Source organism: Blastococcus sp. TF02A-30 (genome assembly GCF_003319185.1).
Taxonomy (GTDB): Bacteria; Actinomycetota; Actinomycetes; order Mycobacteriales; family Geodermatophilaceae; genus Blastococcus.
Genome location: NZ_QOHJ01000006.1, coordinates 1 through 227,875, shown reverse-complemented (window position 1 = coordinate 227,875; position 227,875 = coordinate 1). Strand labels below are relative to the sequence as shown.

Sequence of the window (227,875 nt, the reverse complement as noted above, 5' to 3'; positions counted from 1 at the left end):
ACCGAGATCCTCATCGGCGAACCCTTCCTGCTCCTCAGCTGAGCGTCTCTCCGGGTCCCTCCGACCAGGGCAGGACCGTGAGCTCGGGCCACTCCCCCAGCCACCGTTCCGCCTTGGCCTCGTAGACGTGCCGCGGCGCGAGTCGCGGGTTAGGTCGCACCACGAGCGCGAAGAGGTCGTCGTAGCCGAACGGTGCGTAGACCCGCGGCCGGCCGTCGCCGTCCACCGTCACCCCGTAGGCGCAGCAGACCGCGGCGAAGGAGTCGATGGCGTCGGCGCAGTCGCGGAACGGCGGGGCGGGCGTCCCGAAGCGCTCGGCGTACCAGAGGTGCACCCGGGCCTCGTTGCGGATCTCGACCGGGACCGGCAGATCGGCGAAGAGCTCGGCACCGGCACGGATGACGGCGTCCTCCGCCTCCCACGAGGTGTCCTCGTCGAAGTAGAAGAAGTCGGCGTCCCGGATGCCGGTCCCGGGCGGCCGCCCTGTGAGGTCGTTCCACACCGTCTGGAACAGCACCCCGGCCGTGAGCCACCAGTCCGCCAGGCCCAGGGCGGGGGCGCGGTGCAGGACTGCGCGCACCGTGGGGTCGGCCAGCACGATCCCGAGGAACCGCTCCTCGTCAGCCGCCCGGCTCACACCAGGTAGAGGATCCCCGCGACGGTGGCCAGCAGCGCCGCGATCAGGATGACGGCGGCCAGGGCGATCTGCGGCCCCGAGCGCGGCCGGCCCTCGTCCTGCCCCGACTGCCAGACGCTCCACGTTCCGCCCAGGAGGAAGCCGCCGAAGATCAGCAGCACCAGACCGAACGTCATGGGGCTACAGCGCGCCCTTGGTGGAGGGGACGTCGGTGACCCGCGGGTCGATCGCGACCGCGGTGCGCAGCGCCCGGGCCAGCGCCTTGAACTGCGCCTCCACGATGTGGTGCGCGTCGCGGCCGGCGTACAGCACCCGCACGTGCAGGCTGATCCGCGCGTTGAAGGCGAACGACTCGAGCACGTGCTTGGTGAGCGACGTCGGGTAGTCCGGCCCGATCATCGGCGTCATGTTCTCCGGCTCGGCGTGCACGAAGTACGGCCGCCCGGAGAGGTCGACCGCCGCCTGCGCGAGCACCTCGTCCATGGGGATGGTCGCGTCGCCGTAGCGCGTGATCCCGCGCTTGTCGCCCAGCGCCTCCGCGAACGCCTGCCCGAGCGCGATGGCGACGTCCTCGACGGTGTGGTGCGCGTCGATGTGCAGGTCGCCGTCGGCCCGGACGGTGAGGTCGATGCCGCTGTGCTTGGACAGCGCCGTCAGCATGTGGTCGTAGAACCCGACGCCCGTGCTGATCGCGCTGGTCCCGGTGCCGTCGAGGTCCAGCTCCACGACCAGCTTGGTCTCGCTGGTCTCGCGCTCGACTCGTGCAGTGCGGCTCATGGTGGTCAGTCTCCCTCACGAACGCGGAACGACGGTGCGACCTCACCCAGCGCGGTGAGGAACGCGTCGGTCTCCGCGGTGGTGCCGGCGGTCACCCGCAGCCAGCCGGGCAGCCCGACGTCGCGGACCAGCACCCCGCGGTCCAGCAGCGCCTGCCAGGCCGCCGGAGCGTCGGCGAACCGGCCGAACAGCACGAAGTTGGCGTCGCTGGGCACGCTGGTCAGCCCCATGGCGGGCAGCGCGGCGACGATCCGGTCGCGCTCGGCCTTGACCGCGTCGACCGTCGCCAGCAGCGCGTCGGTGTGCGCCAGCGCCGCCCGCGCCGCGGCCTGGGTCAGCGAGCTCAGGTGGTACGGCAGCCGGACCAGCTGCAGCGCGTCGACGACGGCAGGGTCCGCGGCCAGGTAGCCCAGCCGCAGCCCGGCCATGCCGAACGCCTTGCTCATCGTCCGGCTCACGATCAGCCGCGGCCGCCCCGGCAGCAGGGTGAGCGCCGACGGCGTCCCGGTGCGGGCGAACTCCGCGTACGCCTCGTCCACCACCAGCACGCCCGACGTCGCGTCGTACAGCTCGACGATGGTCTCCAGCGCGACGGCGGTCCCCGTGGGGTTGTTCGGGCTGGTCACGAAGACGACGTCGGGCGATACCTCGCGCACCTGCGCGGCCGCGGCGGCGGCGTCGATCGTGAAGTCGGCACGGCGGTGCCCGTCCACCCAGCCGGTGCCGGTGCCGGCCGCGATGATCGGGTGCATCGAGTACGACGGCGTGAACCCCAGCGCCGTGCGCCCCGCGCCGCCGAAGGCCTGCAGGATCTGCTGCAGCACCTCGTTGGACCCGTTCGCCGCCCACACCTGCTCCGGCGCCACGACCACGCCCGCCGTCCGGGACAGGTAGGCGGCGAGATCCGCTCGCAGCGCGCGGGCGTCCCGGTCGGGGTAGCGGTTGAGCTCCAGCGCCGCGTGGCCGAGCGCGGCTCCCAGGTCGGCGAGCAGCTCGTCGGGCAGCGGGTGCGGGTTCTCGTTGGTGTTCAGCCGGTGCGTCGCCGGCACCTGCGGGGCGCCGTAGGGCGTGCGGCCCCGCAGCTCCGGCCGCAGCGGGAGCTCGTCCAAGGAGCTCACGAGCGCTGCCGGATCCGCACCGCCGCCGCGTGCGCGGGGAGGTCCTCCGCGCCGGCGAGGGCGTCGATGTGCGCGGCCACGCCGGCCAGCGCCTGCTCGTCGTAGTCGACGACGTGGATGCCGCGCAGGAACGACTGCACCGACAGGCCGCTCTGGTGCCGCGCGCAGCCGCCGGTGGGCAGCACGTGGTTGGACCCGGCGCAGTAGTCGCCCAGCGACACCGGCGACCACGCCCCGACGAAGATCGCGCCGGCGTTGCGCACCCGCGCGGCGACCTCCCGCGCGTCCCGGGTCTGGATCTCCAGGTGCTCGGCGGCGTAGGCGTCCACCACCCGCAGGCCGGCGTCGAGGTCGTCGACCAGCACGACGCCCGACTGGCTGCCGTTCAGGGCCGTGGTGATCCGGTCGGAGTGCTTGGTGGCCGCCACCTGACCCGGCACCAGCGACAGGACGGCGTCGGCCAGCTCCTCGCTCGGGGTGACCAGCACCGCACCGGCCAGCGGGTCGTGCTCGGCCTGGCTGATCAGGTCGGCCGCCACGTGCGCGGGGTCGGCGGTGTCGTCGGCGAGGATCGCCACCTCGGTCGGGCCGGCCTCGGCGTCGACCCCGATCAGCCCGCGGAGCAGCCGCTTGGCCGCCGTCACGTAGACGTTGCCGGGGCCGGTCACCATGTCCACCGGCTCGCACGAGCCGGCGCCGTAGCCGAACATCGCGATGGCCTGCGCCCCGCCGACGGCGTAGACCTCGCGGATGCCCAGCAGCGCACACGCGGCGAGCACACCCGGGTCGGGCAGACCACCGTGGTCGCGCTGCGGCGGGGAGGCGACGGCGATCGACTCCACGCCGGCGATCTGCGCGGGGACGACGTTCATGACCACGCTGGACAGCAGCGGCGCCAGGCCGCCGGGCACGTACAGGCCCACCCGGCGCACCGGCACCCAGCGCTCGGTGACCGTGCCGCCGGGGACCACCTGGGTGGTGACGTCGGTGCGCCGCTGGTCGGCGTGCACGGTCCGCACCCGGGAGATCGCCTCCTCGAGCGCCGCCCGCAGCGCCGGCTCGCACTCGGCCAGCGCGCGGTCCAGCGCCTCGTGCGGCACCGCGAAGTCCTCGTTGTCCACACCGTCCAGCCGCGCGGTGATCTCCCGGACCGCCTGGGCGCCGCGGATGCGGACGTCCTCGCACAGCGGGCGGACCGTGGCCAGGACCGAGTCGATGTCGGTGGCGGCCCGCGGCAGGAGGCCGGCGAGGTCACGGCTCCCCGGCAGCGCGGATCCACGCAGGTCGATGCGGGCGAGCACGGGATGGCCTCCGGTGGGTGGGCGGGGGAAGACACGGTGGGTGGGCGGGGGAAGACACGGTGGGTGGGCGGGGGACGACACGGTGTGGGTGAGCGGAGGTTCCAGCGTAGCCAGCGCCCGGGCGGGACCGTCCGACGCCGTCGCGGGCGCGACCGTAGGCTGCCGGGATGGGCGAGCTCATCCCCCTCTTCCCGCTCGGGACCCCCCTGTTCCCCGGCGTGGTCCTGCCCCTCCACGTCTTCGAGCCCCGCTACCGCCGGCTGGTCGACGACCTGCAGGCCCTGCCCGAGGACAGCGAGCGGCGCTTCTTCGGGGTCGTCGCCATCCGGCAGGGCTGGGAGGTCGAGCGCGTCGCGCCGGCGGAGGCGCTGTACGACGTCGGCTGCACCGCCCGGCTGCAGATGGTCCGCCCGCAGGCCGACGGCGGGTTCCGGGTGGTGACCGTGGGCGGGGACCGGTTCCGGCTGCTGGACGTCGTGGTCGCCGACGACCCGCCGTACCTGCAGGGCGAGGTGGAGTGGCTGGCCGACGAGGAGGCCGCCGAGGAGGCCGCGGCCGACACCGAGGGCCTGGTGCTGCCGGGGGCAGGCATCGCCGCCCCCGGCGGGGTGCCGGCCTGCGACGACGAGCTGGACGAGGTCGTCTCGTCGGTGGCCCGCGACTCCCTGGCCGTCCTCGCGCAGGGGGTGCAGGACCTCTTCTCCGACTACGTCGGCGAGGTCGCCGAGCTCGGTGCCGGCAGCGGCGGAGAGGACGCCGAGCGGGCGGCGCTGCTCGCGGCGGTCGCCGACGACCCGGTGGCGTTGTCCTGGCTGGTCGCCTCGGCGGCGCTCCTGACGACGGAGGACCGCCAGGCGCTGCTGGCCGAGTCGACCACCCGGCGGCGCCTGGCCGCGGAGTCGCGGCTGCTCCGCCGGGAGCTCACGCTGCTGCAGACGATCGGCGCCGTCCCCGTGCCGCTGCAGCGGTTCGCGACGCCGATGACGGTGAACTGACGCAGGTCAGCCCAGGGCCGCCGGTTCCGGCTGCTGCTCGGGCTCGCCGGCACCGCGGGCTGCTCCCCCGCCGGGCCGGCCGAGGGAGTCGTCGGCGTTGACCAGCACGCCGAGGACGTAGACCAGCAGCGCGACGAACGGCGCGACCGCCAGCGCCGGCAGCGAGCCGAGCTCGATCCCGGTGCTCACCCGCGCACCCACCTCGGTGAGCTGCTCCCGGGAGGGCCCGGGGGCGAGCAGCTCGCCGACCTGCCAGGCGACCAGCCCGGTGGCCGCGGTCCCCAGTGCCAGGGCGAGCACCACCGCGACCCCGCGCCGGCGGCGCAGCAGCCAGGCGACCAGCCCGGCCAGCAGGCCGGCTGCGGAGAGCACCAGCACGAACACCCCGTCGACGGCGGCGAGCAGCTCGCTGGACGGCGTGCCGACGGGGACCGGCCCGGCCTCGGTGATCCGGAAGTCTGCCCGAGGGGCGAGCACCCGCCACAGCACGCCCGCCGGTATGCCGGCGAGGGCCAGGCCCAGCGCGAGCACGACGGCACTGCGCCGGTCGGCACGCAGCTCGCGGCGGCCACCCCAGCGGGCATCCGGCGAGGGCCCCGGGTGCCCCGCGGGGAACGGCGGGCCGGGCGGGAACGGCGGGGTGCTCACGGACCCAGTGAACAACGGTCCCGCCGGTCCGCGCTCGGCGCCCCGGCTCAGAGGATCGCGACGCTGGTCGGCCCGAGCAGCGCCTTGATGTCGCCCATGAGCGCGGTGCTGGGCCGCACGCGGAGACCCTGGTCGAGCCGGAGCACCGTCTCCCGCCCCCCGTTGATGAGCTTCAGCTGCACCTCGGTGGTGCCCGGGTGGCTGCCGAGCACCTCGCGCAACCGCTCCACCACCGGCGGGGTGCAGCGGGCGGCGGCCATCGACACCAGCACCGGGCCGCGCGGGCCGTCGGTGAGCTCGGGGATGGTCACCTCGGACCCGAACAGCGAGGGCTGGTCGTCGCGGCGGCTGATCCGCCCCTTGACCACGACGATCTGGTCCCGGACCACCTTCTCCGAGACCTCCGCCCAGGTCTTCGGGAAGAACAGCACCTCGATGCCGGACTCGAGGTCCTCCAGCGTCGCGATGGCCCACGGCGCGCCCTGCTTGTTCGTGCGCGGCGAGACGGCGGTCAGGATGCCGGCGATCGTGACGTTGGCACCGTCCTCCACGCCACCGGCGTTGATCTCCGCGATCGGGGTGTCGGCGTTGGCCGCGAGCACGTGCTCGACGCCGTGCAGCGGGTGGTCGGAGACGTAGAGGCCGAGCATGTCGCGCTCGAACATCAGCCGCTCGCTCTTGGACCAGTCCGCGGTGGGGATGGTGATGTCCAGCGCGCTGCCGAACGGGTCGTCCGCCGGGTCGCCGGCGCCGAAGCTGCCGAACAGGTCGAACTGGCCCTCGGCCTCCTTGCGCTTGAGCCCCATCGCGGAGTCCACGGCCTGGGCGTGGATGGCGACGATGCCCTGCCGGGAGTGCCCGAGCGAGTCGAAGGCGCCGGCCTTGGCGAGGGACTCGATGACCTTCTTGTTGCAGGCGACCGTGTCGATCTTGCGCATGAAGTCGGCCAAGTCCTTGTAGGCGCCCTTCTCCTCGCGCGCCTTGACGATCGACTCCACGACGTTGTGGCCCACGTTGCGCACCGAGGCCAGCCCGAAGCGGATGTCCTGGCCGACGGCGGTGAAGTCCCACGACGACTCGTTGACGTCCGGGGGCAGGACCTTGATGCCCATGCGGCGGCACTCGGCCAGGTACACCGGCCGGCGGTCCTTGTCGTCCTGCACGCTGGTGAGCAGGCCGGCCATGTACTCGGCCGGGTAGTTGGCCTTGAGGTAGGCCGTCCAGTACGAGATCAGCCCGTACGCGGCCGAGTGCGCCTTGTTGAACGCGTAGTCGGCGAACGGGACGAGGATGTCCCACAGCGTCTTGATCGCGGCGGCGGAGAAGCCGTTGGCCTTCATCCCGGCCTCGAAGCCGACGAACTCCGCGTCCAGGACGGACTTCTTCTTCTTGCCCATCGCGCGGCGCAGCAGATCGGCCTTGCCGAGCGAGTACCCGGCGACCTTCTGCGCGATCGCCATGACCTGCTCCTGGTACACGATCAGGCCGTAGGTGCCGCCCAGGATCTCCTCGAGCGGCTCGGCCAGCTCGGGGTGGATCGGCGTGATCTCCTGCTGGCCGTTCTTGCGCAGCGCGTAGTTGGTGTGCGAGTTCGCACCCATCGGACCCGGCCGGTAGAGCGCGCCGACGGCCGAGATGTCCTCGAAGTTGTCCGGCCGCATCAGCCGCAGCAGCGAGCGCATCGGCCCGCCGTCGAACTGGAAGACGCCGAGCGTGTCGCCGCGGGAGAGCAGCTCGTAGGTGGCCTTGTCGGTGAGGTCCTTGCTGATCTCGTCGAGGTCCACCGGCTCCTTGCCGTTGGCCACGATGTTGCGCAGCGCGTCGTCGATGACCGTGAGGTTGCGCAACCCCAGGAAGTCCATCTTGAGCAGGCCGAGCGTCTCGCAGGTCGGGTAGTCGAACTGCGTGATGACCGCGCCGTCGGCCTCGCGGCGCATGATCGGGATGCTGTCGATCAGCGGGTAGCGGCCGATGATGACGCCGGCGGCGTGCACGCCCCACTGCCGCTTCAGCCCCTCCAGCTTGCGGGCCTGGTCGACCACCTCGGCCGCACCGGGGTCGGACTCGTAGCGGGCGCGGAACTCCGCGGCCTCCTTGTAGCGCGGGTGCGACGGGTCGAACACACCCGTCAGCGGGATGCCCTTGCCCATCACGTCCGGCGGCATGAGCTTGGTCAGCTCGTCGCCCACCGAGTAGGGGCGGTCGAGCACCCGGGCGGCGTCCTTGATCGCGGCCTTCGCCTTGATGGTGCCGTACGTGACGATCTGGCTGACCCGCTCCTCGCCGTACTTCTCCGACACGTACCGGATGACCTCGCCCCGGCGGCGGTCGTCGAAGTCGATGTCGACGTCCGGCATGGAGACGCGCTCGGGGTTGAGGAACCGCTCGAAGATCAGCCCGTGCTGCAGCGGGTCGAGGTCGGTGATGCCCATCGCGTACGCGGCCAGCGAGCCGGCGGCCGAGCCACGGCCCGGGCCGACGCGGATGCCGTTGTCCTTGGCCCAGTTGATGAAGTCGGCGACCACGAGGAAGTACCCCGGGAAGCCCATCTGGGTGATGATCCCGACCTCGTAGTCGGCCTGCTTGCGCACGTGGTCGGGGATGCCGTTCGGGTAGCGCTTGTGCAGCCCCCGCTCGACCTCCTTGACGAACCACGAGGTCTCGTCCTCGCCCGGCGGCAGGGGGAAGCGCGGCATGAGGTCGGCGCCCTCGGTGAACTTCACCTCGCACTGCTCGGCCACCAGCAGCGTGTTGTCGCAGGCCGACTGCAGGTCACCGGGGAACAGCGCCCGCATCTCGGCGGCGCTCTTCAGGTAGTAGCCGTCGCCGTTGAACTTGAAGCGGTTGGGCTCGTTGAGCCGGGACCCGGTCTGGATGCACAGCAGGGCGTCGTGCGCCTCGGCGTCCTCCTTGTGCGTGTAGTGCAGGTCGTTGGTCGCCAGCAGCGGGATGCCGAGGTCCTTGGCGATCGCCAGCAGCGCCGGGCGGGTCTTCTTCTCGATCGAGAGCCCGTGGTCCATCAGCTCGGCGTAGAAGTTCTCCCGCCCGAAGATGTCCTGGAAGTCCGCCGCCGCCTGGCGCGCCTTGTCCTCCTTGCCGGCGCGCAGCCACATGTTGACCTCGCCCGACGGGCAGCCGGTGGTGGCGATGAGGCCCGTGCCGTACTTCTCCAGCAGGTCGCGGTCGAAGCGCGGCTTGCGGTACTGCCCCTCGAGGCTGGCCAGGGAGGAGATGCGGAAGAGGTTGTGCATCCCCTCGGTGGTGCGGGCCAGCAACGTCATGTGCGTGTACGCGGCCTTGCCGCGGTTGGACCCGCCGTCGCCCTCCTCGTCGATGAGGTTGTCGCCGAAGTCGAACGGCGCGCGGTCGAAGCGGGAACCGGGCGTGTAGTAGCCCTCCATGCCGATGATCGGCTTGACCCCGGCGGCGTTGGCCTGCTTGTAGAAGTCGTAGGCGCCGAACACGTTGCCGTGGTCGGTCATGGCCAGCGCCGGCATCCCCTGCTCCGCGGCCGCCTTGGTCACCTCGGGCAGCTTGGCGGCACCGTCGAGCATCGAGTACTCGGTGTGCACGTGCAGGTGCGCGAAGGACGAAGAACTGCTCACGGGCGGTCGTGCTCCTCAACTGGTCGTGCGTGCCGGCCGGCGAGGACCGCGGCCTGCGACCGGCGGGGAAGACCGGTGGGGCGTGGCATCGGGGCGGGTCCTGCGGGGGTGCTCCGATCCTCGCACTGGTTCGTGTCTACGCCGAGGGTCTGACAGGACGTGTCTGCTCACACCGGACCGATCGGTCACACCTGGCTCAGCAGAGCTCGCGGCGCATCGTGACGTGCACGATGCCGGCCTCCTCGTACTCCGCGCCGACGGCCGCGTAGCCGGCCCGCTCGTAGAACCGCCGGGCGCCGACCTGGGCGTGCAGCTCGACGGCAGCCGCGCCCCGGGCCCGCGCCTGCCGGTGCAGCTCCGCGAGCACCGCAGCGCCGAACCCGCGTCCCCGGGCACTCGCGTCGGCGGCCATCCGCCCGATCACCGCCGTCCCCGAGCCGTCGTCCGGCAGCAGCAGCCGGCCGGTGGCCACCACCCGCCCGTCGTCGTCCCGGACGAGCGCGTGCACCGCCGTGGCGTCGCGGTCGTCCTGCTCGATCTCCGGCGGCACGCCCTGCTCGACGACGAACACCCGCGTGCGCAGGTCGACGATCTCGGCCCAGTCGTCGGGGCCGGCGACGTGGGCGCTCACCACGCGGGCCGCCCGGCGGGCAGCACCCGTGAGGGCACCAGCAGGAACCGGAGGTCGATGAGCGCGTGCAGCAGCACCGGCAGCAGCAGCGACCCGGTGTCCAGGTACAGCGCGGCCATGACGCCGCCGAGCACGCCGGTGAGCACGATCCCCGACCGCCCCTGGTAGGCGTGCGCCAGCCCGAACGCGACCGCGGCGACGAGCACGAGCAACCAGGCCGGCAGCCCGCCGGCGACCGCGCTCACCACGGCGAGGAAGAAGCCGCGGTAGAGCCACTCCTCGCAGACGCCGGCGGTGATGCCGACGACGGTGAACAGCCGCCGCTCCCGCGTCGTGCGGGGCAGCAGCGCCAGCGTGGAGTGGCCGGAGGGCTCCGCGTGCCGCCCCTCCCCCGGGCGGCGCACCGCGGCGGCCTCGAGCAGCGCCCCACCGCGCAGCGCGCGGGTCGAGGCGACGACGAACAGCAGCACGAGCAGCACCACCACCCCGGTGAGCGGCCCCGGCCACGACCGCGGCCAGGTGAGGCCGACGGCGGCCGCGCCGACGTCGGTGGCCCCGAGGAAAACCGCGAACGCCACCAGCGCCAGGCCCCACTCGAGCACCAGCAGCCGGCCGTAGAACGACCGGCGGGCGCCGGGATCGGTGCGCAACCGGCCCTCGAACCGGCGGTGCAGCACGTGCCCGGCGACCGGCTCCCCGACCACCAGGTAGGCGGCGGCGACGACGGCCGCCAGGGCCGCCGGCCCGAAGTCGGCGAGCGAGGTCGGCAGCCCGGTCACGGCAGCGCGGTCAGGCCTCGGCGCGCAGGACGGCCAGCGCGCCGGCGAGGTCGGGCGGGTACTCGCTGGTGAACTCCACCCACCGGCCGTCGGCCGGGTGGGGGAAGCCGAGCCGGACGGCGTGCAGCCACTGCCGCGCGACCCCCAGCCGGGCGGCCAGCGTCGGGTCGGCGCCGTAGGTCATGTCCCCCACGCACGGGTGCCGCAGGGCGGAGAAGTGCACGCGGATCTGGTGCGTGCGCCCCGTCTCCAGCTTGATGTCGACCAGGCTCGCCGCGGGGAACGCCTCGATGACCTCGTAGTGGGTGATCGACGGCCGCCCGCCGGTCACGACGGCGAACTTCCAGTCGTGCCGGGGGTGCCGGTCGATCGGGGCGTCGATGGTGCCCCGGGACGGGTCGGGGTGGCCCTGGACCAGGGCGTGGTAGCCCTTCTCGACGGTGCGCTCCTTGAACGCCGCCTTCAGGGCGGTGTAGGCGCGCTCGCTCTTGGCCACCACCATGACGCCGGTGGTCGCGGCGTCGAGCCGGTGCACCACGCCCTGGCGCTCGGCGGCACCGGAGGTGGAGATCCGGTACCCGGCGGCGGCCAGGCCACCGATCACGGTGGGGCCGTCCCAGCCGGGGCTGGGGTGGGCGGCGACGCCGACCGGCTTGTCCACGACGACCAGGTCGTCGTCGTCGTGGAGGATCGTCATGCCCTCCACCGGCTGCGGCGCGGGGGGCTCCCCCGGGGGCGGGGGCAGCTCGACCTCCAGCCAGCTGCCGCCGGTGAGCCGGTCGCCCTTGCCGCGCACCCGCCCGTCGACGACGACGGAGCCGGCGTCGGCGAGGTCGGCGGCCGCGGTGCGGGTCAGGCCGAACAGCCGCGACAGCGCCTGGTCCACCCGCTGGCCCTCGAGCCCGTCGGGCACGGGCAGGGCGCGGTGGGTGCCGGGAGTGCTGGTCACGTCCCCATTCTGCAGAAGGACCCCGTCCTCCTCACCACTCGCCAGCTCGCGGCGAGCCTCGGGACGGGGCCGACCCTCAGGTTGCGTCGGCCCGCTGCTGGTCACCGGCCCGCGAGCCGTCGAAGTCGATGCCGCGCAGCGCCAGGAGGGCTCCGAGGATCCCGCCGCAGACGATCGCCGAGTCGGCCACGTTGAAGATCGGCCACACCTCGCCGTCCGGGCCGAAGACCGACAGGAAGTCGACCACGCCGCCGCGCAGGAAGCCCGGATCGCGGAACACGCGGTCGACCAGGTTGCCCACCGCCCCACCGAGGACGAGCCCGAGCGCCACCGCCCACGCCGAGGAGAACAGCGAGCGGGCGGTGCGCACGATCACGACCGCCACGGCGACGGCCACCAGGCTGAACACGACCGTCCAGCCCTCGGCGAAGGAGAACGCCGCACCGACGTTGCGGTACTGGGTCAGGTAGAGGGCGCCGCCGAGGAGGCGGACGTCCTCCCCCATGTCGATCGTCGCGACGACGACGAGCTTGGTGACCAGGTCGAGGGCGAGCACGCCGAGGGCGAGCAGGAGCAGCAGCCGCGTGCGGGGCCGGCCTGCCGGACGAGCGGGCACGTCGGCGGGCCGGTCGGTCGGCGTGGACTCGGGCAGGACGGGCTCCTCGGCAGGCGGGCGGCGATCGTCGGTCACGCCGTCCCCGACGACGATAGCCGCGTCCTCCCCCGGTTCAGCCCGGCGCGGCGACCCAGACGGCGGTGTCGGGTGGCAGCAGGTCGTCGCAGGGCGCGCTGGCCAGCAGCACCTCGCCCCAGCCGGCCAGCGGCCGGGAGGAGGCGGTGAGGTTCACCAGGCAGCGGAACGACCTCCCCCGCTGGAACGCGAGCACGCCGTCGCCGGCGTCCAGCCATTCCAGGTCGTTCCCGGCCGTGGCGGTCACCCGGCGGCGCAGCCGCAGCGCCGAGCGGTAGAGGTTCAGCGTCGAGCCGGGGTCCGCGCGCTGCGCGGCCACGGTGAGCGGCCCCCACCCGGCCGGCTGCGGCAGCCACGGGGCGACGCCCGGCGCGGTGAAACCGAACGGCGGCCGGTCGCCCTCCCACGGCAGGGGCACCCGGCAGCCGTCGCGCCCGCGCACGGTGTGCCCCGACCGCTCCCACGTCGGGTCCTGGAGCAGCTCCTCGGGCAGGTCCTCGACCTCCGGCAGGCCGAGCTCCTCCCCCTGGTAGACGTAGGCCGAGCCGGGCAGGGCCAGGGTCAGCAGCGCCGCCGCGCGTGCCCGGCGCAGACCCAGCGCCGGGTCCGCCGGACCGGGGTCCGCCGGCGCACCAGCGCCGGTCGTCGCGGAGGTGTCGGCCCGCCCGAAGCGGGTGGCGTGCCGAGTCTCGTCGTGGCTGGACAGCACCCAGGTGGCCGGTGCCCCGACGGGTGCCAGGGCGGCCAGGCTGGCGTCGATGACGCTCCTCAGCCGCGCCGCGTCCCACGGGCAGGTGAGGTAGTCGAAGTTGAAGCTCGTGTGCATCTCGTCCGGGCGCACGTAGCGGCTCAGCCGCTCGGGACCGTTGACGACGGCCTCGGTGACGAACACCCGGTCGCCGTCGTAGGAGTCCCCGATCCGCCGCCAGCGGCGCAGGATGTCGTGCACCTCCTCGACGTCCCAGTGCGGGTTGCCCACCCAGGTCCGCGACTCGAACGAGGCGCCCGGCCCGTGACCGGCGTCCGGCAGCCCGGGCACCTTGGCCATGGCCGGGGCGGCGTCCACGCGGATCCCGTCGATGCCCCGGTCGAGCCAGAACCGCAGGATCGCGTCGAAGTCGTCGCCCACCCCGGGATGGGTCCAGTCGAGGTCGGGCTGCTCGGGGGCGAACAGGTGCAGGTACCACTGGCCCGGCCGCCCGTCGGCTTCCCGGACACGGGTCCACGCCGGCCCGCCGAAGGCGCTCACCCAGTCGTTGGGCGGCTCCTCCCCGTCCGCCCGCCCGTCGCGGAAGAAGTACCTCTCCCGCTCCGGCGAGCCCGGGCCGGCGGCCAGCGCCGCCCGGAACCACGGGTGCTGCTCGGAGGTGTGGTTGGCCACCAGGTCGACGACCACCCGCAGGCCCAGCGCGTGGGCCTCGGCGAGCAGCGCGTCGGCGTCGGCGAGCGTGCCGAACCGCGGGTCGATCCCGCGGTAGTCCGCGACGTCGTAGCCGCCGTCGGCCATCGGGGACGGGTACCACGGCGTGAGCCAGACGGCGTCCACGCCCAGGTCGACGAGGTGGCCGAGCCGCCCGCGCAGCCCCCCGAGGTCACCGACCCCGTCGCCGTCGGAGTCGGCGAAGCTGCGCAGGTAGACCTCGTAGACGACGGCGGCGCGCCACCACTCCGCCCCGGGCGTCAGCCGGCGCCCACCGGGGTCGCGCCGCCGCGGGCCTCGTCGACCTGGTCGACGCGGTCCTGGGCCGCCATCCTGGTCAGCTCGGCCCCCGCCTCGGCGTCCCGGGTCAGGTTCTCGCCGGTCTGCGGGTCGAAGACGTGGATCTTGCGGGCGTCGAGCCAGAACTCGGCATCCCGCCCCTCCCGGATCCGGCTCGTGGCGTCGATCGAGACGATGGCCTGCGTCCGGAGCTCCTCCGAGTCCAGCTCCCGCGACAGCTCGCGCAACTGGTCGGTGACCGCCTGCGGGGCGTCGTACGGGATGTAGGCGTACTGGGAGTCGCCGAGCCACTCCGTGACGTCGACCCGCGCGGTGAACGTCGACCCGACGGGGCGCTTCGCCTCGTCGACCAGCGACGCGTCCTCGAAGTACTCGGGCCGGATGCCGACCAGCAGCAGGTCCCGCCCGCGCACCTTCTCCGCCCGCGCCTCGTCCAGCTCGATCGCGCCGAAGGGCGTCTGCAGCGCGGTGCCCTCCAAGGAGGCCGGCAGGAAGTTCATCGGCGGGGAGCCGATGAAGCCGGCGACGAACAGGTTGACCGGCTGCTCGTAGAGCTCCCGGGGTGAGGCGACCTGCTGGATCTTGCCCTTGCGCAGGACGCAGACCCGGTCCCCGAGCGTCATGGCCTCGGTCTGGTCGTGGGTGACGTAGACCGTGGTGATGCCCAGGCGCCGCTGGAGCCGCGAGATCTCGGTGCGCATCTGGCCGCGCAGCTTGGCGTCGAGGTTGGACAGCGGCTCGTCGAACAGGAACGCCTCGGCCTGGCGGACGATCGCCCGGCCCATGGCGACGCGCTGCCGCTGGCCACCGGAGAGGTTGGCCGGCTTGCGCTCGAGGTGCTCCTTGAGCTCGAGCACGTCGGCGGCGTCGTTGACCCGGCGGCGCACCTCGTCGTCGGGCGTCTTGGACAGCCGCAGCGGGAAGGCGATGTTCTCGAACACCGTCATGTGCGGGTAGAGCGCGTAGTTCTGGAAGACCATCGACAGGTTCCGGTCGCGCGGCGCGAGGTCGTTGACCCGCTTGCCGCCGATGACCATGTCGCCGCTGGTGATGTCCTCCAGGCCGACGATCATCCGCAGCAGGGTCGACTTCCCGCAGCCGGAGGGGCCGACGAGGATCATGAACTCGCCGTCGGCGATGTCGAGGCTGACGTCGTTCACCGCCGGGAACCCGTCGCCGTACTGCTTCACGATGTGCTGCATCTCGATGGAGGCCATCGGTCTGTCCCCTCGGAGGTTCGGGTGGGTGCGGGGTCTGGGAGAGCCGTCAGCCCTTGACGGCACCGTTGGTGAGGCCGGCGACGATCCGGCGCTGGAAGAGCAGCACGAGGACCACGACGGGGATGGTGACCAGGACGGCCGCCGCCGCGATGGCCCCGGTCGGGTCCTCGAACTGCGAGGCGCCGGAGAACAGGCCGAGGGCGGCGGGCACCGGCCGGGCGGCCTCCGTGGAGGTCAGGACGATGCCGTACACGAAGTCGTTCCACGCGATGAAGAAGGCGATGATCGCGGTGGTGAAGACCCCGGGCGCGGCCAGCGGGACGATGACCTTCCGGAACGCCTGCCAGGTGGTGGCGCCGTCGACCTGCGCCGCCTGCTCCATCTCCCACGGGATCTCGCGGAAGAAGGCCGACATGGTCCAGATCGAGATGGGCAGCGTCAGCGACAGGTACGGGAGGATGAGGCCCGGCCAGGTGTCGTAGAGCCCGATCTGGCGCCACACGTTGAACAGCGGCGTCACGATCGAGATCACCGGGAAGATGGCCACCGCCAGCGCGGTGGAGAGGATCAGCCGCTTGCCCGGGAAGTCCAGCCGGGCGATGGCGTAGGCGGCGAACATGGCCAGCAGGCAGGAGATGGCCGTGGCGATCAGGCAGATGCCGAACGAGTTGCGCAGCGCCGGGAGGAACAGGTCGCTCGCGCTGCCGGTGAGGATCGTCTCGTAGTTGTCCCACGAGACGTTCGTCGGCGTGAACTGCCCGTTGGCGATGTCCGAGGGCGCCTTGAGCGAGATCGAGATGATCCAGGCGATCGGGAACAGCGCGTAGACGACGATGATCGCGCCGCCGACCCACCACAGGACCTTCTTGCGTGTGGACACCGGTTACTCCCCCCGCGCCGAGGACAGGTCGACCTTGAAGCCCTTGATGAACGCCATCGCGATGAGCACCACGGTGATGAACAGCAGCACCGACACCGCCGAACCCAGCCCGATCTCCAGCCGGGCGATGGTCTGCCGGTAGGCGAGGAAGGACACCGACTCGGTGCCGTTGGCGCCGTTGGTCATGATGAAGATGCTGTCGAAGACGCGGAACGCGTCGAGCGTGCGGAACAGCAGGGCGACCATGATCGCCGCCTTCATGTTCGGGATGGTCACCCGCCACAGCCGCTGCCACCACGTCGCGCCGTCGACCTGGGCGGCCTCCTGGAGCACCTCCGGCACCTGCGCGAGCCCGGCCAGCAGGAGCAGCGAGATGAACGGGGTGGTCTTCCAGATCTCCGCGAGGCAGATCACCAGGATCGAGGTGCCCCAGTCGCCGAACCAGTCGGTGTCGGCCGAGACGCCCGGCAACCAGGTGAACCAGGAGTTGACGAACCCGGTGTTGATGTCGAAGGCGAACTGCCAGGCGAAGGCCGACACCACCGTGATGACGGCGTACGGGATGAGGATGGCCGCCCGGACGACCGGGCGGATCGACCGCAGCGCCTTGGCCATCACCATGGCCAGGCCGAACCCGAGGACCAGCTCCACCGTCACGGTGACGACGGTGATGAGCACGGTCACCCAGATCGACTGCCACCACAGGGAGTCGGTGAGGATCACCCAGTAGTTGTTCAGCCCGGTGAAGGCCCGGTTGTCCGGGTCGGTGAGCCGGTAGGAGAAGAGCGACTCGTAGACCGCCTGCAGGATCGGGTAGGCGGTCACCGCCAGCATGACGAAGAACGCGGGGCCGGCCAGCATCCAGCCGAGACGGCGCTCGCTGCGCGACCGGTCGCTGACGGTGCCCTTCGGCGCGGAGACCGGAGCGGTCTTCTTGGTCGGCGGCAGCGTGGTCTGGGTCATAGCAGTTGCTCCCCTGCGAGAACGGCCTGGATGAGCTGGCTGGCCTGCTCCCCCGTCCGGCCCGGGTCGATGGAGGTCGCCGGGTGGTACGCGCGCTGCAGGGCCCCGGAGACCTCGCTGTAGTAGACGGTCTGCGGCCGCGGGGCGGCCTGCTCCAGCGACTCCCGGATCACCGGGGCCTGCGGGAACTCCTCCAGCACGTCGGGGTCGTCGTAGACCGACGCCTTGGAGGCCGGGTTGCCGTTGGTCGTGAAGTAGTACGCCTGGTTCTCCTCGGAGACGATGCACTCGGTCGCCTGGTAGGCGGCGTCGACGTGGTCGCTGAAGGCGCCGACGACGAGGTTGATCCCGCCGTACGGGGGCCTGCTCGGCTCGTCCTCCCGCACCCGCGGGTAGAGCGTCCAGCCGTAGTCCTCCGGCACGGAGGCCTCGAGCGTGCCGTCCTCGACCGCCCCCAGGGCCCGCGGCCAGACGAACGGCCAGTTGACCATGAACGAGGCGTCGCCCTCCTCGAAGTCGGTGACGTTGGCGTCCTCGCCCGCGGTCGTGAAGGCGGCCCCGCCGACGGCGCTGACGCTGCGCATCACCTCGGCCGCCTCGGTGGCGGCGTCGCTCTCCAGCCCCAGCTGGATGTCCTCCGGGTCCGGTGCGTTCTCCTCGATGATGTGGCCCCCGGCGGACTCGACGAGGGCGTTGAGCCACACGGTGAGGGCCTCGGCGCGGATGCCCTGCGCGGCGATCGCGGTGTCCTGCTGCTCCGCCACCTCCACCAGCTGCTCCCAGGTCACCGGCTGCTCCATGTCCAGGCCGGCGGCCTCGGCGACGGACTTCTTGAACCACAGCAGCTGGGTGTTGGCCCAGAAGGGGATCGCGACCAGCTCGTCGTCCCAGGTCGAGCCGTCGATCGCGCTCTGCACGACGTCCTCGGTGACCCGCTCGGCGACGTCCTCGGGCACGGGGGCCAGGAAGCCCGCCTCGGCGAACTCGGGGATGTAGGGCGGGTCCAGGCTCACGATGTCGATGGAGCTGTCCTCGGCCGCCAGCCGGCGGATGAGCTGCTCGCGCTGCTGGGCCGACTCGCGCGGCAGCTGCGCGGTCTCGATCCGGTAGGCGCCGTCGGACTGCTCGCTGCAGCGGGAGGCGATCTCCGCCTGGCCACCGGAGTCCGGGTTGATGTACCAGGTCAGCGTCGCGGTGCCGCCGTCGCCGTCGGACCCGCACGCGGCGAGCGAGGAGGCCAGGACCACCGCTGCCGCCGCGCCGCCGAGGCGGCGCCTGCCCCGGCGTTCCTGCGGTGACGACGGGGATCGCGGCTTCCGCCGCGTTCGGCCGGGAGCGTTCGGCACAGTCATCGCCTCCGTTGGCGCGTCCGGAACCGCAGGTCACCGCGTCGCGTGCAGTTGATCAGCGCGGCTCCACGAGAGTGGCGCAGCTCACAGCGGCTCGCAAATCAGCCCGTTGCCGTCCCGTGACCCGGGCGGCGCCGGTTCTGTCGTGTCGTCGCTGTCAGTTGCGACCGAGGGTCGCCGAAGGAGTGGTGACCTCCTCGGGCGTGCGGGGCAGCACGGTGGCGAAGTACGAGCGCGCCGCGCGCTCGGTGCCGACGTCCCGGCCCGCCCGCTCGGACAGGAACCACCGGTGCTCGAGCACCTCGTGGAAGACCTCGGCGGGGGCCAGCCGCCCCGCCAGGTTCGGGGGGATCGAGTCCACGACCGGCTGGTAGACCTCGGACAGCCAGCGCTGCGCGGCCACCGCCTCCGGGACGGGGTTCGGCGAGCGGCGCTCCACCCAGGCGCGGTAGGCCCGGATGTCGTTGAGCAGCCGCTGCGCCTGCCGCTCCTGCACCTCCAGGCCGGTCAGCCGGAACAGCTCGCGGCGGTTGTGCCCGGGCTCCGACACCCGCGTCTCCACCCGCAGCCGGGCACCCTCGGGCGAGGTCACGATCTCCATCTCGCCGACGTCGAAGCCGAGGTCGTTGAGCCGCTGGAGCCGCTCGGTCATCCGGTACTGCTGCTCGTCCGGCGAGAAGGTCTCCTCGCGGGTCACCTCGTCCCACAGCGAGGCGTAGCGGCCGGGCAGGCTCTCGGCCACCTCGATCGGGTCGACGTCCTCGGGCAGCAGGCCGCCGTACTGCAGGTCGAGCAGCTCGGCCCCGACCCGCTCCCGGGCGAGGTCGACGTCGTAGGCGCGCTGCCCCGGCGAGAGCCGGGCGTGCCGCTCGACGGTCTCGGCGTCGACCAGGTAGGCGGTGAAGGCGCCCGCGTCGAGCCGGAACAGCGTGTTGGACAGCGAGCAGTCGCCCCAGAAGACGCCGGCCAGGTGCAGCCGCACGAGCAGCACCACCATCGTGTCGAGCAGCCGCTCGGCGGAGTGCTCACCCCGCGGCCGGGAGAACAGCCAGCGGTAGGACATCGAGTACTCGAGGTACCGGGTGACGAGGATGGCCTCCTGGTCGCCCGGGCGGTCGACGCAGATGCCGAGCACGGTGACCGCCGGTAGCCCCTCCTCCTCGAACTGGCCCAGCAGCGCGTACTCGTGCCGGGCCAGCCGCTCGGAGATCTCCTTGAGCGCGTAGACGTGGCCGCCGGAGGCGACGAAGCGGACGACGTGCCGGGAGATGCCGCGCTGCGGGACGTCGAGCAGCAGCGCGGGGTCCCACTCCTCGAGCGGCTGGTCCCACGGCAGGCTGAGCAGACCGGCGGCCTCGGTGGCCGGCGGGCGGAAGAGGTAGCGCATCAGGACTCCTCCGAGGGTTCGGCGGCGCCCTCGGTCGGATCCTACGGGTGCGCGCCGGTCAGTCCGCGCCGCTCGGCGCGCCGGTCTCCCCCCGCCAGCCGGCCAGCCGCCCCGCCCGGCTGACCGCGCGCAGCCGCCGCTCGGCCTCGGCGCGGCTGCGGCGCGCGGACACCAGCAGCGCCTGGTCCCCGCGCATCAGACGCGTGTTCTCGTCCGGGACGAAGGCCCGCCCCTCGCGGACCACGAGGACCACGGCGGCGTCCTCGGGCAACCGCAGCTCCGGCAGGTAGACGCCGTGCAGCCGCGAGCCCTGCGGCACCGTGAGCTGCATGAGCTCGGCGTCGAGCTCCTCCAGCGGCGCGGACTCGACCTCGATGTCGCGCGGGGTGACCGGAGCTGCGATCCGCAGCCGCCGCGCCACCCAGGGCAGCGATCCGCCCTGCACCACGGTGAAGACGACGACCAGCACGAACACCGTGTCGAAGATCCGGGTGGCGCCCGGCACGTCGGCGGTGAGCGGGAAGGTGGCCAGCACGATGGGCACCGCGCCGCGCAGGCCGGCCCACGAGACGAAGGCCTGCTGGTGCCACGGCCACCGGAACCAGACCAGCGACAGGACGACCGACAGCGGCCGGGCCACGAGCAGCAGCGCGCCCCCGACCACCAGCGCCGGCCCGAGGGCGTCCAGCAGCCGGCTCGGCGACGCGAGCAGGCCGAGGAGCACGAAGAGCCCGATCTGGGCGAGGGTGGCCGTGCCCTCCGCGAAGCCGATGCTGGCCGAACGGTGCGGCAGCGCGGCGTTGCCCAGGACGACGCCGGCGAGGTAGACGGCGACGATCCCCGACGTGTGCGCCAGCGTGGCCGCGGCGAAGGCGAGGACGCAGAGCGCGAGCATCGCCAGCGGGTAGAAGCCGGCCAGCGGCAGCGCGACCCGCCGCAGCAGCTCGGCGCCGAGGCGGGCGATCGCCACCCCGATCACCGCCCCGCCGACCAGCTCGAGGACCATCTCCGCCCCGAGCAGCCACCACGCCTCGGCGTGCGCGTCGGTCAGGTACGCGGCCAGGGTGGTGACGAGCAGGATCGCCGGGGCGTCGTTGAGCCCGCTCTCCGCCTCGATGGCGGCCGCGAGCCGCCGGGGCAGCGGCAGCCGGCGCAGCGCGGCGAACACCGCCGCGGCGTCGGTGGAGCCGATCACGGCCGCGAGCAGCAGCGCGAACCCCCACGAGGTGTCCAGCAGCAGCACGGTGACCGCGGCGGTGACGCCGACGCTCACCGCCACGCCGACCGTCGCCAGGGTGAGCCCCGGGCCGATCGCCCGGCGGACGTCGGACCACCGGGTGGTCAGCCCGCCCTCGGCCAGGATCACCACGAGCGCGGCGACGCCGAGGGTCTGGGTGAGCTCGGCGTCCTCGAACTCGATGCCCAGGCCGCCCTCCCCCAGGACGAGGCCGAGGGCCAGGTAGAGCAGCAGGCTGGGCAGGCCCAGCCGGTCGGCCAGCCGCAGCGCGACGGCGGCGACGAGGACCACGAGCGAGCCCACGGCCAGCGCGAGGGCGACCGTCGTGTTCACCGCCCGCCGTCCCCCACGGGGGCAGTCTCCCGCACCCGCGTGTCCGGCCGGTGTCGTGCTCGGCACGGGGGCTGCGACCGGGTTTGCCGGTTCGGGGAGAATGGCGGCGTGAGCGCCCCCGCACCGACCGGTCCCTTCGCCGCGCTGCCCCCTCAGGTCGACCTCCCGGCCATGGAGCAGGCGATCCTGCAGCGCTGGGAGAAGGACGAGGTCTTCGCCCGCTCGGTCGAGGCCTCCGCGGGCCGGCCGCAGTGGAACGTCTACGAGGGCCCGCCCACCGCGAACGGCCGGCCGGGCACCCACCACATCGAGGCGCGGGCGTTCAAGGACGTCTTCCCCCGCTTCAAGACGATGCAGGGCTGGCACGTGCCCCGGCGCGCCGGCTGGGACTGCCACGGCCTGCCGGTCGAGATCGCCGTCGAGCAGGAGCTGGGCTTCGCCGGCAAGCCCGACATCGAGCGCTACGGCATCGCCGAGTTCAACGCCCGCTGCCGCGAGTCGGTCGAGCGGCACGTCGACGCCTTCACCGAGCTCACCCAGCGCATGGGCTACTGGGTGGACATGTCCACCGCCTACTGGACGATGGACCCCGCCTACATCGAGAGCGTCTGGTGGTCGCTCAAGCAGGTCTTCGGCAAGGGCCTGCTGGTCGAGGACCACCGCGTCGCCCCCTACTGCCCGCGCTGCGGCACCGGGCTGTCCGACCACGAGGTGGCCCAGGGGTACGAGTCGATCACCGACCCGTCGGTGTACGTGCGGCTGCCGGTCACCAGCGGCGAGTGGGCCGGCAGGGCCGACCTGCTCATCTGGACGACGACGCCGTGGACGCTGCCGTCGAACACCGCGGTCGCCGTGCACCCCGACGTCACCTACGTCGTCGTCCGCACCGAGCACGCCGGTGCGGAGGCGACGGTCGTCGTCGCCGAGCCGCTCCTGGACGCCGTCCTCGACGCCGACGCGCCCCGCGAGGTGCTGGCCCGGACCACCGGCCGCGACTGGGAGCGGGTGCACTACCAGCGCCCCTTCGAGCTGGTCGACTTCCCGGAGGGCGAGGACGCGCACTACGTCGTCCTGGCCGACTACGTGACCACCGAGGACGGCACCGGCCTGGTCCACCAGTCCCCCGCGTTCGGCGCCGAGGACCTCGCGGTCTGCCGCGGCTACGGGCTGCCCGTCGTCGTCCCGATCGACGCCACCGGCCACTTCCTGCCCGAGGTGCCGCTGGTCGGCGGGCACTTCTTCAAGGCCGCCGACCCCGCCCTCGTCGAGGACCTGCAGGCCCGCGGCGTGCTGTGGCGCGAGCACCGGTTCGAGCACAGCTACCCGCACTGCTGGCGCTGCCACACGCCGCTCATGTACTACGCGCAGCCGTCCTGGTACATCCGCACCAGCCAGATCAAGGACCAGCTGCTCGCCGAGAACGAGAAGACGACCTGGCACCCGGAGAGCATCAAGACCGGGCGCTACGGGGACTGGCTGAACAACAACGTCGACTGGGCGCTGTCCCGCGACCGGTATTGGGGCACCCCCCTGCCGATCTGGCGCAACGACGCCGACCCGTCCCGGATGGTCGTGGTCGGCTCGCTGGCCGAGCTCTCGGAGCTGACCGGCCGCGACCTCTCCGACCTGGACCCGCACCGGCCGTTCATCGACGAGGTCACCTTCACGCTGCCCGGCGAGGAGGGCACCTTCCGGCGCGTGCCGCAGGTCATCGACGCCTGGTACGACTCCGGCTCCATGCCCTTCGCCCAGTGGGGCGCCCCGTACCGCAACCAGGAGCAGTTCCAGGCCGCCTACCCGGCGCAGTTCATCGCCGAGGCCATCGACCAGACCCGCGGCTGGTTCTACTCGCTGATGGCGGTCGGCACCCTGGTGTTCGAGCAGTCCTCCTACGAGAACGTGCTCTGCCTCGGGCACATCCTCGCCGAGGACGGCCGCAAGATGAGCAAGCACCTGGGCAACATCCTCGAGCCGATCCCGCTCATGGACCGGCACGGCGCCGACGCCGTCCGCTGGTTCATGCTGGCCGGCGGCTCGCCGTGGTCAGCCCGCCGGGTCGGGCACGAGACGCTGTCCGAGGTCGTCCGCAAGGTCCTGCTGACCTACTGGAACACCGCCAGCTTCTTCACCCTCTACGCGGAGGCCAACGGCTGGGACCCCCGCACCACGCCGGCCCCGGCCCGCGCCGAGCGGCCGCTGCTGGACCGCTGGGCGCTGGCCGAGCTGGCCGCCGTCACCCGCGACGTCACCGCCGCGCTGGAGGACTTCGACACCCAGGGCGCCGGCCGGCTGCTCGCGGGGTTCGTCGACGACCTGTCCAACTGGTACGTCCGCCGGTCCCGCCGCCGCTTCTGGGACGGCGACCCGTCGGCCCTGGGCACGCTGCACGAGGTGCTCGACGGGCTGACCCGGCTCATGGCGCCGTTCACCCCCTTCGTCACCGACGAGGTGTGGGCGCGCGCCGTCGTCCCGGGCCTGGACGGCGCCGTCGACTCGGTGCACCTGGCCTCCTGGCCGCAGGTGGACGCCGAGGCGCTGGACGACGAGCTGGTCGAGCGCATGGCGCTGGTGCGGCGGCTGGTCGAGCTCGGCCGCTCCGCCCGCACCGCCGCGAAGGTCCGCACCCGCCAGCCGCTGGCTCGGGCGCTCGTGGCCGCCCCCGGCTGGGCCTCGCTCCCCCGTGACCTGGTCGCCGAGGTGTCCGACGAGCTCAACGTGCAGGAGCTGGCCGAGCTGTCGGGCGCCGTCGGCGCCGACCTGGTCGACGTGAGCGTGAAGATCGACTTCCGCACCGTGGGCCGGCGGCTGGGCAAGCAGGTCCAGGCGGTGGCCACGGCCGTCGCCGCGGCGGACGCCCGCGAGCTGGTCGCCGCCTACCGCGCCGGGACCGCCGCGGTCGAGGTCGACGGCGCCACCGTGCCGCTCGAGGACGGCGACCTGGTCGTCACCGAGACCCCGCGCGAGGGCTGGACCGTGGCCAGCGGCGGCGGCCTGACCGTCGCCCTGGACCTGGCGCTCACGCCGGAGCTGGAGCGGCTGGGGCTGGTGCGCGAGGTCGTCCGCCTGGTCCAGGAGGCCCGCAAGAGCAGCGGTCTGGAGGTCACCGACCGCATCGCGCTGTCCTGGACCGCGGACGGCGCCGTGGCCGCCGCGCTCGAGGAGCACGCCGAGCAGGTGGCGGCCGAGGTGCTGGCCCAGCGGCTGCAGCCGGGGACCACCGGCAGCGGCGAGGGCGTCGAGGGGCCGGAGGGCTCGCGCTTCTGGATCGCCCGGGCGTGAGGTCCGCCGGCCTCAGTTGCCGGCGGACCTCCGGGACCGGGCCCGGTCGGCCAGGTGCCGGTCGGGGCGGCAGGTGCCGCACGGGGTGAAGCCGTCGGCCCGCGCCTCGTCCAGGGGCAGCGGGATCGGTGTGGCGCCGGCGAGGTGTGGGCAGCCCTCGAGGTGGTAGCGCGGGTGCTCGTCGATGACGAGCACCTCGTCGGTGAGGTCGACGACCAGGAGCAGGTCGGTGACCTCGACCTCCTCCAGCGGCGGTTCGCCGTCCGGCCCGACCGGGACGCCGGCCGCGGGAGCTGCCGCGTGAGCGGGCTCGACCGGGGCGCGCCCGTCCGGGGGAGCCGGCTCGGCCGGCGGCTGCGCCGCCGCGGCGCGCTCCTGGGCGGGTGCCTCGGGAGCTGCGTGCGGGGACGCGGCACCGCCGGCCGTCGCACCGCTCGCCGTCGCACCGCCGGCCGTCGCATCGCTCGCCGTCGCACCGACCGGCCGGCGGGCGTCGTCCCCGGTCCGCGACGGCGGCGCGTCGGCCAGCTTCCGCCGGGCGAGGAAGATGACCACCGCCGCCACGACGCAGGTGGCGACGCAGGCCCAGTAGAGAGCCGTCACCCCGGTGAGCACACCGGCCACGAACAGCCCGAGGCCGGCCAGGACCAGGAGGAACGCGACCAGGATCACGATCGCGACTCTAGGGCCCGGAGCGGGCCCCGCGCCGCACGAGCGGCGCGGGGCCGGTCAGGCTCCGGGCTGGGAGACGCGCAGGCCGGTCGCGGTCGAGAACACGTGCGCCTGCTCCGGGCGGATCGTCACGTGCAGCACCTCGCCCTTGGCCGGCGTGCGGCGCGCGTCGGTGCGCAGCGTGATGGTCTTGTCGACGACGGCGTCCCCGCTGCCCGTCTGGAGCTGCGCGTACGCGAAGGCGTCGGCGCCCAGCTCCTCGACGACCAGGACCTCCATCGGCACGCCCTCGCCGGCACCGGCGTAGTCCACGGACTCGGGGCGGAAGCCGAGCGTGGCCGTGCGGGCGCCCTCGGCCGCCAGGGCGGAGAGGGCCTCGCGCGGCAGCGGCACCGGCTGGCCGCCGAGGAGCGCGCCGCCCTCGGTGAGCTGCACCTCGACGAGGTTCATGGCGGGCGAGCCCATGAACCCGGCGACGAAGACGTTCGCGGGGCGGTCGTAGAGGTTGCGCGGGGTGTCGACCTGCTGGAGCAGGCCGTCCTTGAGCACCGCCACGCGGTCGCCCATGGTCATGGCCTCGACCTGGTCGTGGGTGACGTAGACGGTGGTGGTGCCCAGCCGGCGCTGCAGCGCGGCGATCTCGGTGCGGGTCTGCACGCGCAGCTTCGCGTCGAGGTTGGACAGCGGCTCGTCCATGAGGAAGGCCTGCGGCTGGCGCACGATCGCCCGGCCCATGGCCACCCGCTGGCGCTGGCCGCCGGACAGCGCCTTGGGCTTGCGGTCCAGGTACTCCTCGAGGTCGAGGATCTTGGCCGCCTCCCGCACCCGGGTCGCCCGCTCCTCCTTGGGCACGCCGGCGATCTTGAGCGCGAAGCCCATGTTGTCGGCGACGGTCATGTGCGGGTAGAGCGCGTAGTTCTGGAACACCATGGCGATGTCCCGCTCCTTCGGCGGGAGGCCCGTGACGTCCTTGTCCCCGATGAGGATGCGCCCCTCGGTGACCTCCTCGAGGCCGGCGAGCATCCGCAGCGACGTCGACTTGCCGCAGCCGGAGGGGCCGACCAGGACGAGGAACTCGCCGTCGGCGATCTGCAGGTCCAGCCCGTCCACCGAGGGACGGTCCGCCCCGGGGTAGACCAGCGTCGCCCGGTCGTAGGTGATGGCGGCCATGGGTTCCTTCCTGCACCGATGTGGTCCGGACACTGTGGCACGCTGCACGACCGCGGCACCACCGTCGGGGGCGCGGCGCACCGTCGTGTCACACCTTCGGAGGCGCCAGGGTGCGATCTCATAACGGTTGCGCCACTGTTACGCCTCGTTGCCCCGGAGATTAGTTAGGGTTCCCGTCGAATGTGACGGGTAGCACAGCTGGAAGGACATCCACATGACCATGCGCTCGAGGGGCCGCGGGACCGCGGCGGTGGCCGGAGGGCTCGGGCTCGCGCTCGTCCTCGCGGGCTGCGGTGGCGACGACGACAACGGCGGCGGCGGCGGCAGCACCGGCGGCGACACCGTCGACCCGGCCTCGCTGGAGATCGACTGCGCGCCCTACGAGGAGTTCGGCGACCTGGAGGGCGAGACGGTCAGCGTCTACAGCTCCATCGTCGACCCCGAGGACCAGCCGCACATCGACTCCTACGTGCCGTTCACGGAGTGCACCGGCGTCGAGGTGGAGTACGAGGGCTCGCGCGAGTTCGAGGCGCAGCTCATCGTGCGCACGGAGAGCGGCAACGCCCCCGACATCGCCTTCATCCCGCAGCCGGGCCTGCTGGCCAACCTGGTCCGCTCGGGCGACGTCGTCGCCCCGCCGGCCCAGGTCGAGGCCAACGTCGACGAGTTCTGGTCCGCGGACTGGAAGAACTACGGCACCGTCGACGGCACCTTCTACGCCGCTCCGCTGGGCGCCAACGCCAAGTCCTTCGTCTGGTACTCCCCGGCCGCCTTCGAGGACGCCGGCTACGAGATCCCGGAGACCTGGGAGGACATGGTCGCCCTGTCCCAGCAGATCGCGGACGACGGCGGCAAGCCGTGGTGCGCGGGCATCGGCTCCGGCGAGGCGACCGGCTGGCCGGCCACCGACTGGCTGGAGGACGTGCTGCTGCGCACCGCCGGCCCCGAGGTCTACGACCAGTGGGTCACCCACCAGATCCCCTTCAACGACCCGCAGGTCGTCGAGGCGCTCGACACCGTCGGCGAGATCCTGAAGAACGACGACTTCGTCAACGGCGGCCTGGGCGACTCGCGCTCCATCGCCTCGACGGAGTGGACCGACGCCGGCAACCCGATCCTCGAGGGCTCCTGCTTCATGCACCGGGCCGCGTCCTTCTACCAGGCCAACTGGCCCGAGGGCACCGAGGTCGGTGAGGACGGCGACGTCTTCGCCTTCCCGCTGCCGCCCATCACGGGCGACGCCGCCCCGGTCCTCGGTGGTGGCGAGTTCGTCGCGGCCTTCAACGACGACCCGGCCACGCAGGCGCTGCAGACCTACCTGTCGACCGACGACTGGGCCAACGTCAAGGCGCAGACCTCCGGCCCCGGCTGGGTGAGCGCCAACACCGGCCTGGACGCGGAGCTGCTGGCCTCCCCCATCGACCAGCTCTCCGCCGAGCTCTTCCAGGACCCGGGCACGACGTTCCGGTTCGACGGCTCGGACCTCATGCCCGGCGAGATCGGTGCCGGTCGTCTGTGGACGGAGCTGACCAACTGGTTCGCCGAGGACAAGCCGACCCAGCAGGTCCTCACCGACGTCGAGAACGCCTGGCCGGCGTCCTGACCCACCCGGTCCGGCGTCAGCCACGCTGACGCCGGACCACCCCAACCACCCGCGGAGGCCGGGGGGCCGCACACGCGGCCCCCCGGCGTCCGCCGTTAGAGAGGGCGCCAGCGGTGCAGTGGTTCACGGAGGCGACCTCCACGGGGCACAAGTTCGCCCTGATGGTCGTCGCCATCCTCCTGTTCGTGGCGGTGATGGGCGCGATCCTGTTCGCCGTCGACCGCCCCAAGCGGATCCCCAACTGGCTGGTCGCGGCGGGCTTCCTCGGCCCGACCGCCATCCTGCTGGGCGTGGGGCTGGTCTACCCGGCCCTGCGCACCATCTGGGGGTCGTTCTTCGACGGTGACGGCTCGGAGTTCGTCGGGTTCGACAACTACGCCACCGTGTTCACCGAGGACAGCTTCCAGACCGTCCTGCGCAACACCGTGCTCTGGGTGGTCCTCGTCCCGCTGCTCTCGGTGGGCCTGGGCCTGATCTACGCCTACCTCGTCGACCGCACGCGGTTCGAGGCGCTGGCCAAGGCGCTGATCTTTCTGCCGATGGCCATCTCGATGGTCGGCGCCGGCGTCATCTGGAAGTTCATGTACGAGTACCGGCCCGACCAGCCGGGCGTGAACCAGATCGGCGTGCTGAACAAGCTGCTGACGCTCGTGGGCGTGGACCCGCAGCAGTTCCTGCTCGACCAGCCGGTCAACAACCTCTACCTGATCATCGTCATGGTCTGGATCCAGACCGGCTTCGCGATGACGGTCCTGTCGGCGGCGATCAAGGCGATCCCCGACGACGTCATCGAGGCGGCCCGGCTGGACGGTGTGAGCGGCCTGCAGATGTTCCGCCACATCACCGTGCCGAGCATCCGGCCGGCCCTCGTCGTGGTGCTGACCACGGTGGCCATCGTCTCGCTCAAGGCCTTCGACGTCGTCCGGACGATGACCGGCGGGAACTTCGGCACGAGCATCGTGGCCAACGAGTTCTACACGCAGTCCTTCCGCTACTCGAACTTCGGCCTCGGTGCCGCGCTGGCGGTGCTGCTGTTCGTCCTGGTCGTGCCGATCATCGCCTACAACGTCCGCCAGCTGCGCCTGGCCGAGGAGATCCGATGACCACCACCACGCCGGTCATGTCCCCGGCGCCGCCGACCGAGCGCAAGCTCACCCGCGCCGAGCGGCGGGCGGCGGCGGCCAAGACGAAGCTCAGCTCCCCGGCCGCCTCGGCCATCGCGATCGTCATCGCCGTCCTCTGGACCGTGCCGACGCTCGGGCTGCTGATCACCTCGTTCCGGCCGGAGATCGACATCCGCCGCTCGGGCTGGTGGACGGCCTTCACCGATCCGCAGTTCACCTTCGACAACTACGACACGGTGCTCTACGGCGGCAGCACGAACTTCGCGAACCTGTTCGTGAACTCGATCGTGATCACGCTGCCCGCCGTGATCATCCCGATCAGCCTGGCGCTGCTCGCGGCCTACGCCTTCGCCTGGATCCCGTTCCGGGGGCGCAACGTCCTGTTCGTCGCGGTGTTCGCGCTGCAGGTCGTGCCGCTGCAGGTCACGCTGATCCCGCTGCTGCGGCTCTACGTGTCCACCGACCTCGCCGGGTCGTTCTGGACGGTGTGGATCTCGCACTCGATCTTCGCGCTGCCGCTGGCCATCTTCCTGCTGCACAACTTCATGAAGGAGATCCCGGCCTCGCTGGTCGAGGCCGCCCGGATGGACGGCGCCGGCCACGTGAAGATCTTCTTCCAGGTGCTGCTGCCCCTGCTCACGCCCGCGATCGCGGCGTTCGGCGTCTTCCAGTTCCTCTGGGTCTGGAACGACCTGCTGGTCGGTCTGACCTTCGCCGGGGGCAGCTCCGACGTCGCCCCGCTGACCGTGCGGCTGGCCGAGCTCGCCGGCTCGCGCGGCTCGGACTGGTTCCTGCTGGCCGCCGGCGCGTTCGTGGCGATCATCGTGCCGCTGATCGTGTTCCTCTCCCTGCAGCGCTACTTCGTCCGCGGCCTGCTGGCGGGCAGCGTCAAGGGCTGACGGGCCTCGCCCCCCGAGGGCCCCGGACCGGTACCGGTCCGGGGCCCTCGTCGTACGGCCCGCGCGCGGCGCAGGCCGGGGACGACGAAGGCCCCCGGACCGGGGTCCGGGGGCCTTCGTCGTGCGGGTGGGTCAGGCGCTGGCGTGCTGCCGGCCGGCCTGCGCCGGCTCGGCCGAGCCGCGGCTGTCCAGGTCGCGCAGGTGCGACTCGAGGTAGGACCGCAGGCGGGTGCGGTACTCGCGCTCGAAGGTGCGCAGCTCCTCGATCTTGCGCTCCAGGCTGCTGCGCTTCTCCTCGAGGCTGCCCATGGCCTCGACGTGGCGGCGCTCGGCGTCCTGGTCGAGGGCGGCGGCCTTGGCGCGCGCCTCGCGCTCCATGGTCTCGGCGCGGGTGCGGGCGTCGCCGATCATCGAGTCGGCCCGGTGCTTGGCCTCGGTGACCATCTGCTCGCTCTTGGTGCGAGCCTCGGTCATCATCCGCTCGCTGTTGGTCTTGGCGCTGCCGAGCATCTGCTCGGCCTGCGCCTTGGCCTCGTTGACGTAGCGGTCGGCCGTCTCGGTGGCCAGGGCCAGCATGCGGGAGGCGCGGGCGCTGTCGTCCTCGCGCGGCTGCTGCACGGGCGGGGCCTGGACCACAGCGGGCGCCGGGGCCGGGGGCTCGGGCCGCTCGTCGACGCGGGCGCCGCCACGGCTGCCGGCGCCGGAGCGCAGCTCGTTGTTCTCCTCGATCAGGCGGGCCAGCTCGGCCTCGACGACGTCGAGGAAGGCGTCCACCTCGTCCTCGTCGTAGCCCCGCTTGCCGATGGGCGGCTTCTTGAACACGACGTTGTGCACGTCGGCAGGAGTCAGTGGCATCGGGGTCACCTCGGGTCGGACGGCGGGAACAGGGGCGTTCTCGGACGAGCGGCGGTCGTGCGCGCCCGTCCTGCGGCTCTGATCCCGGGGGATTGAGCGGTCATGCGAGTGCGAGCGTGACGTTCCGGAGGACCACCACGGCGATCAGCAGCACCATAAACCCGAGGTCCAGTCGGATGGACCCCAGGTTCAGGGGCGGGATGACCCGGCGCACCGCCTTCAGCGGAGGGTCGGTCGTGCTGTAGACGACCTCGAGACCAGCGGCGACGAGGCCGGTGGGACGCCAGCTGCGCGCCAGCACCATCACCCAGTCGACCACGAACCGCGCGAACAGCAGGACGAGGAAGACGAGCAGGATCGACGAGACGATCGCCCAGAAGATTCCCACGGTCCTCGTTCGTCCAGGGCACCTGTCGTGCCGCCACCACCGGGGTGCGCGGGGCGGACCCCGCGCCGACCTCAGGACTGGTTGAAGAACCCGCCCTCGCGGATCCGCGCCTTGTCCTCGGCCGTCACGTCGACGTTCTGCGGACTGAGCAGGAACACCTTCGCCGTGACGCGCTCGATACTACCGCGCAGCCCGAAGGACAGTCCCGCAGCGAAGTCGACGAGCCGCTTGGCGTCGGCGTCGTCCATCTCGGTGAGGTTCATGATCACCGGCATGCCGTCGCGGAAGCGCTCGCCGATGGTGCGCGCCTCGTTGTACGTGCGCGGGTGCAGCGTGGTGATCCGGTAGGGCTGGGGGGCCGGCGCGGGCGCCGGCGCGGGCTCCGGGGCGACGGCGACGACCGGCTCGCGGACGGCGAGACCGGCCGCGCCCACCGGGCCGCTGCTCATCGCGCTGATCCGGGAGCCGGACGAGCCCGACGGACCGGACGAGGCCAGCCCGATCGGGCGGGCCGGCGTGACGCGGCGCACCGAGATGGGCTCGGGGTCGCGGACCGGCGCGGGGGCCGGCTCGGCGGCCTCGAGCTCCTCGTCGTCGTAGCCGGCGTACTCGCCGTCGGCGTAGTCGTCGTACCGGTCCTCGGCGTAGCGCCCGTACCGGCGGTCGTGCTCCAGGTCGGACTGGCGGGCGTCGTACCGGCCGTAGCCGCGGGCGTCGTCGTCCTCGACGAGACCCAGGTAGATGCCCATCCTCCGCATGGCTCCAGCCATCGGAACTCCCCCTCTGCTGGCAGTGCTCGGCGATCGCGTGCGTACGGCCGTCGGCCGGGTCACCCCGGGGCTCCGGTTGCCCGTGTTACTGGTGTGACTCGTGTGGCTGGTGATGACCGATCTCACCGGAGGGTAGGGGCCGGTCGCCGAAGAGCGCGGTTCCGACACGCACGATCGTCGCGCCGGCTGCGACGGCGTCCTCGAGGTCTCCGCTCATGCCCGCGGACAGCTCGACCGCCTCCGGGTGGTCGGCGCGCACGCGGGCGGCCAGGTCGGCGAGGCGGGCGAACGCCGGCGCGGGCGCCGCGCCGCGGGGGGCCACGGCCATGAGTCCGCGCAGCCGCACCCCCGGGAGCTCGGCGACGGCGTCGGCGAGCGCGGGCAGCCCGGCCGGGTAGGCGCCGCCCCGGGCCCCCAGTTCGCCCTCCGGCCCGCCGAGGTCGACCTGGAGCAGCACCTCCACCGGGGTGCCGCTCCCCTCCCCCGCGCGGCTCAGGGCCTGCGCCAGCGGCAGCCGGTCCACGGAGTGCACGACGGCGCCGACGCGGGCCACGGCGGCGGCCTTGTTGCGCTGCAGCTGGCCGATGAAGTGCCAGCGCAGCGGGACGTCGGCGAGCTCACCGGCCTTGCCGATCAGCTCCTGGGCGCGGTTCTCCCCGAAGTCGACCTGGCCCAGCGCAGCGAGGGCCCGGACGTCCTCGGCGGGCCAGGTCTTGCTCACCGCGAGCAGGCGCACCTCGTCGGGCTCCCGCCCCGCGGCGCGCGCGGCCGCGGCGATCCGCTCGCGCACGGCGGCGAGGTTCTGCTCGAGGCTGGCCATGACGGCATCCTCCCGCGGGCGCTCAGCCCAGCCACACCAGGCCCGCGTGCCGGCCCGTGACGCCGTCGCGGCGGTGCGAGAACAGCTGCGGGTCCTCGACGGTGCAGCGGGCGTCGGTGACCACCTCGGTCACCCCGGCCCGCTGGAGCGCCTCGGCGAGCCCGGCGCGCAGGTCCAGGCCCGGGGTGCCCCGGCGGGTCCGGACGGCGGCAGCGGGCGCCACGCGGGCGACGTCGGCCTGCATGGCCTCGGGCACCTCGTAGCAGGCTCCGCAGACCGCCGGCCCCAGCAGCGCGGTGACGTGCCGCGCGCGGGCGCCGAGGCTCGCCATGGCCGACAGCGCGCGCGGGAGCACGCCCTGGCGGACGCCCTCGCGTCCGGCGTGCACCGCCGCGACCACGCCCGCCACGGGGTCGGTGAGCAGCACGGGGACGCAGTCGGCGGCCAGCACCCCGAGCACCAGGCCGGGGGTGCGGGTGACCAGCGCGTCGGTGGCGGGGACCGGGCCGTCCTGCGGTCCGTCGACGACGGCCACGCCGGTGCCGTGCACCTGTTCCATCCAGACCAGCCGGTCCTCGCCCACCCCGAGCTCGCGGGCGACCCGCGAACGGTTCGCCGCCACGGCGGCCGGGTCGTCCCCGACGTGGTCGCCGAGGTTGAAGGTGTCGTACGGCGACGCGGAACGGCCGCCCCGCCGATCGGTCACGACCCTGCGGGGCCGGACGGACGACGGGGCGGCCGGTTCGTTGCTCATCAGGACGAGAGGTTACGTCGCTGGTGTGGATTGGAAGGCCCCCTCGCAGGGCCCCACGCCGAGCCTGCGAGGCGTGGGGGGCGAGGGGGTCCTCTTACTGCTTGAGGAACTCGGGGATGTCGAGCTCTTCCTCGAAGTCCTCGTTGGACAGCGGGCGGCGCCCGTTGACCGGGCCGGGGATCGGCGGCAGCGGCGGCACGGTGATGCCCCCGCCGGCCGGCGGCGCCGTCCGGCTGGAGGCCACCGGGGCCGGCGCGACCGGTGCCGGCTGGGCCGGCGCGGCCGGGGCCGGCTGGGCCGGCGCGGCCGGGGCCGGCCGCTCCGCCGACGGCGAGGACGCCGGAGCCGGGTTCATCGCCGGGCGGCGGTGCGGCGGGAGCCCGCTGGGCACCGATCCACCGGGCAGGCCGGTGGAGACCGCCGCCGGGGCGCCGTCCTTGCGCGTGTTCGGACGGCCGCCGTCGAACCCGGCGGCGATGACCGTGACCCGCACCTCGTCACCGAGGGCGTCGTCGATGACGGCGCCGAAGATGATGTTGGCGTCGGGGTGCGCGGCGTCCGACACCAGCGACGCGGCCTCGTTGATCTCGAACAGGCCCAGGTCGGAGCCACCGGAGATCGACAGCAGGACGCCGTGCGCGCCCTCCATGGAGGCCTCCAGCAGCGGGCTGGCGATCGCCTGCTCGGCGGCCAGCAGCGCCCGGTTGTCACCGCGCGCGCTGCCGATGCCCATGAGCGCCGAGCCCGCCCCGGACATGACCGACTTGACGTCGGCGAAGTCCAGGTTGATCAGGCCGGGCGTGGTGATCAGGTCGGTGATGCCCTGGACACCGGAGAGCAGCACCTGGTCGGCGGTGCGGAACGCGTCCATGACGCTCACGTTCCGGTCGCCCAGCTGGAGCAGCCGGTCGTTCGGGATGACGATGAGCGTGTCGCACTCGTTGCGCAGCTCCTCGATGCCCGATTCGGCCTGGACGGCCCGCCGCTTGCCCTCGAAGGCGAACGGACGGGTGACCACGCCGATGGTCAGCGCACCGAGCTTGCGCGCGATGGACGCCACGACGGGCGCGCCACCGGTGCCGGTGCCACCGCCCTCGCCGGCGGTCACGAAGACCATGTCGGCCCCCTTGAGGACCTCCTCGATCTCCTCGCGGTGGTCCTCGGCGGCCTGGCGGCCCACGTCGGGCTGCGCGCCGGCGCCGAGGCCGCGGGTGAGCTCGCGGCCGACGTCGAGCTTGACGTCGGCGTCGCTCATCAGCAGGGCCTGGGCGTCGGTGTTGATCGCGATGAACTCGACCCCCTTGAGGCCGACTTCGATCATGCGGTTGACCGCGTTCACCCCGCCGCCGCCGATGCCGACGACCTTGATGACCGCTAGATAGTTGTGCGGAGGTGTCATGCGGCGCTCCCCAACTGGACCCTCATCCTCAAGTTCAGCCTTACAGTTATGTCAACTCGGTCGACGCGGACGAAGTTAGGTGCGCCCGGACCGGCGCTACAAGCACCCGCTCCGGGTCGGCGTGTCGGTAGGGCGGAACGCCACCGTTCACCCACGACTCAGTGGTCACATCCGCACCACTGGGTGTGACGACCCGCCTGCCGAACGTCTCATGCAGGGGTGCAGGCTCCCAGCCGCACCGGGAATCACATGCGCGACATTTGTTTCTGTGGTCGGGCGTGTCGCGGCCCTCGGCGTGTCGCCGCCGCGCCGCCGGCGGAGCCCTCCGGAGGCGGCACCGCACGCAGGGCGAGGACCGGGGTCAGCGGAGGACGACGGCGCCCGGCGCGCTGACGTCGATCTCACCGGCCGGCTCGAGGTCGCCGCTCTCGATGCGGGCCACCAGCCCGGCCAGGGCCTGCGCCTTGCGGTCGGACTCGTCGGCGCTCCCCCACCGGACCACCGTGCCGTCGAGGAGCAGGAACGCGACGTCCTCCGGGCCCGTGGCGGTCGCCCCGGCCATCTGCTCGCGCAGGTCTCCCGGCAGCGCCGCGATGGCCGCCAGGGCGGCCTCGGTGGCCTCGTCGCCGGGCCCGGGCTCGGCCACCTCCAGCGGCACCACGCCGGCCGGCGGCTGCCCGGTGATGGTGTCGAACAGCACCCCGCTCCCGTCGACGAGCACCCGCCCGCCGTCCTGCTCGACGGCGGCCAGCGGCGTGCGCTCGACCAGGGTGATGACGACGCGGTCGGGCCAGCCGCGGGTGACCGTCACCGACCGCACCTGCGGCAGCTCGGCCAGCCGGGCGGTCGCGGCGTCGACGTCGACCCGGAGCAGCGGCGTCCCCTGGTCGATGCCGGAGGTCTCGCGGACCAGCTCGGCGGGGAGCAGCTCCGCCCCGTCGACCTGGATGGAGCGGACCGACAGCAGCGGCCCCGCGGCCAGGAACCACACGACGGCGATCAGGCCGACCACCGCGGCGGCCGCCTGGACCACCCGGCGCCGCCTCGGGTGCGCGGTCCGGCGGCGCCGGCGGTCGGGCAGCGGCGTGACCGAGCCGCTCCCCCGGCGGTCGGCGCCCCGCCGGGCGCCGCGGGTGCGGTCCCGGGTGGTCGCCCCGCCGCGGCTCACCGGTCCGGGCTCCCGGGGGGATCGGAGGCGTGATCCGCGGCGCCGTCCCTCCCGGCCGCCCGCGCACGCAGCGCCTCGAGCACCTCCGGGCCGACCATCGAGACGTCGCCCGCGCCCATCGTCATCACCAGGTCGCCGGGCCGCGCCCGTTCCGCCAGCGCGGGGGCCGCCGCCGACCAGGAGGGCTCGAACAGCACCCGCCCCGGGGGCAGCGGGACCGCGTCGGCCACCATCGCCCCGGTGACGCCGGGGACCGGGTCCTCGCGGGCGCCGTAGATCTCCATGACGACGACGTCGTCGGCCAGCCCGAGCGCCTCGCCGAACCCCTCGGCGAACTCCTGCGTGCGGCTGTACAGGTGCGGCTGGAAGGCCACGACCAGCCGGCCCGTGCCCGCCACCGCGCGGGCCGCGTGCAGCTGGGCGCGCACCTCGGTCGGGTGGTGGGCGTAGTCGTCGTAGACGCGGACGCCGTCGACGACGCCCTTGAGCTCGAACCGGCGGTGCACGCCACCGAAGCGGGCCAGCCCCTCGATCAGGCCGGCCGCGGGCAGCCCCAGCTCCAGCCCGGCCAGGAGGGCGGCGGCGCTGTTGAGCGCCATGTGCTCGCCCGGCAGCTGGATGCGCACCCGGCCGAGCTCCCGGCCGTCGACGACGGCCGTGTAGCTGGTCTCCTGCGGGCCCACCTCCAGGTCGGCGAGCCGCAGGTGGGCATCGGCCGATCGGCCGTAGGTCCGCACCCGGGCCGGACCGGGGACGCCGAGCAGCCGCGCCGCCCCGGGGTCGTCGGCGCACAGGACGACGAAGCCCTCCGGGTCGACGGTGGTGAGGAAGCGGTCGAAGGCCGCCTCGACCGCGGCCAGGTCGCCGTAGTTGTCCAGGTGGTCGGCCTCGACGTTGGTGACGATCGCCCCGAACGGGGCCAGCAGCAGGAAGGAGCGGTCGCTCTCGTCGGCCTCGGCGACGAACACGTCACCGGTCCCGGCGTGGGCGTTGCTGCCCGACTCGTTGAGGTTGCCCCCGATGGCGAACGAGGGGTCGACCCCGCAGGCCTGCACCGCGACGGTCAGCATCGACGTCGTCGACGTCTTGCCGTGCGTGCCGGCGACGGCGACGCTGCGCCGCCCGGCCATGACCGCGGCCAGCGCCACGGCGCGCGGCAGCACCCGCAGCCCGCGCTCGCGGGCAGCGGCCAGCTCCGGGTTGTCCGGCCGGATCGCCGTCGACACCACGACGGTGTCCGCGTCGCCCAGGTGCGCGGCGTCGTGCCCGAGCTGCACCCGGGCGCCCAGGGCGCGCAGCGCCAGCAGCGTGGGGGTGTCGCGGCGGTCGCTGCCGGAGACCGGCACGCCGCGGGCCAGCAGGATGCGCGCGATCCCGCTCATGCCGGCACCGCCGATCCCGACGAAGTGCACCGCGCCCAGCTCGGCCGGCTCCGGCACCGGACCGGTCCAGGCGGCGACGTCGGCGGCGCTCATCGCTGCGCCACCTCCAGCACGATGCCGGCCAGCCGCTCGTCGGCGTCCGGCGTCCCGGCGGCGCGCGCGTGCGCGGCGTACCGGGCCAGGCCACCGGGGTCGGTCAGCAGCGGCACCAGGTGCTCCTCGATCCACTCGGGGCTCAGGTCGGCGTCCTCCACCAGCAGCCCACCGCCGGCCTCGACCACCGGCAGCGCGTTGCGGCGCTGCTCGCCGTTGCCGATCGGCAGCGGCACGAAGGCGGCGGGCAGCCCGACGGCCGAGAGCTCGGCGACGGTGACCGCTCCCGACCGGCACAGGGCCAGGTCGGCGGCGGCGTAGGCCAGGTCCATGCGCTCCAGGTAGTCGACCACCACGTACGGCGCACTACCCGCGGAGCGCGGCGGGACGCTCACGTCGGTGTTCTTCGGGCCACGCGCGTGCAGCACCTGGACGCCGGCCGCCGTCAGCGCGTCCGCCGCCGCGACGGCGGCCCGGTTGAGCGACGCCGCGCCCTGCGAGCCGCCGAAGACCAGCAGCGTGGGGCGGTCGGGGTCCAGCCCGAACGCCGCGCGGCCCTCGGCCCGGCGCGCGTCGCGGTCGAGCGTGCTGATCGCCCGGCGCAGCGGCATGCCCACCTGCTCCGCGCCGCGCAGCGGGGTCCCCGGGAAGGTGACGGCCACCCGCGCCGCCCCGCGCGCGCCGATGCGGTTGGCCAGGCCCGGCAGCGCGTTCTGCTCGTGCACGACGACCGGCGTCCGGGTCCGGCGCGCCGCCAGGTAGGCGGGCAGCGCCACGTACCCGCCGAAGCCGACGACGACGTCGGCGTGCAGCTCGCGCAGCAGCGCGCGGGTCTCCCCCACGGCGCGGCGGACCCGGCCGGGCACGCGGAGCAGCTCCGGGGTCGGCTTGCGCGGCAGCGGCACCGGCGGGATCAGCCGCAGGTCGTAGCCGCGGGCCGGTACCAGACGGGTCTCCATGCCCCGGGCGGTGCCCAGGCAGGTGATCGTCAGCTCGGGCCCGCCGTCGGCCGACCGGCGGCGCAGCGCGTCGGCGAGGGCGAGCATCGGCTCGATGTGCCCGCCGGTGCCACCGCCCGCGAGGACGACCGACAGCGGGCGCGGGGTGCTCGCGCTCACCGGGCTCCCCCGGGCCGACGGGGCCCCCCGCCCGAGCCCGGCTGGCGGCGGCCGGGCCGGGGCTGGCCGGCCCGGGCGGGCCGTTCGGCCCGGGGCGGCTCCGCGGGGCGGGGCAGCTCGGGGGCGCGGGTGCGCTCGGCCGGCGCGGGTCGCACGGAGGGCAGCGGTTCCGCGGGGGCGCGGCGCAGCGCGCTGCCGGCGTGCACGACGGTCCGTCCGGTGCCCCGCACCGAGCGCGGCGGGCGGTCCTCCGGGCGGCGCCGCGGACGGACCGGGTCCACCGCGGAGCCCGGTGCCGGCAGGAGCCAGCGGCTCAGCCGGCCGCGGGTCCGGTGCTGCTGGGCCTCGACGGCCGCGGGCTCGGAGAGCGCGAAGCGGGCCAGGATGCCGACGATGAAGAGGGTGAGCACCAGCGACGTGCCGCCCGCGGAGATGAGCGGCAGCGTGACGCCGGTGACGGGGAGCAGGCCGACCACGTACCCCATGTTCATCGTGGCCTGGCCGACCAGCCACACGGTGATCGCGATGCTGGCCAGCTGGACGAACCGGTCGGCGGCGCGCCGGGCGATGCGGAACCCCGCGAAGGCCAGCACCCCGTAGAGCGTGACCACGACCAGGCAGCCGAGGAAACCCATCTCCTCGCCGATGATGGCGAAGATGTAGTCGGACTCCGCGTGCGGCAGCAGGTTCCACTTCATGGCGCTGTTGCCCAGCCCCACGCCCCAGAGGCCGCCCGTGGCGAGGGCGTACATGCCGCGGATGGCCTGGAAGCCGCCGTCGGTGGGGTCGGCGAACGGGTCGAGGAAGGCGGTGATGCGGGCCATCCGGTACGGCGCGGCCTGCACCAGCACCACGATGAGCACCACGGCGCCGGCGGCGAAGCCGCCGAACCACTTCAGCGGCATGCCGCCGGCCCACAGCAGCCCGACGAGCACCAGCCCGAGGGTGACGACCGCGCCGAAGTCGGGCTCGGCGATGAGCAGCAGCATCAGGACGCCGAAGACCGGGAGCACCGGGACCAGCAGCGACTTCGTGGTCAGGTAGCGCTCCCGGAGCGCCAGCACGTGCGCGCCCCAGAGCGCGAACACCAGCTTGGCCACCTCGGAGGGCTGCAGGTGGGCGAACCCGAGGTCGAACCACTGCCGTGCGCCGTTGAGCTTCACGCCGATACCCGGGACGAGCACCAGCAGGAGGAGGAAGGCGACGCCGACCAGCGCGATCGGGGACCACCGGCGGAGGAAGCCGACCGGCAGCCGCAGCGCCACCCCCATGGCGATCAGGCCGAGGAAGGCCCAGATCAGCTGCTGGACGCCGGGCGCCCACGCCGGCTCGTCGGCCAGGGCCGCCTCGATCGAGGAGGCGCTGAACACCATCACCAGGCCGATGACCAGCAGCAGCCCGGCGGCGCCCAGCACCAGGTGGCAGCTGGTCATGGGGCCGTCGAGCCAGGCCGGCCCGGTCCAGCGGGGGGCGCGGGGGGCGGGTCGCTGCGCGCGCGGGCGCCTGGGGGCGGCCGGGCGGACCTCCGTCGTCGTCACGGCCGGCCCGGCGCCAGCGCCCGCACGGCCGCGGCGAAGGCGTCCCCGCGGTGCGCGTAGTCGCGGAAGACGTCCATGGAGGCGGCCGCGGGCGCGAGCAGCACCGTGTCGCCGGGGCCGGCCAGCCGCGCGGCCGCGGCGACGACCTGCGCCATCGTCGCCTCTGCAGTCACACCCGTCCCGTCCACCCCGCCATCGTCGCCGCTGGGCACCTCGACGACCGGCACCGTCGGGGCGTGTCGCGCCAGCGAGGCGGCGATCTGCGCCCGGTCACGGCCCAGCAGCACCGCTCCGGTCAGCCGCGGGGCGACCGCGGCCACCAGCGGGTCGACGTCGGCCCCCTTGAGCAGGCCGCCCGCGATCCAGACGACCCGCGGGTAGGCCGACAGCGAGGCACCGGCCGCGTGCGGGTTGGTCGCCTTGCTGTCGTCGACCCAGTCGACCCCGCCCGTGGACGCCACCCGGACGTTGCGGTGGGCCCCGCCGCGGAATCCGGCCAGGCCACGGCCCACGGCCTCCGCGTCCACGCCCGCCGCGCGGGCCAGGGCGGCGGCCACCAGCGCGTTGACCACGTTGTGCGGGCCGGGCACCTGCAGCCGGTCCCGCTCGAGCAGCGCCTCCCCCGCGGGGTCGGCGGCGAAGGCGCGATCCACCAGCACCCCGCCCCGCACGCCCAGCTGCCCGGCTCCCGGCTCGCCGAGGGTGACCGTCACCGGGTGCGGGTGGGCGGCGACCAGCGACGACGCGACCGGGTCGCCGGCGTCGGCCACCGCGACCGGCGCGCGCTCGAGGATCCGTGCCTTGGCGTCGCGGTAGGCGGCGAAGGAGCCGTGCCAGTCGGTGTGGTCGTCGGCGACGTTGAGCACCGCCGCGGCGGCCGGCGCGAGGGAGGACGACCAGTGCAGCTGGAAGCTCGACAGCTCCACCGCGATCGCGTCGAACGACGGCCGGCCGTCGGGGTCGCGGGCGGTGACCACCTCGACCAGCGGGCGGCCCACGTTCCCGGCGGCCACCGCACGCAGCCCGGCCGCCTGCAGGACCGCCTCGAGCATCGTGACCGTCGTCGTCTTGCCGTTGGTACCGGTGACCGCCAGCCACGGGGCCGGGCGGCCGTCCGGGCCGGCGACGCGCAGCCGCCAGGCCAGCTCCGGCTCGCCGACGACCTCGATGCCCCGCCGGGCGGCGTCGACCAGCAGCGGGGAGTCGGGACGCCAGCCCGGCGAGGTGACCACCAGGTCGGTGTCCCCGGGGACGGCGTCGAGCCCGCCCAGCCAGGTGGCGCCGGCAGCGCTCAGCTCCGCGACCACGGGCCGCTCCGCGGCGTCGGTGAGCAGCACCCGGGCGCCGCGGTCGAGGAGCACCCGGGCGGCGGCGACGCCGGAGACGCCCAGCCCGGCGACGAGGACCGTGGCGCCGTCGAGGTCGGCCACCGTCACAGCCCCGCGAAGGAGAGCCAGTCGGCGTAGAAGAGCCCCAGGCCGAAGGCCACGGCCATCCCGGTCACCAGCCAGAACCGGACGATGACCGTGTTCTCGGTCCAGCCCGCCAGCTCGAAGTGGTGGTGCAGCGGGGCCATCCGGAAGACCCGCCGCCGGGTCGCGCGGAAGAAGGCGACCTGGATGACCACCGACAGCGTGACCGCCACGAACAGCCCGCCGAGGACGACGAGCAGCAGCTCGGTGCGGGTGACGATGGCCAGGCCGGAGATGACGCCGCCGAGGGCGAGGGAGCCGGTGTCGCCCATGAAGATCCGCGCGGGGCTGGTGTTCCACCACAGGAAGCCCAGGCAGGCGCCCATGCCGGCCGCGGCGATGAGCGTGACGTCGAGCGGGTCGCGGACCACGTAGCACCCGTCGATCGCCTCGCGGGCGCAGTCGTGGGTGAACTGCCAGAACGAGATGATCAGGTAGGAGGCGAAGACCATGGCCGAGGAGCCGGCGGCCAGCCCGTCCAGGCCGTCGGTGAGGTTCACCGCGTTGGAGAACCCGGCGATGAACAGGTACGCGAAGACCACGAACAGGATCGGCCCGATCGCCAGCGGCGCGATGTCGCGCACGTAGGAGATCGAGGTGGAGGCCGGCGTGATGCCGTCGTCGTTGCCGAAGTTGATCGCGAGGACGGCGAAGGTGACCCCCACGACCAGCTGCCCGACCAGCTTCGCCGTCTTGTTCAGCCCGAGGCTGCGGCGGTGCCGGATCTTGAGGTAGTCGTCGAGGAAGCCGACGGTGCCCATGCCGACCATGAGGAACAGCAGCAGGAGCCCGGAGGCGCTGAACCCCCAGCTGTCCTGCCCGGCGAAGGCCAGGTGGGCGGCGAGGTAACCGACGACCGTGGCGCCCACGATCACCGTGCCGCCCATCGTGGGCGTGCCCTTCTTCGACAGGTGGCTCTCGGGGCCGTCGTCCCGGATCTCCTGGCCCAGCCCCTGCCGCCGGAAGGCGCGGATGGCCAGCGGCGTGAGCAGGATGGACAGGATCAGGCCGAGCCCGGCCGCGATGAGGACGCTCCTCACGCGCCGGCCTCCCCGTCGAGGAGGTCGGCGGCGAGCAGTTCGAGGCCGTAGGAGCGGCTGGCCTTCACGAGCACGACGTCACCGGGGCGCAGCTCCTCGGCCAGCAACTGGTGGGCGGCGGCCCGGTCCGGCACGTGCATCGATCCCTCTCCTGCGCGGAGCCCGGCGGTGACCGCGGCCTCGGCTATCCCTACCGCATCCGGTCCGACGGCCACGACCACGTCGACCCCCGCGGCGACGGCGTCGACCCCGAGCCGCCGGTGCTCCGCGTCGGCGTCGGCGCCGAGCTCGGCCATGCCACCGAGCACGGCGACCCGCCGGGTGGCGGGCAGCCCGGCGAGCGCGGCCAGGGCGGCCCGCATCGACTCCGGGTTGGCGTTGTAGGCGTCGTTGACCACGGTGACGCCGTCGGCGCGGCGGGTGACCTCCATCCGCCAGCGGCTGCGCGGCCCGGCGGCGGAGAGCGCGGCGGCGACGGCGGCCGGCGCCATGCCGGCGGCGAGCGCGGCGCCGGCGGCCGACAGCGCGTTGGCGACCTGGTGCTCGCCCACGACCTGCAGCGCGACCGGGTGCTCCTCACCGGCGGCCACCAGGGTGAACCGGGCGCGGGCGGACCCGTCGAGGGTGACCTCCGCGGCCCGGACGTCGGCGTCCTGCCCGCGGCCGGTGCGCAGCACCCGTGCCCGGGTGCGCGGGGCCATGCCGATCACCCGCGGGTCGTCGGCGTTGAGCACGGCGGTGCCGTCGTCGGGCAGCGCCTCGACCAGCTCGCCCTTGGCCTGCGCGATCACCTCGGGGCTGCCGAACTCGCCCAGGTGCGCCGAGCCGACGTTGAGCACGACGCCGATCTGCGGGCGGGCGACCCGGCACAGGCGGGCGATGTGGCCCAATCCGCGGGCGCCCATCTCCAGCACCAGGAAGCGGGTGCCCTCGTCGGCGGAGAGCACGGTCAGCGGCAGCCCGATGTCGTTGTTGTACGAGCCGGGCGGGCTCACCGTGGGGCCGGCCGCGGCGAGCACCTGGCCGAGCAGGTCCTTGGTCGAGGTCTTGCCCGACGAGCCGGTGATCCCCAGGGTGACCAGGCCGCCGGCGGCGAGGCGGGTGTGCACCCCCGCGGCGAGCCGGCCGAGGGCGGCCACGACGTCGTCGACCACGACGCACGCCAGCGCCGGATCGGGGCGGGCGCACAGGGCACCGGCCGCTCCGGCGGCCGCGGCGGCCGGCAGGAAGTCGTGCCCGTCGACCCGCTCCCCCGCCACCGCGACGAACAGGTCGCCGGGGGCGAGGGACCGCGAGTCGAGCGTCACCGCGCCGGTCACCGGGGCGGTGGCACCGCTCAGGGTGCCGCCGGTCAGCTCCGCGACCTCGGCCAGCGTCAGGGCGATCACCGGGTCACCGCCCCGGCCAGGACCTCGCGGAGCACCTCTCGGTCGTCGAACGGGTGCACCGTGCCGGCCACCTCCTGGCCGGTCTCGTGGCCCTTGCCCGCGACCAGCACGGTGTCCCCGGGCGCGGCCAGCGCGACGGCGGCGGCGATGGCGGCGCGCCGGTCACCGACCTCGTGGACCTCGGCCCGCTGCTCCTCGGGCACCTCGGTGACGCCTGCCAGCACCGCGGCGCGGATGGCCGCCGGGTCCTCCGAGCGGGGGTTGTCGTCGGTGACCACGACGACGTCGCTGCCGACGGCCGCGGCGGCGCCCATCGCCGCGCGCTTGCCCGGGTCGCGGTCACCGCCGCACCCGAGCACGGTGATCAGCCGCCCCCCGGTGGCGGTGCGCAGCGCGGCGAGCGCCGTGGCGACGGCGTCGGGCGTGTGCGCGTAGTCGACGAGGGCCACGAACGGCTGGCCCGCGTCGACCGGCTCCATGCGCCCCGGCACCACGGTGGTGGCGATGCCCTGGAGCGCGGCGTCGACCGGCACGCCCACGGCGTCGAGGAGGGCGACCGCCAGCACGGCGTTGGCCACGTTGAACCGGCCGGGCAGCCGCACCCTGGCGGGGCGGCGGAGCCCACCGGGGCCGAGCAGCGTGAAGGCCGAACCGCCGTCGGGCGCGGGCTGCACGTCGACGGCCGACCAGTCGGCATCGGCCCCCGCGGTCGAGACGGTGACCGGTCGGGACCGGCCCGGGCGGTCGCGCAGCCGGCGACCCGAGGCGTCGTCGACGTCGACCACCTCGGCGGCCGCGCGCCCGTCGAACAGCAGCGCCTTCGCCTGGAAGTAGGCCTCGAGGTCGCCGTGGAAGTCGAGGTGGTCGCGGCCGAGGTTGGTGAAGCCGGCGGCGGCGAAGCGGACCCCGCCCACCCGGCCCTGCACCAGCGCGTGGCTGGACACCTCCATGACCACGGCGGACACGCCGGCGTCGGCCATCCCGGCCAGCAGCTCGTGCAGCGCCGGGGCCTCCGGGGTGGTGCGGACGCTCGGCAGGGCGGTGACCGTGCCGTCGGCGGCGCGGGTCTGGGTGCGCACGGTGCCGATGAGCCCGGTGGCCATCCCGGCCGCGGCCAGCCCGGCCTCGACCAGGTAGCTCGTCGTCGTCTTGCCGTTGGTGCCGGTGATGCCGATGACCCGCAGCCGGCGGCTCGGCTCCCCGTACACGCGGTCGGCCACGGCACCGAGGACGGCGCGCGGGTCGTCGACGACGCAGACCGGCAGGCCGGACGCCTCGGCCTCGGCGCGGCCGGTGGGATCGGTCAGGACGGCGACGGCCCCCCTCGCGACGGCGTCGGCGACGTAGCGGACCCCGTGCGTGCGGGCACCCGGGAGCGCGGCGTAGAGGTGGCCCGGCTGCACCTCACCGGAGGCCAGGGTGACGCCGGAGACCTGCACGCCGGCCGCCTCCGCGGGCACCGTGCCGACGAGGTCGGCGAGCGCGGCGAGATCGGTCGGGGTCACGGGGCTCCAATCTACCGGCGGGCTCGGCGGGATCCGCGCAGCTGCGCGTCCGGGCGCCGCGGCCCCGCTGCAGGGCCCGCCGCGAGCCTGCGAGCGGCGGGGGCAGCGGGGCCCTTCTCAGTCGTCGGCGGTGAGGCGGAAGTCGGGCCGCGGCGTCCCCGACGGGACGACGGCGTCCGCGGTCAGCGCGTAGCGCAGGATGTCGGCGAACACGGGGGCGGCGACCTGGCCGCCCTCGGCGGCGCTGGTCGGGCGCTCGAGGTCGACGGCGACCACGTACTGGGGGTCGTCGGCGGGCGCGAACCCGACGAACGTGGTGACGTACCCGCCGCCGGCGTAGCAGTTGCACTCCGGGTTGGGCCGCTGCGCCGTACCGGTCTTGCCGGCGACCCGGAAGCCCTCGATCTGCCCCAGGGGCGCGGTCCCGCCCGGGCCGACGACGGCCTCGAGCATGTAGGCCAGCGCGTCGGCGGTGGCCTCGCTGACCACCCGGGTGCCCTCGGGCTGCTCGGTGCGGGTGACCGTCCCGTCCGGCGACGTCACCGACCGCACGATGCGCGGCTCGATGCGGACGCCGTCGTTGGCGATCGCCTGGAACACCGACGCCATCTGCAGGGTGGTCACCGAGACGCCCTGGCCGATCGCCACGTTGGCCGCGCGGATGCCGCTCCAGTCCTCGGAGTCCTGCAGGATGCCGGCGCTCTCGCCGGGCAGCTCGATGCCGGTCGTGCTGCCGATGCCGAACGCCCGGAGGTACTCCTCCAGCTTCTCGTCGCCCACCTCGCGGGCCAGCATGATCGTGCCGACGTTGCTGGACTTGGCCAGGATCCCGGTGACCGTCCAGTCGATCGGCGCGTGGTCGTGGGCGTCGGTGACCACCCGGTCGCCGGCCTCGATGTGCCCGTTGACGGTGAGCACCTCGTCCGGCGTGGCCACGCCCTCCTCGACCGCGGCGGCCAGCGTCACGGCCTTCATGACGGAGCCGGGCTCGAAGACGTCCGACACGACGGGGTTGCCGAGCAGGTCGGGGTCGGTGGCCGAGTAGTTGCCGGGGTCGTACCCGGGGCACGACCCCATGGCGACCACCTGGCCGGTCTTCACGTCCTGGACGACGGCCGAGGCCCGCGTCGTGGAACCGTCGGTGCACGCCGCCTGCAGCCGCTCCTCCATCACGTACTGGAGGTCCTGGTCGAGGGTGAGGCTGATCGAGTCGCCGTCGGTCGCCGGCGTCGACTCCTCGATGCCCGACGGGATCGGGTTGCCGCCGCTGCCGACCTCGACCCGGCGCTCCCCCGGCGTCCCGGCGAGCTCCTCCTGGAAGGTCCGCTCGATGCCGGCCAGGCCCTCGCCCTCGCGCCCGACGAACCCGACGACCTGCCCACCGACCGAGCCGGCAGGGTAGAGGCGCTGCGGGTCCTGCTCGGCGACGATCACGCCGGGCAGCTCGAGGGCGTCGATCGCGTCGGTGGTCTGCGGCGGCACCTGCGAGGCCAGGACGACGTAGCGGCCGTCCCGGGACAGCTTCTCCGCCAGCTCGGCCGCCGGGACGCCGAGGAGCGGGCTCAGCGCCTCAGCCGTCTTCTCGGGGTCCTGGACGACGGTGGGGTCCGCGGTCACCTTGTAGGCGTCGACGGTGTAGGCGAAGGGCTGGCCGTCCCGGTCGAGGATCTCCCCCCGCAGGGCGGCGATCGGGTAGGTCCGCAGCCGGTCCTGCTGGGCGGCGTTGGCGTACTCCGCGCCGTCCACGCCCTGCAGGAAGCCGAGCCGGACGACCACGGCGACCAGCAGCAGCACCATGACCAGCAGTCCCCAGCGGTTGCGCAGCAGCCGCTGGTTCACCGACAGCCCCGCGCCCCCGCTGCGTCGGCTCCCGGGCGCGCGGCGCGAGGTGAACGGCCCGGGCGTGCCGCGCTGGCCGCCGCTGCGCGGTGGGCCGCCGGGGCCGCGGACGGATCCCGGCACGTCAGCCCCCGTCCGTCGCGCCGTCCGCGGTCGGCTCGGCCGGGGCCGGGGTGCCGCGCAGGACCGATCCGCCGTCGGGGTCCAGGACGAGGTAGGCCGCGCTGCCCGCGGGCACCAGCCCGGCCGCGACGGCGGCGCGCGCGATCTCGGCGGGGGTGTTGCCCTCCACGACGCTGCGCTCCAGGCGCTGCACCTCCTCGGCCCGCTGGGCGTTCTCCGCCCGCAGCTGGGTGGCCTTGAGCGAGTCGACGGCGATCGCGGTGTTGAGCACCAGCAGCCCCAGCGTGGTGCCGGCGAGCAGCGCGACGATCAGCAGCACGAACGGCGCCCGCCGGCCGGCGAGCGCGCGGGCGGGACGCCGCGTGCGGGCCGGCGCCGAGGGGACCACGCGCAGCTGCGGGCGCGGCGTGGTGCGCGCCCCGGCGCGGGGACCCGGCGTGCGGGTGGTGGTGCGGGGGGTCGCCTGGACCCGGGCCGTGGCTCGGCTGCTCATGCCGCCCTCCGGATGCGCTCGGCCGCGCGGACGCGGGCCGAGGCGGACCGCGGGTTGGCGGCCACCTCGGCGTCGGAGGCGGCTTCGCCGCCACGGGTCAGCAGCCGGAGGACGGGGCTGTGCTCCGGCAGGGGCACCGGCATCTCCGGCGGGGTGTGGTCGGTCGCGCCCTCGGCGAGGGTCTGCTTGACGATGCGGTCCTCGAGCGAGTGGAAGGTGATGACGGCGATCCGGCCGCCGACCGCCAGGGCCTCGATGGCCGCCGGCAGCGCGCGCTCCAGCACGCCCAGCTCGTCGTTGACCTCGATCCGCAGCGCCTGGAAGGTCCGCTTGGCGGGGTGGCCGCCGGTGCGCCGGGTGGCGGCGGGGATGGAGGCGCGCACCAGGTCGGCCAGGCGGGCCGTCGAGGTGAAGGGCTCCCGCGCGCGCTCGCGCTCGATGGCGGCGGCGATCCGGGAGGCGAACCGCTCCTCGCCGTAGACGCGCAGCACCCGGGCCAGCTCCTTGGCCGGGTAGGTGTTCACGACGTCGGCCGCGGTGCGCCCCGCCTCCGGGTTCATCCGCATGTCCAGCGGGGCGTCGGTGCTGTAGCTGAAGCCCCGGTCCGGGCGATCCAGCTGGAGCGAGGAGACGCCGAGGTCGAACAGCACCGCCTGCACCTCGTCGACGCCGAGGCGGTCGAGGACGTCGGGCAGCTCGTCGAAGACGGCGGGCACGAGGGTGACCCGGTCGGCGTGCCCGGCGGCCTCAAGGCGGCGGGCGGCCTCCGCGCGGGCGTCGGGGTCGCGGTCCAGGCCGATGAGCCGGAGGCCGGGGTGGGCGTCCAGCAGCGCGGTGGAGTGGCCGGCCAGGCCCAGGGTGGCGTCGACGAGGACGGCGCCCGGGGCGGCGCAGGCGGGGGCGAGCAGCTCGGTGACCCGCTCGAGGAGGACGGGCACGTGCACCGGCGGCTGCGGCGTGGCCGCGGGGCCGGGAGCGCTCATCGTCGACTGCCTCTCGGATCGGGTCCGTGGACTCCGGATGGTGCCGCGCCGCGGGTGGCGGCGGGGGGATGCGGAGCCCGCCGGCGGAACGGGATCGGCCGGTGGGACGGGTGGGGCCCCGTGGGGTGGGGCGTGGTGGGGAGAGTGGGACCTGGTGGGGCGGCGGGCGCTGCGGACGGGGTGGATCTCCTCCCGGTGGGGATCCGGCCCCCGCGGGGCGCCGCCTGGCGTCGGGGAAGAGCGTCAGGTGGTGCCCCGCGGGAGACGGGGAGGTCGCCTGCCCGCCGGGGCGGGGCGTCGGGGAGCGGGTGGACCCAGCAGCGGGGAAGGCGGCTGGGGCCGGTGCCGGTCGAGCCGCGGGGAAGGCGGCTCGTGCGGTGCTCCGCGAGCCCGCCGGGTGGCGGGTGGGGGCGGCCTGCGGGATCACGACAGCGTCGGCATCCCCTCGCTCTCCATGTCGGCGAAGGCGGCCTCCTGCTCGGCCACGTAGGCCTCCCAGGTGACGGCGTCCCAGATCTCGAAGCGGGTGTCCACGCCGACCACGACGACGTCGCGGTCGAGGTGGGCGTACTCGCGCAGGCCGGCCGGGATGGTGATGCGGCCGGTCTTGTCCGGCTCCAGCTCGACCATCGAGCCGAAGCTCATGCGGGCCCGCATGCGGGCGGCGGCGGTGTCGGAGGGGGCCATCGCGGCCATCGCGGCGCTCTGCTCGGCGACCCGGGCCATGGTGAGGCCGTAGATGCAGCGCTCCTGGCCCTTCTTGATCACCATGCCGTCGGCCACCTGGTCGCGGAACCGGACGGGGAGGGCGAGCCGGCCCTTCTCGTCCAGCCGCAGCTGGTAGCTGCCGACGAACACCGGATCACCCCCTGCATCGGTCCTCCCATGGCTCTGCAGGACCCCTGGACGGTCCCTGCCTCCCCACCGGGCGACACAGTAACCCACTAGCCCCCACTCGACACCACTCGACGCCGTGTCGTGACCTGTCCGCTCCACCCGGCCCTCCGGGGCCCGGGACCGCTGGTCGCGGGAGGGTTCGGCCCCCTCCGCACGGCGCCGCACGGGCGCCGGCAGCCGCGGTGGGGCGCGGTGGGGCTGGCGGTGGGGAGCGGTGGGGAGGACCGGCTGCGCGCACGCCCCCCGGTGGCCCGTCGGGCACGTACGGTGGAGAGGTGACGGAGGTGACACGGACCGCCGGGGAGCCGGTCGGCCCGCAGGTCGACGTCGCCGCCGACGGCGCGCGCATCGCGGCCAACGTGGCGCGGGTCGTGCAGGGCAAGGACGACGTCGTCCGCCTCTCCCTCGTGGTGCTGCTCGCCGAGGGCCACCTCCTCGTCGAGGACGTGCCCGGTGTCGGGAAGACGACGCTGGCCAAGGCGCTGGCCGCCTCGATCGACGCGAGCGTCCGCCGCATCCAGTTCACGCCGGACCTGCTGCCGAGCGACGTCACCGGCGTCGCGGTCTACGACCAGGAGACGCGGGCGTTCGAGTTCAAGCCCGGCGCGGTGTTCGCCAACATCGTCGTGGCCGACGAGATCAACCGGGCCTCGCCGAAGACGCAGTCCGCGCTGCTGGAGTGCATGGAGGAACGCCAGGTCACCATCGACGGCGTCAGCTACGAGCTGGCCCGGCCGTTCCTGGTCATGGCCACCCAGAACCCGCTGGAGATGGAGGGCACCTACCCCCTCCCGGAGGCGCAGCGCGACCGGTTCACCGCCCGGGTCTCGATGGGCTACCCGGGCCGCGACGCCGAGCTGGCGATGCTCGACGACCGCGCCACCACCGATCCGCTGGCCGGGCTCGCCCCGGTCGCGGACGCGGCCTCGGTCCGCGCGCTGGTCGCCGCCGTGGGCCGGCTGCACGTCTCCGAGGGCGTGCGCCGCTACGTCGTCGACCTGGTGGAGGCCACCCGCCGCTCCCCCCACCTGCGGCTGGGCGCCTCGCCGCGGGCCGGGCTCCAGCTGCTGCGCGCCGCCCGCGCCTCCGCCGCCCTCGCCGGCCGCGATCTGGTGCTGCCCGACGACGTCAAGGACCTCGCCGTCCCCGTGCTCGCGCACCGCCTGCTGCTGGGGGCCGACGCCGCAGTCGGCCGCCGCACCCCCGAGCAGGTGGTCGCCGAGCTGCTGGCGACCACACCGGTCCCCCGCGGGCGCTGAGCGTGCGCGGGGCGGGCCGACGGGCGCTGGGGTCGCTCACCCCCGCGGCCGCTGGCTGGTCGGCGGCGCGCTGGGCCTGCTGGCCGTGGGAGCGCTGCTGGGCGAGCGCGCCCTGGTGCAGCTGGCGGTCTTCCTGCTCGCCCTGCCGCTGCTCTCCGCCGGCGTGGTGGCCCGCGAGCGGTTCCGGCTGGCCGCCCGGCGCACGCCGGCGCCGGCGCGGATCCCCCGCGGCGATGCCGCCGAGGTGCTGCTGGAGGTGAGCAGCACGGGGCCGCGCACGGGCGGGCTGTGGCTGCTGCGCGAGTCGGTGCCCGCCGAGCTCGGCCCCTCCCCCCGGTTCACCGTCGACCGGCTCCCGCCGGGCAGCAGCGTGGCGCTGCGCTACGCGGTCTCCGGGAGCCGGCGCGGTCGGCACGAGCTCGGCCCGCTGCAGCTGCGCGTCGTCGACCCGTTCGGGCTCGTGGAGCGCAGCGCGACCGGCACCGGCACCGCGCCGGTCCTCGTCGTCCCCCGGGTGCACCCGCTCGGGCCGGTCGGGGCGGCGGCCGGGCACGGTGGCGGCGACGGCGTCCGACGGTCGATCGCCGTCCACGGCGAGGACGACGTGAGCATCCGCGGGTACCGGCACGGCGACGACCTGCGCAAGGTGCACTGGCGGGCGACCGCGCGCACCGGCGAGCTGATGGTGCGGCTCGAGGAGCGCCCGTGGCGGGCCGAGGCGACGCTGCTGCTGGACACCCGCGCCCGGGCGCACCTGCTCACCTCGGCGGGGAACCGGACACCGGGCGTCGCGCCGCCCGACAGCTTCGAGTGGGCCGTGGAGGCCGCGGCCAGCATCGGCACGGCGCTGGGCCGGCGGGGTGCCGCCGTCCGGGTGCTCACCGACGCCGGCGAGCTGGGCACCCCCGGCGGGGACCTGCTCGAGCGGCTAGCGCTGCTCGGCCCCTCCCGCTCCCCCGGGCTGTCGGCCGGCGTCGACCGGCTGGTCCGCGTCGCGGGCGACGGTCCGGTGGTCTGCGTCCTCGGCCTGGTCGGACCCGACGACGTCGCCGAGCTGGTGCGCACCCGCTCCGGTCCCACCGCCGACCGCGCGGTCCTGCTCGACGTGGCCAGCTGGGGCACCGCCGGCCGGGGACGCCGGCCCGCCGCGGCCGCCGCGGTGCTCGCCGAGCAGCGGGCCGAGGCCGCGCGGGTGCTGGGCGCGGCCGGCTGGCGGGTCGCCGTCGCCGGGGCGGGGAGCGACATCGCGGCCGTCTGGGCCGAGCTCGGCGGCAGTTCCGCCGGCCTGGCCGGGCCGCCCGTGGCGGGGGTGGCCGGGTGAGGCCGGACCTGCGGACGGCGCTCGGCGCGGCGGCGGCGACCGTCCTCGGCTCGCTGGCCCTGACCCCCGTCTTCTCCTCCGCCGCCTGGTTCCGGCCGGTGTTCCTGGCCGTGGTCGTCGTCGCCGGCACCGGGATCGCGCTGCGCGCGGCCGGTCGCGCCGGCTGGGCCCGGCTGGCCGCCGGGCGGCCGGTGCCGCGCCGGGTGGCGGCGCTCGGCGCCGTCGCCGTGCCCCTGGTCCAGGTGGGCGCCCTGGTTCTCCTGCTCACCTCGCGGTGGACACCGGAGCCGGCGCTGTGGGGCGTGCTGCCGACCTCGGCGAGCGTGCCGGACCTGCTCACCGTGCTCGGGGAGGGCGCCGCCGAGACCCGCGAGCAGGCCACGCCGGCCATCCCGCTGCCCGGCCTGGTCGCGCTGACCACCCTGTTCGTCGGCCTCGTCGCCGTCGTGGTCGACGTCGTGACCGTCCCGGGCCGCCGGGTGGCCCTCGCCGGGGCGGCGCTGCTCGGCCTCTTCGCCGTGCCCCTGGTGACCATCACCGGCGGGATCGGCGTGGTCGCGCTGGCCGGGCCGGCCGCGGGTCTGGCGGTGCTGCTCTGGACCGACCAGCGGCGCCGGCTCGACGACCAGCCGCGCGCGGGAGCGGCGCGGCTCACCTCGGGTGGGGGCCCGGCGTTCCGCATCGGCCTGGTCGCCCTGCTCACGGCGCTGGTGGCCGGCGCCTTCGTGCCCACCCTCGCGGAGGGCTCCCTGGCCACCGGGCTGGGCGGGGCCGGCGGCTCCTCGACCGGGACGTCGCTGGACCCGGTGGCGGCGATGGCCGGCGAGCTGACCCGGCCGGAGCCGATCGACCTGCTGCGGCTGCGGACCTCCGTCGCCGACCCCGGCTACCTGCGCTCGGTCACCATCGACAGCTACGACGTCGAGGAGGGGTGGTCGCTGAGCAACCTCGACGGCCAGGTCTCGGTGCTGGAGAGCCGGGCGCTGGCACCGCTCCCCCGGCAGCAGGCCGGGCGCGAGGTGACGGCGGTGGTGGAGGTGCTGGAGCACGACGACCGCTTCCTGCCGCTCCCGACGTCGCCGCTGTCGGTCGAGCTCGGCGGCGACGACGCGGACTGGCGGTTCGACCCCTCCACCGGCACGGTCTTCGGCCGCGGCGTCACCACGGCCGACCGCAGCTACCGGGTGACCGCGGCCGAACCCCGCCCCTCGGCGGACCTGCTCGCGTCGAGCCCGCCGGTCGGCGACGGCAGCCCCGTGCGGGAGCGGTACACCGCGCTCCCCGAGCTCGACCCCCGGGTGACCGCGCTGGTCGCCGAGCTGGTCGGCGCGGCGGAGGGCCCCTACGCGCGGGTCCGGTCGATCCTCGACTTCCTCACCGACCGCGACAACGGGTTCAGCTACTCCCTCGCCACCGATCCCGGAACCAGCGGCGACGACCTGGTCGACTTCCTCGACGAGCGCCGGGGCTACTGCGAGCAGTACGCCGGTGCCATGGCCGTGATGGTGCGGGCGGCCGGGGTGCCGGCCCGCGTCGCGCTGGGCTACACGGCCGGCACCGTGCAGGACGACGGCAGCCGCGTGATCACCACCGACGACGCGCACGCGTGGGTGGAGGTGTACTTCGCCGGCCTCGGCTGGGTGCCCTTCGACCCGACCCCCATCGACGTGGACCGGCGGGCGGCGCTGCCGTGGGCGCCGCGGGTGGAGGTCGAGGAGACGCCGGAGACCCCGCTCGACGTCCCCGAGCCGGTGGCGCCCGAGCCGGCGCCGACGGCCCCCCGGAACCTGGACGAGGACCCGCTGGCCACCGGCCCGCTCTCCGGAGGCGGGTCGTCCGGGGCGGGGCGCTGGCTGCCGTGGACGGGCGCCGTCCTGGGAGCCGCCGCGCTGCTCGGGCTCCCGGCGGCCGCCCGCGCCGGGCTGCGGCGCCGGCGGCTGGCCGACGGTTCCCCGGGTGCGCTGTGGGACGAGCTCGCGGCCACCGCCGCCGACCTCGGCCTGCCCCGGGACCCGGCCTGGACGCCGCGGGAGACCGCGGCAGCCCTCGCGACCGCCGCACCGGAGGGTCCGGCCCGCGCCGCCATCGGGCAGCTGGCCCGGGCCGAGGAGCGGGCCAGCTACGGCCCCGCGTCCGCGACCGACGGCGGGGCCGGGCTGGCGGAGGCGCTGCGCGCCGCCCGGCGCGGGCTGGCGCACCGGGCCGGCAGGCGGGCCCGGCTCCGGGCGCTGCTCTGGCCGGCGTCGCTGCCGGCGGCGGTCCGCGCCGGGGTGGTCACGTGGTGGCGCACCCGCCGCCCGGCGACCCGCCCGGCCTGAGACCCCCGCAACGACACGCAGCCGCCACCCCGGAGGGCGGCGGCTGCGTGCGGAACTGCGCGGAGGGCTACTGGTCGTAGCGGCGGCGGAAACGCTCCTCGAGGCGGTTCTTGAGCGGCTGCCGCCCGGCGCGGGCGGCACGTCCGCCGCGGCCGGTACCGGCGGGACCGCGACCGCCGGCCGGGGTCGGACCGGCCTCGACCGCGCCGGTGGCGGCCTTGTAGTTCAGGACGGCGAGGGCCGCGCCGCCGAAGGCGACGAGGAAGCCGATGACCCCGAGGATCACCGACTCGGCGACCGCGCCGCCGACCAGCGCGGCGAAGCCGACGACGACCAGCGCCGCGCCGATCTGCAGCCGGCGGCGGGCCTTCAGGCGCCGGTCGCCGGTGCGGACGGACGAGGCGAACTTGGGATCGTCATCGACGAGGGCGCGCTCGATCTGCTCCAGCAGACGCTGCTCGTGCTCGGAGAGCGGCACGTCGACCTCCAGGTGGGCGGAGCCAAAGCCGTCGGAGGCTCCCGCCGACGGTGACATCGAGGATACGAGCCCTTTGCAGGGCGCGAAAGGCGACCGTGCGGCGACCCGCCGGGAAGCTCGACCGATCACCCTTCGGAGTGGTCGACGACCGGGCGCGGCCGGGAGTTCCGGACGCCTCCCGTGGGGCTGCTCCCGCCGGGTCGCCCACCGCGGCGCAGCAGGGTCGCCGGGCGGACCGCTCCGGCGCCGAACCGGCGCGCGGCGCGGTCGGCGGCCAGCTCGGCGTCGCGCCGGCCGTGCTCCCGGGCACCGAGCTCGAGCTGGCGCGGCGCGGACCCGGCCTCGACCAGCCGCTCGGCCCGCACCCCCACCAGCCGGATGCGCGCCCGGTCCAGGCCGAGCGCGTCGTACAGCGCGCGGGCGGTGTCGTAGAGCTCCTGGCCGACGTCGGTGGGGACCTCGAGGGTGCGGCTGCGGGTGATCGTGGCGAAGTCGGCGAAGCGGACCTTGATCGTCACCGTGCGGGCCAGGTGCCCGGTGGAGCGCAACCGGCCCGCCGTCCGCTCCGACAGGTGCAGCAGCTCGCGGTGGATGACCGCGGGGTCGTCGACGTCGGTGCCGAAGGTCTCCTCCGCGCCGGTGGAGCGCTCCGGCTCGTCGGGCACCACCCGGCGCGGATCGCGGCCCCACGCCAGCTCGTGCAGGTGCGCGCCCTGCGCCGGGCCCAGCGCGCGCTGCAGCGTCTTCGCCGGCACGTGGGCGAGGTCGCCGACGGTGCGCATCCCCAGCCGCAGCAGCTGCTCCTCGGTCTTCGGCCCCACCCCCCACAGCGCGCCGACCGGCAGCGGGTGCAGGAAGTCCATGACCTCGGCCGGGCGGACCACCCGCATGCCGTCGGGCTTGGCCGCGGTGGAGGCGAGCTTGGCGACGAACTTGGTGGGCGCGACCCCCACCGAGCAGGTGATGCCCTGCTCGTCGAACACCCGGGCGCGGACGTACTCGCCGATCTCGGCGGCGTCACCCAGCCGGCGGCCGGCCCCGGAGACGTCGAGGAACGCCTCGTCCAGGCTCAGCGGCTCGACCAGCGGGGTGATCGACCGGAACAGCGCCATCACCGACCGGGAGACCTCGGTGTAGAGCGCCATGTCCCCCGGCAGCACCGTCGCGGTCGGGCACAGCCGCAGCGCCCGGCCGGTGGGCATGGCCGCGTGCACCCCGTAGCGGCGCGCCTCGTAGGTGGCCGAGGTGACCACGCCCCGGTTGCCTGCGCCACCGACGATCACCGGCGTGCCGGCCAGCTCCGGCCGGCGCCGCACCTCGACGCTGGCGAAGAACGCGTCCATGTCGACGTGCAGCACGGTGCACCCCTGCGCCCGCCCGGTCACGAACCCTCCCCACTCGTCGAACACCTGTTCGAAGCACTGCCCGGAGAGTAGCCCGCACGGCCGCGACCGGCGCACCGCGCCACCGCGCCGTGCCCCACTCGTGACCCGCGCCGGATCCCCGCTGGTGGGACGGCATGTGTCGGGCCAGGATGCGGGAGGTAAGCAGCGGCCGGGGAGCCGCCGACCGGCGGCCCGGATCCCGAGACGAGCGGAGGAGCCCATGGCTCTGGACGACGAGATGACCAGCGGCGACGGCGGGGCCGACGGCGGCGCGGACGGCGGGGCGCACGGCCCGGCCGACGGTGGCGCGGGCACCGCGGACCACGGCGCCTCCGGTACCCCCGGCGGCCACGACGGCGGTGCGGACGGCGGGGCCGATGGCGGCGCCGATGGCGGCGCGGACGGTGGCGCGGACGGTGGCGCGGACGGTGGCGCGGACGGCGGTGCCGACGGCGGCGCGGACGGCGGCGCCGACGGCGGCGCGGACGGTTCGGCCTGAGCGAGGACACCACCCCGGGGGGCCGGGTGGAGCAGCCGCTCCGCCCGGCCTTGCGGCGGTGCACGCACGTCGACCCCGCCGTCTTCGCGGAGGAGTACTGGGGCCGCCGCCCCCTGCTGACCCGCGCCGCCGACACCGGGAGCGACTTCACCGACCTGCTCGACCTCGCGGCGGTCGACGAGCTGCTGTCCCGTCGCGGGCTGCGCACCCCCTTCCTGCGCATCGCCAAGGACGGCCAGGTCGTCGACGCCACGCGGTTCACCGGCCCGGCTGGCGCCGGCGCGGAGATCGCCGACCAGGTGAGCACCGACTCGGTCCTGCGGCTGTTCGCCGACGGCAGCACCGTGGTCCTGCAGGGCCTGCACCGGCTGTGGCCGCCGCTGATCGAGTTCGCCGACCAGCTGGCCGCCGACCTCGGCCACCCCACCCAGGTCAACGCCTACGTCACCCCGCCGTCCTCGCGCGGGTTCGACCCGCACTACGACGTGCACGACGTCTTCGTCCTCCAGGTCGCCGGGCAGAAGCACTGGACCATCCACGAGCCGGTGCTGCGCGACCCGCTGCGCAGCCAGGTGTGGACCGACCGCCGTGCGGAGGTGGCCGAGGCGGCCACCCGCGAGCCGGTGGTCGACGCCGTCCTCGAGCCGGGCGACGTCCTCTACCTCCCCCGCGGCTTCCTGCACTCGGCGACGGCGCTGGGCGAGATCAGCGCGCACCTGACCATCGGCATCCACTCGGTGACCCGCTGGGGCGCGGCGGAGGCGGCGCTGGACCTGGTGCGCACCCTGGCCGCCGAGGACGGCGCGCTGCGCGGCTCGCTGCCGCTGGGCGTGGACCTGGCCGATCCCGGGAGCGTGCGCGACGACGTCGTCGCCGTGGTCGAGGGGCTGCGCGACTGGCTGGCCCGGGTCGACCCCGACGAGGTGGCCGAGCGGCTGCGCGCCCGCACCTGGTCGCAGGTGCGCCCCGAGCCGGTGGCGCCGCTGGCGCAGGCGACCGCCGCGGCGTCCCTCTCCCCCGACACCGTGCTGCGGCTGCGCCGCCGGCTCCGCTGCCGGCTGGGCGACGGCGACGAGGGTGAGGTCGTGCTGGTCGGCGGCCGCCGCACGCACACGTTCCCGGCGTCGGCGCGGCCGGCGCTGGCCGAGCTGCTGGCGGTCGGCGAGCTCAAGGTGGGCGATCTGCCCGGCCTCGACCCCGCCGAGGGGATCGCCCTGGCCCGCCGGCTGGTCACCGAGTCGATCGCGGTGGTCCCGGACGCGACCGCGGGACCGTGACCGCCGGCGCGCGACCCCCGGACGACTTCTGCCGCACCGACGTCCCGGCGCGGCCGGCGGGGCGGCTGGACGCGTCGCGGTGCTCGGTGCAGGCGATGGAGCGCGGCGACTCCTCGATCGCCACCGCCTCCCCCGTGCAGCGCTGGCTGCTGGTGGAGCAGCCCGGCCCCTGGGGTCGCGACGCCCTGACCCAGTCGCGGTTCGACGCGCACGTCGCGCCGCTGCTCGCCGAGCGGGCCCGGCAGGAGGGCGTGCGGGTGCTGCTCGTGCGCCGTCCCGGGGACCGGCTGGCCGACTCCGGTCGCCGCTGGGCGTACGCGGACAGCCGTCCCGGGCGGGAGGGCATGTGGTGGTCGGTGCGGGCGGAGGACGCGGACCTGCTGACCGCACCCTGGGACGGCTCGGTGGGCGAGCCGGCCGCCCGCCCGGCGTACCTGGTCTGCACGCACGGCGGGCACGATGCGTGCTGCGCGCTGCGCGGCCGGCCGCTGGCCCGCGCGCTGCCGGCGCCCGGGCCGGCCGACGTCTGGGAGTGCAGCCACCTGGGCGGCGACCGGTTCGCGGCCAACGTGCTGGTGCTGCCGCACGGCTTCTACTACGGGCAGGTGCCGGGCGACGGCGGGCTGCTGGTGGAGGCGCACGAGCGCGGCCGGGTGGCGCTGCCGTGGCTGCGCGGCCGGGCGGGGCTGCCCGCGCCGGTGCAGGCGGCGCAGCACGGTGCGCGGGAGGAGCTGGGGCTGCTCGGCGTGGACGACCTCGCGCCGCTGTCGGTGACGCGGCTCGACCCGCCGGAGCCCGAGGTGGAGCGGTGGGAGGTCGCGCTGGCCGGCCCGGACGGCCCGGTGGTGGTCGTCGTGGAGAGCCGCCCCTCGCCGGAGCTGGTGCACCTCACCTGCTCGGCGGCCCGGCCGGGCCGGGTCCGCACCTGGCACCGCCTGTCGGTCAGCTGAGGGCGCGGCCCCGGGCGAGCAGCAGCGGGATCGCCAGCTCTGTCGCGGTGAGCGAGCCGTGGTAGGCGGCGAGCCGGCTCGGCCCGGGCTCGCGGTCGGTGGCGGTCAGCGCCCAGGTGCCGCGGGCCAGGGCCACGACGTCGCCGATCCGCTCGACCACGGCGTCGTCCACCGGGCCGAAGATGCCGCTGGCCACCGCCTCGTCGCGGGCGACCACCCAGGCGCGCTCGGCCAGCACCTCCTGCCAGCGGGCCAGCACGTCGTCGGCCGCGCCGGGGAGCGCGTGCACGTAGCGGGCGCGCGGCTCGCCGGCCAGCACGCGCACCCCCTCCGCCAGGTCGGGGTGGGCGTCCAGGTCCAGCCTCGTGCCGGCGGGGACGTCGAGCATCCCGTGGTCCGCGGTGACCAGCAGCGCGGCGTCGTCCGGGAGCCCGTCGACGACCTGCGCGACCATCCGGTCGACCAGCTGCAGCTGGGCGCGCCAGCTGTCGGAGCCGACGCCGCGGACGTGGCCGGTGAGGTCGAGGTCGGCGAAGTAGCCGTAGACCAGCCCGCGGGGGGCGGCCCGCAGCGCCCGCAGCACCTGGGCGCTGAGGTCACCGGCGCCCACGGTGCCGGTGTACGTGGCGCCGCGGTAGGCCGAGACGCTGAGCCCGGACCCGGCGAACGACCACGGCGCGACGACGGTGACCGGGAGCCCCGCGGCGGCGGCCTGCTCGAAGACGGTCGGGCACTGCTGCCAGACGGCGGGGTCGGGGTCGTCCTGCCACTGCGTGTGGGTGAGGGTGCGGTCCTCGCCCGGGACGTCGGTGACGAAGCCGAGGATGCCGTGGCTGCCCGGCGGCAGGCCGGTGCCGAGCGTGGCCAGGCTGACCGGGGTGGTGCTGGGGCAGGGCGCGGCGAGGTCGCCGACGGGGGCGCTCAGCGCGGCGAGGGTGGGCGCCAGGTCGGCGTGCGCGCGGACCAGATCCGCCCCCAGGCCGTCGACGAGCAGCACCGCCACGCGCCGGGCGCCGGCGAGGGTCGCGGTGAGGCCGAGCGGGTCGGCGGGGAGGTCGCCCCGCGCGGGGGTCACGCCGAGCGCGGCCGCCACGCCGGGGAGGACGTCGGCGAGGGTCGCCGTCCCGTAGGCGGGGACGGCCAGGTCCGCCAGGAGCGTCACGGCCGGGTGGCGAGGACGTGCAGGCCGGTGGCGACGTCGCGGTAGGGCGAGACGCCGGCCAGCGCCAGCTCGAGCGCCCGGACGGCGTCGGGGTCGGCACCGGAGGCGGCGTCCAGCAGGTCGGCGACGACGCCGACGCCGCGCCAGGGGCCGGGGGTCAGGCCGGCGCCCTCGACGAGGGCGAGGAGGTCGTCCGGGGCGAACCGGCGGCGGGCGGTGTCGCGCCCCTCGAGGAGGGCGAGCGCCTCGACCGGGTGCCCGGCGGCGGCCCGGGCGAGGACGGCGCCGGCACGGTTGGCCGTGGCCACGCTGACCTGCCCGCCGGGGCGCACCGCCCGCGCGATCTCGCGGAGGGTCACCGCGGGGTCGTCGACCACCTCGAGCACCGAGTGGCACAGGGCGAGGTCGTAGCCGCCGTCGCCGGCCTCGCCGCCGAGCACCTCGTGCAGCAGGTCGCCGTCGCCCTGCACGCCGCGGACGGCCCCGCCGACGCCGGCGGTGGCCGCCCGGCGGGCGAGCGTGGCCAGGGCGTCGGCGCTCGGGTCGACGACGGTCACCTGGTGACCGGCGCGGGCCAGCGGGACGGCGAAGATGCCGCTGCCGCCGCCGACGTCGAGCACCCGCAGCGGGGCGCCGGCGGAGACCACCGGGTCGAGCGCCGCCCAGACGGCCGCCCCGCGCGGGGAGGTCTGCTCAGACGGCGAGGCGGGGGCTGTCGGCACGTCGCGAGCCTAGTGGCGGGCGGCGGCGCCCACCCATCCCCGCGGTGGGCGCCGCCGGGTTCCTACGCCTCGGCCGGGACGGCGTCGGCGGCCCGCCGGATCTCGGCGAGGTCGATGCGGCGCATCTGCAGCATCGCCTGGGTGGCCCGCTGCGCACGGCCCGGATCGGGGTCGTTGGTCAGGGCCAGCAGCTCCTCAGGGAAGACCTGCCAGGAGAAGCCGAACCGGTCCTTGAGCCAGCCGCACATGCTCTCCTCGCCGCCGCCCTCCATCAGGCCGTACCAGTAGTGGTCGACCTCCTCCTGGTCGGCGCAGACGACCTGGATCGAGACCGCCTCGCTGAACGGGAACTGCGGCCCCCCGTTGAGGGCGGTGTACGGCCGGCCGTCGAGGACAAAGTCCACCGTCAGGACGTCGCCCTCCCTCATCGGGGGCGGCATGTCGGGGCCGTAGCGGGTGATCCGGCCGATGCTGGAGTTCGGGAAGACCGAGGTGTAGAGCTGCGCGGCCTGCTCCGCCTGACCGTCGAACCACAGGCACGGGATCTGCTGGGGCATCGTCGTCGTCCTCTCGCCGTCGTGGTGCTGCCGGAGGTAGGACGGCCCGACGGTCCCCGACTCATCGGCGTGCCGGCCCGTGATCGTTTGCCGACCCGCGGTGGCCGGGCACTCCCTCCCGGAAACAGTTCCGTCGACGAGGAGCCGCCATGCCCAGGTCCACCCGTCCCCGCCCGCTGCGCGCCACGATGGCCGCGTTCGCGATCGCCGCCGCGTCGCTCACCACCGTCGCCTGCGGCTCGGACGTCGTCGACGACGACGTGGAGCAGAACATCGAGGAGGGCGTCGACGACGCCGAGCAGGAGGTCGAGGACGCCACCGACGGCGAGGACAGCAACGGCTGAGCTCGCCACCGGCCTTCAGTGCCCGGAGCTGCCCGGGCTGGAGTGCCAGAGCTTGCGCGGTGGGGCGGCCGCTGCCCGTCGGGCGGCGGTCGCCGCGTCGTCGCCGGCGGGCTTGATGTCGGCGTAGGGCGACATCCGGAAGCCCGTCGGGTGCACGAGCACCGGCTTGACCACCACCGGCCGGCTGCTCCGCGACGCGGCGGCCCCGGAGATGGCCTGCTCGGTGATCTCCCCCGGCGCGACCATCAGCTCGCGCACCGCGTCCAGCCCGCCGGTCTCCCACGCCTCGTGCAGCGCCGGCAGCTCCCACGCGCCGGTGGCCCGCAGCGACACCCCGCGCGGGCCGGTGCGGCGCAGCACCCCGCGGATGACCAGCAGCCACGAGTGGAAGACGGTCGCGGCGTAGGGCCCCTGGGCGTCCTCGAAGAAGGTGGAGTCGGTGCACCCGCTGCCGTCGTCCAGGGTCACGAAGACCACCCGGCGGCCCGAGCGGATCGGTGGTGTCTGGGTGGCCACCTTGACGCCGGCGACCAGCACCTCCGAGCCGCTGCGGCAGCCCAGCAGCTCCCCCGCCGGGACGGCGCCCAGCGCGGCCAGGAACGGCTTGTAGAAGTCGACGACGTGCCGGCTGGCGTCCAGGCCCAGCACCTCCAGCTCGGCGCGGACCAGCTCGGCGTCGGTGAACTCCGGCAGCCCGCTGCCCTCGGCCCATCCCAGCCCCGCCTCCTCGGCGCCGGCCTCCGGCCCGGCCCCCTCCATGCCCATGAGGTCGAGGCTGAGCTGGCCGGCCGACCCGGCCCTGGCCCCGCTGCGGCTCCACCGGTCCAGCTCGCCGATCTGCAGCAGCAGGTCGCGGCGGGTCACCTGGTGGCGGCGGTGCGCCGGGCGCCGGGACTCGCGGTCGCGGATGCCGAACCCGTAGAGGGAGTCGAAGCCGCCGGCGAGCACCAGCCGCTCGACCACCGGCCGGGACACCGACGCGCGGGCCCAGAAGTCGGCCAGCGAGCGGTAGGGCTGGCCCTCGACGATCCGGGCCACCTCGTCGTCGGAGATGCCCTTCACGTCGGCCAGCGCCAGCCGGATGCCGTAGCGGGAGGGATCGGGCATCGAGGCGGGCATCCAGTCCGGACGCCGCCAACCCTCACCCTCCAGCTCAGGGTCATGGTCCACCCGCTCGATGCGGTAGGTGGCCCCGGAGGCGTTGACGTCGAGGCCGAGCACCCGGACGCCGAAGTTGCGGGCGTCGTCGAGGATCAGCCGCTTCGGGTACATGCCGGGGTCGTGGGTGAGCACCCCGGCGAGGAACGCCGCCGGGTGGTGCGCCTTGAGCCAGGCCGACTGGTAGGTGGGCAGCGCGAACGCCGCCGCGTGCGCCTTGCAGAAGCCGAACGAGCCGAAGGCGACCAGCACCTCCCACACCTGCTCGGCCACCTCCACCGGGTAGCCGGCCTCCAGCGCGCGCGGCACGAACCAGGTGCGCACCTCCGGGTGGGCGTCCTTCTCCCCCAGCGCCCGCCGGACCTCGTCGGCCTCCGCCAGCGAGCAGCCGGTCATCCGGGACACCACCTGCAGCACCTGCTCGTGGAAGACCACGACGCCCGCGGTCTCGGCGAGCGCGAACTCCAGGTCGGGGTGCGGGTAGACGGTCTCCCGCCAGCCGTTCCGGGCCATGAGGAACGGGGTGACCATGTCGCTCTTCACCGGCCCGGGCCGGAACAGCGAGATGTCGACGATGATGTCCTCGAAGGTCTGCGGGCCGAACTTGCCGACCAGCTCGCGCTGCCCCGGCGACTCGATCTGGAACATGCCGAGCGTGCGGGTCGAGCGGATCAGCTCGAAGGTCGTCGGGTCGTCGCGCGGGACGGCGTCGATGTCGACGGTCTCGCCGTCGACCCGCGCGACCTCGTCGAGGGCGTGCGCGATCGCCGACTGCATCCGGATGCCCAGCAGGTCGAGCTTGAGCAGCCCGAGCTCCTCGACGTCGTCCTTGTCGAACTGGCTCATCGGGTAGCCGAGGTAGCTGCTCTCGACCGGGGTGCGGTCGAGCAGCGTGGCGTCGGAGAGCAGCACCCCGCACGGGTGCAGCGCGATGTGGCGGGGCAGCCCGTCGAGCCGGGAGGCCAGGTCGAAGAGCAGGTCGAGGTCACCGGTGCCGCCGGCCCGCTTCGAGCCGTACCGGCTGGCCCGCAGCTCCGGGAGGTCCTTGAGCGCGGCGTGCACCTGGTTGGCCCGGATGTGCGGGAAGGCCTTGGCGACGGCGTCGATCTCGGCCGGGGGCAGCCCCAGCGCGGCGCCGACGTCGCGGATGGCGTGCCGCACCCGGTAGGTGTCCATCATCGAGATGCAGCTGACCCGGTCGGCGCCGAACCGGTCGAGGACGGCGTCGTAGACCTCCATCCGGCGGGCGGACTCCACGTCGATGTCGATGTCGGGCAGCTGGTGGCGCAGCGGGGAGAGGAACCGCTCCATCAGCAGGCCGTAGCGGATCGGGTCGACGTCGGAGATGCCGAGCAGGTAGGTGACCAGGCTGCCGGCGCCCGACCCCCGCGCGGCGGCGCGGACCCTCAAGCTCTTGATGAGGTCGACCACGTCGGCGACGGTGAGGAAGTAGGAGGGGTAGCCGAGGGAGTCGATGACCTCCAGCTCCTCCTCCAGCCGGACCCGCACCCGCTCGGTCAGCGGCATGCCGCGCCGGCCGAGGCCGGCCTCGCAACGGGCGCGCAGCACCTGCGAGGGGCCCATCCCCCGCTCCGCGGGGGTGGTGACGACGTCGAGCTCGGGGTAGCGGACGCTGCCGATGCCGAGGTCCTCGCGGATGTCGACGGCGCACTGCTCGGCCAGCCGGGCGGTGCGCTCGAGCAGCCGGAGCGCGGCCTCGCGGTCGGGACCGGTGAGGTCCTCGGCCACCTCGGCCATCTCCTTGCCCGACTTCAGGTAGCCCTCGGCGGTGCGCCGGTCGACGTTCCGCTCCGCGAGCGGGACCAGCCGGCGCGCGGCGTCGAGGACGTCGGCGGTGGGGGCGTCGAGGGCGTCGGCGTACCGGACGGCGTTGCTGAGCACGACCGGCACACCTTGCTCGGTGGCGAACCGGAGCATCGCCTGCGCGCGCTGCCGGTCACCCCGGCCGCGGTGGTGCACCAGCTCCAGGACGACGTGCGGCCCGAAGGCGGCACGCCAGACGTCCAGCTGGGCCGCGGCGAGGTCGGCCCGCCCGGCGAGCAGCGCCCGGCCCACCGGCGAGTCGGGGCCGAGCAGCGCGACCAGTCCGGCGGCGTGCTCGGCGGCGGTGGCCAGCGAGCTCACCGGCTCCCCCCGCGTGCCGCGCAGGTGGGTGGCGCTGGTGAGCCGGCACAGCGACCGCCAGCCGGCGCCGTCGCGGGCGAGGAAGGTGACCCGGGGCAGCCGCGGGTCGACGCTGGCCCCGCCCCGCGCCGGCGAGCGGCGGCCGTGCGCGGGCGCCGGCGCGGTGCGCAGCCGCGACGGCCGCGCACCGGAGGACGCGCCCCCGAGGGCGTGCGCGAGCGCGGGCGGCACCGTGCCGTCCGCACCGGGGGCGACCGCGAGGTCGACGCCGAAGATCGGCCGCACCCCGGCCGACCGGCAGGCCAGCGCGAACTTCACCGCCCCGTACAGCCCGTCGCGGTCGGTGAGGGCCAACGCGCTCATGCCGTGCTCGGCGGCCCGGGCGACCAGGTCGGCGGGGTGGTTGGCCCCGTACCGCATGGAGTAGCCCGACGCGACGTGCAGGTGGACGAAGGGGTCGCTCACCGCCGGCGGGACGAGGATCGGGAATCGGACCGGGCGCCGGTCGCCGTGGTGCCGCCGACGAGCTGCGGCCGGGGGTAGGCCGGCTCGGCGAGCACGCTCAGGCAGCTCTCCACGACGGCGAGGAAGGCACCGACGTCGCGGACCAGGTCGTCGGCCTCCCGCTCGGTGACCGCGGAGGAGAGCCCCGCCTCGGCGGCCGCGCGCTTGGCCGCGCCGGCGGCGAAGAAGGTGGCCCACTCCCCCAGCTCGGGGGCGACCTGGCCGAGCAGGTCCCAGGCGCTGCGCGGCCGGCGCCGCCCGGACTCGGGACGGGTGCGGGCGGCCAGCACCGCGGCCGCGGCCCGCAGCGCACCCAGGTGCGCGGTGGCGTACCGCAGGCGGGGATCGGCGGTCGCCGTGGCCTCGGCCAGTCCGCGGTGGGCCTGGTCGAGCAGCGTGGCGGCCGCGGCGGGCAGCGCCGGGGGCAGGGGCAGCTGGCCGGCCGGGACGGCGCGTGCGGCGCCCATCAGTCGTGCACCCGCACGAGCCACCAGCGGTTGGCCGCCGCGTCCCAGGACAGGTCGAACACCCCGGCGAAGCTCATCCGCGACCGCCCGGCCCGGACCGCCTCCACCCGCCAGACCTCCCGGGGGGCGACCAGGTCGGCCGAGGCGCCACCGGACCCGCCGCCGCGCTGCCACCACGGCGCCGTCTCGCGCCACGAGTCGAGCAGCTCCCCCACCACGTAGCGGGACGGCCCGCGCCAGAACTGCGCCGGCCCCAGCGGACCGCGTTCGACCTGCACCTCCTCGCCGACCGCCTCGTCGACCCGGCCGACGACCTCACCCAGCACCCGGCTCATGGCCGACCTCCCCACGCCTCGTCCCCCGCCGCGCCCACCGGGCCACCGCCCCGGAGGGGAAGATCCGGGAACGGCGGCGGATCCGGTGGATCGCAGACCGTCGTTCGAACGCGTGTTCGAACGACGTCCAGTAGACCGGAGGCCGGTCGCGCCGTCAAGACGGCGCACGCACGACCGCGGACCGGCGGAGAACTGTCGGACCCCCTCCCTAGGTTCGGTGCATGGAGGACGGAGCGGTGCCGCCGGCACCGGAGCTCGGCGAGCCGATCCCCGTGCTGCCGGCCGAGGTCGCCTCCCCGCGGTCGGCCGAGTTCGAGCTGGTCTGCGACATCTGGTCGACCGACGCCCGCATGGCCCGCGAGCACGCCTGGCAAGCCGCGACGATCGCCGAGCTCGCGCGCCGGCGCTCGGTCGAGCGCGACGCCGCGTCCGGCGACCGGGGTGCCGCCGGACCTGACACGCGGGCGGCGCGACCGGCGGCGCTGGCCGACGTCGCCGACGACTTCGTCTCCGAGCTGGCCGTCATCCGCCGCTGCTCGGAGACCGAGGCGAGCCGGCTGGCCGCCGAGTCGATCCTGCTCACCACGAAGCTGGCACCGACCTGGTCGGAGCTCTACGCCGGACGGCTGACCGTGCGCAAGGCCCGGATCCTGCTCGACCTGCTCGGCGACGCCTCCGACGGCGTGGCCGCCGAGGTGCAGGCTCGGGTGCTCCCCCGCGCCGAGGACTGCCCGCCGTCGCGCCTGGCCGACCGGGCGCGCTACCACCTCTACCGGCTGGATGCCGCGGCCAAGGAGCGCCGCCGCCGCGAGGCGGAGCGGAAGGCCGACGTGCACGTCGAGCGCACGGCCGATGGCCTGGGCCGGTTGATCATCGAGGGCCCGGTACCGGCGGTGCACGCCGCGCGGGACGCCGCCGACCGGTACGCCCGGTGGATGCGAGCTGACGGCGACGACCGGCCGATCGGCGTGCTCCGCTCCACCGCGGCACTGGACCTGATCCTGCGGCCGTGGGACACCCGGCGCCCGCCCGTGACTGCGCACCTGGTCATCCACGCAGCACTGCCGGCGCTCCGGGGCGACGCGCCCGACGGGGCGCAGCCCGCCGAGCTGGACGGGCAGCTGGTCTCCGCCGCCCAGTGCCGGGCGCTGCTCGCCTCCCTCGGCATGCTCCGTCTCGGACCGCCCCCGCCCGGCGGATCGATCCGCATCGCCATCGACGACCCGGTCACCGGGGAGACGCTGGCCGTGGCCACCCGCGCCGAGCTGCGGCGCGGAGCGGGCACCGGCCGGCAGGTCCGCCGCCGGACCGGCCGCGCGGCAGCCACCGGTGACGGTCCTGGCCTCCACTCTCCACCGGCCAGGCCGGGTTACCGACCGTCCGCCGCGCAATGCCGGCTCACCACCACCCGCGACCGGCACTGCCGGATGCCGGGCTGCCGGCGGCGTGCCGGACGCTGCGACATCGACCACGTGCGCGCGCACGGCGCCGGCGGGCAGACCGCCTGCTGGAACCTCTGCTGCCTGTGCCGGCGGCACCACCGCATCAAGACCTTCGCGCCCGGCTGGTCGTTCACCCGGCTCACCGACGGCCGGCTGGTCGTCCGCACGCCATCGGGTGTCACCAGGTCCACCCGTCCGCCGGGCTGGTACCACGAGCCCGAGCCCGACCCGCCGTGGCTGGACGACGTCGCTCCACCCGATCCCCTCCGGGGCTGAGCGGGCAGGAGGCAGCGGTGGACGGCCCGGGGCGCAGAACGTGGGGCGGTGGCAGGATCGACGCATGACCCCGCCGCCCGTGCACCCCCGGGTGACCGAGGTCGCCCGGATCCTGCGCGAGGCCGGGTCCTCCGGGGAGGTCCGCGTGCTGCCGGCCGACGTGCGCACCGCCGCCGCGGCCGCCGCCGCGCTGGAGGTGCCGGTCGGCGCCATCGTCAACAGCCTGCTCTTCACCGCCGTGGGCCAGCCGGTGCTGGTCCTCACCAGCGGGGCACACCGGGTCGACGGCGGCAAGGTGGCCGCGCTGCTCGGCGTCCCGTCGCTGGAGAAGGCCGCGCCCGAGGTGGTCCGCGAGGTCACCGGCCAGCCGATCGGCGGCGTCGCCCCCGTCGGCCACCCCGAGCCCATCGGCACGCTGGTCGACGTCGAGCTCGCCCGCCACCCCCGGGTGTGGGCCGCCGCCGGCCACCCCGCCGCGGTCTTCCCCACCACCTACGAGGAGCTGCTCGCGCTCACGGCGGGCACCGCCGCCGAGGTCGGCGACGGCCCCTCGACCCCGGCCACCGGAACGGTGGACGGCTCCCCCACCCCGGACGTCGCGGAGGCGGTCGGCACGTGACAGGCACGACACCCGCCACCCGGATCGTGGAGCTGCCCACCCCGTGGTTCCGCGACCACATGCACGAGGCGCTGGCCATCTACGGCCTGGCCATGGGCTACGACCCGTCCGTCGTGGCCGGCCGCTACGGCTACGCCGTCCAGCACACCGAGCGCCCCGGCTTCCGGGCCGTCGGCGCGTTCGCCGCCACCCCGGACGGCGAGCAGCTCGTCGGCTTCGGCTACGGCTACGTCGTGGCCCCCGGCCAGTGGTGGCACGACCAGGTCCGGGCCGCGCTGGACCGGCGGACGGCGAAGAAGTGGCTGCCCGGCGCCTTCGAGGTCTGCGAGCTGCACGTCCACCCCGATCACCAGAGCCGCGGCCTGGGCCGGCAGCTCCTGCACGCGCTGGTCGAGGGCGTGCCCCACCCGGTGGCGCTGCTGTCCACCCCGGACGCCGACACGAAGGCCTTCCGGCTCTACCACGCCGACGGCTTCGTCGACCTGGCGCGCGGCTACCACTTCCCCGGCGACTCCCGGCCCTTCGCGATCCTCGGTGCCACCCTGCCGCTGCATCCACGGGACGGCGCCCGGGCGAACAACCCGGCGTGACCCCTCCCGCCGCCGAGTCCTCGGCCGACGTCGTCGTCATCGGCTCCGGCCACAACGGGCTGGTCGCGGCCTGCTACCTCGCCCGGGCCGGGCTGCGGGTCGAGGTGGTCGAGTCCGACACCGTCCTGGGCGGCGCCGTCTCCACCGTCGAGCGGTGGCCCGGGGTGCGGGTCGACCGGGGGTCCAGCGCGCACGTGATCATCCGGCACAGCGGGATCACCGAGGAGCTGGAGCTGGCCGCGCACGGCCTGCGCTACGTCGACTGCGACCCGTGGGGATTCGCCCCGGCGCCCGTCCCCGGCGACGACGGCCCGGACGGCCGGCCGCTGGTCTTCTCGGTCGACCTCGACGCCACCTGCGCCTCGATCGAGGCCGCCTGCGGTGCCGACGACGCAGCCGCCTACCGCCGCTTCGTCGAGGTGTGGGCACCGCGCAGCCGCGCCGTCGTCGACTCCTTCGGCCGCCGCCCGAGCGCCGGCGGGCTCGCCCGCGCCTTCTGGCCGCTGGGCGCCCCCCGCGACGGCCGGCCGCGCACGCCCGGCGGCGAGCTCGCCGTCGACTTCCTCGGCTCGGGCGACGCGCTGCTCGACCGCTGGTTCACCAGCGAGCGGCTGAAGGCGGCGCTGGCCTGGTTCGGCGCGCAGTCCGGTCCCCCCATGTCCGAGCCCGGCACCGCGGCGATGGTCGGCTGGGTGGCGCTGCTGCACGACGTCCCGCCCGGCCACCCGGTCGGCGGGTCCGGCGGCCTGACCCAGGCGCTGCGCCGGCGGCTCGAGGCCGACGGCGGCCGGGTCGTGCTCGGCGACGGCGCCGCGCGGCTGCTCGTGCACGGGGGCCGGGTGACCGGCGTGGAGACGACCTCCGGACGGCGGATCGCGGCCGGCACCGTCGTCGCCGCCTGCCACCTCGGGGTCACCCGGGCGCTCGCCGGTGACGCCGCGCCCCCCGCGCTCGCCGAGGCGGACCCGCCGATCGGCAACGGCTTCGGCCTGGTCGTGCGGGCGCTGACCGACGCGCCGCCGTCCTACCCGGGCGCCGGCCCGGAGTCGCTGCAGGGGCTGCAGCTGCTGTGCACCGACCGCGGGCAGCTCGCCGCGGCGCACGGCGACTGGGGCGCCGGCCGGGTCCCCCGCGAGCCGGTGCCGCTGGCGATGTCGTTCTCGGCGAGCGACGCGACGCTCGCGCCGGCCGGGCAGCACGTCGTCACGATCTGGGGGCAGTGGTACCCCTACGCGCTCGCCGACGGCGCGGACTGGACCGACCTGGCCGAGACCGAGGCACGCCGGCTGGTCGACGCCGTCGACCGGTACGCACCCGGGTTCGCCGCCTCCGTCCGCGAGACCTACGTGCAGACCCCGCTGCTCCTCGAGCAGGAGCTCGGCCTCCCCCGCGGCAACGTCATGCACGTCGAGATGGGCCTGGCCAGCATGTTCGGCTTCCGGCCCACACCGGCGCTGTCCGGTTACCGGGTACCGGGGCTGCCCGGGCTCTACCTCGCGGGCGCCTCCACCCACCCCGGTGGCGGGGTGTCGGGCAACTCGGGCCGGTCCGCGGCGCGGGTCGTGCTCGCCGACCGGCGGCCGGTCGCCCGGGCGCTGCGCCGGATCCGGAGCCGCGCGTGACGACGGCGGCGCCGCCGCGGGGCGGCGTGCGGCAGGCGGTCCCGTGGGCGCTGGCCGGCCTCCTGGTGCTGACCGCGATCGCCTACCCGCTCACCGACGGCGGGACCCGCGACGCGGTCAGCTGGACGATCGTGCTGCTCGGCGGCGCGCTCTCGGTGACCCACGCCGGGCTGAGCCGGGGCGCCCGCACCGGCGCCGGCGTGCTGCTGCTCGTCCTCGTCACCTCGATCGGGTTCGAGGCCCTCGGCCTGGCCACCGGCTTCCCGTACGGCAGCTGGACCTACAGCTCCGTGCTCGGCCCGACGCTGCTCGGCGTCCCGTTCCTGGTGCCGCTGGCCTGGCTGATGATGGCCTGGCCCAGCTGGCTGCTGGGTGCGCGCCTGGCGGCGCCGGTCCGCCCGGGTCGGCGGCGCGCGGCCCGCATCGCGTGGGCGGCCGGCGTCTTCGCCGCCTGGGACGTCGTCCTCGACCCGCAGATGGTCGACGCCGGCTACTGGACCTGGGAGCACCCCACCCCCGGGCTCCCGGGCATCGACACCGTCCCGCTGACCAACCTGGCCGGCTGGCTGCTCGCCGGCGCCGTCCTCATGACGCTGCTCGACCTCCTCGTGGAGCGCACGGCGACCGGTCCCGCGATCGGTGCCGGCGCCCCGTTTCTCGCGCTGGGCTGGATGACGCTCGGCGGCGCCCTCGCGCACGCCGGCTGGCTCGACCTGCCCGGCTCCGCGGCGTGGGGAGCGGTCCTGGCGGTGCCGGTGCTCGCCGTCCTGGCGCGGCAGGCGGCCCGGAGCCGCCGGTGAGCGGCCGGGTGCTGCGCGTCCTCGCCGGTCTGTCCGTCGCCGGGGCGGTGCACGCGGCGGTCAACGCCGCGCTGCTGCGCCGGCCGCCGTCCGCGCCGCCACCGGTGCGCCGACGCGTGGCCGTGGTGCTGCCGGTCCGCGACGAGGCCGCGCACGTGCTCGACTGCCTGGCCGCCGTCCTCGACCAGCGCGGCGTCCCGGACCTGTCCGTGGTCGTCGTCGACGACGGCTCGACCGACGGCACCGCGGAGCTGGTGTCCGGGCACCTCGACCCGCGGGTGCGGCTGGTCCGGGCGGTGCCGCCGGGTCCTGGCTGGCTCGGCAAGCCGAACGCCTGCGCGCAGGGGGCGGCCGCGGCCGGCGACGCCGACGTGCTGGTCTTCGTGGACGCCGACGTGCGGCTGATGCCCGATGCGCTCGCCGCCGCCGTCGCCGTCCTGGACGAGGCCGGTCTCGACCTCGTCTCCCCGTGGCCGTGCCAGCTGGCCGGGTCGGCGGCGGAACGGCTGGTCCAGCCGCTCCAGCAGTGGCTGTGGTCGACGCTGCTCCCCCTCCGGCTCGCCGAGCGCTCGCCCCGGCCGAGCCTCGCGGCGGCCAACGGGCAGTTCCTCGTCGTCCGGCGGTCGGCCTACGAGCGGGCCGGGGGGCACGGCGCCGTCGGGGGCGAGGTGGTCGAGGACGTCGCCCTGCTGCGGGCGGTCAAGGCGAGCGGCGGGCGGGGCGTCGTCGTCGACGGCTCCCGGCTGGCCGTCTGCCGCATGTACGACGGCTGGGCCGGGGTGCGCGACGGCTACGGCAAGTCGCTGTGGGCGGCGGTCGGGGGCTCCCCGGCGGCGGGGGTCGCGGCCGCCGCCGCGCTGACCGCCGTGCACGTGGTCCCGCCGCTCGCGGCGCTGCGCGGGTCGCGCGCCGGGCTGCTCGGCTACGCGGCGGGGGTCGCCGGGCGTGCGGTCAGCGCGGCGGCGACCGGCGGGCGGGCGTGGCCGGACGCGCTGGCCCACCCCGTCTCGGTGCTGCTGCTGGACGTGCTGCTGCTGCGCTCGGTCCGGGACCACCGGCGCGGCACGCTGACCTGGCGCGGGCGCGCCGTGGCCACCCCCGTCCCGCCCGCGGACGCGGCGACCGCGACGATGGACCGGTGACCTCCCCCGGCGCGCGCGAGCGCGTGCACTTCGACCCGGCCGCCATGCCCACCCGCGACTTCTACCGGGTGCTCAACTCCGTGGTGGTGCCCCGGCCCATCGCCTGGGTGTGCAGCCGCTCGGCTGCCGGCGTGCACAACCTGGCGCCGCACTCCTTCTACACCGTGGCCTGCGTCGACCCGCCGGTCGTGCAGTTCACCTCCGTGGGCCGCAAGGACTCGCTGCGCAACGTCGAGGCCACCGGCGAGTTCACGATCAGCCTCACGCCCGAGGCCCTGTTCGAGCAGATCAACGCCACCGGCACCGACTTCCCGCCCGACCACAGCGAGGCCGAGCACACCGGCGTCCGCCTGGAGCCGGCCGAGACGGTGGACGCGATGCGGGTGGCCGACTCCCCCGTGTCGGTCGAGTGCGAGCTGCACTCCACGGTGCGGCTGGGCGACAGCACGGTGGTCTTCGGGCGGGTGCGGCACATCAGCGCCTGGGCCGAGGTCGTGCAGGACGGCCGGCCGCGGATCGAGCACCTGCGCCCGCTGGCCCGCCTCGGCGGCAACGAGTGGGCCACCATCGGCGAGGTCCTGGAGATCGCCCGCATCCCGTTCACCACCTGGTCCGAGGACCCCTCGATCGGCGAGCGCCTCCGGGGCGGCTAGGCCGGCAGGTGCGCGGCCACCTCGTCGGCGGCGTCGGCACCGAAGGCCTCGGCGAACCGGCGCAGGAAGCTCTCGCGCGGCAGGTCGTACTCCTGCGTGCCGATGACCTCCACGGCGGCGGTCGCGACGGCGGAACCCAGCTGGGTGGCCCGCTCGAGGCCCAGGCCCCACATCCGCCCGGCGATGAACCCGGCCCGCAGCGCGTCGCCGCCACCGGTCGGCTCGACCGGCTTGGTCTCCGGCACCGCGATGACCTCGATCGGCTCCTCGCCCTCGCGGCGCACGACCACGCCGTCCTTGGCCCGCGTGGTCACCCAGGTGCCGACCCGCGCCAGCACCTCGTCGGCGTCCCAGCCGGTCTTCTGCTGGAGCAGGTGCGACTCGTACTCGTTGGTGAACAGCAGGTCGGCGCCATCGACCAGGTCGCGGATCATCTCGCCGTCGGCCCAGGCCAGCTGCTGGCTCGGGTCGGCGGCGAAGGCGAGCCCGCGGTCGCGGCACTCCTGGGTGTGCCGGACCATCGCCGTGGGGTCGTTCGGGCCCACGACCACCAGGTCGGGCTGCCCGACCCGGCGGGCGACCGGCGCCAGCTCGATCTGCGAGGCCTCCGACATGGCGCCCGAGTAGAACGACGCGATCTGGTTGTTCGCGGAGTCGGTCGTGCAGACGAAGCGGGCGGTGTGCTTCAGCTCCGACCAGTGCACGCTGCCGGTGTCCACGCCGTGCCGGTTGAGCCACGCCTCGTAGTCGGCGAAGTCGCTGCCCACGGCACCGACGAGGACCGGCTCCAGGCCGAGCAGGCCCAGGCCGTAGGCCATGTTGGCGCCCGCGCCGCCGCGGTGCTGGACCAGGTCGTCGACGAGGAACGACAGCGAGACGTTCTCCATCTGCCCCTCGACGAACTGCTCGACGAACTTCCCGGGGAAGGTCATGAGGTGGTCGGTGGCGATCGAGCCGGTGACGACGACGGGCACGGTGGAGCTCCCTGGCTGGACGGGACCCGACGGCGGTCGAGGCACCGCACACTGTAGGAGGCCCGCCGTTCACCCGCCGTTCAGAGGGGGCCCGGGCTCCCCGGGGCCGGAGAGCTCCCGCCGCAGCCACAGCCCGAGCTGGACGACGCCGACGACGCCCAGCAGCGCACCCGCCGCGGTCCCGGTGGTGACCACCTCCGCGTCGGCGTCGACGCCCGAGAGGACCCCGGCGCCGCCGAGGACGAAGCCGGTCATCGCCACGCGCATGGGGCGCTCCCAGACCGAGATCGGCCCGGTGCGGGTGAGCCCGGCCTGCCCGGCGCGCGCCCGCAGGTAGTCGGGCAGCCAGCACAGCGCGCCGAAGGCGACCGCCAGCCACCCGGGGGCGCCGGCGGCCCACAGCGCGACCGCGTAGGCGATCTCGGTCAGCCGGTCGACCGCCGAGTCGAGCACGAAACCCTTCCGCGAGGCCCGGCCGGTCCCGATGGCCAGCGCGCCGTCCAGGGAGTCGAGCAGCCCGGACAGCCCCGCGAGCAGCCCGGCCGCGACCAGCCAGGCACCACCGGCCGCGGCCGCCGGGACGACGGCGAGCGCGACCACCAGCCCGAGCGCGGTGACGAGCAGCGGCGGGAGGGCAGCCAGCGGCTGGGCCAGCGCCCAGGCCAGCGACAGCCAGCCCCGCACCAGCCCGCTGCTCGTGTCGGCCCCGCCGTGCCACCGCGACCACGCGGCGAGGTACTCCTCCCGGCTCAGCACCTGCGCCCCTCCCCCGTCACACCAGGGACAGTAGGGCCATGCTCCCCGCCGGTTCCCGGACGCGCCGCCTGCTCGCCCCGCTCCTGCTGGGCGCCCTGCTCGCCGGCTGCTCGGCAGCCGAGGAGGGGAGCGGCCCGGCCGCCGCGAGCTCCGCGGCGGCCCCCGAGCCGGCCGGTCCGGTGCTGCTGGTCCCGGGTTACGGCGGGAACACCGCCGGGCTCGAGCCCCTGGCCCAGCGGCTGCGCGAGGCCGGCCGCGACGCCACCGTGGTGCCGCTCCCGGGGAACGGCACCGGCGACCTGCGCGTCTCGGCCGCCGCTCTCGGCGAGGCGGCGGAGGCGGCGCTGGACCGCACCGGGGACGAGAGCGTCGACGTCGTCGGCTACTCCGCCGGTGGGCTGGTCGCCCGGCTGTGGGTGGCCGACGGCCACGCCGACGCGGTCCGGCGGGTGGTCACCCTCGGCTCGCCGCACCACGGCACCTCGCTCGCCGGGCTGGCCGGCAGCTTCTCCCCGCAGCAGTGCCCGGAGGCCTGCCGGCAGATGGTCCCGGGCAGCGAGCTGCTCGCCGGGCTCAACACCGACGAGAGCCCCGACGGCGTGGAGTGGATCTCGGTCTGGACGACGCAGGACAGCACGGTCACGCCCCCGGAGTCCGCCCGGCTGGACGGCGCGCTCAACCTCGTCCTCCAGTCCGTCTGCAGCGACGCGCAGGTCTCCCACGCCCAGCTGCCCACCGACCCGCTCACCCAGGGCGTCGTCGTCGAGCAGCTGTCCGCCGACGAGCCGGTCGAGCTGGGTCCGGAGGACTGCGCGCACCTGCGCGGGTGACGCCGGGCGTGAGCCCCCGCGCCCCGGGGCATGGAGCCCCCATGGCTGCCCCGATCAGCGACGCCGTCGTCGTCGACGTCCTGCGCCGGCTCGACCGGCTGCTCACCCCGCTCGTGAACCGCCTCGGCCGCCCACCGGCGCTCCCGCAGGAGGAGCGCGACGCGTGGTGGGCCGACCAGGTCTCCCGCGTGGCGGCCGGCGTCTCCGCCGCCCCGCGGTTCGCCGGCAAGCTGGCCGACCTGCTGCCGCTGCAGAACACGGTGGGCTCGGCGGTGCAGTCCGTCGTGGTGCTCGGCGTGGCAGGTGAGCACGGGGTGGACGACCCGGCCGAGCGGGTCGCCCTGCTGGCCCGCGTGCTGCTCGACCGCGACCTGCCCCCGGGCACGGTGCGGCCGCTGCTCTCGCACGCGAGGGGCACCTACCGGGAGGAGGCCTTCGGCGCCGCCGACCGGCGCCGGGGGGCCCTCGGTCCCGCCCGCACCATCTGGCGGGCCGCCCGCCTGCTCTCCCGCATCGACGAGTCGCTCGACGCCCGCCCGAAGGGCAAGCTGCGGCACCGCGCGCTGTCCAACCTGCCGGTCGTCGGCGTGGCCGGCGGCTACCTCTCCGAGCGGGAGGGGTTGCGCCGGGCCGCCTCGCGGGCGGCCCGGTTCCTCGGGGACGCCGGCGTCAGCGCGCGGGCGTGACCGGCACGACCTCGGGCACCGTCGCCGCCAGGTTGGCGTAGACCTCCCGGGTGGCCGTCGACCGGTTCATGGTGATGAAGTGGATGCCGGGCACGCCCTCGTCGAGCAGCGTGCGGCACAGCTCGGTGGCCACCTCGACGCCGTAGGCGCGCACGGCCGCCTTGTCCTCCGGCCGGTCGCCGTCGAGCTCGGCGAAGCGCTCGGCGAGCTCGGCCGGGAACGCCTGCCCCGACAGCTGCACGATGCGGGTGATCTGCCGCGCGTTGGTCACCGGCATGACCCCGGCGACGATCGGGACGTCGCAGCCGCGGGCGACCACGCGGTCGCGCATGCGCAGGTAGTCCTCGGCGCGGAAGAACATCTGGGTGATCGCGAAGTCGGCGCCGGCCCGGCACTTCGCCACGAACATCTCGACGTCGGTGTCGAAGTCCGGCGAGCGCGGGTGCCGCTCGGGGAAGGCCGCCACCCCGACCGAGAAGTCGCCCATCGACCGGATCAGCTCGACCAGCTCGGCGGCGTAGGACAGCCCCTCGGGATGGGCGACCCACTCCGCCTGCGGATCCGCGCCGGGCGGGTCGCCGCGCAGCGCCATGATGTTGCGGACCCCGGCGGCGGCCAGCCGGCTGACCACGTGCCGCAGCTCGGCGGTGCTGTGGTCGACGGCGGTCAGGTGCGCCATCGGCGTCATCGTCGTCTCGGTGGCGATCCGCTCGGTGACCGAGACGGTCCCCTCGCGGGTGGAGCCGCCGGCGCCGTAGGTCACCGACACGAACGAGGGCTGCAGCCGCTCGAGCTCGCGCAGCGCGGTCCACAGCTGGGGCTCGGCCTCCGGCGTCTTCGGCGGGAAGAACTCGAAGGACAACGTGGGCCGCTGCGAGGCGAGCAGCTCGCGCACCGTCTGGGTCACGGGCACCGAGGGTACGGGCACCCTTCCCGGACCCGGTGCATCCGGACGGGCCCCCGCGGCGGAAGGAGTCGCAGCGGACCACCCGACCAGCGGAGGAGCAGATGAACGGGAACGCCGGCACGACCTGGCCGTCGTCGCGCGCGATCGGATCGGGCGATACTGACCGGGTGACCACCGGGACGCAGCAGACCGAGTCCGCCGCACGCCCGGCGCCCTCGCTGGCCGCCGCCGAGCTGGACCGCCTGCGCGCCGCCGTCTCGGAGGCGCTCACCGAGTTCCTCGACCGCCAGCGCACCACGCTGGCCGGGATGGACGCCGGGCTGGTCCCGATCGTCGACGAGGTCGCCGCCCTGGCCTCCGGGGGCAAGCGGCTGCGGCCCTCCTTCGCCTACTGGGGCTGGCGCGGCGCCCGCGACCTCGGCCCCGGCGCCGCCGAGGACGACGCCGCGGTGCTGCGGGCGGTGGCCGCGCTGGAGTTCGTGCACGCCAGCGCGCTGGTGCACGACGACGTCATGGACGGCGCCGGCACCCGCCGCGGCCGGCCCTCCACGCACGTCGGCTTCGCCGCCCGGCACGCCGCCGACGCCCTCACCGGCGACGGAGAGCTGTTCGGCACCGGCGCGGCGATCCTCGTCGGCGACCTGGCCCTCGTGTGGTCCGACGAGCTGCTGCGCTGCTCCGGCATCTCGGAGAACGCGCTGAGCCGGGCCCGCGCCGTGTGGGACACCATGCGCACCGAGGTCACCGCCGGCCAGTACCTGGACCTGCTGCGCGCCGCCGGCGGGCTGCCCGGTCCCGACGGCGCGCTGCGGGTGGCCCGCTACAAGAGCGCCGGCTACACCGTGCAGCGGCCGCTCCAGCTCGGCGTCGCGCTGGCCGGCGCCGGCCCCCGGGTGGTCGAGGCCACGACGGCGATCGGTCTGCCGCTGGGCGAGGCGTTCCAGCTGCGCGACGACGTCCTGGGGGTGTTCGGCGACCCCGCCGTCACCGGCAAGTCCGCCGACGACGACCTGCGCGAGGGCAAGCAGACGCTGCTCATCGCCCTGGCCGAGGAGGCCGCGGACGACGCCGGCCGACGGCTGCTCGCCGGCGCGCTCGGCAACCCCGCCGCCGGTCCCGACGAGTTCGGGGCGCTGCGCGGGCTGATCGAGAGCACCGGGGCCCGGGCCCGCGTCGAGCAGCGGATCGCCGAGAGCACCGAGCGCGCGCGCACCGCGATCGCCGAGGCCCCCCTGGCCGAGGACGCCCGCGCCGCGCTCGACGCGCTGGCCGTCGCCGCGACCACCCGCACCGCCTGACGTGCGAACCGTCCCCGGGCGCACCGACCGCGTCGTCGTCGTCGGCGCGGGGCTGGCCGGGCTGGCCACCGCGCTGCGGCTGCGCGGCGCGGGCCGCGAGGTCACCGTGGTCGAGCGGGGCCCCGGTCCCGGCGGCCGCGCCGGCCGGATCGAGGAGCGCGGCTACGCGCTGGACACCGGGCCCTCGGTGTTCACCGCTCCCGAGGTCCTGGCCGACACCCTCGCCGCCGTCGGCGAGAAGCTCGACGACCGGCTGGAGCTGCTCCCGCTGGAGACCAGCTACCGGGCGCAGTACGCCGACGGCACGCACCTCGACGTGCACGCCGACCCCGAGGCCTTCGCCGCCGAGGTCGCGGCGCTCTGCGGCCCGGCCGAGGCCGACAGCCTGCGCCGCTACCTCGCCGACCTGGCCGAGCTGTACCGGCTGCAGCTGGCCACGTTCATCGACCGCAACCTCGACTCCCCGCTCGACCTGCTCGGACCCGAGCTGGTGCAGCTGGCCCGCCGCGGCGGGTTCGGCCGGCTCTCCTCGCACGTCGGCAGGTACTTCGCGGACGACCGGCTGCGCCGGCTGTTCAGCTTCCAGGCGCTCTACGCCGGCGTCTCGCCGTTCCGGGCGATCGCGGCCTACGCGGTCATCGCCCAGCTCGACATCGGCGCCGGCGTCTGGCACCCGGTGGGCGGCATCGGCGCCGTCCCCCGCGCGCTGGCCGCCGCGGCGTCCGACGCCGGCGTCGCCCTCCGGTACGGGACGGCGGTGCGCGAGCTGGAGACGGCCGGCGACCGGGTCACCGCCGTGCTGCTCGACGACGGCGAGCGGCTGCCGGCCGACGCCGTCGTCGTCACCGCGGACCAGCCGTGGCAGCTGGTGCCGGGGCTCCGCGGACCGCGCCGGCCGGTCTGGTCGCCGTCCTGCGTGGCGCTGCACGTCGGCGTGCGGGACGAGCTGCCCGGGCAGGCGCACCACACGATCAGCTTCGGGGAGTCGTGGCGGGGCGTGTTCGACGAGCTCACCCGCGAGGGCCGGCCGATGACCGACCCGAGCCTGCTGATCAGCATGCCGTCGCGGACCGACCGCTCCCTGGCCCCCGAGGGCGGCCAGGTGGTCAGCGTCGTGGCGCCGACGCCGAACCTCGACCGGCGCAGCGGCGGCAACCCCGATCTCGACTGGACGGCACTCGCCCCGCGCTACCGCGACGAGCTGCTGGCCACGCTCGAGCAGCGCGGCTGGACCGGGATCTCCGACGCCGTCGAGGTCGAGCACCTCGACACCCCGCTCACCTGGGCCCAGCAGGGCATGGCGGCCGGCACCCCGTTCGCGCTGGCGCACACCTTCGGCCAGACCGGGCCGTTCCGCCCCTCGACGCTGCCCCGCCGCGGGCCGGAGAACGTCGTGCTGGCCGGCTCGTCCGTGCAGCCGGGCGTCGGCGTGCCCATGGTGCTGATCAGCGGCCGGCTGGCCGCCGAGCGGATCACCGGGCCGGTGGGCCGGTGAGCCTCCTGCGGCCGCCCGGCACGCAGGCCGCGCGCCAGGAGCAGCTCACCGCGGCCTACCGGCACTGCGCCGCCATCGCCGCCGAGCACGGCAAGAGCTACCACCTCGCCACCCGGCTGCTCACACCCGACCGCCGGCCCGCGGTGCACGCGCTCTACGCCGCCGCCCGCGTCGCCGACGACTTCGTCGACCACCCCGGCGCGGACCCCGCCGGCGACCTCATGACCTGGTCGAAGGCGCTGCTCGAGGAGCTGGAGGCCGGCTGGTCGGACGACCCGGTCCGGCTGGCGCTGGTGCACACCTACCGGCGCTACGACATCCCGCTCGAGCACCTGGTCGACTTCCTCGCCGCCATGACCAGCGACCTCGAGGTCGACTCCTACCCCGACTTCGACGCGCTGGACCGGTACATGTGGGGCTCCGCCTCGGTCATCGGCCTGCAGGTGCTGCCGGTGCTCGGCACGGCGCCCGGCGTCACCCGGGAGGAGGCCGCGCCGCACGCGATCGCGCTCGGCGAGGCGTTCCAGCTCACCAACTTCCTCCGTGACGTCGGGGAGGACGTCGACCGCGGCCGGGTGTACCTGCCCGAGGACCTCATGGCCGCGCACGGGGTGACCCGCGGGCAGCTCGAGGCCAAGCGGTTCGACGCGAACTTCCGCGAGCTGATGCGGGAGATGGTGGCGGTCGTCCGCCGCCGGTACGACGACGCCGCGCCCGGCACCCCGATGCTGGCGCCGGAGTCCCGCGACTGCGTGCGGGCGGCCACCGACCTGTACGGCGGCATCCTGCGCGAGATCGAGCGCGCGGATTACCGGGTGCTCGACCGCCGGGTGTCGGTGTCCAAGCCGCGCCGCCTGGCCGTGTTCGCCCGCCGGTTGACCGCCGCCCAGCTGGCCAGGGTGAGCGTGACCATGGCGAAGCCGAAGAGCAGGTCCTCCACCGGCGCGTAGGCGATCCGCGGGCCCCAGATCGCCCGCTCGTCGTAGACGACGACGTCCAGGCCGGTCAGCACGCCGTTCATCAGCAGCTGGAAGCTCACGATGATCGCGTAGGCCACCCAGAACACCGGCCGGGTCACCATCCGGGTGCGGTACACCACCAGGTCGACCACGAGGACGGCGACGACGGCGGTCACGGCCAGGGCGGAGTAGCTCACGCGTCCGCCTCCTCGCGCGGGTAGCCGGCGTCCCAGCCGGTCACCTTCCGCACCGCCTCCAGCGCCAGCACCGAGCACAGCGGGACGACGAGGAAGAAGAGCACCTCCTCGACCGGGATGCCGCCGGGCAGCCGGACGTCGAGGGTCCGCACCGCCGAGTAGTCCCAGTGCCCCTGCGCGATCGCGTGGAGCACCCAGACGACGAAGACGGTGAACTCGGGCAGCACCGCCACGAGCAGCCGGCGCCAGCGGGCGTACACGCGCACCCGCAGGACCAGCTCCAGCGGCGCGGTCACCACGAGGCAGCCGACCAGCAGGCCGAGGTAGGTCAGCTGCTCCACGGCACGTCCTTCCCCCTGCGCGCCGGGGACGGATGCACCGGGGTCAGAACGCCGAGGCCTGGGCCCGGCGGGTCACCTCGGTGTGCCGGTCGTCGCGCAGCGCCTGCACCGGCGTCCCGGGCAGCGACTCGTCCTCGCGGAACAGCCAGTCGAAGGTCTCCTGCTCGGAGAACCCGCCGTCGCGCAGCACCGTCAGCAGGCCGGGCAGGTGCTTGAGCACCGCGCCCTCCTGGATGAAGTCGGCCGGGATCTTCGCGTTGCCGCTGCCGGGTACGGCCATCAGCTTGCCGTCGCGGATCAGCTGCCGGACCCGGTTCGGGGAGACCCCCAGGGCGTCGGCGACCTCCGCGGGCGTCAGCGTCTCCATAGGGTCGAGCCTATGGCGACCGCCGGACCGCTCTCCAGCCCGACCCCCGACGACCTGGGTCAGGAGCCGCCCCTCCTCGACCTCGACCGGCTCGAGGCCCGCGCCCGGGAGCGGTTGCCCGCCGACGTCTACGACTACTACGCCGGGGGCGCCGAGCTGGCGACGACGCTGCGCGAGGCGACCGGCGCCTGGCGCGGGTGGCGGCTGCGCCCCCGGGTGCTGCGCGGGGTGTCGACCGTCGAGCTCGGCACCAGCCTGCTGGGCAGCGAGGTGCGCACGCCGATCGGCGTCGCCCCCTGGGCCTACCAGGCGATGGCCACGCCGGAGGGCGAGCTGGCCACGGCCCGCGGCGCCGCCGCGGCCGGTGCGCTGATGACGGTGTCCACCAGCGCGACGCACGCGCTCGAGGAGGTCCGGGCGGCCACCGAGGGGCCGGCCTGGTTCCAGCTGTACCGGCTGCACTCGACCGCGCACACCGAGGACCTCGCCCGCCGGGCCGGCGACGCGGGCTACCGGGCGCTGGTCATGACCGTCGACCTGCCGCTGCTGGGCCGCCGCCTGCGCGACCTGCGGCACGACTTCGCGCTGCCCGCCGACCTCCGCATGGCCAACCACCCACCGGCCGACGACGGCGAGCGCCCCGGGCTGCGTTCCCTGGAGACGGCGACGTGGACCTTCGACGACGTCGCCCGGTTCGGCGAGATCTCCGGCCTGCCCGTCGTCGTCAAGGGCGTGCTGCGCGGCGACGACGCCGTCCGGTGCGTCCAGGCGGGCGCCGCGGCGGTCTGGGTGTCGACGCACGGCGGCCGGCAGGCCGATCCGGTGGTCCCCAGCGCCGCCGCCCTGCCGGAGGTGGTCGCCGCCGTCGGTGACGAGGTGGAGGTCTACGCCGACGGCGGGCTGCGCGCCGGGTCCGACGTCCTCACCGCGCTCGCCCTCGGCGCCCGGGCGGTGTTCCTCGGCCGGCCGGTCATCTGGGGGCTGGCCGCCGCGGGACAGGCCGGCGTCACCGCGGTGCTCGACGGGCTGACCGCGGAGCTGGCCCACACGATGGCGCTGTGCGGGCTGGCCTCGGTGCGCGAGGTGCCCCGCGACACGGTGGCCCCCGCCCGCGCCGGAGGCGGCGGCTAGCATCGAACCGGGCCGTGACTGGCGCGAAGAGGTGGGCACCCACCGGGGAGCGGCCCTGCACCGCTGCCGCGCGCCTGGGCGCCCACCGCTGTCGACGCCGGCCCCCGCAGGAGACCCTCATGACCGTTGCGCCCTCCACGTCCTTCGACGCCGCCACGGCCTCGACCGCCTACCGCAGCGCGCTGGAGGTCATCGGCGCCGTCGAGCCCCGGGTCGCCGCCGCGATCAGCCAGGAGCTGACCGACCAGCGCGAGTCGCTGAAGCTGATCGCCAGCGAGAACTACGCCAGCCCCGCGGTGCTGCTGACCATGGGCAACTGGTTCAGCGACAAGTACGCCGAGGGCACCGTCGGCCACCGCTTCTACGCCGGCTGCCAGAACGTGGACACCGTCGAGGCGCTGGCCGCCGAGCACGCCCGCGAGCTGTTCGGCGCCCCCTACGCCTACGTCCAGCCGCACTCGGGCATCGACGCCAACCTGGTCGCCTTCTGGGCCGTCCTCGCCCAGCGGGTGGAGGCGCCCGCGCTCGCCGCGGCCGGTGTGCGGCACGTCAACGACCTCACCGACGCCGACTGGGCCACCCTCCGCCGGGCTCTCGGCGACCAGCGGATGCTCGGCATGTCGCTGGACGCCGGCGGCCACCTGACCCACGGGTTCCGCCCCAACATCAGCGGCAAGATGTTCGAGCAGTCCTCCTACGGCACCGACCCGGCGACCGGCCTGCTCGACTACGACGCCGTCCGCGCCCGGGCGCGGGAGTTCAAGCCGCTGATCCTCATGGCCGGCTACTCCGCCTACCCGCGGCGGGTGAACTTCGCGACCATGCGCGAGATCGCCGACGAGGTGGGCGCCACGCTCGTCGTCGACATGGCGCACTTCGCCGGCCTGGTCGCGGGCAAGGTGCTCACCGGCGACTTCGACCCGGTGCCGCACGCGCACGTCGTCACCAGCACCAGCCACAAGTCGCTGCGCGGCCCGCGCGGCGGCTTCGTGCTGGCCCAGCCGGAGTTCGCCGACGCCGTCGACCGCGGCTGCCCGATGGTCCTGGGCGGCCCGCTCCCCCACGTCATGGCCGCCAAGGCCGTCGCCTTCGCCGAGGCCCGCCGCCCCGAGTTCGCCGGTTACGCCCAGCAGGTGGCCGACAACGCGCAGAGCCTCGCCGAGGGCCTGACCGGTCGCGGCGCCCGGCTGGTCACCGGCGGCACCGACAACCACCTGGTGCTGGTCGACGTCACCGGCTTCGGCCTCACCGGCCGGCAGGCGGAGTCGGCGCTGCTGGACGCCGGCATCGTCACCAACCGCAACGCCATCCCGGCCGACCCGAACGGCGCCTGGTACACCTCCGGCATCCGGCTGGGCACCCCGGCGCTGACCAGCCGCGGCTTCGGTGCCGCCGAGTTCGACCGGACGGCGGAGCTCATCGTCGACGTCCTGTCCGGCGCCACCCCCACCGCGACCCGCGACGGCGGCGTCTCGCAGGCGAAGTACGTGCTGGCCGACGGGCTGGCCGAGCGCACCCGCGCGGCGACCGCCGAGCTGCTCGCCGCCCACCCGCTGTACCCGGGGCTGGACCTGGCCTGAGGGCCCCCGGCGGCCGGGACTGAGGTGCTTTTCACCCGCACCACCGGTCCCGGCCGCCCCCTGGACCGCGTCGTTGGACCCGGGCGCCCGTCGGCGCTCCTACACTCGGCCAGGTGGACACCGCCGTGACCGACCCCGTGGTCGGCCTCGTTCTCGAGGGGCGCTACCGCCTCGAGGAGCGGGTGGCGCGCGGCGGCATGTCCACCGTCTACTCGGCCACCGACCTCCGGCTGCACCGGACGGTGGCGGTCAAGGTCATGGCCGAGCACCTGGCCCACGACCCCACGTTCGTCGACCGGTTCACCCGCGAGGCGCGGGCCGCGGCGATGCTCAGCCACCCGAACGTCGTCAACGTCAGCGACCAGGGCAGCGACCAGGGCCTGGTCTTCCTGGTGATGGAGCTGGTCCGCGGCCGGACGCTGCGCGACCTGCTGACCGCCCGCGGCCGGCTCACGGTCGCCGAGGCCTTCGCCGTGCTCGAGCCGGTGCTGGCCGGGCTCACCGCCGCGCACCGCGCCGGCATCGTGCACCGCGACATCAAGCCCGAGAACGTGCTCATCGGGGTCGACGGCGTGGTGAAGGTGGCCGACTTCGGCCTGGCCCGCGCCGTCGTCGGCAACGGCACCGCCCAGGCCAGCCAGACCGGCGGGGTGCTCATCGGCACCGTCGCCTACCTCTCCCCGGAGCAGCTCGAGCGCGGCAAGGCCGACGCGCGCAGCGACATCTACGCGGCCGGGATCGTGCTGTTCGAGATGCTCACCGGGCACCCGCCCTACGGCGGCGACACCCCTCTCGCGGTCGCCTACCAGCACGTGCACAACGACGTCCCGGCGCCGTCCGAGGAGGTCCCCGGGCTGCCGTGGCAGGTCGACGAGCTGGTCGCCCGCAGCACGCGGCGTGACCCCGGTGGCCGCCCGATCGACGCCGGGGCGTTCCTCGCCGAGCTCGCCGCGCTGCGCAAGGAGCTGGGCATCGAGCCGGTGCCCGTGCCCACCGGCCGCAGCACCGCCGGCCCGGGCACGCTGCGCCCGACCAACCGCCCCACCCGGCCGCGCCCGCACGACCGGCACCCCAGCGCGCCGGGCACGGCCGTCATGGGTGCCAGCAAGCGCACGAGCATGCTCCCCGCCCCGGGCGCCGGCCCGACGACCAACGTCGGCGGGCGCCGTCCCCCCGTGCGCCCCGGCGTGCCGCAGCACGTGCGCCGCCGTCGCGCGCGGCTGGCCGTCGCCGTCGTGCTGCTCATGGTGGTCACGGTGGGCGCCATCGGCTGGTGGTTCGGCAGCGGCCGGTGGACCGACGTCCCGGCGCTGGAGGGCAAGTCCCGCGAGGCCGCCGTCGACCTGCTGCAGGACGCCGGGCTGGACCCGAAGCCGGTCGAGGAGTGGAGCGAGACGGTGGCCGCCGGGGCCGTCATCTCCACCGACCCCGGGGCCGGTCGCGAGGCCATCCGCGGCACCGACGTGACCGTCGTCGTCTCCAAGGGCCCCGAGCGCTACGAGGTCTCCCCCGACCTCGTCGGCCGGCCGGTCGCCGAGGTCGAGGCGGAGCTCACCGACAGCCTGCCGGTGCAGATCCAGCTCGCCGAGGTCTACGACGACGAGATCGACGCCGGCCTGGTGGCCGGGTTCGACCCGCCCGCGGGCACCGAGCTCAAGCGCGACCAGGTGGTCACCGTCAACGTCAGCAAGGGCCACGCGCCGGTGGCGGTGCCCGACGTCCGCGGGCAGACCCCGGAGCAGGCCACGGCCAACCTGGAAGCCCTCGGCTTCACCGTCGAGCGGGCGGCGGACGGCCGCAGCGCCGACGTCGACAAGGGCGAGGTCATGGCCGTCGACCCGGCGCCCGGCGCGGCAGCTCCCTACCGGAGCACGGTGACGATCCAGGTCTCCGAGGGCGTGCCGATGGTGACCGTGCCCGACGTCGTCGGCATGAGCGAGGCCGAGGCCACCGCCGCGCTCCAGGCCGCCGGCCTGCAGGTCGAGGCGACGAAGTTCTTCGGCGACCGGGTCTTCCGGCAGAGCGTCAAGGCCGGCGAGTCGGTCGAGCAGGGCACCAAGGTCACCATCCTCCTCACCTTCGGATAGGCACTCCTCTCTCGTGAGCACACCCCGGCGTGTGCCGCCCATCGGCGCGCACATCCAGATCAAGGGCGGCCTGGCCAAGGGCGGCCTCCCCTACACCGACGCCGTCGGCGCCCTCGCGGTCCAGGTCTTCGTCGGCAACCCGCGCGGCTGGAAGCTCACCCCCGGCGACCCGAAGCAGGACGCCCTGTTCACCGCCGGGTGCACCGAGCGCGGCATCCCGTCGTTCATCCACACGCCGTTCCTGGTGAACGTCGGCTCGCCGACCGAGGCGACCGTCGAGCAGTCGATCGCCGCGATCGGGCACAACCTCGCGCGCGGCGCCCAGCTGGGCTGCGACGGCGTCGTCGTCCACGCGGGCTCCGCCGTCGGCGAGGACCGCTACGAGGCCGCGCTGCGCCAGCTGCACGAGCAGCTGCTGCCGGTGCTGGAGGCCGCCGACCCGGACGGGCCCCGGCTGCTGATCGAGCCGACCGCGGGCGGGGGCAAGGCGCTGGCCGCGACCGTCGAGGAGCTCGGCCCCTACTTCGCCGCGCTGGAGGACCACCCGCTGCTCGGCGTCTGCTTCGACACCTGCCACATCTGGGCCGCCGGGCACGACCTGGCGACGCCCGGCGGGATGACCGCCACGCTGGACCTGCTGGGGGCCACCGTGGGTCCTGGCCGGCTGGGGCTGGTGCACGCCAACGACTCGCTGGACGGCTGCGGCTCCAAGCGCGACCGGCACACGACCATCGGCGAGGGCTCGATCGGGGTCGCGCCGTTCGCCGAGCTGCTGGCCCACCCGTCGATGGACGGCATCGCCGTCGTCGTGGAGACCCCGAGCGAGAAGGACGGCGACCCGTGCGGCGGGCACGCCGCCGACATCAAGCTGCTCAACTCGCTGATCGGCGACTGACCGCCCGACCCGACGTCGAGTGCGACGAACTCGTGGCCATCAGCGGCTGATCGCCACGAGTTCGTCGCACTCGGCCGGCGTCAGCGGGCGAGGAGCTCCGTGAGGACGGCGGCGGCGCGCTCGATCCCCGCTCGGTCGACGTCCAGGTGCGTCACCAGGCGGATGCGGGTGGGGCTGACCTGCGACACGAGCACGCCCTGCGCCTTGGCGGCCTCCGCGAGCACGGGCGCGTTGACGCCGTCGAGGACGACCATGTTGGTCTCCACCGACGCAGGGTCCACCCCGAGCCGCTCGGCCAGCAGCCGGGCGTGCTCGTGGTCCTCCCCCAGCCGCGGCAGGTGGTGGTCCAGCGCGTACAGGCACGCGGCGGCCAGCACGCCGACCTGCCGCATCCCGCCGCCGAGCCGCTTGCGCCAGATCCGGGCGCGGGCGATCCGCTCGGCCGAGGCGACCAGCACCGACCCGACCGGCGTCCCGAGACCCTTGGAGAAGCAGACGGACGCGGTGTCGGCGAGGCGGCCGTAGGTGTCGAGCGGCACGCCCGACGCGGCGTGCGCGTTCCAGATGCGCGCGCCGTCGAGGTGGACGGCGACGCCGGCGCCGCGCGACCACTCCCACAGCCGCTCCAGCTCGGCCAGCGGCTGGACCCGGCCGAAGCCGCGGTTGTGCGTGTTCTCCACGGCCACCGCGGCGGTCGGCGTCAGGTACGGGTCGCCCTGCGGCCGCACCTGCGCGATCAGCGCGTCGGCGTCGAGCAGACCACGGTCGGAGACGACGGTGCGGGTGGACAGGCCGAAGATCGCCGCCGCGGCACCCATCTCGTAGGTGACCACGTGCGCGTCGGCGTCGCAGAGCACCTCCTGGCCGGGCTCGGCGACCAGCCGCATCCCGATCTGGTTGCCCATGGTCCCCGAGGGCACGAAGAGCGCCGCCTCGTGGCCGAAGAGCTCCGCCGTCCGCTCCTCGAGCGCGGTGACCGTGGGGTCCTCGGCGTACACGTCGTCGCCCACCTCGGCGTCGGCCATGACCTTGCGCATGCCGTCGGTGGGCCGGGTGACGGTGTCCGACCGCAGGTCGACGTGCTCAGCCACGGAGCATCTCCGCGACGAGGAACGCCAGCTCCAGCGACTGCCCGGTGTTCAGCCGCGGGTCGCAGGCCGTCTCGTAGCGGCTGTTGAGGTCCTCGTCGCTGATCTCCATGGCGCCGCCGAGGCACTCGGTGACGTCCTCGCCGGTGAGCTCGACGTGGATGCCACCGGGCCAGGTGCCCAGCGCCCGGTGCACGTCGAAGAAGCCGAGCACCTCGTCGACGACGCGGTCGAAGTGCCGAGTCTTGTAGCCGGTGGACGACTCGTGGGTGTTGCCGTGCATCGGGTCGCACTGCCACACGACCTGGTGCCCGCTGGCGGTCACCTTCTCCACGATCGCCGGGAGGACGTCGCGGATCTTGCCGTTGCCCATCCGGCTGATCAGGGTGAGCTTGCCGGGGATGCCGTCGGGGTCCAGCCGCTCGACCAGCTCGGTGGCCTGCTCCGGCGTCGTCGTCGGCCCGATCTTCACACCCACCGGGTTGGCCAGCTTCGAGGCGAACTCGATGTGCGCGCCGTCCATCTGCCGGGTCCGCTCCCCCACCCAGACGAAGTGCGCGCTCAGGGCGTACGGGCGGCCCTCGTGCACCCGCAGCAGGGCGCGCTCGTAGTCGAGGATCAGCGCCTCGTGCGAGTTGTACAGCTCGACGCCGCGCAGCGCGTCGGAGTCGATGCCGCAGGCCTTCATGAACGCCAGCGCGCGGTCGATCTCGCGGGCGATGACCTCGTAGCGCACGCCGGCCGGCGAGCTGGCCACGAAGTCCTGGTTCCAGTTGTGCACGGCGTGCAGGTCGGCGAGGCCGCCCCGGGCGTAGGCCCGGATCATGTTCATCGCCGCGGCGGAGTTGGCGTATGCGCGCACCAGCCGGTACGGGTCGGGGATCCGCTTCTCCAGCACCGGCTCGAGGTCGTTGACCATGTCGCCGCGGTAGGAGGGCAGACCGAGGGCGTCGGTGTCCGACGAGCGCGGCTTGGCGTACTGGCCGGCCACCCGGCCGACCTTCACGACCGGGACGCTGGCCCCGTAGGTGAGGACGACGGCCATCTGCAGCAGCGTCCGCGTGGTGGCCTGCAGGTGCGGCTCGGTGTTGAGGTCGAAGGTCTCCGCGCAGTCACCGCCCTGCAGCAGGAAGGCCTTCCCCTGCGCGACCTCGGCGAGCTGGGCGCGCAGCGTGTCGACCTCGGACGGCGCCACGATGGGCGGCACGGTCGACAGCGTCCCCAGGACGGCGTCGAGGGCGGCGCGGTCGGGCCACCGCGGCTGCTGGGCGGCGGGCAGCTCCCGCCACCGGTCCAGACCGGGCACCAGCGCAGCAGGATCGGGAAGGCTCACACGGTCCAGGGTACGGCGCGCCCTTTCCTAGCCCGCGGGACGCGTCTCATCCGAAGAACACCTCGGCCTCGGCGTAGCGCTCGACCGGCACCAGCTTGAGCTGCGCCGTCGCCTCGGCGAGCGGCACCCGCACGATGTCGGTGCCGCGCAGCGCGACCATGACGCCGGACTGCCCGTCGTGGACGGCGTCGACCGCGGCCAGCCCGAACCGCGTCGCCAGCACGCGGTCGAACTGGGACGGCGTGCCGCCACGCTGCAGGTGGCCGAGCACCACCGCGCGCGCCTCCCGGCCGGTCCGCTCCTCGATGAGAGCGGCCAGCGCGGCCCCGATCCCACCCAGCCGTACGTGCCCGAAGGCGTCGAGCTGGCCGGTGGAGGTCGTCAGCGCGCCCTGCTTGGGCGCGGCCCCCTCGGAGACCACCACGATCGGCGAGAAGCCCGACGCGAACCGGTGCCGGCAGTGCTCCACCACGGCGTCGACGTCGAACGGGTTCTCGGGGACGAGGATCACGGTGGCCCCACCGGCCATGCCGGCGTGCAGCGCTATCCAGCCGGCGTGCCGGCCCATGACCTCGACCACCAGGGTCCGGTGGTGGCTGTCGCCCGTGGTGTGCAGCCGGTCGACGGCCTCCATGGCCACGCCGACCGCGGTGTCGAAGCCGAACGTGTAGTCGGTGCCGTTGAGGTCGTTGTCGATCGTCTTGGGCACCCCGACCACGCGTACGCCGGCCTCCCCCAGCCGGGCGGCCACGCCGAGGGTGTCCTCGCCGCCGATCGGGACGAGCGCGTCGATGCGGTGCCGCTGCAGCGTCTCCAGCACCCGCTCCGGCCCGCCGTCCACGCCGTAGGGGTTGGTGCGCGAGGTGCCCAGCACGGTGCCGCCGCGCGGCAGGATCCCCCGGACCGAGGCGAGGTCCAGGGGCACCGCGTCGTCCTCCAGCAGCCCCCGCCAGCCGTCCCGGAAGCCGACGACCTCGTCGCCGTGCTCGCCGAGCCCCTTGCGCACCACGGCCCGGATCACCGCGTTGAGACCGGGGCAGTCGCCCCCTCCGGTCAGGATGCCGATGCGCATGGGTGCCTCCGGGAGGACGGTCCCGCGGACGGGTGGTCGCCGCCATGATGCCGCAGGTCAGACCCCCGTGGCGCCGTCGATCCGCTCGCGGATGAGATCGGCGTGCCCGTTGTGGCGGGCGTACTCCTGGATCACGTGGACGAGCACCCGGCGCAGCGAGTACTCCTCGCCGGAACGGCGGTCCACGCCGGTCACCTCCAGCGACGCCGCGGCCCGCTCGATGCGCCGCGCGTGCCCGATCTCGGCCTCCCACGCGGCGCGGGCCTCGGCCACCGAGGCCCCGGCCACGTCGAAGGCGGCCTGGAAGTCGCCGCCCGGCGACCAGACCAGCGGGACGTCCTGACCGTCCACGACCCGGCGGAACCAGGAGCGCTCCACCTCGGCCATGTGCCGCACCAGCCCGAGCAGGGACAGCGACGACGGCGGCGCGGCCGCCCGGCGGAGCTCCTCGTCACCGAGGCCGGCGCACTTCCCGGCCAGGGTCTCGCGGTGGAAGTCGAGGTAGGCGCGCAGCAGCTCCCGCTCACCGCCGGTGCGGGGGACGTCGGTCCGCGTCGTCGTCACGGTGCGGATCGTGCCGGATGACGATCCGGTCACGGAGGTCCTTTCCCGTTCCGGTTCCGCGCCGGGCTGCCGAGAACCCCGGGGACGACGGCGGTGGAACGGCCGCCGCACCGACCACCGGAGGACCCTCGTGCCGCTTCACCCCCCGACGCTGCCGACCTGGGCGGCCCCCTCGGGCTGGGGCATCAGGACCAAGGTCGTGGCCCTCGCGGTCGCCAGCGTCGCCGTCACCGGCGTCGCGATGGGCGGCGTGAGCGCCTGGCAGAGCGGCCGGTTCGCCGACGACGCCAAGGTCGACGTCGGCGCGCTGGTCGACGAGGACATCTCCCGCACCGCGGACGGCGTGCACGACGTCGTCGCCACCCAGGGCGCCTCCACGGCGGCGAAGGTGGACTCCGACCTGGCCACCGCCCAGTACGTGCTCGCCCAGGCCGGCGGCTTCTCCATCGCCGACCCGAAGGCCGGGCTGGTGCCCTGGGACGCCAAGAACCAGGTCTCGGGCGAGGTCACCCCGGTGCAGCTGCCCCGGGTGCTCGTCGGCGGCCAGTGGCTGGGGAAGAACGCCGACGTCGCCGTCCCGACGCCCGTGGTCGACACGATCAAGTCGATGACCGGCGCCACCGTGACCATCTTCCAGAAGACGGAGACGGGCGACTTCCTGCGCGTGGCCACCAACGTGGTCGCCGCCTCCGGCGCCCGCGCGATCGGCACCTACATCCCCTCGTCGAGCCCCGTGGTGCAGACGGTGATGAGCGGCCAGACCTACCGGGGCAACGCCTTCGTCGTCGACTCCTGGCTCGTCTCGGCCTACGCGCCGATCACCGGCCCGGCCGGCGACGTCGTCGGTGTGCTCTACGTCGGCGTCAAGCAGGAGGCCCTGCCCGCCCTGCGGGAGAGCCTCAACGGCACCACCGTGGGCGACAACGGCTACGTCGAGGTCTACGGCGGCACCGCCGACCGCGCCGGCACGGTGCTGATCAGCCCGGACGGCGTGCGCGACGGCGAGAACCTGGTCGAGGCCACCGACGCCGAGGGCACCCCGTACGTGCAGCGGATGGTGGAGACCGCCGTCGCGCTGGAGGACGGCGAGCAGGCCACCGTCCGCTACGTCGACCCCGACGCCGGGCCGACGACGGCGCGGCTGACCTACTACGCCCCGTGGGACTGGGTCATCGCCACGGTCGCCCGGGACGGCGACTTCTCGGGCCCCGTGGACAACCTCGGGGCCGGCCGCTCGTCGATGCTCATGGCGCTGCTCGTCGCGGGCGTGGCCATCGCGCTGGTCGGCGGCGCCGTCGCGCTGTGGATCGGCCGGCGGCTCACCGCCCCGCTGGAGCACCTGCGCGACCGCATGGCCGAGATCGCCGACGGCGAGGGCGACCTGACCCAGCGCATGGACGAGGACCGCTCCGACGAGGTCGGCCAGCTGTCCGCCGCCTTCAACCGGTTCGTCGACAAGGTGGCCGGCACCGTGCGCGACATCGGCCGCTGCGCGCAGCAGGTGGCCTCCTCCGCGGCCGGCGTCTCGACCGTCGCCGACGGGCTCGCCCAGCGGGCCACGCGCAGCCGCGACCAGGCGCAGGGCGCGCACCAGGTCGCCGCGGAGATCAGCAGCAGCGTGTCGGCGGCCGCCGCCGGCGCGTCGGAGATGGGCGCCTCCATCGGTGAGATCTCCCGCAGCGCGAGCGAGGCGGCCGAGGTCGGCCGGCAGGCCGCCGCCCTCGCCGAGCAGACCGAGCAGACCATCGCCGCCCTGGGGGCCAGCTCCGCCGAGATCGGCGACGTGGTCAAGGTGATCGCAGGGGTGGCCGAGCAGACCAACCTGCTGGCGCTCAACGCGACCATCGAGGCCGCCCGCGCCGGGGACGCGGGCAAGGGCTTCGCCGTCGTCGCCAACGAGGTCAAGGACCTCGCCCAGGAGACGGCCAAGGCCAGCGAGGAGATCGCCCAGCGGGTGCAGGGCATCCAGGCCGAGACGACCGAGGCGGTGCGCTCCATCTCCCGGATCGCCGACGTGGTCCGCTCGATCAACGACCACCAGACCACGATCGCCAGCGCCGTCGAGGAGCAGACCGCCACCACCGGCGAGCTCAGCCGCAGCGTCGCCGCCGCGGCCGACGGGGCCGGCACGGTGACGACGACGCTCACCACGGTCAGCCAGGACGCCGAGGGCAGCGCGAGCGACGTCGAGCGGGCCCGCGCCGCGGCTCAGGAGCTGGACGCGCTCTCCCGGGAGCTCAACCGGCTGCTGGGGGCGTTCACCGTCTGACCGGTGGCCATGCTCCACACGGTGGGGCCGCCGTCCGGCAGCACCCACTCGGAGCGCACCGCCAGGCCGTGCGCCTCGTAGAAGGGGACGTTGGCGGGGTTCATCGTGTCCAGGCAGGCGACCAGCCCGTCGGCGCTCGCCGCGGCGATCCCCTGGTCGAGCAGCCGGCCGCCCAGCCCCTGGCCCTGCGCGTCCGGGTGCACGCCGAGCAGGTGCAGGTAGGCGTGCGGGGCGTCCGGCCGCCGCTCACCGACGCCCCGCAGCGCACCGCCGACCCGGGCCGCGCGCTCGGGGCCCATCAGCGCGGTCATGAGCCCGCCGATCGACGGCAGCTCGTCGGCCCCGTCGTCGTCGTCCGCGGGCTCCGGCCACTGCCACATCGCCACCGCCAGCGGCCGCTCCCTGCGGACGACGTCGACCCGGCCGCCGGCCAGGTAGTGCTCGGCGAACAGGCCGAACAGCGCCGCGCAGCAGTGCGGGCGCGACTCCTCGTCCGGGAAGAACCAGACCATCAGCGGGTCGTCGGCGAAGGCCCGGGCCAGCAGGGTCCGCGCCTCGACGGCGGTCAGCTCGGTCACCCGGCCAGGCTGGCCCAGGGTGCGCGCGGCGCCAAGGGTCAGCCGCGCGCTGCCTCCATGACCTTCCAGCGCTCCAGGTTGTAGCGGGCGTCGACGAGTGCGTCGTGCGTGCCGGACGGCTTCGGCGGCAGCGGCGGCTGCCCGAGGTCGTCCCACCGCTGCCGCAGCTCGCGGGTGAACCGCGGGATGGGCCGCGGAAGCGCCGGCATCGCGCCCCACAGCTGGGCCAGCGCCACGTGGTCGTAGGCGGCGAACCAGGCCCAGAGCTCGATCTCCTCCCCCGGTCCGGTGAGGAAGGCCAGCAGGTCCTCGCGGATCCGCTCCCGGCTGCGCCACGCCCGGTCCGCCGGAGGCGGCAGCTGGTCGAGCACGTTGCGGCGCACCCACGGGATCGCCTTGCGCTCGTCGAACTCGGTGCTCACCGCGTAGAACTCGCGGCCCTGCTCGTCCACGACGCCGATGGAGACGAGGTCGATGGTCGTGCCGTCCTCGATGAACTCGGTGTCGTAGAAGAACCGGCGGGCGCTCACGCGGACACGGTAGAGCCGTCGTGCGGCGGGGCCGGCTCCTGCCAGCTGTCCCGCACGGCCACGGCCTCCACCTCGACCAGCTGGTCGGGGTGGCCGAGGACCGTGACCCCGACCAGGGTGCTCGGGGCGTCGTGGTCGCCGAAGGCCGCGCGGACGACGTCCCACGCCGCCACCAGGTCGGCGCGCTCGGTCGTCGCCACGTACACCGTGGTCTTGAGGACGTCGCCCAGCCCGGCCCCCGCGCCCTCCAGCGCGGTGGTCAGGTTGGCCATCACCTGGCGGGCCTGGCCGGCGACGTCGCCGACCGCCACGGTCCGCCCGTCGGCGTCCAGCGGGCAGGCGCCGGCGGTGAACACCATGCGCCCCGGATCGGTGACCGCCGCGTACGCGTACGGCGCGCTGCTCAGCGTCGGCGGGTGGACGAGCTCGATGCCTGTGGTCACGCGCCCGATGATGGGTCACGCCGGCGCGCGCCGCCCGCTAGGTTCGGGCCATGCCGGTGCTCGCGATCGATGCAGGGACGACCGGGGTGACCGCGCTGGTCGTCGGCGAGGACGGCGGCGTCCTCTCCCGCGGTTACCGCGAGTTCGCGCAGCTGTTCCCCCGCCCCGGCTGGGTGGAGCACGAGCCCGACGACATCTGGACGGCGACGGTGGCCGCCTGCCGCGAGGCGCTGGCCGGCACCGACGCGCAGCCGACCTGCGTCGGGATCACCGACCAGCGCGAGACCGCGGTCGTGTGGGACCGGCGCACGCTGCACGCCCCGCGGCCGGCGATCGTGTGGCAGGACCGGCGCACCACCGGGATCTGCGACCGGCTGCGCGCCGACGGCGTCGAGGACCGGGTGTCGCAGCTGACCGGCCTGCGGCTGGACCCGTACTTCACCGGGACCAAGTACGCCTGGCTGGCCGAGCACGAACCGCGCCTGTGGGCCGGCGTGCACGACGGCTCGCTGGCCCTGGGCACCGTCGACTCCTACGTCGTCACCCGGCTCACCGGCGGCGCCGCGCACGTCACCGACCCGAGCAACGCCAGCCGCACGCTGCTCTACGACCTCGAGAAGGGCGGCTGGAGCGACGAGCTCTGCGAGCTGTTCAACGTCCCCCGCTCGGCGCTGCCCGAGCTGGTCCCCAACTCCGGCGTCGTCGGCACCACCGACCCCGACTCCTTCCTCGGCCTGTCGCTGCCGGTCGCCGGGCTGGCCGGCGACCAGCAGGCCGCGCTGTTCGGGCAGGCCTGCTTCTCCCCCGGCATGTCCAAGTGCACCTACGGGACCGGCTCGTTCGTCCTCACCAACACCGGGCCCACGCCGGTGCGCTCCGACGCCGGGCTGCTCACCACGGTGGCCTGGGACCTGGGCGACGGGCTGGTCTACGCGCTCGAGGGCGCGATCTTCGTGACCGGCGCGGCGGTGCAGTGGCTGCGCGACGGGCTGGGGCTGATCGACTCGGCCGCCGAGATCGAGGGGCTGGCCCGCACGGTGCCCGATTCCGGCGACGTCGTCTTCGTCCCCGCGCTCACCGGCATGGGCGCACCGCACTGGGACCCGCACGCCCGCGGCGCCATCGTCGGCATCACCCGCGGCACGACCCGGGCGCACATCGCGCGGGCCACGCTCGAGGCGATCGCGTTCGAGGTGCGCGACGTCGTCGACATCATGGTCAGCGAGGCGGGGCTCTCCGTGCCGGAGCTCTCCGCGGACGGCGGCGCCAGCGCCAACGACCTGCTGCTCCAGCTGCAGGCCGACCAGCTCGGCGTGCCGGTGCGCCGGCCGGTGGTCACCGAGACCACGGCGCTGGGCGCGGCGTTCCTCGCCGGCCTGGGCACCGGCGTGTGGTCGTCCACCGACGAGCTGGCCGACACCTGGTCGCTGGACCGCCGGTTCGAGCCGGTCGCGGGCCGGCGGGACGACGGCCGGCACGACCGCTGGCAGGACGCCGTCGGCCGCGCCGGCCGCTGGACCCGCTGACCAGCTTTCGGTACCGAAAGCTGAGCGTGGGTTCCCGGCTTTCGGTACCGAAAGCTGGTCAGGCGGCGCCCTTGGCGCGGCCGCCGACGGAGTTGGGGCCGAACTCGCGGCCCTGCAGCGCGGCGATGTCGCGCTCCAGCTGCGGCACGCGCGCGGCCGAGACCCGCATCGCCACCTTCTCCGCGAGCACACCCGTGACCAGCTGGCGCAGCGCCGCCACGGTGCCCACCGAGCGGGGCATGAACACCCGGCGCCGGCGGGTCTCCAGGTTGTCCACCAGCGCCTCGGCGCACGCCTCGACCGAGGTGTAGGCGCCCAGCGGACCCGGCAGCTGGGCGCGGGTCTGCTTGAACGTCGGGAGCGCCGCCTCGGTGTCGCGCACCATGTCGGTGTCGATCCAGGTCGGGTGGGCGCTGGCGACGGTGACCCCGCGGTGGGCCACCTCGAGGCGCAGCGCGTCGCCGAAGCGCTCCACGCCCGCCTTCGACGCGCAGTAGGCGCTCATGCCGGGCAGCACCGTGAACGCCGCCGCCGAGCTGATCAGCAGCACGTGCCCGCGGCGCTCGGCGATGTGCGGCAGCGCCGCGTGGGCGGTGAGCATCGTCCCGATCAGGTTGACCTCGATGGTGCGGGCCAGCGCGTGCGCCGACGAGGTCATCACCGTGGTCAGCGGCGCGATGCCGGCGTTGGCGACGACGGCGTCCAGCCCGCCGAAGGTGTCGACCGTCCGCTGGACGGCGGCCTCCAGCGCCTCCGGGTCGGTGACGTCGGCCTCCACCCACAGGTGCTCGGGGCCCAGCTCGTCGGCGACCCGGGCCAGCTCCTCCGGCTCGAGGCCGACGAGGGCCACGCGCGCGCCGCGGGCGGCCACCTTGCGGGCCAGCGCGGCGCCGATGCCGCGGGCGGCGCCGGTGATGAGGACCGACTGCCCGGTCCGGGACGTGCGGGGACGACGGGCCATGGGGCGCTCCCTGGGATCGGGGTTCTCCGCGCTCGAATTGAGCACTGCTCAACAGCCGTTGTAGCTTGTTGAGCGTTGCTCAGCAAGCCGAGGAGCAATCCCGCGGACCGTCCGTCGACGAGGAGTTCGTCCAGGTGACCAGCACGCTCGAGACCCAGCTCGCGCCTCCCCCCGGCGCCGTGCGCGAGGTGAAGATCGCGATCATCGGCTCCGGGTTCGCCGGCATCGGCATGGCCGTGGCGCTCCGGGAGCGGGGCGAGCAGGACTTCGTGCTGCTCGAGCGCGCGGCCGACGTCGGCGGCACGTGGCGCGACAACACCTACCCGGGCGCGGCCTGCGACGTGCAGTCCAACCTCTACTCGTTCTCCTTCGCGCCCAACCCGGAGTGGCCGCGCTCCTACTCGGGGCAGCCCGAGATCCAGGCCTACCTGCGGGGTGTGGCCGACCGCTTCGACGTCCGGCGGCACTGCGTCTTCGGCGCCGACGTCCTCGACGCCCGGTGGGACGACGCCGCCCGCCGCTGGCAGGTGCGCACCACCGCCGGCACGTTCCGCGCCCAGGTGCTCGTCTCCGCCGCCGGCGCCCTGGCCGACCCGACCTACCCCGACATCCCCGGGCTGGACGGCTTCGAGGGCACGGTCATGCACTCGGCCCGCTGGGACCACGACCACGACCTCACCGGTGAGGCGGTCGCGGTGATCGGCACCGGCGCCTCGGCCATCCAGGTGGTGCCGGCGATCCAGCCCGTCGTCGGCAGCCTGGCCGTGTACCAGCGCACGCCGGCCTGGGTGGTGCCGCGCACCGACCGCCCGGTCCCCCGCTGGCGGCAGCGCCTCTACCGCGCCGTGCCGGGGCTGCAGAAGGCGATCCGCGGCCTGCTCTACCTCGTGCGCGAGTTCCTGGTGCTCGGGATGGCCAAGAACCGGCTCTTCCTCCGCCCGGTGGGCAAGCTGGCCCGGGCGCACCTGCACCGCCAGGTGCGCGATCCCAAGCTCCGCAAGGGGCTCACCCCGGACTACACGATCGGCTGCAAGCGCATCCTGATCAGCAACGACTACTTCCCCGCGGTCGCCGCACCCAACGCCGAGCTGGTGACGGCGGGCATCGCCGAGGTCCGGGCCCGCTCCATCGTCGACCGCGACGGCATCGAGCGGCCGACCGGCACCATCGTGCTGGCCACCGGCTTCCACGTGACCGACCTGCCGATCGCCGAGAAGATCTGCGGGCGGGACGGCCGGTCCCTGGCCCAGGTCTGGGACGACGGCATGGTGACCAACCGCGGCAGCACGGTCGCCGGCTTCCCGAACCTCTTCCTGCTGGTCGGGCCCAACGTCGGCGTCGGGCACACCTCGATGGTCTACATGATCGAGTCGCAGGTGGCCTACGTGGACAGCGCGCTGCAGGCGATGGCGGCCGAGGGCCTGGAGACCCTGGAGACGACGCCGGCGGCGCAGCAGGCCTACCGCGAGCTGATCGCCCGGAAGTCGAAGGGCACCGTGTGGCTGGCCGGCGGCTGCGCCAGCTGGTACCTGGACCGGCACGGGCACAACACCACGCTGTGGCCCGACTTCACCTTCCGGTTCCGCAGGCTCACCCGCACCCTGGACCGCGAGAACTACGTCGGCGCCCCGGCCCGCACCTCGGAGGTGGCGGCATGACCACGATCCGGAAGCACACCGCCGCGGTGCCCCTCCCCGACGGCGCGCAGCTGCACGCCACCGTCGAGGGGCACGACGACGCCCCGGTCACGCTGGCGCTCGCGCACGGCTGGACGCTGTCGCAGGCGGCGTGGGACGACGTCGCCCTGCTGCTGCGACCCCACGTCGCGGCCGGCGAGCTGCGGCTGGTCCGGTACGACCAGCGCGGGCACGGCCGGTCCACCTGGGGCCGCTACGCCGACGACGTCGCCGAGCTGTCCATCGACCAGCTGGGCGCCGACCTCGGCGAGCTGCTCGACCACGTCGCCCCCACCGGCCCGGTCGTCCTCGGCGGGCACTCGATGGGCGGCATGACCATCATGTGCCTGGCCGCGGCCCGGCCGGAGCTGTTCGGCGACCGCGTGCGCGGGACCGCGCTGGTCGCCACCTCCGCCGGCGACCTCGCCCCCCGCGGCGAGACCCTGCTCGAGCGGCTGCAGCTCAGGCTCGCCCCCGGCACGGTCACCGCCGCCATCGGCGCCGCCCGGGTGCTCGAGGGGATCCGCCAGGCCCTGCCGCCGTCGTCGCGGCGCCACCAGAAGATCGTCCGGGACCTGCTCTACGGCGCCGACGCGACCGACGAGATGGTGCTGACCGGGGCCGAGATCATGCACGCCACGACGGTGCGCGCCTTCGCCGCCTTCTACCCGGCGCTCGGCGAGCACGACAAGCGGGAGGAGCTGAGCGCGCTGCGCGAGGTGCCGGTGGAGATCCTCGTCGGCGACAGCGACAAGCTCACGCCCGAGCGGCACAGCCGGCAGCTGGCCGAGCAGCTGCCCGGCGCGCGCCTCGCCGTCGTCGAGCGGACCGGCCACATGCTGCCGCAGGAGCGGGCCGAGCTCGCCGTCGCCGCCCTGACCCGGCTGGTCGGGGAGGCCGCCGCCGACCGGGCCGCCGCGTGAGCCGATGACGGGGTCCCCCTCCCCACCGCACCCCCGGTTGCGCCGCACCGCCGGTGACCGGCGGGCCCAGCTGGTGCAGATCGGGCTCGAGCTCCTGCCCACCACGCCGGTGCAGGAGCTGACGATCGACGAGGTGGCGCGGCGGGCGGGGATCAGCCGCAGCCTGCTGTTCCACTACTTCGCGAACAAGCGCGAGTACTACACCGCCGTCACCCGGGCCGCCGCGGACCTCCTGTGGGAGCACCTCATGCCCGCCCCGGGCACCCCGCCGGAGGAGCAGGTGACCGGCATGCTCGACCGCTACGTCGGCTGGGTGGAGACCTTCCGGGAGAGCCACCTCGCCTTCGTGCGCGGCGCCGCCGGTGGCGACCCGTGGGTGTCGGAGGTCTACGAGGAGACCCGCGGCCGCCTGGTCGAGGTGGCGCTGGCGGCGCTCGGCCTGCCCGACGACGCCCGGCACCGCCAGCTGGTGCTGGCCTGGTTCGCGTTCACCGAGGACCTGGTCGGCTCCTGGGCGGACGAGCCGACGATGACCCGCCCCGAGCTGCTCGCCCTGCTCCGCGACGTCCTCGACCGGCTCGTCGCACGCTGATCCGGGGCGGGCCGGCCGTCAGCCGGCCAGGGACGTCGGGGCGCGGTCGCCGGCCTCCGCGGCCGGGGGCTGCAGGGTGGCGACGGCGTCGCTGCCCCCCGTGGCCTGCGCCTTCTTCACCGAGGCCCCGTAGACGTCGACGTACTCCTGGCCCGACAGCGTCATGATCTCGTACATGATCTCGTCGGTGACCGAGCGCTCGACGAAGCGGTCGCCGGCCAGCCCCTCGTAGCGGGTGAAGTCCAGCGGACGGCCGAAGACGACCTTGACCCGCATGAGCTTCTTGCCGAACGGCAGCTTCCGGGTGGAGTAGCACATGGCCACCGGGACCACCGGCACGCCGGTCTCCAGGGCCATCCGGGCCACGCCGATCTTGCCGCGGTAGAGCCGGCCGTCGGGCGAGCGGGTGCCCTCGGGGTAGATGCCGAGCAGGTTGCCCCCGCGCAGCACGCGCAGGCCGGTCTGGATGGCGTCCTCGGCCGCCGAGGCGCTGGTGCGGTCGATCGGCACCTGGCCGCTGCCGGCGAAGAAGACCCGCTGGCCCCAGCCCTTGATGCCGGTGCCGGTGAAGTACTCCTGCTTGGCGAGGAAGGTGACGCGGCGCTTGATCGACAGGGGCATGAAGACCCAGTCGGCGGCGGACAGGTGGTTGCTCGCCAGGATGGCCGCACCGGCCGCGGGGACGTTCTCGGTGCCCTCGGCGCGTGGGCGGAAGACCAGCTTCGCGACCGGCCCGACCGCGACGAACTTGAGGAACCAGTAGAACAACACGCCTCCCTCGTGAGCTGCCAGACTAGGGAGCCCTGCGCCTGGAGGACAATCGGCCGTCCCCGTGCGAGGGATCACTTTTCCACCCGTCGGCTCCCGCCGCCGGACGACCAGGAGGACGCCCGTGCCCGGTCCGACCCCCGCCGTGCTGGCCGGCGCCGAGCCGTTCGACTTCCCCGGGCGGGGCGCTGACGCGCGCACCGGCGTGCTGCTGGTGCACGGCTTCACCGGCAACCCGATGAGCATGCGGCCGTGGGGCGAGCACCTCGCGGCCGAGGGGTTCACCGTGCGCTGCCCGCTGCTGCCGGGCCACGGCACGACCTGGCAGGACTGCAACACCAGCACCCACGAGCAGTGGACGACGGCGGTCGAGCGGGCGTTCGACGAGCTGCGCGCGGGCTGCGACCGGGTGTTCGTGGCCGGGCTGTCCATGGGCGGCACGCTGGCCACCCGGCTGGCCGAGGTGCGCCCCGATGACGTCGCCGGCCTGCTGCTGGTCAACCCGGCGCTGCTCACCCAGCGGCTGGACGCCAAGCTGCTGCCGCTGCTGTCGAGGCTGACCCCCAGCTGGGCGCCGATCGCCAGCGACATCAAGAAGGCCGGCGTCGTCGAGCTCGCCTACCCGAAGCTGCCGACCCGGGCGATGATGCAGCTACGGGCGCTGTGGGCCCTCACCCGCACCGACCTGGGCCGGGTCACCGCGCCGGTGATCGTCTTCCACAGCGCCGAGGACCACGTCGTCGAGCCGGTCAACAGCGAGGTCCTGCTGGCCGGGGTCGGGAGCAGCGACACCACCGAGGTGCTGCTCGAGGACAGCTACCACGTCGCGACGCTGGACAACGACGCCCCACGGATCTTCCGCGGCTCGGTCGAGTGGATCAGGGCCCGCGTGCCGGCGACCGAGCCGGAGACGCCGTGACCGGACGACGCGGCCGCCGCGACAACGGCCTCGACGCCGTCCTCTGGAGCCCGCTGCGCGACGTCGACCCGCGGGTCGGCGAGCACCTGCTCGACGTGCTCCAGGCCGCGGGCATCCCGGCCTACCTCGAGCCGTCGGCCGACGTCGGGCCGTACACCCGCGAGGTCTCCCTGCCCAGCCCGCCCACCGACCGGCTCTTCGTCGACCGTGGCCGCCGGGAGGAGGCCGGCGTGCTGGTCGACCGGCACGCCGACGAGCACGCGCGGCAGCCCGTCGAGGCCGCCCCGGCGCGCGCGGACCTCGACGAGGACGCCGAGTGGAGCCGCATCGTGGCCGCGTTCGAGGCGGAGCACGGCCGTACCGCCGTCGACGAGGCGCCGTCGGACGCCCCTCCCCGGGCGCCGCACGAGCTGTCGGTGCTGGACCTCCCCGAGGAGCACTACGAGCCGCCGCCTCCCCCGCCGCTCCCCGCGCCCTCGCCGACGACGCTGTACGCGGTGCTGCTGGTCGTGGGCGGGCTGCTGCTCATCGGTGCTCCCGGCGTGCTGCGGCTGTCCGCGGACGTCGGCCTGCTGCTCGGCGTCGCGGCGATCGCCGGAGGGGTGGCCATGCTGGTCTCCCGCATGCGGGAGCGCTCCACCGGCGACGACGGGGACGACGGCGCGGTCGTCTGACCCCTACGGTGCGGGCATGGACGCCGCCACCGTCGCGCTCACCGGCCACCTGATGGACACCGGCATCCTGGCCCGGGTGCTCGACGACGTCCTGGAGTACGGCGGGGACTACCGGATCGCCGACCTCGACCTGGGCCGCCGGCACGAGGACGAGTCGCGGGCCGAGATCGAGGTCCGCGCGGCCGACGGCGAGCTGCTCGACCGCATCCTCATGCGGCTGCAGACCCACGGCGCCAACGCCGTCGACCCCGGCACCGCCACGACGCGGCCCGCCCCGGCCGACGGCGTCTTCCCCGACGACTTCTACTCCACCACCAACCTCGACACCTTCGTCCGGCTGGAGCGGGACTGGATCGCCGTCGACCGCGCCGAGATGGACTGCGGGCTGGTCGTCGACCCGGCCGGGGCCGGCGGGCGCCCCGTGGTGCGCACGGTCCCGGTCAGCGACGTGCGGGCCGGCGAGCAGGTGGTCTGCGGCGCCCACGGCGTCCGGGTGGAGATGCCCCCGGCGGTGGCCCGCGGCGAGGAGGAGAACTTCGGGTTCATGTCCTCGGCGGTCTCCAGCGAGAAGCCGCAGGCGCTGCTGGTGCGCCAGATCGCCGAGCGGATGCGCGAGGTGAAGGCCGCGGGCCGGCGGGTGCTGTGGGTCGGCGGCCCCGCGGTCGTGCACACCGGCGCCTCCCCCGCCATGGTCCGGCTGGTGCGCGCCGGCTACGTCGACGTGCTGTTCGCGGGCAACGCGCTGGCGACGCACGACATCGAGTCGGCGCTCTACGGGACCTCGCTGGGCGTCGACCTGGCCAAGGGGTCGGGCGTGCCGCACGGGCACGAGCACCACATCCGAGCGATCAACACCGTCCGCGCGGCCGGTTCCATCGCGGCCGCGGTCGACTCCGGCGTCCTCACCGGGGGCGTCATGCACGCGCTGGTGCAGGCCGGCAAGCCGTTCGTGCTGGTCGGGTCGGTCCGCGACGACGGCCCGCTGCCCGACGTCTTCACCGACGTCATCGAGGGCCAGCGGGCGATGCGCGCCGAGCTGCACGACGTCGGCTTCGCGATCATGGTCGCCACGATGCTGCACTCGATCGCCACCGGGAACCTGCTGCCGGCGTCGGTCCCGCTGGTCTGCGTCGACATCAACCCGGCGACGGTCACCAAGCTGGCCGACCGCGGCAGCGCGCAGGCCATGGGCATCGTCACCGACATCGGCCTGTTCCTGGAGCAGCTCGCCCGCGAGCTCTGCTGACCGCCGGCCTCAGGCGGTGCCCTCGGCGACGTCCCTCCGCACCAGGTCGGCCGCGCCGACGATGCCGGCCTGCGCCCCCAGCTCGGCCGCGACGATCCGCGGCCCGGGGCGGAACCCCCGGCCGGGCAGCGCCCGCTCGAGCCGGTCGCGCGCCGGGGCGAGCACCATCTCGCCGAGCACGCTCACCCCGCCGCCGATGACCACGACCTCCGGGTCGAGGACGGCGGAGAGGTCGGCGATGCCCTGCCCGAGCCACTCGCCGACGCCGGCCAGCAGCTCCAGGGCCAGCGGATCGCCGTCGTACGCGGCCCGGGCGACGTCCTCACCGGTGAGCCGCTGCGCCTCGCCGTCGACCCGCTCCAGCAGCATCGCCGCCGCGGCCGGGGACGTGCTGGCCACCTCGCGCGCGGTCTGGCCGAGCGCGGTACCGCTGGCGTACTGCTCCCAGCAGCCGCGGTTGCCGCAGGCGCACAGGCGGCCGTCGGGGACCACGCGCATGTGGCCCCACTCCCCCGCGACGCCGTGCGAGCCACGCTGCAGCCGCCCGTCCATGACGATCCCGCCGCCGATGCCGGTGCCGAGCGTGATCATCAGCGCGAGGTCCGCACCCCGGGCGGCGCCGTAGCGGTACTCCGCCCAGGCCGCGGCGTCGGCGTCGTTGCCCACCCACAGCGGCCGCTGGAGCCGCGACTCCAGGTCCTTGCGCAGCGACGCGTGCCGCCACGCCAGGTGCGGGCTGAACAGCACGGTGTCGCCGGTCCGGTCGAACCAGCCGGCCGCGCCGATGCCGACGCCGACGATCTCGCCGTCGTGGCCGGCCGCCAGCTCCTCGACGACGGCGGCGATGGCGTCCTCGGTGGCCGAGACGGACTTGCCCGGGGTCGCCCGGCGCGCGGTGGCCGTGATCGTGCCGTCCGGGGTGACCACGCCGCCGGCGACCTTCGTGCCGCCGATGTCGATGCCGAGGGCGGCCAGCGAGCCGGGGGCGGTCACGCGATCTCGATGCGCTGGACCGACGGCGGCTCGTCGCCCGGGTCCTCGTCGGTGGCAGCACCGGCCGACGGCGCGGGCGGCTCCCCGGCGAAGGTGCGCAGCGCGGCCGCGGTGGTGGTCAGGACGTCGGCGAGCGCCGCGGTCACCTCCGGTCGCTCGCCGCGGACGACCGCGGCGACCTGGCACACCGGGCACCAGCGGCAGTCGCCGCCGTGCTCGCCGTGGGCGGCCGGTCCGCCGGTGGTGGTGGCGTCGTCGGGGTCGGCCTCGGGGCGCAGGGCGTCGATCAGCCGCCGCGCGGAGTCCAGCCAGTCGGCTCCGGTGGTCATCGGTTCCTCCTCTCGGCGGCCAGGAGGTCGGCCGGCCAGAGCGTGGGGTCGGGTCGGAAGGCGACCTCGAGTCGGGCGTCCGCGGTGCCGGCGTCGACCAGCGAGCCGCCGGTCACCTCGCAGCGGCGCAGCAGGGAATCGAGCGGCAGGGAGCGCCGGGTGCCCGCGGCGTCGACGACCAGGTCGTCCTCCCAGCGGGTCAGCTGCACCGCGCCGCGCTCGGCGAACGGCAGCGGGACGCTCAGCCGCCAGCCGCCCCCGGCCCGCTCGGTGGCGGGCGCCGGCAGCGCGGTGGCGGCGGGCAGCTCGAAGCCGTCGAGCAGCGCGGCCAGCGCATCGGCGTCGCGCGGCACCTCGGCCCCCTCCTCGACGGCGTGCACCGGGGCCAGCACCGCCAGCTCGGCCAGCGCCGACTCCTGCTCGGCGGTGCGCCGGCGCCACCACTCCCCCGTGCCCTCCGCCGGGAGCACCCGTGCCAGGACGGCACCGGGCCGGACGCCGTGCAGCCCGAGAGCGGTCACCAGCGGCCGCAGCGCCGGAGCCGTACCGGCCCTCGGCACCGCGGTGAGGAGGACGGCGGTGCCCGTGGCCGGGCCCGGCGGGTCGGGGGCGAGGCGGTCGGAGGCCAGCAGCGACTCGATCCGGCGGACCAGCGCCAGCCCGGCGTCGGCCGGCCCCCGGCGGGCAGCGCCGGCGGCGACGGCGGCCGTGCGCACCGCGCCCAGCGCCCGGATCCCCGGGGGCAGGAGCCGGTCCAGCCACCAGCGCAGCGTCGACGGCAGCGCGACCAGCCCCACCAGGTCGGTCGTGGAGCCGGCGTCCACGACCACCAGGTCGGCCTCGACCCGGCCGAGCTCGGCCAGGAGCGCCAGCTCCGCGGCGCCGGGCAGCGGGACGACGGAGCTGGCCGGGGGCAGGGTCAGCGGCAGACCGGCCGCGGACGGGACGACGGTGCCGCCCCAGAACTCCTCGACCGACGCCCGCGGGTCGACGGTCCGGACCTGGAGCCCGGGCACGGCACCGAGGCCGGCGACGTCCGGCGCCCGGCGGGTGAGGAGCACGGTCGCGCGACCGTCGCGGGCAGCGCGGACCGCGGCCGCGGCGGCCGACGTCGAGGTGCCGGCCCCACCGGGGCCGGCCACGAGCAGCGTGCGCACGACGGGTCTCAGCCCTCGACGCGCTTCTTGAGCTCCTTGAGAGCCGTGTCCAGGATGACCTTCTCCGCCCGGCGCTTGATCATCCCCAGCATCGGGATGGAGAGGTCGATGGTGATCGAGTAGGTGACCTCGGTGCGGCCGTCGGACTCGGCGAGGGTGTAGGAGCCGTCGTTCCGCTTCTGCATCGAACCCTTGACCAGGCTCCACCGCACCTGCCGGTCGCCGTCCCAGGTGTACTCGAGGACGTAGTCGTCCTTCACCGCGCCGGCGTCGAGCACGAAGTGCACCCGGCGGGCCCGGCCGTCCGGCCCCTCCTCGAGCACCTCGACCTGCTTGGCGGCGGCGACCCACTGGGGGTAGGCGGGGAAGTCGGCGATGACCGCCATGACGTCGGACGCGGGTGCCTCGACGACGATGGACTGCGTGGACTGGTCGGCCATGCGGAGCAGGCTAACGCGCCCGCCCAGCTCAGGGAGCCGCCGCTGCCACTCTGCATTACTCCTCAGTAGGAGCAGCGGCTAGATTTGCCGGAAACGTCCCTGGACCGGGGCGAGGGCGACGGCGCCCTCACCGACGCCGGGGAGGAGAGGACCCGGCGTGCGCGAGTTCAGCGTTCCAGTGACCTACGAGGTGGCCCCCGGCAAGGCCCTGACCGACATGCTGACCACCAACGTCACCGAGCACGGCGACGAGGTGGGTCTGCGGCGGCAGGTGGGCGGCCGGTGGACCGACGTCACGTGGAAGCAGTTCGGCGAGGAGGTCCGCGGCGTCGCCAAGGGGCTGATCGCCTCCGGCGTGGCTGCCGGTGACCGCGTGGCACTGCAGGCCAAGACCCGTTACGAGTGGACCGTCTTCGACTACGCCATCTGGACCGCCGGCGCCGTCGTCGTCCCCATCTACGAGACCTCCAGCGCCGACCAGGTCGCCTGGATCCTGTCGGACTCCGGCGCGACCGCCGCCATCGTCGAGCGCGACGAGCACGCCGCCGCCGTGGAGTCCGTCCGCGACCAGGCCCCCGACCTCAAGGCCGTCCTCGTCATCGACGACGGCGCGGTCGACCAGCTGGTCGCCGCCGGCAAGGACGTCCCCGACAGCGAGCTGGACGCCCGCCGGGCGACCCTGAGCGCCGACAGCCTGGCCACGCTCATCTACACCAGTGGGACCACCGGCCGGCCCAAGGGCTGCGAGCTCACCCACGCGAACTTCCTGTTCGAGATCGGCAACGGCATCACGCTGCTCGACAAGTTCATGAACGTGCAGGGCTCGCTGCTGCTGTTCATCCCGCTGGCGCACGTGCTGGCCCGCGTCCTGCAGGTGGGCGCCATCAAGAACCGCACCGTCATCGGGCACACCCCGGACGTGAAGAACCTGGTCGAGGACCTCGGCGAGTTCAAGCCGACCTTCGTCCTGGCCGTCCCGCGCGTGTTCGAGAAGGTGTTCAACCAGGCCAAGGCGAAGGCCGAGGGCGACGGCAAGGGCAAGATCTTCGACCGCGCCGCCCAGGTGGCCATCGACTGGTCCCGCGCGCAGGACACCGGCGGCCCGGGCCTGGGCCTGCGGGTGCAGCACGCGCTGTTCGACAAGCTGGTCTACGGCAAGCTGCGGGCCGCGCTCGGCGGCCGCTGCCTCGGTGCCATCTCCGGCGGCGCGCCGCTCGGCGAGCGGCTGGGCCACTTCTTCCGCGGCATCGGCGTCACCGTCTTCGAGGGCTACGGCCTGACCGAGACCACCGCCGCCGCGGCGGTGAACTACGAGACCGCCATCAAGATCGGCACCGTGGGCCGTCCGCTGCCGGGCGTCTCCTTCGCGGTCGCCGAGGACGGCGAGCTGCTGATCAAGGGCGGCATCGTCATGCGCGGCTACTGGAAGAACGACGACGCCACCAAGGAGGCGATCGACGCCGAGGGCTGGTTCCACACCGGCGACCTCGGCGAGATCGACGACCAGGGCTTCGTCAGGATCACCGGCCGCAAGAAGGAGATCCTGGTGACCGCGGGCGGCAAGAACGTCGCCCCCGCGGTGCTCGAGGACCGGCTGCGCGCCCACCGCCTGGTCAGCCAGTGCATCGTCGTCGGCGACCAGCGCCCGTTCATCGCGGCGCTGATCACCCTCGACGAGGAGGCGCTGCCGCAGTGGCTGGAGTCCAAGGGCAAGGACTCCGCGCTCACCGTCGACCAGCTGCGCGAGGACCCCGAGGTGCTCGCCGAGCTCGAGGCTGCGGTCAAGGACGCGAACCGGGCCGTCTCGCAGGCCGAGGCGATCAAGAAGTGGCGCGTCCTGGGCACCGACTTCACCGAGGACAACGGGATGCTGACCCCGAGCCTGAAGCTCAAGCGCAACGTGGTGATGAAGGAGTTCGGCGACGAGGTGGAGAACCTCTACGCCCGCTGAGCTCCGCGCCGAGCCCCCGCCCCCGCCCGGGGACGGGGGCTCAGTGCTTCTCCAGGAGGTCGGCGAAGGTGCGCGCGATCGTCGTCCACGACCAGCGCTCCTCCACCCACCGCCGGCCGGCGGCGCCCATCGCCGCCGCGCGCTGCGGGTCGGCGAGCAGGTCGGCGATCGTCGTCGCCACCTCCGACGGCGACCGCGGGTCGACGACGTGCCCGGTGACGCCCTCCTGCACCGTCTCCGGGGCGCCGCCCGAGGTGCCGGCGACGACGGGCCGTGCGCACGCAGCCGCCTCGAGGAAGACCATGCCCAGGCCCTCGACGTCCAGCCCGAGACGCCGGGTGCGGCACGGCATGGCGAACACGTCGCCGGCCGCGTAGTGCGCGGGCAGCTCCGCGACCGGCACCGGACCGGTGAGGACGACGGAGTCCTGCAGCCCCCGGCGGGCGACCGCGCGCCGCAGGTCCGCCTCGTCCGGCCCGCCCCCGACCAGCAGGAGCCGGGCGCGCGGGTGCCGCGCCAGCACCTGGGGCCAGCCCGCCACGAGCACGTCCTGGCCCTTGCGGGCGACCAGCCGGGAGACGCAGACGACCACCGGGGCGTCGCCGAGGCCGTGCCGGCGGCGCACCAGCGCGCCGTCGGCGTCCGGGGTGAACCGGTCGACGTCCACCCCGGGTGAGAGCTGCGCGAGGCGGGTGCGGTCCCCCAGCGCGGGAGCCAGCCGGCTGCGGGTGTACTCGCTGATGTAGGTGAGCACGTCGACCTGCGCGGCGATGCGCTGCATCAGCTGGCGGCTCCCCGGGAGCGCCACCCACCCGGTCTCGTGCCCGTGGGTGATGCCGACCTGGTGGCGCACCCCGGCGCGGCGCAGCGCGGGGGCGAGCAGGCCGAGCGGCGCGGCCGCGCCGTAGAGGACCGTGTCGCAGCCGTGGCGCGCGACGAGCTCCGCGGCGGCGCGGGCGGTGGCGCGGGTGGGCAGCAGCATCCCGGTGGGCCGGCGCACCACCGGGTACGGCAGCCCGGCGTCGTGCTCGGCGGAGCCGGGGTGGTCCGAGGCCAGCACGACCAGCGAATCGGGCGGCCGGCGCTCCAGCAGGGCGGCGACGAAGGTCTGGATGCCGCCCTGCCGCGGCGGGAAGTCGTTGGTGACGACGAGGGTGCGGCTCACGGTCGCCACTCCTGGGCCAGCGCGACCCGCTGCGAGGTCGTCGGGTGGGAGCCGAAGAACCGGTGCCAGGCCGTCGGCGGGTCGGGGTCGGAGAGGTTCGTGGTGGCCAGGAGCCGCTGCATGTCGACGAAGGCCTCCGGATCGCCGGTCAGGTCCAGGGCGTGCGCGTCCGCCCGGGCCTCGATCTGCCGCGAGACGAGGTTCTGCACGGGCGTGGCGACCAGCGTCCCGACGGCGACCAGCAGCAGCAGGAGCGGGACGACGCGCGGATCGCCCGGCCCGTCGGCGCCGGACCGGCGCAGCAGCGCGGGTGAGGTGAGCAGCCAGCCCAGCAGCGCCACTCCCCCGGCCGCGCCCAGCGCACCGAGCAGGGTGCCGGTCAGGACGTCGTCCGCGGCCACGTGGCCGAGCTCGTGGGCGGCGATCGACTCGATCTCCTCGTCGGACAGCCGGTCGAGCACCGTGTCGTACACGACGATGCGGCGGGTGGAGCCGAAGCCGGAGACGTAGGCGTTGAGCGCGGTCGTGCGCCGGGAGGCGTCGGAGACGAGCACGTCCTGCACCGGGGTGCCGTTCTCCTCGGCCAGCGCCAGCAGGTCGGTGCGCAGCTCCCCGACCGGCAGCGGCTCGAAGCTGTTGAACGCGGGCTCGATGACCACCGGCCAGAGGAACGAGCCGACGACGACCAGCGCCGCGGCGCCCACCGCGGCGAACGCCCACCACGCCCGCGCGGCCCGCCGCGCCAGCCACACCAGGGCGACGACGGCCAGCGCGGTCAGGGCCGTGTCGATGAGGAGGTTGACGACGACGTCGCGGGCGAACAGGCCCCAGCTGCGGGTGGAGAGCCCGTAGCGGTGCCGCACGACCTCGCCGTAGACCGACAGCGGGAGGGTGGCCACCCGTCCGACGACGGCCAGGGCCAGGACGCCGAGCAGCACCTGCCAGAACCAGCCGCCGCCCAGCGGGGCCGCGACGGCGCGGACCAGCCGGGCACCGAGCCGGGTCAGCCCCAGGACCGCGGCGACGAGCAACCCCAGCAGCAGCGAGGCGAGCGACGCCGGGCGCAGTGCCGCGGCGAAGGCCTCGGCCCGTGAGACCTGCTCGGCCGGGAGGCCGGCCGAGGGATCGGCCACGCGCTCGGGCAGCACGTCCCAGGGCGTGGTGACGGCGACGACCACGGCGAACGCGGCGAGGAGCAGGACCGCGGCCACCAGCGCGGCGCGACGGGCACGCACCCGGCCGATCCTAGAAGGACCGCGTCCCCCTCCCCGCTCGCGCGCTCGCGGCGAGCCTCTGGACGGGGCCGGCAGAGCGGAGGCCGGTGACCCCCTCGTGGGGTCACCGGCCTCCGACCGTGGTGCCGTCGTTCTACCCGGCGATGCGGCGGGCGCTGTTGTAGCTGCCCATCGAGTCCAGGCTGGCGACCTTGACCGGCTGACCGGAGGTCGAGGCGTGCACCATCTGGCCGTTGCCGATGTACATGCCGACGTGGCTGACCGGGCTGTAGAAGAACACCAGGTCACCCGGCTGCAGCTCGCTGCGCGAGACGGCCATGCCCATCCGCGACTGGCTCGCGCTGGAGTGGGGCAGGCTCACCCCGGCCGCCGCGTAGGCGTAGGAGGTCAGGCCGGAGCAATCGAAGGCGTTCGGGCCGCCGGCACCCCAGACGTAGGGGTCGCCGACCTGGGCCAGCGCGGTGTCCACGGCCTTCTGGGCCGCGGCGCTGGGCGCGATGACACCGCTGGGCGCCGGCAGGGCCTCGCCGCCGCCGTGCGCCCGGGCGACCTCGGCCTGCTGCGGGGCGCTCAGGGCGTCGTACTGCCGCTGGTAGTCGGCGATCCGCGCCTCGAGGTCCTCCTGCTGCGCGGCGATGTCGTCGACCGCCTTCTGCGCCTCGTCCCGGGCCTTCTGCGCCTCGTCACGGGCGTCCTCGGCGCGGTCGGCCACCTGGCCGACCTCGGTGACCGCGGCGTTGGTGTGGCCGGCGATCGCGTCGAGGGTGCCGAGCTGCGAGACGAACTCGTCGGCCGAGCCGCTGGTGAGCAGCACGTCGAGCTGGGTCAGCCGGTTGCCGCCGCTGGTGTAGGCGGACCGGGCCAGCTGGCGGATCTGCTCGTCGAGGGCGTCCAGCTGCTCCTGGGCCTCGGCGGCGGCCTGCTCGGCCCCCTGGGCGGCGGCCTGCTGCTGCTCCAGGACGACCTTGGCCTCGTTGAGCTGCTCGGTGACGACCTCCAGCTGGTGGCTGGCCTCGGCCACCTGCTGCGCGGCCTCGGCGGCCGTGGCGGCCGGCTCAGCGGCAGCGGTCCCGGGGAGGAGCGTCAGGGTCAGCGCGCCGGCGCCGAGGAGGACGCCCGAGCGGAGGAAGCCGAGCCGTCGCGGACGAGCGCGACCGGGCAGTGCGGCGGGGGTGAGCTGTGCGGGGGCATGCGTCAGCGGTGCGTGAGGGGTCGCCACGAGCGGCGGCTCTCCGTTTCTTCCTCTGCAACCGCCTACCGAGTTAGCTGACGGGTTCGGGCTGGGAAGACTGGCCCTATCCCCTGCTCACCGGCGAGCCGGCCCTGCAGGGGAACTCACCCCAGGACTGCGGTGGGTCCCCGGTTCACCTCGGGCGTCACGCGGACGCCGTCGACGGTGATTCGGCGGTGCCCGGCCGAGGCCACCCTTCTGCGGGCGGCGACCACCCGGTCGGACGGCGACGACCCTACGACCGTGATGTTGCCGTGACAAACCGGGGCGCCTGCTATGCCTGTGACGAGAATCGCGTCCGCGCTCGCGCGCCTCACCGACATCAGCTCTCCGTAGGTGTATGCGCACGCTCCGCTCGTGGAGGGAGCTGCGATCAGCCGGTGCGACGACCTCCCGGCCCGGTGTCGCGCGCGGTCGAGCGGTGCCGCAACGGGGGCACGAGGCCACCCTCGGCGAGCGCGCGGACGGCCCGGCGCTCCACGTCGTCCAGCTCGACCACCACGCCGGGCGGGGGCACCACGACGTCCTCGGCGACCAGCTCGGCCGCCGTCGGCACCTCGGCGGGACCGGCAAGACGGGCGCGCCCGTCCATGGGGACGACGACGGGGTCCACCCCCTGCCAGCCGGGTGGGGCGCCCAGGAGCACGGTGACGACGCAGTCGGCGCAGCCGGTACCCCGGGCGGTGCAGGTGTCGCAGTCGATGAGCATGGCGTTTCTCCTCCGTGAGTCGTTGCGCACGGTAGGAACGGCCACCGACATTTCCGCCGGACCGCGGGTCAGGTGCCCGCGTACTCCCAGTGCCAGGGCTCCTCGCGGCCGTTCCCCGGATCGGCCCACGCGGGGTGCAGGAAGCCGAACCGGCCGGCGTTGGCGACCATCCAGGCGTACTGGGGCGTGCCGAAGCGCTCGACGCCCCCGCAGAGGTCGACCGCGAGCCCCCAGCCGTGGTTGCTCGTCCCCGGCACCGCGGCCAGCGCCGGCTTCTGCCCGTAGAGGGTCACCTGGCCGGCGTAGGTCCGGTAGGAGTCGGTGATGCAGAGCGGCCCTCCGAACGCGCCGGCGTAGGCGGCGGACAGCGCGCGGTAGGCCGCCGCGGCGTCGCACCGCAGCTGGTGGCCGCCCACCCCGAGCCCGCACATCGCGCTCGGCGGGATCAGGCCGTTGGGGTAGCCGCCCCACTGCCGGGCGCCGTCGTAGCTGGGCGGGTAGACGGTGTTCCCGCACTCCACCCGGAGCGCGCCACCGGCCGGACCGGGCGCGTCCACCGGCGCCCGCCGGGGCAGCGTCGGGCGGCCGATGCCGAGGACCTGGTCGGCCGGCAGGGTGCGGACGACGACCGCACCCGCCCGCGCGTCGGCGGCGAGCATGGTCCGCGGGTCCAGCGCGATGCCGACGTGGCCCAGCCCCGACTCCGCCGTCCCGAGGAAGACCAGGTCGCCGGGGAGCACGTCGGCCGGAGCCACCGGCGCCGTCACGGCGAAGAGGCCCGCCTGGTCGCCGGGCAGGGAGATGCCCGTGCGCCCGTAGACCGACTGCACCAGGGATCCGCAGGCCCAGGAGTCCGGACCGGCCGTGCCCGGCGCGTACGGCCGGCCGAGGGCCTCCATCGCCGCGGACACCGCACCCAGCGTCTCGGCCGGCAGGACCAGCAGCGACGACGGCTGCCCCGGCAGCTGGGCGGCTCCGCGCTGGGCGCCGCCCCCGGTGGCCGCGACCGGCACCAGGCGGTCGGGCAGCCCACCGGCCGGGTCCTGCAGCGCCGCGGCCGGCGGGGCGGTGATCCCGGCGGCGGTCAGCTGGTCGAGGTAGCCGCGCCAGTTGGCGGCGGTGCGCTCGTTGACCTCGACCTGCTCCCGCTGCAGCTGGGCCAGCTGCGCGTCGACCGCACCGAGGGCGTCGTCCAGCTCGTCGGTGACGGCGCCGGCCGCGGCCTCGAGCTCGGCGATCCGGGCGGCCACCTCGTCGGCGCGGGCCCGCGCCTCCTGGAGCGCGGCCTCCGCGGTGCGCCGGCGCGCCAGCGCCGCCTGCCGCTGCTCCTCGGCCGCGCCGATCAGCCGGGCTGCGTGCCGGTCGACGACGTCGAGGAAGCCCATCGCGGAGAGGACCTCGCCCGGGTCGCCGCTGCTGAGCAGCACGGTGAGCGGGGTGAGGGCACCGCCGTCGCGGTAGACGGCCGCGGCGTACCCGGCGACCTCGGCCTGGAAGCCGGCGAGCTCGCCGGCGGCGTCGGTGAGCACGGCCTCGGCCGCGGCGACCTCCCGCTCGGCCGCCGCCTGCGCCTCCTGCGCCGCGGCCACCTCCCGCTGCTGCTCGCGGAGGCCGTCCTGCACCTCCGTCGCCCGCTCCTGGAGCCGGTCGAGCGCCCGGCTGTCCAGGACGCCGGAGGTCCCACCCGGCTGGTCGCTCGGGGCGGCGAGCGCCGGCCCCGCCGTGCCGAGGACGACGGCGGCGGCAGCGGCGGCCAGCGCCGGTCGGACGGCGCCGCGCGGGCGCCGTCGCCCGGTCACCGGCCTCGGGGTGCGCCTGGGGCGCGGGAGCATCGGACCACCTCTGCGGATCGGGGCGCGGGGGCGCACCGCAGGAATGTTGTCCTGATCACCGCCGGACCGCCACGCGGACCTGGGCATTCCCCCCTCGCGGGCGACCCGCTCCCGGCGCGGCGGCGCCAGGACTGTCACCACCCCGACCTACCGTCCGCGCCGTGCCCGCCTCCTCCCCCCTCCCCCGGTACGAGCAGGGAACGATCGAGGACCTCGGCACCCCCCTGGCGGAGGTCACCTTCGTCGTCGTCGACCTCGAGACGACGGGCGGATCGCCGAAGGACAGCGCCATCACCGAGATCGGCGCCGTGAAGGTCCGGGGTGGCGCGGTGCTCGGCGAGTTCCAGACGCTGGTCGACCCGGGCCACGAGATCCCGCCCTACATCAGCGTGCTCACCGGGATCACCACGGCGATGGTGGCGGCCGCACCCCGCATCGGCACCGTGCTGCCGTCGTTCCTCGAGTTCGCCCGCGGCGCGGTCCTGGTCGCCCACAACGCCCCGTTCGACCTGGGCTTCCTCAAGGCGGCGTGCGCCGGGAGCGGGATGGCCTGGCCGACCACCGCCTCCGTGGACACCGCCGTGCTCGCCCGCCGGCTGCTCACCCGCGACGAGGTGCCCAACTGCAAGCTGGCCACCCTGGCGCCGTTCTTCTCCGCCACCACCTCGCCGACCCACCGGGCGCTGGACGACGCGCGGGCCACGGTCGACGTCCTGCACGGGCTCTTCGAGCGCCTGGGGCCCCTGGGCATCACCTCGCTCGAGGAGCTGACCGGCCTCACCCGCCAGGTCGACCCCGAGCGCCGCCGCAAGCGGCACCTCGCCGACGCCGTCCCGCACGGGCCGGGCGTCTACCTCTTCCGCGGCCCCCGGGACGAGCCGCTCTACGTCGGCACCTCCACCGACCTCCGCAGCCGGGTGCGCAGCTACTTCACCTCCGGCGAGCAGCGCAGCCGGATCACCGAGATGGTCGCCCTGGCGCAGCGGGTCGACGCCATCCCGTGCGCGCACGCGCTGGAGGCTGCGGTGCGCGAGCTGCGGCTGATCGCCGAGCACAAGCCCCGCTACAACCGGCGCTCCCGCTTCCCCGAGCGCGCGCTGTGGGTGCGGCTGACGGAGGAACCGTTCCCCCGGCTGTCGGTCGTGCGGCGCGTGCGACCGGGCGCCGGCGTGTTCCTGGGCCCGTTCCCCGACCGGCGGGCCGCCGACTCCGCCGTCGCCGCGGTCCACGAGGCGCTCCCGCTGCGGCAGTGCACCGCCCGGATCCCGGCCCGCCCCTCGTCGGGCTCGGCGTGCGCGCTGGCCGGGATGGGGCGCTGCGGCGCCCCGTGCACCGGTGCCCAGTCCGTCGACGAGTACGCGCCCGTCGCCGGGATCTTCTCCGCCGCCGTGGCCAGCGACCCGGGCGCGCTGGTCGCCCCGCTACTGGCGCGGGTGGAACGCCTGGCCGCGGAGGAGCGCTACGAGGACGCCGCGGTGCTGCGCGACCGCGTCGCCGTCCTGCTGCGGGCGGTGCGCCGACGCCAGCGGCTGGAGTCCCTCGCCGCCGTGCCGGAGCTGGTCCTCGCCCGCCCGGACGGCGACGGCGGGTGGGAGCTGTCGGTGGTCCGCCACGGCCGGCTGGTCGCCGCCGGGCTGGCGCCGCGCGGCACGTCGGTGCGGGGCACGCTCGCCGACCTCCTCAGCACCGCCGAGACGGTGACCGACGAGGCCGCGACGACGTCGGTGGACGAGACCGAGCTGGTGCTGCGGTGGATGGAGAAGCCCGGCACCCGGCTGGTCGAGGTCGACGGCACGCTCGCCTGCCCCGCGCCCGGCACGGGGGCCTTCAGCGGCTTCCTGGCGCTCGCCGACGCCGGGCGCAGCACCCGCGACCCCTTCGCCGACGGCCGGTCGCTCGGCACCCGGGCCCGACCGGACCGGGTGACCGCGGGTGCGGTCGCCGGACCCCGCGCACGGCTAGCATCGCCGGCGTGATCACCGCCATCGTCATGATCGACGCCGCGACGGACTCCATCCCCGAGGTGGCCTCCGCGATCGCCGACCTCGACGGCGTCAGCGAGGTCTACTCCACCGCGGGCGAGGTCGACCTCATCGCGCTGGTGCGCGTGCGGGAGTTCGACCAGGTGGCCGAGGTGATCGCGGGCCGGATCAACAAGGTCCCCGGCGTCCTGGAGACCGAGACGCACATCGCCTTCCGCGCCTACTCCAAGCACGACCTGGAGGCGGCGTTCGCGATCGGCTTCGAGGACGCCGACTAGCGCGACCGCACCCGCCGGCTGACCTCGACCCAGCGGTCCAGCTGGGCGGCAGCCCGGCCGTCGTCGATCGCGGCCGCGGCCCGCTCCATGCCGGCCGCGAGGGCGTCGTGCAGCCGGACGGCGCGCTCGTCGAACGCGGCCAGCGCGGCGGCGGCGTTGAGCAGGACCGCGTCGCGGACCGCACCCCGCTCGCCGTCCACGACCCGCCGGAACACGTCGGCGTTGAACGCCGGCGGCCCGCCGCGCAGCGCATCCGGCCCGGGCGCCCCGATGCCGAGGGCGCTCGGGTCGACGCGATCGGGCACCACCTCGCCGTCCCGGACCACCCAGACCGACGAGGTCGTGGCCGTGGTCAGCTCGTCGAGGCCGTCGTCCCCCCGGAAGACGAGCGCGCGGGTGCCGCGCGACGCGAGCACCCCGGCGAGGACCGGCGCCATGCGCAGGTCCGCGCAGCCGATGGCCGCCGCGACCGGCCGGGCCGGGTTGGTGAGCGGACCGAGGAAGTTGAAGACGGTGGCGATGCCCATCTCCCGCCGGGGGGCTCCCGCGTGCCGGTAGCCGGGGTGGAACACCGGGGCGAAGAAGAAGCCGATTCCGGCCTCCTGCACGCACCGCGCCACCGCGGGCGCGGGAAGGTCGATGACCACGCCCAGCGCCTCCAGGACGTCCGCGGCGCCCGACGACGACGACGCGGCACGGTTGCCGTGCTTGGCCACCGGCACCCCGGCGGACGCGGTCACGACCGCCGCCATCGTGGAGATGTTCACCGTGTGCGCGCCGTCGCCACCGGTGCCGACGATGTCCACGCAGTCCAGCGGGAGCTGCACCGGCGTGGCCAGCTCGAGCATCGTGCGCGACAGGCCGGCCACCTCGGTCGACGACTCGCCCTTGGCCCGCAGCGCCACGGCGAAGGCGGCCACCTGCGCCGGCGTCGCCTCACCCGTCATGACCTCGCGCATGGCCCATGCGGTGTCGTCGGCGGTCAGGTCCTGACCGGCCAGGAGCCGGTTGAGCAGGCCCGGCCAGGTCGGGCGGGCCCCCTGCGGGGCGGTCACCGGACGGCGGGCCGCCGCGCGTGCGTGCGCAGCAGGTCCGCCACGACGGCGGGCGCGGTGAGCGGGTCGACCGGCATCGGCAGGATGCCCTCGGCGCGCGACCAGTGCGCCAGCCAGCGGTCGGGCTGCCGGGCGATGAGGACGCACACGGCGGGCCGGCCGGGCACCTCCTGGTCCAGCTGCCGCGCCAGGGCGAGCCCACCGGCGGGCTGCGCCTCGCCGTCGAGGACGCAGAGGTCGATCCCGCCGCGGTCCACCGCGGCGACGACCTCGTCCGGCGTGGTGCACTCCAGCCAGGTGAGCGGCCCCACGTCGCGCGCCGGGCGGCGGCCGACGGCGGTCCGGACGGACTCCCGCACCTCGGCGCGGTGGCTGTAGACCAGCACGGTGGCCGGTGCGTCGGTGGTTCCGGCTGCGCTCACGCGGCCGAGCCTAGTGGCAGAACCGCTGGTTGCCGGGCAGGGCCGGGCGACGGTATCGGGATGATCACTTTTCTCCGCCACGCCAGGCCGACCCGCGGTCGTGACCGGGCGGTGCCGATGCCATGATGACCAGCGTGACAACGGCCCCCGTGGCGAGCAGCACCTTCGACACCTCGCGGGTGCACTCCCTGACCCGACCGAACATGGTCAGCGTCGGCACGATCATCTGGCTCTCGAGCGAGCTGATGTTCTTCGCCGGACTGTTCGCCATGTACTTCACCGCGCGAGCCCGGGCCACCGAGGGGTGGCCGCCGGAGCCGACCGAGCTGAACCTGCCCTACGCCACGGTCTTCACCGTGATCCTGGTTCTGTCCTCGGTGACCTGCCAGTTCGGGGTGTTCGCCGCCGAGCAGGGCAACGTCTACGGCCTCCGGCGCTGGTTCACGATCACCTTCGTGATGGGCCTGGTGTTCGTCGTCGCGCAGATGAACGAGTACCGGGTGCTGGTCACCGAGCACCACACGTCGATCTCGTCGTCGACGTACGGCTCGGTCTTCTACCTGACGACCGGCTTCCACGCGCTGCACGTGATCGGCGGCCTCGTGGCCTTCGTCTACCTGCTCATCCGGTCCACCATGGGCCGTTTCACGCCGGCACAGGCGACCTCGGCGATCGTGGTCTCCTACTACTGGCACTTCGTCGACGTCGTGTGGATCGGGCTCTTCGCCACGATCTACCTGATCCGCTAGGGAACCGGTGTCCACCACGAACCCGCAGTCAGACGCCCCGTCCGACGTCGACGGCGCCACCCCGGTGGCGCGCGCCCGCGCGCGGCGGCGCTCCAAGCAGCGTCGTCGCCTCGGCAACGTCGCCGCGCTCATGGCGGGGCTGATCCTCACCGGCGCGCTCTACTCGGTCTTCAGCCCCGCGCAGGCCGCCCCCGGCGACGAGCAGAGCGAGTCCGCCGCCGAGGCTGCCGGCCGCGAGCTCTACGAGCGCAGCTGCATCACCTGCCACGGCGAGAACCTCGAGGGCGTGCCCAACCGCGGTCCCTCGCTGATCGGCGTCGGCGAGGCAGCCGTCTACTTCCAGGTGCACACCGGCCGCATGCCGCTGGTGCGCCAGGAGGCCCAGGCGCCCGACAAGCCGGCCGTCTTCTCCGACGAGGAGATCGACCAGCTCATGGCCTACGTCCAGGCCAACGGCGGCGGCCCGACCCTGCCGTCCGGCGACCTGCGCGACGGCGACGTCGCCGAGGGTGGCGAGCTGTTCCGGCTCAACTGCTCCTCGTGCCACAACTTCGTCGGCGAGGGCGGCGCGCTCTCGGGCGGCAAGTACGCACCCAGCCTGCAGGACTCCACCGACCTCGAGATCTACACGGCGATGCTGACCGGCCCGGAGAACATGCCGGTGTTCGGTGACAACCAGCTGACGCCCGAGGAGAAGCGCTCGATCATCAGCTACGTGCAGACGATCAAGGAGCAGAGCGACCCGGGCGGCGCCGGGGTGGGCCGCATCGGCCCGGTCGGCGAGGGCCTGGTGATCTGGATCGTCGGCATCGGGATCCTGATGTTCGGGATCTTCTGGATGGGGAGCAAGGCGTGAGCACGCACGACACCCGCCCCGGCTCGGCCGGCGGCGCGGACATCGCCGGACCGCTGCACGGCGGCCCGGACGACGACTACACCCCCGAGCAGCTCGCGGCGATGTCGCGCGAGGAGCTCGACCTCCTCGGCGCGCGCTACGACGGCGTCGAGGTCCTGCACGTCGACCCGGGCCCGGAGCCGGGCTCCCGCCTGGAGAAGCGCGCCGTGCGCCAGGTCGGCTGGACCTGGGCGCTGGCCGGCCTGCTGGCCTTCGCGTTCCTCGTGGTCTACATCGGCTCCGACTGGTTCCTGCCCGACTGGCACTGGGCCGAGAACGACGGCGACACGTGGAGCACGCTGTTCACCCCCCTCCTGGGGCTGACGATGGGCCTGGCGCTCACGCTGGTCGGCGTGGGGCTGGTGCTCTACACCAAGAAGCTCCTGCCGCACGAGACCGCGGTGCAGGACAAGCACGACGGCTCCCACTTCGACCGGGTGACCACCGGCGCGACCCTGACCAGCGGCTACCACAACAGCGGCCTGGCCCGGCGGAAGCTCCTCACCCGCTCGCTGGGCTTCATGGGCGCCGGCGTCGGCGTCATGCTCATCGCCCCGCTCGGCGGTCTGATCAAGAACCCGAACAAGGGCAACCCGCTCGGCCAGACCTCGTGGTCCGAGGGCGTCCGCCTCGTCCGCGACGACGGCAGCCCGATCCGCCCCGGCGACCAGCAGCCCGGCTCGCTGGAGACGGTCTTCCCTGCCGTGCCCGGCGGCAACCGGCAGTCCGACGCCGCGACCATGCTGATCCGCCTCCGCCCCGAGCAGATCGCGCAGGACGCCCCCCGCGAGGGCCAGGAGGACTTCGGCTACGGCGACTACGTCGCATACTCGAAGATCTGCACGCACGCCGGGTGCCCGGTGTCGCTGTACGAGCAGGAGACCAGCCGGATCCTCTGCCCGTGCCACCAGTCGCAGTTCGACGTGACGCAGGGGGCCAAGCCGATCTTCGGCCCGGCCACCCGCTCGCTGCCGCAGCTGCCCATCACCGTGGACGACGAGGGCTTCTTCGTCGCCCGGAGTGACTACATCGAGGCCGTCGGGCCGACCTACTGGAACCGGGAGCGCATCTGATGGCTGCAACTGCCACGGCGCCGGGAACCCCCACCACCAAGATCGGCAAGGCCGCGCTGGAGGTCGACGACCGCCTCGTCGTCGCCGGCTGGACCCGCCGGACGCTGAACAAGGTCTTCCCCGACCACTGGTCGTTCCTGCTCGGGGAGATCGCCCTCTACTCGTTCATCGTCCTGCTGCTCTCGGGCACGTACCTGACGTTCTTCTTCGACGCCTCGATGCGCGAGGTCGTCTACAACGGCTCGTACGCCCCGCTGCGCGGCGTGGAGATGTCCGCGGCCTACGACTCGACGCTGGACCTCAGCTTCGACGTGCGCGGCGGTCTGTTCATGCGCCAGATGCACCACTGGGCGGCGCTGCTGTTCGTCGCCTCGATGGTGTGCCACCTGCTGCGCATCTTCTTCACCGGCGCCTTCCGCCGGCCGCGTGAGACCAACTGGTTCATCGGCGTCACGCTGCTGATCCTGTCGATCCTCGAGGGCTTCGCCGGCTACTCGATGCCCGACGACCTGCTCTCCGGCACCGGCCTGCGGATCATGTCGGCGATCATCCTGTCGATCCCCGTGGTCGGCACCTGGGTCCACTGGGCAGTGTTCGGCGGCGACTACGTGGGCGAGCTGATCGTCGGCCGGCTCTACATCGCCCACGTGCTGCTGATCCCCGCGATCCTGCTCGCGCTGATCGCGGTGCACCTGCTGATCCTGGTCAAGCAGAAGCACACCCAGTTCCCCGGCCCGGGCCGCACCGAGCACAACGTCGTCGGCAACCGCCTCTTCCCGACGTTCGCCGGCAAGGCGACCGGTCTGCTGTTCATCGTGTTCGGCGTCTGCGCCGCGCTCGGTGGTCTGGTGCAGATCAACCCGGTGTGGCTGTGGGGTCCGTACAACCCGGCGCAGGTCTCGTCCGCGTCGCAGCCCGACTGGTACGTCATGTTCCTCGACGGCTCGTCGCGACTGTTCCCCGCGTGGGACCTGAACCTCCCGGGTGACTACACGATCCCCGCGCTGTTCTGGCCGACCGTGCTCATCGCCGGCATCATCTTCACGCTGCTGCTGATGTACCCGGTCATCGAGCGCAAGCTGACCGGCGACACGGCGTCCCACCACCTGCTGCAGCGCCCGCGCGACGTCCCCGTCCGCACGTCGCTGGGCATGATGGCGCTGTCCTTCTACGTCATCCTGCTGATCTCCGGTGGCAACGACGTCGTCGCCGACAAGTTCAACATCAGCCTGAACGCGATGACCTGGATCGGCCGCATCGGCGTGATCGTCGTGCCGCCGCTGGTGTACGTGCTCACCTACCGGATCTGCCTGGGTCTCCAGATGCACGACCGCGAGGTGCTCGAGCACGGCATCGAGACCGGCGTCATCCGGCGCCTGCCGCACGGCGAGTTCATCGAGGTCCACCAGCCGCTCGGCCCGGTCGACGACCACGGCCACGGCCAGCTGGCCTACGGCGGCGCCCCGGTGCCGAAGAAGATGAACCAGATCGGTGCTGCTCGCCGGGCCGTCCGCGGCTTCTTCTCCCCCATCGAGGAGCCGTCGCAGGTGGAGCTCGAGCAGCGCGGCGAGGGCCGTGGTCTCGCGGCGGGAGAGGCCGGCCGCGAGCTGACCTCCTCCGGCCGCCCGGCCGACGGCGGTCGCCCGCAGGAGCCGCGCGACTGACCTCGCGCACAGCGCACGACCAGCAGGGCCCCGGTGGATCCGTCCACCGGGGCCCTGCTGCATGTCCAGGACGTGCCGGCGTCAGCTCCCTGGGCGTTCCTCGCGCTCCCGGGGCCCTGCAGCCCTGGCACCCAACCCACCCCGGGGAGCCTCACCCGGCGGCTCTCACCGTCGGATCAGCGACCTGCGCGCAGGCTCGCCGGCACGGTGGCCGCCGGTGTACGCCGTGGTTCTCGTGCAGGCGCCGGTCGCTGTCGCTGTCCCGCGCAAGCCGGCAGCAGCTCCTCGGCTGCCACGTGGGCCCCTCCCGGGCACCCGAGGCGCGGATGCCGGCGCGGGCAGGTGGTCGACGGTCAGGGGCAGGTGCTCGGCACCGAACCAGGGCCACCACGGCGGGTGGGGCAGCCGGATCCACCCGCCGACGGCCAGCTAGGTCGTGCGCTGGAAGGCCGGACCCCACGAGGCCCCGGTCCGGCCTCGGCCGGCAGCCGTCGCAGCTCCTCGACGGCGAGTGCCGCTGGGCGACCGGCGATCTGCCGGCTGCCGGACGTTCCTCGCGGTCGGCGGGGTAGCGCAGCACCCAGGGAGCGGGAGGAGCACACCCGGGGAGCGCCCCCGGGATGCACGAGGGCCCCTCCCGCAGCGGCGGGAGGGGCCCTCGTGACGTGGTGCCGGGCTCAGCTCTGCGTGGCGTTCTGCCCCACGTAGTACTCGAACAGCAGCCCGCCGATGGTGATCAGCAGCGCGGCGGCCGCGATCAGGATCAGCCAGTAGTAGAAGAACGCGAGCGCGAGGCCCATCAGGCCGGCGGAGAGCGCCAGCGCGAACGGCCAGTAGCTCGCCGGGCTGAAGAAGCCGAGCTCGCCGGCACCGTCGGCCATCTCGGCGTCCTTGCGGTCCTCCGGACGGGCGTCGATGCGCCGCGAGACGAACCAGAAGAACGCGCCGATCATGCCGGTGAGGCCGGCCGACAGCACCAGCGCCGTCGTGCCGATCGGCTCCTTCGCCCACACCCCGTACACGACGGCGGCCGCGACGCAGAACACCGCGATGATGTTGAAGATGATCGACTCGACCTTCACGGTCGCGCCTCCTCGTGCGTCGTGCCCATCGGGTGCCGGCCGACCGGGCGGTCAGCCATTGTTATCCGACTGCTGCTGGTTGACGTTCTTGTCCTGGAAGAGCTCCAGCGGGGTGGTCGTGCTCGAGGTACCGGGCTGGCCGATCTCCTCCAGCGCGTCGTAGGTGTCCAGACCGGACTCGCGGGCCTCGATGTAGGCGTCGTAGTCGTCGCCGGACACCGCGCGGACCTCGAAGTTCATGTACGCGTGGTAGGTCCCGCACAGCTCGGCGCACCGGCCGACGTAGGCACCCTCCTCGCGGACGGTCACCTCGAAGACGTTGTCGCGGCCGTTCTCGTTGCCCGGGATGACGTCGAGCTTGAACAGGAAGTCCGGCACCCAGAACGAGTGGATGACGTCGGCGGAGGCCACCTCGAAGCGGATCGAGCGGTCGACCGGCAGGACCAGGACCGGGATCTCGGTGCTGCTGCCGACCGTGTTCACCGGCTCGCCGTCGGGGCCCTCGGAGTCGGGGTAGACGAACTGCCAGTTCCACTTGAACGCGTTGACCGCGATGGTCTCGTCAGGGTTGTCGCTGCGGTCCAGCACCCGGTTCTGCGTCACCACGGTGAAGAAGAACAGGCCCGCGATGATGATGAACGGCGCGATCGTGTACGCGATCTCCAGCGGCAGGTTGTAGGCCGTCTGCCGCGGGAGCTCGTCCCCGCGCTTCCGGTGGGCGACCATCGAGTAGAAGATCAGGCCCCACACGAGGAAGCCGACGATCAGCGCGGCGATGACCGAACCGGTCCACAGCTCGCGCATGTCGGCGGCCTGGTCGGTCACGCCCTCGGGCCAGCCGAACCGCCAGAACTCGTTGTTGGGCATGTCGCACCCCGTGAGGGTCAACACCCCCAGGAGACCGAGCGCGGCCAGCCGCGCGAGCTTGCTGCCTCGAGCCACTGCTCGCTGCCTCCTCGTCCTCCGTCCGAGGTTCGGACGGTCCTTCCAGCGGGTCGTCCGCCGGGTTCCGGCGCACGGCGTTCCCGCCGATCACAGTGTGGGGCGAGACTATCGGACCGCGCTCGGTGGCCGACCACCGGAGACACCTCGTCGGCGGGTCGCCGCCCGGTGACCGGTGCCGCTCGCGGGGGAACGTGGTTCCCGGGTCCACGGCGGTTAGAGTCGGTGGCGTGTTCTACCGGCTGCTGACCCCGAAGTGGGTGCTCATGCACCTGCTGGTCGCCGCCCTGTTCGTGGCCACGCTGTTCCTCGGGTACTGGCAGCTCACCAAGGCCGAGGACGGCGGGGGCGCGGTCAACTGGAGCTACGCCCTCCAGTGGCCCCTCTACGGGTGCATGGGCCTGTGGTTCTACGTCCGCATGGTGCGCGACGAGCTCAACCGCGACCCCGACGAGGACGAGCCGGGTTCCTCGATCGTGCTGTACCAGCGGCCGCGCATCGACACGACCGGCGATCCCGAGCTCGCCGCCTACAACGCCTACCTGGCGGAGCTGAACGAGCGCGCCCTCGGACAACGGAGCAGCAATGGCCGCTGAGCAGACCGTCCAGGCCCCGGGCCGGGAGATCCCGCCGGCGCTGACCCGGTACCGGGTCATGGCCACGATCGTCGGCGTCCTCCTGGTGCTGCTGTTCTTCGTCGCCGTCCCCCTGCACTACCTCGCCGACATCGACGAGCCCTCGAGCGTCCTGGGCACCGCGCACGGCTGGCTCTACGGCCTGTTCTTCCTGGCGACGGTCGACCTGGCGCTGCGGGCCAAGTGGAGCCTCAAGGGCTTCGCGCTCACGGTGCTCGCCGGGACGGTGCCGGTGCTCTCCTTCTTCGCCGAGCGCCGCGCGACCGCGAAGACGCGCGCCGGCGTCCGCGTCTGACCACCTGACGTCCCACCCCGGGACGCCGACCCCCTGAGGACCTGCGCCTGATGTGTGGCCTGATCGCGTACTTCTCCACCGATGCCGACCGCGTCGACGACGGCACGGTCGCGGCGGTGCGGGCCGCGCAGCACTGCGTGCGCCACCGCGGGCCGGACGAGAACGAGTCGTGGGCCGACGAGCGCGCCGTCTTCGGCTTCAACCGGCTGTCGTTCATCGACATCGAGCACAGCCACCAGCCGATGCCCTACGCCGACGGCCGCTACCGGATCGTCTTCAACGGCGAGATCTACAACTACCTGGAGCTGCGCGAGGAGCTGAAGGCCGCCGGCGCCACCTTCGCCACCGAGGGCGACACCGAGGCGATCGTCGCCGGCTACCACCTGTGGGGCGCCGACGTCGTCCAGCGGCTGCGCGGCATGTTCGCCTTCCTCATCTGGGACACCGAGGAGAGGACCGTCTTCGGCGCCCGGGACCCGTTCGGGATCAAGCCGCTGTTCGTCACCCGGCTGGCCGACGGCGCCGTCGCCTTCAGCTCCGAGAAGAAGGCGCTGCTGGAGATGCTCGGCGGCAGCAAGGCCGCCGGCGGCGTCGACCCCGCGTCGCTCCAGCACTACCTGACGCTGCAGTACGTGCCGGAGCCGGCGACGCTGCACCGCGGCATCCGCCGCATCGAGAGCGGCACCAGCTTCACCGTGGCCGACGGCGAGCTGACCACGCAGCGCTACTTCCACCCCACCTTCCCGGTGCGCCCGGTGGCCGAGGACGAGCAGCAGGCGCTCTACGACCGGATCGCCGACGTCCTCGACGACTCCGTCCGCGTGCACATGCGCGCCGACGTCACGGTGGGGTCGTTCCTCTCCGGCGGCATCGACTCCACCGCCATCGCGGCGCTGGCCAAGCGCTACAACCCCGACCTGCTGACCTTCACCGTCGGCTTCGAGCGCGAGGGCTTCTCCGAGATCGACGTCGCCGCGGAGTCGGCGGCCGCGATCGGCGTCGAGCACATCACCAAGGTGGTGACGCCCGAGGAGTTCGCCGAGTCCATCCCGCTGGTGGTCTGGTACCTCGACGACCCGGTCGCCGACCCGGCGCTGGTGCCGCTCTACTTCGTGGCCCGCGAGGCCCGAAAGCACGTCAAGGTGGTGCTCTCCGGCGAGGGCGCCGACGAGCTGTTCGGCGGCTACAACATCTACCGCGAGCCGCTGTCCCTCGCGGCCTTCGAGAAGCTGCCGACGGGCGTCCGCCGGGCGCTGGGCGCCCTCTCGGCGAAGCTGCCCGACGGTATGCGCGGCAAGGACCTGCTGCGCCGCGGCTCCATCCCGCTCGAGCAGCGGTACTACGGCAACGCCCGGCTCTTCCGCGACGACGAGCTCGGCTTCCTGCGCAGCCGCGACCCCGACCTGTCGCACGTCACGGTCACCCGCGAGCTGTACGAGCGCACCCGCGCCGCCGGCTACGACGACGTCACCGCGATGCAGTACGTGGACCTGTTCACCTGGCTGCGCGGCGACATCCTCGTCAAGGCCGACAAGATGACGATGGCCAACTCGCTCGAGCTGCGGGTGCCCTTCCTGGACCCCGAGGTGTTCCGGGTGGCGGGCACGCTGCCGGTCGACCAGCGGGTGACCAAGGAGACGACGAAGTACGCGCTGCGCCGGGCCCTCGAGCAGATCGTGCCCGCGCACGTGCTGAACCGCCGCAAGCTCGGGTTCCCGGTCCCGACCCGGCACTGGCTGGCCGAGGACCTGCACGACTGGGCCCGTCAGATCATCGAGGACAGCGGCACCGAGGAGTGGCTGGACAAGCAGCAGGTGCTGGCGATGCTCGCCGCGCACCGGCAGAACCAGCGCAACGGCTCCCCGGTCGACTACTCCCGCAAGCTCTGGACGCTGCTGGTCTTCATGGTGTGGCACGGGATCTTCGTCGAGGAGCGGATCACCCCCGAGGTGCCGCAGACGGTCTACCCGGTCCGCCTCTGAGGAACGACGAAGGCCCGGTCCCCGCGGGGGACCGGGCCTTCGCTGCGTTCAGCGGCTGATCAGCTGAAGCTGTCGCCGCAGGCGCACGAACCCGTGGCGTTCGGGTTGTCGATCGTGAAGCCCTGCTTCTCGATGCTGTCGACGAAGTCGATGACCGCACCACCGAGGTAGGGACCGCTCATCCGGTCGACGATGACCTCGACGCCGCCGAACTCGTAGGTCTGGTCACCGTCGAGGAAGCGCTCGTCGAAGAAGAGCTGGTACCGCAGGCCCGAGCAGCCGCCGGGCTGGACGGCGATGCGGAGCCGCAGGTCGTCGCGCCCCTCCTGGTCCAGCAGCGCCTTCACCTTCGAGGCGGCCGGCTCGCTGAGCACGACGCCGGTGGCGCCGGGGGCGGTCGAGGTGTCCTGCACCGTCATGTTGAGAGTCCTCCTCCATCAGGGGTCCGCTGCGCACTCCTGCCGCGGACCAACACCGCCGTGGCGGAGCCTGTTCCACTGTACGGCGCCGATCCGAGCATCCGAAGGCTCCGCCGCGGTCCACGTAGACTCCGGAGCCGTGAAGCTCCGCCTGCCCGGCCGCCGCGACCGCGCCGAGACGACCGATGCGACGACCCCCGACACCGCCGGGGAGCTGTCGGCCGAGCTGGCGCGCACGTCGGGCAAGGGACGCCCCACCCCCAAGCGCAGCGAGGCGCAGGGCCGCCGCCCCGGTCCCCCTCCCCCGCCGCCCACCACGCGCAAGGAGGCCTACCGCCGGATGCGCGACCAGCAGGCCGCCCGGCGCAGCGAGGCCCGCCTGGGTGCCGCCCGCGGTGACGACTCCTACCTGCCGGCGCGCGACCGCGGCCCGGTGCGCAAGCTGGTCCGCGACGTCGTCGACTCGCGGCGCAACATCGGCAGCTGGTTCCTGGTCGTCGCGCTGGTGGCGCTGGTCGGCACCTTCGCCGGCGACCCGATGATCACCGCGTACGCCACCACGGTGCTCATGGGCTACCTGCTCCTGCTCGTCGTCGACTCGGTGGTGCTGAGCCGCAAGATCAAGAAGGCGCTCACCCGCTTCCCCGCGGGGACCGAGAAGACGCGCGGCGCGGTCTGGTACGGCATCAGCCGGTCCACGATGGTCCGCCGCTGGCGCTTCCCCAAGCCCGAGGTCGAGCTCGGCGCGCAGGTCTGACCGGGCTCGGTGGAGGTCACCCTCCTCGGTACCGGCGCGGCCGACGGCTGGCCGAATCCGTGGTGCACCTGCGCCTCGTGCGCTGACGCACGCCGCCGGGGCGATCAGCGCCGGCAGACCTCGGCGCTGGTCGACGGCGTCCTGCTGCTCGACCTGAGCCCCGCGCTGCCGCCGGTCGACGTCCCGCTCACCGACGTCGCCACCGTGCTGGTGACGCACGCCCACCCGGACCACTGCGCACCCTTCGCGCTGCTCTGGCGGCAGTGGGTGCGCCGCGGGCAGCCGCTCACCGTCGCCGGACCCGCCGGGGCGCTCGACGAGTGCCGTCCGTGGGTGGCGCCCGACGACCCCGTCGCCTTCGTGGAGCTCACCCCCGGCGACGAGCGGGTCCTCGGCGGCTACCGCGTGCGCGCGCTGGCCGCCGAGCACGAGGTGCCGACGCTGCTCTACGACGTCACCGGTCCGGACGGCGGCCGGCTCCTGCACGCCACCGACACCGGGCCGCTGCTCCCGGAGACCCTGGAGCGGGTCCGCGGCGCCGGGTTCGACGTCGTCCTGCTCGAGGAGACCTTCGGCGACCACCTCGCCCACGGCACCGCGCACCTGGACCTGGCCGGCTTCCCCGTCGAGCTGGACCGGCTGCGCGACGTGGGGGCGGTGACCGCGGCCACCGACGTCGTCGCGGTCCACCTGAGCCACCACAACCCGCCGCTGGCCGAGCTGGAGCTGCGGCTGGGCGCGCTGGGGGCACGTGTCGTCCCGGACGGGACGACGATCCCCGCGGGGGCCCGGCGCGCGGCGCTCCCCCGGGGCGCCTAACGTCGCCGAACGTGGAATTCCGACGCCTCGGCCGCTCCGGCCTGACCATCTCCGAGATCGCCTACGGCAACTGGCTGACCCACGGCAGCCAGGTCGAGGAGGACGCCGCCCACGCCTGCGTGCGCGCGGCCCTCGACGCCGGCATCACCACCTTCGACACCGCCGACGTCTACGCGGGGACCAAGGCCGAGTCGGTGCTCGGCCGGGCGCTGACCGGCCAGCGCCGTGAGGGCCTGGAGATCTTCACCAAGGTCTACTGGCCGACCGGCCCCGGCCGCAACGACCGCGGGCTGTCCCGCAAGCACATCATCGAGAGCTGCCACGCCTCGCTGAAGCGGCTGCAGACCGACTACGTCGACCTGTACCAGGCGCACCGCTACGACCCGACCGTGCCGCTCGAGGAGACGATGACCGCCTTCGCCGACCTGGTGCGGCAGGGCAAGGTCCTCTACATCGGCGTCTCGGAGTGGCGGGCCGACGAGATCGCCGCCGGCGCGGCGCTGGCCCGCGAGCTCGGCATCCAGCTGATCAGCAACCAGCCGCAGTACTCGATGCTGTGGCGGGTGATCGAGGACGAGGTCGTGCCCACCTCCGAGAAGGAGGGGCTCGGTCAGATCGTCTGGTCGCCGCTCGCGCAGGGCGTGCTCACCGGGAAGTACCTGCCCGGGCAGCAGCCGCCCGCCGACAGCCGCGGCGGGCACGCCGAGGTCGGCGGCTCGATGCGCGGGTTCCTCAAGGACGAGATCCTCACGCGGGTCCAGGACCTCGTGCCGATCGCCGGCGACCTGGGCCTGTCGATGGCGCAGCTGGCCGTGGCCTGGGTGCTGCAGAACCCGAACGTCGCCGCGGCCATCATCGGCGCGAGCCGGCCCGAGCAGGTCCACGACAACGTCAAGGCCGCCGGGGTGGAGCTCGACGCCGACGTCCTGCGGCGGATCGACGAGGTGCTCGGCGACGTCGTCGAGCGCGATCCCGCCAAGACCCAGCGCGGCTGACAGCGGACCCGGTGGGCCTGGCGGCCTAGGGCGCCGCCAGGCCCATCGGGCCGTAGACCTCGCGGTCGTCCTCGAAGAGGGTCACCGCGTGCACGCCGCGGTCGAGCAGGTCGCGCCAGTTCTCCCCGAGCCACGACTCGGCGTCGCCCTGGTTGTCGGCCGGGGGCACCTCCACCCCGAGGGACGACGGCTCGACGGCCGCTCCGGCCGGGTCCTCCAGGCGCCAGTGCCAGCTCATGGCGCGAGGCTAGCGCCCCGGTTCCCGCACTGTGATCATCCCGCCGGTTTCCGCTCCTCCCGCCCGGGCATGGAGGTTCCTCGACTGCGTCCGAGCGGAGGACCCATGACCGCAGCACCACCACCGCCCGCGACGGGCGGCGCCACCCGGGCGACCGCGCCCGCCGATCCGGGCAACGCCTCGACCGGTGAGCTGATCACCCGGCTGACCGAGCAGATCAGCACCCTCGTCCGCGACGAGGCGCGGCTGGCCCAGGCGGAGGTCACCCAGAAGGCCAAGCGCCTCGGCATCGGCGCCGGCCTGTTCGGCGGGGCCGGGCTGTTCGCCTTCCTCGGGCTGGCCACGCTGGTCGCCACCGCCGTCCTGGCCCTGGCCGAGGCGCTGCCCGCCTGGGCCGCGGCCCTCGTCGTGGCGGTCGTCCTCCTGGCGGTGGCCGGCGTCCTCGCCCTCGTCGGGAAGCAGGACGTGCAGAAGGCGACGCCGCCGGTGCCCACCGAGGCGATCGCCGGTGTGCAGGCCGACATCGCCACGGTCAAGCAGGGGCTGTCCCGGTGACGGCGTCCGGCTCCTCCGCGCAGAACGGCTCCCCCGCCCAGAACGGCTCCGGCGACGTCGACGCCCTCCGTGCCGAGATCGACGCCACCCGCGCCGAGCTCGGGCGCACCGTCGACGAGCTGAGCGCCCGGCTCGACGTCCCGGCGCGGGCCAGGGAGCGGGTGGCCCGGACCCGGGACACCGCCGTCGAGACCTACCGCGAGAGCCCACCCGTCGTGATCGGCGCCGGGGTCGCCCTGGTCGGGCTGGTCCTCGGGCTGATGATGTGGCGGCGGAAGCGGGCGGCGCGGGTCGCCCCGAGGAGGAGGAAGTCGTGAGCAAGGGAGCCAAGCTCGCCTACCGGCCGATCGGCCTGATCGCCGGTCTCGTGGCGGGGTCGCTGAGCGGCATCGTCTTCAAGCAGGTCTGGAAGGCCATCGCGGACGAGGACGACGCCCCCGGCGCGCTGCAGAGCGAGTACCGGATGCGCGAGGTCGTGCTGGCCGCGGCCATCCAGGGCGCGATCTTCGCCGCCACGAAGGCGGCCATCGACCGCGCCGGCGCCCGCGGCTTCACCAAGCTCACCGGGACCTGGCCGGGCGACTGAGCGAGGGCCCTCCTGCCCCCACCGCTCGCACGCCCGCGGCGGACCCGTGCAGGAGGGCCGACCGTCGTCACCTTCCATGGCAGAGGAGCTGCAGTGAGCGGCACACGGCAGCGCGAGAGCGCCGTCGACCGGATCCGCGAGCGGGTCGAGGAGAAGGCTGCCCGCCGGGCGGCAGCGGCGAAGGCAGCAGCCGAGGGGCGCACCGCTGGGGAGGCCGACCGCCTGCCGGCGGGTGCGCCCACGCCGGACCGGCTGCCCGGGATCGACGCCGCCTCGCCGCTGCAGATCCCGGCGCGGGGATGGAAGCAGGTGATCAAGCGCGCCTGGGCCGAGAACAACGCCGACAACATGCCGATCATCGCCGGCGGGGTGGCGTTCTTCGGGTTCCTGGCCGTCTTCCCGGCACTCATCGCGCTCATCTCCATCTACGGCCTCGTCTCCTCACCGGAGGACGCCGCGCGGCAGGTGGAGGAGGTCACCGCCGGGCTGCCCGAAGCCGCCCAGGACCTGATCGAGGAGCAGGTGACGGCGGTGACGGAGAACGCCGGCGGCGCCCTCACGCTGAGCCTGATCATCTCCATCGTCGCCGCCCTGTGGAGCGCCTCGGGAGGCGTGAACAACCTGGTGAAGGCGGTGAACATCGCCTACGACGAGGTGGAGACGCGCAACTTCCTCAAGCTCCGGGCGCTGTCCCTGGCGCTCACCCTCGGCGCGATCGTGTTCGTCGTCCTCACGATCGGCCTGGTCGCCGTCCTCCCGGTCGTGCTCGACGCGCTGCCGCTGGGCGGCTTCGGCACCGTGCTGGCCGAGATCGCCCGCTGGGCGGCGCTGCTCGCGGTCGTGGCCGGTTCCCTCGCCGTCCTCTACCGCGTGGCACCCGACCGGGACGCGCCGCGCCTCCGCTGGGTGAGCCTCGGGTCGGTCGTCGTCACCGTCGTCTGGGCGCTGGTCAGCCTGGGGTTCACGATCTACGTGAACAACTTCGGCTCCTACGACAAGACCTACGGGGCCATCGCCGGTGTCATCGTCCTGATGCTGTGGCTGTACCTGACCTGCTACCTGGTGCTGCTCGGCGCGGAGATCAACTCCGAGGCCGAGCACCAGACGGGCGAGGACACCACCGACGGACCGCCGATGCCGATGGGCGAGCGGGATGCCGTGAAGGCCGACACGTTGCCGGCCAAGCCGGAGCCGGAGAAGGGCGACAGCGACCCCACGCGCAAGAACGCGCCCTGACCGGTCGCCGTCCTCATCGCACGTGCGAGGGCACGAACGGCGGCTTCACCACCTGCACGGCCTGCGGGCGGCCCCGGACGTCGACGACGAGCTCGGCGCCCTCCTCGACCCCGGCCGCGCTGTCGAGCAGGGCCAGTGCGATGCCGGTCTTCAGCGTGGGCGAGAACGTGCCGCTGGTGGTCTCGCCCACCCGCTCGCCGGCGCCGTCCAGGACCGCCATCCCGGGCCGCGGGATCCCCCGGCCGGTGGCCCGCAGCCCCCACAGCAGCCGGGCGGGGCCGGCCTCCCGCTCGGCGAGCAGCGCCTCGCGGCCCCAGAACGCCGGCTTCTTCCACCCGACCGCCCAGCCGGCCCGCGCCTGCACCGGCGAGATGTCGGGTGAGAGCTCGTGCCCGTGCAGCGGGTAGCCCATCTCGGTCCGCAGCGTGTCCCGCGCCCCCAGACCGCACGGCCGGATGCCGAGGTCCTGGCCCGCCTCGAGCAGCGCGTCCCACAGCTCGGCCGCGTGCTCCGCGGCGATGAGCACCTCGTACCCGTGCTCGCCGGTGTAGCCGGTGCGGCAGACCGTGACCTCCGTGCCACCGGCGCCCGTCCCGGTCACGAAGGACATGTAGGACAACTCCCCCGGCAGCCCGAGCAGCTCCAGCACCTGCAGCGAGCGCGGGCCCTGCACCGCCAGGACGGCGACCTGCTCGTGCCGGTTCTCGACGACGACCCCGGCCGGGGCCTGCGCCTCGAGCCGGCCGAGCACCTCGGCGGCGTTGGCCGCGTTGGGGACGAGGAGCACGTCGTCGGGGCCGTGCAGGTAGACGATCAGGTCGTCGACCACCCCGCCGGCACGCGGCTCGCCGTCTGGCAGGCAGCACAGCGTGTACTGCGCCTGGCCGGGTCCGATCCGGCCCAGGTCGTTGGTCAGGCAGGCGTTGACGAACTCCGCCGCGCCGGGGCCGCGCACCGTGCCGGTCCCCAGGTGGGAGACGTCGAACAGGCCGACACCCTCGCGGACGGCGGTGTGCTCGGCGAGCACCCCGCCCCCGGCGTACTCGATCGGCATCGACCAGCCGCTGAAGTCGGCGAGCTTGGCACCGGCGGCGACGTGCCGGTCGTGCAACGGGGAGGTCAGCGGGCTCACCCGGTGCACGGTAGTGCGTCGGTACGGGATGGAACGGCCATGTCGCAGGGACCCGGCGCGAGCGGAGCGAGTGCTGGGGGGCGACGGGGTCCTTCTAGGATCGGGCGGTGCCGCCGACGATCTCCGCCACCGACCAGCCCCTCGAGAAGCTCTCCGCCGACGCCGTCGTGGTCGCCGTCGGGAAGGGCCCCGACGGTCCCCTCCCGACGCCCGGAGCCGAGGCCGTCGACCGGCTGCTCGGTGGCCGGCTCCTCCCCGCGCTGGCCGACCTCGGCGCCCGCGGTGGCGAGGACGAGATCACCCGCCTGCCCTCCTTCGGGCAGGGCCCGTTCCCCGTCGTCGCCGTCGCCGGCCTCGGTGCGCCCGACGCGACCGGTGGGTACGCCCCCGAGGCCGTCCGCCGCGCCGCCGGTGCGGCCAGCCGGGCGCTGCGTGGCCGGCGCTCGGTCGTGACCCTGCTGGCCGCGGTGGGGGGCACGCCCGACGCCGAGCGGCTGCACGCCGTGGGCGAGGGCTCGCTGCTCGGCGCCTACGAGTTCACCGCCTACAAGTCCGACCTCCCGGCCGACCGGCCGGCCCCGCCGCAGGAGTTCACCGTCGTCGCCCCCGACGCCGGGCAGGCCGAGACCGCGCTGCGCCGGGTGCGCGCCGTCGCCGACGCCGTCGCCCTGGTGCGCGACCTGGTGAACACCCCGCCGAACGACCTCTTCCCGGCCGAGCTGGCCGCCCGCGGCGCGGCCGCCGGCGAGAAGCTGGGCCTGGCCGCCGAGATCCTCGACGAGGACGCGCTGGCCGCCGGCGGCTACGGCGGCATCCTGGCCGTCGGCTCGGGCTCCACCCGCAAGCCGCGGCTGCTGCGCCTGACCTACAGCGGCGCCGGGGCGACGAAGAAGATCGCGCTGGTCGGCAAGGGCATCACCTTCGACAGCGGCGGCATCTCGATCAAGCCCGCCGCGAAGATGGAGGACATGAAGAGCGACATGGCCGGTGCCGCGGCCGTGATCGCCACCGTGTGCCTCGTCGCGCAGCTGGGTCTGCCGGTGGAGGTCACCGCCACCGTCCCCATGGCCGAGAACCTGCCCAGCGGCAGCGCCTACCGCCCGGCCGACGTGGTCACCTTCCGCAACGGCAAGAAGGCCGAGATCACCAACACCGACGCCGAGGGCCGCGTGGTGCTGGCCGACGCGATCGCCCGTGCCGCGGAGGACAAGCCGGACGCGCTGCTGGAGACCTCCACGCTCACCGGCGCGCAGATGGTGGCGCTCGGTTCACGCACCGCCGGCGTCATGGGCTCCGACGACCTGCGCGACGCCGTCATCGCGGCCAGCAAGCGCAGCGGCGAGTCCATGTGGCCGATGCCGCTGCCGCCGGAGCTGCGCAAGGGCCTGGACTCGACGGTGGCCGACTTCGTCAACGCCAACACCGACCGGATGGGCGGCATGCTCGTGGGCGGCCACTTCCTGGCGGAGTTCGTGCCGTCGGGCCTGCCGTGGGCGCACATCGACATCGCCGGCCCGAGCTACAACACCGGCGCGCCGTTCGGCTACACCGTCAAGGGCGGCACCGGCGTGCCCGTGCGCACCCTGCTCGCCACGATCGAGGCCCTCATCGCCGGCTGACCCGGCCGGAGGCCGACGTGACGGGATGGAACGGCCACCGGCAGGGGCCCGCGGCGAGCTAGCGAGTCGTGGGGGGCCGGTGGTCCTTCGACCAGTCGCGCATGCGCTGGGGGTAGCCGGTCACCTGGGCGTCGTAGACCGGGATGCCGAGGTCGCGCTGCAGCCGACGGGCGACGTCGGGCCCGTCGATGCGCCGGCGGGTCCACTCGCCGTCGGCCGCGACGAGCACGATCGTGGTCTCCGTGACCGCCGTCCGCGGCTCGACGTAGCCCTCGACACCCCGGCGGCTGGCGGCGAACTGCTCGAGGTGGCGGAGGTCGCCGCGTGCGAGCCGCGGTCGAGGGTTCCCCGGCGCGCCGGGGCGCCGCGGCCCCGCAACCGGTCGAACAGCCCCATCTGCCTGCTCCCGTCTCCGCCGTCGCCCGGGGTGTGATCACCGCGACGCTCGGGAAGGCCAACGGGGCTCCCGGCCGCACCGTTCCCGGAGTGGCAGGATGAGCAGCGACGCCCGTTCCCAGCGGGAGAGCACAGAGCATCGAGGAGCACCCGTGAGCGCACCCCAGTCCCCCGCCGACCTGGTCATCCTCGGTGGTGGCTCGGGTGGCTACGCCGCTGCCTTCCGCGCGTCGGAGCTCGGCCTGAACGTCGTCCTCATCGAGAAGGACAAGGTCGGCGGCACCTGCCTGCACCGCGGCTGCATCCCGACCAAGGCGCTGCTGCACGCCGGCGAGGTGGCCGACCTGGCCCGCGAGGGCGAGCAGTTCGGCGTCAAGACGTCGCTGGCCGGCATCGACATGGACGGCGTCAACAGCTACAAGGACGGCGTCATCTCCAAGCTCTACAAGGGCCTGCAGGGCCTGGTGAAGGCTCGCAAGATCACCTACGTCGAGGGCGAGGGGCGGCTCACCTCGCCGACCACCGTCGAGGTGAACGGGCAGACCTACGAGGGCAAGCACGTCCTGCTGGCCACCGGTTCCTACGCCCGCAGCCTGCCGGGCCTGGAGATCGACGGCACCCGGGTCATCACCAGCGACCACGCGCTCAACCTCGACCGCGTCCCGAGCTCGGCGATCATCCTCGGCGGCGGCGTCATCGGCTGCGAGTTCGCCAGCGCCTGGAAGTCCTTCGGCGTCGACGTCACCATCATCGAGGCCCTCCCCCACCTCGTCCCGCTCGAGGACGAGTCCTCCTCCAAGCTGCTGGAGCGCGCGTTCCGCCGCCGCAAGATCGGCTTCGAGCTGGGCAGCCGTTTCTCCGGCGTCCAGGGCACCGAGAACGGCGTCAAGGTCTCGCTCGAGAACGGCAAGGAGTTCGAGGCCGAGCTGCTGCTCGTCGCCGTCGGCCGCGGCCCGGTCAGCTCGGGCCTGGGCTACGAGGAGGCCGGGGTGCAGATGGACCGCGGCTACGTCCTCGTCGACGAGTACTGCCGGACCAGCGTCCCCACCATCTCCGCCGTCGGCGACCTCATCCCGACGCTGCAGCTGGCCCACGTGGGCTTCGCCGAGGGCATCCTCGTCGCCGAGCGGGTGGCCGGCCTGGAGCCGGCGCCGATCGACTACGCCGGCGTCCCGCGGATCACCTACTCCGACCCGGAGGTCGCCTCGGTCGGTCTCACCGAGCCGCAGGCCAAGGAGCGGTTCGGTGACGTGACCACGCTGACCTACGACCTCGCCGGCAACGGCCGCAGCCAGATCCTCAAGACCACCGGCGCGGTGAAGCTGATCAAGTCCCCCGAGGGGCCGGTCGTCGGCATCCACATGGTCGGCAGCCGGGTCGGCGAGCTCATCGCCGAGGCCCAGCTCATCTACAACTGGGAGGCCGAGGCCGACGACGTCGCCAGCCTCATCCACCCGCACCCGACGCAGAGCGAGGCGCTCGGCGAGGCGCACCTGGCGCTGGCCGGCAAGCCGCTCCACGTGCACGGCTGATCCGCACACCGATCCTCTCCCCCACCCACAGCGCCAGAAGGAGCACCGCCCCGATGCCGACCTCCGTCACCATGCCCGCCCTGGGCGAGAGCGTCACCGAGGGCACGGTCACCCGATGGCTCAAGCAGGAGGGTGAGCAGGTCGAGGCCGACGAGCCCCTCCTCGAGGTCTCGACCGACAAGGTCGACACCGAGATCCCCTCGCCGGCGTCGGGCGTGCTGACCAAGATCCTGGTCGCCGAGGACGAGACCGTCGACGTCGGCGCGGAGCTCGCCGTCATCGGTGGGGACGGCGACGGCGGCGCGCCGGCGCAGGACAGCCCGCCGGCCTCCGCCGAGGACGCCGACACCACGCCGCAGACCCCTGACCAGCAGGTCGAGGACGCCGCCCCCGAACCGCAGCAGGAGGAGCAGCCCGCCCCGGCACCCTCCTCCGGCGGCGCAGCCGGCTCCGGCGGTGGCGAGGGCACCCCGGTGACCATGCCGGCGCTCGGCGAGAGCGTCACCGAGGGCACCGTCACCCGCTGGCTCAAGGCCGTCGGTGACGAGGTCAGCGCGGACGAGCCCCTCCTCGAGGTCTCGACCGACAAGGTCGACACCGAGATCCCGTCGCCGGTCAGCGGCACGCTGCTCGAGATCACGGTCAACGAGGACGAGACCGTCGACGTCGGGGCGCAGCTCGCGCTCATCGGCACCGGCGCGGCCGGCGGCGGCTCCCCGGCCCCGGCGCCCGCGCCGCAGCAGGAGGCACCGCAGCAGGAGGCCCCGAAGGAGGCCCCGAAGGAGGAGCCGCAGGCCGCGCCCGAGGCGAAGCCGGCCGCGCCCGCGAGCTCCACGGCGCAGCCCGGTGGCGACTACGGCGCCAGCGGCGCGCAGCCCAGCCAGTCCCCCACCGACGCCCCGCCGCCGCAGGTGGCACCGCAGGCACCGGCTGCCCAGGCGCCGGCCGGTGACGGCGGCGGCCAGTACGTCACCCCGCTGGTGCGCCGCCTGGCCGCCGAGCGCGGTGTCGACCTCGGCTCCGTGACCGGCACCGGTGTCGGCGGCCGGATCCGCAAGCAGGACGTCCTCGCCGCGGCCGAGAAGCCCGCCCCGGCCCCGGCCCCGGCGGCGTCGGCCCGCTCCTCGCGGACGCCGTCCCCGGCGGCCACGCCCGACACCTCGGTGCGCGGGCGCACGGAGAAGCTGACCCGGCTGCGGGCCACCATCGCCCGCCGGATGGTGGAGTCGCTGCAGATCAGCGCGCAGCTGACCACCGTCGTCGAAGCCGACATCACCCGCATCGCGAACCTGCGGCAGCGGGCGAAGGGCGACTTCGAGGCGCGCGAGGGGGTCAAGCTCTCCTTCCTGCCCTTCTTCGCGAAGGCGGCGGTCGAGGCCCTGAAGCAGCACCCGTCGGTGAACTCCTCCATCGACCAGGAGGCCGGCACGGTCACCTACCACGACGCCGAGAACCTGGGCATCGCGGTGGACACGGAGCGCGGGCTGCTGGTGCCGGTCATCCACGAGGCCGGTGACCTGAGCCTCGGCGGGATCGCCCGCAAGATCGCCGACCTGGCCGAGCGCACCCGGACGAACAAGATCACCCCGGACGAGCTCGGTGGCGGCACCTTCACGCTGACCAACACCGGCAGCCGCGGTGCGCTGTTCGACACCCCGATCATCAACCAGCCGCAGGTGGCGATCCTGGGCACCGGTTCGGTGGTCAAGCGCCCGGTCGTCGTCAACGACCCGGAGCTCGGCGAGGTCATCGCCGTCCGGTCGATGGTCTACCTGGCCCTCACCTACGACCACCGCATCGTCGACGGCGCGGACGCCGCCCGCTTCCTCACCACGGTGAAGGAGCGGCTGGAAGCCGGCCAGTTCGAGGGCGAGCTCGGACTCGCCTAGCAGTTCCTCGATCGGGGCCCCGGCATCGCGCCGGGGCCCCGGTCCGTTCCGGGGGGATCGAGGAGGAAGCGTGAAGATCGCCGTGTCCGGTGCCTCCGGGCTCATCGGCCAGGCACTGCTCGAGGCCCTGCGCGCCGACGGGCACGAGGTGCTCCAGCTCGTGCGCCGCACCCCGCGCACCGCCGAGGAGCACCGGTGGGACCCGCAGCACCGGCGCATCGACCCGGCGCTGCTGGCCGACGTCGACGCGGCGGTCAACCTGGCCGGAGCACCGATCCGCCCCCGCCCCTTCACCCGGCGCTACCGGCAGCAGCTGGTCACCAGCCGGCTGGACACCACGACGACGATCAGCGAGGGCCTGGCCGCCGCGCAGACCGCCGACCCGTCGCGCCGGCGTGTGCTCGTGAACGCGTCCGGCATCGGTTACTACGGCGACACCGGGAACGCGCTGATCCGCGAGGACGCTCCTCCGGGCGATGACTTCCTGGCCCGGCTCTGCGTCCGCTGGGAGGAGGCGACCGCTCCTGCCGAGCAGGCCGGGGTGCGCGTGGTCCGGCTGCGGACGGGTCTGGTCCTGGGCCCGGACGCGATGCTGGTCAAGGTGCTCGGCCTGGTGTTCCGGCTGGGTCTCGGGGGCCGGCTGGGCAGCGGCGACCAGTACTGGCCGTGGATCAGCCTCCGGGACGAGGTCGGCGCCATCCGCCATCTCCTCACCTCCGACGTCTCGGGTCCGGTGAACCTCACCGCACCCGAGCCGGTCACGAACGCCGAGTTCACCCGGCAGCTGGGCCGGGTGCTGCACCGGCCCACCCCGCTGCCCGTCCCCGGGTTCGCCGTCTCGGCCGGCCTGGGCGAGTTCGGGCGGGCCAGCGTGATCGGTGGCCAGCGGGCGGTCCCCGCGGCGCTGCTCGACTCGGGCTACCGGTTCGAGGTGACCCGGCTCGAGGACGCCCTGCGCGAGGCGCTGCGGAAGGACTGAGCCGCTCAGCCCGTCCGGGTCACCGACTCGATCCGCCACCCCTGCGGCGTGCGGACCACGACCGCGGCGACGTCGGCGTCCGGCCGCCCGGCCCCGGCGCGCACCACGGCGCCGTCGGCCGCCACCACCTCGTACGCCGGCCACCCGTCCCGGAAGCGGAGCTCGGCCCGCTGCGGGTCGAGGGAGGCGACCGCGACGGCGCCGACCCGAGGGCGGAAACCGTCCAGCACCTGCCCGGCGCCGGCGAGCGCGGCGACCAGCTGCTCGTCCTCGGTGCGCTGCGGCGCGCCCGGTGCCCAGACCAGGTCCAGCGGCTCGGCGGTCGCGGTCGAGAAGGCCTCGACGCGGCGCGCGTACAGCTCCGTCAGCAGCGCGGTCCAGTCCGCCGCGGTGACCGGCTCGGCGGGCGCCCCGGGGCTCTCGGCCGCATCGGCCGGGGCCGGTGACGTGGCCGCCGCGACGCTGGCCGCCGCGGGTCCGGGCGGCCGCTGACCGCCGTCGGCCCACCGCAGCCCGAGCCAGCCCGTGGCGACCAGCACCGCGAGGACCGCCACGGCGGTCGCTGCGCGCCGCGGGACGCGGGAGCGCAGGTCGCCCAGCGCGTCCCACCAGCGACCGGCCGGGCTCCGCCGCTCCACCACGACCGGCGCCGGGCGGGGACGACGGCCGGGCACGACGTGGGTCAGCTCCGTGCGCGGATCGGGCCTCCCCCCGGACCGGCCGGTGGCCGACAGCTCCACGGGTTCGGGCCGGCAGGCGTGCCGGAGGTCCAGCGCGAACGCGGCGGCCGAGCCCCGGGTGTGCGGATCTGCCGACAGCCCGCGCTCGACCACCCGCAGCAGCTCCGGTGGCGCCTCGGGCGCCAGCTCGGCGAGGTCGGGCAGCCACCCGTGCGCCGCCACGGCGAGGATGTCGGCCGGGGTGGCCGCGTTCCAGGGCGCGATGCCGGTGAGCGCGTGGAAGGCCGCGGCGGCGACGCCGAAGACGTCGGACGCCGGACCGGGCGCCCCGCCCCGCGCCACGGTCGGGTCGACGTACGCCGGGGTGACGGCGGCGGCGGCCGTCTCGCCGATCACGCGGGCGACGCCGAGGTCGGTGAGCACCGGCCGCCCCTCGCCGGTGAACACGACATTCCCGGGCGACAGGTCCCCGTGGACGACGCCGTGGGCGTGCGTGTGCGCCAGCGCGGCGGCGACCGGCGCGAACGCCGTGACCACCTCACCCGGCCGCAGCCGCCCGCGGCGGGCCAGCAGGTCGGCCAGGCTGCCGCCCTCGAGCAGCTCCAGCACCAGCGCCACGCGGGCCGCTCCCCCGCGCCGCGGCTGGTGGACCACCTCGAGCAACCGCACCAGGTGCGGGTGGTCGAGCTCGCCGAGCAGCGCCGCCTCGCGGGCCTGCCCCTGCGGGTCGCCCTCGACGAGCACCTTGACCGCCACCGGCGGGCCCCCGCGCCGGGGCGCCGCGCGCCACACCTCGCCGGAGCCGCCGCGACCCAGCCGCTCCTCCAGCACGTAGCCGGGGACGGCGGGCGGCGCGGGGACCTGCTCGGCAGCGGGCATGGGGGCACGCTAGGCGGGATCGCCCACCGCCCGTCGCGGTTGTCCACAGGTGGCCGGCGCCCCCGCTGGCTAGGTTGGAGCCGTGACGATGCCGGCCCGTGCGGAGGTCGTGGTGGTCGGCGCCGGCCTGGCCGGGCTCTCGGCCGCCACCCGGCTGGCCGACGCCGGGTGCGACGTCCACGTCGTGGAGGCCGCCGGGCACGCCGGTGGCCGGTTGACCACCGACCGGGTCGACGGGTTCGTCGTCGACCGCGGCTTCCAGGTGCTCAACACCGGCTACCCGCGGGCCGCGGACCTCGACCTGGCCGCCCTCGACCTCGGCTGGTTCCTGACCGGGGCCCGCGTGTGGTCCGGGAACTGCGCGCACCGGGTCGTCGACCCGCGCAGCCGTCCCTGGTCCCTGCCCGCCACCGCGGCCGCGCCGATCGGCGGCCTCCGCGAGAAGGCGGCCCTGGCCGCGTTCTCGCTGCGCGCCGGCTACCTGCCCGTCGACCGGCTGCTGGCCGCTCCGGAGCGCACCGCCGAGCAGGCGCTGCGGCGGGCCGGCGCCACGGGCGCGTCGCTCGAGCGCTTCCTCCGCCCGTTCCTCTCCGGCGTGCTCCTGGAGGACCGGCTGGAGACGTCCAGCCGCTACCTCGATCTCCTGTGGCGCAGCTTCGTCCGGGGCCGGATCGGGCTGCCGGCCCACGGCATGCAGGCCGTCGGCGAGCAGCTCGCCGACCGGCTGCCCGCCGGCGCCCTGCACCTGGACTGCCGGGTCACCGACGTCGTCGCCGGCAGGGTCCGGACCGACGCCGGGACGATCGCCGCGGACGCGGTCGTCGTGGCCACGGACCCGGCGACGGCGGCCCGGCTGCTGCCGTCCGTGGACGCCTCCGCGCCGCGCCAGGTCACCACCCACCTGCACGTGCTGCCCGGCTCGCCCTGGGACGAGCCGCTGCTGGTGCTCGGCCGGCCGGGCGGCAGCGTGGTGAACAGCGCCGTCCTCACCGACGCGCAACCCCGGTACGGCCCCGACGGCCGGGCGCTCGTCGCCAGCTCGACGCTGGCGCCGACCCGCGAGGCCGACGTCCGGGAGGAGGTGGCCCGGGCGCACGGCGTCGCCACCACCGACCTGGAGCACCTGACCAGCGTGACGGTGACCGGCGCCCAGCCGGCCGCCGTGCCGCCGCTGCGGCTGCGCCGGCCCGTCGACCTGGGTGAGGGCGTGTTCGTCTGCGGCGACCACCGCGACACCCCCTCCATCCAGGGCGCCATGGCCAGCGGCGCGCGCGCCGCCCGGGCCGTGCTGGCGCGGTTGCGGCCCGACGCGACCGCCCCACGGGCATAGGCTGGGCGGCGTGACGCTCGAGGTGCTGCGGCTGGGCCTGGTCGACTACGAGGAGGCGTGGGCGCGCCAGCGCGAGCTGCACGCCCGGGTCGTGGACGGCAGCGCCCCCGACACGCTGCTCCTGCTGGAGCACCCGCCGGTCTACACCGCGGGCAAGCGCACCGAGCCGCACGAGCGCCCCTTCGACGGCACGCCGGTGGTCGACGTCGACCGCGGCGGCAAGATCACCTGGCACGGCCCGGGGCAGCTGGTCGGCTACCCGATCGTCCGGCTGCCCGACCCGGTCGACGTGGTCGCGCACGTCCGCCGGCTGGAGAGCGCGCTGATCGACGTGTGCGCCGGCGTGGGCCTGGCCACCGAGCGGGTCGAGGGCCGCAGCGGCGTCTGGGTGCGCGCCGACCGGCGCGGCCCCGACCGCAAGGTCGCGGCGATCGGCGTCCGGGTCGCGCGCGGGGTGACCATGCACGGCTTCGCGCTGAACTGCGACCCCGACATGGCCGCCTTCGCGAACATGATCCCGTGCGGCATCGTCGACGCCGGTGCCACCTCGCTGACCACCGAGCTGGGGCGCGACGTCCCGGTGGCCGAGGTGGTCGATGCGGTCGAGGCCGGCATGCGTGCCGTGCTGACCGGCACCCCTGTCAGCTGAGCCGGCGGGACCACACCGACATCTGCCCGGCCGGCTCGAAGCCGAGGGCCTGGTTCACCGCCACCATCGGGGTGTTGCTCTCCGCGTTGTAGGTGGTGATCCGCCGCACCTGCGGCAGCTGGGCGGCCAGCTCCCGCAGCACCGCGGCCTTGACCCGCGCGCCGAGCCGGTGCCCCCGGTGCTCGCGGAGCACCAGCGTGGCGCCCTGCTGGGCCCGCTCGGGGCGGTCGAGCGGCACGTGCAGGTCGGTGAAGGCGACCAGCCGGCCGTCGCGGACCGCCCCGGCGGAGAGGACGGTGCGTCCCCGCGCCAGGACCGCCGCCTCGTGCTCCCGGACGCGGTCGGCGTCCCACCGCTCCTCCCCCACCGGCAGGTCGCCGTGCGGTGCGTCGGTGCTCATCCGCTGCTCCAGCAGCGCCCGGTCCGCCAGCAGGGCGTCGGGGGTGCGGTCCCGCCAGGACACGACCTCGTAGCCGTGGCCCGCCGCCCGGGCCTCCGCCTCGAGCGCGGCCAGCCGCCCCTCGTCGACCGGGAGCACCAGGTCGCGGCGGGTCTCCAGCAGGTCGCAGGACCAGCCGTGGTGCTCGGCGAACGCGCGGCCCGCCGTGCCCGGCCCCGGCTCGTCGAGCTCGGCGATCAGCTCGTCGCGGCCGTGCGCCGCCGCGATCCGCCCCGCCTCGGCGAGCAGCGCGCTGCCCACCCCCCGCCTCCGGTGGGCCGGCTGCACCGCCACGTCGACGAACGCGACGGTCGGGTTGTCGAGCAGCGGGAGGAGCAGCCGCAGCGCGCCGACGACATCCGCCCCGGCCAGCGCCGCCCGGTGCGTGCCGCCCCGCGACCCACCCGGTTCGACCAGCTGCCGGGCGAGGGCGACGTGGTCGGCCGCCGGGCGGGGCGCCTCATCGGGCCGGTCGGCCACCTGGGCGGCCGACCACACCGCGCACCAGCCGGCGAACAGGTCGTCGTCCGGGCCGACCTCGACCAGGCGGACGGGAGAGCAGGTCACCCCCCCGTCCTACCGGCCGCGGCAACCGCTTTTCCGCGCCGGGCCCGTCCAGAGGCCCGGCCCGAGCCTGCGAGGCGTGAGGGGGACGGGGTCCTTCCTCAGCCGAGGACGAAGTTGACCAGCCGGCCCGGGACGGCGACGACGCGGCGCACGGTGGCGCCCGCCAGGTAGCCGGCGATCTTCTCGTCGGCGCGGGCCGCCGCCTCCAGGGCCGCGGCGTCGGCGTCGGCCGGCACGGACACCTGCGACCGCACCTTGCCGTTGACCTGGACGGCGACCTGCACCGTGTCCTCCACCAGCCAGCGCTGCTCCGCCTCCGGGAACGGCGCCCACGCCACGGAGCCGTCGTGGCCCAGCCGCGACCACAGCTCCTCGGCCAGGTGCGGCGCCAGCGGGGCGACCATCAGCACCAGCGGCTCGGCGACCGACCGCGGCACCGGCTGCTCGGCGCCGTAGGCCTGGGTCAGGTGGTTGGTCAGCTCGGTGATGCGGGCGATCGCGATGTTGAACCGCAGCGTCGCGTAGCCGTCGCGGACGCCGTCGATCGCCTTGTGCAGCGCGCGCAGCGTCTCCTCGGCCGGCTCGACGTCGTCCGCGGCCCGGACGGCGCCGGAGACCTCCTCGACGACGACCCGCCAGATCCGCTGGAGCAGCCGCTGCGAGCCGACGACGGCCTTGGTCTCCCACGGCCGCGACTGCTCCAGCGGGCCGGTCGACATCTCGTACACGCGGAAGGTGTCGGCGCCGTACGCACCGATCATCTCGTCCGGCGTGACCATGTTCTTCAGGCTCTTGCCGATCTTCCCGTACTCGCGGTTGACCGGCTGGCCCTCGTGGAAGAACCGCCCGTCCTTCTCCACGACGTCGGCCGCCGGCACGTAGAAGCCGCGCGCGTCGGTGTAGGCGTAGGCGGAGATGTAGCCCTGGTTGACCAGCCGCCGGAACGGTTCCTCGCTGGACACGTAGCCCAGGTCGAAGAGCACCTTGTGCCAGAACCGCGCGTACAGCAGGTGCAGCACCGCGTGCTCGACGCCACCGACGTACAGGTCGACGCCGCCGGTGTCCCCGGGCTCGCGCGGGCCCATCCAGTAGCGCTCCAGCTCGGGGGCGACCATCCGCTCGTCGTCGCCCGGGTCCAGGTAGCGCAGGTAGTACCAGCAGGAGCCGGCCCAGTTGGGCATCGTGTTCGTCTCGCGGCGGTACTTCTTCGGCCCGTCGCCCAGGTCCAGCTCGACCGTCGTCCAGTCGGTGGCGCGCGACAGCGGCGGCTCCGGGGAGGAGTCGGCGTCGTCGTCGGCGAAGGTCTTCGGCGAGTAGTCGTCGACCTCGGGCAGCAGCACCGGCAGCGCGGACTCCGGGACGGCGACCGGGCGGTCGTCCTCGTCGTAGACGATCGGGAACGGCTCGCCCCAGTAGCGCTGCCGGCTGAACAGCCAGTCGCGCAGCTTGTAGGTGGTGGTCGCCTCGCCGGCGCCCTTGCCGACCAGCCACTCGGTGACCTTCGCGATCGCCGTCGCCTTGTCCAGGCCGTCCAGCGAGATCTCGTCGTTGGCCGAGTTGATCATCCGGCCGGGGCCGGTCCAGGCGCCGCTGTCCTCGTCGAAACCCTCGGGCCGCTCGACCGTGGGCACGATGTCCAGGCCGAACTCCTTCGCGAACTCCCAGTCGCGCTGGTCCTCACCGGGCACCGCCATGATCGCGCCGGTGCCGTAGCCGGTCAGCACGTAGTCGGCGATGAACACCGGCAGCTCCCGGCCGTTGACCGGGTTGACGGCGGTGACGCCCAGCCACACGCCGGTCTTCTCGCGGCCGGTGTCCTGGCGGTCCAGCTCCGAGCGGCGGGAGGCCTGCCGCTGGTACTCGCGCACCGCCTCGGCCGGCGTCGCCGCGCCGCCGGTCCAGCGGGGGTCGGTGCCGGACGGCCAGGCGGCCGCGGTCAGGCTCTCGACCAGCGGGTGCTCCGGCGCCAGCACCACGTAGGTGGCGCCGAACAGGGTGTCGGGGCGGGTGGTGAACACCTCGACGGTCTCACCGGCGCAGGCGAACCTGATCTTGGCGCCGGTCGAGCGGCCGATCCAGTTGCGCTGCATCAGCTTCAGCGAGTCCGACCAGTCCAGCCGGTCCAGGTCGGCCAGCAGCCGGTCGGCGTAGGCGGTGATCCGCATCATCCACTGCTTCAGGGGACGCCGGAACACGGGGAAGTTGCCGCGCTCCGACCGGCCGTCGGGCGTGACCTCCTCGTTGGACAGCACGGTGCCCAGGCCCGGGCACCAGTTCACCGGCGCCTCGTGCAGGTAGGCCAGCCGGTGGGCGTCGACGACCCGGCCCTTCTCGGCCTCGTCCAGCTCCGCCCAGGGGCGGCCGGTCGGGTTCGTGCCGGGAGCGGGCTCGCGGGTGCCGGCGTCCAGCTCGGCGACCAGCTCGTCGATCCGGCGCGCCCTGCCCTGCGCCTCGTCGAACCAGGAGCCGAAGATCTGCAGGAAGATCCACTGGGTCCACTTGTAGTAGCCCGGGTCGATCGTGGCGAAGGTCCGGCGCTGGTCGTGGTCCACGCCCAGCCGGCGCAGCTGCGCCTTGATCGCGGCGATGTTCGCCTCGGTGGTGATCCGCGGGTGCTGCCCGGTCTGCACGGCGTACTGCTCGGCGGGCAGGCCGAAGGCGTCGTAGCCCATCGGGTGCAGCACGTTGTCGCCGTCCATGCGGCGGAACCGGCTGGTGACGTCGGTGCCCAGGTAGCCCAGCGGGTGGCCGACGTGCAGCCCCGCACCCGAGGGGTACGGGAACATGTCCATCGCGAAGAACTTCGGGCGGTCGGCGACCTTCTCGAAGCCCTCGCTCAGCCGGCCGGTCGGGTTGGGCGTGTGGAACGTGCCCTCGGCCTCCCACCGGTCCTGCCAGGCGAGCTCGATCTGCTGGGCCAGGGCGGGCGTGTAGCGGTGAGGGGGGACGTCCCCCGTCGGCTGCTCGACGCTGGGCTGGTCGGCCGTCTGGCTCATCGTTCGTGCTCCCGGGGACTGGTACCGGCGGCGGACATCAAAAAACCCCTCACGCAGGAGGGGTCGCCGTGCTGACAGGTGGTCTGGGGGTCAGCACGGCCTGGCAAGCAGGAGCCGCCTGGTCACGCCGGTGATCCTACTCCGACGGGCCCGCCGCCGGTCGCCGGGCGCAGCGGCCGCCCAGCGGCGCCGTCACCCGTCGGAGCGTGATCCGGGCCACGCCGCCCTCCGGTCGCGGGCCGGACCCGCCGATGACCTCCGTGTGAGGACCGACCGGCCGACGGCAGCGCGCGCGGGCACCGCCCCGTCGTCGCGCGCCCTGCTGGTCCTCACGATCCTGTCCGTCGGGCTGTTCGCCACCGGCGTCGGCCCGAGGCCGGCCGGCCTCGGCTGGGACCGGCTCTACGACGCCGGCCTCTACAACCTCGCCTACCTGCCGGCCGCGGCGCTGTGCTGGTGCGCCGCCCGTCGCGTGCCCCGCGAGCGGCTCGCCTGGCGCGCGCTGGCCGTGTCGCTGCTGCTCAGCGCCTCGGCGAACGCGCTCCGCACGCTGTCCACGGGGGTCGACGGCGGCGGCACCTCGCCGTGGTTCGTGGTCGACGTCCTCTCGCTGATCGCCTACCTGACCCTGTACGTGACCATGGTCGGGCTGATCCGGGCCCGGGTGGCGCGGTTCCACCCGAGCATGTGGCTCGACGGCGTGATCGGCGCCCTCGGCGCGACCGCCGTCGGGGTCGCCTTCCTCGTCGGGCCCTACCTGCACCCCGCCGACGGCCGCGACGCCGTGCCGCTGGTCCAGATGGCCCTGCCGGTCACCGACGTCCTCCTGCTCGGCCTGCTCGTGGCCGTGGGGTCGATCCTCGGTGTGCGCCTGGACCGCACGCTGCTGCTGGTCACCGCCGCCATGGGCGCCGTCATGGTCGGCGACGTCGTGCTGTTCGCCCGCACCGCCGCCGGCACGTACGTGGACGGCGGCCCGCTGGAGCTCTTCTGGCTCATCGGCATCTGCCTGGTCGGCCTGGGCGCCCACCTGGCCCGGCCGCGCCCGCGGCCGGCCGAGCAGGACGGCCGGACCCGGCTGGGCTGGCGGCTGCTGGCCCTGCCGCTGACCTGCAACGTCGCCAGCCTGCTGGTGCTCGCGCTGGGCTGGGGCGACCGGCTGCCCGTGGCCGCGGCCTGGCTGGCCATCGGCTGCGTGCTCGCCGCGATCGCCCGCACGGCCGTGACCTTCGGCGAGGTCCGCGCCTTCAACGAGGTCCGGCAGCAGGCGCGCACCGACGAGCTCACCGGCCTGGCCAACCGCCGCGCGCTGCTGGACCGCGCCGAGCGGGTGCTCGCCGTCGCCGACGCACGCCGTCCGGCGGCGCTGCTGCTGCTGGACCTGGACGGGTTCAAGGAGGTCAACGACAGCCTGGGGCACACCGCGGGTGACCAGCTCCTGGCCCAGATCGGGCCGCGGCTGGAGCCGGCGCTGCGACCGGGCGAGCTCCTGGCCCGGCTCGGAGGCGACGAGTTCGCCGTCCTGCTGCCCGAGGCGTCGCTCGCCGACGCGCAGGACCGGGCGGAACGGTTGCGCAAGCTGCTGCTCCAGCCGTTCGCCGTGGAGGGCATCCGGCTGCACGTCGGGGTCAGCATCGGCGTGGCGACCGCGCCCGTGCCGGCCGCCACGGTGCAGGAGATGCTGCGCTGCGCCGACGTCGCGATGTACGCGGCCAAGGCCGCCCGGGAGGGCGTCCACGTCTACGTCCCCGATCCGCACGGCGGTACCGGCGACCGGCTGCGGACCATGGAGGAGCTCCGGACGGCGCTGGCGAGCGAGGACCAGCTGCTGGTCCACCTGCAGCCGCAGGTCGCCCTGGCCGACGGCGCCGTCGTCGGCGTCGAGGCCCTCGTCCGGTGGCAGCACCCGGTGCGCGGCCTCCTGTCCCCCGCCGACCTCCTGCCCGCGGCCGAGCAGGCCGGACTGCTCCGCGCGCTGACCGACACGGTGCTGGAGCTGGCGCTCACGGCGGCCGAGAGCTGGTGGGCCGACCGGCGGGTGCCGGTCTCGGTCAACCTCGCGGCCGCGAACGTCAACGACCTGGACCTGCCGGGCAAGGTGGCCGCGGCGCTGCAGCGGCACGGCCTGCCCGCGGCCGCGCTCACCCTGGAGCTGGTCGAGGACACCCTCATGGCCGATCCGGAGCGCGGCCGCCAGGTGCTGGCCGAGCTGCGCCGGCTGGGCGTGCGCACCTCGATCGACGACTACGGCACCGGCTACAGCTCGCTGGCCTACCTCCGGCACCTGCCCGCCGACGAGCTGAAGCTCGACCGCAGCCTGTCGGTCGACGTCCACCGCGACCCCCGCGCTGCGGCGATCGTGCGGCACACCGCCGCGCTCGCCCGCGACCTGGGGCTGAGCCTGGTGGTCGAGGGCGTCGAGGACGCCGCGACCGCCGCGGCGCTGGCCCGTCTCGGCTGCGACGCCGTCCAGGGTTACGGGATCGCGCGGCCCATGCCGGTGGCCGACTTCCTCACCTGGCTGTCCACCCCCCGCCCGTCGCTGCTCCAGGACGCGCGGGGCTGATCCTCACACCGGCAGCGCGGCCCGCCGGTCGGGACGCGGGGTGCCCGCCAGAGCGGAGAGCTTCAGCCACCGGGGCAGCGCCCGCCGGGCCTGCGGCTCGCCGTGCAGGACCAGGTCACCGGAGCGCAGGGCGCCGGCCCAGTCGACGTCGCCGCGCCACAGCCGGGTCAGCGTCCGCAGGCCCGCCTCGACCGTGACCCGCGGCGGGTCCCCGGGGTCGGCGTCGCACACGTCCACGCCGTCCCCGGTGACGACGATCCACCAGCACCGGGCCGGTCCCGCGACGTCGGGGAAGACGAAGGCGATCACCGTCCGCCCGTCGGGGACGGCCTCGGTGTCGACGTTCCGGTGGATGTCCCACAGCAGCAGGTGCGGGTCCAGGTCCGCGTCGCCGAGCTCCGGGATCCAGCGGATCCCCCACCGGCCGACCGCCTCCACGATCGGCTCCAGCTCGCGGCCGGACTCGGTCAGCCGGTAGCTCACCCGGTTGCCGTCGACCCAGCGCTCGACCACGCCGGCCCGCACCAGCGTGTGCAGCCGCTTGGACAGCAGCGCCGGGGACATGCGCGGCACGCCCCGGCGCAGGGCGTTGAAGTGCCGGCTGCCGAGCATCAGCTCGCGGACGACGAGCAGGGTCCACCGCTCGTCGAGCAGCTCCATCGCCTTGGCCACGGGGCAGAACTGGCCGTACTGCGAGGGCATGCCGCACCTCCCCTCGGCCGGATGGCTCGACCGTAGGACCGGGCTCGCCCCGCGGGAAGGCCCGTCGGCCCGCGGTGCGGCCGGAGCGGTACAGATCGAGAACTGGGAGCGGGCGCACGGGAGCGGGACCGTCGTCGCATCCCGTTCCCCTCCCCTCCGGAGGTCCCGATGACCACGACCACCTCCACCCCCGGCATCCCCGCGCAGGCGGGTGCGCCCGCCCCGCCGTCGCTGGCCGACACGGCGCCGAAGCTGCTCTCCCTGATAGCCGGCTACGTCGGGCACCGCACCGTCGCGATGGGCCTGCGCGCCGGCCTCCTGCGGCAGCTGGCCGACCGGCCGGGCGGCTCTCCCGACGACCTGGCCGACGCGCTCGGCCTGGACCCCGTCTACGTCGCCGTGTGGTGCCGTGCCGCGTTCGGCGCGGGCGTCCTCGAGCGCACCGGCGGCGGCTACCGCCTGGCCGACCACATGGCCACGCTGCTGCTCGACGACGGCTCGCCGGCGTTCGTCGGTGGCGTGTTCGGCGTCTGCGAGGCGCCGGAGATGTTCGGCCGGTTCGAGGCGTCCCTGGCCTCCGGCGAGCGCATGTGGTGGGAGGACACCAGCCCGGACTGGATCGCCGCCGTCGCCGGCACCGGGACGCCGTTCTACACGCGGCTGGTGCCCGGCGGCCTGGAGCGCGTGCCCGGGTTGGCCGAGCGGCTCACCGCGGGGTGCACCGTCGTGGACACGGCGTGCGGCTCGGGCGTGGGCGCGATCCGGCTCGCGACCACCTACCCCCGGTGCGCGGTCGTCGGCGTGGACGGCGACGCGCACTCGATCGACCGGGCCCGCGACCGCGTCGCGGCCGCCGGCGTCGACGACCGCGTCACCCTCGTGCACAGCGCGCTCGAGGACATGGCGGTCGAGGACGTGGCGCTCGACGAGCCGGCAGCCCTGGTGGTCAACAACATCTCGATGCACGAGTGCCGCGACATCGACCGGGTCACCGAGAACGTCCGCGCCGTCCTGGAGCCGGGTGGGTGGTTCGTGATCTCGGACTTCCCCTTCCCCGACACCGACGAGGGCCTGCGCAGCGTCCCGGGCCGGATCATGAGCGGCATCCAGTTCTTCGAGGCGCAGATCGACGACCAGCTCCTCCCCCGCGCCGCGTACGACGACCTGCTCGGCCGGCACGGGTTCACCGACCTCGGGACGGCGCAGCTCACGCCGATGCACGCCCTGACCTGGGGCCGTCGAACGTGAGGCGGAGGTGGCGCCTTGACCGAGCCGGGGCGCCACCTGCCGGGAGCGCACCTACCCCTGGCCGACGGGGACGCTGCGCTCCCGCCACCACCGGGCGATGTGCGTGCGCGCGGACCGGTAGTGCGCCGCGGTCGCCGAGTTGACGTAGGCCGCCAGGTCGGAGCTGCCCGTGAAGGACAGGTGCCGGCGCTCGAACAGCTCGTCCTCGCTCATCCCGTCGAACAGCGCGAGGAGCGAGTCGTGGACCTCCCGGAAGTCGCGCTCCACGTCCTCCAGCGGCCGGTCGGCGTACCGCCGCCGGATCTCGGCGTTGAGCTCCGGCAGGTGGTTCCACCCCCAGCGCTCGCTGGGCACCGCAGGGGTCCCGCCGGCGCGGGCCTCCAGGTACCAGGCGGTGAGCATCCGGCCCCACTCGGCGCGGTGTGCCAGGAAGTCCTTCACGCTCATCCCGTCGGTCACCTCGAGCAGCTCGTCCTCGGGCGGGATCCGAGCGAGCAGGTCGTCCAGCTTCGCCCGCTCGCGCACGATCTCGTCCCGCAGCTGCTGCTTCGTGGTGAACCGGCCCACGGGCTGATCGTGACCACCTCGCCGACGGCGGGGCAGGGACGGAGGTCCCGTCCGTCGATGCCGGTCAGCCCAGCTGGGGCGCCACCTCCGCAGCGACGAGGTCCAGGTGGTCGAGGTCGGACAGGTCCAGCACCTGCAGGTACACGCGCTGGGCGCCCGCCTCGGCGTAGCGGCCGATCGTGTCGACCGCCTCGGCCGGCGTCCCGGCGACGCCGTGCTCGCGCAGCTCGTCCACGTCGCGACCGATCGCCGCGGCGCGGCGGGCGAGCTCGGCCTCGTCCCTGCCCACGCAGAGCACCAGAGCCGAGCTGTACACGAGGGACGACGGGTCGCGCCCGGCCTCGTCGCAGGCATCGCGGACTCCGGCGAACAACCGGGCGTTCTCCTCGGCCGACATGAACGGCACGTTGAACTCGGCGGCGTAGCGAGCGGCCAGCCGCGGGGTCCGCTTCCTGCCCCCGCCGCCGATCAGCACCGGGATGCCGCCGTCCTGCACCGGCTTGGGCAGCGCCGGCGAGCCGGACAGCTGGTAGTACCGGCCGTCGAAGTCGAACGTCTCCCCCAGCGGCGTGCCCCACAGCCCGGTGATGACGGCGAGCTGCTCCTCGTAGCGGTCGAACCGCTCGCCCAGCGGCGGGAACGGGATGCCGTAGGCGGTGTGCTCCTCGGCGAACCAGCCCGAGCCGATGCCGAACTCCACCCGGCCACCGCTCATCTGGTCCACCTGGGCGACCGAGATCGCCAGCGGCCCGGGCAGCCGGAAGGTGCCGGCGGTCATCAGCGTGCCCAGCCGGATCCGGCTGGTCTCCCGGGCCAGGCCGGCGAGGGTGAGCCAGGCGTCGGTCGGGCCGGGCAGGCCGTCGCCGCCCATCGTCAGGTAGTGGTCGGACCGGAAGAAGGCGTCGAAGCCGGTCTCCTCGGTGCGCCTGGCGACCGCGAGCAGGTCGTCGTAGGTGGCGCCCATCTGGGGTTCGGTGAAGATCCGGAGCTGCACGCCCGAACGCTAGCGAGGCGCAGGTCACTCGGCTGATCTCGGGGTGTGCTCATCCGCGTGAGCGGGCAGGATGGCCCGAGACGATCTAGTGGAGGTGCAGCTCGTGTTCCGCAAGAAGACGCGCGGTCAGGTCATCGGCGCCGAGCTCCAGGAGGGTTTCGCCCACATCGGGGTGGCGGCCACGCAGGCCGGTCACCTCGCGGCCGAGCAGCTCGGCCCCCGGCTCGAAGCCGCCCAGAAGGCGGTCGCCCCCAAGATCGCCGCGGCCGCGGCGGTCGCCGCACCGGCCGTGGCCACGGCCCGGGACACCCTCGCTCCCCGGGTGGACGCGGCACGCGAGGCGCTGGTCCCGCGGGTGGAGGCCGCTCGCGAGGCGGCCGCCCCCAAGGTCGCCGCCGCCGTCGTCGCCGGGAAGGCCGCCGCCAGCAAGGCGGCGACGGACCTGGCTCCGCGGGTGGAGGCGGCCCAGAAGGCAGCTCAGAAGGCACTGCGCGAGGACGTCGTCCCGCGCCTGGACGCGGCGCAGACCGCCGCCCTGGCCTACGCGACGCCGCGCGTCGCGGCCGCCCGCGACGCCGTCGGCCCGGCGCTGGACAGCGCTCGCGAGACCCTGCTGGCCGGGGTCGACAGCGCGCGCAGCGAGCTCGACGCCCGCCGCGCCGAGCTGGCCGCCGCCGCTGCCGAGTCGACCCGCCGCGCACGCAGGTCGGCCAAGAAGGCACGCAAGGCGGCGGGGAAGAAGCGGCGCGAGTTCGAGAAGAAGGCCGCCGTCACCGCCAAGCAGGTGAAGCGGAAGACCGGCATCGAGAAGGAGCCGCGTCGCTGGCCGTGGGTGTTCGTGTTCGCCGCGGCGGGTACGGCCGTCTTCGTCCTGATCCGGCGCTCGAAGGGCACCGACTGGACTCCCGCACCCGCCGGTGACGGCCCGGTGCCCAGCTACCGAGAGGATCCCGTGCCCAGCTCCCCGAGCACCGAAGGCAAGACGGTCTCCACCGCCGACCAGTCCGGCGACGCCGCGCCCAACGAGTCCGACATGGGCGTCCGCGACGCCCAGCTGGTGGAGGGCGACGGCCCCGACACCGCCACCGTCAACGGCACCGACGCGCCCGAGCCGTTCACCAGCGGCGGCAACGCCACCGGTGAGGGGCCGACGGCCGGCCCCGACGACAAGCAGGTCTGATCCACCCGACCGTGCTCCACGCCGCAGCCCCCGTCGCCCGCGCGACGGGGGCTGCGTCGTCCGCGCGGGTACCGTGGAGATCATGAGCGAGACGGCCCCCTCGATCCCCTCCCCCGACGCGCGGATCGAGCCGGCCGGACGGAAACTCCTGCGCCTCGAGGTGCGCAACGCCCAGGTCCCGATCGAGCGCAAGCCCGACTGGATCAAGACCCGGCTCAAGACCGGGCCCGAGTACACCGAGCTGAAGTCGCTGGTCCGCCGCGAGGGGCTGCACACGGTGTGCGAGGAGGCCGGCTGCCCCAACATCTACGAGTGCTGGGAGGACCGGGAGGCCACCTTCCTCATCGGTGGCGACCAGTGCACCCGGCGCTGCGACTTCTGCCAGATCGACACCGGCAAGCCGGCCGACTACGACGTGGACGAGCCGCGGCGCGTGGCCGAGAGCGTGGCCACCATGGGCCTGAAGTACGCCACGGTCACCGGCGTCGCCCGCGACGACCTGCCCGACGGCGGCGCCTGGCTCTACGCCGAGACGGTGCGCCAGATCCACGCCGCTCTCCCGGGCTGCGGCGTCGAGCTGCTGATCCCGGACTTCAACGCCGACCCCGAGCAGCTGGCGGAGGTCTTCTCCTCCCGGCCCGAGGTGCTCGCGCACAACGTCGAGACCGTGCCGCGCATCTTCAAGCGGATCCGCCCGGGGTTCCGGTTCGAGCGCTCGCTGGCCGTCATCACCGCCGCCCGCGAGGCCGGGCTGGTCACCAAGTCCAACCTGATCCTCGGCATGGGCGAGGAGCCCGACGAGGTCCGCGAGACGATGCAGGCGCTGCACGACGCCGGCTGCGACCTGCTCACCATCACCCAGTACCTGCGGCCCTCGCCGCGGCACCACCCCGTCGTCCGGTGGGTCAAGCCCGACGAGTTCGTCGGCTTCCAGCAGGACGCCGAGGAGATCGGCTTCCCGGGGGTGCTGGCCGGTCCGCTGGTCCGCAGCTCCTACCGCGCCGGCCGCCTGTATCAGCAGGCCATCGCGGCCCGGGGCCTCACTCCTACGGTCTGATCCGCGGGCGCGTCGCCGGAGCGCTCGGGCCACGCCCCTATCCTGGGAGCCATGGCACGCAGCAAGCCCGGGGACGCGGGCAAGGCGCTGAAGCTGGACAAGAACGGCCAGCCCAAGGTCGGCCGGTTCAAGAAGCTCGGCAACAACGTCCGCCTGATCAAGCAGGCGTACTCGCTGACGCGGAAGAACGACCCGAAGCTGCCGTGGATCATGCTCATCGCCTTCGTGGCGGTGGCCGCGGTCGTGGAGCTGCTGGGCATCCTGCTCAGCCTGCCGCTGGTCTTCATCCCGGTGGCGATCCTGTTCGGCGCCCTCGCCGCGCTGATCGTCTTCGGCCGCCGGGCGCAGGGCTCGGCCTACCGGCAGGTCGAGGGCCAGCCGGGTGCCGCGGCCTGGGTGCTCGACGGCATGCGCGGTGACTGGCGGGTCTCCGCGGGCGTCGCAGGAACCCGCGAGCTCGACGCCGTCCACCGCGTGCTCGGCCGCCCCGGGGTCATCCTGGTCGGCGAGGGGTCGCCGGCCCGCGTGCGCGGCATGATCGCCCAGGAGAAGAAGCGGATCGCCCGGGTCGTCGGCGACACCCCCATCTACGACGTCGTCGTCGGTGACGGCGAGGGCCAGATCCCGCTGCCCAAGCTCAGCTCGCACATCATGAAGCTGCCCCGCAACATCTCGGCGGCCGAGCTGAACGCCCTCGCCCGGCGGGTGTCCGCCCTCGGCGGGCAGCGCATGCCGGTGCCCGGCGGTCCCATGCCGGGCGGGCGGCAGATGAGCGTCAGCCAGCGGCAGGTCCGCCGACGCGGCTGAACGGCTCCGCGTAGCGGAACGTGCCGCCGGACGGCCGGCCGGTCAGCTGCCGGGCCTGGAAGTGCTCGCCCCACCGCGGATCGGGAGCGCCGACGCCGAGGTCCGCGGCGGCGCGGAACCCGAAGCGCCGGTAGTAGCCGGGCGCGCCGAGCAGCGCGACCAGCCCTTCGTCGCAGGCCTCGGCCACCGCGAGCAGCGCGTGCACCAGGCAGCTGCCCACGCCGTTCCGCTGCTCGGCGGGGAGCACGCCCAGCGGCCCGAGGCCCAGCGCCGGGGCGCCGGTCGGTTCCAGCCACCCCCGAGTGGCCATCACGTGCCCGGCCAGGACGCCGTCCCGCACGGCGACGAGCGAGAGGTGCCGCAGGAAGCCGGAGTCCTCGCGGAGCTCGTCCACGAGCCGCGCTTCGGGGACGTCCGCCGGCGCACGCACCGCGCCGGTGAGCGGATCGCGGGCGAACGCCGCCCGGTGCAGCGCCCGGACGGCATCGTGGTCGGCCGGCTGCTCGCGGCGGATGATCACGGCCCGCAGTGTGCGAGCAGGCCCGCCGCGCGTCCACCGGAATCAGGTGCCGGGCCCCCACCCGACGCGCATGCTCCGGTGGTGCCCGATCCGAACAGCGGCGAGCCCGCGTTCACCCCGCTCGACGTCCCCCGCCCGATCGCGCCGGGCGAACAGGACCTGCTCACGTACCTGGTCGCCGCAGTCGCCACCCCGTCGCCGGCGCGACCAGCCGAGGTCGTCGTCGTGGGCACGTGCCGGTGCGGTTGCTCGTCGGTGCAGCTGCAGGCGCCCCCGCTGCCGGGGCTCCCGGGGCACCGGGCCGTCGGGGCGACCGGTCGGGGACCCGCCGGTCGGGCGGTCGACGTCGTCCTGCACCTCGTCGACGGACGGCTGCACGAACTGGAGATCTTCGACCCGGCGGCGGGCGAGGGGGCAGCCGTGGACCCGGCGGCCGTGACGGACCTCGGCAGACCGGGGCCGCGCTGAGACGGGCTCAGGCGCGGACGACGGCGGTCCCGGTCAGCCGGTCGTGCAGCCCGCGGCCGTCGGCGTCGACGATCAGCGCGGGCACCAGGACCATGAGCAGCGCGGTGCGGACGACTGCCCGCCAGGGGGCGAGCCTGGCCTGCGGGTGCGGGTGGGCCAGGCGCAGCCCGAACAGCCGCATGCCCGGCGTCTGCCCGAACAGCACGAGGGTGACCACGGTGACCAGCGCGAACGACAGCAGGCTCCAGTTCCGCGGCAGCTCCGGTGCGGTGAACAGCCCGGCGACGAGCGCGGAACCGACCGCGTCGACCAGGAACGCGCCGATCCGGGTGCTGAAGCCGCCGAGCGACCCTGGTCCCTCCGCGGGGAGCCCCAGGGAGGCGCCGCGGACGCGCTCCTGAGAGGGTGGCTGCGCATCCCTGACCATGGAGCCAGGGTAGTCAGAGGTCCGCTGCTCCCCCGCGCGCCGGCGCGTGCCGGGGGCCGGCAGTGGTCCACGACACGCCGGGCCGCTTGTTACCGCCCCGAAACACTCGGGACATTGGGGGGCAACTCCCCGCTCGTAGCGTCCCGGTCGGCTGTTCGCCCAACACCGGAGGATCGATGTTCACCAGTCCCGACGAGGTCGCCGCCTACATCCGCGACAACGACGTCGAGTACGTCGACGTGCGCTTCTGCGATCTGCCCGGCGTCATGCAGCACTTCACCATCCCGGCGTCGACCTTCGGCGAGGACACCTTCTCCGAGGGCCTGGGCTTCGACGGGTCCTCGATCCGCGGCTTCCAGGCGATCAACGAGTCGGACATGCTGCTGCTGCCCGACGCCAACAGCGCCTTCGTGGACCCGTTCCGCAAGCACAAGACGCTGAACATCAACTTCTTCATCCACGACCCGATCACGCGCGAGGCCTACAGCCGCGACCCGCGGAACGTGGCGAAGAAGGCCGAGGCGTACCTGGCCAGCTCGGGCATCGCCGACACCGCCTACTTCGGCCCCGAGGCGGAGTTCTACATCTTCGACTCGATCCGGCACTCGACCGGCATCAACGAGGGCTACTACCACATCGACTCGGTCGAGGGCTCCTGGAACTCCGGCGCCCTGGCCGGCGAGAACGGCCTCGGCCCGAACCTCGGCTACAAGACCCGCGCCAAGGGCGGCTACTTCCCGGTCGAGCCCTACGACCACTACAGCGACCTGCGCTCGACGATGATGACCAACCTGACCAACGCGGGCCTCGAGCTCGAGCGCGGTCACCACGAGGTCGGCACCGGCGGCCAGGCCGAGATCAACTACAAGTTCGACACGCTGCTGCGGTCGGCCGACAGCCTGATGCTGTTCAAGTACATCATCAAGAACACGGCCTGGCAGGCGGGCAAGACCGCCACCTTCATGCCCAAGCCGCTGTTCGGCGACAACGGCTCCGGCATGCACTGCCACCAGAGCCTCTGGAAGGACGGCGAGCCGCTCTTCCACGCCGAGACCGGCTACGCGGGCCTGTCGGACACCGCCCGCCACTACATCGGCGGCCTCCTGGCCCACGCCCCGTCGCTGCTGGCCTTCACCAACCCGACGGTCAACAGCTACCACCGCCTGGTGCCCGGCTACGAGGCACCGATCAACCTCGTCTACTCCGCCCGCAACCGCTCGGCCTGCTGCCGGATCCCGATCTCGGGTGACAGCCCCAAGGCCAAGCGCATCGAGTTCCGCGTGCCCGACCCGTCGGCCAACCCCTACCTCGCCTTCTCGGCGATGCTCATGGCCGGCCTCGACGGCATCAAGAACAAGATCGAGCCGCCGGCGCCGGTGGACAAGGACCTCTACGAGCTCCCGCCGGAGGAGGCCCTCGGCATCGAGAAGGTCCCGGCCTCGCTCGACGCCGTCCTGGACAACCTCGAGACCGACCACGAGTACCTCGTCGACGGCGGCGTGTTCACGCCCGACCTGATCGAGACGTGGATCGAGTACAAGCGGGAGCACGAGATCGACCCGATCCGCCTGCGCCCGCACCCGCACGAGTTCGCCATGTACTACGACATCTGATCGCGCCTGCCCATCGCGGCCCCCGACCTGCTCGTCAGGTCGGGGGCCGCGATGCGTCCGGGGGGCGAGCAAGGTCACCGGATGGACGCCCCGCGTTCCCCCGGCCGGCGGGCGTGCGCTCGTAGACTGGAGGTGCGCCCGCGAGGCCGGTCCGGCGACGACGCCGACCACAGCGCGGCCCGGGTGCCCACCGCAGACCTGAACACCCGAGCACATCCAGGAGTCAATTCATCATGACGTCATCACGACTCACCGCCGACATGCACGCCGACTACGTGCGCAAGGTGAACTCGGTCCTCGAGGCCGGCCAGGACGAGCTCGCGCACGAGCTCGCCGACACCTTCGCCGCCGAGGCGTCCGGCACGCAGCCGGCCCGCCGTGCGGCCGGCCGCCGCTCGCCGGTCCGGAGCGACCGCCGTCGCCCCACCCGGCGGCTGGGCCACCTGACCCGCCGGTCGTGGGAGCGGTTCGACAGCTACACGCTCGACGTCTTCAACGCCGGCACGCCCTACCGGGGCAGCGACCGCTCCGCCTGACCGGACCGGGGCTCAGAACCGGTCGGCGACGGCTCCGGCCACCGTCCACGCACCGACCGCGGTCACCTCGCCCTCAGCCGTAACGGGCGACGAACGTGGCCAGGATCCGGCCGGGCTCCGTGACGACCGCGGTCCGGATGCCGTCCACCAGCTCCGACAGCTCCCCCGGGTCGAAGTAGCCGGCGTGCTGGTAGACGTGCACGCGGGTGATCAGGCCGGGCACGTCGAGCTCCGGGTGGAACTGGGTGGCGTACACGTTGCGCCCGACCCGGAACATCTGCACCGGGCAGCCCGCCGAACCGGCCAGGAGGGTCGCCGACGGGGGTAGCACCCGGCATGCCTCCTTGTGCCCGACGAACGCCTCGAACTCCGCGGGCATCCCCGCCAGCAGCGGATCGACGAGCCCTTCGGGCGTCAACCGCACGCGGACCGCGGAGATCGGCTCGCCGTAGGTGCGGTCGACCACGCCACCCTGGTGCGTGCCGAGCGTCCCGATGCCGTAGCAGGCGCCGAGGAAGGGCACGTCGCGGGCGACCACCTCGTCCAGCAGCCGGGCGAGGTCGGCCTCCACCCGGCGCTGGACCGCCGACTTCTCCGCGTCCGGATCGCTGGAGTTGAACGGGCCGCCGCCCAGCACGATGCCGGCGTAGCGGTCCAGCTCGAGGTCGGGCAGCGGGCCGCGCTCGAGCCGGATGCGGCGCAGCTCGTGCTCCTCCAATCCGGTGCACCGGAGGAAGGAGCCGTACTCCTCCTCGGCGGCGAGGTCCTCGGCGCGGGAGGACAGGAGGAGGAAGGGCCGCACGGGCGGATGGTAGGTGGGGGCCTTCCTCCTCGTGCAGGACGTCCGGCGCAACCTTGCCGGCGCGAGCCCGCCGGCTGCGGAGTGCTGCAACTCGCCTGGACCGGGCCAGGGCGCCGCTGCTCGCCCGTCCACCCGCAACCCGGCGCACCGGTCGGGTGATCGCGCCCCGTCCGACCCCCGCCTAGCATCACCGACCGTGAGCGTGGAGGCACCGGTGACCCGCGAGGACGTCCTCGCGCCACCCGCCGGCACGCCGCTGCGCACACCTCTGCCTCACCCGTTGGTCCGCCGACTCGACGGAGCACCACGGGCAGCCCTCGCCGGGTTCGCGCTGATCGCCGTCCACCTGCTGCTGCGGGGATGGGTCGCGGCGCGCGGCGGCCTGGGCCAGGACGAGCTCGTCCTCATCGGGCGGACGGCCACGACACCGCTGACGGCCGACGTGCTCCTCGACGGGTACGAGGGGCGCTTCCTGCCCGCCGGCATCCTCCTCACCGACGCACTCACCCGGCTGTCCCCGCTGGACCCGGTTCCCTTCGCCGCGGTGAACCTGCTGTTCCAGACCGCGGCGGCGCTGGCGGTCTGGCGGCTGCTGCGGTTGCTGCTGGGTGCGCGCCCGGTCGCCCTGCTGCCGCTCGTCGTCTACCTCTTCGCCCCGCTGGCGCTCCCCGCGTCGTCCGCCTGGGCGAGCGCGGTGACGACCGTGCCGCTCGTGGCCGGCCTGGCGTGGGTGTGCGGCGACGCCGTGCAGCTGGTGCGCACCGGCCGCGCCCGGCACGCGGTCAGCGGCACCCTCGTGCTCGCGCTCACCTTCGCCTTCGCCGAGAAGGCGCTGGTCATCCCGGTCGTGGCCCTCGCCACGGCCGCTGTCGTGCAGCGCCAGGACGGCGCCCCCCGGCCCCTCCTGGCGGCGCTGCGCTCCGGCCGGTGGCTGTGGGCCGCCGGTGCCGCGGTGGTCGGGACGTGGTGGTGGTTCTGGTCAGCGGCGATGGGCCCCCTGCTCGTGGAGCCCGAGCGTTCCGGGCTGGTGTCCACCGCCGTGGAGGCCGTCCGCCTGCGGCTGGTCGACGGCGTGCTCACCACCCTCGTCGGCGGCCCCCTGTTCTGGCTCGAGCGCGGCCCCTGGGTGGATCCGCCGACGGTCCTCGTCACCGTCGCCGCCGTCGCCCTCGCCGCCGCGGTGGGCGGGAGCGCCTGGCGGCGGCAGGGCACCGGCGTGATCTGGTGGCTGCTCGCCGGGTACGTCGTCGGCGGTGCGCTGCTGATGGTGTCCACCAGGCTGACCTCGACCGCACCGGCCGGGCTCGCACTGGGCCTGCGCGACTACCCCGAGACCACCCTGGTCGTGGCCGTCGGGCTCGCGCTGGTCCTCCGGGCGCCGCCCCGGACCGGCCTCCGCCGCCTCCTGACCAGCACCGAGCGTCGCGACGCCGCGGTCGTCGTCACCGCGCTGTTCGTCGGGCTCAGCACCTGGTCGACGGTCGCGTACGACCGGGCGTGGGACACCGACGGCACCGCCGAGTACCTGGACACCGCGCGCGCATCCCTGGCCGGGTACGGCCGCCCAATCCTGGATGCCCCCGTGCCGAGCGACGTGGTGTGGGGCCCGGCTGCGCCGTACAACCGGATCTCGCGCGTCTTCGCCGCCACCGGCGTCGCGGTCACGAAGGTCACCGACGACCTCGCGGTCCTCGACGACACCGGGCGGCTGGTCCCTGGACGCGTCACCGACGTCCGCGTCCTCCCCGCGGGGCCGGTCCCGGGCTGCGGCCACATCGCGGAGGGCGGGCGCCCGGTCACCATCCCCGTGGCACCCGACATCATGGCCGGTGCCTGGACGGTGCAGCTCAACTACCTGGCCAGCCAGGACGGGATGCTCGAGGTCTCCTTCGACCAGGGGGAGCCGCTACCGGTCCCGGTGCGGTCGGGGGCGCACACCGTCTACGCGTCCCTCGTCGGCGGTGGGGGGAGCCTGCAGGTCATCGGCACGACGCAGCAGCTGTCCGTCTGCATCGACTCCGGCGTCGTCGGCCTGGTCGAGATCGACGGCTGACCTTCACCCGGTGCGCTTGCGCACCGCCCGGGTGGCGATCGCCCGGATACGGGACACCTGCCCGGACAGGACCCGGTCGAGCACCCGGTTCACCGGCGTCACCTCGCCCAGCCGGGCCGCACCCGCCCAGCGCGGGACGGCGACCGTCCGCGAGCGGGGTGCGTCCAGGCAGGAGACCACCTGCGCGGCCACCCGGTCGGGGTCGATCCCGCGGGACAACCGGCCGCGCGCGTCGTCGTCCGACACCGGCGGGCTGCCGTGCCCCCGGGCCAGCCACTCGGTGCGCACGAAGAACGGGTTCACCGTGTGCACCCGCACCCCGCGGGCCGTCACCTCCCGGCGCAGGCCCTTCACGAAGCCGTCCAGCCCCGCCTTGGTCGCGGAGTAGACGGTCAGCGGCGGCACCCGCGCCCAGGCCGCCACCGACGACAGCGCGACGACGTCGGCCCGCCCGTGCTCCCGCGCCGCGGCGAGGAGGTGCGGCAGCGCCAGCCGCGTCAGATCGATCGCTCCGGTGAGGTTGAGCGCGACGAGCTCCTCCACCCGCTCCCCCGGCATGTCCTCGACCAGCCCGGCCCAGCCCTGCCCCGCGTTGAGCACCACGGCGTCCAGCCGGCCGTGGTCGGCGAGCACCCGGTCCACGAGCCGCTGCCTGTCCTCGCCCCGGGTCAGGTCGGCGACCACCGCCGTGACCCCCGGCAGGCCGCCGACCGCCTCGGCCAGCCGGACGCCGGACCGGGCGCAGGTGACCACCCGGGCACCGGTCTCCGCCACCCGCGCGACCGCCGCCCGGCCGATGCCGGCGCTACCGCCGGTGACGAGGACGACGCGGCTGCTGCGATCGGGCATGCCGCGTTCCTACCCACGGGGGACATCACATGCGTCCAGGCATAGCCGCCCGGCTGCTGGGCATGATCGCGACCATGCACCTCCCCCAGCCCCGGGGCCCGCTCAGCGCCTCCCTGGTCGCCGACCTGACCAGCCGGTCCACGCTGTCCGCCCGCACCCTCGAGTGCGCGGCCCGTCTCGCGGAGGCGCCGACCGCGCCGCTGACCGACGAGGACCTGCAGCTGACGCTGGCGATCTGCTACGAGCTGCACTACCAGGGCTTCGACGAGGTCTCCGACGACTGGGAGTGGGATCCGCAGCTGCTGCGGCTGCGTGCCTCGCTCGAGCGGCTGCACCTCGGCGCCCTGCACGCCCTGGTCGGCGAGGTGCCGGTCACCGACGAGCCGGTCGACGTCCAGCTCGCCACCGCGATCGCCGCCGACGACGGGCCCTCGCTGTCGAGCTACATGGCCAAGCAGGGCACCCTCGAGCAGTGGCGGGAGTACCTCACCCTCCGCTCCGTGTACCACCTCAAGGAGGCCGACCCGCACACCTTCGCCATCCCCCGGCTGGCCGGGCGGGCGAAGGCGGCGATGGTCGAGATCCAGGCCGACGAGTACGGCGGCGGCTCGGCGGAGCGGATGCACAGCCGGCTGTTCGCCGACCTCATGCACGACCTGGACCTCGACCCGCGCTACGGGGCGTTGTGGGACGACGCGCCGGCCGCGGCGTTCACGTCGGTCAACACCATGTCGCTGTTCGGGCTGCACCGCCGCTGGCGCGGCGCCGCCCTCGGCCACCTCGCGGTCGTGGAGATGACCTCCTCGGAGCCCAGCCGCCGGTACTCCGCGGGGCTGCGCCGGCTCGGCTACGACGAGCGGACGACGGTCTTCTACGACGAGCACGTGGAGGCCGACGCCGTGCACGAGCAGATCGCCTCGGTGGACATGTGCGGGTCCCTCGTCGCCGACGACCCCGCCCTGCTGCCCGACGTCCTCTTCGGCGCCCGCTGCTCGCTGGCGATGGACGGGCTGGCCGCCCGGCACCTGCTGGGCGCGTGGGAGGCCGGCCGCTCGGCGTTGCGCCGGCAGCCCGCGCTCGCCGCCTGATCAGCGTCGGACGCCGGCCACCGGCTCCGGGACCGCCGCCTCGTCGCGGCTGCCCCGGGTGACGGCCCAGCCGAACGCCGCCGCGACCGGGAACATGAGCACCCCGTAGACGGCGGCCGGGACGGCCAGCTCGACGCTGTCCAGCACGCTGATCGCCACGGCGATGGCCAGCGTGCTGTTGTGCACCCCGATCTCGAACGCACCGGCGACCGCCTGCCGCCGGACGATGCCCAGGGCGCGCGGGACGACGAAGCCGAGGGTCAGGCTCACCAGGCAGAACAGCAGCGCCGGGAGGCCGACGTCCCGCAGGTAGTCGCCGACGTTCTCCCGTTCCGCGAGGATCGTCCCGACGATGACCAGCGCGAGGACCGCGGCCGAGAGCACCCGCACGGGCCGGTCCATCCGGTCGGCGAAGGCCGGCGAACGGCGCCGGACGAGCATGCCGAGGGCGACGGGCACGAGGACGACCGCGAAGACCTGCACCGTCTTGCCGAACTGCAGGCCCAGGCTGCCGCCGTCGGCCGGGTCGAACCAGCCGATCGCCAGGTTCGTGACCACCGGCAGGGTGATCACGGCGACCAGCGAGTTCACCGCCGTGAGGGTGACGTTGAGCGCGACGTCCCCGCGGAACAGGTGGCTGAACAGGTTGGCCGTCGTCCCGCCCGGCGAAGCGGCGAGGAGCAGCATGCCGACGGCGAGCACCGGCGGCAGGTCGAAGGCGAGCACGATGCCGACGCACACGGCCGGCAGCACGAGCAGCTGCAGCGCGAGCGCGACGGCCACCGCCCGGGGCTGCCGGCCCACGCGGGCGAAGTCGCCCACGGTCAGGGACAGGCCCAGCCCGAGCATGACGACGGCCAGCGCGGCCGGCAGGGCGACGGTGCTCAGGGCTGAGTCCACGCGGTCCTCCGTTCGGGGCGGGCGACGGTGCCCGCGGTGTGGTGCGGCCCACATGATGTCCGGTCCGGTGAGGCCGCGGAACCGGCGCGCCCGGACGCGTTCCCGAACGGGTGGACGCGTGGCGCGATCGATCCGGTACCGAGTCGGCTCAACATCCGTGGTGCGCAACCGAAAGAGCAGCGATCGAGCGGGCGGGGTGACGCGCTCCGCCGCTCCCGAGCCACGGAGGACCCATGCGCAAGCGGGCTGCGGCACGTCGGGAGGAGCCGGTCCAGCACCCCCGGGACGTCGAGGCGCTGGAGCGGGTCATCGCCGCCCTGGACGGCGACGTCACCAGCGAGCTGGACGCGCACGCACGGATCATGCACGCGCTGGTCGAGGCGCTCGGCCTCTCCTACGGAGCGGCCTGGCTGCCCGACCACCAGGGCAGCTACGTGCTGCGGGTGGCCGAGGGGGCGATCGCCGACGCCATGGCCGCGGCGTGGCCCGGCGGGGACGCCGTCGTCGGCAGGGACGCGCAGGTCGAGGGCGCCGGGTACGGCGGCGAGGCGCTGCGCCGCCGCCGTCCGGTGCTGATGGACGACGCCTCCTCCACCGCCACCTGCCTGCGCTGGCGGACCGCGCAGGCGGCCGGGGCGCACCAGGGCTGCTTCCTCCCGGTCGTCGAGGGCGACCGGGTCACCGCGGTCCTCGAGTACTACAGCGACCGCGAGCTGCCGTTCTTCGGCGGCCGGGCGGACAAGTGGCAGGCGATCGGCCGGGTCGTCGCGCACGCCCGGCGCAGCGCGCTGGCCGTGGGCCAGCTGCGCGAGACGCTCGACGACCGCGAGGCGGTGACCAAGGTCGTGGCCGAGGTCGGCAAGGCCCGGGACGAGCAGACCGCCCTGCGGGTCGCGCTCGAGGAGGTGCGCACCGCCTTCGGCTGGGCGTACGGCTCCTTCTGGGCCCTCGACGAGGAGGCCGGCGTGCTGCGGTTCGCCCAGGAGTCGGGGTCCGCGGGCGAGGAGTTCCGCCAGGTCACGCTCTCCGCCAGCTTCGCCGAGGGCGTGGGCCTGTCCGGTCGCGCGTGGCGCAACCGCGACCTGGTCTTCGTGCGCGACCTGGCCGAGGTCACCGACTGCGTGCGCGCGCCGGCCGCGCAGCGCGCCGGCGTCCGGTCCGGCGTGTGCTTCCCCATCACCGCCGACGGCCGGGTCGTCGGCACGATGGACTTCTTCGTCACCGAGACCATCGACCTGTCCGAGTCGCGCGCCTCGGCACTGCGCAACGTGCAGCAGCTGGTCAACCAGCGGCTGGACATGCTGCGCCGCGCGCAGGCGGACGCGGAGAGCTCCCGCGGCCTCCTGGAGACCGTCGACCGGCTGCGCGAGGCCGCCGCCGAGGCCGGTCAGGTCGCCGAGCGCGCGGTCGGCCAGGCGTCGGCGATGACCGGGCAGGTGCAGGCGCTGGCCGAGGCGTCCGGCGCGGTCGACGACGTCATCCGGATCATCTCCTCCATCGCCGACCAGACGAACCTCCTCGCGCTCAACGCGACCATCGAGGCGGCTCGTGCCGGCGAGCTGGGACGCGGTTTCGCGGTCGTCGCCGGGGAGGTCAAGGACCTGGCCCGCGAAACGGCCGCGGCCACGCAGAAGGTGTCGGAGCAGATCGCCGGCATCCAGGCCGGCACCGAGTCGGTGTCGGCCGGCATCCACGCCACCAGCGAGGTCATCGGCCGGCTGGACGAGGTGCAGGCCCGGATCAACGAGGTGCTCGAGGAGCAGGTCCGGATGGCCCGCGCCTTCGACTCCGGGCGCTGAGGCCGGTCAGCCGTCCCGGCGCGACCCGCTGCGGAGCTGCGCGGCGGGCCGCGGCCGGCTGGGCGCGCTGGGGGCGGAGAACCCGGCACGCTTGTGCGAGCCGTCGCAGAACGGCTTGATCCCGGACTTGCCGCACCGGCACAGGGCGATGGTCTGCCGCCCGGGGTCGATCTCCTGACCGTCCTGGTCCACCAGGCGGAAGCTGCCCCGCACGATGAGCGGGCCGTCGCGGTAGGGCGTGATCGTGGCCCCGCTCCCCCGCTCGGCACCGGGCTCGTCGGGCAGGTCGGCGTCGAATCGGGTGCCCTCGGGCAGCTCGGGCTCGGGAGGGAGGGATCGCGGCACGGGCCCACACTGCCCCGCCCGCGGGGCGGGCACACGCCCGCCCCGCGGACCGGACCCGGCCGGGTGACTCAGGCGCGGTGCCGGGTCGCCGTCTCCTGCGAGGAGCGGGCCCGCGGGAGCGCGCCGTCGTCGCCCCGCTCGGCGGCCGCCTCCTCCGGCAGCTGCGCCCCGGTCTCGTCGGCCTCCGCCGCGGGCCCGGTCAGCGTCGGGACGGCGAGCAGCCGGACGACGAGCACCGCCAGCACCGCGCCCACCAGCGGGGCGAGCAGGAACAGCCACACGTGGGCGAGCGGGTCCCCGCCGGCGAACAGCGCCGGGCCGAGCGACCGGGCGGGGTTCACCGACGTCCCGGTCAGCGGGATGCCGACCAGGTGCACCGCGGCCAGCGTGAGCCCGATGGCCAGGCCCGCGAAGCCGGGCGCGGCCGCCTTGCCGGTGACCAGCAGGACCACGGCGACCAGGACGAAGGTGAGCAGCACCTCGATGACGAAGGCGCCGCCGCCGCTGATGGTCGCGCCCCAGTCGTTGGCGCCGAGCGTCCCGGTCTGGTCGGTGACCTCGCCGAAGTCGCTGGTCAGCAGCTGCAGGACGGCGGCCCCTGCGATGCCGCCGGCGAACTGCGCGATCCAGTAGAGCCCGGCCTCGGTGGCGGTCATGCCCCGGGAGAGCAGGACGCCGAGGGTCACCGCCGGGTTGACGTGGCAGCCGGAGATCGGCCCGATCGCGTAGGCCAGCGCCAGCAGCGTGAGACCGAACGCCAGGGCGACGCCCAGGGCGCCGATGCTGTCGATGCCGCCGACGGCCGCGCCCACGGCGACGAGGACGAGCAGGGCCGTGCCGACGAACTCGGCGATGAGCGAACGGACGAGCGTGGGAGACACCGGGGACCTCCTGGCCGACCGCATCCGCTCCCCCGCGCCACCCCGACGGCGACCACGGTGCGGGCACGACGAGCCTCGCCCTCCACCGCGGGCAGCCGACAGGGACCTTCGGTTCCGGGAAGGCGCCGATCAGCCCTCGGCGGGGTAGCCGTAGAAGACGTGCTCCACCACCGTGCGCGCGTGCCGGGTGGTGCGGCGGTAGTCGTCGAGGAACTGCCCCGGGTCCTGCTCGGGCCCGTACCCGCAGGCCCGGGCGACCCCGGCGAGCTCGAGGCCGGGCCGGGGCAGCTGGTCGCTGGGCCGCCCGCGGACCAGGAAGATCGCGTTGCGGGCACGGCTGGCCAGCTCCCACGACGCGCGCAGGGCCACGGCGGGCTCGTCGTCGAGCAGGCCCGCGTCCTGGAGCGCGGCGAGCGCGCCGACGGTCGTCGGGACCCGCAGCTGCGGGTGCTCCGCGGCGTGCTGGAGCTGGAGCAGCTGGACGGTCCACTCGACGTCGGCCAGCCCACCCCGGCCGAGCTTGGTGTGGGTGCCCGGATCGGCGCCCCGCGGGAGCCGCTCGCGCTCCACCCGCGCCTTGATCCGGCGGATCTCCGCGACCTGCTCAGCGGTGAGCCCCGCCCCGGGGTAGCGGATGGGGTCGATCATCGCGACGAAGTCCGCGCCCAGCTGCTCGTCGCCGGCCACCGGCACCGCGCGCAGCAGGGCCTGCACCTCCCACACCGACACCCAGCGCTCGTAGTACTCGCGGAAGGCGGAGAGGCTACGCACCAGCGCGCCCTGCCGCCCCTCGGGCCGGAGGTCGGCGTCCACCTCGAACGCGGGGTCGGGTGCCGGCTCGCCCAGCAGCCGGCGCAGGGTGTGCGCGACGGCGTTGGCCGAGGCGGACGCCTTGGCCTCGTCGGCGCCGGCCCGAGGACGGTGCACGAAGAGGACGTCGGCGTCGGAGCCGTAGCCCATCTCGCCCCCGCCGAGCCGGCCCATGCCGATGACCGCCAGGTCCACCGGCACGTCCTCGACCGCGGTGCCGGTCTCCTCGGCGTGGGCCCGGAGCGCGACGTCCAGCCCGGCCTGCAGGGTGGCGACGGCGATGTCGGTGAGCGCCTGACCGACCCGGACGGTGTCCAGCCGGCCCAGCAGGTCCGCGCACGCCACCCGCAGCAGCTCCTGCCGGCGCAGGCCGCGCAGCACCCGGATGCCGGCCTGGGGGTCCGCGGCCCGGCCGGCGGCCGCCCGCCAGGCCTTCGCCAGGTGCGCGGCGCCGCGGGGCTCCAGCTCCTCGTCCTCGGCCAGGATGCGCAGCGCCTCGGGGGTGCGGGTGAGCAGCGCGGCGACGTACTGGCTGGACCCGAGCAGCTGGGCCAGCCGCTCGGCCACCTGGCCCTCGTCGCGCAGCAACCGCAGGTACCACTGGTTGCCGCCGAGGGCCTCGCTGACCTGCCGGTAGGCGAGCAGCCCGGCGTCCGGGCTGGGGCAGGAGGCGAAGGTCTGCAGCAGCACCGGCAGCAGGTACTTCTGCATCGACGCGGAGCGGGACACCCCTCCGGTGAGCGCGCCCAGGTGGCGCAGCGCGGCGTCGGGGTCGGCGAACCCGAGGGCGCGCAGCCAGTCGCCGGCCGCCCTGGACCCCAGGTGCAGGTGCTCCCCCGGCACCCGGGCGACCGCCGAGAGCAGCGGCCGGTAGAAGAGCTTCTCGTGCAGCCGGCGCACCTCGCGGGTGTGCAGCGCCAGCTCCGCCTGCAGCACGTCCACCGCGCCGCCGCGAGCGTCCGGCTTGTAGCCCATCGACCGGGCCAGCCAGCGCAGCTGCTGCTCGTCGGTGGGCAGCAGGTGGGTGCGCCGGAGACGGAGCAGCTGCAGCCGGTGCTCGACGGTGCGCAGGAACCGGTAGGAGGCGATCAGCGTGGCGGCGTCCTCCCGGCCGACGTAGCCGCCGGCCGAGAGCGACATCAGCGCGGGCAGCGTGCCCCCGACCCGCAGCGAGGTGTCGGCGCGACCGTGCACCAGCTGCAGCAGCTGGACGGCGAACTCGACGTCGCGCAGGCCGCCGGGCCCGAGCTTGAGCTCGCGGTCGGCCTGGGTCGGCGGGATGTGCGCCTCCACCCGGCGGCGCATCGCCTGCACCTCGGCGACGAAGCCCGGGCGGTCCCCGGCCTTCCACACCATCGGCCAGAGCGCCTCGACGTAGCCGCGGCCCAGGTCCGGGTCGCCGGCCACCGGGCGCATCTTGAGCAGCGCCTGGAACTCCCAGGTGCTCGCCCACTGCTCGTAGTAGGCGCGGTGCCCGGCGACGGTGCGCACCAGCACCCCGGCCTTGCCCTCCGGGCGCAGCGCGGCGTCGACCTCCCAGGCGGCCTCGCGGCAGATCCGCATGAGGGCGGCGGCGACCCTGGTGGCGCTCGACAGCGCGGCGCTCTCGGGGTCCGACGGGTCGACCGGCTCGCCGACGAAGACGACGTCGACGTCGCTGACGTAGTTCAGCTCCCGCCCGCCGGTCTTGCCCAGGGCGATGACGGCCAGCCGGCAGGCGGCGGCGCTCTCCGGTTGCTCGGCCACGGCCAGCGCCAGCCCGGCGGTCAGGACGGCGGCGGCGATGTCGGCCAGCTCGGCAGCGACGTCCTCGGCCGCCAGCCCCTCACCGAGGTCGCGGCCGGCCAGCGACAGGATCGCCAGCCGGTAGGCGTGCCGGAGCGCGGCGACCCGCGACGGCGAGGCGTCCGGCGCGGCCCGGCCGAGGCGCACGCCCCACGGCGGGTCGTCCGGGTCGGCGCCGACCGCCACCAGCATCTGCCGTTCCAGCGCCTGCGGGGTCGGCCGGGCCGGGCCGCGGCCCTCGCCGTCCAGCGCGGTCCAGTCGCCGGGGTGGGCGGCGAGGTGGTCGGCCAGCCCGGAGCTCGCCCCCAGGACCGAGAGCAGGCGGGCGCGCAGCAGCGCCTCCCCGCGCAGCCGGGCCAGCAGCGAGGCGGCCGACCCGCCGCTGGGATCGGCCTCGTCCAGGGCCTCGACCAGCCGGTGCAGCGAGCGCACCGCCAGGTCGGGGTCGCCGGCGCGGGCCAGGGCGGCGACCACGGGACCGGCCTCGGGATCGGCCGGCTCGTTGCGCTCCAGGTCCCACAGGCCCAGCGCCGGGTCGGAGAGCAGCCGGGCGGCCCGCTCGCCGTCGTCGAAGCCGAAGCGGACCAGCCGGACGACGGCGCGGCGCGGGATCTCCGTCTCGGGCGCGCTCACGCGGCGCCCGCCCCGGCGGCCCCGCGCACCAGGTCGGCGAACCGCCCGGCGAACGGCGCCCACGTCTCCTCGAGGTCGGGGTGCACCGCCTCGGCGCGGGCGCACAGCGTCTCGGCGTCGAGCGAGCTCGCGGCGACGCCGACCGGGTCGCTCGCCGCCCACGCACGCACGACCTCCGGCGTCGTCTCGACGTGGAACTGCACGCCGTAGACGTGCTGCCCCAGGCGGAAGGCCTGGTTCGCGTAGTGCGGGTTGCTGGCCAGCAGGGTCGCGCCCGGCGGCAGCGCCGCGATCTCGTCGTGGTGCCACTGGAGCACGTCCGGCGAGAGCGGCAGCGGGCCGAACACCGGGTCGGCGTAGGCGGCGTCGCGCTTGGCCACCAGGGTGGCGCCCACCTCGGGACCCTCCGCGCCGACCCGGACCCGCCCGCCGGCGACCTGGGCCAGGAGCTGGGCGCCCAGGCAGACGGCGAGGGTGGGCACGTCGGCCGCCACGGCCTCCTGCAGGAGCGCGCGCACGCCGGTCAGCTCGGGGCGGGTCGCCTCGTCGTCCAGCGCGGACTGGGGCCCCCCGAGCACGAGCAGGCCGTCGTACCCGCCGAGGTTCTGCGGCAGCTGCTCGCCGAGCCCGAGCCGGCGTTCGTCGAGCTCCAGCCCGGCCGCGCTCAGCCACTCCCCCAGACGGGCCGGCGGATCGGTCTCGCTCGGGACGACGACGAGCAGGCGGCCGCTGGAGGTCACGAGGTCGAGGCTAGTGGACGGGACACGTCGTCCCCCGCGCCTCGTGGACCGGGACCGGCTCCTCCGCGAGGCGGTGCCGGTCGCCGGTCACCAGCCGGTCAGCGCGAGGAAATCGGCCTCGAGCAGCGGGCGCACGGTGCGCAGGTACGTGTTGGTCACGTGCGCGTCGTCCATGTAGACGCGGATGTTGCCGACCACCGACGGGCAGCTGCGGCTGGTGCAGAAGTACGGGCGGGTGTCCAGCAGGGTCACGCCCGCCGGCAGATCCGCGCTCAGGACGTCGTCGTCGTAGACGTCCTCCGGAGCCACGGCGCAGGCGGCCGAGTCGTCGCCCTCCTCCGCGAGGCAGTCGGGGACGTCGAAGTCGTGCCGCGGGGTGTCTCGCATCGCGATGACCGGGATCCCACGGTCGGAGAGCTGCTCCCACGCCTGCCGGTAACCGATGGGCAGCACCTCCCGCTCACCCGAGGCGATCCGCGTGCCCTGGACGACCACCACGTCGGCGTCCATCGTGGCGATGCGCGGGATGAGCACGTACCGCCAGGCGGCGCAGTCGTCGTAGTCCGGTGAGCTCCGGGGGATGAACTCCGACCGCGTGGACAGGTTGCACCCCGGGTGGATGAGCGCGGTCAACTTCCAGCCGCGCTGCTCGGCCATGTCGCCCAGGGGCTGGAGCCAGTGCGCGGCGTGGGAATCGCCGACCAGCACGATGTGGCGGTCCGCGCCGTCCGGACCGCGAACGCACTCGTACGTGACCAGCGGCCCGGGTGTGGTGTCGCCGTCGGTCCCGATGCAGCGGGCGCCCGCGGTCCGGGCCCAGTCCGAGCGGATCACCGCCAGCGGCGGGACCAGCCGGACGTCGGCCGGACCGACGCCGTCCGCGGCCGGTCCGAGCAGCGCCCGCGCGCCCGGGTAGTCGGGGTCGTCGAGGGCGGGGACGAACGATGCGAGGTCGCGGTCCAGCTGCTCCGTCGCCGTCGCCCCCGCCGCCACCAGCGGGGCCGCGCAGGCCAGCACGAGGAGGACCGCCCACGCCGGGCGCCGGGAGCGCAGCAGGGTCTGGCCGGGCTGCTCCACCAGCCGGTAGGTCCCGGCGGCGAGCAGCACCGACGACGCGACGATGAGGACACCGGCGAGGACGGTCACCTCGCCCCGATCGCTGCTGGCGAGGTAGACGACCAGGATCGGCCAGTGCCAGAGGTAGAGGCCGTACGCCCGCCGGCCCAGCCACTGCAGCGGGGCCCACGACAGCGCCCGCCCGGCGCCGAACCGACCCCCGCTCGTGCCTGCCGCCAGGATCGCGACGGCGCACAGGACCGGCCAGCCGGCCTGCCACCCGGGGAAGGTGGAGACGCCGTCCAGCACCGCCCCGCAGGCGATCAGCCCGACGACCCCCGCCCAGCCCAGGACGGCACCGATCGCCCCGCCCGCGCGGCGGCCGCCCAGCAGCAACGCCAGCAGCACCCCGACGCCCAGCTCCCACAGCCGCGTCCAGGTGGAGAAGTAGGCCGCCTGCTGGTCGGCCGACGTGGCCACGAGCGACCAGGCGAAGGACCCGGCGGTGACGGCCATCGCGACCCCGACGGCGAGCCGGCGCCCGAGGTGCTCGGCGTGCAGACGGCGCAGGATGGCGGCCCCGGCCACCACCAGCAGCGGGACGACGACCAGCACCTGGACCTGGATGGACAGCGACCAGAACTGCTGCATCGGGCTGGCGGAGGCGTCGTCGGCGGCGTACTGCGTCGACTGCTGCACCAGGTGCACGTTCTCGGTGAAGGTCGCCGACGCGACGAGATGCGTGGTCAGGTCCCGCCAGCGGGTCTCCGGGAGCAGCGCGATGCCGCCGACGACGGTGGCCGCGAGCACCACGAAGGCCGCGGGGCCGAGCCGGGACAGGCTCCGGGCGACGGGTTGCAGGGGGTTGCGGCGTCCGGGGCGACGCAGCACCCCCGACAGGCTGCCGACCAGGAAGAACCCGGTGAGCACCAGGAACACGTCCACGCCGCCGGAGACGCGGCCGGTGGCCACGTGGTAGACGACGACCAGCGCGACCGCCAGGGCCCGCAACCCGTCGATCTCCGGCCGGCGGACGGCGGCACGCCGGGGGGACTCCGGCGTCGCCGTCGCCGGAGCGGGCAGCACCGTCGTCATCGCTCTCCCGCCGTCACCCGCGGTCGTCGACCGCTCACCGGAGCGGAAGCGTACGCAGGTCGCGGCACCCGGCGGCAGCACCCGGGAGGGTGTTCCCGGATGCTGCGACGCCGGCCGGTCAGAGGCCGGGCAGGTAGCGCTTGAGCTCGAACGGCGTGACGTTCTGCCGGTAGGAGTTGAACTCCTCCCACTTGTTGCGGAGGAAGAACTCGAAGACGTGCTCGCCGAGCGTCTCGGCGACCAGCTCGCTGCCCTGCATGGCGGTGAGCGCCTCGCCCAGGCTGACCGGCAGGTCCTCGTAGCCGGCGGCCCGGCGCTCGGTGTCGGTGAGCGACCAGACGTCGTCCTCGGCCTCCGGCGGCAGCTCGTAGCCCTTCTCGATGCCCCGCAGCCCGGCAGCGAGCAGGACGGCGAAGGTGAGGTAGGGGTTGCAGGCGGAGTCGGGCGAGCGGACCTCGACCCGCGCCGACTGCGCCTTGCTCGGCTTGTACTCCGGGATGCGCACCAGGGCCGAGCGGTTGGCCCGGCCCCAGGTCGCGGCGGTGGGCGCCTCGGTGCCGGCCAGCAACCGGCGGTAGGAGTTGACCGTCTGGTTGGTGACGGCGGTGAACTCGCGGGCGTGCGTGAGCAGGCCGGCGATGAACTGCTTCGCGGTGGTCGACAGCCGCATCGGGTCCGCGGCGTCGTGGAAGGCGTTGCGGTCGCCCTCGAACAGCGACAGGTGGGTGTGCATCGCCGACCCCGCCTCCGCGGTGAACGGCTTGGGCATGAACGTGGCGTGCACGCCCTGGGCGAGCGCGACCTCCCGGACGATGTGCCGCAGCGTCATGATGTTGTCGGCCATGGACAGGGCGTCGGCGTAGCGCAGGTCGATCTCCTGCTGGCCGGGCGCCACCTCGTGGTGGCTGAACTCCACCGAGATGCCCATGGCCTCGAGGGCGAAGACCGCCTCGCGGCGGAAGTCGTGCGCCACGTTGTGCGTGGAGAGGTCGAAGTAGCCGCCGTTGTCGGCCGGCTCCGGCGGGGTGCCGTCGGCCGGGAGGTCCTTGAGCAGGAAGAACTCGATCTCGGGGTGGGTGTAGAAGGTGAACCCCATGTCCGCGGCCTTGGCCAGGGTCCGGCGCAGCACGTGCCGCGGATCGGCCCAGGCCGGCGAGCCGTCGGGCAGCGTGACGTCGCAGAACATGCGCGCGGTGTCGCTGGGCCGGCCCTCACGGGCGGGCATCACCTGGAAGGTGCCGGGATCGGGCTTGGCGAGCATGTCGGACTCGTAGACGCGGGCGAAGCCCTCGATCGCCGAGCCGTCGAACCCGATGCCCTCGGCGAACGCCGCCTCGATCTCCGCGGGGGCCACCGCGACGGCCTTGAGGTAGCCGGAGACGTCGGTGAACCACAGCCGCACGAAGCGGATGTCGCGCTCTTCCAGGGTGCGCAGGACGAACTCCTGCTGTCGGTCCATGTTCGGCATGATCCAGTCCGCTCGTTTCCGGGATGTGACGTCACCGTCGGTCGTCCCCCAGCCTGCCCCGTCGGGGTGATCCCGTCACGGACCTCGCCGCGCCTTCGTCGACGGTTCGCCGTGCCGTGATCACCCGGACAGGCTCCCGCCTGGCCGTTCCGCCACCCCGGCGACCAGACTGACCCCCGTGAGCGATCAGCAGCCGGTGCAGCTGCGGGTGGCGTCGGCCCAGGTCGACACCCGCGTCGGTGACATCGAGGGCAACTGCGACCTGGTGGTGCGCTGGGCCGCGAAGGCGGCCGCGGAGGACGCGCACCTCGTCGTCTTCCCGGAGATGACCCTGACCGGGTACCCGCCCGAAGACCTGGTCCTGCGGGAGTCCTTCGCCCGCGCCAGCGAGCGGGCGCTGGTCGACCTCGCCTCGACCCTGGCCGACCGGGGGCTGGGCGGGCTCGCCGTCGTCGTCGGCTACCTGGCGCACACCGAGGGCAGCGGCCCGGCGCCGGTCGACCAGCCGCCCACCGACGACGACCGCCCGGCCGACGCCAACCCCCGCCGCGGCGCGCCCCGCAACGCCGCCGCCCTGCTCCACGGCGGCGAGGTGGTCGCGCGGTACTACAAGCGGCACCTGCCCAACTACGGCGTCTTCGACGAGGCCCGCTACTTCGTGCCGGGCACCGAGCTGCCGGTGGTCCGCCTGCACGGCGTCGACGTCGCGCTGACCGTCTGCGAGGACCTCTGGGTCGAGGGCGGGCCGTGCGGCGTGGCCGGGCAGGCCGGCGTCGACCTGGTGGTGTCGCCCAACGCCTCGCCGTACGAGCGGGCCAAGGACGACCTGCGGCTGCCCCTCGTCCGCCGCCGGGCCGCCGAGGCGCGGGCGACGATCGTCTACTGCAACCAGGTGGGCGGGCAGGACGAGCTCGTCTTCGACGGCGACTCGATGGCGGTCGCCGCCGACGGCACCCTGCTGGGCCGGTCACCGCAGTTCGTCGAGCACCTGCTCACCGTCGACCTGGACCTCGACCCGTCGTCGGTGCCGGAGCGACGCGAGGGCCGGATCGGCCCGATGACGGTCACCCGGCACGTGGTCTCGGAGCAGCCGCCGGCCGCGTTCGAGCGCCGGGAGGCCCCGGTCGCAGAGCCGCTGACCGACTGCGAGGAGGTCTGGCGCGCCCTGGTGCTCGGGCTCCGCGACTTCATCGACAAGAACGGCATGCCCTCGGTGGTGCTCGGCATGTCCGGCGGGATCGACTCGGCGCTGGTGGCCGCGATCGCCGTCGACGCGCTCGGTGCCGACCGGGTGCACGGCGTCGGGCTGCCCTCCCGGTGGTCCAGCGAGCACTCGCTGTCCGACGCCGAGGACTCGGCGCAGCGCCTGGGCATGCACTACTCCGTCGTCCCGATCGCACCGATGGTCGAGGCGTTCGAGAAGTCCGTCGAGCTCAGCGGCGTGGCCGCGGAGAACCTGCAGGCCCGGGTGCGCGGCACGCTGCTGATGGGTCTGTCCAACCAGCACGGGCACCTGCTGCTGGCGACGTCGAACAAGAGCGAGGTCGCCGTCGGCTACTCGACGCTCTACGGCGACGCCGCCGGCGGCTTCGCCCCGATCAAGGACGTGCCCAAGACCCTGGTGTGGGACCTGGCGCGCTGGCGCAACGCCTACGCCCGCGACCGCGGCGAGACCGAGCCGATCCCGCAGAACTCGATCGACAAACCGCCGTCGGCCGAGCTCGCGCCGGGCCAGCAGGACAGCGACTCCCTGCCCTCCTACGACCAGCTCGACGCCGTCATCGCCGACTACGTCGACCGCGACCTGGGCCTGGCCGAGCTGCTGGAGCGGGGGCACGACGCCGAGGTGGTCGCGCGCGTCCTCCGGCTGGTGGACACGGCCGAGTTCAAGCGCCGCCAGTCGGCCCCGGGCACCAAGATCAGCCTCAAGGCGTTCGGCCGCGACCGGCGGCTGCCCATCACCAACCGGTGGCGGGAGACCCTGCCCACCGTGCGCGAAGGAGCCCAGGCATGACCGAGTCGGTGCTGTACGGCGGCACGTCGACGGCGCGGGTGCGCATCCACCACCTGCAGCAGGCCAAGGAGCGCGGCGAGAAGTGGGCGATGCTCACCGCCTACGACACCTACAGCGCCGCCGTCTTCGAGGAGGCGGGCATCCCGGTGATGCTGGTCGGCGACTCGGCCGGCAACGTCGTCATGGGGCTGAGCTCCACGGTGCCGGTCACGGTCGACGACATCCTGTTCCTCACCCGCGCCGTCACCCGGTCCACCAGGCGGTCGCTGATCGTCGCCGACCTGCCGTTCGGCTCCTACGAGTCCGGCCCGCAGCAGGCGTTCGACACCGCCGTCCGGCTGATGAAGGAGGGTGGCGCGCAGGCGGTCAAGCTCGAGGGCGGGGTGCGCGTCGCCCCGCAGATCAAGCTGCTCAGCGAGTCCGGCATCCCGGTCATGGCGCACATCGGGTTCACGCCGCAGAGCGAGCACGCGCTCGGCGGGTTCCGGGTGCAGGGCCGGGGGGCGGGGGCCGAGCAGCTGCTGGCCGACGCGCACGCCGTCCAGGAGGCCGGTGCCTTCGCCGTCGTCATGGAGATGGTGCCCGCCGAGATCGCCGGCCAGGTGACCAAGGAACTGGCCATCCCGACGATCGGCATCGGCGCCGGGCCGGACTGCGACGCCCAGGTGCTCGTGTGGCCGGACATGGCCGGCATGACGGGTGGCCGGGTGCCGAAGTTCGTGAAGAAGTACGCGGACCTGCGCGCGCAGCTGCTGGCGGCGGCCAGGGAGTACGCCGACGACGTGCGCGGCGGGACCTTCCCCGGTCCCGAGCACTCGTTCGAGTAGCCGCTAGGCCGCGCGCACCCCCGCCCGGCGGCGGTGCGCGCGGCCTGCGAGCCGGCCGTAGCCGACCGCGTTGAGGCCGAACGCGGTGGCGTACACCCCGAGCTGGGTGCCCGGCGCCTCCGCGTCCAGCCCGAGCGGGCCGAACAGGTAGTGGTCCAGGAAGCCGCCGGTGTAGGGCGCCGCTCCCCCGGCGTCGCGGAGTGCCAGCTCCAGATCGGTGAGCGGGCAGTCCGCCCCGGCGACGTTGACGGCCAGGATCGCCAGGGCGACCGGTGCGTGCGCGAGCAGCAGCCGTGGCCACCGGAGCCCCAGCAGCGCACCGGTGAGCATGAACAGGACGGCGGCGGCGTGCAGGACGGCCACCGCGGCGGCGAGCAGCAGCACGACCTCAGTCTGACGCGGCGGTCAACCCACGCCGTGCCCGACGGCTGCTCGTGCAGGGGTCGGCCGCGAGCGTGCGAGCAGGGGCGCGAGGTCCTCCGTCAGACGTCGGTGACGCGGATCCCGGCGTGCACCTTGTAGCGGCGGTTGACCGACACGAGGTTGATCGTCAGCGCCTCGACCTGGCGGGCGTTGCGCAGCCGGCCGGAGTAGATGCCGCGCATGCCGGGCAGCCGCCCGGCGAGGGCCTGCACGGTGTCCATCGACGCGCGGTCGTCGCCGACCACCATGACGTCGCCGTCGATGGTGGGGTGCGAGAGGTCCTCGAGCAGCCGGGCCGACAGGTGGTGGAACGCACCGACGACGTGCGAGTCGGGCAGCAGCGCGGCCGCCTGCTGCGTCGCGCTCCCCTCCGGGACGTCGAGAACGTAGGCGCCCAGCTCGTCGAAGCCCATGGGGACGACGCAGTCGACCACGATCTTGCCGGCCAGCGGGGTGGCCAGCTCGGCCAGCAGCTCCGCGTGCCCGGCGTACGGGACGGCGACGATCACCAGGTCGGCGGCCCCGGCCACGTCGGCGTTCGAGCCGCCCTGCACCGACACCTCGACCCCGCCGGCCGCGGCGCTGGCACGGGTGGCGACCTCGGCGGCCACCTCGGCCGCGCGGTCGGCGTCGCGGGAGCCCAGGAGGATGCGCTGACCCGCTGCGGCCAGGCGGACGGCGAGCCCGCGCCCCTGCGGTCCGGTGCCCCCCAGGACACCGACGACCAGCTCCTCCACCGCACGACCCTCGGTCACGTCAGCCCCCTCCGCGGCGCCGGTCCGCCCGGCTGCCTCCCCCGATCATGCCTGGGCGGTCCGGGGGGCCTCAGTCGCCCTCCCACCTGCGGTCCTCGGCGGTGAGCTGCTCCTCGCGCTCGGCCACCGACTGGAGCGCGTGCTCCGCCTCCTCCCGCGTGGCGTAGGGGCCGAGGCGGTGCCGCTCGGCGCAGCCGTCGCGGGGCTCGACGGTGTGGTGCTTGAGGCAGAAGAACCAGGGCCCACCAGCCATGTGCGCTCCTCCTGTGTCCGGGGGTCGGCACCAGCCTCCCACCAGGGACGGCGGCCCGCTCAGATGTCGACCATCACCTGGTCGTGGCGGGCGTAGATCGCGGCCATCTCCTCCTTCGACGGCTTCCGCCCGCTGCGGCCGATCTCGGCCATCTCGGCGAAGAACGTCTCCCGCGCGATGCCGGGCGTGAACAGGATGAGCACCGCCGCGGGCTCGTCGCCGTCGTTGCGGAAGCCGTGCACGCCGCGCTAGCGGGCGATGGCGAAGTCGCCGGGCCGGTAGGGCTGCCACCTCCCGTCGACGAACAGCGTGAGCTCGCCGGACAGCACGTAGAACGACTCGGAGAACGTCTGGTGGTAGTGCGGGGCGGCACCCGGTGTCCGCGGCGCGAGGTGGTACTCGACCAGCCCGAACCTCCCGTCGGTGACCGCGCCCGGCGCCACCATCCGCAGCGACCGGCCGGTGCCGGCATCGACGAGCGGGTGCTCGGCCACGGTGCGGACGGCGACCAGCGCGGGATCGAGGTGCGACATGACCTCACCCTGGCACCCGGCCCCGGACGACGGGGCCGCAGGTTGCACCGCTGTTGCGAAAAGCCGAGGTGGGAGCGCCGGGAAGCCTCCGCACCGGGCCCGGGTGCGGCATCCTGCTCGCCGTGCTCGATCCGTGGCAGCGCAGAGGCGGGCGTCCGCCGGTGGTCGGCCGCGGGCCGGAGCACCGGGTCTCCGCGCTGACGATGGCCTGCCTGCTCGTGCTCGGCGGGGTCATGGGCTCGGCGAACCTGCTCGTCGAGGGGCTCGTGCACGACGGGGTGCGGCGCTGGCTCTACGGCGGGGCGATGCTGCTCTGCGTCGTCGCCGCCGTCCCGCTGCTGGTGCGGCAGCGGGCGGGCCGCTGGCAGACCTTCGGCCTCGTGCTGCTCGGCGACCTCATCTACGTGGTGGTCGCCCTCTGCATGGACGACCCGGTCCGGCACGCCAGCCCGCTCATGCTCCTGTTCCCGGCCCTGGTCGCCGCCTGGTTCCTCGGGCCGTGGGAGCTCGCCGTCAACATGGTCGTGGTGACGGCGGCCTGCCTGGCCGGCCTCTGGCAGCTCGGGGGGCCACCCGTCGGTCTCGCCGTCCAGGTCGGGGTCAGCGCGCTCACCCTCAACGCGGCCTCGGTCGGCGTCTTCGTCCTCCGGCGCCGGGTGGAACGTCTCCTCGACGACACCCGGACGCTCTCCGAGCAGGACCCCCTGACCGGGCTGCGCAACCGCCGGTTCCTGGTCGCCCAGGCGCCCCGCATCTGGCGCCAGGCCCGACGTGACGGCACGCGGGTGGCGGCGATGGTGCTCGACCTCGACCACTTCAAGCGGCTCAACGACGCCCACGGGCACGCCACCGGGGACGCCGTCCTCCGGGCGGTGGCCCGGGCGTTGAGCGCGACCGTCCGGCCGACCGACGTGCTCGCCCGCACCGGCGGGGAGGAGCTGGTGGTGCTGGGGCTGGTCGCCGACACCGACGAGGCGACCCACCTGGCCGAGCGGCTGCGCGCGGCGGTGGCCGCCTGCGGTACCGCCGAGGGGCCGGCGGTGACGGCGTCGATCGGGGTGGCGCTGACCCGCCCCGTGGACGGCGAGGACGTCACCGACGCCCTGTGGAAGCTGATCGACCGGGCCGACGCGGCGATGTACGAGGCCAAGCAGCGCGGCCGCGACCAGGTGGCGACCATGTGGGCGGTGCCGGCCCGCTCCGACGTCGCCTGAACGGGGAACCTGCCGCGCTCGACCGGTGGACCGGCCGGTTCTCTGCTTCGCTGGAAGCATGCCGCCGGCCGCGCCCGACCCCACGCGCACCGTGCCGCTGCCCCTGCGCGCCCAGGCCGACATCCGCGACCGGTGGCTCACGCAGCGGCTGCTCGACGTCCTCCCGTCGCTGATGGACGACGCCGGCATCGACCTGTGGATCGTGGCCGGGCGCGAGTACAACGAGGACCCGGTCCTGACCACGCTGCTCCCGGCCACCTGGCTGTCCGCCCGCCGGCGCACGGTCCTGCTGCTGCACCGCAGCGACGACGGGGTGACAGCGGCGGCGGTGTCGCGCTACCCCGTGGGCCAGTTCCAGCCCGCCTGGACCGACGAGCCGACGGAGTGGGCCGCGGTGCGCCGCTTCGTCGACCAGGCCGGCCCGGCGCGGATCGGCGTCGACGTGTCGCAGGACTTCGCCCTCGCCGACGGGCTCTCGCACACCGAGCACCAGCTGCTGCGGCGGGCACTGGGCGACCACGCCCGGCGGCTCGTCCCTGCCGAGGAGCTCGCGGTGCGGTGGCTGGAGACCCGGCTCCCCGAGGAGCTGGTTGCCCTGCACGCCCTCAACGCGCTGGCCCACCGGGTCATCGAGGAGGCCCTCTCCCCCGCCGTCGTCACACCGGGCGTCACCACCGCCCTCGACGTGGCGTGGTGGCTGCGCCAGCGCCTGGCCGACCTCGGTGCCGACCCGTGGTTCCAGCCGTCGGTGGCGCTCCAGCGCCGGGGGGTCCCGCTCGTCCGCGAGCGCGGGACCCTGCTGCCCGCCGTCCCCTGGGACGCGGTCGTCGAGCCGGGCGACCTGCTGCACTGCGACGTCGGGCTGAGCAGCCTCGGCCTGCGCACGGACACGCAGCGCAACGCCTACGTCCTGCGTCCCGGCGAGGAGGAGCCACCGGCCGGGCTGGCCGATCTGCTGGCGGTGGGCAACCGCATGCAGGACCTGACGACGGCGGAGCTGCGCCCGGGCCGCACCGGCAACGAGGTGCTGGCCGCGGCCCGGTCGGCCGCCGCGGCCGCGGGCATCGACGCCGACGTCTACTCGCACCCCATCGGCGTGCACGGCCACGGCGCCGGGCCGGCGATCGGCCACTGGGACGAGCAGGGCGGCGTCCCCGGTGCCGGCGACCGCACCGTGCACCCCCAGACCGCGTGGGCGCTGGAGCTGGCGGTGCGCCGTCCGGTGCCGGAGTGGGGCGGCCAGTGCGTCCGGATGGGGCTCGAGCAGGGCATCGCGCTCACCGCCGACGGCGTGCAGTACCTCGACGGCCGGCAGACCGCGCTGATCGTCGTCCCGGCCGGCTGAGCACCAGCCGGCCGGGACGGCGGGCTACTTCTTCTTCTTGCGCGCGTCCGCGGTCTTCTTGCCGTTGGCCTTCTGGATCGCCTCGACCAGTTCCTTCTTCTTCATCGTCGACCGGCCGGAGATGTCGAGCTTCTTGGCCAGCTTCAGGAGGTGGTCCTTCGACGCGTTGGCGTCGACGCCGCCCGCCGTCTTCCGGTCGGTGTCGCGGCCGCCCTCGGCCTGCTCGTCGGACGGACCCTTCTTGCCGCCCTCCTTCTTCTCCCAGTGGTCGCCCACCTTCTCGAAGGAGTGCTTCACGGCCGCCCAGGCGACCTGGTTGGCGCGGCGCTCGTCGCCGTACTCGTCGGCGGCCGAGTCGTGCGCCTTGGCGAAGGTGCGCTGCGCCTTCTTCGGCGAGCGCAGCAAGGTGCTGGGCAGCTCCGACTTCTTGGCGTCGCCCTTCTTCGTGGTCTTGGGCATGACTGCTCCCTTCCTCGTCGGGTCCGGCACTACCCCACCCGACCTGGCGGATCACGTCGTCGAGGACCGCTCACCCGTTCAGGCGGGCAGGTACCGCGACCAGTGCGCGCGTTCGTCGTCGGTCAGGACCCGGCTGCTGTTGCTCTCGAAGTCGAACACCACCAGGACGACGTCGGCGCGGATGGCGACCTCGCCGTCCTGCACCAGCTCCTGCCGCACGGTGAAGGACTTCGTGCCCAGCCGGGTCACCCAGCTGGTGACGACGAGCTCCTCGCCGACCCGGTAGTACAGCTGCCGCAGGTAGTCGACCTCCAGCCGCGCCAGGATCATCGAGCCGCCCGGCCGGCCGTCGACCATGGCCAGCCGGGCGTCCTCGAGCAGGCTCAGCGCCCGGGCGTGGTTGACGTGCCCGAGCATGTCCGGGTCCGACCAGCGGAGCCTTACCGGGTGCTCGTGCTTCTCGCTCAGGGCAGGTCCGCCGTCTCCGCCGACTGCCGGTGGGCGCCCTGGGCGTCGTCCGGGTCGGCGTGCACGGTGCGCTCCTCGGACTCGGCGAGGATCACCTCGGCGGCCACCTCCTCCATGCCGCTGCCGCGCATCGCCTCCTCCTCGGGCAGCAGCTCCGCCCTGCTCTCCACGTTGCCCTCGGTGACGTTGGCCAGCGCCTCCGGGCTGGGTGCCTTCTGCGTGGTCATCAGAACCGCTGCTGCTCGGTGCCGATGCCCAGCGCCTCGGCCACCTCCTGGACGTTGCCGAACTGCTGCCCCTCGGGCAGCCGCCGCAGGTCGGCGACCACGCGGTCGGCGTCGGGGGTCTCCTGGGCCTTGGCGATCAGCTGGTCGCGGTCGGCCGGCCAGATCTCCTTGCCCAGGGTCTCGGCGATGGCTGCGCGGCGCTCGATGCCGCCCTCGGAGGTGCCGGGCGCGGTGGCGGGCTGGTGCGGGTCGGTCACGGGGGTGCTCCTTCGTGGTCGGGGTGCGGGCTCAGGACCCCGCGTCGGTGGAGTCGTCGGTGTAGCGGAGGATCGCGGCCACGGGGGTGCCGCTGAGCGCCGAGCCGGGGACGACGACGACGGCGGCCGCGCTGGCCACCGCCGCCTGGACCAGGGCCCGGTCGGCGGGGACGACCTCGCCGTGGATGCCGAGCGCGTCCATGTCCTGCTGCTCGACGCCCAGCTCCAGCGGCGAGCCGCCGACCAGCAGCGTGGCGTCGTCCTGCTCGTCGGCGAGGACGAGGGTCTCGACCTGGCCCTTGCGCAGCGCCTCGACGACGTGCTCGGTGCCGGTGACCGACAGGCCGTGGGCGCTGGCCGCCTCCACCTTCTCCATCGTGTCGGCGATCTCGCGGGCCTCGTGCTCGGCGATGAGCTCCGCGGCGCGCCGGTCGACCGGCTCGCGGTCGGCGCCGGCGGCCCGGCCGCCCTCGTCCATGGACACGATCAGGTCCGACCAGGAGCCGCTCGCCTTGTCCGCCAGGATCTGCCGGGCACGCACGTCACCGGCGATGAGCACGAAGCGCAGCGGTAGCCGGCGCGCCAGGGAGTCCAGCTCGTCGGCGACCCGGCCGAGGTTCTCCTCCCACTGGTTCTCCGCCGTGTGCATGTAGGTGTTGTGCGCCCACCCGCCGACCTTCACCTTGCGCATGTGGAAGGTGTCACCTTCCACCTGCTGCTCCTCCACCTGGCCGGAGTCGCCGACGACGACGATGTCGGCCCCGACGCGGTCGGCGATCACGACGACATGCGGCACGCGGCCGACCAGCTGGCGCAGGACGGGTACGAGATCGGGCTGCGGCGACCACTCGGCGGACTCGCGCGCCGGAGCTGCGGCGAGGATCTCGTCGAGCACGACGGCGCCGTCGGAGGCGACCACCATCGCCCGGCCGCGCAGGGTGCCGGCCTCACCGCCGTCGTTGCCCTCGAGCAGCCGGTCGCGCACCGCCTTCACGACCGCCTCGGGCGCTCCCTGCTCGGTGAGCTTCTCGGCGATGGCCCGGACCCGGAGGTCGAGCTCGGCGTCGGCGTTCTCGGTGGTGTGCGTGACGTCGGCGCACACCGTAGCGTAGGGCCCGGGCGCGGCGAAGACGGGCTGCAGGAAGGACACGTCCATGACTGCGGGGCAACTCCTCGGTCGATCGGGTGGACGCCGCGGCCGTGTCTGAGCCGCGATGTCGACGTGATCGCCGCCTACCCACCGACCGGGACCTCACACCCGGTGTCGGATGCCGGGGGCGGGGGTAGGCGGTCGCCATGACCGAGCACGACCAGTTGCCGATTCCCGACTACGACCAGCTGCCGGTGGGAGGGCTGACCTCGCGCATCCGCACCCTGGACACGCAGGGGCTGCAGACGCTGCTCGACTACGAGCGGGGGCACGCCAACCGCATCCAGGTGGTGCAGATCATGGAGCACCGCCTGTCCGCGCTGAAGTCCGGCGCGCAGCCTTCCGGCGGCGAGCCCGCCACGGCGGCGGCCGACGACCCGCAGCACGGTGCCGGGGGCTCCAAGGTGTCGGAGGCGACCACCGGTCCGGCGATGAACCCGCCGTCGCAGGGCGACCCGACCAACCCCGCCCAGCCCCGCTCCACCGGCTGACGCCGACGCCCGGGCGCCGCCACCGGGTGGCGGCGCCCGGCCCGGCTCAGCCCTGCGGCGTACCGATGTCCAACCCGTACCCGTAGCCCAGCGTCCCGCTCCCGGAAGAGGACGCTCCGTCGATCACGACCGTCACGGCGGCCGGACGGCTCGCGTCCAGGCGGAACGACCGGCACCCCTCGCTGCCGTCCCCGCACACCGGGGAGCTGTACGCGTTGCGGACGGTCGGGCCGGTGGCGGTGAACGTGACGCTGGCGGTCACCTGCCGCTCCGTCCGGGTCCACCCGTCGGGCCCGTAGCTCGAGCTGGTGAGGGTGACCGGCACCTCCGACACCGACGCCCGGCCGAGGTTGAGCGCGAAGTCCACCTGCGCGCCGGTCAGCTCCGCGTAGCCCGACTCCGGCGCCCCGCACGGGAAGCTCGCGCACGGGGCGGCGATGGAGACGCCCAGGCTCCCCTGCCGCGGACCGAAGAGACGCGACGCGTACTCGCCGAGCGACACCTGGGCGGTGCGGCCGTCGGCCAGCTGCACCTCGCCCTGGGCCAGGTAGCTGACCGACGTCGTCACGGGGAGCGACGAGGTGGTCGATGACGGCGCAGCCGACGCCACCGATGGCACGAGGACGACGGCGGCGGTCACAGCCACCGCCGAGAGGGCACGACGCAGCACGGGAACTCCTGTGTTCGAGGGTGCGCCGCCGGACGGCGGCCGCGCGAACATAGCGACGGGTACCAAGACGATCCGATACCGCTGTGCCGGCCGTGACCGGTGGGTCGCGATCGCAGCCGGATCAGCCGACGGGCAGGCCGGCCAGACCCGCGGCCAGGCCCAGCAGCGCGCACACACCGAGCGTGCGCAGCACCGACCACCTCAGCCGGAAGATCAGCACCGCGGCGACCACCGCGACGGCGACCGGCACCCACCGCGGCTCGGTGAGGTCCGGCAGCTCCAGCTGCAGCGGCCCCCACTCGCGGCGGGTGGAGCCGTCGAACAGCGTGTGCACGGCGAAGTAGACCGCCAGGTTGGCGATGACGCCGACGACGGCCGCGGTGATCCCGGTCAGGGCGGCGGACAGCGACCGGTTGCCGCGCAGCCGCTCCATGTAGGGCGCGCCCAGCAGCACGAACAGGAAGCTCGGCACGAAGGTCACCCAGGTGACCAGCAGCGAGGCGAGGACCGCGGCCGCCCACGGATCGAGGTCGCCGGGAGCCCGGTAGGCGCCGACGAACGCGACGAACTGCACCACCATGATCAGCGGCCCGGGCGTCGTCTCGGCCAGCGCGAGGCCGCGCACCATCTCCCCCGGTGCCAGCCAGCCGTAGACCTGCACCGCCTGCTGCGCCACGTAGGCGAGCACCGCGTACGCCCCACCGAAGGTGACGACGGCGGCGCCGGAGAAGAAGAGCCCCTGCTCGGTGAACACGCTGCCCGTGCCGGTCAGCAGGGCCGCGACGGCGATGGGCACGCCCCAGGCGACGAGCCCGGTGACCAGCACGCGCAGCGTCCGGCGTCCCGAGGGCCGTTCGGCGTGCAGGGCGTCGTCCGGGATGACCGGTGGGGGTCCGTCGTCCGTCGCCGGTTCGGCCACCGCCGCCGGGCGGTGCCGGCCCAGCAGCCAGCCGACGGCACCGGCACCGAGCACGACCACCGGGAAGGGGACGGCGAGGAGGGTGAGGGCCAGGAAGGCGGCGACGGCGAGGGCGACGAGCGCCGGGTCGGTCAGCGCCCGCTTGCCCACCCGGCCGACCGCCTGCGCGACGATCGCGAGCACCGCCGGCGCGAGACCGGCGAACAGCGCGGTGACGGCGAGCGTGTCCCCGTACCCGACGTAGACGGCGGACAGGACGAGCAGCGCCACGACCCCGGGCAGGACGAAAAAGCCACCGGCGACGAGCCCGCCGCGGGTGCCGTGCAGCAGCCAGCCGACGTAGGTGGCCAGCTGCTGTGCCTCCGGGCCGGGCAGCAGCATGCAGTAGTTCATCGCGTGCAGGAAGCGGCGCTGGCCGATCCAGCGCTTGTCGTCGACCAGCGTCCGCTGCATCACCGCGATCTGGCCGGCCGGGCCGCCGAAGGTCTGCAGCGAGATGAGGAACCAGGTCCGGACCGCCTCCCGGAACGGGATGGCCGGCACCGACGGCCGATCGGTGCTGCTCGCCACGCACGACTCCCGGGACTCCGGCCGACTGGTGCTGCACAGTGTCGGGCACGACGGTGAACAGCAGGTGGAGGGGGCGACGTGGCCGGTGGCGAGAGCCGGATCGACGACGACGCGCAGACCCACCTCGACGGGCTGGACCCGGAGGGGAGGGCGCTGTTCGACCGGTTGCACGCGCTCGTCGTCGCCGCTCACCCCGGCGTCGCCGTGGTGCTGAGGTACGCGATGCCCACCTACGTCGTGGGCGACCGGCAGCTGCACGTCGGCGTCTGGAAGCACGGCCTCTCGCTCTACGGCTGGAGCCCGGAACGCAGCGGCGGCTTCTGCGACCGCTACCCGGCGCTGTGCGGCGCCAAGGGGACGCTCAGGATCCCGCACGCCGACGCCGCCCGGATCCCCGATGAGCACCTCACCGACCTGGTGCGCGCCGTGCTGGCGCCGTGAGGACGACGCGGCGCGGGCGCGCACCGCTGCTGCGGTCGGACCCTCAGCCGACGCCGTCCGGGGAAGCGGTCGGCCGGCTCGTCACGACGAGCTCGCCGACCTCCAGCCGGCCGACGCGCAGGTCGCGGATGTCGGCGCGGCCGATGACCAGCCGGCCCACCGCCAGCGCACCGACCGCCAGCGCACCGACGGCGAGCGCACCGACCGCCAGCCCGGCGGCCGAGGCCGCGCCCACCGCCAGCGAGCGGACGGCCACCGCGCGGACGTCCAGCGGCCGCGCCACCACGACCGGCCGGTCCCGCCTGCTCAGCGCCCGCCCTCGCAGCTGCTGCCCCATGGTCTTCTCCTCCCGGCTCAGGCGGAGCGCTCCGCCTTCTCCGCGGTCTCCGATGCCGACCGCGGCCCCGGCACACCGGCCCCCGGCTCGGGGGGCGACTGGAGGAGCGGCTGCCGCAGGTCGATGAACTCGGGCCGTTCGGGGCTGAGGACCATCAGCTCTGCCATGACGGCCTGCACCTCCGCCGGCGGCTCCTTGCGCTCGCCCTCCCGGGCCGCCGCCTCCGAGGTGAAGTACAGGACCTGGGTCCACCGGTCCGCGTCGTGGTTGATCATCACGCTGCCGAGGATCTCGGGGCGGAAGTCGGCCATGTCGGCGGTCGACAGCCGGCCCATGAGCTCCCTGGCCCGCTCGCGGTCGGTCACCCGGCCGCGCATCACCTGCACGAAGCCGGCACGGTCGAGGTCGCCGATGCGGTCCACGTCGACGTCCCCGCTCTCGGCGAACTCGACCTCCCCGTCGAAGAGCCGTCCCGTCTCGTTCCACCACCGGTCCTGCTCGGGTCGTGCCGAGTTGCGGGCCGCGGCCTCGGCCGACTCGAAGCGGGCGAGCGCGAAGAACCGGCCGTCATCGGCGATCCCGATCGTGCTGCCCAGCCAGCCGACCGCGCCGGGCTGGAGATCCCGCATCCACGAGTCCAGCGCCGCCCGCACGCCCTCGGCGTCCGACGTCCTGCCCTGGATGAGCTGAGCGAACATGGCGAGCCTCCCGCCGTCGTCGGCCCCCGTGGGAAGGCCGACGCTAGGCCCGTGCCGCCGTCGGGGGAACCGGTCGCCGCGCGGGGCGACGGACGAGTCGGCCTGTACGCCGGGTTCTGTCCACGGGTGCCTCACGGCCTCCCGATGGGCGGTCATCCATCTAGGCCTGCCGTTGCCGGCAGGCTCGAGCGGTCTACCCGCAGGCATCGGGCGGGCCGCCCTCGAACGCCTGCGCAGGACGACGTTCCCGCCGTCCCTTCTTGACCTTGCTCCGGGTGGGGTTTACCGAGCCACACCGGTCACCCGGTGTGCGGTGGTCTCTTACACCGCCGTTTCACCCTTACCAGTGCGAGCACTGGCGGTCTGTTCTCTGTGGCACTGTCCCGCGGGTCACCCCGGGTCGCTGTTAACGACCACCCTGCCCTGTGGAGCCCGGACGTTCCTCGGCGACGGGGTCTCCCCCGCCGACGCGACCGCCCAGCCGACTCGTCCGTCGTGCCGGCGAGTCTACGGGGCGCTCACCCCCAGTAGAGGCGGAAGCCCACGCGGCGCCCGCCGTCCTCCTTGAGCGTCGACATGTCGACCACCTGCCGGGCCTGGTCCTCGACGGGGTCGTCGGACAGCAGCTCGAGGTAGCGCCGGTGCTCCGACAGCGACCGCACCGCCAGCTCCACCGCCTCGGTCACGTCCACCTCGTGCGGTGGATCGGTCATCTCCCCGACGGCGATGTACTGGACGCCGGCCCACCGCTCCTCGGGCAGGTCCGGGAAGATCCACTCGTTCCCGGCGTCGGCGACCGCGTCGAGCACCGACTGGCCGAGCGCCTGGTGGTCGGCGGAGTTGAGGTAGGCTGGGGAGACGCCCGGCGGGGTCCACGTCGGACCGAAGTACCCGGTGACGACGAGGTCCGGCCGGTGCCTCCGGATCGCCGCGGCCAGGTCGCGGCGCAGCTCCGGCCCGGCGACGAGGACGCCGTCGCGGTGGTCGAGGAACTCGACCTCGGTGACGCCCACGACAGCGGCCGACCGGCGCTCCTCGTCCTCGCGGATCGGCCCCGCCTCCGCCGGCGGGACCCCGGCCATCCCGGCCTCCCCGCGGGTGGCCAGCAGGTAGCGGACCTCCTTGCCGGCGGCCGTCCAGACCGCGACGGCGGCCGCCAGGCCGTACTCGATGTCGTCGGGGTGGGCGGCGACGACGAGGGCGCGCTGCCAGTCGTCGGGCATCGGTGCGGGCATGCCCGCAGTCTGCTGCGCGGCCCCCGCCGCCGCGACCACTCCGCGCGCGGCACGAGACCCTGCGCCGGCGGCTCAGCGGCCCCGGGCGACGGCCAGCGCGCTGCGGATCAACGGCACCTGGAGCGGCAGCCGGACGACGGCGGCCGCCAGCACGGGAGGGCGCCCGCGGCCGAGCCGCAGGTGGTGCAGGTGGGCCGGCACGAACCCGAGCAGCAGGGTGGCCGCCGACCAGCCCCCGGCCCGGCGGGTCGCCGGCGCGCTCAGCAGCGCCGCGGTGCCGATCTCGGCGACCCCGGTGGCCAGCACCCAGCGGCGCGCGTCGCCCAGCTCCGGCGGCACCAGCCACTCGTAGGTGCGCGGCCGGACCAGGTGCAGCACGCCCGACCCCCGAGCAGCGCCGCCAACACCTTGTCCCTGCCCGGAAGCCGCATGGGCCCACCGTAGGTTGACCGCCGTGACCCCCGTCGACCTGCTGGTGGCCGCGGCCGTCGCCCTCCTCGCCGGCGGGGTCAACTCGATCGCCGGCGGCGGGTCCCTGATCCTCTTCCCCACCCTGGTGGCGCTCGGCCTGGGCACGGTCGAGGCCAACGTGACCAACTCCGTGGCGCAGTGGCCCGGCTACCTCGGCGGCGTGGCCGGCTTCCGGCAGGAGTACCGCGGTCAGCGCGCCCGGCTGCTGCGCCTGGGGCTGGTCGCCGTCCTCGGCGGGACGGCGGGCAGCGTGCTGCTGCTGACGACGCCGTCGGAGGCCTTCGACGTCGTCGTCCCGGTGCTCGTGCTCCTCGCCAGCCTGCTGCTGGCCGTCCAGCCGCTGGTCACCTCGCGGCTGCGCCGGGCCGAGGACGACGGCGGCGCGGCCGACCCGGTCTGGCTGTACGTGGCGCTGTTCCTCGCGACCGCCTACGGCGGCTACTTCGGCGGCGCGCTGGGCGTCATCCTGGTCGGCGTCCTGGGGCTGGCGCTGCACCGCCTGAAGCTGGCCAACGCGCTCAAGTCGGCGCTCTCCGCGGTGACCGCGACGGTGACCGTCGTCGTCTTCGGGTTCTTCGGCGACGTGCACTGGGGAGTGGTCGCGGTCGCCGCCCCGGCCAGCCTGCTCGGCGGCTTCCTCGGCGCCCGGATCGCGACCCGCATCCCGCCGACGCCGCTGCGGGTGCTCATCGTGGTCTTCGGCGTCGCCGTCGCCATCTACCTGTTCACCCGCGCCTGACCCCTCCGGGTGAGGGCCGGCGCCACCGGTTCACCGGGGATCCGGCCCCGCCGATCACCAGGTCATGGCCGCCGCCCGCTCCCCGCTGCTGCCCGGGGCGCCGCGCCGCCTGCTGACGACCGCCCTCGTCCTGGCCGTGCCGTTCGCCGCGCTGGGCGTGGTGCGCGTCGCGCTGCCCGGCGCCGCCGGTCCGCTCGACGGGATCGACGTCCCCGTGCTGGTCGTGCTGCACCTGGCCCTGCTCGGGCTGCTGTGGTGGCGCGCGCGCACCGTGGACACCGAGCACGCCGTGTGGGTCCGGCTGGCGCTGGGTGCCGCGGTGTTCGTCCTGGCCTTCGCGGTCAGCGCGCTGCTCGCGGTCCTCCCGGCCACGCGGGACGTCGCCGCCCTGCCGGTGCTGTGGGCCGGGGTGGCGGTGTTCCCGTTCTGGTACGGCGGGCTGGTCCGGTGGAACCGGTACAGCACCAGCCTCGCCGACCCCAACGACGTCCTGAACGGCGCGGCCGCCGTGCTCGCGGTCGTGGCCGTGCTCAACCTGGTGGTGGATGCCACCGGCGGTGCGCTGTCCCGGCTCCCCTGGTGGGAGCTCCAGCCGCTGCTGGCGCAGTTCGCTGTGGCCTTCGTCCTGCTGGGGACCGCGCTCACCCTGCCGTCCCTCGGGGCGCTCGCCCGCGACGTCCGGATCTGGCTGGTGGTCACCGCCTTCGGCGCCGGGCTGGCCGGCACGACGGCGACGCTGCTGGCCGGCGGCGAGCGCGTGGGCTGGGGCGCGGTCACCCAGCCGACCCTGGTGGCGTGCCTGGCGGGAGCCGCCGTGCTGCGGTCACGGCGGTCCGCCCCGCAGCCGACCGATCCCAGCGCCGCCACCATCGGCGCGTTCGTCGTCATCCTGGCCTCCACCGTCGTGCTGGTGGTCAACACGCTGGTCGGCAGCGGCCTCGCTGCCACGGGGTGCGCCGCCCTGGCCGCGAGCGGCGCCGGGCTGCGGATGGCGGTGAACGTCCGGGAGCTCGCCCAGCTGGCGGTCAGCCGCCGGGAGGCGCTGACCGACGAGCTCACCGGCCTGGCCAACCGGCGAGCGGTGCTCCGCCGCGTGGAGGAGCTGTGCGCCGAGGGCACGCCGGCGGCCCTGGCGCTGCTCGACGTCGACAAGTTCAAGGAGGTCAACGACGCGCTCGGGCACGGGGCGGGTGACGACCTGCTGCGCCAGGTGGCACGCCGCCTCGAACCCGCGCTGCGCGCCGGTGACCTGCTCGGCCGGCTGGGCGGTGACGAGTTCGCGGTGGTGGCCGCGCTCGACCCCCACGTCCCCGCCGCCGACGCGGCACGGTCCCTGGGCGCCCGGCTGCACGAGCGGTTGGCCGAGCCCTTCCCGGTGGAGGGCATGTTCGTGCACTCCTCTGCCAGCGTGGGCGTGACGACGACGGACGACGACGCCCGGCGGCCGACCCAGCTGCTGCGCCGCGCCGACGTCGCCATGTACGACGCCAAGCGCTCCGGCTCGGGGGTGGCGCTCTACGACCCCGCCCGGCACGCGGACAGCAGCGGGCACCTGGCGCTGGTCGAGGAGCTGCGGACGGCGCTGGACGCCGGTGAGTTCGTCCTGCACCACCAGCCGCAGCTCGACGTCGCGACCGGACGGGTGGTGGGCGTCGAGGCCCTGGTGCGCTGGGCGCACCCCGAGCGGGGGCTGCTGGGGCCGGGCGCCTTCCTGCCGCTGGCGGAGGTCCACGGGCTCATGGGCCGGCTGACCGAGGCGGTGCTCGCCGACGCCGTGGCGCAGGCCGCCGCGTGGCACCGGCGGGGGCTGGACCTCCCGATCTCGGTGAACCTCTCCGCGAGCAACCTGCTCGACGTGGGCTTGCCCGCCCGCGTGGCCGAGCTGCTCGACCGGCACGCCCTGCCCCCGACGTCGCTCGTGCTCGAGGTGACCGAGAGCGTGCTGCTGACCGATCCCGAGCGCAGCCTCGCCGTCGTGGCGGCGCTGGCGGGGCTGGGGACGACGGTCAGCATCGACGACTTCGGCACCGGCTACTCGTCGCTGGCCTACCTGCGCGACCTGCCCGTGGCCGAGCTCAAGCTGGACCGCTCCTTCACCGCGGACCTGCTCACCGACGCGCGCACCGAGGCGATCGTCGCCAGCACCGTCGACCTCGCGCACCGGCTGGGCCTGCGGGTGGTCGCGGAGGGCGTGGAGCAGGAGGAGACGCTGACCCACCTCCGCTCGCTGGGCTGCGACACGAGCCAGGGGTTCCTGCACTCCCCCGCCCTCCCGGCGGACGTGCTCGAGCGCTGGCTCGCCGACCGGGTGGCGGTCGCGGCGCGCTGACCCGCGCTCCGAGCCCGAGCGGTGCACGAAGGCCCAGGTCAGACGGACGCCGGCGATCTCATAGGATCCGCGCCATCGCCGGACGAAACCACCGACTCCAAGGGACCCACCCGATGCGCCGTCGCTCCGCCACCCTCGCCGCTCTCGCCGTGACCGCGCTGTCGGTCGCCGCGTGCGCCCCGCAGGACGAGGCCGACGAACCGGCCGCCTCCGGCAGCAGCAGCGACGCCTGCACCCCCGAGTCCCTCGACACCCTCGAGCCCGGCACGCTCACCATCGCCACCGACCAGCCGGCCTACGAGCCGTGGTTCAGCGAGGACGCCCCGGAGAACGGCGAGGGCTTCGAGGCCGCGGTCGCCTACGCCGTCGCCGAGGAGCTGGGCTACGAGGAGGGCGACGTCACCTGGACCCGCGTGCCGTTCAACGCCGCCATCCAGCCCGGGGCCCGGCCGTTCGACTTCGACGTCAACCAGTTCTCGATCACCGAGGAGCGCAAGCAGGCGGTCGACTTCTCCTCGCCGTACTACACGGTCAGCCAGGCGGTCATCACCACCGCCGGCTCCGCGGCCGACGGCGCGGAGAGCGTCGCCGACCTGAAGGACCTGCGCATCGGCGCTCAGGTGGCCACCACCAGCCTCCAGGTGCTCACCGAGGTCATCGCCCCGAGCAGCGACCCGGTGGTCTTCAACAGCAACGACGACGCGAAGCTGGCGCTGCAGAACGGCCAGGTCGACGCGATCGTCGTCGACCTGCCCACCGCCTTCTACATCACCGCGGCGGAGCTGGACGACGGCGTGATCGTCGGCCAGCTCGAGGACTCCGGCGAGGGCGGCGACCAGTTCGGCCTGCTCCTGGCCAAGGACAGCCCGCTGACCGACTGCGTGAGCCGGGCGGTCGACGCGCTGCGCGAGGACGGCACCCTCGCCGACCTGGAGCAGCAGTGGCTCTCCGACGTCGCCGACGCCCCCGTCCTCAGCTGACCACCGTTCCCCCGGGCGGGGCGCTGCCGGCGCCCAGCCCGCTCGAGCTGTCCCGCCGGGCCTGGCGTCGCCGTCGGGCCCGGCGGTCGACGCTGGTCGCGCTGGCCTCCACCCTGCTCTTCGCGGCGGTGGCCTACCTGGTGGTGACCAGCGCTCCCGGCTGGCCGCGGGTCCAGGCGACGTTCTTCTCCCCGAGCGTGGCGTGGGAGTCGCTGCCCGAGATCCTCTCCGGGCTGTGGTTGAACCTGCAGGTCCTCGTCGTCGGCGGGCTGCTGGTGCTCGTGCTCGGCCTGCTCGTGGCGCTGACCCGCGCGCTGCGGGGGCCGGCCTTCGCGCCGCTGCGGATCCTGGCGACCGGCTACGTCGACCTCTTCCGCGGCATCCCGCTGATCATCACGCTGTACCTGGTGGGCTTCGGCTTCCCGGCTCTCGGGCTGCAGGGCATGCCGACGTCGCCGTTCGTGCTGGGCACGGTCGCGATCGTGCTCACCTACAGCGCCTACGTGGCCGAGGTCTTCCGCGCCGGCATCGAGTCGGTGCACCCCAGCCAGCGGGCGGCGGCCCGGTCGCTCGGGCTCACCCACCGGCAGACCATGCGGATCGTCGTGCTGCCGCAGGCGATGCGCACGGTGACCCCCGCGCTGCTCAACGACTTCGTCGCGCTGCAGAAGGATGTCGGTCTGATCTCGGTGCTGGGCGCGGTCGACGCGGTCCGATCGGCGCAGATCCTGGTCGGCCAGAGCTTCAACTTCACCCCGTACGTCGTCGCCGGCCTGCTGTTCGTGCTGCTCGCCGTCCCCTCGGCCCGGCTCGCCGACGCGGTGACCGCCCGGGCTCGCCGTCGGCAGCAGTCGGGAGGACTCCTGTGAGCGCACCGGTCCTGGACGTCCGCGGCGTGGTGAAGACCTTCGGCGACACCGTGGTGCTGCGCGGGGTCGACCTGTCCGTCGGCGAGCACCAGGTCGTGGCGCTCATCGGCGGGTCGGGGTCGGGCAAGTCGACGCTGCTGCGCTGCGCCAGCCTGCTCGAGACCGTGGACGACGGGCAGGTGCTGCTCGACGGGGAGGACGTCACCGACCCGCGGGTCGACGCCGACGCCGTCCGCCGCCGCCTCGGGGTGGTGTTCCAGGCCTACAACCTGTTCCCGCACATGACCGTGCTGGACAACGTGACCCTGGCGCCCACGGTCGTCCACGGCCGCCCGAAGGCCGAGGTGCAGGAGGAGGCGCGGGCGATGCTGGCCCGCATGGGCCTGGCGGACAAGGCCGGTGAGTACCCCGACCGGCTGTCGGGCGGCCAGCAGCAGCGGGTGGCGATCGCCCGCGCGCTGGGCGTGCGGCCGCGGGTGCTGCTGCTCGACGAGATCACCAGCGCGCTGGACCCGGAGCTGGTCGGCGAGGTGCTGGCGGTGGTCCGCGAGGTCGCCGCGCAGGGGATGACCATCCTCATGGCCACCCACGAGATGGGCTTCGCCCGCCAGGTGGCCGACACCGTCGCCTTCCTCGACGGCGGCGTCGTCCTGGAGTCCGGCCCGCCGGAGCAGGTGCTGGGCGACCCCGTCGAGGAGCGCACGCGGCGGTTCCTCGCCCGCGTGATCGACGCCGGCCGGCTCTAGCGGCTCAGCGCAGGTGCGCGGTGTCGTTGACCAGCCGCACCGCGGACCGGCCGTCCGACGACCAGGCCACGGTGCACAGCGACGCCGCCTCGAGGAACACCCGGTGGACGACGTCCTCGGCCACGCCCAGCCCGGCGGCCAGCAGCAGCTTGATCGGTGTCACGTGGCTGACCACCAGCACGGTCCGGCCGGCGTGCCGCTCGAGGATCCGGCGGCGGGCCCGGGCCACCCGCGCGGCGACGTCGGCGACCGACTCGCCACCGGGAGCGGCCACCCGGACGTCGGTCGCGAACCGCCGGACCGCGAGCGGGTGCTTGCTCCGCGCCTCGTCGGCGGTCAGGCCCTCGAGGTCGCCGAAGTCGAGCTCGACCAGGTCGTCGTCGAACTGCACCGGCAGGCCCAGCTCGGCCGCCACGATCTCGGCGGTCTCCCGGGTGCGCCGCAGCGGTGAGGCGACCACGACCTCGATGCCCAGCTGGGCCGCGCGGGCGGCCGCGGCCTCGGCCTCGGCCCGGCCGGTGCGCGACAGCGGCAGCTCGTTGCGGCCGCTGTAACGACGCTCGGGGGTGTGCTCGGTCTGCCCGTGCCGCAGCAGGTGGGTGACGGTGGTGATCGCCGGTGCCGGCTCCTCGGGCTGGACGTCGGTCTCGGCGACGCTCGGCTCGGCCGCGGCGTCGCGGTGCACCGGCCTGCCGTCCATCGCGCTGTTGGCCAGGGCGTCGGCGGCACCGTTCTGCGCGCGCGGCACCCAGGTGTAGCGGACCCCGCCGAGCTTCGAGGCGATGGCGCGGGCCTGCAGCGCGAGCTGGCGCATGTCGGGGTGCTTGATCTGCCAGCGGCCCGACATCTGCTCGACGACGAGCTTGGAGTCCATCCGGACCTCGACCTCGGCGGAGGCGTCGAGGTCGAGCGCCGCCTGCAGGCCGGCGACCAGGCCGCCGTACTCCGCGACGTTGTTGGTCGCCCGGCCGACGGACGCGGCGCGCTCGGCCAGGACCTTGCCCGTGTCGGCGTCGCGGACCAGGGCGCCGTAACCGGCGGGGCCGGGGTTGCCCCGGGACCCGCCGTCGGCCTCGACGACGAACCGGCGGGTCACAGCTCGACTCCGGTCTCGATCCGCTCCTCGGTCGCTGGCGCTCCCTGCGGTGCTCCCCCGACCGTCGTCCTCGCGGGGCTCACAGCCCCGACTCGGCGGTGCGCACCAGGATCCGGCCGCAGTTCTCGCAGCGGACGACCTCGTGCGGATCGGCGTTGCGGACGGCGTTCAGCTCGTTGCCGTACAGCTCGATGCGGCAGCCCTGGCACTGGCGGGCCTTGAGCATGGCGGCGCCGGTGGTGCCGGTCTGGGTGCGGATGCGGTCGTACAGCGACAGCAACGGAGCGGAGATGCCGCCGGCCACCGCCGCGCGGGCGGCCTCGTGCCGGCTGGTGCCGTCGGCGATGTCGGCCAGCGCGTCGTCGCGCAGCTGCGTGGCCCGCTCCAGCTCCGCGCGGGCCTTCTCGTGCCCCTCGCGCGCCGCGGCGAGCGCCTTCTCGGCCGTCTCCAGCCGCTCCATGAGCTCGAGCTCCTGGTCCTCCAGGTCGGCCTGCCGGCGGCCCAGCGACTCCAGCTCCAGCTGCAGGCTCGTGGTCTCCCGGGCGCTGACCCCGCCGGCGTCGAGGCGCTGCTGGTCGCGGGCGGCCCGCTGGCGGACGGTGTCGACGTCGCCTTCGAGCCGCTTGACGTCGCGCTCGAGGTCGCGGACCTCGGTCTCGGCCCGCACCACGTCGCCGGCCAGCGCCCGCTCGGCCTCTTCGGCGCTCTCGACCGCGGCGGCCTCCGGCAGGTTCTTCCGGCGATGGGCCAGCTGGGTCAGCGCGACGTCTTCCGCCGCGAGGTCCAGGAGCTTCTGCTGCTCGAAGTGGTCGACCTTCACGGGAAGAACCTACCCGGGAGGTCCGGTGGGTCGGCCCCCGTGCAGGGCCCCGCCGCGAGCGTGCGAGCGGTGGGGGGCACGGGGGTCCTTCGACTACCCGGGAGGTCCGGTGGGTCGGCCCCCGTGCAGGGCCCCGCCGCGAGCGTGCGAGCGGTGGGGGGCACGGGGGTGCTTCGACTACCCGGGAGGTCCGGTGGGTCGGCCCCCGTGCAGGGCCCCGCCGCGAGCGTGCGAGCGGTGGGGGGCACGGGGGTCCTTCAACTACCCGGGAGGTCCGGTGGGTCGGCCCCCGTGCAGGGCCCGCCGCGAGCGTGCGAGCGGTGGGGGGCACGGGGGTCCTTCGACTACCCGGCTGGTGCGCCGTCCCCGAGCGGTCCGGTGGCGTGCGTCCAGGGATCGGTGCGGACGGTGGAGACGGCCACCTCCACCCGCTCCCCCAGGTCCGCCCGCAGGGTGCGCGCGGCCACCGGCAGCCACGGCCACTCGCTGGCCCAGTGCGCGACGTCGCAGAGCGCCGGGCCCGGCACCTCCAGCGCGTCGGACACCGGGTGGTGCTTGAGGTCGCTGGTCAGCAGCACGTCGGCCCCGGCGGCGGCCGCGGCGGGGAGCACCGAGCCGCCGCTGCCGCCGCACACCGCGACGCGCCGCACCTCCCGGTCCGGGTCGCCGGCGATCCGGACCCCGCCGGCGGTGGCCGGCAGCGCCCGCGCGACCAGGTCGGCGAAGCCGCGCAGGGAGACCGGCTGCGGCAGCTCGCCGATCCGGCCCAGGCCGGCGCGCGGATCCGTGGGCACCGGCTCGAGCGGCACGGCTCCGACGAGCCCGAGGACGCCGGCGAGCGCCGCGTTCACCCCGACGTCGGGCGCGCGGTCGGCGTTCGTGTGCGCCACGAACAGCGCCGCACCCGCGCGGACCAGCCGGTGCACCACGCGCCCCTTCGGGTCGTCGGCGGGCACGCCGTGCACCGGGCTGAGCAGCAGCGGGTGGTGGGTGACCAGCAGGTCCGCCCCTGTCTCCAGCACCTCGTCGACGACGGCGGTCGTGGGGTCGACGGCGAACAGCACGCGGCGCACCGGTTCGGCCGGGTCCCCGCACACCAGCCCGACGGCGTCCCAGCCCTCGGCCAGCGCCGGGTCGTAGCGGGCCTCGAGGGCCGCGAGCACCTCGCCGAGCAGCACGGTCACGGCTCGGACCGTAACGGAGCACCCGCCCCGCCCTCCGGCGGAGGCCGGGCGGTCGGTGACAAGCTTCGGGCGTGAGCGGCGCGGGCGGCAGGAGCAGGAGCCTGCACGCGCCGGCCTGGCTCGAGGAGCTGGTGCGCACCAACCGGCCGCCGGTGCCCTGGCGGGACGTCGCCCGCTTCGCCGTCGCCATCCCCGCACCGCTGGCGGTGACCGTGGCGGCGACCGGTGGCGTGCGGCCCGGGGCGGCCCTGAGCGCCGGTGTCTTCGCGACGATGGGCGCCCTCGTCGCCACCCTCGCCCCGCAGGCGGGGCCGCTGCGCGACAAGCTGCGGCGGACCACCGCGGCGACGGCGTTCGGCGTGCTCGGGCTGGTCGTCGGCGGGTTCGCCGAGGGCGGCGGGTGGGCGCCGGTGCTGGTCATCGCGCTGATCTCCGCGGCCGCGGCGCTGATCAGCCAGGTGAACGCCACGATGTCGCTGGCCTCGCTGCAGCTGCTGGTCTACACCGCGCTGGCGTCGGGCTTCGCGTCGTCGCTGTCCTGGTACGAGGAGATCGGCTGCTTCCTCGTGGGCGCCGCGTGGGCGACCGCGCTCACCCTCGTCCAGACGGCGACCGAGGCCGCGGATCCCGACCGCACCGCCGTCGCCGCCGTCTTCTCCCGGATCGCCGACCTGCTGGAGGCCGGCCGCCCCGAGGACGCCGACGACGCCCGGCGTGCGCTGACCACCGCGCTGAACGCCGCCTACGACCGGGTGATCCGCAGCCGCAGCCACATGGCCGGGCGGGTGCGCGAGCTCTCCGAGCTGGCCGGGGTGCTCAACTCCGCCGCTCCGCTCGTCGAGGCCTCGGTGGCCGCCGCCCGCGCACGGGTGCCGGCCGATCCGGTGGACGTCGCGGCCGCGCGGGACCTCGCGGCGGCGCTCACCGGCGACCGGGAGCTGCCCGGCGAGCGCCCGGCACCGGTCGAGGAGGGGCTGCCCGTCCGACGGGCCGTGCGGCACGGCGTCCGGCTGGTGTGGAACGTCGTCGGCGACCCCGAGGAACGGGCGGGGGCCGCCGCCCCGAGCCCTGCGCTCGACCGCCGGGCCCGCGCGCGCGAGCTGGTCGACCGCACGCTGGCCAGCGCCGACAGCCGGGCGTTCGCCCTCCGCCTCACGCTGTGCATGAGCATCGCCGAGGTGGCCCGCCAGTGGCTGCCCACGCACCGTCCCTACTGGGTGCTGCTCACCGTGGCGATCGTGCTCAAGCCCGACTTCGGATCGGTGTTCGGCCGGGCGGTGCAGCGCGGCGCCGGCACCCTGCTCGGGGTGCTGCTCGGCTCGGCGCTGCTGGCCGCGTTCCCCCGCAGCGGATGGCTCGTCCTGGCCATCGCCGTCTTCGCCGGCGTGCTGCCGTGGGCCCGGGCGGCCAACTTCGGCCTGTTCTCGGTCTTCCAGACCCCGGTGATCCTGCTGATGCTCGACCTGGCCCTCGACGACCCCAGCCTGGTCCTGGAGCGGCTCACCGACACCCTCATCGGCTGCGCCATCGTGCTCGTCTTCGGGTACCTGCTGTGGCCGCAGACCTGGCGGGCACCGCTGGACCAGGCGCTGCGCGACGCCGCCGTGGCCCTCGACGGGTTCGTCGAGGCCGCGTTCACCGGCAGCTCGGCCGATCGCCGGCGGGCGCGCCGGCGCACCTACCGGGCGCTCACCGAGCTGCAGACCCAGCTGCAGCGCCGACTCGCCGAGCCCCCGCCGATCAGCACCCGTGCGGCCGCCTGGTGGCCGGTCATCGTGCAGCTGGAGCGGACCGCGGACGCCGTCACCGAGGCGGTGATCGCGACCCGCGAGGGCGAGCCGGTCCCCGACCTCGCGCAGGTCGCCGTCCTGCGGCGGGCGATCCGGCAGCTGGAGGACGACGTGCGGGCATCGGCAGCGGACGACGACGCGGAGCTGCTGGCCGAGGGCGTGCTCGCCCCGGTCGCCCGCGAGGTGGACACCGCCCGCCGCCTGGTGCGGGAGAACGCCCCCGGCCGGAGAGCCGCCGGGGAGCGCTGACCGGCCTGCGGTTGCACCGGCGACCGCGGCACCCTCGGATGAGCGGTGTGCGCCCCGAACCCGTGCTCGAGCTCCCGCCCCTGACCGGACCGCCGCCGCCGGGATCGCGGACCGTCCGCACCGACGACGGCGTCGACCTGCACGTCGAGGTCGACGGGCGGGAGGACGCGCCGCTGACCGTGGTCCTGTCGCACGGGTTCACCGCCCGGCTGGCCGAGTGGGAGCTGCAGCGCGCCGCGCTGCGCGACCGCGCCCGGGTCGTGCTCTGGGACCACCGCGGGCACGGCCGGTCGGGGTGGACGCCGCTGTCGGAGGCGACGATCGACCGTACCGGCCGCGACCTGGGGCAGGTGCTGGACGCGACCGCGCCGTCCGGGCCCGTCGTGCTGGCCGGGCACTCCATGGGCGGGATGAGCGTGCTGGCGCTGGCCCGGCAGCGGCCCGAGCTGTTCGGCACCCGCGTCGTCGGTGTCTTCCTGCTGGCCACCTCGGCCGGCGGCCTGGTCGAGACCGGCGTCCTCGGCCGGCTCGTGCAGCTGATCCGCCGGCTCCGGCTGCTGCCGTTCTACCTGCGCCTGCTCCAGCTCGTCGCCCCGCTGCTCGAGCGCTTCCGGTGGCGGGGCAGCGCCTTCGGCCGCTGGTTCACCCGTCGGCTGCTGTTCGGCCGGGACGACGCCACCCCCGCGCACGTCCGGTTGGTGCAGCAGCTGCTCGAGGAGACGCCCTACCCGGTGGCCGCCGCCTTCTACGCGACGTTCCTCGACCACGACGAGACGGCGGCGCTGGAGGTGCTGCGGCGGGTGCCGGTCACCGTCGTGGCCGCGACGCACGACCGGCTCACCCCCGCGGCCCACGGACGGCGGATCGCGGAGGCCGTGGGCGCCGAGCTGGTCGTCGTCCCAGGGGCCGGGCACAGCGTCAACCTCACCCGTAACCAGGTCGTGGACCAGGCGTTCCTCACGTTGCTCGACCGCGTGGACGGCGGGTTCCGGAAGTCCGGTTGACCGGGCGGTAACCGGGGCACGACTCCTGTGGTCGCCATCACACGGCCGGTTTGCGGGGCCAGGGCTCCGGCCCTAGCTTCGCTGCCACCCCGACGACGTGGAACTGCCGGGGCGTCCCAGAAGCGGACGCCGGGCGGTGAGGAGCTGAACGTGGACCGGATGAGCGCGCTCGACAGCGGCTTCTACTTCGCCGAGCACGAGAACACCCCCATGCACGTCGGATCGGTGGCGGTCTTCGAGGGCCCGGCCCCGTCCTACGGCGACATCGTCCGGCTGCTGCTGGGCAAGCTGCCGCTGGTGCCCCGCTACCGGCAGCGGGTGCGCGAGGTGCCGATGCAGCTGGGCCGCCCGATGTGGGTGGACGACCCGCACTTCCAGATCCTGTACCACGTGCGGCACACCGCCGTGCCCAGCCCCGGGTCGGACGAGCAGCTGCGCAACCTGGCCGGCCGGGTGCTGGGCCAGCGCCTCGACATGGCCAAGCCGCTGTGGGAGCTGTGGCTGGTCGAGGGCCTGGCCGAAGGGCGCTGGGCGATCATCTCCAAGGTCCACCACTGCATGGTCGACGGCGTCGCCGGCACCGACCTGATGCAGCTGATGTTCGACCTCTCCCCCGACGCCCAGCACGAGGAGCCGCGCGACTGGACGCCGCAGCGCAGCCCGTCCAACGCGGCCCTGGTCGCCGGCGCCGTCGCCGACGCGGTGAGCCACCCGCTGCGCCAGGTGACCTCGCTGCCCGGCGCCGGCTCCGTCTCGCGGACGGCCAAGGGGCTGCTCGAGTCCGGGCGCACGCTGGCGTCCACGCTGCCCTCGCTGGCCAAGCAGGCGGTCACACCCACCGCCCGCTCGCTCAACGGGCCCATCGGCCCCCACCGCCGCTGGGCCTGGACCAGCGGCCAGCTCGACGAGTTCAAGGCCGCGCGCACGGCCCTGGGCGGCACGGTCAACGACGTCGTCCTCACCGCGATCGCCGCCGGGTTCCGCGACCTGCTGAAGGCCCGCGGCGAGCTGTCGTCGGAGAAGCTCGTCGTCCGGTCGATGGTGCCGGTGTCGGTGCGCTCGGAGGGCCAGCGCGGCACCCTGGACAACCGGGTGTCCGCCGTCTTCGTCGACCTGCCCGTCGGCGACCCCGATCCGCTGTCCCGGCTGCGCAGCATCCGCGGGCAGATGGACGAGTACAAGAAGGCGATGCAGGCGGTCGACGTGCCGTCGATCATCGCGATGGGCGACTTCGTCGCGCCGACGCTGCTGGCCGCGGGGGTCCGTGCCGCCGTGAACGCCGGGCAGATGTGGTGCCAGGCGGTGACCACGAACGTGCCCGGCCCGCGCGTGCCGCTGTACGTCCTCGGCCGGCGCATGTGCTCGGCGCACGCCTACGTGCCCATCGCCGGCGGCACCCGCTGCTCGATCGGGATCTTCAGCTACCTCGACACGATCACCTTCGGCATCAACGCCGACTTCGACGCCTTCCCCGACGTCGACGTGCTCTCCAACGGCATCCGCCGCGGTCTGGAGGAGCTCCTGGTGCACGCCCGCGCCCAGCAGCAGACACCGGAGGTGCAGCAGCCCGCGACCCCCTCACCACCGCCGGGCACCGGCCGCGCGCGCAAGCCGCGGAAGCGGTCGGCGTCGGCAGCCGCCCGGTGAGCCCGGCCCGGAAGCGCCGTCCCGGCCCGACCGGTGAGCGCGGCCTGACCGTCGCGGTCACCGGACCCACCGGCACCTTCGGGGCCGGCCTGGTCCCGCTCCTCCAGGAGGACGACCGCGTCGACCGGGTCATCGGCATCGCCCGCCGCCCGTTCGACCCCGCCGCGCGCGGCTGGTCGAAGATGGAGTACCGGCAGGGCGACGTCCGCGACTCCGGTGCGCTGCTGGAGGCGTTCCGGGGGGCCGACGTCGTCGTGCACCTGGCCTTCCTGATCACGGGCAACGCCTCGCGCGAGACCACCCGGGCGATCAACGTCGACGGCACGCTCAACGTCTTCCGCGCCGCGGCCGCCGTCGGCGCCCGCCGGTTCGTGTACGCCTCGTCGGTGGCCGCCTACGGCTTCCACCCCGACAACCCGGCGCTGATCGGCGAGGACTGGCCGACCCGGCCGGCGTCCCGGCTGTTCTACGCGCAGGAGAAGGCCGAGCTCGAGCAGCTGCTGGAGCAGGAGCAGGCGACCGCGCCGGACCTCGCCCTCTACCTGCTGCGCCCGCCGGTCGTGCTGGGCCCCAACGTCGTCGGCGCCAAGGACGTCCTCCCGGGCCCGCTGGCACCGCTCGGCCGGCGGCTGTTCTCCCGGCCCCGCCGGCTGCCGCTGCCGGTGCCCGTCGTCGTCCCGGAGCTGCCCCTGCAGTTCGTCCACGAGGAGGACGTGGGCCAGGCGCTGCAGCTGTGCGTCGTCGCAGCGGGCCCGCCCGGCGCCTACAACATCGCGGGCGACGGGGTGCTCACCGCGGGCGACGTCGCCCGGGAGTTCGGCGCGCTGCCGATCCCGGTGCCCGCCGGCGCCGGGCAGGCCGCGGCCCGGGCGGTCACCCGGCTGCCGTTCCTGCCGCCGGTGGCCGAGTGGGTGGAGGCCGCGACCCGACCGGCGATCATGGACACCACGCGGGCCCGCGAGCAGCTGGGCTGGCGCCCGCGGTACACCGGCCTGGAGGCGCTGCGCGCGACGCTCGACGGCTGACCGCCGGTCAGGCCCGCTGCGCGCCAGGGGTCTGCGCGAGCCAGCCGAGCAGTTCCTCGGCCACCCGGTCGGGCACCTGGAGCTGCGGCACGTGCCCCACACCGGCGAGCTCGACGTAGCGCCACCGGGGGTGCCGTCGCGCGATGTCGCGGGCGGCGTGGACCGACACCAGCCGGTCGCGGTCGCCCTGCACGAGGAGCACCGGTGCGGTGACCGCTTCCATGGCCTCGCGGTAGCGCTGCGGTGCCGCCAGCTGGATGAGCAGCGACCGGGCGGCGACGAGGAAGGCCTTGTCCATGCCCGACACGTCCTGGCGCTCCTCGAGCAGCACGACGGAGCGGTCGATGACGTGCGGCGGCAGCTCGTCGGGGTCGACGCCGACCAGCCGCAGGGTCTCCCGAACGCGCTGCAGCGGGGTGGTGCGGCTGCGCCGCAGCCACAGGAAGCGCTCACCGAGGAAGGGGACGGCGTAGAGGGCGAAGGTGGCGGCCACCAGGGGGTCGAGCTTGCGACGAGGCCCCGGGACGGCCGGGTCGAGCAGCACCAGCCCGCTCACCGACCCCGGGTGCGCGGCCGCCTGCAGGATCGAGATCATCCCGCCCATCGAGTTGCCGACCAGGACCACCGGCTCGCCGGCCACCTCGGCCAGGAACCGGTCGAGCACGGCCACGTTGGCCTGCACCGTGGCCCGCCGCTCCCCCGGCTCGCTGCGGCCGAACCCCGGGAGGTCGATGGCGAGCACGCGGGCGTGCGGTCGCAGCAGCGGGGCGAGCACGTCCCAGTTCAGGTGCGAGCCGCCCAGGCCGTGCACGAGGACCACCCGCGGGGCGTCCTCCGGCCCGCCGAAGTCGACGTAGTGCACCGGGCCGTCCAGGTCCACGGTGCGGCTCTCCCCTGGCGCCTGCTCTGCCACCCGATCGTCCCTCCGCGTCGCGTCGTCCTCCGTACGGTGGCACGCCGTGCGACATGGCGCGTCAGCAGGCCTTCCGTCCCGCGGCATACCGGTCCATGGTGACGTCGACTTATGACGCAGGACACATTTGGGCAACATGTGCCCGCGCGTTCGATGAACGGAGTGTGAGCCAGAGCGCATCTTGGTACTGGGGCGTAACGCGTTCTCGGACCTCGGAGGTCGATGTGGCAGCACGGCAGGACGGGCCGGGTCTCCCGCTCTACCTGAGCGAACCCGGACGCGCGGTCGCGGACTTCGGCCTGTACCTGGCCGCCCGCCCGCTGACGCCCCGGCTGCCGCGCGGCGACGGGCACCCCGTCCTCGTCGTCCCGGGTCTGCTGGCCGACGACGCCTCGACCCGCGTCCTGCGGGCCACCCTGCGCCGCCTCGACTACCGGGTCCACGGCTGGGGCCTGGGCCGCAACATCGGCCCGACCGCGCTGTGCGTCAACGGCCTCCGCGACAAGCTCGACTACCTGCACGGGCGCTACAAGCGCCCGGTCACCCTCATCGGCTGGAGCCTGGGCGGGATCTTCGCCCGCGACCTCGCCCGCCGGTCGCCGGACTCGGTGCGCCAGGTGATCACCCTGGGCAGCCCGTTCCGGCTGGCCCGGTACAGCCAGACGCGCGCGGCCCGGGTGTTCGACCGCTTCTCGCACCTGCACGTGGAGCAGCGCACCCTGCCGCTGGAGCCCCCCGGCGTCCCGCTGCCGGTGCCCGCCACCTCCATCTACTCCCACCTCGACGGGATCGTGCACTGGCAGACCTGCCTGGACACCCCCGGCGAGCGCTGCGAGAACATCGCCGTGACCGCCAGCCACCTGGGCCTGGGGCACCACCCGGCCGCCATCTGGGCGATCACCGACCGGCTGGCCCAGCCGGAGGGCACCTGGTCGCCCTTCCAGCCCCCGCGGTTCCTGCGTCCCGCGTTCCCCCGGCCGGCCGAGCCGGCGGCCGGGAACCCGCTGGCGGCGCACTCCCCCGCCGCCTGACGCCACCGCCTCCCGCCACCGGTGGCATCCTCTGCCGGTGACGATCCCGCGCAGCCGACGATGGGAGGAGCGGGCCGACTGGCCGCTCACCGTCGCGTCGGTCCTCTTCCTGGTCGCCTACGCCTGGCCGGTCCTGGACACGGGCCTGTCGCGCCCGTGGCTGGTCACGTGCGAGGTCGTGACCTGGGTGACCTGGTCGGCGTTCGCCGTCGACTACGCGGCCCGTCTCGTGCTCGCCGACGACCGTTGGCGGTTCGTGCGCGGGCACCTCCTGGACCTCGCCGTCGTCGTGCTGCCCCTGCTGCGCCCGCTGCGGCTGCTGCGCCTGGTGACGGTGCTCAACGTGCTGAACCGCTACGCCGGCGGCGCCCTGCGCGGCCGGGTGCTGACCTACGTCGGCTCGGCCACCGGCCTCGTCATGTTCATGTCGGCCGTCGCGCTGCTGGACGCCGAACGCGGCCACCCCGAGGCGAACGTTACCGACTTCCCCGATGCCCTCTGGTGGTCCTTCGCCACGGTGACCACCGTCGGGTACGGCGACCGGTTCCCCGTCACGGGCACCGGCCGGCTCATCGCCGCGGGCCTCATGCTGGTCGGCATCGCGCTGCTGGGCACGGTCACCGCGTCGGTCGCGTCCTGGCTGGTCGAGAAGGTGCAGCAGGCCGACGAGGCGTCCGAGGCGGTCACCCGCCGCGACATCGCCGCGCTGACCGCGCAGGTCGCGGCCCTGCGCGAGCAGCTGGAACGGCAGACCGGCGCCGCCGAACGGCCGCCGGCCTAGGCGGACGCGAACGGGTCGACGGCGGCGCGGAAGGCCCCGGGCTGCTCCACCCACGGGAAGTGCCCGCACCGGTCCAGCACCGCCAGGTCACCGGCCGGGAACAGCCCGGCGACGACGCGCGGCGGGGTAGGCCCGACCGGCGCGTCCTGCGCCCCGGCCACCACCAGCACGGGGGCGGTCACCGCGGCCAGCCGCTGCGGCAGGTCGGCCGGCGGCTCGACGGCGAAGTAGGCCAGCATCGCGTCCTTGTCGAAGCGGCAGGCCTCCGCGTGGGCGCGTTCCCGCCCGGTCCAGGCGGCGTAGCTCAACGGTGCGACGGCGCGGAAGTAGGCGTTGAACGTCTCGTCGTCGGTGAGGTCGGGGCCCTGCTCCATCGCGACCACGGCCGCGTCCACGGCCGGGTCCCCGCGGCGGGCGTCGAGCAGCGCGCCGCCGTCGGCCACGGCAGCGGGCACCACCCGGGCCGGCGGGGTGATCAGCAGCAGCCGGTCCACCCGCTCGGGGAACCGCGCCGCCCACGCCAGCGCCAGCCGGGTGCCCGCGGAGTGACCGGCGACCGCGAGCCGCTCGAGCCCGAGGTGCTGCCGGAGGGCCTCGACGTCCTCTGCCTGCTGCCACTAGGACGCCGGCGGGCCCGGGGACTCCCCCACCCCGCGCAGGTGCGGCACGACCAGCGGCCGCACCGCCGGCAGCCCGGCGAGGTCGCCGAGATAGGCCGGGTGGAGGGCGGCCCCGCCGGCGATCACCACCAGCGGCGGGGCACCGCCGTCGCCGTCGCCGAGCCGGTCGTAGAACAGCGCGGCGCCGTCGGCTCCGGGGTAGGTGGGCACGGCGGGACGCTAGACGGGGAGCAGGGGTGGGCGCGACAGGGTTCGAACCTGCGACCGCTCGCTTGTAAGGCGAGAGCTCTACCGCTGAGCTACGCGCCCCCGGGACGCCCCAGGGTAGTGATGCGACCCCGGGCGTCCCCTCGTCAGGCGGCCAACTGCCCGACGGCGTCCTTCCAGCCGGACTGCTCGCGCGGGTCGCCGGGCTGGTTGACCTCGGCGAAGGCGATCCGGCCCTCCGCGTCGATCAGGAACGTCCCGCGCAGCGCCATGCCGGCCTTCTCGTTGAAGACGCCGTAGGCCTGGGCGGTCGCACCGTGCGGCCAGAAGTCGCTGAGCAGGGGGAAGTCCAGGCCCTCCTGGGCCTTGAATGCCTTGAGGGTGAACACCGGGTCGGTGCTGATCGCGAGCACCCGCACGCCGGCGTCGGTGTAGTTGGCCAGCTCGTCGCGGAGCTGGCACAGCTCGCCGGTGCAGATCCCGGAGAAAGCGAAGGGGTAGAAGACCAGCAGCACGGGCGTGCCCCGCAGCTCGGCGAGGGAGACGACCTGCTTGTCCTGGTCGGGGAGGCTGAACTCGGGCGCGACGTCACCGACGGAGAGGCTCATGCCACCGATCGTGCCGCACCGCAGGTGAGGCGCTGGAACGGCCCCCAGGTGACGTGCTGGAAGCGGCCCCGTCCCGAGGCTCGTCCCGAGCGTGCGAGGGATGAGGAGGACGGGGTCCTTCGACTTCGATCAGCGACGGCTCTTGGCGGCCTTCGGCGAGACCAGGCGGATGCCCGACCAGTCCTTGGCCGCGGAGATGCTGCTGGTCTGCGAGAGACCCGCCGTCGGCGCCACCTCGGTGACGTCGCCGGGCTCGACGTGCCCCGGCCGACCCGACTTGGGGACCAGCAGCCAGACGACACCTTCATCCGCCAGCGACGTGATGGCGTCGGTGAGGGCGTCGAACAGGTCGCCGTCGTCCTCGCGCCACCAGAGGATCACGACGTCGGCCACCTCGTCGGTGTCCTCGTCGACCATGTCGCTTCCGGCAGCGTCGACGATCGCGTCGCGCAGGTCCTCGTCGACGTCCTCGTCCCAGCCGAGCTCCTGCACGACCATGCCCGGCTTGATGCCCAGCCGGGCCGCCATGCCGGTGCTGTCGACGCTCATCCCTGCTGCTCCTCCATGGGTGGACCTGCTGCTGTTCGCTGGTGGTGGGGTGGATGCTGCCCTGTCGGAGGGCTGCTCGCGCGCGGACGCGTCACGGGCGGAGGTACCGGTTCGGTGACGAGGACGGCCCCCGGGCGGGGCAGCAGGGCTCGGACACGACCGGCGGGAGAACCCGCTGCCTGGTCATGTCACCCCTCTCGACGTCGAGCGCGTCCGGCCGGTGCGGCCGGACGTCCGGTACGGGACCCGTTCCACCGGGCCACGTGGGCGGAAGCGTAGGGCATGACCGCCCGTGCGCAAGCCTGCGCCGGGTCGGCGACCCGGGTCCGACACTCCGTCCAGTGGCCGGGAGGCGTGACGCGAACCTCCCCGAGGGGAGACGATGGGGGCATGAGTGCACCGCAGCAGCCGGACGGCGACCCCGCCCGCGACGCAGGCCAGCCCCGCCCGGTCATCACCAGCGGATTGGCGAGCCAGCTGATCGACACCGATCCCGACGAGACCCAGGAGTGGGTCGAGTCCCTCGACGCCGTCGTGGACCACGCCGGTCGCGAGCGCGCGCGCTACCTCATGCTCCGGCTGCTCGAGCGCAGCCGCGAGCAGCAGGTCGGCGTGCCCTCGCTGCGCAGCACCGACTACATCAACACCATCCCGCCGGAGCGCGAGCCGTGGTTCCCCGGCGACGAGCACGTCGAGCGCCGGATCCGCGCCTACATCCGCTGGAACGCCGCGATCATGGTGCACCGCGCCCAGCGGCCCGGGATCGGCGTCGGCGGCCACATCTCCTCCTACGCCTCCTCCGCGTCGCTGTACGAGGTGGGCTTCAACCACTTCTTCCGCGGCAAGGACCACCCCGGCGGTGGCGACCAGATCTGGTTCCAGGGCCACGCCTCCCCCGGCATCTACGCCCGCGCCTTCCTCGAGGGCCGGCTCTCCGAGCAGCAGCTCGACGGGTTCCGCCAGGAGGTCAGCCACCCCGGGGGCGGGCTGTCGTCCTACCCGCACCCGCGGCTGATGCCCGACTTCTGGGAGTTCCCGACCGTCTCCATGGGGCTGGGCCCGCTCAACGCGATCTACCAGGCGCGGTTCAACCGCTACCTGCACGACCGCGGCATCAAGGACACCTCCGACCAGCACGTCTGGGCCTTCCTCGGCGACGGCGAGATGGACGAGCCCGAGTCGCTCGGCGCGATCGGCCTGGCCGCCCGCGAGGAGCTGGACAACCTCACCTTCGTCATCAACTGCAACCTGCAGCGGCTCGACGGGCCGGTGCGCGGCAACGGCAAGGTCATCCAGGAGCTGGAGTCGTTCTTCCGCGGCGCCGGCTGGAACGTCATCAAGGTGATCTGGGGCCGGGAGTGGGACGGCCTGCTGGCCGCCGACCGCGACGGCGCCCTGGTCAACCTGATGAACCAGACGCCCGACGGCGACTACCAGACCTACAAGGCCGAGGACGGCGCCTTCGTGCGCGAGCACTTCTTCGGCCGCGACCCGCGCACCCGCAAGCTCGTCGAGGGCATGAGCGACAAGGAGATCTGGAACCTCTCCCGCGGCGGGCACGACTACCGCAAGGTCTACGCCGCGTTCAAGGCGGCGCAGGAGCACAAGGGCCAGCCGACGGTCATCCTCGCGAAGACCATCAAGGGCTGGACGCTGGGCAGCCACTTCGAGGGCCGCAACTCCACGCACCAGATGAAGAAGCTGACCGCCGAGGACCTCGCCGCCTTCCGCGACCGGCTCTACCTGGACATCCCCGACTCGGCGCTGGACAAGACCCTGCCGCCCTACTACCGGCCGGCGGAGGGCTCCGAGGAACTCGAGTACATGCTCGAGCGCCGACGCCAGCTCGGGGGCGCCGTCCCGCGCCGCCGGTCGGAGGCCAAGGCGCTCAAGGCTCCCGACGACAAGGCGCTGGAGGTCCTGCGCCGCGGCTCGGGCAAGCAGGAGGTGGCGACGACGATGGCGTTCGTCCGCCTGCTGAAAGAGCTGCTCAAGGACAAGGAGCTCGGCCCGCGCTTCGTGCCGATCATCCCGGACGAGGCCCGGACGTTCGGGCTCGACAGCCTGTTCTCCAGCCACAAGATCTACAACCCGGCAGGCCAGCGCTACACCTCGGTCGACCGCGAGCTGATGCTGGCCTACAAGGAGTCCGAGCAGGGCGTGATCCTGCACGAGGGCATCAACGAGGCCGGTTCCACGGCGTCGTTCACCGCCGTCGGCAGCGCCTACGCCACGCACGGCGAGCCGATGATCCCGATCTACATCTTCTACTCGATGTTCGGGTTCCAGCGGACCGGTGACGGCTTCTGGGCGGCGGCCGACCAGATGACCCGCGGCTTCGTCCTCGGTGCCACGGCCGGCCGGACGACGCTCAACGGCGAGGGGCTGCAGCACGAGGACGGCCACTCGCTGCTGCTCGCGCACACCAACCCCGCGGTGGTGTCCTACGACCCGGCGTTCTCCTACGAGGTCGCGCACATCACCAGGGACGCCCTGGTCCGCATGTACGGCGACGACCCGGGCGCTCCGCTGGGCGGGCACCGCTCGCCGGACGTCATGTACTACCTGACCGTCTACAACGAGCCGTTCGTGCAGCCGGCCGAGCCGGAGGGCCTGGACGTGCAGGGCCTGCTGGCCGGCATGTACCGCTACGCCGAGGGCCCGCAGACCGACGGGCCGAAGGCCCAGGTGCTGGCCTCGGGCGTGGCGGTGCCGTGGGCGCTGCGCGCGCAGGAGCTGCTGGCGAACGACTGGAACGTCTCGGCCGACGTCTGGTCGGTGACCTCGTGGGGTGAGCTGCGCCGGCAGGCCGACGCGGTCACCGAGCACAACCTGCTCCACCCGGAGGAGGACCCGCAGACGCCGTACGTGACGCAGCGGCTGTCGGAGACGACCGGGCCGGTGGTCGCGGTGTCGGACTGGATGCGCGCCGTCCCCGACCTGATCGCGCCCTACGTGCCGGGCGGGCTCACCTCGCTGGGCACCGACGGGTTCGGGCTGTCCGACACCCGCCCGGCGCTGCGCCGGCACTTCCACGTGGACGCCGAGTCGATCGTCGTCCGCACGCTGGCCTCGCTGGCCGACGAGGGCCAGGTCGACCGGTCCGTCGTCCGGCAGGCGGTGGAGAAGTACCAGGTCCGCGACGTGCAGGCGGCCCCGGCCGAGGAGCGGAGCGACCCCTCCCCGGCCACGTGAGCCGGTAGGCGCGGGCGGCCCGTCTCCCCCGGGGGGCGGGCCGTCCCGCGTTCCCGGCCCGCGCGGCGGCAGCTAGCCCCGCAGGGCGTCCAGGGCCATCTGCGCGTAGAGGGCGACGCCGGCCGGCAGCGGCTCCTCGTCGAAGACGACGAGGTTCGAGTGGTTCGGCGGCGCGTCGGCCGGGTCGGTCCCGGGCGGGCAGGCGCCGAGCCAGGCGATCGCCCCGGGCACCTTCTCCAGCACGTACGAGAAGTCCTCCGCGCCCATGAGCGGTGCCCGGGACAGCACGGCGGCCGGGTCGCCGAGCATGGTCCGCGCCGTCTCCAGCACCCGCGCGGCGACCTCGACGTCGTTGACCGTGACCGGGTAGCCGGGGTCGTGCTCGAAGGTGGCGGTCATCTCGTGCGCCGCCGCGACGTGGGTGGCCACCCGCTGCACGGCGGCGACGACGGCCGCCCGGCGCTCCGGGGACAGCGTCCGGATCGTCCCCTCGAGGAACGCGGTGTCGGGGATGACGTTGTTGGTGGACCCGGCCTCGATGTGCGCGACGGTGACGACGGCCGGGTCGAAGACGTCGACCTGCCGGGTCACCATCGCCTGCAGCGCGAGCACGATCTCGGCCGCGACCGGGATCGGGTCGGCGGCGGCGTGCGGCTCCGAGGCGTGCCCGCCCCGACCGCGCACGGTCATCCGCCACTGGTCGGCCGCGGCCATCATCGGGCCGGGGCGCACGTTCACCGTGCCGCTGGGCAGGGTCGAGGAGATGTGCAGCGCGAACGCACCGCTGACCGGCGCCTCCGGGACGACGTCGAGGAGGCCCTCCTCCAGCATGTAGCGGGCGCCGTGGAAGCCCTCCTCGCCCGGCTGCACCATGAACACGACCTGACCGGCGAGCTCGTCGCGCCGGTCGGCCAGCAGCCGGGCCGCGCCGACCAGCATCGCCACGTGGGTGTCGTGCCCGCAGGCGTGCATGGCGCCCGGGACCTCGGAGGCGAACGGCAGGCCGGTGTCCTCCTGCACCGGCAGCGCGTCCATGTCGCCGCGCAGCAGGTAGGTGGGGCCGGGGCGGGCGCCGCGGAGCACGCCGACGACCGAGCTGGTCGTCGTCCCCGTCGTGACCTCCAGCGGCAGCTCGGCGAACGCCTCGAGGACCGCCGCCTGCGTCCGCGGGAGGTGCAGGCCGATCTCCGGGTGGCGGTGCAGCCGACGGCGCAGGTCGATGGTGCGGTCGGCGTCGTTGTACGCCGCGGAGAGCAGCTCGGCGGGGCTGGTCGGCATGCCCTCCACTCTCACACGGCCCACGCCGGGCGGCTCGCGTCCAGCTGCCAGAGGACCAGGGTCGCGTCCTCGGCCGGCGTGACCGGCCCGCCGGCGTGCGCCCGGGTGGCCGACCGGTCCCCCGCCACGACCAGCAGCCCGGGCGGGACGTCGACGGCCGCACCACCCCGTGCGCGGGTGATCCACAGCCGCGCGTCGGGGCGGCGCAGGTCGACCGGGCCGTCGACGGCCCGCAGCACCTCGTGCGACGGCGGGGACGCGGGGTCGGCGGGCCGCAGGTAGCACTGCAGCACCCGGACGCCGTCGTCGCCGGCCGTCTCGTCGTGCGCCAGCCCCGAGCCGGCGCGCAGCACGCCGACGTCCCCGGCGGTCAGCTCCGGGACGTCCGCCCAGCGGTGCCGCAGCGATCCGGCGAGCACGACGGCGACGACGTCGACCGCGCGGTGCTCGTGCCGGCCGTACCCCTCCCCCGACCGGAGCCGGTCGTCGGACACCCGCAGCAGCGGCCCGAGCGAGCCGTCGTCCGGCGCCAGCACCGTGGCCTGCTCCGGGCCGGTCACCGCAGCGCCGCCCGTCCACCGGGGAGCGCGCCGAGGAGAACCGCGGTGAGCAGCGTCCACCCGAGCCCGAGCGCCCAGCCGCCGACGACGTCGCTGAGGAAGTGCACGCCGAGCCACAGCCGGGTGAGGCCGACGACCAGCACGGCGAGCACCCCGGCCGCCAGCCAGCGCCGACGGGCGCGGGCGGCCAGCAGCGGCCAGGCGAGCAGCAGGCCGACCGCGACCAGCGTGGCGATGCCCGAGGAGTGCCCGCTCGGGTAGCTGAGCGAGTCGTACCGCGCACCGCCGTCCTCGAACGCGGGCCGGACGCGGCCGAAGGCGTCCTTGAGCAGCGAGGTGAGCGGTGAGACGAAGCCGGCGGCGAGCACCACCCAGGCGGCCGTCCGCCACGCCGCCCGGCGCACCAGCCAGACCAGCACGGGCACCGCGAGGGCGTACCGGACGACGGCGAGCCCCGGAGCGGTGAGCGCCTCGAGCAGCCAGTCGAGGGCCCGGGCGCGGTCGTCGCCGGCGTAGAGCGCCTCGCCGACCTCGGCGTCCACCCGCAGCTGCGCCCCGAAGTCGGCCCGCACGCCCGCGCCGAGCAGCGCCACCACCGTCGCGCAGGCAGCGACGACGGCCAGTGCCGGGCCGACGCGTGGCGCACGCGTCCGGGTGACGACGGCGGTGCCGTCCGGGGGAACGCTCACCCGACCACTCTCCCCGACGCCCTCCGTCGTGACACGCTGGTGGGGTGAGCAGCGGGGGGAACCGCCCGAGCGCCGCCACGCTCCGGCGCCTGGAACGGTCATCGGGGTCGCTGGCGACGCAGGCCGTCGCACGGATGGACGACGAGCTGACCTGGTTCCGCACCATGCCGGCCGACCAGCGCTCGTGGGTCACCCTGGTCGCGCAGGCCGGCATCGCCTCGCTGGTCGAGTGGTGCCGCAACCCCGGCCGGCCGCCCAGGCTCACCGGCGAGGTGTTCGGCGCCGCCCCGCGCGAGCTGGTGCGGGTGGTCGCGCTCAAGCAGACCGTCGACCTGATCAAGGTGACCGTCGAGACGCTCGAGGACCACGTCCCCTCGCTCGCCGAGCCGGGCGACGAGGACGCGCTGCGCCTGGCCGTCCTGCAGTTCAGCCGCGAGGTCGCCTTCGCCACCGCGCACGTCTACGCCAGCTTCGCGGAGAGCCGGGGCGCGTGGGACGCCCGCCTGGAGGCGCTGCTGGTCGACGCGCTGGTGCGCGGGGAGCGCTCCGAGGAGCTGGCCGCCCGGGCCGCGGCGCTCGGCTGGTCGGCGATGAGCACGGTCATGGTGCTCGTGGGCGCCACCCCGGCCGGGGTGGACGACCCGCACGCCGCGGTCCGCCGCGCCGCCCGGGGGCTGCGCAGCGAGGTGCTGGTGGGCGTGCACGCCGAGCAGCTGGTGGTGGTGCTCGGCGGGCACGAGGACCTCGAGTCGGTCGCCGAGCGGGTGGCCGACGAGTTCGGCCCCGGCCCCGTGGTCACCGGCCCGGTCGTGGACGGGCTCGGCCGCGCCGGCGAGTCCGCGGCGGCTGCGCTGGCCGGGCTGCGCGCCGCGACGGCCTGGCCGGAGGCGCCCCGGCCGGTCAGCGCCGACGCGCTCCTCGCGGAACGGGCGCTGGCCGGGGACCCGCTGGCGCGGCAGGCGCTCCAGGAGCAGGTCGCCGGGCCGCTGGCCGCGGCCGGCGGCGGGGTGCTCGAGACGGTGCGCGCGGTGCTCGCCAGCGGCGGCAACCTGGAGGCCAGCGCCCGGGCGATCTTCGTCCACCCGAACACCGTCCGGTACCGGCTGAAGCGGGCCGCCGACCTCACCGGGCTCTCCGTGACCGACCCGCGCGGTGGCTGGACGCTGCAGGTCGCGCTGGCCCTCGCCCGTCTGGCCGACGACCGTTCGCTCTGGCACTGATCACGCGCTCCTCGTGCGATCCCCACCACGTCGACCGCAGTTCACCCGGCGTCTGGCCGCGAGTTCTGTAGGAACCCTCCAAAGATCACCGGTGTCCTTTCGTGCCGCTCGGCACCGCGCGGGAGGCCGCTCTTCGGCAGGGTGAAGGGGTGCTCGCCGTCCTCGCCCCCGGTCAGGGTGCGCAGAAGCCCGGAATGCTCACCGAGTGGCTGGAGCTCCCCGGAGCCGAGTCGTTCTTCCGCTGGGCCGGCGCCATCGCCGACGCCGACCTCCTGACGCTGGGCACCACCGGCGACGCCGAGGCGATCAAGGACACCGCGGTCACCCAGCCGCTGGTCGTCGCCATGAGCCTGTTCATCGCCCGCGAGCTCGGCGGCCTGCCCGGTCCGGTGACCCACACGCCGCACGCCGGGCGCGACGTCGTCATCGCCGGCCACAGCGTCGGCGAGCTGACCGCCGCGGCGCTGGCCGGCGTGCTGAGCGTCGAGGCCGCGATCGCGCTGACCGCCGTGCGCGGGCGCGCGATGGCCGCGGCCTGCGCGCAGACGCCGACCGGCATGTCCGCCGTCCTGGGCGGCGACCCCGCCGAGGTGCTGGCCGCGATCGAGCGGCACGGGCTGTCGCCGGCCAACATGAACGGTGCGGGGCAGATCGTCGCCGCCGGCCCGCTCGACGGGCTGGCCGCGCTCAAGGCGGACCCGCCGGCGAAGGCGCGGATCATGCCGCTGTCGGTCGCCGGCGCCTTCCACACGCCGTACATGGCCCCGGCCCGCGAGCAGCTCGAGGGGCTGGTGGACGGGCTGCGCCCGGCCGACCCGAGCCGGCTGCTGCTGTCCAACGCCGACGGCCAGGCGGTCGACTCCGGCGCCGAGGCGCTCCGCCGGCTGGTCAGCCAGGTCACCAGCCCCGTGCGGTTCGACTCCTGCCTCGCCACCATGCGCGGCCTCGGCGTCACCTCGGTGATGGAGCTGCCCCCGGCCGGCGCGCTCGCCGGGCTGGCCAAGCGGGAGTGGAAGGGCTCCGGCGTCGAGATCCTGACGCTGGCCGGCCCGAAGGACCTCGACCGGGCCCGCGAGCTCATCGACGCCGAGCGCGGCCGTGCCGAGGCCGAGCACCTGCCCGACTGGCGGGTGGTCGTCTCCCCCGCCCGCGGCTCGATCAGCCCCGCCGAGATCGCCGAGGGCACCTCCGTCCCCGCCGGCACGCCGCTCGGCCTCGTCCGCAGCCGCCGCGAGGAGATCCACGTCTCGGCGGGCTACGACGGGGTACTGGCGGAGTGGCTCGTCCACGAGGGGGACCTCGTGGACGCCGGCGACCCCATCGCCCGTCTCTACCCGGAGGTCTCGTGACGAACATGACGCCCGAGCGAGCATCGCAGGGAGCGCCAGCGACCGAGGAGCGGAACGAGGACGGAATGGAGTGGGGACGTTGAGCACCATCCAGCTCCCCGCCGGATCGCCCGGCGCCCGGATCCTCGGGCTCGGCGGCTACCGCCCCCGGCGCCGCGTCACCAACGACGAGCTCGCCCAGGTCATGGACACCAACGACGAGTGGATCCAGTCGCGCGTCGGGATCGCCGAGCGGCGCTGGGCCGACGAGGACGAGACCCTCGTCGAGATGGCCGCCGCGGCCGGGGGCAAGGCGCTGGCCGCCAGCGGCCTGGCCACCGACGAGGTGGACCTGGTGATCCTGGCCAGCGCCAGCCTCCGCGTCCCCATCCCGGGCATCGGCCCGCAGGTGGCGCACAAGCTCGGCATCCCGCGGCCCGGGGCGTTCGACCTCAACGCCGGCTGCGCCGGGTTCTGCTACGCCCTCGGCATGGCCTCCGACGCCATCCGCACCGGCGACGCGCGCAACGCCCTGGTCGTCGGCGTCGAGCGGCTCACCGACGTCACCGACATGACCGACCGGTCGACGGCGGTGATCTTCGCCGACGGCGCCGGCGCGGCCGTGATCGGCGCCTCCGACGAGCCGGGCATCGGCCCGGTGGCCTGGGGCAGCGACGGCGACCAGCACTCCGCGATCGAGATCGCGGCCGGGAAGTCGACCATGACCATGGCCGGGCAGGCCGTGTACCGGTGGGCCACCACCCGGCTGACCGAGACGCTGGTCGAGGCGATGGAGAAGGCCGGCGTCACCGCTGCCGACATCGACGTCTTCGCACCGCACCAGGCGAACCTGCGGATCGTCGAGTCGATGACCAAGAAGCTCGGCTTCCGCGAGGACACCGTCATCGCCCGCGACATCGTGCAGTCGGGCAACACCTCGGCGGCCTCCATCCCGCTGGCGCTCACCGCGCTGGTGGAGTCGGGCGAGGCGAAGTCCGGCGACCTCGCGCTGGTGCTCGGCTACGGCGCGGGGCTCACCTTCGCCGGCCAGGTGCTGCGGCTGCCGTGACGGCCGCCCCGGAGCGCACCCGCTCCCCCCAGACCCCGGGACACCCCGTCCCGGACGTCGACGACGACCCGAACGGGGTCGCTCGTCCCATCCGAGAGAGAGGACCCGCGTTGGCTAGCACCCAGGAGATCCAGGCCGGACTTGCCGAGATCCTGGAGGAGGTGGCCGGCGTGACCCCGGCCGACGCCACTCCGGAGAAGTCCTTCACCGACGACCTCGACGTCGACTCGCTGTCGATGGTCGAGATCGCCACCGCCGTCGAGGACAAGTTCGGCGTCGCCATCCCGGACGACGAGCTCGCCAACATCAAGACCGTCGGCGACGCCATGAGCTACATCGAGAAGAACCAGTAAGAGGACCCGTTGCTCCCCACCGCTCGCAGGCTCGCGGTGGGGCCCTGCACGGGGCCTTCGGGCCCACCCCCGGCCGGCCGGCCGCATCCCCAGGAGGAAGTTCCATGAGCACGTCCGCCGCTGACGTCGTCGTCACCGGGCTCGGGGCCACGACCCCGCTCGGTGGCGACGTCGACTCCACCTGGGAGGCGCTGCTGGCCGGCCGGTCGGGGGTCAGCCGGATCACCGACGACTGGATCGCGGACTACCCGGCGCAGCTGGTCGCCCGGCTGGCCGCCGACCCCACCGAGCAGATCGACCGGGTCCGCGCCCGGCGCCTGGACCGCAGCCAGCAGGTCGCCGTCGTCGCCGCCGAGCAGGCCTGGGCCTCCTCCGGCGCGGCGGGCTCCGGCGTGGCCCCCGAGCGGATCGCCGTCGTCTTCGGCACCGGCATCGGCGGCGCGCTGACCCTGCTCGGCCAGGACGACGTCCTGGAGCAGAAGGGCCCCAAGCGGGTCTCCCCCTTCACCATCCCGATGCTCATGCCCAACGGCCCCGCCGCCGCGGTGGGCCTGGCGATCGGCGCCCGGGGTGGCGTGCACGCACCGGTGAGCGCCTGCGCCTCCGGCGCGGAGGCGATCCGCTGGGGCCTGGACCTGATCCGCTTCGACCGCGCCGACGTCGTGCTCGTCGGCGGCGCCGAGGCCTGCGTGCACCCGCTGCCGATGGCCGGGTTCGCGGCCATGCGCGCCATGTCCACCCGCAACGACGAGCCCGAGCGCGCCTCCCGCCCGTTCGACAAGGCCCGCGACGGCTTCGTGCTCGGCGAGGGCGCCGCCGCCCTCGTGCTCGAGCGCGCCGACGCCGCGAAGGCCCGCGGCGCCACGATCCACGCCCGGGTCGCCGGCGCCGGCGCCACCGCCGACGGCTACGACCTGGTCGCGCCGCACCCCGAGGGTGAGGGCGCCGGGCGGGCCATCGCCGCGGCGGTCCGCGACGCCGGGCTGACGCCGACCGACATCGGCCACGTCAACGCGCACGCCACCTCCACGCCGGTCGGTGACACCGCCGAGGCCGCCGCCATCCGCGGCTCGCTCGGCGAGCACGTGCTGGTCACCGCCACCAAGAGCCAGACCGGCCACCTGCTCGGCGCCGCCGGCGCCCTGGAGTCGGTCTTCACGATCCTGGCGCTGCGCGACCAGGTCGTGCCGGCCACCGCGAACCTCGACGACCCGGACGACGACGCCGCCGTCCAGGCCCTCGACATCGTCCGCCGCGAGCCGCGGAAGGCGACGTTCTCCGCCGCGGTCAACGACTCCTTCGGGTTCGGCGGCCACAACATCGCGCTGGTCTTCACCACCGCCTGACGAAGGACCCCGTCCCCCTCACCCCTCGCAGGCTCGGGGCGAGCCTCCGGACGGGGCCACATGACCCGGAGGTTCCCGTGACAACAGTCCAGGCTGCGCCCCCTGCTGTGACCGCCCCCGACCCGCGGGACCCGCACGACCGGCTCGAGCGGTTCTTCGACCCCGGTTCCATGCAGTTGCTGGCCGCCCGTGACACCTCGGGCGTGCTCGCCGCGCGCGGCACCGTCGCGGGGGCGTCGACCGTCGCGTTCTGCACCGATGCCACGGTCATGGGCGGGGCGATGGGTGTCGACGGCTGCCGGCACATCGTCGACGCGATCGACCTCGCGCTGCGCGAGCGCGTGCCGTCGGTCGGCATCTGGCACTCCGGTGGCGCGCGGCTGGCCGAGGGCGTCACCGCCCTGCACGCCGTGGGCGAGGTCTTCGCCGCGATGGTGCGAGCGTCGGGGCGCATCCCGCAGATCTCGGTGGTGCTCGGTGCCGCGGCCGGCGGCGCCGCGTACGGTCCCGCGCTCACCGACCTGGTGATCATGGGGCCGGCCGGACGGGTGTTCGTCACGGGTCCCGACGTCGTCCGCTCGGTCACCGGTGAGGACGTCGACCAGGAGAAGCTGGGCGGCCCCGACACCCACGGGCGCCGGTCCGGCGTCGTGCACGTGGTCACCGACTCCGAGGCCGCCGCGCTGGAGACCGCCCGGCTGGCCGTCGACCTGCTCGCCAACCAGGGGGTGTTCGCCCCGGCCGAGAACGAGGCGGACGTCGACCTGCGCGCCCTGCTCCCCGAGCAGCCGCAGCGGGCCTACGACGTGAAGCCGCTGATCAGCGCCGTCCTCGACGAGCCCGGCCTGGAGCTGCACCCGCGGTTCGCCCCGAACGTGATCACCGCCCTGGGCCGGCTGGCCGGGCGCACCGTGGGCGTCATCGCCAACAACCCGATCCGGCTGGGCGGTTGCCTGGACTCCGCGTCGGCGGAGAAGGCTGCGAGGTTCGTGCGGATGTGCGATGCGTTCGGGGTGCCGCTGGTCGTGCTGGTCGACGTCCCCGGCTACCTGCCCGGTGTCGGCCAGGAGTGGGACGGCGTCGTGCGCCGCGGCGCCAAGCTGCTGCACGCCTTCGCCGAGGCCGTGGTGCCGCGGGTGACGCTGGTGACCCGCAAGTCCTACGGCGGTGCCTACATCGCGATGAACTCCCGCTCGCTGGGCGCGACCGCGGTCTACGCGTGGCCGGGCGCCGAGGTCGCGGTCATGGGCGCCAAGGCCGCCGTCGGCATCCTGCACCGCAAGAAGCTGGCCGCCGCGCCGCCCGGGGAGCGCGAGGCCCTGCACGCGCAGCTGGCCGAGGAGCACGAGCGGATCGCCGGGGGCGTGAACCGGGCGCTGCAGATCGGCGTCGTCGACGAGGTCGTGGAGCCGACGCAGACCAAGCGCCGGCTGGTGGCCGCGCTGGCCGCGGCCCCCCACGGGCGCGGCGCGCACGGCAACATCCCGCTCTGACGCGTCGGACACGCTGATCCACGCGGTGCAGCAGCGCGCCTCGCGGTCGACCGCGAGGGCGACCGCTGCACCGCGTGGTCGGGGTGCCGGGGGACGCCCGGAACTGAAGAGGTCGCCCGGGCGCCGCTTCCCCGACGGCGCCCGAACGACCTGGTCCAGGCTACGACGCGATCGGCCCGCCGGCCGAGGCGTCGTGCTCGTTCTGTGACCTCTAGACGACCTGGTGCAGCCAGGTGACCGGGGTGCCGTCGCCGGCGTGCCGGTAGACCTCGAGGTCGGCGTCCCACGACGCGCCGAGCAGCTCGTCGACCCCGTGGCGGAACGCCTCGATCGAGGTCGCGGTCGCGGCGAGGTGCCGCAGCTGCTGCTCGCTGATCATGATGTCGCCGTTGGCGCTGGTGGGGGCGCGGAACACGCCCTGGCCCGGCACGTAGGACATGCGCTCGCCGTCGTTGCCGTGGCTCGCCTCCTCGGTGACCTCGAAGCGCAGCATCGGCCACGCCCGGAGGGCAGCCACCAGCCGCGCACCGGTACCGGGAGCACCGGTCCAGGCGACCTCGGCACGGTAGGAACCGTGCGCCGCGGGCTGCTCGGCCCACGACAGGGAGACCGGCGCGCCGACGACGCGTTCCAGCGCCCACTCGACGTGCTGGCAGAGCGCCTTCGGGCACGCGTGCACGAAGACGACACCCTGGGTAGACCGTCGCTGCACGGGGCACCTCCATCGACTCGATCGGTCTCGTCTTCCCCTACGGACCCATCGATTCGGTGACGCGCTGTATTCGGCAGTGGCGGAGCAGGGCTCTCGCAGACAGTCTGCACGATGGATGCGGGTTCGCGCCAGTGCGGATGCGACGGATGCGCCAGATGTGACGGATGAGTCCGCGCGCCGCGTCAAATCGCTGGTCAACGGCATTACCACGAGCGATGGCGACCCGTCT

Annotated in this window: 216 protein-coding genes, 1 tRNA gene, 1 other RNA gene, 2 pseudogenes and 2 riboswitches (1 of these 222 cut by a window edge); of the genes and pseudogenes, 95 read left to right on the top strand and 125 right to left on the bottom strand. The window is 74.7% G+C overall.

Annotation, left to right across the window (positions count from 1 at the left end; all coding sequences use genetic code 11):
* Nucleotides 1-42: the 3' end of an HNH endonuclease signature motif containing protein gene (locus DQ241_RS15015; protein ID WP_199584587.1), read on the top strand. It extends 1,197 nt beyond the left edge of the window; 42 of the gene's 1,239 nt are visible here — the last part of the coding sequence; its start codon lies off the left edge, out of view; it ends in the stop codon at nt 40-42.
* Here the strand turns inward: DQ241_RS15015 and DQ241_RS15010 are convergent.
* The 5 genes from DQ241_RS15010 to hisD are packed head-to-tail and all read right to left on the bottom strand — an operon-like array spanning nt 35 to nt 3,833.
* The gene (locus tag DQ241_RS15010) at nt 35-637 is read right to left on the bottom strand and encodes a nucleotidyltransferase family protein (RefSeq protein WP_113831002.1); all 603 of its coding nucleotides are present in this window, start codon (nt 635-637) and stop codon (nt 35-37) included. The genes DQ241_RS15015 and DQ241_RS15010 overlap by 8 nt on opposite strands.
* Complete coding sequence (locus tag DQ241_RS15005) at nt 634-813, bottom strand: hypothetical protein (RefSeq protein WP_113831001.1); 180 nt, start codon at nt 811-813, stop codon at nt 634-636. The genes DQ241_RS15010 and DQ241_RS15005 overlap by 4 nt, the downstream gene beginning before the upstream one ends.
* 4 nt (nt 814-817) lie before the next feature.
* Entirely contained in the window at nt 818-1,414 is a 597-nt protein-coding gene (hisB, locus tag DQ241_RS15000; RefSeq protein ID WP_113831000.1) for an imidazoleglycerol-phosphate dehydratase HisB, read from the bottom strand.
* A 5-nt stretch (nt 1,415-1,419) separates the two neighbouring features.
* Nucleotides 1,420-2,532: a histidinol-phosphate transaminase gene (locus DQ241_RS14995; protein ID WP_113830999.1), complete on the bottom strand. Its 1,113-nt coding sequence runs from the start codon at nt 2,530-2,532 to the stop codon at nt 1,420-1,422.
* Nucleotides 2,529-3,833, bottom strand: a complete 1,305-nt coding sequence (gene hisD / locus DQ241_RS14990; RefSeq protein ID WP_113830998.1) for a histidinol dehydrogenase — start codon at nt 3,831-3,833, stop codon at nt 2,529-2,531. Before hisD ends, DQ241_RS14995 begins: the two co-directional genes overlap by 4 nt.
* Nucleotides 3,834-4,000: 167 nt before the next feature.
* Here hisD and DQ241_RS14985 point away from each other — a divergent pair, with 167 nt between their 5' ends.
* Complete coding sequence (locus DQ241_RS14985) at nt 4,001-4,828, top strand: LON peptidase substrate-binding domain-containing protein (RefSeq protein ID WP_113830997.1); 828 nt, start codon at nt 4,001-4,003, stop codon at nt 4,826-4,828.
* A 6-nt stretch (nt 4,829-4,834) separates the two neighbouring features.
* Here the strand turns inward: DQ241_RS14985 and DQ241_RS14980 are convergent, their stop codons facing one another.
* From DQ241_RS14980 to DQ241_RS14920, 13 genes are all read right to left on the bottom strand, one after another.
* Entirely contained in the window at nt 4,835-5,476 is a 642-nt protein-coding gene (locus DQ241_RS14980; protein WP_113830996.1) for a DUF2567 domain-containing protein, read from the bottom strand.
* 47 nt (nt 5,477-5,523) lie between these two features.
* Complete coding sequence (dnaE, locus tag DQ241_RS14975) at nt 5,524-9,081, bottom strand: DNA polymerase III subunit alpha (protein WP_113830995.1); 3,558 nt, start codon at nt 9,079-9,081, stop codon at nt 5,524-5,526.
* 196 nt (nt 9,082-9,277) lie between these two features.
* Nucleotides 9,278-9,715, bottom strand: a complete 438-nt coding sequence (locus DQ241_RS14970; protein WP_113830994.1) for a GNAT family N-acetyltransferase — start codon at nt 9,713-9,715, stop codon at nt 9,278-9,280.
* Nucleotides 9,709-10,491, bottom strand: coding sequence for a CPBP family intramembrane glutamic endopeptidase (locus tag DQ241_RS14965; RefSeq protein ID WP_113830993.1), 783 nt, complete (start codon nt 10,489-10,491; stop codon nt 9,709-9,711). Before DQ241_RS14965 ends, DQ241_RS14970 begins: the two co-directional genes overlap by 7 nt.
* A 10-nt stretch (nt 10,492-10,501) precedes the next feature.
* Nucleotides 10,502-11,440: an RluA family pseudouridine synthase gene (locus DQ241_RS14960; protein WP_113830992.1), complete on the bottom strand. Its 939-nt coding sequence runs from the start codon at nt 11,438-11,440 to the stop codon at nt 10,502-10,504.
* Between the two features lie 76 nt (nt 11,441-11,516).
* Nucleotides 11,517-12,131, bottom strand: coding sequence for a signal peptidase II (gene lspA, locus DQ241_RS14955; RefSeq protein WP_113830991.1), 615 nt, complete (start codon nt 12,129-12,131; stop codon nt 11,517-11,519).
* Between the two features lie 37 nt (nt 12,132-12,168).
* Complete coding sequence (locus tag DQ241_RS14950; RefSeq protein ID WP_304554979.1) at nt 12,169-13,764, bottom strand: glycoside hydrolase family 13 protein; 1,596 nt, start codon at nt 13,762-13,764, stop codon at nt 12,169-12,171.
* 47 nt (nt 13,765-13,811) lie between these two features.
* Nucleotides 13,812-15,068, bottom strand: coding sequence for an ABC transporter ATP-binding protein (locus tag DQ241_RS14945; RefSeq protein WP_113830990.1), 1,257 nt, complete (start codon nt 15,066-15,068; stop codon nt 13,812-13,814).
* 49 nt (nt 15,069-15,117) lie between these two features.
* Nucleotides 15,118-15,951 carry a carbohydrate ABC transporter permease gene (locus tag DQ241_RS14940; protein WP_113830989.1) on the bottom strand — a complete coding sequence of 278 codons (834 nt, stop codon included), beginning with the start codon at nt 15,949-15,951 and terminating at the stop codon, nt 15,118-15,120.
* 3 nt (nt 15,952-15,954) lie between these two features.
* Entirely contained in the window at nt 15,955-16,914 is a 960-nt protein-coding gene (locus DQ241_RS14935; protein WP_113830988.1) for a carbohydrate ABC transporter permease, read from the bottom strand.
* The gene (locus DQ241_RS14930) at nt 16,911-18,161 is read right to left on the bottom strand and encodes an extracellular solute-binding protein (RefSeq protein WP_233492451.1); all 1,251 of its coding nucleotides are present in this window, start codon (nt 18,159-18,161) and stop codon (nt 16,911-16,913) included. The genes DQ241_RS14935 and DQ241_RS14930 overlap by 4 nt, the downstream gene beginning before the upstream one ends.
* Nucleotides 18,162-18,420: 259 nt before the next feature.
* On the bottom strand, nt 18,421-19,650 hold the full coding sequence (locus DQ241_RS14925) for a DUF4032 domain-containing protein (protein WP_113830986.1): 1,230 nt from the start codon (nt 19,648-19,650) through the stop codon (nt 18,421-18,423).
* A gap of 58 nt (nt 19,651-19,708) precedes the next feature.
* Nucleotides 19,709-21,220: a potassium/proton antiporter gene (locus tag DQ241_RS14920; protein ID WP_113830985.1), complete on the bottom strand. Its 1,512-nt coding sequence runs from the start codon at nt 21,218-21,220 to the stop codon at nt 19,709-19,711.
* A gap of 108 nt (nt 21,221-21,328) precedes the next feature.
* Here DQ241_RS14920 and ileS point away from each other — a divergent pair, with 108 nt between their 5' ends.
* Nucleotides 21,329-24,499 carry an isoleucine--tRNA ligase gene (ileS, locus tag DQ241_RS14915; protein WP_199584586.1) on the top strand — a complete coding sequence of 1,057 codons (3,171 nt, stop codon included), beginning with the start codon at nt 21,329-21,331 and terminating at the stop codon, nt 24,497-24,499.
* A 12-nt stretch (nt 24,500-24,511) separates the two neighbouring features.
* On the opposite strand, the gene DQ241_RS14910 is transcribed toward ileS, so the two are convergent.
* Together DQ241_RS14910 and DQ241_RS14905 are read right to left on the bottom strand one after the other, a co-directional pair.
* A complete protein-coding gene (locus tag DQ241_RS14910) occupies nt 24,512-25,171 on the bottom strand; it encodes a hypothetical protein (protein WP_113830984.1) in 660 nt (219 codons plus the stop codon).
* Nucleotides 25,172-25,228: 57 nt separating this feature from the next.
* The gene (locus DQ241_RS14905; RefSeq protein WP_113830983.1) at nt 25,229-26,341 is read right to left on the bottom strand and encodes an ABC transporter ATP-binding protein; all 1,113 of its coding nucleotides are present in this window, start codon (nt 26,339-26,341) and stop codon (nt 25,229-25,231) included.
* A gap of 214 nt (nt 26,342-26,555) precedes the next feature.
* Here DQ241_RS14905 and DQ241_RS14900 point away from each other — a divergent pair, with 214 nt between their 5' ends.
* The 3 genes from DQ241_RS14900 (at nt 26,556) to DQ241_RS14890 (ending at nt 29,967) form a co-directional block, all read left to right on the top strand.
* Complete coding sequence (locus DQ241_RS14900) at nt 26,556-27,944, top strand: ABC transporter substrate-binding protein (RefSeq protein WP_113830982.1); 1,389 nt, start codon at nt 26,556-26,558, stop codon at nt 27,942-27,944.
* Nucleotides 27,945-28,057: 113 nt separating this feature from the next.
* A complete protein-coding gene (locus tag DQ241_RS14895) occupies nt 28,058-29,047 on the top strand; it encodes a carbohydrate ABC transporter permease (RefSeq protein ID WP_113830981.1) in 990 nt (329 codons plus the stop codon).
* Nucleotides 29,044-29,967 (top strand): carbohydrate ABC transporter permease, encoded by a 924-nt coding sequence (locus DQ241_RS14890; protein WP_113830980.1) that lies wholly within the window; start codon nt 29,044-29,046, stop codon nt 29,965-29,967. The genes DQ241_RS14895 and DQ241_RS14890 overlap by 4 nt, the downstream gene beginning before the upstream one ends.
* Before the next feature lie 132 nt (nt 29,968-30,099).
* Here DQ241_RS14890 and DQ241_RS14885 read toward each other — a convergent pair whose 3' ends face one another.
* From DQ241_RS14885 to mraZ, 18 genes are all read right to left on the bottom strand, one after another.
* Entirely contained in the window at nt 30,100-30,822 is a 723-nt protein-coding gene (locus tag DQ241_RS14885; protein WP_113830979.1) for a DivIVA domain-containing protein, read from the bottom strand.
* 100 nt (nt 30,823-30,922) lie between these two features.
* Nucleotides 30,923-31,210, bottom strand: coding sequence for a YggT family protein (locus DQ241_RS14880; RefSeq protein WP_113830978.1), 288 nt, complete (start codon nt 31,208-31,210; stop codon nt 30,923-30,925).
* 71 nt (nt 31,211-31,281) lie between these two features.
* On the bottom strand, nt 31,282-31,980 hold the full coding sequence (locus tag DQ241_RS21385) for a cell division protein SepF (RefSeq protein WP_113830977.1): 699 nt from the start codon (nt 31,978-31,980) through the stop codon (nt 31,282-31,284).
* 85 nt (nt 31,981-32,065) lie between these two features.
* Nucleotides 32,066-32,800 carry a YggS family pyridoxal phosphate-dependent enzyme gene (locus tag DQ241_RS14870; RefSeq protein ID WP_113830976.1) on the bottom strand — a complete coding sequence of 245 codons (735 nt, stop codon included), beginning with the start codon at nt 32,798-32,800 and terminating at the stop codon, nt 32,066-32,068.
* A 22-nt stretch (nt 32,801-32,822) separates the two neighbouring features.
* Complete coding sequence (gene pgeF, locus DQ241_RS14865) at nt 32,823-33,554, bottom strand: peptidoglycan editing factor PgeF (RefSeq protein ID WP_113830975.1); 732 nt, start codon at nt 33,552-33,554, stop codon at nt 32,823-32,825.
* A 94-nt stretch (nt 33,555-33,648) separates the two neighbouring features.
* Nucleotides 33,649-34,953: a cell division protein FtsZ gene (gene ftsZ / locus DQ241_RS14860; RefSeq protein WP_113830974.1), complete on the bottom strand. Its 1,305-nt coding sequence runs from the start codon at nt 34,951-34,953 to the stop codon at nt 33,649-33,651.
* 361 nt (nt 34,954-35,314) lie between these two features.
* Nucleotides 35,315-36,121 (bottom strand): cell division protein FtsQ/DivIB, encoded by an 807-nt coding sequence (locus DQ241_RS14855; protein WP_113830973.1) that lies wholly within the window; start codon nt 36,119-36,121, stop codon nt 35,315-35,317.
* A complete protein-coding gene (murC, locus tag DQ241_RS14850; protein ID WP_113830972.1) occupies nt 36,118-37,596 on the bottom strand; it encodes a UDP-N-acetylmuramate--L-alanine ligase in 1,479 nt (492 codons plus the stop codon). Before murC ends, DQ241_RS14855 begins: the two co-directional genes overlap by 4 nt.
* Entirely contained in the window at nt 37,593-38,642 is a 1,050-nt protein-coding gene (locus DQ241_RS14845) for a glycosyltransferase (RefSeq protein ID WP_370444384.1), read from the bottom strand. The genes murC and DQ241_RS14845 overlap by 4 nt, the downstream gene beginning before the upstream one ends.
* A 68-nt stretch (nt 38,643-38,710) precedes the next feature.
* The gene (ftsW, locus tag DQ241_RS14840) at nt 38,711-40,147 is read right to left on the bottom strand and encodes a putative lipid II flippase FtsW (protein ID WP_113830971.1); all 1,437 of its coding nucleotides are present in this window, start codon (nt 40,145-40,147) and stop codon (nt 38,711-38,713) included.
* 101 nt (nt 40,148-40,248) lie between these two features.
* A complete protein-coding gene (murD, locus tag DQ241_RS14835; protein ID WP_199584581.1) occupies nt 40,249-41,682 on the bottom strand; it encodes a UDP-N-acetylmuramoyl-L-alanine--D-glutamate ligase in 1,434 nt (477 codons plus the stop codon).
* A 2-nt stretch (nt 41,683-41,684) separates the two neighbouring features.
* Nucleotides 41,685-42,764 carry a phospho-N-acetylmuramoyl-pentapeptide-transferase gene (gene mraY / locus DQ241_RS14830; RefSeq protein WP_113830969.1) on the bottom strand — a complete coding sequence of 360 codons (1,080 nt, stop codon included), beginning with the start codon at nt 42,762-42,764 and terminating at the stop codon, nt 41,685-41,687.
* Nucleotides 42,761-44,152, bottom strand: a complete 1,392-nt coding sequence (gene murF / locus DQ241_RS14825) for a UDP-N-acetylmuramoyl-tripeptide--D-alanyl-D-alanine ligase (protein WP_113830968.1) — start codon at nt 44,150-44,152, stop codon at nt 42,761-42,763. Before murF ends, mraY begins: the two co-directional genes overlap by 4 nt.
* Nucleotides 44,149-45,657, bottom strand: a complete 1,509-nt coding sequence (locus DQ241_RS14820) for a UDP-N-acetylmuramoyl-L-alanyl-D-glutamate--2,6-diaminopimelate ligase (RefSeq protein WP_233492449.1) — start codon at nt 45,655-45,657, stop codon at nt 44,149-44,151. The genes murF and DQ241_RS14820 overlap by 4 nt, the downstream gene beginning before the upstream one ends.
* Before the next feature lie 117 nt (nt 45,658-45,774).
* On the bottom strand, nt 45,775-47,619 hold the full coding sequence (locus DQ241_RS14815; RefSeq protein WP_113830966.1) for a penicillin-binding protein 2: 1,845 nt from the start codon (nt 47,617-47,619) through the stop codon (nt 45,775-45,777).
* A gap of 1 nt (nt 47,620) precedes the next feature.
* Nucleotides 47,621-48,112: a hypothetical protein gene (locus DQ241_RS14810; RefSeq protein WP_113830965.1), complete on the bottom strand. Its 492-nt coding sequence runs from the start codon at nt 48,110-48,112 to the stop codon at nt 47,621-47,623.
* The gene (rsmH, locus tag DQ241_RS14805; protein ID WP_113830964.1) at nt 48,109-49,095 is read right to left on the bottom strand and encodes a 16S rRNA (cytosine(1402)-N(4))-methyltransferase RsmH; all 987 of its coding nucleotides are present in this window, start codon (nt 49,093-49,095) and stop codon (nt 48,109-48,111) included. Before rsmH ends, DQ241_RS14810 begins: the two co-directional genes overlap by 4 nt.
* 423 nt (nt 49,096-49,518) lie before the next feature.
* Nucleotides 49,519-49,953, bottom strand: a complete 435-nt coding sequence (mraZ, locus tag DQ241_RS14800) for a division/cell wall cluster transcriptional repressor MraZ (RefSeq protein WP_113830963.1) — start codon at nt 49,951-49,953, stop codon at nt 49,519-49,521.
* 314 nt (nt 49,954-50,267) lie between these two features.
* On the opposite strand from mraZ, the gene DQ241_RS14795 reads away from it, so the two are divergent.
* The 3 genes from DQ241_RS14795 to DQ241_RS14785 all read left to right on the top strand — a co-directional run bounded on the left by DQ241_RS14795 (nt 50,268) and on the right by DQ241_RS14785 (nt 54,890).
* A complete protein-coding gene (locus DQ241_RS14795) occupies nt 50,268-51,251 on the top strand; it encodes a MoxR family ATPase (RefSeq protein ID WP_113830962.1) in 984 nt (327 codons plus the stop codon).
* Between the two features lie 85 nt (nt 51,252-51,336).
* Entirely contained in the window at nt 51,337-52,572 is a 1,236-nt protein-coding gene (locus tag DQ241_RS14790) for a DUF58 domain-containing protein (RefSeq protein ID WP_233492448.1), read from the top strand.
* On the top strand, nt 52,569-54,890 hold the full coding sequence (locus tag DQ241_RS14785) for a DUF3488 and transglutaminase-like domain-containing protein (RefSeq protein ID WP_113830961.1): 2,322 nt from the start codon (nt 52,569-52,571) through the stop codon (nt 54,888-54,890). The genes DQ241_RS14790 and DQ241_RS14785 overlap by 4 nt, the downstream gene beginning before the upstream one ends.
* Nucleotides 54,891-54,957: 67 nt before the next feature.
* Here DQ241_RS14785 and DQ241_RS14780 read toward each other — a convergent pair whose 3' ends face one another.
* Both DQ241_RS14780 and dinB read right to left on the bottom strand, forming a co-directional pair.
* The gene (locus DQ241_RS14780) at nt 54,958-55,368 is read right to left on the bottom strand and encodes a DUF3040 domain-containing protein (protein WP_113830960.1); all 411 of its coding nucleotides are present in this window, start codon (nt 55,366-55,368) and stop codon (nt 54,958-54,960) included.
* Nucleotides 55,369-55,493: 125 nt separating this feature from the next.
* Nucleotides 55,494-56,753, bottom strand: coding sequence for a DNA polymerase IV (gene dinB, locus DQ241_RS14775; protein ID WP_113831189.1), 1,260 nt, complete (start codon nt 56,751-56,753; stop codon nt 55,494-55,496).
* A gap of 220 nt (nt 56,754-56,973) precedes the next feature.
* On the opposite strand from dinB, the gene DQ241_RS14770 reads away from it, so the two are divergent.
* The 3 genes from DQ241_RS14770 to DQ241_RS14760 are packed head-to-tail and all read left to right on the top strand — an operon-like array spanning nt 56,974 to nt 59,479.
* A complete protein-coding gene (locus tag DQ241_RS14770; protein ID WP_113830959.1) occupies nt 56,974-57,252 on the top strand; it encodes a BatC protein in 279 nt (92 codons plus the stop codon).
* Nucleotides 57,253-57,278: 26 nt separating this feature from the next.
* Nucleotides 57,279-58,529 carry a cupin domain-containing protein gene (locus DQ241_RS14765; RefSeq protein ID WP_113830958.1) on the top strand — a complete coding sequence of 417 codons (1,251 nt, stop codon included), beginning with the start codon at nt 57,279-57,281 and terminating at the stop codon, nt 58,527-58,529.
* Complete coding sequence (locus tag DQ241_RS14760) at nt 58,526-59,479, top strand: sucrase ferredoxin (RefSeq protein WP_113830957.1); 954 nt, start codon at nt 58,526-58,528, stop codon at nt 59,477-59,479. Before DQ241_RS14765 ends, DQ241_RS14760 begins: the two co-directional genes overlap by 4 nt.
* On the opposite strand, the gene DQ241_RS14755 is transcribed toward DQ241_RS14760, so the two are convergent.
* The 3 genes from DQ241_RS14755 to DQ241_RS14745 all read right to left on the bottom strand — a co-directional run bounded on the left by DQ241_RS14755 (nt 59,472) and on the right by DQ241_RS14745 (nt 61,920).
* Nucleotides 59,472-60,641 carry an alkaline phosphatase family protein gene (locus DQ241_RS14755; RefSeq protein WP_113830956.1) on the bottom strand — a complete coding sequence of 390 codons (1,170 nt, stop codon included), beginning with the start codon at nt 60,639-60,641 and terminating at the stop codon, nt 59,472-59,474. The two genes, DQ241_RS14760 and DQ241_RS14755, sit on opposite strands and share 8 nt — an antisense overlap.
* Nucleotides 60,638-61,363, bottom strand: a complete 726-nt coding sequence (locus DQ241_RS14750) for a bifunctional 2-polyprenyl-6-hydroxyphenol methylase/3-demethylubiquinol 3-O-methyltransferase UbiG (RefSeq protein WP_113830955.1) — start codon at nt 61,361-61,363, stop codon at nt 60,638-60,640. Before DQ241_RS14750 ends, DQ241_RS14755 begins: the two co-directional genes overlap by 4 nt.
* 62 nt (nt 61,364-61,425) lie before the next feature.
* On the bottom strand, nt 61,426-61,920 hold the full coding sequence (locus DQ241_RS14745) for a VOC family protein (RefSeq protein ID WP_113830954.1): 495 nt from the start codon (nt 61,918-61,920) through the stop codon (nt 61,426-61,428).
* A gap of 149 nt (nt 61,921-62,069) precedes the next feature.
* Between DQ241_RS14745 and DQ241_RS14740 the strand changes: the two genes are divergently transcribed.
* The gene (locus DQ241_RS14740) at nt 62,070-62,264 is read left to right on the top strand and encodes a hypothetical protein (RefSeq protein WP_113830953.1); all 195 of its coding nucleotides are present in this window, start codon (nt 62,070-62,072) and stop codon (nt 62,262-62,264) included.
* Nucleotides 62,265-62,279: 15 nt separating this feature from the next.
* Here DQ241_RS14740 and DQ241_RS14735 read toward each other — a convergent pair whose 3' ends face one another.
* From DQ241_RS14735 to DQ241_RS14725, 3 genes are read right to left on the bottom strand one after another with little or no spacing between them, the layout of a single operon-like run.
* Nucleotides 62,280-66,032: a DNA polymerase III subunit alpha gene (locus DQ241_RS14735; RefSeq protein WP_113830952.1), complete on the bottom strand. Its 3,753-nt coding sequence runs from the start codon at nt 66,030-66,032 to the stop codon at nt 62,280-62,282.
* Nucleotides 66,029-66,538, bottom strand: a complete 510-nt coding sequence (locus DQ241_RS14730; protein WP_113830951.1) for an SAV_6107 family HEPN domain-containing protein — start codon at nt 66,536-66,538, stop codon at nt 66,029-66,031. The genes DQ241_RS14735 and DQ241_RS14730 overlap by 4 nt, the downstream gene beginning before the upstream one ends.
* Nucleotides 66,538-66,873, bottom strand: a complete 336-nt coding sequence (locus DQ241_RS14725; protein ID WP_113830950.1) for a DUF6504 family protein — start codon at nt 66,871-66,873, stop codon at nt 66,538-66,540. The genes DQ241_RS14730 and DQ241_RS14725 overlap by 1 nt, the downstream gene beginning before the upstream one ends.
* Before the next feature lie 221 nt (nt 66,874-67,094).
* Between DQ241_RS14725 and DQ241_RS14720 the strand changes: the two genes are divergently transcribed.
* The 7 genes from DQ241_RS14720 to DQ241_RS14690 all read left to right on the top strand — a co-directional run bounded on the left by DQ241_RS14720 (nt 67,095) and on the right by DQ241_RS14690 (nt 74,017).
* Nucleotides 67,095-68,591: an HNH endonuclease signature motif containing protein gene (locus DQ241_RS14720; RefSeq protein ID WP_113830949.1), complete on the top strand. Its 1,497-nt coding sequence runs from the start codon at nt 67,095-67,097 to the stop codon at nt 68,589-68,591.
* 64 nt (nt 68,592-68,655) lie between these two features.
* Complete coding sequence (locus DQ241_RS14715; RefSeq protein ID WP_113830948.1) at nt 68,656-69,210, top strand: YbaK/EbsC family protein; 555 nt, start codon at nt 68,656-68,658, stop codon at nt 69,208-69,210.
* Complete coding sequence (locus DQ241_RS14710) at nt 69,207-69,800, top strand: GNAT family N-acetyltransferase (RefSeq protein WP_113830947.1); 594 nt, start codon at nt 69,207-69,209, stop codon at nt 69,798-69,800. Before DQ241_RS14715 ends, DQ241_RS14710 begins: the two co-directional genes overlap by 4 nt.
* Nucleotides 69,797-71,422: an NAD(P)/FAD-dependent oxidoreductase gene (locus DQ241_RS14705; protein WP_113830946.1), complete on the top strand. Its 1,626-nt coding sequence runs from the start codon at nt 69,797-69,799 to the stop codon at nt 71,420-71,422. Before DQ241_RS14710 ends, DQ241_RS14705 begins: the two co-directional genes overlap by 4 nt.
* Entirely contained in the window at nt 71,419-72,222 is an 804-nt protein-coding gene (locus tag DQ241_RS14700) for a carotenoid biosynthesis protein (RefSeq protein ID WP_113830945.1), read from the top strand. The genes DQ241_RS14705 and DQ241_RS14700 overlap by 4 nt, the downstream gene beginning before the upstream one ends.
* Nucleotides 72,219-73,364, top strand: a complete 1,146-nt coding sequence (locus tag DQ241_RS14695; RefSeq protein ID WP_113830944.1) for a glycosyltransferase family 2 protein — start codon at nt 72,219-72,221, stop codon at nt 73,362-73,364. The genes DQ241_RS14700 and DQ241_RS14695 overlap by 4 nt, the downstream gene beginning before the upstream one ends.
* Nucleotides 73,361-74,017, top strand: coding sequence for a flavin reductase family protein (locus tag DQ241_RS14690; RefSeq protein ID WP_199584579.1), 657 nt, complete (start codon nt 73,361-73,363; stop codon nt 74,015-74,017). Before DQ241_RS14695 ends, DQ241_RS14690 begins: the two co-directional genes overlap by 4 nt.
* Here the strand turns inward: DQ241_RS14690 and DQ241_RS14685 are convergent.
* Nucleotides 74,014-74,991, bottom strand: coding sequence for a carbohydrate kinase family protein (locus DQ241_RS14685; protein WP_113830943.1), 978 nt, complete (start codon nt 74,989-74,991; stop codon nt 74,014-74,016). The two genes, DQ241_RS14690 and DQ241_RS14685, sit on opposite strands and share 4 nt — an antisense overlap.
* A gap of 69 nt (nt 74,992-75,060) precedes the next feature.
* Nucleotides 75,061-75,747, bottom strand: a complete 687-nt coding sequence (locus tag DQ241_RS14680; protein ID WP_113830942.1) for a CDP-alcohol phosphatidyltransferase family protein — start codon at nt 75,745-75,747, stop codon at nt 75,061-75,063.
* A 38-nt stretch (nt 75,748-75,785) separates the two neighbouring features.
* Here DQ241_RS14680 and DQ241_RS14675 point away from each other — a divergent pair, with 38 nt between their 5' ends.
* Together DQ241_RS14675 and DQ241_RS14670 are read left to right on the top strand one after the other, a co-directional pair.
* Nucleotides 75,786-76,577 carry an alpha/beta fold hydrolase gene (locus DQ241_RS14675; RefSeq protein ID WP_113830941.1) on the top strand — a complete coding sequence of 264 codons (792 nt, stop codon included), beginning with the start codon at nt 75,786-75,788 and terminating at the stop codon, nt 76,575-76,577.
* A gap of 41 nt (nt 76,578-76,618) precedes the next feature.
* Nucleotides 76,619-77,263 carry a hypothetical protein gene (locus DQ241_RS14670; RefSeq protein WP_113830940.1) on the top strand — a complete coding sequence of 215 codons (645 nt, stop codon included), beginning with the start codon at nt 76,619-76,621 and terminating at the stop codon, nt 77,261-77,263.
* On the opposite strand, the gene metF is transcribed toward DQ241_RS14670, so the two are convergent.
* Nucleotides 77,247-78,170: a methylenetetrahydrofolate reductase [NAD(P)H] gene (gene metF / locus DQ241_RS14665; RefSeq protein ID WP_199584577.1), complete on the bottom strand. Its 924-nt coding sequence runs from the start codon at nt 78,168-78,170 to the stop codon at nt 77,247-77,249. The genes DQ241_RS14670 and metF overlap by 17 nt on opposite strands.
* A gap of 167 nt (nt 78,171-78,337) precedes the next feature.
* On the opposite strand from metF, the gene DQ241_RS14660 reads away from it, so the two are divergent.
* The 3 genes from DQ241_RS14660 to DQ241_RS14650 are packed head-to-tail and all read left to right on the top strand — an operon-like array spanning nt 78,338 to nt 81,913.
* A complete protein-coding gene (locus tag DQ241_RS14660) occupies nt 78,338-79,468 on the top strand; it encodes a polyprenyl synthetase family protein (protein ID WP_199584575.1) in 1,131 nt (376 codons plus the stop codon).
* 1 nt (nt 79,469) lies between these two features.
* Nucleotides 79,470-80,963, top strand: coding sequence for a phytoene desaturase family protein (crtI, locus tag DQ241_RS14655; RefSeq protein ID WP_113830937.1), 1,494 nt, complete (start codon nt 79,470-79,472; stop codon nt 80,961-80,963).
* Nucleotides 80,960-81,913, top strand: coding sequence for a phytoene/squalene synthase family protein (locus DQ241_RS14650; RefSeq protein ID WP_199584573.1), 954 nt, complete (start codon nt 80,960-80,962; stop codon nt 81,911-81,913). The genes crtI and DQ241_RS14650 overlap by 4 nt, the downstream gene beginning before the upstream one ends.
* Here the strand turns inward: DQ241_RS14650 and DQ241_RS21125 are convergent.
* From DQ241_RS21125 to DQ241_RS14635, 3 genes and pseudogenes are all read right to left on the bottom strand, one after another.
* A pseudogene (locus DQ241_RS21125) lies at nt 81,910-82,059 on the bottom strand (lycopene cyclase domain-containing protein); the annotation flags it as partial. The gene DQ241_RS14650 and the pseudogene DQ241_RS21125 overlap by 4 nt on opposite strands.
* A 56-nt stretch (nt 82,060-82,115) precedes the next feature.
* Entirely contained in the window at nt 82,116-82,460 is a 345-nt protein-coding gene (locus DQ241_RS14640) for a lycopene cyclase domain-containing protein (RefSeq protein WP_113830935.1), read from the bottom strand.
* Nucleotides 82,461-82,503: 43 nt separating this feature from the next.
* Nucleotides 82,504-82,827 carry an Rv2175c family DNA-binding protein gene (locus tag DQ241_RS14635; RefSeq protein ID WP_113830934.1) on the bottom strand — a complete coding sequence of 108 codons (324 nt, stop codon included), beginning with the start codon at nt 82,825-82,827 and terminating at the stop codon, nt 82,504-82,506.
* Between the two features lie 12 nt (nt 82,828-82,839).
* Here DQ241_RS14635 and DQ241_RS14630 point away from each other — a divergent pair, with 12 nt between their 5' ends.
* The 4 genes from DQ241_RS14630 to DQ241_RS14615 all read left to right on the top strand — a co-directional run bounded on the left by DQ241_RS14630 (nt 82,840) and on the right by DQ241_RS14615 (nt 88,520).
* Nucleotides 82,840-83,958: an alpha-hydroxy acid oxidase gene (locus tag DQ241_RS14630; protein ID WP_113830933.1), complete on the top strand. Its 1,119-nt coding sequence runs from the start codon at nt 82,840-82,842 to the stop codon at nt 83,956-83,958.
* Nucleotides 83,959-83,962: 4 nt separating this feature from the next.
* A riboswitch (ZMP/ZTP riboswitch) is annotated at nt 83,963-84,045 on the top strand.
* A gap of 32 nt (nt 84,046-84,077) precedes the next feature.
* Nucleotides 84,078-85,538 carry a glycine hydroxymethyltransferase gene (locus DQ241_RS14625; RefSeq protein WP_113830932.1) on the top strand — a complete coding sequence of 487 codons (1,461 nt, stop codon included), beginning with the start codon at nt 84,078-84,080 and terminating at the stop codon, nt 85,536-85,538.
* A 113-nt stretch (nt 85,539-85,651) separates the two neighbouring features.
* Complete coding sequence (gene pknB / locus DQ241_RS14620; RefSeq protein ID WP_113830931.1) at nt 85,652-87,625, top strand: Stk1 family PASTA domain-containing Ser/Thr kinase; 1,974 nt, start codon at nt 85,652-85,654, stop codon at nt 87,623-87,625.
* A 13-nt stretch (nt 87,626-87,638) separates the two neighbouring features.
* Nucleotides 87,639-88,520, top strand: a complete 882-nt coding sequence (locus DQ241_RS14615) for a deoxyribonuclease IV (protein WP_233492447.1) — start codon at nt 87,639-87,641, stop codon at nt 88,518-88,520.
* Nucleotides 88,521-88,600: 80 nt separating this feature from the next.
* Here the strand turns inward: DQ241_RS14615 and DQ241_RS14610 are convergent, their stop codons facing one another.
* Genes DQ241_RS14610 through DQ241_RS14595 form a run of 4 tightly spaced genes read right to left on the bottom strand, consistent with a single transcriptional unit; the run spans nt 88,601 to nt 92,577 of the window.
* The gene (locus DQ241_RS14610) at nt 88,601-89,611 is read right to left on the bottom strand and encodes a low specificity L-threonine aldolase (RefSeq protein WP_113830929.1); all 1,011 of its coding nucleotides are present in this window, start codon (nt 89,609-89,611) and stop codon (nt 88,601-88,603) included.
* A complete protein-coding gene (locus DQ241_RS14605) occupies nt 89,604-90,941 on the bottom strand; it encodes a class II 3-deoxy-7-phosphoheptulonate synthase (RefSeq protein WP_113830928.1) in 1,338 nt (445 codons plus the stop codon). The genes DQ241_RS14610 and DQ241_RS14605 overlap by 8 nt, the downstream gene beginning before the upstream one ends.
* A gap of 46 nt (nt 90,942-90,987) precedes the next feature.
* A complete protein-coding gene (locus DQ241_RS14600; RefSeq protein ID WP_113830927.1) occupies nt 90,988-92,013 on the bottom strand; it encodes an ATP-dependent 6-phosphofructokinase in 1,026 nt (341 codons plus the stop codon).
* Nucleotides 92,014-92,070: 57 nt separating this feature from the next.
* The gene (locus tag DQ241_RS14595) at nt 92,071-92,577 is read right to left on the bottom strand and encodes a DinB family protein (RefSeq protein ID WP_113831187.1); all 507 of its coding nucleotides are present in this window, start codon (nt 92,575-92,577) and stop codon (nt 92,071-92,073) included.
* A gap of 130 nt (nt 92,578-92,707) precedes the next feature.
* Between DQ241_RS14595 and DQ241_RS14590 the strand changes: the two genes are divergently transcribed.
* A complete protein-coding gene (locus DQ241_RS14590; RefSeq protein ID WP_233492446.1) occupies nt 92,708-94,846 on the top strand; it encodes a methyl-accepting chemotaxis protein in 2,139 nt (712 codons plus the stop codon).
* On the opposite strand, the gene DQ241_RS14585 is transcribed toward DQ241_RS14590, so the two are convergent.
* Genes DQ241_RS14585 through DQ241_RS14575 form a run of 3 tightly spaced genes read right to left on the bottom strand, consistent with a single transcriptional unit; the run spans nt 94,786 to nt 96,397 of the window.
* Nucleotides 94,786-95,424: a GNAT family N-acetyltransferase gene (locus tag DQ241_RS14585; RefSeq protein WP_113830926.1), complete on the bottom strand. Its 639-nt coding sequence runs from the start codon at nt 95,422-95,424 to the stop codon at nt 94,786-94,788. The two genes, DQ241_RS14590 and DQ241_RS14585, sit on opposite strands and share 61 nt — an antisense overlap.
* Before the next feature lie 38 nt (nt 95,425-95,462).
* Nucleotides 95,463-95,954, bottom strand: a complete 492-nt coding sequence (locus DQ241_RS14580; protein WP_113830925.1) for a polyadenylate-specific 3'-exoribonuclease AS — start codon at nt 95,952-95,954, stop codon at nt 95,463-95,465.
* Nucleotides 95,951-96,397 (bottom strand): RidA family protein, encoded by a 447-nt coding sequence (locus DQ241_RS14575; RefSeq protein ID WP_113830924.1) that lies wholly within the window; start codon nt 96,395-96,397, stop codon nt 95,951-95,953. Before DQ241_RS14575 ends, DQ241_RS14580 begins: the two co-directional genes overlap by 4 nt.
* A gap of 50 nt (nt 96,398-96,447) precedes the next feature.
* Here DQ241_RS14575 and glpK point away from each other — a divergent pair, with 50 nt between their 5' ends.
* The gene (gene glpK, locus DQ241_RS14570) at nt 96,448-97,923 is read left to right on the top strand and encodes a glycerol kinase GlpK (protein WP_113830923.1); all 1,476 of its coding nucleotides are present in this window, start codon (nt 96,448-96,450) and stop codon (nt 97,921-97,923) included.
* 58 nt (nt 97,924-97,981) lie between these two features.
* On the opposite strand, the gene DQ241_RS14565 is transcribed toward glpK, so the two are convergent.
* Nucleotides 97,982-98,884 carry an SDR family oxidoreductase gene (locus tag DQ241_RS14565; RefSeq protein WP_113830922.1) on the bottom strand — a complete coding sequence of 301 codons (903 nt, stop codon included), beginning with the start codon at nt 98,882-98,884 and terminating at the stop codon, nt 97,982-97,984.
* 134 nt (nt 98,885-99,018) lie between these two features.
* Here DQ241_RS14565 and DQ241_RS14560 point away from each other — a divergent pair, with 134 nt between their 5' ends.
* Genes DQ241_RS14560 through DQ241_RS14550 form a run of 3 tightly spaced genes read left to right on the top strand, consistent with a single transcriptional unit; the run spans nt 99,019 to nt 102,075 of the window.
* Nucleotides 99,019-100,542, top strand: coding sequence for an NAD(P)/FAD-dependent oxidoreductase (locus DQ241_RS14560; RefSeq protein WP_113830921.1), 1,524 nt, complete (start codon nt 99,019-99,021; stop codon nt 100,540-100,542).
* Entirely contained in the window at nt 100,539-101,483 is a 945-nt protein-coding gene (locus tag DQ241_RS14555) for an alpha/beta fold hydrolase (RefSeq protein WP_113830920.1), read from the top strand. The genes DQ241_RS14560 and DQ241_RS14555 overlap by 4 nt, the downstream gene beginning before the upstream one ends.
* A 4-nt stretch (nt 101,484-101,487) precedes the next feature.
* On the top strand, nt 101,488-102,075 hold the full coding sequence (locus tag DQ241_RS14550) for a TetR/AcrR family transcriptional regulator (protein ID WP_113830919.1): 588 nt from the start codon (nt 101,488-101,490) through the stop codon (nt 102,073-102,075).
* An 18-nt stretch (nt 102,076-102,093) separates the two neighbouring features.
* Here DQ241_RS14550 and DQ241_RS14545 read toward each other — a convergent pair whose 3' ends face one another.
* Nucleotides 102,094-102,846 (bottom strand): 1-acyl-sn-glycerol-3-phosphate acyltransferase, encoded by a 753-nt coding sequence (locus tag DQ241_RS14545; protein ID WP_233492445.1) that lies wholly within the window; start codon nt 102,844-102,846, stop codon nt 102,094-102,096.
* Nucleotides 102,847-102,967: 121 nt separating this feature from the next.
* Between DQ241_RS14545 and DQ241_RS14540 the strand changes: the two genes are divergently transcribed.
* From DQ241_RS14540 to DQ241_RS14525, 3 genes are read left to right on the top strand one after another with little or no spacing between them, the layout of a single operon-like run.
* Nucleotides 102,968-103,762: a carboxylesterase gene (locus DQ241_RS14540; RefSeq protein ID WP_113830918.1), complete on the top strand. Its 795-nt coding sequence runs from the start codon at nt 102,968-102,970 to the stop codon at nt 103,760-103,762.
* Complete coding sequence (locus tag DQ241_RS20420; protein WP_147252386.1) at nt 103,759-104,436, top strand: hypothetical protein; 678 nt, start codon at nt 103,759-103,761, stop codon at nt 104,434-104,436. Before DQ241_RS14540 ends, DQ241_RS20420 begins: the two co-directional genes overlap by 4 nt.
* A gap of 16 nt (nt 104,437-104,452) precedes the next feature.
* Nucleotides 104,453-105,682: a TIGR00300 family protein gene (locus DQ241_RS14525; protein ID WP_113830915.1), complete on the top strand. Its 1,230-nt coding sequence runs from the start codon at nt 104,453-104,455 to the stop codon at nt 105,680-105,682.
* 9 nt (nt 105,683-105,691) lie between these two features.
* Here the strand turns inward: DQ241_RS14525 and DQ241_RS14520 are convergent, their stop codons facing one another.
* From DQ241_RS14520 to DQ241_RS14505, 4 genes are read right to left on the bottom strand one after another with little or no spacing between them, the layout of a single operon-like run.
* Nucleotides 105,692-106,675 carry an ROK family glucokinase gene (locus DQ241_RS14520; RefSeq protein ID WP_113830914.1) on the bottom strand — a complete coding sequence of 328 codons (984 nt, stop codon included), beginning with the start codon at nt 106,673-106,675 and terminating at the stop codon, nt 105,692-105,694.
* Nucleotides 106,672-107,004, bottom strand: coding sequence for a hypothetical protein (locus DQ241_RS14515; protein ID WP_113830913.1), 333 nt, complete (start codon nt 107,002-107,004; stop codon nt 106,672-106,674). Before DQ241_RS14515 ends, DQ241_RS14520 begins: the two co-directional genes overlap by 4 nt.
* Nucleotides 107,001-108,161 (bottom strand): ArsA family ATPase, encoded by a 1,161-nt coding sequence (locus DQ241_RS14510; protein ID WP_113830912.1) that lies wholly within the window; start codon nt 108,159-108,161, stop codon nt 107,001-107,003. Before DQ241_RS14510 ends, DQ241_RS14515 begins: the two co-directional genes overlap by 4 nt.
* 8 nt (nt 108,162-108,169) lie before the next feature.
* Nucleotides 108,170-108,601 (bottom strand): SRPBCC family protein, encoded by a 432-nt coding sequence (locus DQ241_RS14505; protein WP_113830911.1) that lies wholly within the window; start codon nt 108,599-108,601, stop codon nt 108,170-108,172.
* A 157-nt stretch (nt 108,602-108,758) separates the two neighbouring features.
* On the opposite strand from DQ241_RS14505, the gene DQ241_RS14500 reads away from it, so the two are divergent.
* On the top strand, nt 108,759-110,552 hold the full coding sequence (locus tag DQ241_RS14500) for a long-chain fatty acid--CoA ligase (RefSeq protein ID WP_199584571.1): 1,794 nt from the start codon (nt 108,759-108,761) through the stop codon (nt 110,550-110,552).
* A gap of 40 nt (nt 110,553-110,592) precedes the next feature.
* On the opposite strand, the gene DQ241_RS14495 is transcribed toward DQ241_RS14500, so the two are convergent.
* The 5 genes from DQ241_RS14495 to DQ241_RS20625 form a co-directional block, all read right to left on the bottom strand.
* Nucleotides 110,593-111,717: a glycosyltransferase family 4 protein gene (locus DQ241_RS14495; protein ID WP_113831183.1), complete on the bottom strand. Its 1,125-nt coding sequence runs from the start codon at nt 111,715-111,717 to the stop codon at nt 110,593-110,595.
* Nucleotides 111,714-112,952, bottom strand: coding sequence for a M48 family metalloprotease (locus DQ241_RS14490; RefSeq protein WP_113830910.1), 1,239 nt, complete (start codon nt 112,950-112,952; stop codon nt 111,714-111,716). The genes DQ241_RS14495 and DQ241_RS14490 overlap by 4 nt, the downstream gene beginning before the upstream one ends.
* 133 nt (nt 112,953-113,085) lie before the next feature.
* Entirely contained in the window at nt 113,086-114,171 is a 1,086-nt protein-coding gene (locus DQ241_RS14485; protein WP_113830909.1) for a C40 family peptidase, read from the bottom strand.
* Nucleotides 114,172-114,187: 16 nt separating this feature from the next.
* Nucleotides 114,188-114,369, bottom strand: a riboswitch (cyclic di-AMP (ydaO/yuaA leader).
* Nucleotides 114,370-114,556: 187 nt separating this feature from the next.
* Nucleotides 114,557-114,892 carry a hypothetical protein gene (locus DQ241_RS14480; RefSeq protein WP_113830908.1) on the bottom strand — a complete coding sequence of 112 codons (336 nt, stop codon included), beginning with the start codon at nt 114,890-114,892 and terminating at the stop codon, nt 114,557-114,559.
* 68 nt (nt 114,893-114,960) lie between these two features.
* Nucleotides 114,961-116,691 (bottom strand): D-alanyl-D-alanine carboxypeptidase family protein, encoded by a 1,731-nt coding sequence (locus DQ241_RS20625; RefSeq protein WP_113830907.1) that lies wholly within the window; start codon nt 116,689-116,691, stop codon nt 114,961-114,963.
* Between the two features lie 194 nt (nt 116,692-116,885).
* Here DQ241_RS20625 and DQ241_RS14470 point away from each other — a divergent pair, with 194 nt between their 5' ends.
* Both DQ241_RS14470 and DQ241_RS14465 read left to right on the top strand, forming a co-directional pair.
* A complete protein-coding gene (locus DQ241_RS14470; RefSeq protein ID WP_113830906.1) occupies nt 116,886-118,700 on the top strand; it encodes a DEDD exonuclease domain-containing protein in 1,815 nt (604 codons plus the stop codon).
* Nucleotides 118,697-118,984, top strand: coding sequence for an Lrp/AsnC family transcriptional regulator (locus DQ241_RS14465; RefSeq protein ID WP_113830905.1), 288 nt, complete (start codon nt 118,697-118,699; stop codon nt 118,982-118,984). Before DQ241_RS14470 ends, DQ241_RS14465 begins: the two co-directional genes overlap by 4 nt.
* On the opposite strand, the gene trpD is transcribed toward DQ241_RS14465, so the two are convergent.
* Together trpD and DQ241_RS14455 are read right to left on the bottom strand one after the other, a co-directional pair.
* Nucleotides 118,981-120,039, bottom strand: a complete 1,059-nt coding sequence (gene trpD, locus DQ241_RS14460) for an anthranilate phosphoribosyltransferase (RefSeq protein ID WP_113830904.1) — start codon at nt 120,037-120,039, stop codon at nt 118,981-118,983. The two genes, DQ241_RS14465 and trpD, sit on opposite strands and share 4 nt — an antisense overlap.
* Complete coding sequence (locus DQ241_RS14455; RefSeq protein ID WP_113830903.1) at nt 120,036-120,461, bottom strand: response regulator transcription factor; 426 nt, start codon at nt 120,459-120,461, stop codon at nt 120,036-120,038. The genes trpD and DQ241_RS14455 overlap by 4 nt, the downstream gene beginning before the upstream one ends.
* A gap of 125 nt (nt 120,462-120,586) precedes the next feature.
* Between DQ241_RS14455 and DQ241_RS14450 the strand changes: the two genes are divergently transcribed.
* From DQ241_RS14450 to DQ241_RS14435, 4 genes are read left to right on the top strand one after another with little or no spacing between them, the layout of a single operon-like run.
* On the top strand, nt 120,587-121,210 hold the full coding sequence (locus DQ241_RS14450) for a heme-copper oxidase subunit III (RefSeq protein ID WP_199584569.1): 624 nt from the start codon (nt 120,587-120,589) through the stop codon (nt 121,208-121,210).
* A gap of 7 nt (nt 121,211-121,217) precedes the next feature.
* Nucleotides 121,218-122,066 (top strand): cytochrome c, encoded by an 849-nt coding sequence (locus tag DQ241_RS14445; protein WP_199584567.1) that lies wholly within the window; start codon nt 121,218-121,220, stop codon nt 122,064-122,066.
* Nucleotides 122,063-123,178 carry a ubiquinol-cytochrome c reductase iron-sulfur subunit gene (locus DQ241_RS14440; protein WP_113830901.1) on the top strand — a complete coding sequence of 372 codons (1,116 nt, stop codon included), beginning with the start codon at nt 122,063-122,065 and terminating at the stop codon, nt 123,176-123,178. Before DQ241_RS14445 ends, DQ241_RS14440 begins: the two co-directional genes overlap by 4 nt.
* Nucleotides 123,178-124,842: a cytochrome bc complex cytochrome b subunit gene (locus tag DQ241_RS14435; RefSeq protein WP_113830900.1), complete on the top strand. Its 1,665-nt coding sequence runs from the start codon at nt 123,178-123,180 to the stop codon at nt 124,840-124,842. Before DQ241_RS14440 ends, DQ241_RS14435 begins: the two co-directional genes overlap by 1 nt.
* Nucleotides 124,843-125,519: 677 nt before the next feature.
* Here DQ241_RS14435 and DQ241_RS14430 read toward each other — a convergent pair.
* Both DQ241_RS14430 and coxB read right to left on the bottom strand, forming a co-directional pair.
* Nucleotides 125,520-125,924: a cytochrome c oxidase subunit 4 gene (locus DQ241_RS14430; protein WP_113830899.1), complete on the bottom strand. Its 405-nt coding sequence runs from the start codon at nt 125,922-125,924 to the stop codon at nt 125,520-125,522.
* Nucleotides 125,925-125,975: 51 nt separating this feature from the next.
* Nucleotides 125,976-126,866, bottom strand: a complete 891-nt coding sequence (gene coxB, locus DQ241_RS14425) for a cytochrome c oxidase subunit II (RefSeq protein WP_199584566.1) — start codon at nt 126,864-126,866, stop codon at nt 125,976-125,978.
* A 230-nt stretch (nt 126,867-127,096) separates the two neighbouring features.
* On the opposite strand from coxB, the gene DQ241_RS14420 reads away from it, so the two are divergent.
* Genes DQ241_RS14420 through asnB form a run of 3 tightly spaced genes read left to right on the top strand, consistent with a single transcriptional unit; the run spans nt 127,097 to nt 129,778 of the window.
* Nucleotides 127,097-127,462 (top strand): metalloprotease, encoded by a 366-nt coding sequence (locus DQ241_RS14420; protein WP_113830898.1) that lies wholly within the window; start codon nt 127,097-127,099, stop codon nt 127,460-127,462.
* Entirely contained in the window at nt 127,452-127,796 is a 345-nt protein-coding gene (locus DQ241_RS14415; RefSeq protein ID WP_199584565.1) for a DUF3817 domain-containing protein, read from the top strand. The genes DQ241_RS14420 and DQ241_RS14415 overlap by 11 nt, the downstream gene beginning before the upstream one ends.
* 50 nt (nt 127,797-127,846) lie before the next feature.
* Nucleotides 127,847-129,778, top strand: a complete 1,932-nt coding sequence (gene asnB, locus DQ241_RS14410) for an asparagine synthase (glutamine-hydrolyzing) (protein ID WP_113830897.1) — start codon at nt 127,847-127,849, stop codon at nt 129,776-129,778.
* 59 nt (nt 129,779-129,837) lie between these two features.
* Here the strand turns inward: asnB and DQ241_RS14405 are convergent, their stop codons facing one another.
* Nucleotides 129,838-130,197 carry an iron-sulfur cluster assembly accessory protein gene (locus DQ241_RS14405; RefSeq protein WP_113830896.1) on the bottom strand — a complete coding sequence of 120 codons (360 nt, stop codon included), beginning with the start codon at nt 130,195-130,197 and terminating at the stop codon, nt 129,838-129,840.
* A 139-nt stretch (nt 130,198-130,336) separates the two neighbouring features.
* On the opposite strand from DQ241_RS14405, the gene DQ241_RS14400 reads away from it, so the two are divergent.
* From DQ241_RS14400 to DQ241_RS14390, 3 genes are read left to right on the top strand one after another with little or no spacing between them, the layout of a single operon-like run.
* On the top strand, nt 130,337-130,954 hold the full coding sequence (locus DQ241_RS14400) for a DUF3043 domain-containing protein (protein WP_113830895.1): 618 nt from the start codon (nt 130,337-130,339) through the stop codon (nt 130,952-130,954).
* A gap of 9 nt (nt 130,955-130,963) precedes the next feature.
* Nucleotides 130,964-131,773: an MBL fold metallo-hydrolase gene (locus DQ241_RS14395; protein ID WP_113830894.1), complete on the top strand. Its 810-nt coding sequence runs from the start codon at nt 130,964-130,966 to the stop codon at nt 131,771-131,773.
* Between the two features lie 11 nt (nt 131,774-131,784).
* The gene (locus tag DQ241_RS14390; RefSeq protein WP_113830893.1) at nt 131,785-132,768 is read left to right on the top strand and encodes an aldo/keto reductase family protein; all 984 of its coding nucleotides are present in this window, start codon (nt 131,785-131,787) and stop codon (nt 132,766-132,768) included.
* A 25-nt stretch (nt 132,769-132,793) separates the two neighbouring features.
* Here the strand turns inward: DQ241_RS14390 and DQ241_RS14385 are convergent, their stop codons facing one another.
* Entirely contained in the window at nt 132,794-133,006 is a 213-nt protein-coding gene (locus DQ241_RS14385) for a hypothetical protein (RefSeq protein ID WP_113830892.1), read from the bottom strand.
* Nucleotides 133,007-133,111: 105 nt separating this feature from the next.
* On the opposite strand from DQ241_RS14385, the gene DQ241_RS14380 reads away from it, so the two are divergent.
* The 4 genes from DQ241_RS14380 (at nt 133,112) to DQ241_RS14365 (ending at nt 135,383) form a co-directional block, all read left to right on the top strand.
* A complete protein-coding gene (locus tag DQ241_RS14380) occupies nt 133,112-133,561 on the top strand; it encodes a phage holin family protein (protein WP_113830891.1) in 450 nt (149 codons plus the stop codon).
* Entirely contained in the window at nt 133,558-133,878 is a 321-nt protein-coding gene (locus DQ241_RS14375) for a DUF3618 domain-containing protein (RefSeq protein WP_113830890.1), read from the top strand. Before DQ241_RS14380 ends, DQ241_RS14375 begins: the two co-directional genes overlap by 4 nt.
* Nucleotides 133,875-134,147, top strand: coding sequence for a DUF4235 domain-containing protein (locus DQ241_RS14370; protein WP_113830889.1), 273 nt, complete (start codon nt 133,875-133,877; stop codon nt 134,145-134,147). The genes DQ241_RS14375 and DQ241_RS14370 overlap by 4 nt, the downstream gene beginning before the upstream one ends.
* 93 nt (nt 134,148-134,240) lie before the next feature.
* On the top strand, nt 134,241-135,383 hold the full coding sequence (locus DQ241_RS14365; RefSeq protein WP_113830888.1) for a YihY/virulence factor BrkB family protein: 1,143 nt from the start codon (nt 134,241-134,243) through the stop codon (nt 135,381-135,383).
* 13 nt (nt 135,384-135,396) lie between these two features.
* On the opposite strand, the gene gcvT is transcribed toward DQ241_RS14365, so the two are convergent.
* Entirely contained in the window at nt 135,397-136,515 is a 1,119-nt protein-coding gene (gene gcvT / locus DQ241_RS14360) for a glycine cleavage system aminomethyltransferase GcvT (protein WP_113830887.1), read from the bottom strand.
* Nucleotides 136,516-136,622: 107 nt separating this feature from the next.
* On the opposite strand from gcvT, the gene DQ241_RS14355 reads away from it, so the two are divergent.
* On the top strand, nt 136,623-138,134 hold the full coding sequence (locus tag DQ241_RS14355; protein ID WP_113830886.1) for a leucyl aminopeptidase: 1,512 nt from the start codon (nt 136,623-136,625) through the stop codon (nt 138,132-138,134).
* A gap of 58 nt (nt 138,135-138,192) precedes the next feature.
* Here the strand turns inward: DQ241_RS14355 and DQ241_RS21120 are convergent, their stop codons facing one another.
* The gene (locus DQ241_RS21120; RefSeq protein WP_233492444.1) at nt 138,193-138,363 is read right to left on the bottom strand and encodes a hypothetical protein; all 171 of its coding nucleotides are present in this window, start codon (nt 138,361-138,363) and stop codon (nt 138,193-138,195) included.
* A 319-nt stretch (nt 138,364-138,682) separates the two neighbouring features.
* On the opposite strand from DQ241_RS21120, the gene lpdA reads away from it, so the two are divergent.
* From lpdA to DQ241_RS14335, 3 genes are all read left to right on the top strand, one after another.
* Nucleotides 138,683-140,062 carry a dihydrolipoyl dehydrogenase gene (lpdA, locus tag DQ241_RS14345; protein ID WP_113830885.1) on the top strand — a complete coding sequence of 460 codons (1,380 nt, stop codon included), beginning with the start codon at nt 138,683-138,685 and terminating at the stop codon, nt 140,060-140,062.
* Nucleotides 140,063-140,115: 53 nt separating this feature from the next.
* Entirely contained in the window at nt 140,116-141,951 is a 1,836-nt protein-coding gene (gene sucB, locus DQ241_RS14340; RefSeq protein ID WP_113830884.1) for a 2-oxoglutarate dehydrogenase, E2 component, dihydrolipoamide succinyltransferase, read from the top strand.
* A 70-nt stretch (nt 141,952-142,021) separates the two neighbouring features.
* A complete protein-coding gene (locus DQ241_RS14335) occupies nt 142,022-142,930 on the top strand; it encodes a TIGR01777 family oxidoreductase (RefSeq protein WP_113830883.1) in 909 nt (302 codons plus the stop codon).
* Between the two features lie 5 nt (nt 142,931-142,935).
* Here DQ241_RS14335 and DQ241_RS14330 read toward each other — a convergent pair whose 3' ends face one another.
* On the bottom strand, nt 142,936-144,489 hold the full coding sequence (locus DQ241_RS14330; protein ID WP_113830882.1) for a serine/threonine-protein kinase: 1,554 nt from the start codon (nt 144,487-144,489) through the stop codon (nt 142,936-142,938).
* A gap of 88 nt (nt 144,490-144,577) precedes the next feature.
* On the opposite strand from DQ241_RS14330, the gene DQ241_RS14325 reads away from it, so the two are divergent.
* Together DQ241_RS14325 and lipB are read left to right on the top strand one after the other, a co-directional pair.
* On the top strand, nt 144,578-145,819 hold the full coding sequence (locus DQ241_RS14325; RefSeq protein ID WP_113831179.1) for an NAD(P)/FAD-dependent oxidoreductase: 1,242 nt from the start codon (nt 144,578-144,580) through the stop codon (nt 145,817-145,819).
* A 10-nt stretch (nt 145,820-145,829) separates the two neighbouring features.
* Nucleotides 145,830-146,468, top strand: coding sequence for a lipoyl(octanoyl) transferase LipB (lipB, locus tag DQ241_RS14320; RefSeq protein WP_233492443.1), 639 nt, complete (start codon nt 145,830-145,832; stop codon nt 146,466-146,468).
* Here the strand turns inward: lipB and DQ241_RS14315 are convergent.
* Nucleotides 146,461-147,474, bottom strand: coding sequence for a GNAT family N-acetyltransferase (locus tag DQ241_RS14315; RefSeq protein WP_113830881.1), 1,014 nt, complete (start codon nt 147,472-147,474; stop codon nt 146,461-146,463). The genes lipB and DQ241_RS14315 overlap by 8 nt on opposite strands.
* Before the next feature lie 98 nt (nt 147,475-147,572).
* Nucleotides 147,573-150,470: a leucine--tRNA ligase gene (gene leuS, locus DQ241_RS14310; RefSeq protein ID WP_113830880.1), complete on the bottom strand. Its 2,898-nt coding sequence runs from the start codon at nt 150,468-150,470 to the stop codon at nt 147,573-147,575.
* Nucleotides 150,471-150,732: 262 nt separating this feature from the next.
* Here leuS and DQ241_RS14305 point away from each other — a divergent pair, with 262 nt between their 5' ends.
* Nucleotides 150,733-153,036 carry a bifunctional diguanylate cyclase/phosphodiesterase gene (locus DQ241_RS14305; RefSeq protein ID WP_113830879.1) on the top strand — a complete coding sequence of 768 codons (2,304 nt, stop codon included), beginning with the start codon at nt 150,733-150,735 and terminating at the stop codon, nt 153,034-153,036.
* 3 nt (nt 153,037-153,039) lie between these two features.
* Here the strand turns inward: DQ241_RS14305 and DQ241_RS14300 are convergent, their stop codons facing one another.
* Nucleotides 153,040-153,738, bottom strand: coding sequence for a helix-turn-helix domain-containing protein (locus DQ241_RS14300; protein WP_113830878.1), 699 nt, complete (start codon nt 153,736-153,738; stop codon nt 153,040-153,042).
* A gap of 168 nt (nt 153,739-153,906) precedes the next feature.
* On the opposite strand from DQ241_RS14300, the gene DQ241_RS14295 reads away from it, so the two are divergent.
* Nucleotides 153,907-154,986 (top strand): class I SAM-dependent methyltransferase, encoded by a 1,080-nt coding sequence (locus DQ241_RS14295; protein ID WP_113830877.1) that lies wholly within the window; start codon nt 153,907-153,909, stop codon nt 154,984-154,986.
* A gap of 51 nt (nt 154,987-155,037) precedes the next feature.
* On the opposite strand, the gene DQ241_RS20620 is transcribed toward DQ241_RS14295, so the two are convergent.
* Both DQ241_RS20620 and DQ241_RS14285 read right to left on the bottom strand, forming a co-directional pair.
* Nucleotides 155,038-155,553, bottom strand: coding sequence for a ClbS/DfsB family four-helix bundle protein (locus DQ241_RS20620; RefSeq protein WP_158545941.1), 516 nt, complete (start codon nt 155,551-155,553; stop codon nt 155,038-155,040).
* A gap of 64 nt (nt 155,554-155,617) precedes the next feature.
* Nucleotides 155,618-156,547: an LLM class F420-dependent oxidoreductase gene (locus tag DQ241_RS14285; RefSeq protein ID WP_113830875.1), complete on the bottom strand. Its 930-nt coding sequence runs from the start codon at nt 156,545-156,547 to the stop codon at nt 155,618-155,620.
* A 94-nt stretch (nt 156,548-156,641) separates the two neighbouring features.
* Between DQ241_RS14285 and DQ241_RS14280 the strand changes: the two genes are divergently transcribed.
* The 3 genes from DQ241_RS14280 to DQ241_RS14270 all read left to right on the top strand — a co-directional run bounded on the left by DQ241_RS14280 (nt 156,642) and on the right by DQ241_RS14270 (nt 159,591).
* Nucleotides 156,642-157,727: a hypothetical protein gene (locus tag DQ241_RS14280; protein WP_158545940.1), complete on the top strand. Its 1,086-nt coding sequence runs from the start codon at nt 156,642-156,644 to the stop codon at nt 157,725-157,727.
* An 82-nt stretch (nt 157,728-157,809) separates the two neighbouring features.
* Nucleotides 157,810-158,784 (top strand): lipoyl synthase, encoded by a 975-nt coding sequence (gene lipA / locus DQ241_RS14275; RefSeq protein WP_113831177.1) that lies wholly within the window; start codon nt 157,810-157,812, stop codon nt 158,782-158,784.
* Between the two features lie 51 nt (nt 158,785-158,835).
* Nucleotides 158,836-159,591 carry a DUF4191 domain-containing protein gene (locus DQ241_RS14270; RefSeq protein WP_113830873.1) on the top strand — a complete coding sequence of 252 codons (756 nt, stop codon included), beginning with the start codon at nt 158,836-158,838 and terminating at the stop codon, nt 159,589-159,591.
* On the opposite strand, the gene DQ241_RS14265 is transcribed toward DQ241_RS14270, so the two are convergent.
* On the bottom strand, nt 159,560-160,111 hold the full coding sequence (locus DQ241_RS14265; protein ID WP_113830872.1) for a GNAT family N-acetyltransferase: 552 nt from the start codon (nt 160,109-160,111) through the stop codon (nt 159,560-159,562). The genes DQ241_RS14270 and DQ241_RS14265 overlap by 32 nt on opposite strands.
* An 81-nt stretch (nt 160,112-160,192) precedes the next feature.
* Between DQ241_RS14265 and DQ241_RS14260 the strand changes: the two genes are divergently transcribed.
* Entirely contained in the window at nt 160,193-160,579 is a 387-nt protein-coding gene (locus tag DQ241_RS14260; protein WP_147252384.1) for a hypothetical protein, read from the top strand.
* A 7-nt stretch (nt 160,580-160,586) separates the two neighbouring features.
* Here the strand turns inward: DQ241_RS14260 and DQ241_RS14255 are convergent, their stop codons facing one another.
* Complete coding sequence (locus DQ241_RS14255) at nt 160,587-161,006, bottom strand: RDD family protein (RefSeq protein ID WP_113830870.1); 420 nt, start codon at nt 161,004-161,006, stop codon at nt 160,587-160,589.
* Between the two features lie 176 nt (nt 161,007-161,182).
* Between DQ241_RS14255 and glnA the strand changes: the two genes are divergently transcribed.
* Complete coding sequence (glnA, locus tag DQ241_RS14250) at nt 161,183-162,619, top strand: type I glutamate--ammonia ligase (RefSeq protein ID WP_113830869.1); 1,437 nt, start codon at nt 161,183-161,185, stop codon at nt 162,617-162,619.
* A gap of 233 nt (nt 162,620-162,852) precedes the next feature.
* On the top strand, nt 162,853-163,155 hold the full coding sequence (locus tag DQ241_RS14245) for a hypothetical protein (RefSeq protein ID WP_147252383.1): 303 nt from the start codon (nt 162,853-162,855) through the stop codon (nt 163,153-163,155).
* A gap of 73 nt (nt 163,156-163,228) precedes the next feature.
* On the opposite strand, the gene DQ241_RS14240 is transcribed toward DQ241_RS14245, so the two are convergent.
* Nucleotides 163,229-163,957 (bottom strand): glutamine amidotransferase, encoded by a 729-nt coding sequence (locus tag DQ241_RS14240; protein ID WP_113830867.1) that lies wholly within the window; start codon nt 163,955-163,957, stop codon nt 163,229-163,231.
* A 196-nt stretch (nt 163,958-164,153) separates the two neighbouring features.
* Between DQ241_RS14240 and DQ241_RS14235 the strand changes: the two genes are divergently transcribed.
* Entirely contained in the window at nt 164,154-166,010 is a 1,857-nt protein-coding gene (locus DQ241_RS14235; RefSeq protein WP_158545939.1) for a hypothetical protein, read from the top strand.
* A gap of 3 nt (nt 166,011-166,013) precedes the next feature.
* Here DQ241_RS14235 and DQ241_RS14230 read toward each other — a convergent pair whose 3' ends face one another.
* On the bottom strand, nt 166,014-166,859 hold the full coding sequence (locus DQ241_RS14230; protein ID WP_113830865.1) for an SDR family oxidoreductase: 846 nt from the start codon (nt 166,857-166,859) through the stop codon (nt 166,014-166,016).
* Nucleotides 166,860-166,888: 29 nt separating this feature from the next.
* Here DQ241_RS14230 and DQ241_RS14225 point away from each other — a divergent pair, with 29 nt between their 5' ends.
* Entirely contained in the window at nt 166,889-167,947 is a 1,059-nt protein-coding gene (locus tag DQ241_RS14225; protein WP_233492442.1) for an iron-containing redox enzyme family protein, read from the top strand.
* On the opposite strand, the gene DQ241_RS14220 is transcribed toward DQ241_RS14225, so the two are convergent.
* Nucleotides 167,948-168,847: a bile acid:sodium symporter family protein gene (locus DQ241_RS14220; RefSeq protein WP_113830864.1), complete on the bottom strand. Its 900-nt coding sequence runs from the start codon at nt 168,845-168,847 to the stop codon at nt 167,948-167,950. It abuts the gene before it with no gap.
* Nucleotides 168,848-169,080: 233 nt separating this feature from the next.
* Between DQ241_RS14220 and DQ241_RS14215 the strand changes: the two genes are divergently transcribed.
* Nucleotides 169,081-170,646 (top strand): methyl-accepting chemotaxis protein, encoded by a 1,566-nt coding sequence (locus DQ241_RS14215; protein ID WP_113830863.1) that lies wholly within the window; start codon nt 169,081-169,083, stop codon nt 170,644-170,646.
* A 6-nt stretch (nt 170,647-170,652) separates the two neighbouring features.
* Here the strand turns inward: DQ241_RS14215 and DQ241_RS14210 are convergent, their stop codons facing one another.
* The 6 genes from DQ241_RS14210 to DQ241_RS14185 all read right to left on the bottom strand — a co-directional run bounded on the left by DQ241_RS14210 (nt 170,653) and on the right by DQ241_RS14185 (nt 179,450).
* Nucleotides 170,653-170,991: a CDGSH iron-sulfur domain-containing protein gene (locus DQ241_RS14210; RefSeq protein WP_199584564.1), complete on the bottom strand. Its 339-nt coding sequence runs from the start codon at nt 170,989-170,991 to the stop codon at nt 170,653-170,655.
* 68 nt (nt 170,992-171,059) lie between these two features.
* A complete protein-coding gene (locus DQ241_RS14205; RefSeq protein WP_370444382.1) occupies nt 171,060-171,872 on the bottom strand; it encodes an aquaporin in 813 nt (270 codons plus the stop codon).
* Nucleotides 171,873-172,001: 129 nt separating this feature from the next.
* Nucleotides 172,002-175,100 carry a bifunctional [glutamine synthetase] adenylyltransferase/[glutamine synthetase]-adenylyl-L-tyrosine phosphorylase gene (locus DQ241_RS14200; protein WP_113831174.1) on the bottom strand — a complete coding sequence of 1,033 codons (3,099 nt, stop codon included), beginning with the start codon at nt 175,098-175,100 and terminating at the stop codon, nt 172,002-172,004.
* Nucleotides 175,097-175,840, bottom strand: a complete 744-nt coding sequence (locus DQ241_RS14195; protein ID WP_113830862.1) for a type 1 glutamine amidotransferase — start codon at nt 175,838-175,840, stop codon at nt 175,097-175,099. The genes DQ241_RS14200 and DQ241_RS14195 overlap by 4 nt, the downstream gene beginning before the upstream one ends.
* An 87-nt stretch (nt 175,841-175,927) precedes the next feature.
* On the bottom strand, nt 175,928-177,991 hold the full coding sequence (locus tag DQ241_RS14190) for an acyltransferase family protein (protein ID WP_113830861.1): 2,064 nt from the start codon (nt 177,989-177,991) through the stop codon (nt 175,928-175,930).
* Nucleotides 177,992-178,109: 118 nt separating this feature from the next.
* Entirely contained in the window at nt 178,110-179,450 is a 1,341-nt protein-coding gene (locus tag DQ241_RS14185) for a glutamine synthetase family protein (RefSeq protein ID WP_113831173.1), read from the bottom strand.
* A gap of 187 nt (nt 179,451-179,637) precedes the next feature.
* Here DQ241_RS14185 and DQ241_RS14180 point away from each other — a divergent pair, with 187 nt between their 5' ends.
* Nucleotides 179,638-181,473, top strand: coding sequence for an NAD+ synthase (locus tag DQ241_RS14180; RefSeq protein ID WP_199584561.1), 1,836 nt, complete (start codon nt 179,638-179,640; stop codon nt 181,471-181,473).
* The gene (gene panB / locus DQ241_RS14175; RefSeq protein ID WP_113830860.1) at nt 181,470-182,300 is read left to right on the top strand and encodes a 3-methyl-2-oxobutanoate hydroxymethyltransferase; all 831 of its coding nucleotides are present in this window, start codon (nt 181,470-181,472) and stop codon (nt 182,298-182,300) included. Before DQ241_RS14180 ends, panB begins: the two co-directional genes overlap by 4 nt.
* Before the next feature lie 3 nt (nt 182,301-182,303).
* On the opposite strand, the gene DQ241_RS14170 is transcribed toward panB, so the two are convergent.
* The 5 genes from DQ241_RS14170 to DQ241_RS14150 all read right to left on the bottom strand — a co-directional run bounded on the left by DQ241_RS14170 (nt 182,304) and on the right by DQ241_RS14150 (nt 184,264).
* On the bottom strand, nt 182,304-182,684 hold the full coding sequence (locus DQ241_RS14170; RefSeq protein WP_233492441.1) for a DUF2784 domain-containing protein: 381 nt from the start codon (nt 182,682-182,684) through the stop codon (nt 182,304-182,306).
* 98 nt (nt 182,685-182,782) lie between these two features.
* Nucleotides 182,783-183,478, bottom strand: a complete 696-nt coding sequence (npdG, locus tag DQ241_RS14165; RefSeq protein ID WP_113830859.1) for an NADPH-dependent F420 reductase — start codon at nt 183,476-183,478, stop codon at nt 182,783-182,785.
* A 70-nt stretch (nt 183,479-183,548) separates the two neighbouring features.
* Nucleotides 183,549-183,731 (bottom strand): hypothetical protein, encoded by a 183-nt coding sequence (locus tag DQ241_RS14160; protein ID WP_113830858.1) that lies wholly within the window; start codon nt 183,729-183,731, stop codon nt 183,549-183,551.
* Between the two features lie 59 nt (nt 183,732-183,790).
* Nucleotides 183,791-183,973: a hypothetical protein gene (locus DQ241_RS14155; RefSeq protein WP_113830857.1), complete on the bottom strand. Its 183-nt coding sequence runs from the start codon at nt 183,971-183,973 to the stop codon at nt 183,791-183,793.
* Between the two features lie 6 nt (nt 183,974-183,979).
* Nucleotides 183,980-184,264 carry a cupin domain-containing protein gene (locus DQ241_RS14150; RefSeq protein WP_113830856.1) on the bottom strand — a complete coding sequence of 95 codons (285 nt, stop codon included), beginning with the start codon at nt 184,262-184,264 and terminating at the stop codon, nt 183,980-183,982.
* A 122-nt stretch (nt 184,265-184,386) separates the two neighbouring features.
* Here DQ241_RS14150 and DQ241_RS14145 point away from each other — a divergent pair, with 122 nt between their 5' ends.
* Together DQ241_RS14145 and DQ241_RS14140 are read left to right on the top strand one after the other, a co-directional pair.
* The gene (locus DQ241_RS14145) at nt 184,387-185,478 is read left to right on the top strand and encodes a diguanylate cyclase (RefSeq protein ID WP_233492440.1); all 1,092 of its coding nucleotides are present in this window, start codon (nt 184,387-184,389) and stop codon (nt 185,476-185,478) included.
* Between the two features lie 58 nt (nt 185,479-185,536).
* A complete protein-coding gene (locus DQ241_RS14140; protein ID WP_113830855.1) occupies nt 185,537-186,823 on the top strand; it encodes a M24 family metallopeptidase in 1,287 nt (428 codons plus the stop codon).
* A 24-nt stretch (nt 186,824-186,847) separates the two neighbouring features.
* Here DQ241_RS14140 and DQ241_RS14135 read toward each other — a convergent pair whose 3' ends face one another.
* The 5 genes from DQ241_RS14135 to DQ241_RS14115 form a co-directional block, all read right to left on the bottom strand.
* Nucleotides 186,848-187,282, bottom strand: a complete 435-nt coding sequence (locus DQ241_RS14135; protein WP_113830854.1) for a ChaB family protein — start codon at nt 187,280-187,282, stop codon at nt 186,848-186,850.
* A gap of 78 nt (nt 187,283-187,360) precedes the next feature.
* Nucleotides 187,361-187,750 carry a thioesterase family protein gene (locus DQ241_RS14130; RefSeq protein WP_113830853.1) on the bottom strand — a complete coding sequence of 130 codons (390 nt, stop codon included), beginning with the start codon at nt 187,748-187,750 and terminating at the stop codon, nt 187,361-187,363.
* Nucleotides 187,747-187,977 carry a hypothetical protein gene (locus DQ241_RS14125; RefSeq protein ID WP_113830852.1) on the bottom strand — a complete coding sequence of 77 codons (231 nt, stop codon included), beginning with the start codon at nt 187,975-187,977 and terminating at the stop codon, nt 187,747-187,749. Before DQ241_RS14125 ends, DQ241_RS14130 begins: the two co-directional genes overlap by 4 nt.
* On the bottom strand, nt 187,977-188,234 hold the full coding sequence (locus tag DQ241_RS14120; RefSeq protein ID WP_113830851.1) for a DUF2795 domain-containing protein: 258 nt from the start codon (nt 188,232-188,234) through the stop codon (nt 187,977-187,979). Before DQ241_RS14120 ends, DQ241_RS14125 begins: the two co-directional genes overlap by 1 nt.
* 31 nt (nt 188,235-188,265) lie before the next feature.
* Nucleotides 188,266-189,390, bottom strand: coding sequence for a Vms1/Ankzf1 family peptidyl-tRNA hydrolase (locus DQ241_RS14115; RefSeq protein ID WP_113830850.1), 1,125 nt, complete (start codon nt 189,388-189,390; stop codon nt 188,266-188,268).
* A 140-nt stretch (nt 189,391-189,530) separates the two neighbouring features.
* On the opposite strand from DQ241_RS14115, the gene DQ241_RS14110 reads away from it, so the two are divergent.
* A complete protein-coding gene (locus DQ241_RS14110; RefSeq protein WP_113830849.1) occupies nt 189,531-189,875 on the top strand; it encodes a hypothetical protein in 345 nt (114 codons plus the stop codon).
* 46 nt (nt 189,876-189,921) lie between these two features.
* Here DQ241_RS14110 and DQ241_RS14105 read toward each other — a convergent pair whose 3' ends face one another.
* Nucleotides 189,922-190,545: a hypothetical protein gene (locus tag DQ241_RS14105; RefSeq protein WP_113830848.1), complete on the bottom strand. Its 624-nt coding sequence runs from the start codon at nt 190,543-190,545 to the stop codon at nt 189,922-189,924.
* A gap of 121 nt (nt 190,546-190,666) precedes the next feature.
* Nucleotides 190,667-192,034: a chromate efflux transporter gene (gene chrA / locus DQ241_RS14100; RefSeq protein ID WP_113830847.1), complete on the bottom strand. Its 1,368-nt coding sequence runs from the start codon at nt 192,032-192,034 to the stop codon at nt 190,667-190,669.
* A gap of 78 nt (nt 192,035-192,112) precedes the next feature.
* Between chrA and DQ241_RS14095 the strand changes: the two genes are divergently transcribed.
* On the top strand, nt 192,113-192,475 hold the full coding sequence (locus DQ241_RS14095; RefSeq protein WP_199584559.1) for a DUF1801 domain-containing protein: 363 nt from the start codon (nt 192,113-192,115) through the stop codon (nt 192,473-192,475).
* Nucleotides 192,476-192,518: 43 nt separating this feature from the next.
* Here DQ241_RS14095 and DQ241_RS14090 read toward each other — a convergent pair whose 3' ends face one another.
* From DQ241_RS14090 to DQ241_RS14070, 5 genes are all read right to left on the bottom strand, one after another.
* Nucleotides 192,519-192,812 carry a hypothetical protein gene (locus DQ241_RS14090; protein ID WP_199584557.1) on the bottom strand — a complete coding sequence of 98 codons (294 nt, stop codon included), beginning with the start codon at nt 192,810-192,812 and terminating at the stop codon, nt 192,519-192,521.
* Between the two features lie 17 nt (nt 192,813-192,829).
* Nucleotides 192,830-193,510: a hypothetical protein gene (locus tag DQ241_RS14085; RefSeq protein WP_199584555.1), complete on the bottom strand. Its 681-nt coding sequence runs from the start codon at nt 193,508-193,510 to the stop codon at nt 192,830-192,832.
* An 89-nt stretch (nt 193,511-193,599) separates the two neighbouring features.
* An RNA gene (gene rnpB, locus DQ241_RS14080) (RNase P RNA component class A) lies at nt 193,600-193,999 on the bottom strand.
* 29 nt (nt 194,000-194,028) lie between these two features.
* Entirely contained in the window at nt 194,029-194,745 is a 717-nt protein-coding gene (locus DQ241_RS14075) for a PIG-L deacetylase family protein (RefSeq protein WP_113831167.1), read from the bottom strand.
* 72 nt (nt 194,746-194,817) lie between these two features.
* Nucleotides 194,818-195,123 carry a hypothetical protein gene (locus DQ241_RS14070; protein ID WP_113830846.1) on the bottom strand — a complete coding sequence of 102 codons (306 nt, stop codon included), beginning with the start codon at nt 195,121-195,123 and terminating at the stop codon, nt 194,818-194,820.
* A gap of 76 nt (nt 195,124-195,199) precedes the next feature.
* Here DQ241_RS14070 and DQ241_RS14065 point away from each other — a divergent pair, with 76 nt between their 5' ends.
* The 5 genes from DQ241_RS14065 to DQ241_RS14045 all read left to right on the top strand — a co-directional run bounded on the left by DQ241_RS14065 (nt 195,200) and on the right by DQ241_RS14045 (nt 200,879).
* On the top strand, nt 195,200-195,955 hold the full coding sequence (locus DQ241_RS14065) for a sulfite exporter TauE/SafE family protein (protein WP_113830845.1): 756 nt from the start codon (nt 195,200-195,202) through the stop codon (nt 195,953-195,955).
* Between the two features lie 64 nt (nt 195,956-196,019).
* Nucleotides 196,020-198,284 (top strand): bifunctional diguanylate cyclase/phosphodiesterase, encoded by a 2,265-nt coding sequence (locus tag DQ241_RS14060; protein WP_113830844.1) that lies wholly within the window; start codon nt 196,020-196,022, stop codon nt 198,282-198,284.
* A gap of 113 nt (nt 198,285-198,397) precedes the next feature.
* Nucleotides 198,398-199,264 (top strand): transporter substrate-binding domain-containing protein, encoded by an 867-nt coding sequence (locus DQ241_RS14055; RefSeq protein WP_113830843.1) that lies wholly within the window; start codon nt 198,398-198,400, stop codon nt 199,262-199,264.
* Entirely contained in the window at nt 199,225-200,133 is a 909-nt protein-coding gene (locus DQ241_RS14050; RefSeq protein WP_199584554.1) for an amino acid ABC transporter permease, read from the top strand. The genes DQ241_RS14055 and DQ241_RS14050 overlap by 40 nt, the downstream gene beginning before the upstream one ends.
* The gene (locus DQ241_RS14045; protein ID WP_113830842.1) at nt 200,130-200,879 is read left to right on the top strand and encodes an amino acid ABC transporter ATP-binding protein; all 750 of its coding nucleotides are present in this window, start codon (nt 200,130-200,132) and stop codon (nt 200,877-200,879) included. Before DQ241_RS14050 ends, DQ241_RS14045 begins: the two co-directional genes overlap by 4 nt.
* A 4-nt stretch (nt 200,880-200,883) precedes the next feature.
* On the opposite strand, the gene DQ241_RS14040 is transcribed toward DQ241_RS14045, so the two are convergent.
* The 3 genes from DQ241_RS14040 to DQ241_RS14030 all read right to left on the bottom strand — a co-directional run bounded on the left by DQ241_RS14040 (nt 200,884) and on the right by DQ241_RS14030 (nt 203,979).
* Nucleotides 200,884-201,975, bottom strand: coding sequence for a bifunctional RNase H/acid phosphatase (locus tag DQ241_RS14040; RefSeq protein WP_113830841.1), 1,092 nt, complete (start codon nt 201,973-201,975; stop codon nt 200,884-200,886).
* A 79-nt stretch (nt 201,976-202,054) separates the two neighbouring features.
* The gene (locus tag DQ241_RS14035) at nt 202,055-202,795 is read right to left on the bottom strand and encodes a zinc ribbon domain-containing protein (protein WP_113830840.1); all 741 of its coding nucleotides are present in this window, start codon (nt 202,793-202,795) and stop codon (nt 202,055-202,057) included.
* 344 nt (nt 202,796-203,139) lie between these two features.
* The gene (locus DQ241_RS14030; RefSeq protein ID WP_199584553.1) at nt 203,140-203,979 is read right to left on the bottom strand and encodes a Nif3-like dinuclear metal center hexameric protein; all 840 of its coding nucleotides are present in this window, start codon (nt 203,977-203,979) and stop codon (nt 203,140-203,142) included.
* A 71-nt stretch (nt 203,980-204,050) separates the two neighbouring features.
* Here DQ241_RS14030 and DQ241_RS14025 point away from each other — a divergent pair, with 71 nt between their 5' ends.
* From DQ241_RS14025 to DQ241_RS14010, 4 genes are all read left to right on the top strand, one after another.
* On the top strand, nt 204,051-206,018 hold the full coding sequence (locus DQ241_RS14025; protein WP_113830839.1) for an FUSC family protein: 1,968 nt from the start codon (nt 204,051-204,053) through the stop codon (nt 206,016-206,018).
* A gap of 47 nt (nt 206,019-206,065) precedes the next feature.
* Nucleotides 206,066-207,022 carry an alpha/beta fold hydrolase gene (locus tag DQ241_RS14020; protein WP_233492438.1) on the top strand — a complete coding sequence of 319 codons (957 nt, stop codon included), beginning with the start codon at nt 206,066-206,068 and terminating at the stop codon, nt 207,020-207,022.
* A gap of 159 nt (nt 207,023-207,181) precedes the next feature.
* Nucleotides 207,182-208,669 (top strand): wax ester/triacylglycerol synthase family O-acyltransferase, encoded by a 1,488-nt coding sequence (locus DQ241_RS14015; RefSeq protein WP_233492486.1) that lies wholly within the window; start codon nt 207,182-207,184, stop codon nt 208,667-208,669.
* Complete coding sequence (locus DQ241_RS14010; RefSeq protein ID WP_113830836.1) at nt 208,666-209,694, top strand: NAD-dependent epimerase/dehydratase family protein; 1,029 nt, start codon at nt 208,666-208,668, stop codon at nt 209,692-209,694. Before DQ241_RS14015 ends, DQ241_RS14010 begins: the two co-directional genes overlap by 4 nt.
* Before the next feature lie 7 nt (nt 209,695-209,701).
* Here the strand turns inward: DQ241_RS14010 and DQ241_RS14005 are convergent, their stop codons facing one another.
* Nucleotides 209,702-210,607, bottom strand: coding sequence for an alpha/beta fold hydrolase (locus DQ241_RS14005; protein WP_113830835.1), 906 nt, complete (start codon nt 210,605-210,607; stop codon nt 209,702-209,704).
* A gap of 224 nt (nt 210,608-210,831) precedes the next feature.
* On the opposite strand from DQ241_RS14005, the gene DQ241_RS14000 reads away from it, so the two are divergent.
* Nucleotides 210,832-211,638: a triacylglycerol lipase gene (locus tag DQ241_RS14000; protein ID WP_113830834.1), complete on the top strand. Its 807-nt coding sequence runs from the start codon at nt 210,832-210,834 to the stop codon at nt 211,636-211,638.
* Nucleotides 211,639-211,675: 37 nt separating this feature from the next.
* Complete coding sequence (locus DQ241_RS13995; RefSeq protein WP_233492437.1) at nt 211,676-212,419, top strand: potassium channel family protein; 744 nt, start codon at nt 211,676-211,678, stop codon at nt 212,417-212,419.
* Here DQ241_RS13995 and DQ241_RS13990 read toward each other — a convergent pair.
* From DQ241_RS13990 to DQ241_RS13975, 5 genes and pseudogenes are all read right to left on the bottom strand, one after another.
* Nucleotides 212,416-213,024, bottom strand: a pseudogene (locus DQ241_RS13990) (alpha/beta fold hydrolase); the annotation flags it as partial. The gene DQ241_RS13995 and the pseudogene DQ241_RS13990 overlap by 4 nt on opposite strands.
* 12 nt (nt 213,025-213,036) lie before the next feature.
* Nucleotides 213,037-213,249: a hypothetical protein gene (locus tag DQ241_RS20890; protein ID WP_199584547.1), complete on the bottom strand. Its 213-nt coding sequence runs from the start codon at nt 213,247-213,249 to the stop codon at nt 213,037-213,039.
* A 27-nt stretch (nt 213,250-213,276) separates the two neighbouring features.
* Nucleotides 213,277-213,348, bottom strand: a tRNA-Val gene (locus DQ241_RS13985).
* 44 nt (nt 213,349-213,392) lie between these two features.
* Nucleotides 213,393-213,854, bottom strand: coding sequence for a peroxiredoxin (locus tag DQ241_RS13980; RefSeq protein ID WP_113830832.1), 462 nt, complete (start codon nt 213,852-213,854; stop codon nt 213,393-213,395).
* A gap of 129 nt (nt 213,855-213,983) precedes the next feature.
* On the bottom strand, nt 213,984-214,403 hold the full coding sequence (locus tag DQ241_RS13975) for a DUF3052 domain-containing protein (RefSeq protein WP_113830831.1): 420 nt from the start codon (nt 214,401-214,403) through the stop codon (nt 213,984-213,986).
* A gap of 390 nt (nt 214,404-214,793) precedes the next feature.
* Between DQ241_RS13975 and aceE the strand changes: the two genes are divergently transcribed.
* Nucleotides 214,794-217,598 (top strand): pyruvate dehydrogenase (acetyl-transferring), homodimeric type, encoded by a 2,805-nt coding sequence (gene aceE / locus DQ241_RS13970; RefSeq protein WP_113830830.1) that lies wholly within the window; start codon nt 214,794-214,796, stop codon nt 217,596-217,598.
* A 72-nt stretch (nt 217,599-217,670) separates the two neighbouring features.
* On the opposite strand, the gene DQ241_RS13965 is transcribed toward aceE, so the two are convergent.
* Genes DQ241_RS13965 through DQ241_RS13955 form a run of 3 tightly spaced genes read right to left on the bottom strand, consistent with a single transcriptional unit; the run spans nt 217,671 to nt 220,125 of the window.
* Nucleotides 217,671-218,876, bottom strand: coding sequence for a M20 family metallopeptidase (locus DQ241_RS13965; RefSeq protein ID WP_113831164.1), 1,206 nt, complete (start codon nt 218,874-218,876; stop codon nt 217,671-217,673).
* Nucleotides 218,877-218,887: 11 nt separating this feature from the next.
* Complete coding sequence (locus DQ241_RS13960; RefSeq protein ID WP_113830829.1) at nt 218,888-219,436, bottom strand: pirin family protein; 549 nt, start codon at nt 219,434-219,436, stop codon at nt 218,888-218,890.
* A complete protein-coding gene (locus tag DQ241_RS13955) occupies nt 219,433-220,125 on the bottom strand; it encodes a phosphatase PAP2 family protein (RefSeq protein ID WP_304554826.1) in 693 nt (230 codons plus the stop codon). Before DQ241_RS13955 ends, DQ241_RS13960 begins: the two co-directional genes overlap by 4 nt.
* A gap of 134 nt (nt 220,126-220,259) precedes the next feature.
* Here DQ241_RS13955 and DQ241_RS13950 point away from each other — a divergent pair, with 134 nt between their 5' ends.
* The 6 genes from DQ241_RS13950 to DQ241_RS13925 all read left to right on the top strand — a co-directional run bounded on the left by DQ241_RS13950 (nt 220,260) and on the right by DQ241_RS13925 (nt 226,934).
* Entirely contained in the window at nt 220,260-221,345 is a 1,086-nt protein-coding gene (locus DQ241_RS13950; RefSeq protein ID WP_199584546.1) for a CdaR family transcriptional regulator, read from the top strand.
* Between the two features lie 149 nt (nt 221,346-221,494).
* The gene (locus tag DQ241_RS13945; RefSeq protein WP_113830826.1) at nt 221,495-222,694 is read left to right on the top strand and encodes an acyltransferase domain-containing protein; all 1,200 of its coding nucleotides are present in this window, start codon (nt 221,495-221,497) and stop codon (nt 222,692-222,694) included.
* A 79-nt stretch (nt 222,695-222,773) separates the two neighbouring features.
* Nucleotides 222,774-223,742 carry a beta-ketoacyl-ACP synthase III gene (locus tag DQ241_RS13940; RefSeq protein WP_113830825.1) on the top strand — a complete coding sequence of 323 codons (969 nt, stop codon included), beginning with the start codon at nt 222,774-222,776 and terminating at the stop codon, nt 223,740-223,742.
* Nucleotides 223,743-223,852: 110 nt separating this feature from the next.
* Nucleotides 223,853-224,095, top strand: coding sequence for an acyl carrier protein (locus tag DQ241_RS13935; protein WP_113830824.1), 243 nt, complete (start codon nt 223,853-223,855; stop codon nt 224,093-224,095).
* A 104-nt stretch (nt 224,096-224,199) separates the two neighbouring features.
* Nucleotides 224,200-225,441, top strand: coding sequence for a beta-ketoacyl synthase (locus tag DQ241_RS13930; RefSeq protein ID WP_113830823.1), 1,242 nt, complete (start codon nt 224,200-224,202; stop codon nt 225,439-225,441).
* 77 nt (nt 225,442-225,518) lie between these two features.
* The gene (locus DQ241_RS13925; protein ID WP_113830822.1) at nt 225,519-226,934 is read left to right on the top strand and encodes an acyl-CoA carboxylase subunit beta; all 1,416 of its coding nucleotides are present in this window, start codon (nt 225,519-225,521) and stop codon (nt 226,932-226,934) included.
* A gap of 211 nt (nt 226,935-227,145) precedes the next feature.
* Here DQ241_RS13925 and DQ241_RS13920 read toward each other — a convergent pair whose 3' ends face one another.
* Complete coding sequence (locus tag DQ241_RS13920; protein WP_113830821.1) at nt 227,146-227,646, bottom strand: DUF3145 domain-containing protein; 501 nt, start codon at nt 227,644-227,646, stop codon at nt 227,146-227,148.
* Between the last annotated feature and the right edge of the window lie 229 nt (nt 227,647-227,875).

Bases quoted from the DNA above. Each gene is read 5' to 3' on its own strand.
- DQ241_RS13965 (WP_113831164.1), bottom strand. From the start codon at position 218,876: ATGCCGACCAGCCCCGCCGAGCTGCTCTCCGCGGCGTACAACGACGCC.
- DQ241_RS14935 (WP_113830988.1), bottom strand. From the start codon at position 16,914: ATGACCCAGACCACGCTGCCGCCGACCAAGAAGACCGCTCCGGTCTCC.
- DQ241_RS13950 (WP_199584546.1), top strand. From the start codon at position 220,260: ATGGACGACGAGCTGACCTGGTTCCGCACCATGCCGGCCGACCAGCGC.
- DQ241_RS14740 (WP_113830953.1), top strand. From the start codon at position 62,070: ATGCCCAGGTCCACCCGTCCCCGCCCGCTGCGCGCCACGATGGCCGCG.
- DQ241_RS14630 (WP_113830933.1), top strand. From the start codon at position 82,840: ATGGCGACCGCCGGACCGCTCTCCAGCCCGACCCCCGACGACCTGGGT.
- DQ241_RS14480 (WP_113830908.1), bottom strand. From the start codon at position 114,892: ATGCTCATCGACTGCGACACCTGCACCGCCCGGGGTACCGGCTGCGCC.
- DQ241_RS14115 (WP_113830850.1), bottom strand. From the start codon at position 189,390: ATGGACGTGTCCTTCCTGCAGCCCGTCTTCGCCGCGCCCGGGCCCTAC.
- DQ241_RS13975 (WP_113830831.1), bottom strand. From the start codon at position 214,403: ATGAGCGTCGACAGCACCGGCATGGCGGCCCGGCTGGGCATCAAGCCG.
- DQ241_RS14245 (WP_147252383.1), top strand. From the start codon at position 162,853: ATGACGTCATCACGACTCACCGCCGACATGCACGCCGACTACGTGCGC.
- panB (WP_113830860.1), top strand. From the start codon at position 181,470: ATGACCGAGTCGGTGCTGTACGGCGGCACGTCGACGGCGCGGGTGCGC.
- DQ241_RS14670 (WP_113830940.1), top strand. From the start codon at position 76,619: ATGGCTGCCCCGATCAGCGACGCCGTCGTCGTCGACGTCCTGCGCCGG.
- DQ241_RS14190 (WP_113830861.1), bottom strand. From the start codon at position 177,991: ATGACGACGGTGCTGCCCGCTCCGGCGACGGCGACGCCGGAGTCCCCC.
- glpK (WP_113830923.1), top strand. From the start codon at position 96,448: ATGCCGGTGCTCGCGATCGATGCAGGGACGACCGGGGTGACCGCGCTG.
- sucB (WP_113830884.1), top strand. From the start codon at position 140,116: ATGCCGACCTCCGTCACCATGCCCGCCCTGGGCGAGAGCGTCACCGAG.
- lipA (WP_113831177.1), top strand. From the start codon at position 157,810: ATGAGCGAGACGGCCCCCTCGATCCCCTCCCCCGACGCGCGGATCGAG.
- DQ241_RS14730 (WP_113830951.1), bottom strand. From the start codon at position 66,538: ATGGGCGCCGCACGCGCCGTCCCGGCCGGCCAGCTGCCCCTGCCCCCG.
- DQ241_RS14435 (WP_113830900.1), top strand. From the start codon at position 123,178: ATGGCTGCAACTGCCACGGCGCCGGGAACCCCCACCACCAAGATCGGC.
- DQ241_RS14885 (WP_113830979.1), bottom strand. From the start codon at position 30,822: ATGCCACTGACTCCTGCCGACGTGCACAACGTCGTGTTCAAGAAGCCG.
- DQ241_RS14625 (WP_113830932.1), top strand. From the start codon at position 84,078: ATGACCGTTGCGCCCTCCACGTCCTTCGACGCCGCCACGGCCTCGACC.
- DQ241_RS14720 (WP_113830949.1), top strand. From the start codon at position 67,095: ATGGAGGACGGAGCGGTGCCGCCGGCACCGGAGCTCGGCGAGCCGATC.
- DQ241_RS14185 (WP_113831173.1), bottom strand. From the start codon at position 179,450: ATGGACCGACAGCAGGAGTTCGTCCTGCGCACCCTGGAAGAGCGCGAC.
- DQ241_RS14015 (WP_233492486.1), top strand. From the start codon at position 207,182: ATGAGCGCGCTCGACAGCGGCTTCTACTTCGCCGAGCACGAGAACACC.
- DQ241_RS14550 (WP_113830919.1), top strand. From the start codon at position 101,488: ATGACGGGGTCCCCCTCCCCACCGCACCCCCGGTTGCGCCGCACCGCC.
- DQ241_RS14675 (WP_113830941.1), top strand. From the start codon at position 75,786: ATGCTCCCCGCCGGTTCCCGGACGCGCCGCCTGCTCGCCCCGCTCCTG.
- aceE (WP_113830830.1), top strand. From the start codon at position 214,794: ATGAGTGCACCGCAGCAGCCGGACGGCGACCCCGCCCGCGACGCAGGC.
- DQ241_RS14110 (WP_113830849.1), top strand. From the start codon at position 189,531: ATGACCGAGCACGACCAGTTGCCGATTCCCGACTACGACCAGCTGCCG.
- DQ241_RS21385 (WP_113830977.1), bottom strand. From the start codon at position 31,980: ATGGCTGGAGCCATGCGGAGGATGGGCATCTACCTGGGTCTCGTCGAG.
- DQ241_RS14715 (WP_113830948.1), top strand. From the start codon at position 68,656: ATGACCCCGCCGCCCGTGCACCCCCGGGTGACCGAGGTCGCCCGGATC.
- DQ241_RS14300 (WP_113830878.1), bottom strand. From the start codon at position 153,738: ATGCCCTCGCAGTACGGCCAGTTCTGCCCCGTGGCCAAGGCGATGGAG.
- rsmH (WP_113830964.1), bottom strand. From the start codon at position 49,095: ATGAGCGCTCCCGGCCCCGCGGCCACGCCGCAGCCGCCGGTGCACGTG.
- DQ241_RS14270 (WP_113830873.1), top strand. From the start codon at position 158,836: ATGGCACGCAGCAAGCCCGGGGACGCGGGCAAGGCGCTGAAGCTGGAC.
- glnA (WP_113830869.1), top strand. From the start codon at position 161,183: ATGTTCACCAGTCCCGACGAGGTCGCCGCCTACATCCGCGACAACGAC.
- DQ241_RS14905 (WP_113830983.1), bottom strand. From the start codon at position 26,341: ATGGCCGCCATCACCTACGACCGGGCGACGCTGGTCTACCCCGGGGCG.
- DQ241_RS14900 (WP_113830982.1), top strand. From the start codon at position 26,556: ATGACCATGCGCTCGAGGGGCCGCGGGACCGCGGCGGTGGCCGGAGGG.
- DQ241_RS14135 (WP_113830854.1), bottom strand. From the start codon at position 187,282: ATGCCCAAGACCACGAAGAAGGGCGACGCCAAGAAGTCGGAGCTGCCC.
- DQ241_RS14060 (WP_113830844.1), top strand. From the start codon at position 196,020: ATGGCCGCCGCCCGCTCCCCGCTGCTGCCCGGGGCGCCGCGCCGCCTG.
- DQ241_RS14160 (WP_113830858.1), bottom strand. From the start codon at position 183,731: ATGGCTGGTGGGCCCTGGTTCTTCTGCCTCAAGCACCACACCGTCGAG.
- DQ241_RS14770 (WP_113830959.1), top strand. From the start codon at position 56,974: ATGGCTCTGGACGACGAGATGACCAGCGGCGACGGCGGGGCCGACGGC.
- DQ241_RS14090 (WP_199584557.1), bottom strand. From the start codon at position 192,812: ATGGGGCAGCAGCTGCGAGGGCGGGCGCTGAGCAGGCGGGACCGGCCG.
- DQ241_RS14055 (WP_113830843.1), top strand. From the start codon at position 198,398: ATGCGCCGTCGCTCCGCCACCCTCGCCGCTCTCGCCGTGACCGCGCTG.
- DQ241_RS14945 (WP_113830990.1), bottom strand. From the start codon at position 15,068: ATGGCCTCCATCGAGATGCAGCACATCGTGAAGCAGTACGGCGACGGG.
- DQ241_RS14725 (WP_113830950.1), bottom strand. From the start codon at position 66,873: ATGAGCCGGGTGCTGGGTGAGGTCGTCGGCCGGGTCGACGAGGCGGTC.
- pgeF (WP_113830975.1), bottom strand. From the start codon at position 33,554: ATGAGCAACGAACCGGCCGCCCCGTCGTCCGTCCGGCCCCGCAGGGTC.
- murC (WP_113830972.1), bottom strand. From the start codon at position 37,596: ATGAGCGCCGCCGACGTCGCCGCCTGGACCGGTCCGGTGCCGGAGCCG.
- DQ241_RS14745 (WP_113830954.1), bottom strand. From the start codon at position 61,920: ATGCCCCAGCAGATCCCGTGCCTGTGGTTCGACGGTCAGGCGGAGCAG.
- DQ241_RS14870 (WP_113830976.1), bottom strand. From the start codon at position 32,800: ATGGCCAGCCTCGAGCAGAACCTCGCCGCCGTGCGCGAGCGGATCGCC.
- DQ241_RS14565 (WP_113830922.1), bottom strand. From the start codon at position 98,884: ATGGCCCGTCGTCCCCGCACGTCCCGGACCGGGCAGTCGGTCCTCATC.
- DQ241_RS14295 (WP_113830877.1), top strand. From the start codon at position 153,907: ATGACCACGACCACCTCCACCCCCGGCATCCCCGCGCAGGCGGGTGCG.
- DQ241_RS14385 (WP_113830892.1), bottom strand. From the start codon at position 133,006: ATGAGCTGGCACTGGCGCCTGGAGGACCCGGCCGGAGCGGCCGTCGAG.
- DQ241_RS14140 (WP_113830855.1), top strand. From the start codon at position 185,537: ATGCCGCCGGCCGCGCCCGACCCCACGCGCACCGTGCCGCTGCCCCTG.
- DQ241_RS14890 (WP_113830980.1), top strand. From the start codon at position 29,044: ATGACCACCACCACGCCGGTCATGTCCCCGGCGCCGCCGACCGAGCGC.
- DQ241_RS14325 (WP_113831179.1), top strand. From the start codon at position 144,578: ATGCCGGCCCGTGCGGAGGTCGTGGTGGTCGGCGCCGGCCTGGCCGGG.
- DQ241_RS13930 (WP_113830823.1), top strand. From the start codon at position 224,200: ATGAGCACGTCCGCCGCTGACGTCGTCGTCACCGGGCTCGGGGCCACG.
- DQ241_RS14230 (WP_113830865.1), bottom strand. From the start codon at position 166,859: ATGCCCGATCGCAGCAGCCGCGTCGTCCTCGTCACCGGCGGTAGCGCC.
- DQ241_RS14215 (WP_113830863.1), top strand. From the start codon at position 169,081: ATGCGCAAGCGGGCTGCGGCACGTCGGGAGGAGCCGGTCCAGCACCCC.
- DQ241_RS13980 (WP_113830832.1), bottom strand. From the start codon at position 213,854: ATGAGCCTCTCCGTCGGTGACGTCGCGCCCGAGTTCAGCCTCCCCGAC.
- DQ241_RS14450 (WP_199584569.1), top strand. From the start codon at position 120,587: ATGACCAGCGTGACAACGGCCCCCGTGGCGAGCAGCACCTTCGACACC.
- DQ241_RS14380 (WP_113830891.1), top strand. From the start codon at position 133,112: ATGACCGCAGCACCACCACCGCCCGCGACGGGCGGCGCCACCCGGGCG.
- DQ241_RS14635 (WP_113830934.1), bottom strand. From the start codon at position 82,827: ATGGAGACGCTGACGCCCGCGGAGGTCGCCGACGCCCTGGGGGTCTCC.
- DQ241_RS14810 (WP_113830965.1), bottom strand. From the start codon at position 48,112: ATGAGCAGCCGAGCCACGGCCCGGGTCCAGGCGACCCCCCGCACCACC.
- DQ241_RS14405 (WP_113830896.1), bottom strand. From the start codon at position 130,197: ATGACGGTGCAGGACACCTCGACCGCCCCCGGCGCCACCGGCGTCGTG.
- asnB (WP_113830897.1), top strand. From the start codon at position 127,847: ATGTGTGGCCTGATCGCGTACTTCTCCACCGATGCCGACCGCGTCGAC.
- leuS (WP_113830880.1), bottom strand. From the start codon at position 150,470: ATGAGCCAGACGGCCGACCAGCCCAGCGTCGAGCAGCCGACGGGGGAC.
- DQ241_RS15005 (WP_113831001.1), bottom strand. From the start codon at position 813: ATGACGTTCGGTCTGGTGCTGCTGATCTTCGGCGGCTTCCTCCTGGGC.
- hisB (WP_113831000.1), bottom strand. From the start codon at position 1,414: ATGAGCCGCACTGCACGAGTCGAGCGCGAGACCAGCGAGACCAAGCTG.
- DQ241_RS14255 (WP_113830870.1), bottom strand. From the start codon at position 161,006: ATGGTCAGGGATGCGCAGCCACCCTCTCAGGAGCGCGTCCGCGGCGCC.
- DQ241_RS14330 (WP_113830882.1), bottom strand. From the start codon at position 144,489: ATGCCCGCTGCCGAGCAGGTCCCCGCGCCGCCCGCCGTCCCCGGCTAC.
- DQ241_RS14225 (WP_233492442.1), top strand. From the start codon at position 166,889: ATGCGTCCAGGCATAGCCGCCCGGCTGCTGGGCATGATCGCGACCATG.
- DQ241_RS14415 (WP_199584565.1), top strand. From the start codon at position 127,452: ATGGCCGCTGAGCAGACCGTCCAGGCCCCGGGCCGGGAGATCCCGCCG.
- DQ241_RS14845 (WP_370444384.1), bottom strand. From the start codon at position 38,642: ATGCTCGCCCTCGCCGACGCGCTGCGCCGCCGGTCGGCCGACGGCGGG.
- ftsZ (WP_113830974.1), bottom strand. From the start codon at position 34,953: ATGACACCTCCGCACAACTATCTAGCGGTCATCAAGGTCGTCGGCATC.
- DQ241_RS14525 (WP_113830915.1), top strand. From the start codon at position 104,453: ATGGACGCCGCCACCGTCGCGCTCACCGGCCACCTGATGGACACCGGC.
- ftsW (WP_113830971.1), bottom strand. From the start codon at position 40,147: ATGACCAGCTGCCACCTGGTGCTGGGCGCCGCCGGGCTGCTGCTGGTC.
- DQ241_RS14985 (WP_113830997.1), top strand. From the start codon at position 4,001: ATGGGCGAGCTCATCCCCCTCTTCCCGCTCGGGACCCCCCTGTTCCCC.
- DQ241_RS14150 (WP_113830856.1), bottom strand. From the start codon at position 184,264: ATGTCGCACCTCGATCCCGCGCTGGTCGCCGTCCGCACCGTGGCCGAG.
- DQ241_RS14600 (WP_113830927.1), bottom strand. From the start codon at position 92,013: ATGCGCATCGGCATCCTGACCGGAGGGGGCGACTGCCCCGGTCTCAAC.
- DQ241_RS14515 (WP_113830913.1), bottom strand. From the start codon at position 107,004: ATGACCACCGGAGCCGACTGGCTGGACTCCGCGCGGCGGCTGATCGAC.
- DQ241_RS14555 (WP_113830920.1), top strand. From the start codon at position 100,539: ATGACCACGATCCGGAAGCACACCGCCGCGGTGCCCCTCCCCGACGGC.
- DQ241_RS14085 (WP_199584555.1), bottom strand. From the start codon at position 193,510: ATGTTCGCTCAGCTCATCCAGGGCAGGACGTCGGACGCCGAGGGCGTG.
- DQ241_RS14505 (WP_113830911.1), bottom strand. From the start codon at position 108,601: ATGGCCGACCAGTCCACGCAGTCCATCGTCGTCGAGGCACCCGCGTCC.
- DQ241_RS14075 (WP_113831167.1), bottom strand. From the start codon at position 194,745: ATGCCCGCACCGATGCCCGACGACTGGCAGCGCGCCCTCGTCGTCGCC.
- DQ241_RS14925 (WP_113830986.1), bottom strand. From the start codon at position 19,650: ATGCGCTACCTCTTCCGCCCGCCGGCCACCGAGGCCGCCGGTCTGCTC.
- DQ241_RS14125 (WP_113830852.1), bottom strand. From the start codon at position 187,977: ATGACCACGCAGAAGGCACCCAGCCCGGAGGCGCTGGCCAACGTCACC.